The organism is Chryseobacterium sp. ON_d1, assembly GCF_006829085.1.
GTDB lineage: Bacteria > Bacteroidota > Bacteroidia > Flavobacteriales > Weeksellaceae > Chryseobacterium.
Genome location: NZ_BJTC01000002.1, coordinates 230,686 through 460,170, shown reverse-complemented (window position 1 = coordinate 460,170; position 229,485 = coordinate 230,686). Strand labels below are relative to the sequence as shown.

Genomic DNA, 229,485 nt, shown 5'->3' with positions numbered 1-229,485 from the left:
AATAACTCATGTTTTTTCGAGGGTATAGTCCCGAGATTCCGTACTTGTTATAAAAACCAATCCACTTGCGCAGATTGCTTTCATTAAATCCTTTCTCTGTTGCTATAGATTTAATTGAACAATGAGAATTTTTGTGAAGATTAATACATTCTAGCTTGAAAGCAACGCTAAATTTTTCTTTTCTATACATAAAAAAATGCCCCTAAAAAGTGTCTAACTTTTTGGGGGCAGTCCATAGCTGAACGGATTTTTTATTACCACCCCGTCAAATCTGTTGATTTGACACCCCTCCGGAAGAGGGGAATTGAGTTCTTCAGGTGTCATATTGTACGTCAATATTTAATCAGAATATTCTTTCAGAAGCTGTCTGTAGCTCATCAGTATTGAAGATTTGGAAATAAATCCTATAAAATCATTATTCTCACTCACCACCGGAAGATTCCATACACCGGTATCATCAAAAGTCTGAAGAATATCCAGTGGTTTATTTTCACGGTGAAGTACAGCAGGCGGTGCTTTCATGATCTGGGTAACCGATTGGGAGCTTTCTATTTCTTTGTTAAAAAGATAAGGCCTTATATCATCAAGAGTAAGTACTCCTTTCAGTTTTCTGTTTTCATCTACCACGGCGAAAATATTTTTATTTCCGTTTTTCACCATTTCAAACAATTCTGCAACAGAAGCATTCTGATTGATGGTTTGAGAGTACTGATCAATAAAATCCTCTGTTCTTAAAGCAAAGAGCAGGTTTTTATCATGTTTATTGGTGAATATTTTTCCCTGATCTGCCAAAGATTTCAGTTCCGGGGAAATCGGGGAGAACCATTTGGCAATAAGGTAAGACATTACAGAAACAATCATCAGCGGGATAAACAAATCATATCCGAAACTGGATTCAGCGATCAGAAATATTGCGGTAAGCGGGGCATACAGTACACCGCTCATTGCTCCGGCCATTCCAACCAGAACAAGATTGGTCACAGGAACATCTGTAAATCCCAGATGCTGGCACACCAGTGCGAACAAATACCCTAAAGTTCCTCCAGCAAAAAGAGAGGGAGCAAAGTTACCACCATTTCCGCCACTGAATATGGTAAAAGATGTTGCAAATGCCTTTAAAAGAAGAACCAGAACCAAAAATATAATAATCGTCCAGTCACCAATCTCAAAATATCTGAAAAAACTGTTTTCAATAATAGAGTAGGTATTCCCATTGGTAAACGCTTTCACAGTTTCATATCCTTCACCGAACAAAGGAGGAAACAGAACGCATAACAGCGAAAGAACAGCTCCTCCAAACATCGCTTTCCGCATTCTTGAAAGCTGAAGCCCTTTTATAAAATGTTCTACTTTCTGAGAAATAACCACAAAATAACGGGCATATAAGCCGGTTACCAATCCTAAAATAAGATAATAGGGGACATTTTTATAGTTGAAGGCATCCCGGGTATAAAACCTGAAAAGCACATCTTCCTGAAGTAAAATTCTTGACAAAAGACTTCCGCAGACTGCAGCTACTACCAAAGGAATAAAGTCAGTAAAAACCACTCCGGTTAGAAGGATTTCAAAAGCAAACATAATCCCCGCAATAGGCGCATTGAATGCTGAAGCAATCCCGGCAGTAGCACCGGCAGCCAACAGTAAAGTACGTTCTTTATAACTTAGCCTGTATGTCTGCGCATAATTTGAACCAATAGCAGCTCCGGTAACGGCAATAGGGCTTTCCAATCCTGCAGAACCTCCCAATCCTACGGTCACGGCACTCTGTATCACCTGGGAATACATTTTAACGGAAGCTACAATGCTGGAATTCTGTGCAATCTCATACAAAATAGCTCCGATTCCTTTACGGTCCTGACCTTTAAAAATTGTCAGAACAATCATGGTAGTCAGTACGATTCCTAAAAAAGGAAAAACGATATAGAATAAAATCTGATATTCAAAATGGACTTTATTGGTAATAAAATAATGAATATTGTGTACCAGGGTTTTCAGGATAACTCCTGCAAGGCCAGCCGTACAGCCCACAAGAATCCCTGAAAGCACAAGAAACTGGTTTCTGCTCAGTCTGTTGTTCAGCCAATGCAGAATAAGCTCATAGCTGCGTGCTTTTTCCAATCCGTATTTCTGGAAATCTCTTTTAAATTTGAGGAAACTCAGGTACTTTTTTTTGTTGTGAATTTTCACCTTAGAAACATTTTTATGCTGTTATGAAATGAATACAGCTCCGTAAATTTATGAAATATCTTACAAAAAACAGCTAAAAATACCTTTTCAACGTTTGGTTTATGAAGTTTTCCTCTCCTTGCAGTTATTCTGTTTTGTTGGATTTTCCTGATAAAAGTAAGCCTGCAGCTATTGCTCCTATGATTCCGGCACCTGCCCACAGCAAAGTTTTTTTAGGAAAGGAAAACAATGTTTTTCCGTCTATTCCCATATTACCTTCGGAGGGCTCCAAAACATTTCCTCCCGTTTTATTATCCTTATTAGCATTTTTCATTACCATACGCATTCCTGCTGAAGAGACATAACGGATGATTCCGGGAACCATTTCATATAAATTTTTAAATACAATGGCAGACCAGTCCGGATAGATAACTTCTTTTGGATTTTTAGCGGTCTTTACAATTGCAGAAGCCAGTTTCCGGGGATCAAAAGAGGGTGGAGGGGTACTCAGTTTTATTCCTGAATAATTGGCAGCGTGCTCTATTCCTGAAGATTTCTGAAAGCCTGGATACAGCGCACAAATATGAATATCAGGAAAATCTGAAACCTCTCCCTGCAAGGTTTCCACCATACCGCGAACTCCGAATTTTGAAGCTGTATAGGCTGTTCCATACGGTGCCGGCATCCATCCGCCAATAGAAATATTATTCAGCAGTACTCCCTTTTTCTGCTTTTTAAAAACGGGAAGTACCGCATGAGCCGCGTGCATATATCCGAGAAGATTTGTTTTGACAATCTGATCTGTAACGTCTACTGGAATTTCTTCAAATTTACCAAATGCCAGAACGCCCGCATTATTTACCCAATAATCAATTTTGCCACTGAATTCAAGGGCTTGTTTGACAAGATTCTGAACATCTTCAGGAATAGAAGTATCTGTAGGTACTGTAATCACGGTAGCACCAAGCTTTCTGCATAATTCTGCAGTTTCTGTGAGTGCGTCTTCACCTCTTGCTGCCAGAACAAGATCTGCACCCTGTTCTGCAAAAGCTTCTGCTGTAGCTTTACCAACTCCGCTTGAAGCTCCGGTAATAACCACTGTTTCTCCGAAAAAAGGAGGTCTTCTTTGATTTTTCATACTATAAGATTTAAGTGTTGGTATTTTTTAAGTAATTATCCGTTGCCTGTTGTATTTCTTTTCGGAAAAAGAATAAGCCTGATGGATGGATTGTTGGTAATAAATAAACGGAACCAGTCCACTGCCAGCTGAATTTTGTTTTTGAACCCTACAAGAGGAATAATGTGAATAAAAAGCCAGGTGAGCCAGGCAATAAAACCATTAAAGGAATGCTTTGGAAGGTCCACTACAGCATTATATTTTGAAATGATAGCCATGCTTCCTTTATCATTGTAATGAAACGGCTCCAGCACTTTTCCATCTTCTATACGTTTGAAATTGGCGGCAAGATTTTTACCCTGCTGAATGGCAACCTGAGCCAGCTGAGGATGTCCCTTAGGATATTTTTCTTCTGAAAGCATCAGTGCTATGTCTCCTAGTGCATAAATAGTATTGATTCCTTCTACTTTATTATAGGCGTCCACCAGAATTCTTCTTCCTTTTCCGATACTGTTTTCCGGTAATCCAGGAACTTCTTTTCCGATCACTCCCGAAGTCCAGATCAGCGTTTCTGTCTCAATAATGTTTCCGTCGCTTAAGATGACTTTGTTATCGGTATAATCCTTTACAGAAACATTCAATACAATTTTAACACCTAATTCTTTCAGTTTTTCATAAGCTGTCTTCTGAGCCAGCTTACTCATCGGGGAAAGAAGAGTAGGCAGTGCGTCTATAAGATAAAGATTGGAAAGGCCTAACTTAATTTCCGGATATTCTTTCTGAGCAATATACCTTCCCATCTCCGCAAGCATGCCTGCCAGTTCAACCCCTGTAGGGCCACCACCTGCAATAACGATGTTCTGAAGCTTTTCGGCTTGCTTGATATCTTTATTACGGGCCGCTTCTTCAAGGGTAAGCAGGATATGATTTCTCAGGTAAAGTGCTTCTTCGATATTTTTCATTGGCAAGGCACATTTCTTTACATTTTCCATTCCGAAAAAGTTGGATTCTGTTCCCAGTGCCAATACCAGATAATCATAACCCAGAGTACCGGTATCCGTATCTATTGTTTTGTTTTCAGGATTTACCCTAATCAGGCTGCCCATATGGAATTTCACATTTCTATTGTTTGAAAACAGTTTTCTGAAAGGGTAGCTGATATTGGAAGCCTCTATAAAAGAAGTAGCCACCTGATAGATAAGGGGTAGAAAAAAATGATAGTTATTCTTATCGACCAGCGTTATTTTGAACCGTTTATCATTTTTGAGAGATTTGATAAGGTTAATACCCGCAAATCCTCCTCCTACGATTAGAATATGCTTTTTCATATGAAATAATTTATTGAAATGGTGTATTACAGTTTATTCAATAACAGGACCAAAGAAGCGATGAAAAAAACATTTAACATAATATTTAAAATATCAAAAGAAGCCTTATAGCTTTACTCATTAATGATTTCAAAAGGTTGAACACTATCTTTACTTTTAACGTTTCCATGATATCAGCACGATGTTTGCAGCCTGTTTATAACCAACACCATAAAATATTTCAATATGAAAACAGACATTTTAACAGAAAAACACCGACTGGGAATTGGTGGAGTTGCTATAGGAACAGCATTTGAAAATATTACGGATGAACAGGCTCATGAAATCCTGCATACAGCATGGAGTACAGGCATCAGATATTATGATACTTCCCCGTGGTATGGATTAACAAAAAGCGAAAGAAGATTTGGAGATTTTCTGAAAGATCAGGAAAGAAATGATTTTGTTTTTTCAACCAAAGTGGGAAGGCTATTTCATGAAGTTCCTGAATCTGAAGTTCCGCCTACCATGTGGAAAAAACCCCTGAATTATGATTTCCGGCATGATTATACTGCTGATGCTTTACAGAGGTCTATTGAAGAAAGCCTGAAAAGAACCGGGCTGAACCATATTGATATCGTTTATATTCATGATTTATCCGAAGACCAGGTAGGAGACCGTTATCCCTATTTTCTGGAACAGGCCAGAAAAGGTGCTTTTAAGATTCTTTCCGAACTTAGAGATCAGGGTGTTATAAAAGCCTGGGGTATGGGTGTCAATAAAATAGAACCTATCTTAGACTGTATTGAATCTGCTGATCCGGATATCTGTCTTTCTGCAACACAATACTCAATCCTCGAACATGAAGATGCGGTGGACCGTCTTCTTCCTGCTGTCAGAAAAGCTGGTGTAAAACTGGTTTCAGGAGCAGGATACAATTCAGGGTATGTGGCAGGAAGAGAGCGGTATAATTATAAGGATGTCATCCCGAAAGGAATGAGTGAAAAACGGGAACGGATGACTTCCATTGCTGAAAAGTACAGTATAAGTCTTGTTGATGCAGCACTCCATTTTGTATTGGCAGCTGATGAATTTGCCTCCATTATCCCGGGAGCCGGCAAGCCTGAACAGGTAAAAGATAATGTGGATGCCCTCAACACTGCTATTCCTGCTGAATTCTGGAAAGAATTAAAAAGTGAAAAGCTGATCTATGAAAAAGCTCATGTTCCGGGAGAAAAATAACCGGATAGAAAATCAGATAGCGTTGGGAAACGCAGTAAGGAAAAGAGTTTTTACATATAAAAAATATTGAAGAAATAAGGATTTTGTCTCTGATGAAATCCTATTCTTCATACTATAGACATCTCTAAGAAAAGATATTAATCAGAAATTTATTTAACAGAGATACATTCTATTCAAAATTTCTTCAAAATTAAATGATAGTTTTATGGCATGAAAATCTTAATCATTGAAGACGAAGCTGAGCTTGCTCAAAGTATTTCCGAATATCTGTCCGGAGAAAATTATCTCTGTGAAGCTGCCGCTACATTCGGTGAGGCTATGAATAAAATAGAAGTGTTTGAATATGACTGTATTCTATTGGACATCATGCTTCCCGATGGCAACGGCCTGAAAATTCTGGAAGAATTAAAGAAACAGCAGAAACAGGACGGTGTGATTATTATTTCTGCCAAAAATGCCCTGGATGATAAAATCGAAGGCCTGAAGCTGGGAGCTGATGATTACCTTACCAAGCCTTTTCATCTCTCTGAGCTGATGGCAAGAGTATATTCTGTAATCCGCCGGAAACAGTTCAGCAGCTCCAATGTAGTAAAGCAAAATGAACTTCAGATCGATTTATTAGCCAAAACAGTGGCTGTTAATAATGAATCTATTTCACTGACAAAAAAAGAATTTGATCTCTTGATCTATTTCATCGGAAATAAAAATAAAGTAATCTCCAAAAGTACACTTGCTGAACATCTTTCCGGAGATCTTGCAGATATGCTTGATAATCATGACTTTGTTTACGCTCATGTAAAAAATCTTAAGAAAAAACTGTATGACGCAGGATGCGGACATTATCTTAAAACGGTATACGGAACAGGGTATAAGTGGGAAAACTTTCAAAATTATGAATGATGAATTATTATGAGTGAAAGGAGAAATGTGCTGAAAGATAAAAGTTTTAGTTTTGCAATAAGGATTATTAATCTTTATAAATATCTTTCTACTGCTAAAAATGAATTTATTCTGAGTAAACAGTTATTAAGAAGTGGAACAGCAGTTGGAGCTTTAGTAAGAGAGGCACAGAATGCAGAAAGCAAGGCAGATTCGTTCATAAACTGGCTATAGCTCAAAAAGAATGTGACGAATCTATTTACTGGATTGAACTTTTATTTCACACAGATTATTTATCATCCACTGAATATGAAAGCATCAATAATGAAGCCACAGAAATATTGAAAATAATCCGTAGTATTATTATTACAACCAAGAATAAATGAGAGTAACAAAAACAAAAATTCATAATTCATAATTTATCATTCATAACTATTGTGAAACCTCTATTAACAAAAACCACAAAACCTTTTCTCATCTATGTACTTATTGTCCTGATGGTAAGTATTCCTGTGTATTATTTTGTGGTAGATACCATCTGGAAAAATGAGCTGGATGAGCATAACCAGATGATTGTAGAGAAAACGGCTTTTGAATTTAATCAGTTAAAGCTTTCTGATGAAGCCCTGGAAAAAAGTCTTGAACTATGGAATCACATCCAGCCAGAAACGAATATTGAGAAAATTTCGCCCGCACAAATAAAACGGGATACCGTATATACCTATGAAAAGCATCTTCCATTCATTTCGGAACAAAAAAAGGAACGTTACAGATGTCTTGAAAAAGTAATTTACATTCACAACAAGCCTTATCTGTTTACGATACAGACCAATATTGAGGAATCTCATGAAACCATAGCCGTTATTGCCATGATCACGATTTTCTTTTTTGTGATGATTGTTGTGGGGCTTTTATATCTTAACCGAAGACTTTCTTCATCTATCTGGAAGCCGTTCAGAGACACTTTGGATCAGCTTAAAACATTTAATCTTAAAAATCAGAATACCATAGAATTTCCCGCTTCTGATATTTCAGAATTTGAAGAACTTAATCAATCCCTTTACAAACTGATTGAGCGAAATATCTCTACTTATAAGGCCCAGAAAGAATTCACTGAAAATGCATCTCATGAGCTGCAGACCCCACTTGCTATTATTAAAAACAAACTGGACATTTTACTTCAGGACCAGGATCTTACTGAAAAGCAATACAGAATTGCAGAAGACATCAACAAAGCGCTTACAAGAAGTTCCCGTATCAATAAAAATCTTTTGCTTCTCGCGAAAATTGACAATAACCAGTTTGACAGTTCGGAAACCATCTTATTTGATCAGTTGCTTCATCAAAGCATTGACATTCTCAGAGAACATTTTGAACAAAAAGATATTTCTCTTACAGAACCTATTTTCCCTCCCATACAAGTAAGTGGAAATAATATTCTGGCGGAAATATTAATTAATAACCTTATCATCAATGCCATTCGTCATACAGCTGTAGGAGGATGTATTTCCATACAGCTTACGGATTCTGTTTTCGAAGTTTCCAATTCCGGGACTGAACAATTGAATATGGATCTGATGTTCAAAAGATTTTCAAAACTTTCAACAGATAACAGCGGAAGTGGCCTTGGGCTTTCTATCATTAAGGAAATCTGCAGGTTCCATCATTGGACTATCAGGTACAGATTTGAAAATAATCATCATATTTTCTCCGTTAAATTATAAATAAAAAACAACATGATGCTTTTTCATATGTTTTATTTTATACCGTTCTTTCAGAAATATTAATCATTCTTTGCTTAAAAAGATAACGTGAAAATTTTTTCTCGCAACTGTTTGTATTCCTTTTTTTATTTCAGGGTAATTTCACGGGTTTATTATTAGTGCTTCTGTACCTTGATAATAGGATATTTTATGTTTAAAGTGATATGAATTTTCGGAAATATTTATTAACAATTCAGAATTTCTACAAAATCGCATCTCATCTTTACCACATAATTAATAGAATATGGATACTTTTCGTACATATTTGATTCATTGCTTTTTATTTTTGATGCTGTTTTTCAATTGTTTAAAAATAAACGGGCAGGCAAAAAATACATTACCTTATTTCCTTGAAAAAGCAAAAACAAATAGTCCGGTTTTAAATGATTTCAATAACCAAGTGATATCAAACCGGATTGACAGTTTAAAATTAAGAGCAACGTATGGATTTATTGTGACCGGAGAAGGTACTGCAGGATATTCACCTAATATAAAAGGTTGGGGATATGACAGTGCTCTGACTAACGGACAATCGCTTTTTGCAGGAGTACGCGTTGCCAAAGAATTCATAAGCCGGAATAACCTTAATACAAGACTTGCAGGTATCAATGCAAGCATTGCGCAGGTTTTAGCACAAAAAAATATCAGTATTCAGACCCTTAATAAGCAAATTACAGATCAGTACATCGCTACTTATGCTAGTCAGCAACAATATAATGTAAGCAAGGAAATTATTCATTTACTGAATCAGGAAGATATTGTTCTTAAAAAACTGACTCAGGCTGCTGTTTTTAAACAAACCGATTATCTCACATTTAAAGTAACGCTTCAACAGAATGAACTAACCTTAGAACAGCAAAAAGCCAATTGGCAGAACAATTACGCTTTGCTTAATTACTTGTCGGGAATTGTAGACAATACTTTTGAACCTGTGGAAGCTCCTTTCTTTCAGGAAAATCTCACTCCCGTTTCTTTTGATGATAGCATGTATGAAAAAGCTTTTCAGGCAGACAGTTTAAAACTTGCTAATGACGCCAAAATCATCCAATACGATTACAAACCAAAGATTACTGCGTTTTCAGATAGCGGTTATCAGTCTTCATTTGCGCTTACCCCATATAAAAATTTTGGGTTAAGTGTAGGAGTTGGAGTTACGATCCCGATTTACGATGGCCATCAGAAAAAAATGATGTTACAGCAAAATCAATTATCACTGCAGACCCGCCAAAAATATCTTGAGCAAACCCACAGACAGTATCAGCAGCAAATTATTCAGATTACCAACCAGATTGAACAGTATAATAAGATCATCAATACAGCGAACGAACAAACTACTTATGCCAAGACTTTGGTAGAGGCCAATGCCAGACAGCTTCCTACAGGCGATGTAAGAATGGTGGATTTTATTCTGTCAATCAACAATTTACTTAATCTCAAAGGAAACATCATTCAGTACAATACGACATTATTCAATCTCAAAAACCAATTGCAATACCTAATCATTCCATAAATCATGAAAAAAATAATCGTCCTTATTATATCAGCTATTATTGTTTTCAGTTGCAATAAAACTAACGAAACGGCTTCTGCAGACACACCCGCAGCAGACACAAAACCAAAAACACTGGTTACAGTTGCTTATCCGTCAGATACGGCTCAACTCAATAATATGATAACGCTGAATGCTACCGCAACTTATCTCTTAAAATCCGATGTAAAAGCCAACAGCACAGGTTATATTACAAAAATGACCATTAAATTGGCAGACCATGTTGGCAGAGGTTCTGTTCTTTTCGGATTACAGACCAAAGAAGCAAGAGCATTGGGAAATACCATCAATAAACTGGATAAATCCTTTCGTTTCAGCGGAACAACAACGGTAATGAGCCCTTCAACGGGATATGTCGCCATGTTGAATCACCAGATCGGAGATTACGTTCAGGATGGGGAAGTTCTGGCAACCATTACCGATGCAAGCAGTTTCGGTTTTGTGGTCGATGTACCTTACGAATATCTTCAAATTATAAAAAATAAAGGTTCTTTACCGATTACTTTACCTGATAATACCGTTTTGCAGGGAAGAATTACAAAAGTAATGCCTTCTGTTGATGCCACTTCTCAAACGGTGAAAGTGCTTTTACAAGTTCCCGATAATACTATCCCTGAAAATCTGATTGGTACGATCAGCTTTTCTAAAACTTCCGCTTATGGATTGTCTGTTCCTAAAATGGCGGTAGTAAGTGATGAGACCCAATCTTCTTTTTGGGTGATGAAATTAATCAATGACACAACAGCCGTAAAAACAAACATCACAAAAGGTGTGGAAACAGATAAATACATTCAGATAAAATCGGGCAATCTGACGACAAAAGACAGGGTGATTGTCTCAGGAAATTTCGGATTGAGTGATACGGCAACTGTGAAAATACAAAAACCTTAATCTGAAATGAGCTCTTGAAATCCCGTCAATTTATACGTTGGCGAAATTATTTGGCAATTTTAAATAGATAACTACCAATGAAAAAGTCATTTTTTGTAACCTATAAAAATCCATTGCTGGTATTAATTTTCCTCATACTGGCGGGTGGAATCTATTCGTATACCAAAATTCAGTCAGCCTTGTTTCCACAGATTACTTTTCCAAAAATAAAAATCATTGCCGATGCAGGGCAACAGCCTGTAAACCAAATGACAGTTGGTGTAACCAAAGTTTTGGAAAGTGCTGTAAAAAGAGTTCCTGATTTACAGGTTTTGAAAAGTACAACCAGCAGAGGAAGCTGTGAAATTTCTGCCTTTATGGATTGGAATGTGAATGTAGATTTAGCCAAACAGCAGATTGAAAGCAGCATTAATGAAGTTCGAAATCAATTACCGCCGGATGTTAATATTTCCGTTGAAAAAATGAATCCGTCGATTCTTCCGGTAATGGGATATTCGTTGAACTCCACTTCAAAAGATCCGATTGAACTAAAACAATTGGCGCTTTACACGATAAAACCTTTTCTTTCACAAGTTCCCGGAGTAAGTGAAGTGAGAATTATTGGCGGACAAGATAAAGAATTCCGTGTTGTGATGAATCAGGCGATGATGGCGAGATTGGGAATTACGCCGGCTTCGGTGGAACAGGCAATTAATAATACCAATTTTATTAAATCAAATGGTTATTCCTCAGATTTTCGTTATCTCTATTTAACACTTACTGATGCTCAGATCCGTAACGAAGGTCAGCTGAAAAATCTGGTTGTGAGCAATAACGGAAACCGGATCGTTTTGTTGGGTGATATTGCCCAGATCACTGTTCACAATGCCAAACAATATATAAAAGTCAATGCCAACGGACAGGAAAGTATCCTGATTGCAGTCATACAGCAACCCAATGCCAATGTGGTGGATGTAAGCAAAGCAATGGAGGCAAAAATCACTGAACTGCAAAAAACACTTCCAAAAGATATTGTCTTAAAACCGTATTATGTTCAGGCAGATTTTGTCAATGATTCTATTAAAAGTGTAACCGATGCTTTATGGATCGGGTTGGTTCTGGCGATTATTGTTGCCATTATTTTCCTCCGCTCCTGGAAGGCGAGTGCAGTTATTCTCATCACGATTCCCATTACGTTAAGTCTCACGATGCTTGTTTTGTATGCGATGGGGCAGACGTTCAATATTATGACGTTGGGAGCTATTGCTGCTGCCATAGGATTAATCATTGATGACGCAATTGTTGTAGTGGAACAAATCCATAGAACTCACGAGGAACATCCCGAAGAATCTTCAAAAACATTAGTACAGAAAGCCATTAATTATCTATTAAAAGCAATGGTTGGTTCGTCGCTCAGTACGATCGTGATTTTTTTGCCTTTTATGCTGATGAGCGGTGTTGCGGGAGCTTATTTTAACGTAATGACAGATACGATGATTATCACGTTAATCTGTTCGTTTTTTGCAACCTGGATCTTGTTGCCAATCGTTTATTTACTGTTATCATCAGGAAATAAAAAAGAAAAAAACATACGGCATCACGATGTAAAAGAAAGAAAATGGGTGGGATTTTTTATCAGAAAGCCATTATTCAGTTATGCTTTTATTGTACTGTTGATTATTTTAACAGCCATTATTCTTCCCAATATCAGTACCGGATTCTTGCCGGAGATGGATGAAGGAAGTATTGTTTTAGATTACAATTCACCTCCGGGAACTTCACTTGAAGAAACGGACAGAGAACTGAAAGAAGTTGAAAAAATTATCACGTCTACACCCGAAGTGCAGGCGTACAGCCGAAGAACAGGAACTCAAATGGGATTCTTCATCACAGAACCGAACCGGGGTGATTATTTAATTCAGTTAAAGAAAACCCGGGATAAAACCACAAATGAAGTTACCGACGATATTCGTTCCAGAATTGATGCTTCAGGTTTGCCCCTTACCGTAGATTTTGGACAGGTGATTACCGATATGTTGGGAGATTTAATGAGTAGCGTTCAACCAATTGAAATTAAAGTTTTCGGTACGGACCAGAAAGTTATTGAAGATTATTCAAAAAAAATAGCTGCCATTGTAGAAAAGGTGAGTGGTACAGCCGATGTTTTTAACGGAATTGTGATTGCAGGACCATCCATGGTCGTCACTCCGAAACTGCCTGTTTTAGCACAGTATAATATTTCGTTACCTGATTTTCAGAATCAGCTGCAGGCGAATCTTGATGGGAATGTTGCAGGAAATATCTTTGATAATGTTCAGTACACGCCGATACGATTATTATACAATGAAAAAAATAATCAGTCTTTAAGTGATATCAATAATAGTATGATTGCTTTACCGAACGGAACTTTGAAACCTCTGAATGAATTTGCAACCGTAAATGTTGTCACCGGCTCTGCAGAAATTAACAGAGAAGATCTGCAGACATTAGGAATTGTAACCGCAAGACTGGATAACGGAAATCTGGGGGGAACGATTCAGGAAATTCAGAATCAGATTAACCAGAAAATAAAACTGCCAAGCGGATATTCGGTGGTTTATGGCGGTGCCTATGCAGAACAGCAGCAATCATTTAAAGAATTGATGATTATTCTGGTGGTTTCCAGCTTACTGGTTTTTTCTGTGATGCTGTTTTTATTCAGGAATGTTCTGGTGGCACTTATCATTTTATTTATATCGGTTCTGGGACTCTCGGGTGGAATTTTACTGTTGTATTTAACCAACACTCCTTTGAATGTCGGAAGTTACACAGGTCTCATTATGATGGTCGGAATCATCGGGGAAAATGCCATTTTCACCTATCTGCAATTTCACGAAAGTTTAACCACAAAAACGAAAGAAGAAGCTGTTATTTACGCCATAAGCACAAGACTTAGACCGAAATTAATGACTGCTTTGGGAGCTATCATTGCCTTAATGCCACTAGCATTGGGAATCGGAACGGGAGCACAAATGCATCAGCCTTTAGCCATTGCTGTTATCGGCGGATTCATCGTTGCATTACCTCTTTTACTCATTGTTTTGCCAACACTACTCAACAAAATCAATTTAAAACAAATAGAATAACAAATCAATAAATCATTTAAAAATGAAAACAAAATCTTTAATCATTGCAAGTACCTTTCTGTGTCTTTCACTCAATGTTACAGCCCAGAAAACGGTTTCCTCAAATACAATTAAAATCCTCAAAATAGGAGGAAACAGTGACGGTTGGGATTACTTAACGATACATCCTAAAAACAATTTATTATATGTAAGTCACGGAACCAGGGTCAATATTTTAAATACAACAACGGGAGAAAATGTCGGTGAGATTGAAGAAACAACTGGTGTTCACGGCATTGCATTTCCTCCAAATTCTACGAATGGGTTTATTACTTGCGGGAAGCTGAATTCTGTAAAAGTATTTGATACTAAAACCAATAAGGTTACATCAGAAATCCCGGTCGGACAAAATCCTGATGCTATTTTCTATGATTTTTTTTCTAAAAAACTGATTGTCTGCAATGGTAAAACCAATACCATTAGCGTAATCGATCCGGAGAATAACACAGTCGTCAATACCATTGATGTTGGTGGAAAACCTGAAACTGCGGTGAGCAATGGGAAAGGAAAAATATTTGTCAATATTGAAGATAAAAACGAAATTGTTGTGATCGATGCCAAGAATTTTACGGTAACCAATCATTGGAATTTAGATAAAGAAGAAGAACCTTCCGGACTTGTAATAGATACAAAAACGAACAGACTTTTCAGTACCTGTAATAAAATGTTGGTGATTTTAGATTCCGAAACCGGTAAACTGGTTAAGAAAATGCCTATTGGAGAAGGTTGTGACGGTGCTGTGTTCGATGATAAAACCAATACAATCTACACCTCCAACGGAGAAGGAAATATCTCTGTTATTCAGGAGAAAAATGCAAATCAATTTGTAGCACTCAAAAATATTGTAACTAAAAAAGGAGCTCGTACAATTGCATTAGACAACTCGACCCACAATCTCTATTTGCCAACAGCTGATTTTGACGACAAAGAAAAGGACAGCCGCGGAAGACCAAAAATCAAAGAAGGAACATTTCAGGTTCTTGCTATAAAAACCACCAAGTAAAAACTGAATTTAAATAAAAAGTAAAGTTTATTTCTTAAAAATCTGAAAATTCAAAATTTCTTCTAAATCATTTCTGAATATTGTATAGTAAATTCAAAATTTTAATACAATGAGAAAAGCAGCAATTTTATTAACAATGATTACAGCTGTAGTTTTTATTAATGCACAAAAAATCCAGCAAAAAAATGTTCCTGTTATGGTTCTAAAAGGTTTTCAAAAACAATTTCCGATGGTTAAAGATGCAAAATGGGAAAAGGAAAACGGAAATTACGAAGCCAGCTTTAAAGCAAATGGAACGGGAACCTCTGTTATAATAGATCTTTCAGGCAATATTCTTGAAACTGAAAATCAGATCAACAGCAACTCCCTTTCTGCACTTATTAAAGAATATATTGCTGAAAACTATCCTAATCAAAAGATAAAAGAAGCCGCTAAAATTACTGATGCAAAAGGGGAAGTTACTTATGAAGCTGAAGTAAACAACAAAGATCTGATTTTCGATAGCAAAGGAAAATTTTTGAAAGAAGTTAAAGATTAAACCCGAATACAAATTTAGAATGTGTACCCATTAACCAGATTGAAATGTTTTTACAAAATAAAATGAGAACACTTCATATGGATGGATATAAAAAAGCGTAAAATTTTAAATATAGATTATGAATAGGATTAGGCTGGTGTTTTTTTTAATAACTCTGTTATATTCCTCTATGGCTTTTGCACAAGTCACTGCCGTTACGATATCGGGAATCGTAAAAAATAAAATGAAATTAGCAGGATTGGCCTATGTCAATATAATGGCAAAAAGTGCAAAAGATTCCACACTTGTGGCAGGAACAATTAGCAATGAAGAAGGGAGGTTTTCTTTAACAGGAATTAAACCTGGGAACTACCGATTAGAATTTTCGTTCCCGGGATTCCGGAGTCAGACACAACCCCTTTTTATAGGAAGCCTTTCTGAATTTCTGGAAATCCCTGCAATTGAACTGGTTCCTCAACAGGAAAGTGAAACGAAAATAGAAGCGATAACCATTACAGCATCCAAAAAGAATGAAATAGACAGCCATCTGGATAAGAAAACCTACTCTGTGGCTGATAACCTGAGCCAAAGCGGTGGTTCTGTATTGCAAAGTATGCAGAACCTTCCCGGAATCACAGTTCAGGATGGAAAAGTACAATTGAGAGGTAATGATAAAGTAACCGTTCTGATTGATGGTAAACAGACTGCTCTTACAGGTTTTGGAAGCCAGACAGGGCTGGATAACATTCCCGCTTCTGCCATTGATAAGATTGAAATCATCAACAATCCCTCAGCGAAATATGATGCCAACGGAAATGCCGGAATCATCAATATTATCATGAAAAAGAATAAGCAAAATGGCTGGAACGGGAAAGCCGGGTTTACTACAGGATTAGGCTCACTTTGGGTAAGAAAGGAAAATCTTCCTACGATCAGACCTCAATATACATTGACTCCTAAAATTAATCCTTCATTGTCTGTTAATTACAGGAAAAATAAAGTTAATCTATTTTTACAGGCTGATAATCTTTACACGGAAACGCTTAACAAGAACGAATTTGTAACCCGAACTTATGATGACGGAACCGTGATCAATTCCCAGCTGAAAAGAAACAGAAATACCAATTTCTTTACCTCCAAAGCAGGAATCGACTGGACCATTGATCCACAAAATACATTAACTATTTCAGGAATGTACGGAAGTGAAAAAATTACAGACAGAGGAGACCAGCCATTTTTCAATGGAGATTTATCACAGCGCCTCCGTCTGTGGCAGTTCCTTGAGGATGAGCTGAAAACAACAGTAATGGGAACAGCTTTGTATCGTCATCAATTTAAAGAAGCCGGGCATATTTTGAACGTAGGATTTAATTATACATTTCACAGAGAGGATGAGAAGTATTTCTATGATAATTATCTTCCTGCTTCTACAGGTACTGATGCCTTCAAATTATTATCCGATGAACAGGTATATGATTTCAACATCGATTATGTAAAACCTTTAAAATACGGAAGAATAGAAACCGGGATCAAGCTACGGAACAGAAGCATTCCTACCAATATGAATTTTATTCCGGGCGCTAACTCTGTGTTGGATGTTTCTGCCGGAGGAAAAGCCGATTATAAAGAATTTATTCCTGCAGTATATGGCAACTATGTCTTTGAAAATGAAAAATGGGAAGCAGAATTGGGACTCAGACTGGAATATGTAAAAATTCAATACGATGTCAATCCTAACCATCCTACGTATAAAAGTGATGGATACAATTACACCCAGCCATTCCCGAATTTCAGGCTCGCATACAAACTTGATGACCGCAACAAATTCTCTATTTTTTACAACAGAAGGGTAGACCGTCCCAACGAAGTGGATATCAGAATTTTCCCGAAATATGATGACGCAGAAATCATTAAGGTAGGAAATCCGGCCTTACGTCCTCAGTTTACAAATTCTGTTGAATTGGGTTACAAACACAATTGGGATAACGGATATTTGTATTCTGCACTGTATCATCGTTTTGCCAACGGAACCATCACCAGAATTTCAAGTATTGTCCCGGGCAGCACACTTATCTATGCGATATTCCAGAATGCAGGAAGAAGCTATAATACGGGGCTGGAAACGATATGGAACCAGAAAGTATCAGATGTATATTCTTTCAATGTTAATGGAAATCTATACCGTAACCAGATCAACGCATTTACTGTACAAAACCTGTATCCTCAGCCTAATACTTTTTCAGCCGACCGGCAGACTGCCATTTCAGGAAATATCAAAATGAATAACGTTTTTCATTTTTCAAAAGGACTGGACATGCAGTTTACCCTGGTGTATCTGGCACCAGACATCATTCCACAGGGAAAAACAAAGTCAAGATTTACCATGGATGCAGGAGTAAAAAAGACGATTCAGAAAGGGAAGGGCGAACTGTTTTTGAACGCCTCAGATTTACTGAACACAATGGTCATCAGGAAATCTGTTCAGGGAAATGGATTTGCCTACACAAGCAATGATTATTACGAAACCCAGGTAATCCGTTTAGGATACAGCTATAAATTTTAATACAGATTGGATAATTTTAATGTGATTTAGGATGAAAAAGTACTTGCAAAAAACACTGATTTATGTAATGGTTTTGAGTTCAGCCATTGGCAGAATCAATGCACAGAATACCACTGATACAATATCTGTTCAGACCCCCGTACAGGACAGTATGATCACCAGAGATGCTCAAAAAACCACCTTGAACTATAAAAGACTGATTATTCCTGCGGCTTTTATTGCTTATGGTGTAGCAGGTTTAAGCATGAAAAACCTGAAAAACCTTAATCAATCAACAAGAGTTGAAATCAATGAGCATCAGCCTGCACAGATAAAACTGGATAATTATACCCAATACGCTCCGGCAGTAATGGTTTACGGACTTAATGCCATGGGGATAAAAGGAAAACACAATCTGAGAGACCGTACTATTATTTATGCCTCTTCACAACTGATTGCCGCAGCTTTTACCATGCCGTTAAAATATCTGGTAAAAGAAGAAAGGCCTGACGGTTCCAACACCTTATCGTTTCCTTCAGGACATTCTGCTACAGCATTTTCTTCAGCACAGTTTATGTTCAGGGAGTATAAAGACACTAATTTCTGGCTGAGTCTTTCAGGATATCCGTTCGCTGTTTTCACAGCTGTATACAGAATGCTGAATGATAAGCACTGGCTGGGAGATGTTGTGGCAGGAGCCGGATTTGGAATCCTTTCTACAGAACTGGCTTACTGGCTGTTTCCAAAAATTGACAATTTATTGAGAGGAAATAAAAGTAAAAAGACTTTATCATCTACCATGGTTATGCCTTTTTATCAAAATAAAACAGTAGGAATAGGACTGGTGAAAACCTTTTGATACAAACTTTCATTCTGAAAAAGCTCTGTTCTTTACCGAACAGAGCTTTTTTATACCACTTTTGCTTTACGTATTATTTTTGCCAATAAGCCTGGAAAAAATCTTTTCAGATAAACAGCCATCACTTCTTTTCCTCCTATTACTTTTTGTTTTTTCTGCTTTTGAATGGCATGCAGCATTTTTTCTGAAAAAATATCCACCGGTATTCCGTTTTTCGTAGCATCATCCATGGTCCCTTGTAATGAGCCGTCTCCGGTTACTGCATGAATAGAAATATCAGTCTGTATAAAACCCGGACAGATCATGGTAATTCTGATATTCTGAGTGAATAATTCTGCCCTTAAGGCATCAAAAAAACCATGTAAGGCATGTTTTGCCCCGGCATATCCGCTTCGCATAGGGGCTCCGAAGATTCCCATAAGACTGGAGACTACAGCAATATGTCCTCCTTTATCTCTGATCATATAAGGAACAACCGCTTTCGTAAGGGCTACAGTTCCGATATAATCAATATCAATGAGTTGCTTATCTACTTCAATATCCGTTTCCATCGCCAGAGAACGCTGTGACAGTCCTGCATTATTAATCAGAATATCAATCTTTCCAAATTGTTCTGTGGCTTTTTTTGCAATATCAGGCATATTCTTATAATTTTTGAGGTCTAAAGGAATCACCGCATACCGGTCAGTACTCAATCCTGCTTTTTCAGCCACGGAATGCAGCTGATCTTCTTTTCTGGAAGACAGAATGACTCTGGCATTGCTGTTCTTTGCCAGGTTTTTTACCAAAGCTTCTCCAATACCTGATGATGCTCCGGTAATCCAGATGACTTTATGATCGAAATAACTGCTCATATCTGCTCATTATTGTATTTAAGTCCTGCTATATATTTCCCGGCTTTCATTCCGGAGAAAATACATCCTCCTAAAAATGTTCCTTCCAGTGCCCGGTAGCCGTGCATTCCGCCACCACCAAAACCAGCAGCTTCACCAGCAGCAAACAATCCTTCAATAATACTGTCATCACCTCTTAAAACCTGTCCGTTCAGATTCGTTTTGATTCCGCCTAAGGTTTTACGGGTTAAAATATTCAGGCGTACAGCGATCAGAGGTCCGTTTTCAGGAGCTAATATCTTATGGGGAGCCGCTACACGCCCAAGCTTGTCTCCTAAATAATTCCGGGTATTTCTTATATAATTGACCTGGGTATCTTTTGAGAATTTATTATCCAGTTCTCTGTCCCTGGCTTCGATCTGGGATTTTATTTTATCATATTTCAAAAGATTGTTTCCGGCTAATACATTCATTTTTTTAACCAAATCTTCCAAGTTATCCGATACAATAAAGTCTTTTCCATGTTCTTTAAATGCTTCTACAGGTCCCGGAGCTTTTTTACCAAAAATTCTTTTCAGAAAAAGGGGATAATCTTTATTGGTAATATCAGGATTCTGTTCTGAGCCCGAAAGGGCAAATTCTTTTTTGATGATTTTCTGGGTCAGGATAAACCATGAATATGAATAACCTGTTTCCTGAATGTATTTTAATGTTCCCAATGTGTCAAATCCCGGAAGGAAGGGAGCAGGGAGACGCTTACCCTTTGCATCAAACCATAAAGATGAAGGCCCCGGTAATATTCTGATTCCATGGTTCGGCCAGATGGGATTCCAGTTTTGTAATCCTTCTGTATAGTGCCACATCCTGTCAGGATTAATGATATGGGCGCCTGCACTTTCTGCAATACCAATCATTTTACCATCTACATAAGCAGGGACGCCACAGACCATATTTTCAGGGGCTTTTCCCAGCCTTTCAGGCCAGTTTTTCCTTACCAGTTCATGATTGGCACCAATTCCTCCTGAAGCAATGATGATATTCTGAGCAGTATATTCAAATGATGAAATCACATTTCTGTTGGTAGCAGCACCTCTTTCTTTAGTATCATCTTCCAGAATATCTCCTTTCAGCCCTTTTATTTTTCCATTCTCTACGATGAAATCTGTCACCCGATGTCTGAACTTCATTTTAAGCAATCCTTTTTCCTGAGCCCTGTAAGCTTTTTCCACAAAAGGTTTCACCACTCCTGTACCTGTTCCCCAACTTACGTGAAAACGGGGTACTGAATTTCCATGGCCAGTTGCAGAGCCGTCACCGCGTTCTGCCCAGCCCACCATAAACATGAGCTTGATTCCCAGTTTGGAAATATATTGATACTTTTCACCGGCAGCAAATTTCAGATAGGCTTCTGCCCATTGACGGGGCCAGTAATCTTCCGGACGGTCGAAACCGGCGGTTCCCTTCCAGTCCTGCAAAGCCAGTTCATAAGAATCTTTAATTCCCATTTTCCTTTGCTGGGGTGAATTGATCAGAAACAGACCTCCGAATGACCAGAAAGCCTGTCCTCCGATATTCTGCTCAGTTTCCTGATCCAGAAGCAATACTTTTTTTCCGGCATCAGTGATTTCCATTGCAGCAGTAAGTCCTGCCAATCCGGCTCCTATGATAATGGCATCCGGCTGGAATATTTCTTCCATGGGTCAAAATATTTGAATGATACTAAACATAAATGTATAAAATTATTCGGAATCAGACTGAAAATAAGAAAAATTAAAAGAATACTGCTTTTAACACTGAACAATCGACTCTCAACTCTGAACTTTTCATCTTATCTTTGTGAAAAATAGAAGTATGAAGTATTTATTCATTATGGCTTGCTTTGTCTGCTCCTTTTTCAGCCAGGCACAGCAAAAACAGGATCCATGGAAAGACAGTCAGCTGATGGATCCGGCGTTACTGGCTTCCAGAATTGAAAAGCATAAAACCAAAGATCTCGTAATCATTTCAGTAGGTCCTGAAGCGATTATTAAAGGTTCTGTAGACATTGGTCCTACCCATGAGCCTGAAAATCTGGAAAAACTAAGAAATTACCTTAAAGATATTCCGAAAAACAGAGAAATTGTAATCTACTGCGGATGCTGTCCATTTGTAAAATGTCCTAATATCCGTCCTGCTTTTGCATTGCTGATGGAAATGGGCTTCAAAAATGCAAAGCTTTTAAACCTTCCGAAAAATATCAAAACAGATTGGCTGGATAAAAATTATCCTGCAAATGATTAATATGAAGACCTGTTTTACAATATTATTTTTACTGTTTCTTTCAGTTTCCGTTGATGCCCAGAAAGCAATAGAAATAGGAAAAAAAGCACCTGAAATTACGATGACCAAAGCAGATGGAACAGCATTTTCTCTTTCTACATTGAAAGGGAAAATGGTTCTGATCGATTTCTGGGCAACCTGGTGTGCTCCGTGTGTTGAAGAACAGCCTGAGCTGAAAGCATTGTATGATGCATATTCCGATAAGGTAAAGAACAATCAGTTTGAAATTCTCGGGATTTCTTTGGACAGGAATAAAGAAAGCTGGCAGAAAGCAATTGACAGGTTCGGTATCAACTGGATACAGATCAGTGATTTAAAATTCTGGAAAAGCCCTGTAGCAAAGCTTTATGAAGTGGATGAACTCCCTTTTAATATCATCATTGACGGGCAGGGAACCATTTTAGCTAAGAATCTTCACGGCAAAGACCTGGAAGAATTTTTAAAGAAAAGTTTATTACAGAACTAAATCTTTTATAAACGTAAAGAGCAGGAATCATACTGCTCTTTATTTTTATACCATTGTACTTTTAATTATGCTGACAGATATTATTGCCAATCATCTCGATATTATTTTTTGTGGAATCAATCCGGGATTAAAATCATCTAATGACGGCTTTCATTTTTCCGGAAGGAGTAACCGTTTCTGGAAAGTCCTTCATCAGTCAGGTTTTACACCTTATGAAATTCAAGCGGTAAACGATAGCTCTCTTATGGATTTCGGATATGGATTGACAACCGCTGTCGCAAGAGCAACCAATCGCGCAGATGAGCTTTCAAAAGAAGAATTTGACGAAGCCCTTGAAAGTTTTATATCGAAAATAACAAAATACCAGCCTAAATATGTAGCTTTTCTTGGTAAAGCAGCTTATAAGGCTTTTTCGAAAAAGAAAGAAATTCTCTGGGGTAGGCAGGAAGAAGATTTCTGTGGTGCAAAAGTATGGGTTTTACCCAATACCAGTGGTCTGAATCGTGGGTTTACTCTTGATAGTTTGATTACTTACTATAAAGAGTTTTATCATTCCGTTTATGAATCCTGATCTTATACCTTATTCGGTTTGCTCACATACTTATTTCCTTTTACAAAGAAACGCCAAGGCAAAAGTGCATCTTCCTCTGCATAAGCAACACCTATTCGGGGTCCCGAAATAATTTCATCCGGCTGATATACAATGCCATGATCTTCAATCCAGATTTCATTTTCTGTTAATTTTTTCCTGTTAAATGAACGGTCAATTCCTAAAGCTTTGGCTGCAGATCCTGGTCCCGCGGAAATAGAAGGTTTAGAAGCCGGCATATTTCTCCTGAGTTCCATAATTTCTTTACCGATCAAAGGCTCAACAGCTCTTACGAGAACAGCATGAGGCTCATCTTCAACAGAGGTCACCACATTGAAAAGGTGATGAATACCGTAACATAAATAAACATAGGAGACTCCGCCATGGCTGTATAACGTTTCGGTACGGTCTGTACGCCTGCCTCCATAGGCATGAGAAGCTTTATCCTTAACGCCGAAATAGGCTTCGGTTTCTACAATGATTCCCGCTGTAGTTTCCCCGTCGATTTCAGTAAAAAGTACTTTTCCTAAAAGGTCCTTAGCCAAAAAAAGAACATCCTGATTGGAATAATAGGAGAGTGGTAGTTTCATGAATGATTTTAGAAATTATTCACTCAAATTTAGTGATAATCCATAAAACAAAAACCTTCGGTTTAAACAAAAGATACCACAAAAATTCACATTTCATAAAATAGTGATTAATTTGGCATGTCCATTGTTGTTTACCATTCAACATCATTCACACCACTATAAAAATATAGGTTTTGACACTTTTATTTCCCCGGAGCAATCCGGGGATTTTTTGTTGTAAACGGATATAAAAACAAAAAAGTCCCACATCGCTGTGAGACCCTTATTTATCTTCCTCCCGGAGGGCAGTGTTCTTTTAAATATTTGGTAAACATTGTAGTCAGGTGCAGTGAAGTTCCTTCTCCTTCGTCAATGGAATGCGTACGGTTAGGATAAGACATCATCTGAAACTGTTTGTTGTATTTTACCAGTTCATTAATGTATACCTCCGTATTCTGGTAATGCACATTATCATCACCTGTTCCGTGAACCAGTAAAAGGTTTCCTTTTAAATTTTTAGCATAGGCGAGTGGGGAACCGTTGACAAAGTCTTCTCTGTTCTCCTGAGGAAGCCCCATATAACGTTCCTGATAGATATTGTCATAGAACAACTGATTGGCAACCGGTGCAATGGCAATACCCGTCTGGTAAATATCCGGATATTGTCCTAAAAGGTTCAGGGTAGAAGAACCTCCGCCGCTCCAGCCCCATACGGCAACTCTTGAAGTATCCACATACGGCCATTTTGCAAATAAAGCTTTGGCTCCCATTGCTTGGTCACGGATATTCATCTGGCCTATTTTTCTGTAGACAGATTTTCTCCATTCACGGCCTCTTGGAGCGGGTGTTCCACGGTTTTCAAGAGAAACGTATAAATAGCCGTCTTCCGCCATATCTCCTGCATATAACCAATTCCAGCCGGTATAAAATTCGTCTGTTACTGTTTGCATAGCGGGTTCTCCATATACTGTAAAGACGATAGGATATTTTTTATTGGGGTCAAAATTCTTAGGCTTTACTACCCATCCATCTAATGTAATACCATCCTGTGTCGTAATCTGAAAAAATTCAGTTTTAGACTTTGCAGGATCAGCTTTCGCAGATCTTTTGGCAGCTACAAGCTCTTTATGCTCCGGCAGTGATACCACTGCATCTGCTGAAAATGCATTGATGCTGTTATTGGTAAACATGGCAATTTTTCCATTAGGAGAAATGGTATATTCGTTGGAACCTTTATAGGCTTCCGGGGTCACTTTTTGGGCATTTCCTCCTTTCATGCTTACTTTATACAGGTATTTCTGAGTGGCATTATTTGGAGAAGCTAAAAAGTAAATCTGTTTGTTCTGAACATCAAAAAACTCCGGCTTAATCACATCGAAAGCATCTTTCGTAATCAATGTTTCCTTACCGTTCATATCTATTTTATAAATATGCCTCCATCCGTCTTTCTCAGAAAGCCATAAGAATTCTTTTCCATTATCAATCCAGTCCCAGCCCTTTGGATCATTGTCATTCCAGCGGGATTTTATATCAATCCATGCAGCATCGGTTTCTGTATAAATCGCTTTACTGCTTCCTGAATTGGCATCTGCGACAATAATTTTACTTTGATTCTGTTTTCTGTTCAATTGCTGCAGAATAACGGATTTGGAATCCAGCACCCATTCCATTCTTGGAATATAGTTTTGCATTTCATCACCCGCAATATCAGCTTTTTTTGAAGATTTAGAGGCAAGATCATAAAACCAGATACTGCATCCGGAAGGGTTTTCTCCAACCTTTGGATATTCTACCGGAATGGTAAAGGAATACAGGCTGTCTGTATTGTTGATCATCAGGAAATTCTTTGTACCACGGGCATCCAGCTTCCAATACGCTATTTTATTGCCATCCGGAGACCATCTGAAACCATCCTGAGTTCCGAATTCTTCTTCATATACCCAATCAAAAGTACCGTTGATCATTCCGTCTGTACCATCTGTAGTAATCTTAGTCTGCTGATTATTTGCAAGATCCTCAATATAAATATTATGTTTGGACACATAAGCCACTTTTTTACCGTCCGGTGAATACTTTGCAAACATCAGTGATGAATCTGGTAAACCTTTTCCAAGCTGGGTAAGTTTTTTGGTATTTTTATCAAAAATCCAGTAATCCCCACGGGTATTATCTCTCCATACTTTTTTGGTATTGGCAAAAAGCAGCAAGCTTTTATCATCGGGAGATACCTGAAAACTCTGTACCTGCAATGCTTCAGTACTTCCGGCAGGGATTAGTTCACTGCTGCTTAAAAGCGTCTGATCTTTTCCCGGGTGCAGTACATCTACAACTTCAACTCCTTTTTTAGTAACAGAATAGTATGCATTGCCATCCGGAGTCCATTGTGTTTTTTGTGCCGCAAGAGGCGACAGACACAGGAAGTACAATGCAATAATCGTTAGTTTTTTTATTTTCTTCATAGGTATTATTTCAATTAAGCTAAATGTTCAGCTCTGTAATTTTCAATGTCTTCAACGGTTTTAATCAAACCGTTGCCAAGGAGTCTGTAACCGTTATCTGTGATCAGGAAATCATCTTCTACACGAATCCCCCCGAAGTTTCTGTATTCATTTACTTTATCATAATTAATAAAGTCCGCGTTTTTATTTTCAGCCTGCCACATGTCAATCAAATCAGGAATCATATAAATACCCGGTTCAACGGTTACTACAAAACCGGATTCCAGTTCTTTTCCTAAACGTAGTGATTTCAGGCCGAATGTTTTGGTATCTTTTGGTTCTGCTTCGGTATAGCCGATATATTGTTCACCGAGATCTTCCATATCATGTACATCAAGTCCCATCATATGGCCAAGTCCGCACTGGAAAAACAGGGTATGAGCGTGATTCTTTACAGCTTCTTCAGGATTTCCTTTCATCAGACCAAGATCAATAAGACCTTCTACAAGGTGCTGAGCTGCTTTCAGGTGAATATCTTTAAATCGAATTCCTGGTTTCAGAAGACTTTGGGCATTATTAAAAGCATTCAGAACTACTTCATACATGTCCTTTTGCTTTGTAGTAAAAGTCTTGCTCACAGGAAATGTTCTCGTAAGATCTCCGGCATATCCCATTGAAGTTTCAGCTCCGGAATCATTCAGAAACAGATCTCCTTCTTTCATCGTATTAAGACGGTAATGGTTATGAAGAATACCTCCGTTTATGGTTACGATAGGAGGATAAGACATCTGGCATTCTTTATTACCCGCAAGATGTTGAATTGCATTGGCAATTTCATATTCTTTCATTCCAGGTTTCGCTGCAAGCATTGCCAGCAGATGCATTTCATTGGATACGTTTACCGCTTGTTCTATCTGAACGATTTCCTGAGGTTCTTTAATGGAACGTTGCTTTACAACTGCTTTGATCATTTCCACTGAAGGCTGTAATTCAGCAATTTTAATCCCAAGAAGATCTGCCAGTAAAATTTTATTGAAAGACTGATATGGAGGAAGATAATGCACTTTTCTACCCGAAGTCTGCGCTTTTTCAATATATTGAGAAAGTTCCGCATAAGGCAGTGTTTCCTGTACACCAGATTTCAGACTTTTCTCTTTCAGCGTTTCCTGTCTGCCCATCCAAACAATATCATCAATACTCAGTTCATCTCCGAAAACAATCGTTTTATTTTCATCGATATCCATAATAGCCGCAATACGGGGTTCCTGGATTCCGAAATAATATAAATAAGTACTGTCCTGGCGGAAATAATAAGGATTGTGCTCAAAGTTCACCGGATTCTCTATATTTCCCAAAAACAATAGAATTCCGCTTTCTACATTGGTTTGCAATACGGTTCTTCTGTCCTGATAGGTGGCTGCTGAAAACATATTATGAATAGTTTTTTATTTAGAGGTTTAATGTATGATTTGTATCGTTGAAAGACTTCTTTGTTACAAGAAAGTTTAGATTTTTATGATAGGTTCTGAGTTTATTTATGTAATTTTATCGTATCGCCTAATTTCATTATACCATTTCAATGTACTATAAAAACGACATCATCATTATCCGCGAATTTACTCCGGAAGAATTCCCTTTATTCTCTCATCTTTTCGAAAATGAAAATGTAACCCGCTACCTTCCGTACAAAACCCAGGAGGAATACAAAGAAATGTTCGACAAAGCATTGGCAGATTATAAAGAAGGATCCTTCAGCAGATGGGGAGTATTTAATGCTGAAAACCATGATTTTGTAGGAATGTGTCTTGCAAGAGTATTCCTGGACAATCCCGAACAAATAGAAATAGGGTATACCTTAGGAGAAAATTACTGGGGAAAAGGACTCGGAACAGAAGTATGTAAAGCACTTGTTGAATACTGTTCCTCTCTTAATCACCAAAAAGATATTGTGGCAGTAACCGATCTTGATAATATCGGATCTCAAAAAGTACTTCTGAAAAGTGGTTTCAACAGAACTGAAAATCTTGCACGAGAAGACAGAGAGCTGGCTTATTTTATTTTACAGAAAGAGTAAACTGGTCTCATATTACAAATGAAGGACTGGGAATTCCCCTCCTGTGGAGGGGTGGCGAAAATTCAAAGAATTTTTGACGGGGTGGTTCACACACATCCATTTCGCGCTTCTTCACTATAAAAACATTTCATTTATACAATAATTTATCCTAACTTGCAGGAATTATGATGTCGAAACGTTGCAAATATGCGCTTAAAGCAATGGTCAGATTAGCAAGGAATTATAACCAGGGCTTTCTGCCAACTTCTGTTATTGCACAGGACGAAAACATCCCTAAGAAATTTCTGGAACAAATCCTTCTTGAACTCAAAAGAGTTAAACTTGTCAACAGTAAACAGGGCAAAGTAGGGGGTTACTATTTACTGAAATCACCCGATGAAGTTTCATTAGCAGATATTTACCGTATTTTCGATGGCCCTATTGCTCTTACCCCTTGTGTTTCTTTAAACTTTTACGAAGCCTGTGATGATTGTGTAGATGAAGCAGTATGCTACCTCAGAAAAGAACTGATGATCGTTCGTGAAAAGACCAGAAAAAGTATGATGGAAGCTACCTTGACCAAGTTCATCAATAAAGAATAAAATTTTTTTTATTTAAATTCTACTATTTTGATAGGAGTTATAGAATTTTATATATATTTGCAAGACTTAAATCTCAATTCAAAATGGAAAACAGTCTGAAAAATGAATTCGAAAAACTTGTAAAAGAGGCTGATGAAGCTTCTTTTCAAACTAATGGACTGCAATTACTGGCTGAAAAATTCCCGGATAAGTTGATCTTTTCCACCAGTTTCAGTTACGAGGATCAGGTTATCACTCATCTGATAAAAGATTTAAATATTGAAATTTTCACCCTGGATACGGGAAGACTTTTTGAACAGACCTATGAAACCTGGACCTCTACGAAAGCTTTCTTTAAAAAGAAGATCAAAGCCTATTATCCGGATGCGGAAGAGCTTAGGGAATTTGTCACAGAAAACGGTCCTGATTCTTTCTACCAATCGGTGGAAAAAAGGAAAGCATGCTGTACCATCCGAAAGGTTCATCCTTTAAGAAAAGCACTGGAAGGCTATGAAGTATGGATTACAGGTCTGAGATCCGAACATTCTCCCAACAGACAGCATATGCCTCAGCTGGAATGGGATCCGGATAACAAGATCATCAAATTTCATCCCATCCTTCACTGGACTACAGAACAGGTGACAGCCTATGTAAAAGATCATCATTTACCTTACAATCATCTTCACAAGAAAGGATTTGTAAGCATAGGATGTGAACCGTGTACCAGAGCAATCAAAGAAGGAGAAGATTTCAGGGCAGGCCGATGGTGGTGGGAAGATGCCAATAAAAAAGAATGCGGTCTGCATATTCATCAATAAAAAAGAAAAAAATGTCAATACATCAGTTAAACTATTTAGATCAGTTAGAAGCTGAATCTATTTATATATTAAGAGAAGTCGCAGGCCAGTTTGAACGTCCGGCGTTGTTATTCAGTGGAGGAAAGGACAGTATTGTACTGGCGCATCTGGCGAGAAAAGCGTTCTTTCATGGGAAAATCCCGTTTACCTTTGTTCATGTTGATACAGGGCACAACTTTCCGGAAGTTCTGGATTTCCGTGATCAGCTGGTACAGCAGTTGGATGTGAATCTGGTGGTAAGGAAAGTGGAAGACACTATAAAAAGTAAAAAACTGACTGAAGCCAAAGGTAAATTCCCAAGCAGAAACTGGCTGCAAACCTATACACTTCTGGATACCATTGAAGAATTTGAGTTCGATGCCTGCATTGGGGGAGCCAGAAGAGATGAGGAAAAAGCCCGTGCGAAAGAAAGAATCTTCTCCGTTCGTGATGAATTCGGGCAGTGGGATCCTAAACTTCAGCGTCCGGAGTTGTGGAATATTTTTAATGGAAAAATTCATAAAGGAGAAAATGTAAGAGTTTTCCCGATAAGCAACTGGACCGAGCTGGATATCTGGAATTATATCCGCAGAGAAAAAATAGCACTGCCTTCCATCTATTTTTCGCATGAAAGAGAAGTAATCGACTTCAATGGGCAGTGGCTTGCCAATTCCTCACATGTAGTGCTGGAGCCGGAGGATATTATCACTACCAGAAAAATCCGTTACCGTACTGTAGGAGATATGACATGCACCGCTGCCGTAGAATCTGAAGCCGTTACCATAGATGCCGTTATCGAAGAAATCGTAGCCACCAGAATCTCAGAGCGTGGCGAAACCAGGATTGACGACAGGGTAACAGAAGCCGCTATGGAGGACAGAAAAAAAGGAGGCTACTTTTAATCAATGATAAAAAATAATTGATTAATGATTACACAAAGTATTTCATCAATTATCATTCATAATTTATCACTTATCATTTATAATTAAAATTCGGATGGATATATTAAGATTTATAACAGCAGGAAGCGTGGATGACGGTAAAAGTACCCTTATCGGCAGACTGCTTTACGATAGCAAAAGCATTTTACAGGACCAGTTGGAAGTCCTCGAAAAACATTCTAAAAACAAAAATGAAGACGGGGTAGATCTTGCTCTTTTAACAGACGGATTGCGTGCAGAAAGAGAACAGGGAATCACCATTGATGTTGCCTACCGCTATTTCTCAACCGCAAAAAGAAAATTTATCATTGCTGATGCCCCAGGGCACGTGCAGTATACCCGTAATATGATCACAGGAGCATCCAATTCTGATCTGATGGTCATTCTGATCGATGCCCGAAAAGGAGTGATTGAGCAGACCAGAAGACATTCTATCATTGCTTCTTTATTACAGTTGAAAAAAGTTGCTGTAGCCATCAACAAAATGGATATGGTAGATTATTCGGAAGAAGCTTTTGAAAACATTAAATCAGAATATGCAAAAATTGCAGAAAATCTGGGGCTGAATGACGTAAGTTATTTTCCGATCTCTGCATTAAAAGGAGATAATATCGTTTCAAAATCTTCAAGAACAGACTGGTACAAAGGAAATTCTCTTCTGGAATACCTTGAAGAGGTAACACTGAATGAAGAAAAAAATAACGGAAACCGTTTTCAGGTCCAGTATGTCATCCGCCCTCAGACGGAAGAGCTGCATGATTACAGAGGATATGCCGGACAGATATTAAGCGGAAAATTATCAAAAGGAGACAAAATCCATATTCTTCCTGCAGATCTGACCACAGAAATCACGAAGATTGAGATCAACGGGATTGAAAAAGAGGAAGCTTTTGAAGGACAGCCTGCAGTGATCCATCTTGCTCATGATGTAGATATCAGCAGGGGAGATATTTTTGCCACAGAAGAACAGGTTCCGGCCGTTGAAAAAGACCTTGAAATTTTATTATGCTGGCTTGATCAGAAACCTTTGCAGCCGGGAAACAAATACCTTCTGCAGCAGAACAGCAGACTTGTAAAAGCAGTGGTAAAAGAGATAGACTATAAGATCAACGTTAATACCCTTGTAAAAGAACAGGCGGATGGAGAAATTAAACTGAATGAAATTGTAAAAGTTACCCTCCGCACGGCACAGCCTTTGGTCTATGACAGCTTTACCCATAATAAAACAACGGGCTCAGCCATTTTGGTGGATGAAACGTCCAATTCAACGGTAGCGGCCTGTATAATTCAATAGAAAAATGGCAATTTCCGATCAATTAATAGAAAGAATTCATCAGACCAAACAAAATAATATTCATGGATTCTTTGATAAAATAAAGACCAAAAAATGGGTGAAGGATTTGTATGAAACACTTTTCCTTCCTCAGAATGACAATACTGAAGATCAGCTGAAAATAAATTTTGAGGGTCTGCAGGAAACACTTTCTGATTTGATCAATACAGTAACAGGAGACAAAGGCCTTACAGAAAAACAGGTCAGTCAGTTTTTTGAGGCGTTACCGGAGTTATATAATCAGTTGGTACTGGATGCAAAATCTATTTTGGAATTTGATCCTGCCGCAGACTCTCTGGAAGAAGTATACCTGGCATATCCCGGCTTTTTTGCCACCTATGTCTACCGTATTTCACACCAGCTTTGGACTCAGAAGGTGAAAATATTACCACGGGTCATTTCAGAATATGCCCACAGCAAAACCGGAATTGACATTCATCCGGGAGCCACTATAGGAAAGTCTTTCTTCATTGACCACGGAACAGGAATTGTGATTGGAGAGACTACGGTTATCGGGAATAATGTCAAGATCTATCAGGGAGTAACCCTCGGAGCATTGAATGTTTCCAAAGAAAAAGCCCATCAGAAAAGACATCCGAATATTGAAGATGATGTCATTATCTATTCAGGAGCAACCATTCTGGGAGGTGAGACTACCATAGGCAGAGAGAGCATTATCGGAGGAAATGTGTGGGTAACACAAGATGTTCCTGCTAATTCTCTGGTCTACCACAAAAGCGAAATAAAAATAAAGGATAATACTTCATTACCAGAATCATTAACCTTTGTGATTTAAGAAAAAAACAAAAATAAAAAGTACATTGATATGAAATTTCAGAATGCATTAGAAACGATTGGAAATACACCCGTCGTGAAAATCAACAAACTCTTCGATTCAGATCATGAAATCTGGATCAAACTTGAAAAAAGCAATCCCGGCGGAAGCATTAAAGACAGAATCGGACTGGCGATGATTGAAGATGCAGAAGCAAAAGGATTATTAAATAAAGACAGCATCATTATAGAGCCTACCAGCGGTAATACAGGGATAGGACTCGCTCTGGCCGCTGCCGTAAAAGGGTATAAGCTAATCCTTGTTATGCCTGAAAGCATGAGTATAGAACGCCGTAAAATCATGGAAGCGTACGGAGCAGAATTTGTGCTTACCCCAAGAGAAAAAGGAATGAAAGGTGCTATTGAAAAAGCCAATGAGCTTGCTGAAGAAACGCCCAATTCATGGATTCCGAGACAGTTTGACAATCCTGCCAATGTAAAAGTACATGTAGAAACCACTGCTCAGGAAATTTTAAAAGACTTTCCTGAGGGACTTGATTATATCATTACCGGAGTAGGAACCGGAGGACATATCACCGGAATAGCAAAAGTGGTTAAAGATAAATTTCCTCATGTGAAAGTTATTGCTGTAGAACCGGAATTATCTCCTGTACTGAGCGGAGGAAGTCCTGCACCACATCCATTACAGGGATTAGGAGCCGGCTTTGTGCCTTCTATCCTGGATATTACCCTATTAGACGGAGTGATTACAGTAGGCAAAGAAGAAGCTTATGAATATGCCCTTAACGCAGCTAAAAAAGAAGGTCTTTTTGTCGGAGTTTCCACAGGAGCCGCTTTAGCAGCCATCGCCAAACATTTACCGGAAATACCACCTAACGCTAAAATCCTTACCATCAATTACGATACTGGAGAAAGATATCTGTCGGTAGAGGGGCTTTTCTAATTCCTTAATTAACACCTACTTCAATGAAAACAAATATAAAATCACCAAAGGTTTACCTTATCGGTGCAGGACCTGGTAACCCTGAACTGATCACTGTAAAAGCTGTAAAAGCAATTGCAGAGGCAGACATCATCTTATGTGACCGCCTTGTGAGTCCGGAAATCCTGGAAACCTATGTTAATGAAGATACAGAAATCATCTATGTAGGAAAAGAATGCAGTAAAAATGCTTCTACACCCCAATCTCATATCAATACGCTGATGGTGGAATATGCGCGTCAGAATAAAACCATTGTAAGGCTGAAAGGGGGAGACGTTTCCATATTTTCCAATATTCTTGACGAACTGCAGGCTTTAAAGCAGAATAATATCCCTTACGAAATCATTCCGGGAATTACAGCCGCTTTAGGAGCAGCAGCATTCGCAGGAATGCCTTTAACAGCCAGAGGATATTCCACTTCCGTTCGTTTTCTGACCTATTATAAATCAGAAATCGTAAGTGAAGAATATTGGAAAGAGCTTGCTTTAACGGATGATACCCTTGTTTTCTATATGTCTAAAGGAAATCTTACTCCTCTTGTGGAAAAGCTGAAAGAACTTCAGATCTCAAGTGATAAAAAAATTGCAGTCATTGAACAGGCTACAACCCCTTTCCAAAAGGTGTACACCTCATCATTTGATGAATTTAATGAAAAATTCGGAGACAAAAACTTTGCTTCCCCTTCATTGGTGATTGTCGGTAAAATTGTGAATCTCCACGAAGCATTTTCATGGCTTGAAAATGCTGAACAGGAAGGTCTTTATTTTAAATCAGTGGAAAACGGAAGTCTGATCCCTGCCACTCAAAATTTCTTTGAATATGCTGTCTGAAACTAAATTAAACGTCTTAAAACAAATATCCGGAGAACTCTCCAGAGATGAAGCCATCTGGGCAAGCGGATATCTGGCCGGAATTGCAGGAGGATCATCACTTACAGCCGTTCTTCCACCACAGGAAACGACTAGTACTACACAGAATGCGGTAAAGAAAATAACGCTGGCTTACGGTACGGAAACCGGAAACAGTAAAAAACTCGCTACAGCCCTTGCAGGTATCGTGAAGAAAAAAGGACTTCAGGTAAAACTGACAGACCTTTCCCAATACAAGCCTAAAGATCTTGCAAAAGAGGAGTTCTTCTTTGTCGTGATCAGCACCCAGGGAGAAGGCGAACCGCCTGCTCTTGCCAAAAAGTTCTATGATTATATCTATGAAAATGAAATTGATCTCAGCAGACTGAAATATGGGGTACTGGCATTGGGAGACAGTAGTTACCCTCTGTTCTGTAAAACGGGGGAAGATGTAGACTCACGCTTTGAAATATTGGGTGCTCAGCGCATTATTCCATTGAAAAAGTGTGATATAGATTTTGAACAGGAGGCTTCCCAATGGATAGAACATGTATTTGAAACAGTCAGTAAAAATGCAGATCAAAGTCAAAAAAATGTTACAGTACCCAAGGTTTCTTCCGGAAGAAAGAAATATAAAGGAAAAGTGTCTGCCATCATCAATCTGAATGACATTACCTCTGAAAAAGAAACGTATCATATTGAAATTGAAACAGAAGAAGCACTTCATTATCAACCAGGTGCTGCGTTGGGAGTAATCCCTTTCAATGCTAAAGAAATAGTCAGTGAAATTATTACGCTGACCGGGATTGATCCTCAAAAACAGGTAGAAACACCGAAGATTACAGCTTCCGTTGAAGAACTGTTACATAAAAAACTCAACATCAGTTATTTACTGAAATCAGTTGTTGCTCAGTATGCAAAAATAACAGGACATTCCATTCCGGAAGTAAGATTAAGCCTTCTTGATTTGCTTAGGATTTATCCTGTAAAAAATGCCGATGAATTTGAAGAAATCATACAGATATTAACCGCTCAGGCACCCCGTCTGTATTCCATTTCATCCTCTGTGGAAGCTCATGGCAATACCGAAATCCATATTACGGTAGCTAAATCAGAATTCTTTATTGATCATCAGAAACATAACGGATTATGCAGTGGTTTTCTAAGCGAATTCAAAGAAGGAGAAGAAGTAGAATTTTATATTCAGGATGCAGGACATTTCAAACTTCCGGAAGCGGATAAAGATATCATCATGATCGGTCCGGGAACAGGAATAGCACCTTTCAGATCATTTCTTTGGGAACGAGATGCCACAGGAGCAGAAGGTAGAAACTGGCTGTTTTTCGGGGACAGAAACTTTGTATCAGACTTTCTATATCAGGCAGAACTTCAGGATTTTCTTAAAACAGGCAGTCTGACGCATCTGGATCTTGCCTTTTCAAGAGATACAGCTGAAAAAGTATACGTTCAACACAGGCTGGAACAAAAAGCTCAGGAAGTATTTTACTGGCTTGAAGGCGGAGCATCTGTGTATGTATGCGGTGCTAAAGAACCAATGGCCCGTGATGTAGAACAAACGCTTCTCACCATTATACAAAATGAAGGAAAACGCAGCAAAGAAGACGCTGTAGTTTACCTCGAAGAAATGGAACTGAGCGGCCGATATGCCAAAGATGTCTATTAAAAAGAAGTACTCGTAAAAATTAAAGGAAACAAGTTATGAACAATGATAAAGAAAACCTTTCACCGGTAGAAAGGATTAAAACCAGCAGTAACGGGCTCAGAGGATCTTTAAAAGAGAGCCTTGCTGATAACTTTACCGGAGCCATAAGGGAAGATGATCAGACTCTGATTAAATTTCACGGAATGTACCAACAGGACGACAGAGACCGAAGGGAAGAGCGTGTCTCCAAAAAACTGGAGTGGCTGTATTCTTACATGATCCGCCTAAGGCTTCCCGGTGGCTTTTTAACTCCGGAGCAATGGGTAGGATTGAATGAAACCGCTGAAGATTATTCCACAGGAACTATTAAGGTAACGACAAGACAAACGATTCAGCTGCATGGTATCTTAAAATCTCAGTTAAGACCCACCATTCAGAGTTTCAATCTGCAGCACCTGGACTCTATTGCCGCTTGTGGAGATGTCAACAGAAACGTAACCTGCACAGCGAATCCTTCAGAATCCCCTTTACAGCAGGAAGCTTACGAACTGGCGGGAAAAATCAGTGAAATGTGCCTTCCGAAAACCAAAGCTTATTATGATATCTGGATTGATGATGAACTTCTGGTAGACCGCAAAGCAGAGGAAGATCCATTGTATCAGGACAGATATCTTCCCAGAAAGCTGAAAATAGGAATTGCTGTGCCTCCCAATAACGATGTAGACGTATTCATTAATGATATCGCCTTGATTGCGATTATCGAAAATGATAAAATTGTAGGTTATAATATTGCTGCAGGCGGAGGATTAGGTGCAACCCACGGAAATGATGCCACATACGCACGTCTTGCATCCATCCTTGGATTTGTGGATACCGAAGAAAAAGTACTGAAGGCGGTCTACGAAATCATCACAGTACAAAGAGACTTCGGAAACAGGAGCGACCGAAAATTATCAAGATTAAAATACACGATTGATAAATTAGGTATCGATCAGTACAGAGCGGAAGTAGAAAAGAGAACAGGATTCAGCTTTGAACCAGCGCGCGAATTTAAGTTTACACAAAGAAAGGACCGCTACGGCTGGATCCAGAATCATGAAGGAAAATGGTTTTATACAGTATTTGTAGAGCATGGAAGAATCCTTAACACTGCGGAATATCCTTTAAAATCAGGATTGTTGAAAATTGCACAGTCAGGAAAAGCTAATTTCCGTTTTACCTGTAACCAGAACCTTATTCTGGCGGATATTGAGGAAAAGGATAAACCGGAAATTGAATATATTTTAAAAGAATACAGAATTTCGGATGAGACAGACGGAGCCAGCGCATTACGCAAAAACTCTGTTGCCTGTGTGGCTTTAAATACCTGTTCACTGGCACTTGCTGAAGCCCAGCGCTATCTGCCTTCTCTGGTCACAAAAATAGAACCTATTCTTGAAAAATATGGACTGCTGGAAGAAGATATCACGATCCGTATGACCGGCTGTCCCAACGGATGCGGAAGATCTCCGAATGCTGAAATCGGATTTGTAGGTACAGCTTATGGGAAATATAATCTTCACATCGGTGGAGACCGTTTAGGAATGCGACTGAATACAAAATTTAAAGAAAACATTGGTGAGGAAGAAATTCTGACCACGCTGGATGAACTTTTTGGGATTTATGTACAGAAAAGACTTACAGAGGAAACATTTGGTGATTTTTCATACCGTTACTTACACACCTTAAATTAATTATATGGCTAATTTTCATTATGATCTGAAAAAAAACAAAACAACTCAACCTCTTCATTTAAGCGGACGAATGTGTATGTGTTGTTGATTCTCAAATAACAGTACAATCAAAGCTGTTTGAAGTTTTTGAATCATGGAAGTCTGCAATACTATTAATGGCTTAAACCACCCCGTCAAAAATTCTTTGAATTTTCGCCACCCCTCCAAAAGAGGGGAATTCTAAGCCCTTCAATTGTAATATTAGACAATATAGAAGACTTTCATCATAGAAGTAAAAATTCAGACAGCTTCATTCTCAACCTAAAAAATGAAGAAAAAATGAAAAACAAAAAGCAGGGAAATTTTCTGCCTAAAGCAGGTATTATCGCATTCACATTTCTATTTTTTAACCTGGCAGAAGCACAGCAGCAGCTTATAGAGCTCAGCGGAAGCATCAAAAATACAGGCACACGCCAAGGTCTCGACTCTGTAAAAATACAGATCGAAAATACACAGGATACCACATTAACGGATCTCCTTGGTAACTTTAAGCTCAGAACAAGAGTTACGATTCCGTTCCGGGTAGTAGTTCAAAAAGATGGCTTCACGAGTCAAACTGTTGAAATACTTTCTCCTTCCAACAAAATAACAATAGGGTTAAACCCACAAAATACAATTATTGATGATGTCGTGATTTCTGCATCCAGAGTTCCGGAAAAAATATTAAGATCACCGATTGCGATTGAGAAAATTGATATTAAAACCATCAGGGAAAGCCCGGCAGCCTCATTCTATGAAACACTGGAAAATGTGAAGGGGCTTCAGCTTTTAACCTCAAGCCTTACTTTAAAAATCCCTAATTCAAGAGGATTCAATTCACCTAATAATTTCCGTTTCATGCAGTTGGTAGATGGAGTAGATGTACAGTCGGCAACATTAGGAGTACCGCTGGGAAATGCGATAGGTCCTACCGAACTGGATATTCAATCGATGGAGGTCACTCCGGGTGCAGCTTCAGCATTGTACGGTATGAATGCCATCAATGGGCTGGCAAGCTTACAGACCAAAGATCCTTTTACGTCAGAAGGAATAAGTGTATATTTCAGAGGCGGCGTCAATCATGTAGACAATGTCAACCACAAAATAAGTTCTCTGGGAGAAAGTGCCATCCGCTTCGCAAAAGTGATCAATAAAAATTTTGCCGTTAAAGTCAATGCCTCTTACTTCAGCGGAACAGACTGGATCTCAAACAACCTGACAGATCAGAACCCGGGGTCACTGGTTACAGCCAATCCCAACTTTGCTCTGGCGAACAATCCGGCTGAAGATCTTTGGAATAAATATGGTGATGAAAGAAACAACCGTGTAGCTGTAAAAGTGGATTATAACGGGAAGCCTACTACCTTCAACGTTTCGAGGACAGGATATCTGGAAAAAGATCTGGTAAGTCCTGATGTAAAAAATATTAAGTTTGATGCAGGATTATACTACCGTTTTGGGGATCAGTGGAGAACATCTTATGTATACCGTTATGGATTACTGGATGGAACTTTCCAGAGAGGAAATAAAATCCGTTTACAGAATGCCACGGTTCAGAACCATAAAGTGGAGCTGACAGGAAAAGAATTAACATTCAGAGCTTATGTATCCATAGAAAATACAGGAGATTCTTATAACCTTAAACCTTTAGCAGATAATCTGGATCTGACGAATCTTTCCAATACCAACTGGAGAAATATATTCCAGACTGCGCTTCAGAACAGCCTCAATGCCGGAGCCAATCTTAATGATGCATTTATCCTTGCCCGTCAGGAAGCTGATAAAAACAGGGCTGTACCGGGAACTGCAGCTTTTGAACAGTTAAAGAACACCATCATCGGCATCAATAACTGGGATTCAGCGAATGCAGGGGTTGCCGGTGCTCCGGCAACAGGAGGAGCCAAGCTTGAACAGAAATCCCGCTTCTACCAGGGAGAACTTACTTACGATTTCAGCAGGCTTGTGAAGATATTCAATCTCCTTGCCGGTATAGATTACCGATTGTACAGCATTACTCCGGATGGAAATAATTTTGTTGATTTTAACCGTCCGGTGAATGAAAGAAATATTCCTTTAGCCAATGGAACCTTTGGAAAAGACGTTATTTATCAGAAATATGGGATTTTTGCACAGGTTACCAAGCTTTTTTTTGATGATAAATTAAAAATCAATGCAGCGCTACGTGTTGACAGAAATCCTGAATTCGACGCTAAACTGAATCCCAGGATAAGTGTTGTTTATTCTCCGGTTAAAGAACATAATTTCCGGGCGTCTTTTCAGAACGGATACCGTTTTCCATCTTTATTTGAAGCACTTTCATTTGTGAATAACGGAAATGTAAGAAGAGTGGGAGGTCTTTCAAAAGTAAATGACGGATTGGGCTATCTTGAAAACTCTTATACACTGGCGTCCATCGATAAATTTACCTCAGCAGTAAACGCTGATGTTGATGCAGGAAAAACCCAGGCTCAGGCAGCTCAGGATAACAAGCAGCTTTTAACAGTAGCCAACCTGCAAAAATTACAGCCGGAAAAGATCAATTCATTTGAAATAGGATATAAGTCTACTTTTTTCAATAATAAACTGGTGCTGGACTGGGATTTTTATTACAACATCTATGAAGGGTTCCTTGGTCAGGTAGAAGTGGCTGTTCCTAAAAACAGTCAGGTAGGAAGCAATACAGCTGTACTTGCAATGCTGGACCGAAGCAAACAGGACCGATACAGAGTTTATACCAACAGCAACAGTACTTACAAAAGTTACGGAACATCCCTGGGAATCCGTTATAATATTATAGGAAACTATAATGTCAATACCAATGTTTCCTACAATGATCTGGCTTCCAGCAATTCTTCGGACCTGTTTATCACTGCTTTCAACACGCCGAAATGGATGGTGAATGTAAGTGTAGGAAACAGAGAGATTGTTAAAAATATAGGATTTACCCTTGTAGCAAGATGGCAGAGCAGTTTTATGTGGGAAAGCCCTTTAGCATCCGGAGAAATTCCGGCTTATTATACCATTGATGCACAGGCTACATGGAAGCTGCCTGAAATCCATGCCAATATTAAGATTGGAGCCACCAATTTACTGAACCGCCGTTACTTTCAGTATGCAGCAGGTCCAGAAATCGGAGGGTTGTATTATGTGGCTTTTACCTATGACTTAAAACTGTAATCAGGATGAGTAATTCATTATATCCCATATTTTTAAAACTTGAAAACCTGTCACTGCTGATCATCGGCGGTGGCAACGTTGCTCTCGAAAAGCTGGAATCTGTTTTAGGCAATTCACCCGAAACCTCCATCAGACTGGTGGCCAAAGAAATCATTCCTGAGGTCAGGATTTTACAAAATCAGTTTTCCAATATAACTCTCCACGAAAGAGCGTATAACGACTATGATTTTAATGACACAGATCTTGCCATTATTGCAGTGAATGATGTTGAACTGGCAGGAGAAATCAGGGAAAAAGCACAGGAAAAAAGTGTACTGGTCAATATTGCAGATAAGCCTGATCTCTGTGATTTTTATTTAGGTTCCATTGTCAAAAAAGGAAGTCTCAAAATAGCTATTTCCACCAACGGAAAATCTCCGACCATTGCTAAAAGATTAAGAGAAACTTTTACTGAGGTGATTCCTGATGAAATGGACCATGTATTGGATAATATGCAGCACATCCGTAATCAGCTGACCGGAGATTTTAATTATAAGGTAAAACAGCTTAATAAAATTACAACAGAATACCTGTCTGAGGGAAAAGTTTCTTCAAAACCGGATATGGAAATTGAAAAACTGATCAGTATCACCAAAACAGCCCAGAGAAAAGCTAATATTTATCTGGCCATCATTGGTGTTTTACTTCTTTTCGGACTATTCGGACTTGTCGTGTATCAGTTCAATCTTGCCGGTGATATCCAGTATTTTCTGAATAAAGATGGTCATATTTTTTACTGGATGCTGTTTGCAGGTTTTATGGCAGAGATTGTTGCGGGATCTATGGGAATGGGGTATGGTGTTATATGCACCACCATTCTTTTACTGCTGAATGTTCCGCCACCTGTTGTGAGTGCAAGCATTCATTCTGCAGAATCTTTTACTACTGCAGCCGGAAGTTTCAGTCATTATAAATTGGGAAATGTGAATAAAAAAATGGTGTGGGTACTTTTTCCATTGGCTATTGTGGGTTCTGTCATCGGAGCTTTAACCCTGTCTCATTATGGGGAACATTATGCGCATATTGTAAAGCCAATTATTGCCTGCTACACCCTGTATCTTGGAATCAATATCTTAAAAAATGCATTCAAAGATAAAAAGTCGGGATTCATCAAAACCAAACGAAGGACTAATCTCAGAGTATTGGGACTGGCGGGAGGTTTTATAGATTCCTTTGCAGGAGGGGGATGGGGACCATTGGTAACCGGAACCCTGATCAAAGAGGGAAGGATTCCCCGTTATGTAGTGGGAAGCTCTACCGTTGCCAAGTTTTTGCTGACCATAACAAGCGCGGTTACCTTCATTTTTACCATTGGTATCCATCACTGGAATATTGTTTTAGGGCTTTTGCTGGGTGGTGTTTTTACAGCTCCGTTTTCTGCGATGCTGACCTCAAAACTTCCGACAAAGAAAATGTTTGTGGTAGTGGGAATAGTGGTGATCCTGATGAGTCTGGTGACAATAATAAAATCATTTTTATCATAAGAAGACAAGCATATTTTAACACAAAGCTATATTATGCTGACTTTTAATATTTTAAGGAAACAAAACCTGAATCAATTGCATTGATTTTTCTAAGCATACCGATAACTAACGCAAAGATTTTAATGTTTTACTTGAATCTGAGAAATCATGGGGGAAAATCAATAATTAGGATCTATTGATCGTATTAATACTCATTTTTAGTAAAAATCTGAAACCATTAAAACTTTGCGTTTTATTTCTTGCATTATTCTAAAGAATTTTAAATATATCATTGTTAGTCTTTATTTTTGGTAAATATGGGTAAGCTCGCTCAGCCATAATCCTGTTTTAAGGTTACCACTGGCATATTGATCTACATTCGTTACGATCAGCAGTATTTTTTTATCATGGTACAATCAATTAAAAGATTTTCTGAATTCCAGGGGAGAAACAGCAGTCTGGTTTTTAAATAAACGATGAAAGGACTGGGGATGCTCAAATCCTAAGTTATACGCAATTTCAGAAACAGACATTGCAGTAGTTGACAGCAGTTCTTTTGCCTTATCAATCACTCTGTTCTGAATATGCTGCTGGGTAGTCTGTCCTGTATGAATTCTTAGCATATCGCTCAGATAATTGGGGCTGATATTCATCTGAGCTGCCACAAATTGTACCGTAGGAATTCCGTCTATCAGCAGCTTTTCATTTTTAAAATAATCATCCAGTAAACTTTCAAGCTGGGTCAGAAGATCATGGTTTACCTTTTTTCGGGTTAAAAACTGACGGTTGTAAAATCTGTCACAGTATTTCAACAGCAAGTCTATATTTGAAACCAGTAAATCCTGGGTAAAACCATCCATATTGGCTTCAATTTCCCTGCTGATATTATCAAGGATATCCGTTACAGATTTTTCTTCTTTTTCCGAGAGGTACAGTGCTTCATTGGCAGTATATGAAAAGTAACCATAATCTTTTATTGTGGAAGCTAACGGATATCCCTGCAGAAAATCCGGATGAATAACCAGTACATTTCCTCTTACCTCAGAAAGCAGAATGTCTTCAAACTGCAATACCTGATGAGGAGCAATAAAATACATAATCCCATCTTCAAAGTCATAATAATGCTGCCCGTATTTGCATCTCCCTGCACAGTCTTTTTTAATGGAAACTACGTAAAAATCTGTAGTTACTGAACTCAGGATCGTTTCAGGATCAATATTCACCTCATTAAAATCAAATACACTGATTAAAGGATGTGAAGGCCTTTTCAGGTTCAGATACTTATGCAATGCTGTGATCGAGGATACTTTTTCAGGAGTTTTCATTTTATTTCTTTTTTTACCACCCCTCCAAAGGAAGAGAATATTTCCCTTTCGGTTGTGGTGATGGTGTTTCTAAGTTACTTATTTTAAAAGGATTATTTTGCGGATTGCTGTTCTTTTTTAATCTTTTCAATTCCTTGTCTGTAAGACGTTATCGCAAATTCTGGGAATCTCTTTCTGAATTTTGAATCATCAAAAAGATTATTATATTGATATCTCGGAAGCAGTTCCAATAGCTCTTTTGCATTTTTGCTGAATAAAGATCCTATTGCAAAAAGCAGTTTCGGGATTACAGAATACCTGAATTCTTTTCCATAAACCTGAGAAGCCAAAGCAATAAATTCCTTGTAGTTCAGCTTATGATCATCTACAGGCAAATGCCATGTCTGTCCATAGGCGTCTGGTGTGTTTCCGATCAGAGCAGTTGCACGGCTCGCATCAGGCGTCCAGATCAGGCTTCTGATTTTATCATCCCTCAAAGGAACCTTTAGTTTTTTATCATCTTTAATAGCGTTGAAAATAAGAGTATTGGTAATACTTTGCGTTTTTCCCGGACCATAAAATTCAGGAGCTCTGCAGATAACGGCTTCTATGGTTCCGGCTTTCATTTCTTTTAAAAGCATTTCGGCCATCTGTTTTCTTACGAGTCCTTTTCTTCCTAGAGGATCAAAACGGGTTTGTTCCGTCAGAATCTCATTATTTTGAGGATACATATAGGTGTTATCAAAAAAAACCAGTTTTGTCCCATTGATTTTACAGGCTTCAATAATGTTTTTTACAATGAGTAGAAATTGCTTTTCCCATAACTCGGTATCCATAGGAAGTCCAAGAGTGAAATAAGCAATTTCACTTCCTTTTACTGCTTCTATCGCCTGTTGTCTGTCTGATAAATCTGCTGAGAACACAGTATCAGTATCATTTACTTTTTTAGCATTTCTGCTCACAATACGGATATCTGAAGTATAGTTTCTCTTCAGTTCTCTTGCCAGTTCTTCACCAATCTGGCCATTGGCTCCCAATATAGTTTGCATCATTATTCATTTTGAGGGTTAGCTATTTCACTGAAAATAAATTCAATACTTTCAGTTGCTTTATTTCTGATACAAAATTCGGACATAATTATAAAAACAAGGTAACTGAATCTATGCAAGTTGTAACATAATCTCTGAACAATGTAAAAAAGCAGCAAAATAATTAGGCTGAGAAAGTAAAAATAAAGCATTGAATTAATATTTTAACCACAGATCGAAGATTCAACGAAGTCAAAAGTCACAAAAGTTTTAAACACTTCAGTTTTTTCAGGACAAACCTTATGCGTAATAAGTACACCTAAATTTTGTGAAAATCTTTTTCATCTTATGTGAGCTTTTTTGCAGTATCATTTTAAACTTACTTAAGAGAACCTGTGTGTTTAAAATGAAACCTTTTGTGACTTTTGTGGTTGGGTAATGTTTAGACAACTTTATAATAATCAGATATAATTTTTTACTTTTTCAGCCTTACTGATTTTTTATTTCCGATCCAAAGCCATGTAATTATCCTCAATTCTGCTGATCAGAATATAGAACAGACCTGCATAGATCATCTGAATTCCCATCACTTCCCAGTTTTCAACGGTACTGCTTCCAAAAAGGAGCAGGATAATCAGGGAGGCCCCGGCCATAGCCGCAATACGGGTTTTAAAACCAATGATCAACAGCAGACCTAATGTAAATTCGAGAAAGGGGAGCGTAACACCAAACAGGTGTACCAATGGCTGTGGAAGCCAGCTGCTCTCAAAACCTTTCATCATTCCTGAGGCAAAGTCCTGTAATTTTACCAGTCGGACCAAACCGTGTCCTAAAAAATTGATTCCCATCGACACACGAAGGAAAAAATAGGCTGTTTTTGTATTATTCATAAAGGCATTTTTTAGAATGGAAGAGGGAAGCGGGATGCGGGATGCGGGAAGGTATAGATATCTATGATTCACTTTTACTGTGTTTATCGTTTCAATAACTCCCTTCCTCCAGCCCCCAGCTTCTTTACTTATTACTTATTAAACTTTTCTTCACTGTTATCAACCGGAGTATCAGGATCATTCATCACCATTCTGGCAATATCATCTTTTCTCATAAAGACAACGCCCTGCTTTTCTTTGGTATATCTGATGAATTCTTCCATCGCATGTACCATTGCCGGAGTTCCACTAATTCTGTCATGAAAACTGATGCTCATCATTCTTCTTTTGGAAGTTCCCTCTTCATAAAGACGGTCGAATTCAAATTTCAGCTGTGCCAGAAACTGATCCGGACTCCAATGCTTTCCTTCTATAGTAACGATATCATTGTTGCGTAACGTATAGGGAATGACTACAAAATTTTTCTCCTTTACCTTTGTAATAAAAGGCTCATCATGACTCAGATCATCTATATGATATAAAAAACCCAGCTCCTGTAATACTTTAAGCGTATTCGGACCTCTTCTCAGCCAATTACAGTTATAACCTACTGCTTTCTGACCGGTAATCTTTTCAACAACATCTACTCCCTGTTTTACAAAATTAAGCTCATCAGCATAACTTTTATTCCATTGATTGTCCCAGGCAATGCCGTGAGCAGCAATTTCATGACCTCCTTTTGCAATGGCTTTTGCAACTTCAGGATATCTTTCAGCTGCTGTTCCCACCACATGGGAAGTTACTTTGATGTCATATTTTTTCCATAAATCCAGCATTCGGTAAATTCCTTCATTTCCACCATACCGGTACCAGCTTTCTGCGGGAAGATCCGGCTGTCCTTTGGGAAGAGGAGTTCCACTGAATGGACTTTCAGCGCCCTCAGGCTGTCCGCCTGTTTCAAACTGCATAGAAACTGAGATGACCAGCTGTGCCCCGTTAGGCCAGTATTTTTTGGTTGAAGTTTGTGTCTTAGATGACTCTTTTTTCTCTCTTTTATCCTTGTCATGGTGATCCGAAAAGGACATTAAAACTATTGTTGAAGCCAGCAACAATACTGATTGTTTGATGTATTTCATTTTGAATGTTTTGATAAGACAAAATTGATCAATAATCAATCGGTTTGTGTTGTAAAAATTAATGGTAAATTTGTAAAAATCCATTTCTAAATGAAACGAATCGTTAACTTTAATTCTTTTAATGTTTTCAGTATTGAGAAGGAAGTCTGGGACGTTGAATATCATAACCATAACTTTTATGAGCTGATTATCATAGAGCATGGGAAAGGATATCATCACCTCAACAATATCACTTTTCCATATAAAAAAGGAGATGCTTTTCTTTTGAGGCCAAGTGACGGGCATGAATTTTCCATTACGAGTAAAACACGTTTCATTTATATAAAATTTACGGAACAGTATATCTGGCAAAACCTTTTGCCCAACAAAAATAATGAGCTAAAAAAAATGGTTCAGCTTCTGATGGAAGACCATTCTTTTGTGTATGAATCAGTAATTAAAAGTAAAACGGATAAACTACATCTGCTACAGCTGGCCGGGATACTCCTACATGAGTTCAGCCGTAAAAACACGTATAATAAAGAGATCACTGCTGATCTTTTTTCGGGGATCATGATCATTATGATTCGAAATACAATGAATAATATTACTGCCAAAGAATGGATGACCCAAAATCTCAGCAGAATTGAAAGGATACTGTATTATATCAACGTCAATGCTTTGGATACGGATAAAATGAAAATTGAAAACCTGGCTAAAGAATTCATGCTTTCTTCTAATTATATCAGCATTTATATTAAAAAGCAGACAGGTTTCTCCATACAGCAGCATGTGATGCAGCATAAAATAAAAACTGCTGAAAAACTATTACTTCAAAGTCATTATAACATCAGTGAAATTGCTGACAGGCTGGGTTTCAATGATGCCAGCCATTTCAATAAAATATTTAAAACGTACAAGCAAATGTCACCCTCTGAGTTTAAAAAGAAAAGGATATCCTATTGATCATCCGGATTATATATTTTTTCATACCTTTAATAATCAAATCTTTACGTCCATGAAAACAAGTGCAGGTATTTTGCTTTTTAAAAAAGAAAAAGACAGTCTGTATTATTTTTTGGTGCATCCCGGCGGTCCTTTCTGGAAAAATAAAGACCTGGGGTCATGGTCTATTCCCAAAGGAGAGATTCTTCCTGATGAAAACCCATTAGATCGTGCGTTGAAAGAATTTAAAGAAGAAACCGGTAAAACAATAGACGGAGCGTTTATCGAATTGTCACCCATTCAGCAAAAAGGAGGAAAAACGGTTTATGCCTGGGCTTTAGACAGCGATCTTGAAACTTCAGACCTTTACAGCAATACCTTCCCATTAGAATGGCCTCCTAAATCCGGTAAAATAATGAAGGTTCCGGAAGTAGATCGATGGGAGTGGTTCTCTTCAGAAGATGCACAGCGGCACATCAATGAGGCGCAGAAAGATTTCATTACACAACTTGAAATAATAGTAAAAAATCAATAACACTTTAAAACAAAGACCATGAAAAAATTAAACAGAAAAACATTGAAGAACATTATTGGGGAAATAGGTATAGAGCTGAATCTTCCTCTTCCGGTAGGCGTTTGCCTTGGAAATCTGCTTTCTCTATGCCCCCCTCATTCTCATTGCCGGACAGATGAAAGGTGCTATCCTGATGCTGCCGGCCCTTGCATTAACGGGCTGTGTCCTTCAGGCTATCACTGCCATTCGGGAGAGTGTGTACGGTAGCCTATCAAAAAAACAAAAAACGTTTATCGGACCGATAAACGTTTTTTTATTATCTATTTTAAAATTTTATCTTTTTATTCCGATTGCTTTTAACGCACTGGATGTTAAAAAAATATCGTCAAAAACAGTAAGCGATTCCACATCATGATATCCTGAAGGAATCAGATCATTTTTATTGAAAGATAATTCAATAGAAGGATCATATGAGGCGATAATCCTCACTTTTGAATATCCGTTATAATCTACTTTAAAGCCTTCAAACATACAGTTCTGTTCTGCCTTCTGATATTCGGCATATTCTTCAAATCCAACAACATCCGTTCTCTTCCCGTCATTATGATCCAGGGATTTCCATTCTTTATAATTTTTAGGTTCCTTCAGAATATTTCCTTTACGGTCTACTGGAACAAACATTCCGAGAGTCAAACGCTTCTTTAAAAAATTGGCATAATTATTCATCAGATTCAAAATCTGAAGATCGGCATATCCTTCGTGTGAATAATACTCCAGTACGAAAGTTGTCATCGGAATCAGCTTATGAGAAGCATCAGTCGGCATAATGAGTCTTTACTTTTTTTGGCCGATAAAAATAGTATTTTTATTTACTTTACCCAATGGAAACCGATGAATAGGATGGAATTTATACCCATTCTGAATAACAATAACCTTAGGAAAGCCCTTCATTTTTTCAGTAATTTTGAAGAAAATAACCGTATAATAATAACAAACTCTTTCCCAAAAAGGGTTGTACAGATTACAATATGTTGAAAAAGATATTATTAGGAGCCGGCATCATTCAATGCTGCTTTTACAATACTATGGGTCAAAAATCTGGTGAAAGACCGGTTTATACATCCGAATGGGGGCATCTCTTCCGCGAAAAAGGAAATAATAAAGATCTGTTAGGAATCTTTTCCACAGAAGCACCTGTTTATCTTCTGGACTCTACCCAGACACAATATAAAGTTCAGGTAAGCAACGGGGATATTGGTTTTATAGACCGTCAGCCTCTGCAAAAAACCATGCGTGGGAAAAAATCACCTGGTGAGCCTGCTCAGTATTTCTACAGAGGATCACAGGGTTTCCAATGTCCGCATTTCTATGTACAGGTATCAGAACTGCGTGTTCGGAAAGCTCCTACGACAGAAAGCATACCGGTGCGGCGGGCTGCTTTAAACGAGATGATCTGTATTGATTATGTTCCTTTATATCAGGATGGATGGGTCTATATTGGTGACCACTTCCATGAAAATCCGGAATATATTCAAATGAAATATCTGGGTTCTGAACTTACCTACGAAAAAGTTCTGAAAGACTATCTGGCAGTGAAAGGCAAAAACAAAGAAAAGGAATTAACACAGGTTGGAAGATTACGTGAAATCGCCTGGATAGAGGATAAAAACCTCCAACAGGCCTTACAGTTCTGGAAAGAATCCAATACCGGCGTAGAAAATTCAAAAATAGATATTGATTTTGAACTTCTTCTGGCAGATCAGTTTAAAAAAAAGCCGGAAACAAAGATCTACGAAAAGAAACTTAAAGCCCTGAATCTGCATTTTATATGGAAAGAAACCGCCCTTTTTGACGGAAAAATAACAGATGCCCAGATGAAGAAGCTGGAGATGCAGAAAGTGAAAGATATCCCCAATATGCCGGAATGTGGCTGGGAGCCTCAGTATTTTTACAAAACCCCTAACATTATTACTGCTTTTGAAGAATTTAAAGGAAAAATTTCCGGGAGTATTTACAAAATGCTATTTACCGACGGTGAAGTTCTGGTTTTAGGAAATGAGCGTATGGATTCCAATTATGAGGAAAAGAATTTCGTAACACATTTCGGTGATCTGCTGTCTGCAAGATGGATTTCTTCTCCGCATGAATATCATATCCAGAATGGAGATGCGGGACTTTTGATTTTTACATTTAAAGACGGAAAACTTTTCAGCTATGAATGCATGTATTATTGTTAGAAGATAATTAATTGGTGAGAAACCATAATGGCTTTACCAAAAATTATATTATCTAAGTTTTGGCTAAAGCCCATCGGATTTATATTTATTATTAAACGATAAGGCTTTAGCCAAAGCTTAAAATGGGTTTCTTTATTCTTAAAAAGCCCCCTTATTTTCCTGCACCGGTGATTAAATTTGAAAGGTGTATCTTTACAACACCAAACAAACTATTAGTATATGTCATTTATCACACCGGAAGGAGCCAGGAAGGCTCAGCTATCCTTATCTGAAAGAGCGCCCGTTGCGCATGCTCTTCTTTCAGGAGCAGAAAATATTTCGAAATACAACAGTGGAGTATGCCATGATGTGGTAGCATATGCATTGTATATGCGTGGTGCATCTATAAGTCCTGCTCAGCTGGCAGAATCAGCCGGACAAAAATGGTTAACCGTTTTTAACTATCCGGCAGGAGAGAAGTGGGACGGATATTCACCGATCCCGGCAGGAAAAGCAATCGGCTTCTACCGATTGATTGATAAAAGCTGGTTTCATTCAGCGGTTACTACAGGAAAAGGAAATGAAATCAGATCTGTCAATGGATTTTCATTAGGATCTGCATGGTCAGTACCTGTAGATATGAAATGGGTGTTAGGCAAAAAGAACTCTGATGGTACCTTCAATTATGACGGAACCAAAATAGAAGTCTATATCTCTTCCTTATAACCAATCACAAAAAGGTAAAAAAACAAATTGTTTTTTACCTTTTCGCTTTTAAGCATCAGCGCATTTCGGGCATATCCCGCTGATAATAAAATTGTATTCCTGTGCAATAAAATGCTCAGGTAAACTGATTTCCGGAATCGCGTTTTCGATACACGTTACAGAATGACATTCTTTACAATTGAAATGAACATGATTGTGAAAATGCTGTTCATGTGTACATTTTCCGCTGCACTTCGCAAAATTCACCACCCCGTCAATGTTGACGATTTTATGTATAGCACCTTCGTTTTCAAGTCTTTCCAACACCCTGTAAATGGTAACTCTATTGCATAGATCTCCTAATTTCTTCTGAATATCAGAGTGTGTAAGGGCTACATCTGAACCATTAATAAGGTTTAAAATTTCAGTTTTGGCATGCGTATTTCTAACCTGTTTCATATTTTAATGCAACAAAGTTGCGTTATTTAATTTTTTATTTCTACTTTTGCAACAAAGTTACAATAAGGAAATTAATTCTGTGCTATTATGAAATCAAAAATTCTTGATGTTGTAGGAATCTCCGCTGCTGTTTTATGCCTGATTCATTGCATTGTTTTTCCTTTATTACTGATCATTCCGCTGGGAATATCCCATAACCCTTATATCGATCTTGCTTTTCTTACTATCGGTACTGTTGTTGTTTTCAGGTTAACAAAAAAAATAGAAAAGCCCTGGCTAAAGCTTTTATTCTGGATTTCTGTTTTTCTTATCCTTATTTCAGTACTCACAGATCTGATATTCGATGTTCATATTCCCCTGATCTATGCAGGAGCTGCAGGCTTAATTACAGGCCATATCATTAACTTTAAAAATCATAAACATTAAAAATGACAAAGAAACTTCCTGTAACGGTACTCAGTGGTTTTTTAGGAGCTGGAAAAACTACATTGCTGAACCATATTCTTCATAACAAACAAGGCTTAAAAGTAGCCGTCATCGTGAATGATATGAGTGAAGTGAATATTGATGCCCGCCTTGTTGAAAATCAAAACACCCTTTCAAGAACAGAAGAAAAACTGGTGGAAATGAGCAACGGATGTATCTGCTGCACACTTCGTGAAGATCTGATGGTGGAAGTGGAACGTCTTGCTAATGAAAACCGCTTTGATTATCTTCTTATCGAAAGTACAGGAATCAGCGAGCCTGTCCCTGTTGCCCAAACCTTTACTTACATTGATGAAGAAAGCGGAATTGACCTTTCCCGTTTCAGTTATGTAGATACTATGGTAACGGTAGTAGACTGTTTTAATTTCATAAAAGATTTCGGCTCTAATGAACTGCTGATGGATCGCGATCTTACGGACATGGAAGGCGATTACCGGACAATTGTTAACCTTCTGACCGATCAGATCGAATTTGCCAACGTGATTATTTTAAATAAAACAGATCTTATAGATACTGATACGCTTGGGTTCTTACAGGCTGCCATAAAAAAGTTAAACCCTGATGCGGTTATTTTACATTCAGAATTTGGAAAAATTGATCCTCAGAAGATTTTAAATACTCAGCTTTTTGATTTCGACAAAGCACAGTCATCTGCCGGCTGGCAGAGAGAATTACAATCAGAACACCACACCCCTGAAACGGAAGAATATGGAATAAGTTCAATGGTCTTCAGAGACAGAAAGCCTTTTCATCCCGTAAGATTATGGGAATACCTGAATCATCATTATCCCGAAGGAATAATCAGAGCTAAAGGCCTGTTCTGGATGGCTTCAAGACCTGATGATGCCTTAAACTTTTCTCAGGCCGGAGGATCTTTCCGTTTGGAAAAAGCAGGGGTATGGTGGTGCAGCATGCCTTTGAACCACAGAGTGCAGTATTCTTCCTTTGCAGAAAACCAGAAATTGATAGAAGACAGGTGGGACAAAAACTGGGGTGACAGGATCAATGAACTGGTTTTTATTGGCCAGAACCTGGATAAAGATCAAATGCTATCTGATCTCCAGTATTGCCTTATTACTGACAGGGAAAAAGAACTGTTTGACCAGAAACAAGGCTTTGAAGATCCTTTTCCAAAGAATATTTAAAAATTAACTTTTAATTAATGCAACATAGTTTCGATAAAAAGATTAATACAATAACTTTCGGAATTATTTCAAAACAATATGGACAGAAGAAAATTTTTAAAAGGTTCTGCAATACTTTCAGGATTATTGACCTTATCACCATCAGATCTCTGGAGCTTCGGGAATAACAGTGAAAAACCAAGATCAGGAAAAGCAAAGAATATCATCTTTATGGTCAGTGACGGGATGAGCCTCGGAACGCTTTCGATGGCAGACCTGTATTCCCGGAATATTTTAGGAAAGGGAAGTCACTGGCTCAATCTGTACCATGAGAAAAAGGTTACCCGTGCTTTAATGGATACTGCTTCAGCAAGCTCCATTGTGACAGATTCTGCAGCAGCAAGTTCGGCATTCGGGGGTGGGATAAGAGTAAAAAACGGAACGTTGAATATAGGTACCAACGGTGAGAAACATCTTCCGATCTGGCAGCAATATAAAAAAGCAGGAAAGAAAGCAGGTTGTGTCACCACCGTTACCATTACTCATGCAACTCCTGCAGGCTTTTGTGTAAATTCTTCCAGAAGAAATGCAGAACCTCAGATCGCTGAGATGTATGCAGAGCTGGAACTGGATGTCCTGTTGGGTGGAGGAGATGAGTTTTTTGATCCTGCTAAAAGGGAAGACAGGAAAGATCTCTATTCTGTCTATCAAAAAAAAGGATATAGGATTCTGAAAACACAGAATGATCTGAAAGAAATCAAAAAAGGGGAAAAACTCTTAGGAATCTTCAATACCGGAGCATTACCATACAGTATTGACAGAGCTCATCTTCAGGAATATAAAAACATCCCAACCCTTGCTGAGCTGGCAAAGACAGCCATCCATCAGATGAAAGATCATCCAGACGGTTTTGTCCTTCAGGTGGAGGCCGGAAAAGTGGACTGGGCAGCCCATGCCAATGATGTTGCTGCGCTGATCCATGATCAGCTGGCATTTGATGAAGCTGTAAAAGCTGTAATGGATTTTGCTGAAAAAGATGGAAATACCCTGGTGATTATTACTACAGACCATGGAAATGCCAACCCCGGAACGATTTATGGAACAGACGCTACTAAAAACTTTAACAGCATTTCAGACTATCAATATACCAACGAATATATTCTGAACAAGATTCAGAAAGAATATTCAGTGAAAGACATTAAAGACTGGATCTATGAAGGCAACAAAATTGTTTTAAACGATGATGAAGCCAAACATCTGTTAAGTTTTTACAACGGTCTCGAAAAAGAAGAGGAAGGAGGTCTTTATAATTACAAAAAACTGCCTTTTAAACTGTATTCAGAAATTCAGAAAAGCAGGAATTCCGTAGGATGGATCAGTATGGACCATTCCGGAGATTATGTGGAAGTGGCGGCCTATGGCCCCGGAAATGAACTTTTGCAGCCATTTATTAAAAATACAGACCTGCATGACCTGATGCTGAAGGCATGTTCTGTATAAACAAAACATTCATATTTTTTCATATTTAATTATTTGGGAGATGCGGGGCGGACTGATTGTGTTCGCCCTGTTTTGTTTTTAAATTCCCCCCATCACAAACATATTTTCCATGGTAGGCGCTTTGCTGCCTCCTTCTTTCTCAAGAGTGATCGCAAAGGCCTGTGCTTTCGGGATATTTGCCAAAGCAATCCTGCTATCTTTATCTTCCGTATACATTCCTGCACTTACAGGTTTTCCGTCTTCTATTGCCCAAAGCTGATACTGCATGCCCTCAGGAGCTTTAGGAAGCTTTTCAGCATTCAGATAAACTTCTTTTGTTTTTGTATCCCAGAAAACCATTGCTTTTGCATCCGCATGCTTTTCTACGCCTTTCAGCATAACCATTTTCATATCAGGATTGGAAAACATCTCAAGCTTCTGATTCATTTTCTGCATAGCCTGATCCTGCTGCTTTTTGCCTGCCGCCAACAAAGCCATTTCTTTTTGATTGGCAGACTGAGTATTCATCCAGTATAAGTTACCGGCAACACTCACCAGAAACAGTACAGAGGCTGCTACTGCATATGTCTTCCATCCATTTTTGCGTTGACCAGATTCCTGGATTCTGTTCTCTTTATGATCCTTTACTTCAGAAATATCAGTTGAAAGAACTGGAGTAATCTCTTTAGCAGTCTGTTCCTTTTGAATTTTGTCCCAGATCTTGGATTTCAAATCCTCTGGAGGCGTTACGGCCTGTGCTGTAGCAAGATCTTCCAAAGTTTTCTGCGCTTCTTCAAAAGCTGCTTTTACCTCAGCATTATTCTTCATCACACACTCCAAAATCCCTGCTTCCTCGGGAGAAGCATGGCCAAGAATATAAGATTCTATAATTCCGGATGATATGTATTCTTTAGTGTTCAATTTATTGATAATCTTTTAGCAAATCCTTTAATTTCATCAGTGCATTCCGCATCTTTGTTTTTACCGTTCCCAGCGGTATCTTCAGTTTTTCGGATATTTCATGTTGGGTATATCCCTGATAATACGCAAGATCTATAAGTTCCTGCTTGTCTACTTCCAGACCTTCCAGCACATTATTGAATCCGATATAATCAGAAGAATTATTCGTGGTCGAAAGTTCTGCAGTGTTATATACGAAATCCGGAAGCGATTGGTTTTTAAGTTGATTCTGGAATCCTTTGGACTTTAAATAATCAATAGCTGTATTCCTTGCGATATTGATCATCCAGGTGTAAAATCTGCCTTTGGAAGAATCATATTGATGAATGGAGTTCCATATTTTAACAAAAACATCCTGAATAACCTCTTCAGTATATTCTTTAGACTGAACAATCCGAAGAATGATTCCGTAGAGCGCACCAGAATAGTGGTCATACAGATAATGAAAACCAGTTTCGTTTTTTTCTTTCAATAAAACGATAAGTTCCTCTTCAGAATAGGTTGTTTTAATAGCTTTTATTTTTCTTCCCAAATGTAATAAAATAAAACATATTCCCAAAAAAATCTGAATCAACTTTTATTTCGTACATGATTTCATGATAATTATTAAAAAATATTCAAATATGAAAACGTTGCTTTCAAAATCAATACTGATATTTTGTATGGCAGTATCTCCCGGATTCTGCAAAGCCCAAAACAATCTTTTTAAAATCAGAAATCCCTATTATTCGCATACTGACAAAAATCCACTGAAAATAAGCAATACCGAATGGAAAAAGATATTAAAGCCTGAGCTCTATCAGGTCGCAAGAGAAGGAGCTACAGAAACAGCTTTTACAGGAAAGTATTATCAATTTGATGAAAAAGGGACCTATTACTGCGCAATATGTGGTAATCCTCTTTTCCTTTCAACTTCCAAATTTGCCACTACCTGCGGCTGGCCATCGTTTTACCAGCCTCTTCGTAAAAACAGTGTACAATACAGAAAAGACAGTTCCCATCAAATGGAGCGTACAGAAGTGCTGTGTGGAAGATGTGGATCTCACCTTGGACATGTCTTTGATGACGGCCCAAATCCAACCGGAAAACGATTCTGCATGAACTCTATATGTCTGGAATTTGTTCCATCAAAAAAATAAATAACTGATAATCAGTAATATAAAATAAATTTTATTTTTTTTCAATCTAAAATAAAACCAACCTCGTAAATGACATTAAAAGCACAAATAAATATAATTAATAAAAAAATCAACACGATGAACACACAATCAAAAATCACAGTTTTAGCAATGGTAGCTTTATCATTTGCATTCAGCGGGAAGGTAACTGCACAAACGATGAAAGAAAAAACGGTAATGGTGGGAGGAGCCCCCATGTATCCATCCAAAAACATTATTGAGAACGCCGTCAATTCTAAAGACCACAAAACACTTGTAGCAGCAGTAAAAGCTGCCGGACTGGTAGAAACACTACAGGGAGCAGGACCTTTTACTGTATTGGCACCTACAGATGCGGCCTTTGCAAAACTTCCGAAAGGAACCGTAGAAAATCTTGTAAAGCCTGAAAATAAGGCAACGCTTACTTCTATCTTGACCTACCATGTTCTTCCGGGTAGATACAGTGCCAAAGAAATCTGGGCTGCCGTAAAAGCAGGAAACGGAAAAAGCATGATGAAAACAGTACAGGGCGAAGAACTTACATTCTGGACTAAAGGAAAAGATCTTTACATTAAAGATGCTAAAGGAAACAGTGCGAAAGTAACCATTGCTGATGTAAACCAGTCCAATGGTGTGATCCATGTCATTGATACGGTTTTAATGCCTTAATCATCTGAAATATGTAAACAGCATACTGAATATGCTGTTTATCTTACTTTATTCATCCGAACACTAAAAAAATAATAGCATGAAAAGAACAATTCAGGTTTCCAATCAGGGAGCTACCCTTGATACCAGCAGAAGAAACTTTCTAAAATTAAGTGGAGTAGGATTAGCCATCGCAGGCCTTACCATTATTGGCTGTGACGACAATGACGACTTCCAGATTATTGAAGAATCCAAGTATGATCTTGGAACAGGAGATGTAGGAGTATTAAATTACGCCTATGCCCTTGAACAGCTTGAAGCTGACTTTTATACGAAAGTAGTCAATAATTTCTATATGGGAATTTCCAGTATTGAAAAAGAGCTTTTCACAGACCTGTACCATCATGAAGTGATACACAGGGATTTCTTCAAAGCAGCCATCAGTGGGGCCACAGATCATGTACTGCCTAAACTCGAATTTCAGTATCCGAATGTAAATTTTAATGACAGAAATTCTGTATTGGCTACAGCAAAAGCTTTGGAAGATACAGGTGTTGCTGCTTATAACGGTGCAGGGAAATACATCTCCAATGCAGCATACCTTGTTATTGCAGGTAAAATAGTATCAGTGGAAGCGAGACATGCTTCAGCTATAAGAAATTTAATCAATCCGGGATCAGCTGATTTTTCAGGCGATGATGTGATTGATGCTAACGGACTTGATCTGGCCAAAGAGCCTAAGGATATCGTATCGGCAGCCGGAGCATTCATCAAAACACCTTTCACATGGAAAGAAAGAGGCATTAACTAATCACTTACCTTAAAAACTCACATTATGAATATTCTTCGATTACTGGATAAGCTTTCTCATGATAAATTTTTCACAACGGAAGCATCGAGACTGGAAACCATTACGAATATGTCATTATTCGGAAAAAAAGCTGCAGTTGCTGCAGTACCCCTAGGATTGGGAACACTCATGGCTACCTCTGTCAAAGCAGAAACTACCCATACGGCAATGACAGGCACTGCATTAAAAAGCACCCTGACGGATGCTCTACAACTCGCATTAGTACTAGAGTATCTTGAAAATGAATATTACAGTATAGGATTATCTACACCGGGACTTATTCCGAATGCAGACAGAACCGTTTTTATGCAAATCTCAAAGCATGAATCTGCTCATGTAGGCTTTCTGAAAAGTACACTGACTTCTTTAGGAACAACTCCGGGAAATAAACCTACTTTTGATTTTACATCGGGCGGGAAGTTTATGCCCTTTACAGATTATAATCAGTTTCTTATTCTTGCCCAGGCTTTTGAAGATACCGGAGTAAGGGCTTATAAGGGACAGGCAGGAAATGTAATGTCCAATAAAGTAGTCCTTCAGGCAGCTTTACAGATTCATTCTGTGGAAGCAAGACATGCTTCTCAGGTGAGAAGAATGAGAGCAAATAAAGGCTGGATTGAACTTGCCGATGGAGGAAATATGCCTTCAGCAACCAATCCTGTCTATGCCGGAGAAGACAATATCAATCAGGCGGGTTATAATACAGGAACCTTATTTGGAGCTGCGGCAGGTTCTGCAGCGTATGACGAAATTTTAAGCGGCAGCGATGCACAAACGATTGCTTCCCTGTTCATAGTATAGTTGTGATTTGGATGATGATAAGTGGTGTGTCCATTTCCGGACAAGTCCGGAAATGGACTTTAAAAAATCGATCGTCAGGCCTTAAAAAAACACTTTGTTAAATAATTTCATGATTCATCTGTAAGTACCATATTTTAAATGTGGTACTTTTTATTTTCATAATCATCATTAGTTCTTTATATCTTTAAAATTCATTTGAAATCATTTAAAATAACTATACATATTCTTTTATTGTCAAAATAACTATAATACAATATAAAATTATTTCGTATTTTGGTTTACTTATTAAAATAATAATTTAAAGCACTTAAAAATGTTTAAAATATAAACTTTAAGGCCCTGATTATCATTTTTTAATAATTAAAAAATAAAAATCTCTAACTGTTGAAATAACATATGAAGAAATATCCAATTCCTGCAAATGAAGAAGGCCGAATGAAAAAACTGGAGTTTTTTGATCTTTTAAACCTGCAAAAAGATCCCCAGTTAGATATTTTTGCAGAAACAGCATGTCTGGTGACCGACTGCCCTGCAGCGCTCATTGCCATGATGGAAAGTGAGACCCAGACTATCCAGAGCTGTGTAGGACTTGCCCTGGATTTTGTAGACAGGAAAAACACAGTATGCCAGTATTCTATTGCAAGTGGAGATGTTGTCATCATCAATGACACCTTATTAGACGAAAGATCTTCTGATAATCCGCTTATTCTTGCGGGTGGAATCCGTTTTTATGCAGGAGTACCTTTGATTGATGATGAAGGGTTCGCTCTGGGAACCATTTGTGTCATTGATTACAAACCAAAAACGATTACCGATCAACAGATTTTAACCCTTAAAAAAATAGGAGAGGCGATTACAAAAGTTCTGATGGGAAAAAGGAAGAACATCCAGGCCGAATACTTTCAGCAGACCTTTACAATCTCCAATAATCTCATCTGTGTTTTGGACAAAGACTTTTTGCTGAAAGATGTTAATCCGGCTTTTGAAAATGCATTTCAGGTGAATAAAAGTCAGGTCGTTAATCATAACTTCATGGATCTGATAGGAAGTCATAATTCCCAGCTTCAATTACTTGCCAAAAATCTTCCGGATACAGATGAGGAAGTAACATTTACAACTTCTACCACTATTAATGATACACAAACCATTATTGTTGAATGGTATTTAAAACTGAAGCAGAGCCATTCCGATATTTTTTGTTTCGGAATTAATATCACCCAGCGTATTGAAGAAAAGTTAAAACTGGAAAGTTCCGAACGCCGTTTCAGAAGCTTTTTTGAAAATGCAATAGGGCTGATGAGCATGCATGATATGGAAGGAAATATCATTGCGGTCAATGAAAAAGGAAGGGAAACCCTGCAATATTCAGCTGAAGAGGTAGAAGATCTGAATTTAAAAGATCTTGTTCCTGAAAAAAACTGGCCTCTTCTTGAGCAATATCTGGAGAGGATCAATAAAAACCAGGAAGATTTCGGAACCATGATTCTGAAAACCAAAGGAGGTGAAGAAGTAATCTGGATGTACCACAATCTTGTGGAAATCAACAAAGAAGGAAATCCTTATGTGGTAAGCACCGCACTGAACGTTACGGAAAGAATAACGCTGGAAAAAGACCTTGTCCATACCAAAAAGATGCTGGAACAGACCAGTGCTGTCGCCCAGGTGGGAGGATGGGAAGTCAATCTTAAAAATAATACCGTAGTCTGGTCACAATCTACCAGAGAAATACATAAAATAGATAAGAATTTTCAGCCTGATCTCGAAAATGCCTTAGGGTTCTACAGTGAAAAAAGTAGGGAAAAACTGGAATTTTTATTTGAAAAAGCAGTGAAAGAAGGGATTCCCTATGATGAAGAATTACAGCTGGTACGAAATGACGGCATGATGATCTGGGTAAGAGTAAAAGGGATACCGGAATTTGAAGGAGGAGTATGCACCAGAGTCTACGGAATCATACAGGATATTGATAATTTTAAAAAAGTTTACCTTGAACTGGCTAAAAAAGAGGCTATGCTGCAGTCTTTTGTCACATATGTCCCTTCTACAGTGGCCATGTTTGATAAGGATCTTAATTATCTTTCTGTGAGCAGAAGCTGGAAAGACGAGTTTCAGATGAACGACATCAGGCTCATTGGTGAAAACATGTTTAAAATTTCTCCCGATGTACCGGATGAAAGAATAAAAATATACCAGGAAGCCCTGGCAGGAAAAGCCTATAAAAATGAAGATATGGCTATAGAAATTCCTGGCAGGCAATCTATTCAGCACTACAATGTAGAAGTTACCCCATGGTATCTTTCCAGTAATGTAATTGGGGGAATTATTGTTTCTGCACAGAATATTACAGCTTCTGTGAAAATCAATAAAGAACTTAAAAATGCCAAAAAGATGGCCGACATTGCAAGCAAAGCAAAGTCAGAATTCCTTGCCAATATGAGTCATGAAATCCGGACTCCATTGAACGGGGTTATCGGTTTTTCGGATCTATTGCTAAAAACACCACTGAACGAAATACAGACTCAATATCTTAATTACATTAATGAATCCGGTGAAAACTTACTGAGTATCATCAATGATATTCTGGATTTTTCCAAAATAGAATCCGGGAAAATGGATCTTTCCATAGAGAAAGCCAATGTATATGACATTGTCAGTCAGGTGATCAACGTAATTCTTTATCAGTCACAGAAAAAAAATATAGAATTACTTTTAAATATAGAGCCGGGATTGCCTGAAACCATCTGGCTGGACGAATCAAGACTCAAACAGATCCTGATCAACCTTCTCGGAAATGCCGTAAAATTTACAGAACAGGGAGAGATAGAGCTTAAAGTAGAAAAACTGGATATCGACAGTCAAAACATTAGCCTGAGATTTTCCGTAAGGGATACCGGAATTGGTATTCCCAAAGAAAAGCAACAGCATATTTTTAATGCTTTCACCCAGGAAAACAGTTCTATCAGCAAACGATACGGAGGAACGGGTCTTGGACTTACCATTTCCAATAATATCTTAAACTATATGGGAAGCAGTCTGTCGCTGAAAAGTGAACTTCACAAAGGTTCTGTTTTCTACTTTGACATCCAGGTACCTTATGCGATGTCTGAACGTCATGAAGAAGACCTGAAAATAAACAAGGTACTGATTGTAGATGACAATGAAGCCAACAGGATCATCATTCAGCATATGCTTGCTTATAAAAATGTGGATTCAAAGCTTGCTGCCAACGGGATGGAAGCCCTTCAGATCCTGCTTGCAGGAGAACGTTTTGATGTGATTCTGATGGATTATCATATGCCCGTCATTTCCGGATTGGAAACAATAGAAAAAATAAAAGAGCTTTTTAGCCAACAAAATGAGACATCACCTCTGATCATTCTCCACACGTCTTCCGAGGAACATGACGTGATCAATTCTTTCCGTCAGGAAAACAATTCATACTTTCTGTTAAAACCTATTAAATCAGAAGAGCTGTATAAGACCCTTAAACGCGCTGTAAAAAATACTGAAAGAGAAGTAACCCATAATACACAGCCGGATACAGATATTCCTAAATTGATGCAGTCTCCCCGGGTTTTACTTGTGGATGACAATCCTGTCAATATGGTACTGAATAATAAAATGGTGCGCTCATTGATTCCGGATGCACAGCTGACAGAAGCTACTGACGGACTTCAGGCATGGGAGCTGTGTAAAGAAAAACCTTTCGATATCATTTTAATGGATGTTCAAATGCCGGTAATGGATGGTATTGAAGCGACGAAACAAATCCGTTTGCTTCCTGAATATGCTGATGTTCCGATTATTGGTGTGACTGCAGGAAATGTATTGGGAGAGAAAGAAAAGTGTCTGGATTCCGGGATGAATGACTTCCTGCCTAAACCTTTAAGACAGTCTGACCTGCTGGAAATGCTGAAGAAATATATCCTTCATGAAAAAAATGATCCTGATGAAGATTCTTCAGATAAGGAAAAATACCTTGATATAAAACTTCTGAATGAACACATTGGTGATGATGATGAAGATTTCAAAAAAATATTTTTAAACCTTGTGATACAGGAGCTCACCCAGGCTGAAGAAAATATCAGAAAAAGCACAGGGGAAAAAGACAGTACAGTACTGAAAATGGTCCTTCACAAGCTCAAAGGAACAGCAGGAACAGCAGGACTTGTAAAACTTACAGAACGTACTGCCGACTGGGAAAAGAAAACAGAACCTGAGATGGATTTTGATTCCATGCAAAAAGAAATGATCTCAGAGATTACAACAGGATTACAGTTAATTAAAAATTTAATACCATAAAAAAATAAAATTATGCTGATTCTAATCGCCGAAGACGACGAACTGATTCTAAAAACGATTGAACACAAATTATTAAAAGAAGGACATGAAGTGATTCTTACCCGTAACGGAAAAGACGCTATTGAAACCCTTAAAACTGAGGATGTAGATCTGGCTATCACAGATATTATGATGCCGTTTGCCTCCGGAATTGAGATACTTTCAGCCATCAAAACCATGGGCAAACAGATCCCGGTGATCATGCTTTCCAGCATGGGGCAGGAAGAAGTGGTCCTGAATGCTTTTGACCTCGGAGCAGCTGATTTTATTGTAAAACCATTCAGCCCCAATGAATTGATATTAAGAATTAAAAGATTTTCTTCAAAATAAGCTATCGCCATGTTCCTTACCACTTCTGTGCATTTTCTTTTTCTTGTTTTTCTGGGAATGCTGTCTCTGGTTCTTTTACTGATCATTGCTGTGCTGATCTACAGCTTTTATCAGTACAGGGAATCTGTGCAGGCGTCCAGATGGTCAGAAGTCATCAATAAAAGAATATCAGAAGTCATCGTGTATGGTGAAGAAAAAATATCTGCAGACAGCAACTTTTCAGAAGCTTCCGGCAGTCCCTTATTCAGAAATCTGTTCCTTCAGAAACTGGCAGAATCCGAAAAGAAATTTTCCGGAGCAGCGCAGGAAAAGCTGAAAGACTTATTTCGGGAGTATGGTCTTCAGGAAGAAGCTTTAAAAAAATTACATCAAAAAAAGATACATTTAATAGCAGGGGGCATACAGGAACTTACAGCCATGAATGTAGAAGATGCATTACCAAAAATTTCAACATTTTTAAGCCATCCTTCAGCTCAGGTTTATCAGGAAGCGCAATATGCAATGGTTCACTTCAAAGGATTCGAAGGACTTCATTTTCTGAACAGCATAACATCCAAGATATCAGAATGGCAGCAGCTTCGTCTGCTTATTTCAATTACTCATATTCCCGAGAACTCTGGCGATACAATTAAAAGCTGGATGGAAAGCTCTAATGATTCCGTAGTTATTTTTACCCTTAAGCTGTTAAGAAAATTTCAGATGTTATCTCTCTATTCTTCCGTAATCGATTTGCTGGAGCATCCCTCTTCGGAAGTAAGGATACAGGCAGTTCAGACTTTATTATCATTGGAAAACCCGTCTACCATTGCCCATCTTATGGAGGTATATCCTGACCAGCCCACTGAGGTTCAGAAAGAGATCCTTAGAGTCATAAAAAAGTCAAAAGATCAATGCAGTACGGATTTTCTGAAAGATCAATTGTTGAATACGTCTGATTCAGGGGTAAAAGTATGTGCAGCAGAAGCTTTATGTGCACTCGAAAAACAGGATTATCTGGCAGAAATATCCCAACAGGAAACCACTTCTGAAGAATTAATTCAAATTATTAAATACGCATTGCAGGAAAAAGTATGTTAGAATTTTCACATATCATCTATGAAGTTGTTATTTGGCTGTTTCTTATTTACGGAACAGCGGTAACCCTTATTTATGGCTGGATAGGAATTTATGCCCTGGGTGCTGTACTGCGTTATAAAAAAGAAAATACATTTACAGATTACAGCATTATTGCGGCCAATCCCAATGCTCCGGTTTTCAGTGTGATAGCACCAGCCTATAATGAAGGGATGACCATTGTGGAAAATGTACGATCCCTGTTATCCCTTTATTACCATAATCTGGAAATCATTATTGTCAATGACGGAAGTAAAGATGATTCCATACAAAAGCTGATTGAAGCGTATGAGCTGGAATCTATGGCTTATTTTATTCAGGGAAAAATAGAAACCAAAACAGTAAGAGGAGTTTATAAAAGTAAAAATCCCGCCTTTAAAAAGCTTATTGTTGTTGATAAAGAAAATGGTGGAAAAGCAGATGCTTTAAACGTTGGCGTAAATATTTCTTCCGGTGAATATCTGGTTTGTATTGATGTCGACTGTATCCTGGAGCAGGATTCTATTTTAAAACTGGCAAAACCGATGCTGGAGCAGACCGATAAAAAGTTCATCGCCTGCGGTGGAGTGATTCGTCTGGCCAACAATTGCGTTATTGAAAACGGAAAAGTGGTTAGTGTAAATATGCCCAAAACCCTTCTGGGAAGAACCCAGGCACTGGAATATATAAGGGCTTTCGTACTCGGGCGTATGGCTTGGTCCCGTGCATCCGGCCTTATTCTGATCTCCGGTGCCTTCGGTGTATTTGACAGAAAAATCGTACTGGAATGCGGTGGTTATGATAAAAACACAGTGGGAGAGGATATGGAGCTGGTGGTAAGGATGAGAAAATACATGGAGGAAAAGAATGAGCCCTATGAAGTGCTTACGATCCCTGATCCTCTGTGCTGGACAGAGGTTCCGGAATCCAAAGATATTCTCAGAAAACAACGGAACAGATGGATGCGCGGAACAATGGAAACCCTCTGGAAACACAGAAAACTGATGTTCAATCCGAAATACAGAAAATTGGGAATGATCAGTCTTCCATATTGGTTCTTCTTTGAATTCCTGGGTCCGCTTGTTGAATTTTCAGGGTATATCATCTTTATCATTTTTTTATTGCTGGGCATTATCAACTGGACGTTTTTTGTAGTTCTTTTTGCTTTGGTGATCTCAATGGGATTTCTGTATTCCATCTATGCCATACTGGTAGATCTGGTGAGTCATCAGGTTTATACCAAAAGAAAAGATTTTCTTAGATTGATCTTCACTGCCTTTTCCGAACCTTTTTATTTCCATCCTATTGTGGTGAAAGCAGGAGTAAACGGGTTTATAGATTATTTCAAAAAATCGCACGGCTGGGGTGAAATGACCAGACAAGGCTTCAATCAAAGTACACAGAATTTACCTCTGAAAGAAAGAATATACGCTATTCTTCAGGTGGGGCTTAAAAAGTGGGGAATGCTGGCATTGGTTTTCTTTGCTTTATTTTTGGTAGGAGTCGTTGCAGAATCATTATGGTACAAATATATCTTTCCAAAATTTGAAACTCCAGCCATTATTGGTCATCTTTTCGTAGAAAATATTTTATTTGCCCTCAGGTTTACCTTCTGTACCGGATTTATTTATCTGATCATCAATTTCATCAAAGAAGGATGGGCAAGAACCCTGGGGATTGTAACCCTGCTTATTGCAGCTGTTACTCAATATATCTTATTCCTTTATTTTTCTGAAACCCGCAACGTATTAGGTGCAGACATTTTATATTACAGCAAAGATGAAATAAAACAGATCTTACAGGCGAGCGGAATGCTCAACTTCAAGAACTTTGCATTACTGGGAATTTTGATCACCGGTTCTTTTGTCCCTTTATGGATTGCCGGCAAAACCACTTTAAAATCAATGTATCCGGGATTGATAATATCCGTATTGGGAGTAGCAGCCTTTTTTATTCCTTCTGATATCGTAGGATCCAAAATTCTGAGCTCAGAAAGTGAGTTCAATCAAAATGCAGCAAAAAGTAAATGGGCTTATTTCTTTAAATCCAATGAAGATAATTTCATCAGTGATCACCCGGAACTGAATGAACTATTGAGTGGTAAGGATGATTTTACAGCCAGCGCAGAAATGATCAATAAAAACTTTCCGTTCTGGAGAAAAGAAAACACACCGGACTTTTTAGGATCTTATTTCAATACATCTAAGACAGTTCCCAATCTCGTTTTCCTTGTAATGGAAGGTTTCGGGCATGCCTATACTTCCCCGAAAGGGTATATAGGTAATTTTACTCCTTATCTTGATTCTCTCTCCAATAAAAGCCTGTACTGGGAAAACAGCTTAAGCTCGGCAGGAAGAACATTCGGAGCATTGCCATCATTGACAGGATCACTTCCTTTCGGGAAAAACGGGTTCCTTGAAATAGAAAAAACTCCGGAAAACTTCAATCTTTATAATATCTTTAAAGCCAATGGATTTGAAACAGGGTTTTATTATGGAGGTCATGTATCATTTGACCGTTACCGTGAGTTCCTGGAATACAGCGGAGTAGATCATATTGTGGATGAGTCTTCATTCAGCAGTCCTTACCGTAAGCTGCCTGCCAACAACGGGGAGAGCTGGGGATATGAAGACCAGGCTGTTTTTGGTAAAATGCAGCAGCAGCAAAAACCACAGAATCAGCCGTATTTCAATATGATTCTTACGCTTTCAACCCATAACCCTTTTTTAATCAACAATAAAGATTATTATGAAAAGCTGTACAATCAAAGGCTGAATTCAGGGATTTTAGCTCCCGAACAGAAAAAATGGGCTGCTGCTCACAAAAACCAGCTCATTTCAGTACTGAATGCCGATGATGCCATTAAAGGTTTCTTTGAAAATTACAGCAAACGCCCGGACTTCAGCAATACTATTTTTGTCATCACAGGAGATCACAGTATGCCTGAAATTACGCTACAGTCTAAAATTGACAGGTACCATGTACCCCTGATGATCTATTCGCCACTGCTGAAGGAATCAAAACGTTTTTATAAGACCGTAAGCCATTTTGATATTGCACCTTCCATTTTAGCTTACTACAGAAATAATTATAACATCAGTACGCCTTCTACAGTAACATGGGTAGGAAGAGGATTTTCAGCAGATTCCGAGATAAACAAAGCCGGAATCCCAATGATGCAGAGTAAAAACCAGCTTATTGATTTCGTATCTGAAAAGTATTATATTCATGACGGACAGCTTTTTACGCTTAAAAACCTGGAAGAAGATCCTTCAAATGATGCAGCAGCTATGGGTAAGATCAATGACAGGTTCAATCAGTACAAAAGTATGAATGCAAAGTTTTATGCTACGAAAAAGCTGATGCCTGACTCAGTCATGGTGAACTTTAAGAAGAAAACAAAGTCAAAATTTTAAAACTTTCTGGTATAGCCTAAAGTGATATCAAACTGATTTCCTTTCTCACCCGGACGGAATTCCTGATTATAGTACATGGTTCCCACTGAAAAAAGGTTGGTGCGGTATGAAAAATTATATTCAGCACCCACTTTAAAAGTCTTAAGCTTAAAAGTCTCATTTTCCAAGAGGTTATTACGATTTTCTTCAGGGCTGATTCCTGTTCCTATCTGAAAAGCAAAATAATCCTGGGCACCTTTGGTATAGTACCGTACCGTTCCTGTATAAGAATGTGAAATATTCTTACTGTCAGGCGTAATATAAGTACGCAGGTTGAACCAGAAATTTTTATAATACTTTCCTACAGAAGCCGTATACATCCATATACTGTTACTGAAATACAGTTGACGGTATCCTAATTCTGCTTCAAAGCTGTGGGGAAGATTGGCATTTAAAGAAACCCCGGTACGGTATTTCGGAAACAGACCGACATCATCAGAATATCCACCACCAACGTACAGGTAAAACATTTTGGAAAGTCGTGGATAAGCTTCCAGCTCAATCTGTGTACCGCCCTGTGCAAATTTATTGGCATAGTTACCGCGAAGGATCACAGAACCAATAGGGGTCACTCTTTTATAGCTTACTCCCACAATATGCCAGTCGTTATCAAACTGCTTGTCAAAATGGGAATAATTATAAACAATTCCAACCGCATTTTTAGAGGAAAGATCATTTATTCTCACTGCAAGGGCTCTTGCCTCCGTATTTTTAGGATTGATAGATAAAAGAGTCTTTACAGCGTTGTCAGCTTCTTCATAATTATCCATACCAAAATAGACTTTCGCCTTCAGCAGCAGTAATGCCTCAGATTTAGAATGATAGGAAAGTCCTTTATCAATAATTTCAATAGCTTTTGTATTCTGGTCGTTCCAATATTCCAATGAGGCATAGGCCAGGAAATAATCTTCATCCCGAACCTCTCTTTTTCCAAGATCTTCAAATACAGCTCTTGCTGCAGCCAGATCTTTGTTCCACGTATATAATCTGCCCAGAAAAACTGTGATATCTGTATAATTGGGTGCTTTTTCCAGGGCCTCTTTTGCCAGCGCTATAGATGTAGTATAATCTTTCTGTTCAAAAGCAGTGGTACGGGCTTTAAGAAACAATTCGTCAGCAGTGAGGTTCTGCTGTCCATACATAGTAATAGGAAAAAGTAATGCTAATAAAAAGGTCGGATATCTTTTCATTGAGGTTTAGTATTAATGAGCTACATCTTGTATCACAAATATATTGAACTTTTACCTCACAGCCCAGAGATTATTCATCAAAACTTATTTTTTTAAGATTATTATTTCATAAAATACCAACTAATAGATATTTATGATGGAATAATTATTGTCGTAATTAAAAAAGAATTAATTTCTAAAAACCTTCATCATGAAAATAGCTACTTATAATGTGAACGGAGTCAACGGCCGTCTGCCTGTTTTATTGAAATGGCTGAAAGAAGCTTCACCGGATATTGTCTGTCTTCAGGAATTGAAAGCCCCCCAGGAACGCTTTCCTTTACAGGATATTAATAATGCAGGATATCAGGCCATCTGGAACGGCCAGAAAAGCTGGAATGGAGTAGCTATTCTTGCGAAAAACAGAGAAATTACAGAAGTACAAAGATCTTTACCAGGGGATCCTGAGGATATCCAAAGTCGCTATATAGAAGCTATTATTGATCAGATGGTGGTATGCTGTCTGTATCTTCCCAACGGAAATCCTTATCCCGGGCCTAAATTTGAATATAAATTATCCTGGCTCAAACGCTTTAAAAAACGGACCGATGAACTTATCGAAATGGAACTTCCTGCGATCCTCATCGGCGATTTTAATATTATCCCGGAACCTATTGATGTGTATAAACCGGAACGCTGGGAAAATGATGCATTATACCGGACAGAAGTAAGAAAAGCATTTAAAGATCTTCAGAAAAAAGGCTGGCTGGATTCTATCCGAAGTCTTTATCCGGAAGAACAAATCTATACATTCTGGGATTATTTATATAAAGCTTACGATAGAAATGCCGGGATAAGGCTGGATCATATTTTATTAAATCCTTATCTGCAATCCCGGTTACAAAATGGTGGAGTAGACAGCCATGTACGCGGATGGGAGAAAAGCAGTGATCATGCTCCTGTATGGATTGAACTTTCCGATGAGTTGTAACTGTATAAACAGGCATATAATATATAAAAAGCTCCTGATTTTCTTAACAGGAGCTTTTTATGATAAGAGGTTGATTATTATAACTTATAACTGTTTGCGGCGGCGTCCTGAAATCTTTTTATCGAGATCTTTGATATCCTGTCTCAGTTCCCGGAACATTTCTTTGAAATTATAGCTTTCATAATCACCTGGTTCAAAATCTTCCGGAAAAATTCCTGAAGCATACTGCCAGATTTCTACCACTTCTTCGAAGGGGATATCGTAAGGCTCATAAAAAGAATTGTCAGCGCTTACACAGATTGCATTTTCTTTTCTTTCTTTAAATCGTTTGTAGGTAATACCATCGTTTAATGTAACAAAAACATAGGTTTTACCTTCTTTCAGTTCATTGATTCCCTCTACATATTTTCCTACAATATAAGAACCGTTTCTGAACGGAGGCATAGAATCTCCATCTGCAGGGAAGGCCCTGTATTTTCCATTGTTAAGAAAAGGAAGCGCAATACGCTGAAGACTTTCTATGTATTCCACATCACTATATCCCTCAAGATACCCCATAGAGGCTTTCTGAGGAATAATTTCTATCGTATCATTCCCATGAGTATCTACCGCAACCGGAAGAACAATCCTGTTATCCGGAAGTTTCAGCATTTCATCCATAGGATGCTTTTCCAGATCTACAGACAACATGAGATCGATGCTTACATGAAAATACTTGGAAATTTTTATGAGCAGCTCAATAGGAGGTTCTGAGATTCCGTTTTCATATTTTGAATACCGGACTCTTGAAATCATTAATTCATTGGCTACATTCTGTTGGGAGAGCTTTCTTCTGGCTCTTAAAAAGCGTATATTATTTGAAAAAACTGACATTGATAAAAGTATGTCAGCAAAAATACAAAATTTGACAGCGTTATCCATCAACGAAGCGGCTTTTACTGCAATATATAGGCAAATCCTACCAGATGACATCTGTTTTTATTACAATGAGAGAACTTTCATGCCTCGAACGGTTCAGTTTTTTACAGTCAAAGTTGATTTTTGTGCCTATACAGAAGCAGTTTCAAGCATTAAATAATATTTATAAATAATCTAAATTTAGTACAAAAATAATAACTCTAAATTTCACAAATTGAGTTATTATTTTTAACAAATAGTAAATCAATCACATATAAGTGAAAATCATATTTTTATTAAAATACATTTATATTAATGAAATATTAAATAATAAGAACATATAATTAATTTATTGAAAATAATTTGCAATTGTATAATTATTATTCATATATTCGTGATGTAATAATCATATAAAATTATAGTTATGAAAAACTTAAAAAAATTGGACAGAAACGAATTAAAAGCTATTTCAGGTAACGGATTACTAGATCCAATCGGCGGACTTCTAGGTGGACTAGGAGGTGTAGTTGGTGGAGTAGTAGGCGGTGTAGGTACTATCGTTGGTGGTGTTGTAACTGGCGTAGGATCTACAGTAGGTGGAGTAGTAGGCGGTGTAAGCACTGTTGTAACTAACGCTTTATGCCAGACACAATGTGTTGTTAATGGTGTAATCCACATCAAATTACTTGAGTGCGGTTCTACTTGCTAATCAGCAAACAATTGACATTAAAAATTTACCGCTCTGAAAAGAGCGGTTTTTTTATGCCCTTAGTCCATAATTTCTTTAAGAATATTTATTTCTTTATTTCCGATCATTTCAGCAACTTATTATCAACATGGTAGGTATGAAGAGTTTTAACCAGGTCTGTATTTGCTGTAATCTATAAAAACTGCTGAATAACACCCTCATTTTTCCTTTACTTAGTCCGCATTTGCCAATGTTTCTATGGCATCTTTTCTTATCAAAAAAGCATTACAATACAAATTGTGTCATTATCATTTCCGGGTAATTTTCAGCGTTTTTTTATATCAAAAAAACTTAAAAAACAAGCCATTAAATTATAACACGACGAGTTCTGTCGCTGCGCGTAAGTACCTTTGTATTAGAGATAAGATAAAGAATCCCGGGAAATTATTTGTCTTACTAAACCCAATTTTTAACCTAACAAAACCTCTTTTAATTTATGTGTAAAAAACAACTAATAATCATTTTTCTCCTTTTATTTTGCATTTCCTATGCGCAGAATGAATTTACTACTATCTGGAAACCCAATGCCAACGGCATCATTGATCATTCAATAAGATTCGGCGGCACAGGAACCGATTACACCATTCACTGGGAAGAAGTAGGATATCCTGAGCATAACGGGATGTTTGATTATGTAAACTCCAGCAGCAATGAGCCTTTACTCATATATTTTGGGCCATCATTCCATCCAGATCCTCTGCAGGCCACTTACGAATTAAAAGTATCCAGCGGTAACGGATTATTTTACGGTTTCAGGGCCAATACCGACATCATGCCTCCAGGTGGAAATCAGGAACTCATAGAACTCAGCCAGTGGGGAAATACAACATGGCTTCAGCAATTCGACAGAGCATTCGCCAATTGTCCCAATCTTAATGTAACGGCTGCAGATACTCCTGATATGACACAGATAACCAGTTTATCACAAATGTTTCTTAACTGTTCATCTTTGACAGGTCATACTTCATTTTCTTACTGGAATCCATACCATATTACGGATATGAGCGGTATGTTCAGCGGAGCAACGCTGTTTAATCAGAATATAGGAAACTGGGATACCTCAAAAGTAACCAATTTCAGCAGCATGTTTTCCTCTGCCACTTCTTTCAATCAAGATATTTCCGCCTGGAACACAGCATCCGGAACTGATTTCTCCTCCATGTTTGCAGATGCCACAGCTTTCAACCAGCCATTAAATTCATGGAATACAGAAAATGCGACTAATTTCCGCTATACATTCTATAATGCAGCAGCATTTAATCAGCCACTTGATAACTGGAATACAGGTAAAGTGACAGATTTTGAGCATATGTTTGAAAATGCAGTGTCATTCAATCAGCCCATCAGAAACTGGGATGTAAGTAAGATTGATTATTTTGCTGGATTTAATATGTTTGCAGGTGCTTCACATTTTGACCAGGATATTTCTTCATGGAATATCAAGCTTCAGAACTTCAGCTGGAATTCAATCTATTTTGGATTTAAAAATGTCGGCTTATCATGTACGAATTACAGCAATTTTCTCATCGCTTTGAATAATAATCCTACCTGGGCGAATTCGACAATAACGTCCGGAGTTATAGATGCAACAGGATTGGTTTATTCTACACCACAAGCGATGCTTGCCAGAGCCCAACTCATCAACAAAGGCTTTAATATTATTGGAGATTCCTATATTTCCGGTTGTTATCTGTCATCAAGAGAAGTTTCCCCAAAAACGAAAACTTCCGTGTATCCTAATCCAACGACAGGAGTGATCAACGTGGAATCCTCAGTAGATGAAAATGTTTATTTATATGATAATAACGGTAACCTCATTAAAAACATATTGTTTAGAAAAGGGAAAAATACCATCGATCTTACTGAATATCCTTCAGGAGACTATATCTTTAAAGGTGATACTTTTTTCAATAAAATCACCAAGCAATAATAAATCAGCTGAAAGGCTGTCTGTTTAAAGTCAGCTCCAAAATCTAAAGATTTTGGAGCTTTTTATGGAAAAAATCGAACAACATTACCATCATTGCAAATTTTATATGAACACAATCCGTAAATTTGAGTCTTAACTGATATCCATGATAAAAAAGTACTTACTCTTTCTTTTAGTTTTCACTTCAGCAACGTCTTCACTGCTTGCCCAGAACTATGAAAGATATAAAAGACTAAAAGACACAATAGTAAAATCAACAAGTCTGGGATTTGAGAAAAAGATTTCTGTAATAGTTCCCATAGAATGGCAAAAGAAGTCCGGGAACAAATTCCCATTAATTATTGTATTTGATCGGCAAAATAAAAGAAGTAATCATTATATTCTCAATACCATTGACTATTTAACGAGTAATGAACAGATTCCTTCCTCTATCGTAATAAGCATTGAATCAGAACAAAGATACCGCTATCTTGAAACACAGTATAAAATTTCTGATCCCAAAGGCCTTGCACAGGAGAATGAAAAATTTATTTTTGAACAACTTATCCCATTAGCTGAAAGAGAGTACAAAGCCTCTTCTTTTAGAGTGTTAATTGGTCATTCCAGATATGGGTATTTTACAACCTCATTATTGAATTCTAGAATAAATGATTTGAATGGAATTATTTCTATGAGCCCATTTTTTACTCAGAAAAATGTTGACTTAACAGATTCTATAAATCAATTCAGTAAGCGCTCTTTTCATACAAAAAAATATTATCGCTATGGAATCGGAAACGACTATCCCGAAGATTTCCTGAAGATGGATTCCATCATTAAGAAAATTAACAATCCTTTTCTGGATATGAAAGGATATGAGTTTAAAAAAGCAGATCATAATGCAACGCCAGGCTTACTTATTAATACAGCTCTTTACGAGATATTTGAAGATTGGTCCGCCATTCAGTCAAAGTATATATCAAATAAGCAAACAGACTTGAGCATTAAATCATCATTGGATAAGGAAATACGCTCCAATTACGGCATTAATCTAAATTTTTCATTGGGTATTTTAAATGGAAAAGGATGGGCATTTTATAATGAAAAGCAATATAATAAAGCTATTCAGGCCTGGAAAATCCTTATAGATTATTATCCAAATTTTTCAGAGGCTTATTTAAATATTATAAAGGCTAAAATCTTACTAAAACAGGATTACTCTGCAACTGTTAAAGAATTCAATATTTCATTAGCAAATTCTGAATTTTATACAGAAAAGGAAAAGAAGGATTTAGAAATGGAATTGCACGAAATAGTTAAATAAATGGATGTAATAGGTGTAAAATCGAAAAATGTTAACGAAATTGCACAAGCTATAACCAGCTACGAACGAGAATTACATGACAGAGAAATTTCCGACAATAAACAGCACGCTTTCACCTGATAGACTTGGTCAACTTATTCAAGAAAAATATGGACTAACCGACAACATGGAATGCAGGATCTTCCGGCTTGCGATGAACCATTTATACATCGTTCATGATGGCGAAAACAAATACGTTTTTAGAGTGTATACTCATGATTGGCGAACCGAATTAGAAATTCAAGAAGAATTAAGACTTCTCAACCATCTGAAAGAAGCAGACCGACAAGTTGCTTTTCCCATAGCAGATCAATCAAACAATTTTATTCAGAAAATTGAAGCTCCAGAAGGAACAAGATTCGGCGTTTTATTTTCATATGCTAAGGGTATAAAAACAGTAAAATTCTCACCGGAAACCAGCTTTCTAATTGGGCAGGCACTAGCTAAAGTTCATCAATCAACAGAACATGTAGAACTGATGAGAATGTCTTACAATGCTCAAAACCTGCTTAAGAATCCTGTTGTAAGGACAAAAAATTTCTATTGTAAAAACACGACCGAAATTCAATTTTTAGAAAGTCTTTCCGATTTTTTAACGCTAAAAATGGAAAATACAGACCTGCAGAAAATGAGATATGGAGCGGTTCATCTTGATGTCTGGTTTGATAATTTACATATTGATAACGAAAAAGAAATCACTTTTTTTGACTTTGATTTTTGTGGTAATGGTTATTTATGCTTTGATATTTCTTATTTTCTATTTCAGCTATTTACAACCCATCTGAACGAAGAGGAGTATGAAGCAAAAGCAGATCATTTCATAAGAGGCTATGAAACTGTCACTAAAATTAATGATGAAGAAAAAAAGCTTTTACCTTACGCATGTCTGGCTATTATGAACTATTATATAAGTGTTCAGTGCGACAGATTTGAATATTGGACCAATATTTTCCTGAATGAAGATCATTTAAAAAGAATGGTGGGCAATCTCAAACGATGGATTGCTTATCATAAAATTGAGGTAAAATAGTACTTTTAAATTTCACCCAAAATATCAAAAACAATCTAAAAATTTATATGATTAATGCAAGCTTTCTTATCTTAAATAAATATTGTTAATATGAATACAAAACCCATCACTTTTCCTAATCAGAGAAAGCATAATGCTGTACTAAGTTTCCTGCATTTGTTTGTTATTTCTTATGGGTATCTTTTTATTTTTACCTCTCAGTTTTCGCCTTTAGCAGGAATACATAAGAGTGGAGTCTTGTGGTTGTGTAAAAATGTTTTTCAGCAAACACAGGTAGAATATATTACAATGACTGGCAGCGGCGATACAACATTAGATTATTGGATAGTGCTTGTAAATATTGGCTTAGCGGTAGTGGCTGCACTCGTTATACTTCTTGCAGATAAAAAACAGCGGACATTTAAAGACTTGCATTGGTTTACGGTGGTAGTCGCACGCTATTATGTAGCTATGATCATGCTTTCATATGGTTTTGCCAAACTGCACGACGGGCAGTTCCCCGCCAATACAATTGGCAGACTGGAAGAAAGAGTGGGAGATATGTCGCCAATGGGGGTGGTATGGACTATGATGGGAGCTTCCACTGGTTATACATTTGTTTCCGGATTACTGGAAGTTATAGGTGGGCTTTTGCTTCTTTTCAGGAGAACCAAAACTTTTGGCGCACTTTTTTCCATGACGGTCATGATCAATGTAGCGCTGTTGAATTTCTTTTATGATGTACCAGTAAAAATATTTTCCAGTCATATTGTTTTATTTTGCTTCTTTATTGTAAGTGGGGATGCCATTGCTTTATATCGTTTTTTTGTATTGCATCAGCCATCGCAATTACGTTTTCAAAAAAGAACCTCCGACAAAAAATGGAAGAGAATTACACTTACTGCATTCAAATGGCTTGTAATGGCTTTTTTTATATCGAGTTCTTCATCAGCATTGTTCTATACCCCTCCGGCTGTCCCAATGGAGGGTGCCTATACTATTAATCAATATATTATCAATAACCAGGAAATACCCTGCAATGACTCTATGGGCTGGAAAAAAATATTAATCAGTTATCCGGGGCGGACAAATATAATTCTTAATAATGACAGTATTAAAGCATTTCAAAGTTTCTTAGATACTGGAAAAAAAACACTTATACTTCGTAAAACAGATGAACAGAACATATATGCTTACCTGCATTACCGTGTTCAAAAAGATACAATCATTTTTTCGGGCAATAAGGGCAGTGAATTTGTAAAAATAAAAACGACAAGAAAGAAAAAAGAAGATTATCCGTTAAACAAAAGAGGTTTTCATTGGGTTAATGAATATCCATTTAACAGGTAAGAGACTTGTTGGCAGTAGTTAATTCTCAGTTTCTTTTAGGATATGCTCCTAATGTCACTTGTATTTTTTGTTCTTGATACACAGGAACCATTCCATAAGAGTACATATTAGTGTTGCCTATATATACAATAAATGTAAGGTAAACCCTATCACCCGAGCTATAAGTTGAAATAGCGTCATTCAATGTTTGAGGGCTATAGACATTATATGAGCCAATTTTTGTCAATAAACTACCTGCAAGTATATTATTCTGATTAAACACACCACCAGCTGTTATTGGGCCAATAAGTACACCATTTATGTTTTGCCAATTACCACTAAATCCATTGGTGATATATAAATTATTTTGAAATGGTATACCGTCAATAGCACCAAGAGAGGCTCTAAATTTTATTTCTTCAAAAACAGGTACAGGTTGATTAACTGTATGTTGAATAGATATTACCTTAGATTGATTCCAATTTTGAGACATGCTTGCCATCTCGCTACTGCTTAAAACTCTTCTAAATGAATTATTTCCTGTCGTTGAATTACTACCCCATCTAACACCATGTGCTATAAAGCCGATGTAATCATTCTTACCAAGAGCTGCGAGTGCTGCATCAATATTTGGTGTCAAATTTGGGTTATTACTTTTTAGTTCCTCAATATACTTCAAGTGTAAATCATATAAAGCTTGATTTCCCTCAGCCTTTGCTTTTTCTGCTGCATTAATATGATTTTGAATAGCTTCCTGTTTAGATAAACTTGGGAAAAAAGCATTTTCAAACTGCTTAATCATCTGATCATCTGCATCATACATTTCAATTGTAGTATTAGCAATGCTATTTGAAGTATATTGTTGTCGTACCTGCTGATCAAAAGATGATTTTATAGATCTACTACTACTGCCAAATCCCAAAAATGACCAACCGCTTGATTTTTGACTTACGCTACTTTGATACATTTCGCTCAAAAACTGATCGATAGTTGCAGTTGCATTTATGTTTGCACTAATGGTACTTTTTTTGGAATCTCTGAACTTATAACTTACTATAATTTGGCCATTCCCCCCTGCAATTACATTTTTTACATATTCAGAGGGATTCTCAATAACGATGTTTTTTAATGTACCACCTGTTGCAACCCATGTGTTGGGAATTCGTTTGGAATAAACCATTTCATTTCCAACTTCTAAAATTATTTCCAATTCAGTCAAAGAAATTAGCTCAGCGTTATAACGAGCATTGTATTCATTGATAAGTTGTTGTTGTACATTGATATAATTTGATTCGTATTGATTAGCCATTGTAATAATTTGACTAGAAATAATGGGAAGTAAGTTTGCATTCATTAATGGAAACCCCATATTATTCTTAGCGATTGGCGGAAAAAAGGCTTGAATTGTTGTGTTTTTGCTTATTGCAGCAGTTATTGCTGCTTTTTGACTTTCATTAGGTAGGGACAAGTCTTGAGTTACGGGTATTATCATTGAGCGTACGTTATCATTATCCTGATATGTTTCTCGGCCTTGATTATCTAAGTATTTAATTTTGTTCAATTCAAGTTTGAAGTTAGGTAATATGAAAATTCGAGATTTTGCAGTACCCGTAGAATTTTCATAAAAACCATGTGAAGTATATGGGTAATATCGACCAGAGTTGTCAATTGCGATATAGTTTTCTACATCAAATCGTATTGAATTGGGTGTTACCTGAGTAAATACGAAATTTGTGGAGAAAGCAAAGAGTAAAAAGATAATTAGATTATTTTTCATGTTTCTTTATTTAAAGGTTATTACAATTTTTTTGTTTGGTGTGCTATTGGGGGATTCAGTGCCATAAAATGCTTTTTTTAGTTTTGAATATGCGCCTGAACTATTTTGAACACTACAATTATCAACTTTCGCTTTTGTACCTACCAAAACGCAACCTTTAATTTGGTTTGTATAGTTTCCCATATGTATTTGAACACCTGTTCTGTTGGGTACATTTTCCAGTTGAATTCTCCATCCATCAGTTTTATCGTATCTCAAAATGCCACTGTAAGTGCCAATGGGTATACAACTAATGTTGTTTAAGTTATCCGCCCAAGGCAATTCCAATGTGTAGCAAAGCACTTCTCCATTTGCAATAAGATAACCCATTGTACATATGTCTGAAGATAGTTTTCTTTCGATTGTCAATTCAAAATTGTCTTGAGAATAACCAATTGATGAAAAGAATAATATTATCAATGTCGTTAGTTTTAATGTTCTCATATCTTTTGTTTTTTAGATGAATAAATTAGATCGCCTAGACTGAAACTTCCTCTAGGTACGTTCAGTAAATCATCAATCATTTTTTTTTAAATATCAATGATTTTTTATTAATTTGTTAAAGTTAAAATCAAAATCTGCAATATGGAATAACCCTTTTGTGTTATATTGTAAATTTACTCATCAAAAAAACAGAAAATTATTTCCTCAAATCCTTCAGAAGAAGTAGGATAAAGTTTCATAATTATTAATTTGTACTACATAATCTCAAAAAAATCAGATTGACTTAAAGGGTAAATTTAAATGTTAGAGAAGCATATGAGCCAACTACGATCCGATATAAACAAGAACTTTAGGTTAGGTTTGCAAATGATCTTAATTATGTAGCAACTTCTAAAATATTTTAGATAAATAAAAATACAGCCCCAAAAAAGAGCTGTAATAAAAGGTTATAAGGTTGATTCTGCCACAAACTATTTACTCCATAATTGATAACTGTTCTTAAGTATCTCAAAAGAATTAATTAAAACATTCTTATCATTATCGTTTAAGTTAAAACTCGGTACAAGCTGTATCAGATTTTGAACATTTGTCTGCCAATCGTCATCATCATCAGTGTTATCAATAACGGTTAACAGTTGATATACTTTATCGATATCAACACCCTTCAATGGAACAGCATCGAGTATTGCATTTACTTTATCATCTACAGATACCAAATTTTTCTGTATCGCCATTTCTACTTTCTCTTGGAAATAATCCTGAGCAATTCCATAAATTTCACTCGCGAGATCAGGTCTTACTTTAACCGCAGTAATAAGAATCTCGTTATAGGTAACCTGATCATATCCGTCTGTTAAATACTTTTCACATGTAAGATTATGTAAAATACCATAATTATTACTGTTACTTGGAAGGACAGGTTCTTCAGTTATAATAGTTTTCCAACCCTCATTAGCTACTTTATCTTTGTAGTATGCCATTGAAGCTGCTGCTGCTATAAAAAGGCTTACAAATCCGGACTCTGCTGTCATTAATCCAGCTACTACATCAGCCCAAGCAATTGCTTCTTTTTGTTGTCTTGTTAATTCTCCCATGATTTTTCTTTTAATTTAAATAGTTAATTTTAATTTTTGCTGTATAATCCCCGGCATAGGGTTTTAGTAATCAAAATTTTTGTTTATTTTTATTGCGCATATAAAAACTCTTATCATTTAATTACTAATACAAAAGTATAAGTGAGTAGCGACACAAGTCGTCGTGTTATTTTTATTTTCTAAAAAATTCAAAATATTATTTTGGAGACAAAAACATATCTATACAGGGCTCTTTGATGAGTATAATCAGACAACATTTGATGGATTACACATAAAAGCTGTATCCTCTGACCATATGAATTACAACAAAACTTAAAAAAACTAGCCATTAAATACAGAAAAAAATGAGAAACCATATTTATACATTGTTATTATTATTTTTATTCACAAGCATCAATGCTCAGGAATATTCAAAATTAATAACTGAAGCTGATCAATTATACAGAGCAAAAGATTATAAAATGTCTGCTGATGTATATGATAAAGCTTTTAAAATTGAAAGCGAAAATCCAAATCACTTATATAACGGCGCTTGCTCATCTGCTTTAGCAGGAAATACGAAAAAAGCCTTTAAATGGCTGAACCAGTCAATAGAAAAAGGCTGGACCAATCTAAAGCACTTAAATTCTGATACTGATTTGGATAATCTACATTCAAAAAAAGAGTGGGGGAAAACTATTGAAAAGCTAGAAAAAAAAATAGCGGCAATAGAAGCCAATTATGACAAACCCCTGCAGGCTGAATTATTGGCAATTCTTGAGGAAGACCAAAAATACAGAATGCAAATGGATGATACGCAAAAAAAATTCGGCCCGGATTCTAAAGAAATGAAAGATCTTTGGAAAATAACAATGCAGAAAGACTCGCTTAACTTAATAAAAGTAAAAAAAATATTAGATGAGAAAGGCTGGGTTGGTAAAGACAAAGTAGGCGCACAAGCCAACAGTGCTTTATTTCTTGTCATTCAACATTCAGATCTGGAAACACAAAAAAAATATTTACCTATGATGAAGGAAGCCGTAACAAAAGGCAATGCAAGTCCAGGTTCTTTAGCTTTGTTAATCGACAGAATAGAAATCCGGGAAGGTAGAAAACAGATATATGGAAGTCAGATAGGAATCAATCAGAGCAATAAATCTTACTATGTTTTACCTTTAATTGATCCAGACCATGTAGATAAAAGAAGAACAGAAGTTGGCCTAGGTCCAATCTCTGACTATGTAAAAAATTGGGATTTAGTTTGGGATGTTGAAAAATATAAAAGTGAATTACCCGAATTAGAAAAACTAAATAAGAAGAATTAAATCAATTTGTAAAATGGCGGATTAAGACTTAATGTAAAAATTCTTAATCCGCCATTTTAATTTTTAAAAATATTATGATGAGATTATAATGAAGCAGGGAAACCAGGAATAGAGTTGATTGTTACTTGAAAAATCTGTTGTTATAATCAAGAATTTAAAATAATGAAAATCTGGGATGTGCTTTGAATCTTTGGAACTTAAACAATATACAATTTAACATAATATAAATTATGGGATGTTTTATAATGCAATGAAATAGAGTACTAATCGTTGAGAATCCCTTATTCTTTACTTTTTCCTTCCAGAGATACACTTCAACGATTTCCAAGAGCTCTTCTTGAGTCATAAATCTGTTTTCTCTACGAGGTCGTCAAGTTCTTCAAAATCTTTAAAATTTTCTTTAAACGGCGTGAAAAACATTTTTTTTGTAAAAATTCTGACCATACTTGATCAGATCAGAAAAATAATGTCCCAGAAGATTCTCATAAAATTTACGGGTATCTTTAGGTAAAGTTCCCAATGAGCTTCATAAAACTCATCAACCCCATACAATTACCAGTCTTTGTAATAAAGATGATTGCCTGATATTTCTCCCAGTTTTCAGCAAAATTTTTAACAGGATTTACGGCTTTTCTAGTGCATTGATTTTATAGATGATATTTCCTTTCATTTTTCATTATATTATGTTAAATTAATCCACGTAGAACCTTAGAGGAAATCCATTTTCTTCTTCAATCGTTTTCTAAAAAAAACATTGAGCTGTTTTAAAAATTTTTCGAGACTGGGAAGCAATTATATTCTGTCAGAATCTCTTTTTCTTGCCACATGACAGCTTTTATTCTATCCAAACATAATACCTTTATCTAACCAAAATATATAATATGAAACCTAAAATGATCTGGGCCAATCTGGCCGTAACCGACCTTGAGCGTACACAGAAGTTTTATATGGAGCTTGGATTCAAGCCTAATAATCCGCACACCTCCAATGAACTGGTAAGCTTCTTTTTCGGGGAAAATGAATTTGTCATTCATTTTTTCTTAAAAAATATCATCGAGAGAAATTTAAAAACCATGAATTTTGGAGACCCTCAAGATTCCAATGAAATTATTTTCACTCTTTCAGCCGACAATAAAACACAGGTAGATGATTGGGCTCAGGAAGTAAAGAATGCCGGTGGAACAATTATTTCGGAACCTGAAAGCTTTGGAGAGCATTACTATGGTTTTGTGTTTGCAGACCCCGATGGACATAAGTTTAATGTATTTTTTATGTAAACCTTACCCTATTTTCTCTATATTTGGAACTCAATAAATCAATATGAACCGCTCGAACTGTCTGCCTCCTCCGGCCCCTTAATATTTTCAAATTAATTTGAAGCATACTTCTGCCGTTAACTGATTAACGGCCAGTATTCTTATGCTTCTGGTTTTATAAAATATTAATTCAACTTTTACAGTTCATTCTCTAATGAAAAAATCATATTTATTATTGCATCTGGCCGTGATATTGGCTGGATTTACCGGTGTATTCGGAAAACTGATCACTCTTAATGAAGGTTTACTGGTCTGGTATAGGCTTCTATTCTCCTCTATCATTTTATTCTTTATTTTAAAACTGTTTAAAATTCCATCAGATATTTCCCTGAAGGAAAAAGTTCAGATCGCTAAACCCGGATTATTACTTACGCTACATTGGCTTCTTTTTTATGCCAGTATAAAATATGCCAACATCTCTATTGGTGTGGTCTGCTACTGCCTGACGAGTTTTTTCACGGCCGTATTCAAACCTGTTATTGATAAAGAGCAGTTCAGGCTTTCAGAATTGCTGCTCAGTATGCTGACCATTGCGGGAATTAGTCTAATATTTCATTTTGATACCTCCTATCAGCTTGGGATCCTTCTTGGAATATTTTCATCAGCATTGGGAGCTCTGTATACCCTATACAACAAACGCCTGGTAAGCCATTTTGATACTAAAGTGATCAACTATTATCAGATGATAGCCGGTACTGTATGCTGGGGAGCATTTTTGCCCGTATATCTCCTCTTTTTTCAGTCAGATAGCATAGTTCCTGACTTAAAAAACACGGTTTATTTGGGCATTTTATCACTTTTTTGTACGGTAGGCTTATATGTAATGTTTGCAGAGGTTTTGAAGAAAATTCCTGCCTTTACTGTTAACCTCTCCTATAATCTGGAACCGGTATATGCCATTATTATGGCCTTTTTATTTTTTGGTGAAAGTAAGGAAGTCAATCCTGCTTTTTATCTGGGGTTGGGATTTATTATTGCATCTGTTGTTTTACAGACATTAATTTCGCTGAAGAAAGCAAAATGATAACCCAACTTGTTTAAACTAAACCGGGCGCTTGAATTAAATTAAGTGTCCGGTTTATAAATTTAATCCTACCCATTCAAACCCAGACTGTTATAAAGCTGTACCTGCCATATTCCCAACACTTCTTTGAGCATGACAAAAGTAAATGCAGCATTATAACTGTTAGGAAATGCCGTAATTTCAGTATTGATAAAGTCAGAAGGCTGCGGAACAGGATTTAATCCAAATGTCTGAAACAGGGAAACCGCTCTTTTCATATGAAAGCCTGAAGTCACCAGATCTACACTGGAAGGAGCCATCTGCTTTAAAATCTTGCTGGAATATTTTGCATTTTCATACGTATTCATGCTTTTGTCTTCCTTAATAATATCAGAGTCTGGTACCCCCATTTTCTTTAAGCTTTCACTGAACAATTCCGCTTCACTGGTGCGGCCTCTTCCCTTTCCTGAAACCAATATTTTACAGGACTGATGATTTTCTCTGTATGTATAATACAGCTGATAAGTCTTTACCAATCTGGAATAGGACATGATATGCAGTTTTTCTGCACGGTCAAAATCTACAACCCCACCACCCAATACGACAATAAAAGGATGCTGAGAATTCTTATTTTTATCTGCACCAGTATTAAGGTAACTTTTCTGCAGATATCCGGACGTCAATTGACCCAGAAAACCATTTCCTATGAAAATGATAAGCAAAACAATTGATATACCAATTCCGGCTCTTAACTTTTTATACCTACTTTTCCTTTTTAGCACAGCAATTATAATCAGCCCCAGAAACACTAAGAAGTAAGGTTCTGTAAAAAGCTGTACAACACGAAATAAAAGGTCCAGTAAAAATTTCATCTATGATAATATTGATTACGTTCAGCAAACATCAGAATCTCAAATATAGCATAAGGCTTTCTTAACTTTTATAAAAGCAGTTTAATATTTGAATCTAATTTCTGAATGGTATTTCCATTTTAATATCTCTTTATAAAAATACAAAATCCTGCCACATGAATGCTTTTATTCTGTAAAAACAATACCTTTATTCTAACCCAAAATATCAATGAGATGAAAAATAAAATAATCTGGACGAATCTGTCCGAACGTACAGAGAAATTTCATGACATTAAATCATTTAATCAATATGTTAAAGCTAAATTACCAAAGCATAATTGGATAGACATTGGTTTTTATCCTGATCGCTTTATTTTGGCGACTCCCCCTGTCTGCCCTAATTTCTATCGTATTTCAATTAAATTTGAATTGAATGGTGAAGGTGACAAAAGTCTTATGTTTTTTTCAAGTCCCAATCAACCTATACAGTGGAACGTGGAAAAGCCTTTTAAAGGATATTACATTCAAATTACCGAGGATGTTATCTCCAATTATCAGCATTTAGAATATTCTTTTCTCACTTATGGACTGCATGAGCCACTTTATTTAGAGAAAGACGAAGAAATGGTCATAACCAGGATATTTGAGGATGCTTTGCGAGAATATGAAAGTAATAATTTTTCGATGAATCTGTTATTAGCCTATTGCAATCTGATGTTTGCCCATATTTCAAAATTTTATGAACGACAGTTTGGTGTGAGAAAAGAAAAAAATAACCGGTTGATTAGCGACTTCTTCAAGCTCTTAGACACTTATTACAGCAATAATAACGAAAGTGTCACTCAACCGACTGTCACCTATTTTGCCAAAAGGCTAAATGTTACTCCGAATTATTTAAGCGATGTAATAAAATTTCACACCGGTAAGCCTGTTTTAGAACATATTCACTTACAAATAATAGATACCTCAAAAAGCCTTTTAAAAAACAATAAGCATACTGTTTCAGAGGTTGCTTATCAATTGGGATTTGAATATCCTAACTATTTTTCACGCCTGTTTAAAAAAGTTACAGGAAAGTCACCTTCAGGTTTTCAAAAAAAATGATTGCGTCTAAAAACCCTTATTTATTTTCATCAATATTTGATACCGTTAAAGATTGAGAGCCCAGAGTAATTTTAATGGTAATACATATTAAATCCCACAAACAGCCAATCAAATTCGCAAGAAATTTTCTGAATCGGTAATTTGTATCCATACAACCTTTATTTGTTTTCGTCATTTTTGGTGTGATCTGAAGAAATTTGCAACATTAACTCATTAAATTTTAACATAATGGCATTTGAAAAAACTTTAGACTATCAAATAGATCACACCCTTGCAGGACGCTTGGGTAAAGAGGTTTATGAAAAGGCAATTGAGCAGCAAAAAAGTATATCTGAACAAGATTATGCTGCCATTAAATTTTTGGGAGAAAGAGCTATCCGCCCACCGTTCAGAACTCCGGTTCACAAGACTCCTGCTGATCATGGAATGAATGTTTGGGAGGATATTTATTTTCCTTCCAGTGATGGTGTTCCCCTCGAAGGCTGGTATATTCCTTCCGTAAAAGGCGAATCTGACAAACTTATCATTATGAATCATCCACTGCCAATGAGCCGTTCCGGATTTACAGGGCATTTTGGCGAACCGTTTTCGAGTGTGGATGACTTGGAAATTGATTTTGTTATTGAGATGAAACATTTATCCAATGCAGGATATAATATTTTAGCTTATGATTTACGGAATCATGGCAATAGCGGAACAGCAAACAACAATATATGCGGAATTGGACGTTATGAATGGCGTGATGTAGTTGGCGCACAAAATTATGTAAATAGCCATCCTGAATTGAGTAAGATGAAAGTGGCATTGTACAACCGCTGTACAGGTGGAAATGCAGCCTATGAAGCAATGTACAGATATCCTGAATTGTTTGATCATATTATCTGTTTTTTTGGACCAATGACCTTGTGTATGACGGCAATGATGAAAAAATTTGCAGGATATGCAGGCGTTGGCCAGTATTTGGAATTAATGGCTTTTGAACAATTGAAATTAGGAGGTTTTACTCATTACGAAATGGATCCAAAACCATTTGCACCCGCTGTAAAAGTCCCATACTTTATGTCGGAAGTTTTAGATGATGCCTGGACAGACAATCCAAATGATGCACAAGCCATATTCGATTTAATAGGTTCAACTGAAAAAGAACTGTTTTGGATTGAAGGTACAAACCGAAGATTTGATGCTTACAACTATTTTGGATTACATCCAGAAAAGATGATTGCATTCTTTGATAAGTATATGAAATAAAAAACATTAATTGTACAAGAAAAATTCTTTACAATAAAAAGGAGATCAGAAAAGGTCTCCTTTCCCGTATATCTGAAATTACTAATGATTTCCTCTGACAAAGTCTAATTTGAAAATTAATTACGGTTTGAAATAAACATTTTGTCTATTTTGAGTTGAGCCACCAATATTTTAAAGCCCAGTCTAGAGTTTCTATAACTGGGCTTCATTGAGAATGATACAAGGTGTCCTTATCTAAATTTATTTTTAGAAATCAGATGTTTCATCATGTGTATTACCCTTTCAGTACATTTTAAACTTCAAGTTTAGATTCAATTTTATCAGGATGGTTCAGACAATAGTGCAATTGTTCCTTATCAAGCTGCTTTTCCCAACGGGCAACTACAATAGTGGCAACGGAATTTCCTATAACATTCGTAAGGGCCCTGCACTCACTCATGAATTTATCAATTCCTAAAATCAAAGTCATTCCCGCAATTGGAATTTCCGGAACAACAGCAAGGGTTGCCGCTAATGTAATAAAACCTGCCCCTGTCACTCCTGCGGCTCCCTTAGAGCTTAACATGGCAACAAGAAGAAGTATCAGTTGTTTTTCAAACGAAAGATGGATATTGAGAGCCTGTGCTATGAATAAAGACGCAAGCGTCATATAAATATTTGTTCCATCTAAATTAAAAGAATACCCGGTAGGAATCACCAGGCCTACAACGGTTTTGGAACATCCCGCTTTTTCCAGTTTTTCCATAATTCCCGGCAATGCAGATTCTGAAGAGCTGGTTCCTAAAACCAAAAGGATTTCTTCTTTAAGGTAAATAACTAACTTAAAAATATTAAATCCATTATACCATGTTACCACACCTAAAACCAATACTACAAATAAGATAGAGGTAATATAAAATGTACCTACTAAAAATATTAAATTCAGCACAGAACTGATCCCATATTTTCCAATGGTAAAAGCCATTGCCCCAAAAGCACCAATGGGAGCCAGCTTCATCAATATATGGACTATTTTAAAAATAGGAGTGGAAAGATCCTGCAGAAAGTTGGTTATTTTATGGCTTTTTTCCTTAGTGAGTACCAAAGCAACCCCCATTAGAATTGCAATAAGAAGTACCTGCAGAATATTTTCTCCAACCAAAGGACTAAACAGGGTCTGAGGGATAATATTCATAATAAATCCGGTAACAGTAGAATCATGTGCCTTTTGCTGATATTCTGAAATATCTCCTGTAAGAGTCGAAGGGTCAATGTTGAGACCGGCACCTGGCTGTACTATATTTCCTACTATTAAACCTATGATTAAAGCCAGTGTAGAAAATGTTAAGAAATAGGCCATTGCTTTTATAGCAATTCTACCTACCCTTTTAAGATCAGTCATATGGGCAATCCCTAATGTCAAAGTAATGAAAATAACGGGTGCGATGATCATTTTTACTAATTTTATAAAACCGTCTCCTACCGGTTTCATTTTTTCACCCAGTTCAGGATAAAAATGTCCTAAAAGGATACCTGCGATGATTGCAATAATTACTTGAAAGTAAAGCTGCTTATAGAATTTTTTCATATGATGTGTTTTTTATAATTGGACTTTAAAAGTTTATCAGAATAGTAAGAATTGGGGGAAACTTATATCTGTATCCCTATACTGTAAGCAAAAAATACGGATCAGTGCCTGAATATTGAGATACCTGGTTTTGGCTAAAGTGAAATAGCTCTTATATTATTTCCCCCATTTCCTGTAGAATCTCTCAGTAGCTTTGATTCTTTAAATGGCTGTCATTTGATTTTCAGGAAGCTGTACTCTAGAGTACAATCTGCAGAGACAATAAATATTCTCCTTTTCTATCGAAAATTCTTTTTGTAGAAGGGTCATACAGAGGCCTGCTGCTATATTGGGCAACAATTCTTGTGTTTTGACCATATAGATAAAAATTGATGCCTGCATCAAAATAGCTTCCACTTTGGTTTAAGGCTTTCAAATCTTTAAGTGCATAATTAAAAAATGGCTGAACTTTTAAAATGTTACTAAACTTTGGAAGTACAAAACCAGCCTGTGAGAACCAAATGCTTCCTGTTCCCATCAGAACCCTGTTATTACCCGCACCTTCCAGTGCTGTTTCTCCTTTAAATTCGGGATCAGGTGTACCGGGATTTAAAACTCCGCTTAATCTTAAATAGTTCGGACCATAATTATAATTGTAATAAACAGAGTACAGCGTAAGTCCCATTTCTTTCTTTTTGTTTCCAATGGGTAATTCTGTGTATATATCTGTCCCCAATATACTGGTATCATGCGATTCAAAAACATCTTTGAGCGGCTGAGTGAGCGTAGACTGTTTATTGAAATAATAACCAATTCCAAAATTTAAAATCTTTCTTTTCCCCAGATTATTACCTGACAGAAAAGCATTTGCAGTAACTTCTTTATTGAAGAATTGATAATATACATATCCGGCATAAGATAGTTTTCCACTTTTGTTATTATCAACAGCTCCTCCTCCTACTGCAGGAGTCAGATTTGTTGCAAAAGGTTTATTGATGCTGAACCTGTAATTAAGCTTATCAAATTCTCCATGAACAAATACCCCAAACTGTCTTGAAAACTGATCTGCAACTTCAATAGTAGGAAAATTAAAAACAGGGAGATCTCCTGCCAGCATTTTGATACTGCTTCCATTCGATAATCGGCTTACCCCATTCCAGGAGTGTAACCCGGCTCCCACATACACGTTGTTTTTATTGGGTTTTCCTGTTTGAAAGTCATTTCGGGGAATAATCGCCAACTCGTTGTATGCGTCATGAATAAAAAAAGGTGCTCTTTTCCCTGCCCCGGTTGCTCCAGTTCCGGTACCTCCACCAGAAATAAAGCTTTCATTATTAGTCCCCACCTGAAAGTATACAGAATAAAAGGGAGTTACCTGGCTTTGAACAGTAAGCCTCATCCGTCGGATACTTGCATCGTAAGTCTGGTCCTGCGGAACTCCATTCACCTGTGTTCCCGGATTGTTTTCAATACTGCGGAGCCAGATCTGACTGGAAAGAGTAAATTTTATCCATCTGTCCCCTGAGGGATTTAGATTGATGGTAAGATCTCCAATATCCAGAGGATTTTTTTTAGCAGGTAAGTTATCTGATTTTTTTTCGATGTGAAGAGAATCCTGACTGTAAGCATATGGCATTACAATTAGGAAAAAAATTATTCTCAATTTTTTCATAAGTGTTTTTTTTCATCAATTTGTTTAATAAAACTATGCAAAACATTTTAATCCTGCAAGTCTTTCATAAAAAAAATCGATAACTATATTCCAATGTCATTATCTGATTTACAGCACAATAAAGCCTGACATCCAAAAACAGCTTTATTCTTCGGCTTTAGCAAAATTTGTCGATGATTAATGCAGGAATCCTTTTCTGATATATTGAGATAATGATAAAACCGGGGAAATTTTCTCTTTTTATTTATACAATTATTTTATACATTTGCAGGCATCAAACAACACACTAAAAAGTGTGTTAATAAAAGATAAACACCTACCCAAGTGAAAAAGCAGAAAAGTATCCATATTTTTATGACTCTACTCCATATATTTTTGGACAGACATTTTTATAAAGAAAAAAACAGAAACGCCTCTTTCAATATAAAGAAGAAGTTTCAACCCGAAAAAACATCATAACCCAAAAACAGATTGATCCAATCTTAAAAAATCATTTGCCGGTAAGAAAAGAAACACAAAACTTTTCCCTGAACAGGAGCAATTCCTTTTAGATTAGCATAACAGCATATGTTTCGGCCGCCAAAGGCGGCCGAAACTATCCACACTCCTTCACAGATACACCATTCTTAGCCTGAGTAAAGCATTCTATAATTCTAAAACTTTGCGGTGGCAAGAGATCAAAATCATGAGACTGAATATCATCACGTGCTTGAACTGTAAGAATGTAGTACACTGTTAAGGATATCAGGAGAATATCTGAAGACATTCATCAGCACACCCTTTTTCAAATGTACCCGAACTTTACTGTTTCTTAAAAACTTAGGTTTCCTTCGTGGCTGAAAAACTCATCACTTAGAGCTTTATATAAAAATGTTCATCGCCTCTTACACAAGCTCTTAATGGTTTAATAAAATACAATTTTTAAGTGGTTAATTAAAGGATGATAGTATTAAAAAATTTTAAACAGATTGACACTCAAAATTAATATTATCTCAATCTGATATGAGTTTTAAAAAGATATATTTGCCCTGTAAATTTAACACTGTCAATCACATGTCAACAGTTCTCAAAACATTTGTAGCGTATCTCAAAAGACCTGCTCTTTATCCTGAACTGGGCAGAAAGATCATCAAAAATACAATAAGCAGAAGAAGTCCATTCAGAGGAAAAGCAAAAACAAATGCCTGGGCGGCATCTATAGCAGTTTCTCAAAAACTAGCAGTTTCCTGGCTTTTTTCTATGGATACTGATCATTTCAGAAATACCTATGCTGATATTCTGGAAAAAGCAATTGCAAAAGAAGCACAATGCCCTATTACAATGGGTGGTGCCGGCGCACTGGAGCTTATTTACTATGCATGTGAATATACAAAAGCTCAAAATGTCCTGGAAACCGGAGTCGCTTATGGATGGTCATCATTGGCCATATTGCTTTCCCTTCAAAAAAGAAACGGAACACTGTACAGCTCAGATATGCCTTATCTTGCACAGGATGGAGACCGGTATGTAGGCTATGTTGTCCCTGAAAACCTTAAAAAATATTGGAAATTATTCCGGTTTGCAGACAGAGAATCTTTGCCTAAAATTTTTAAAAAAGTTTCTTCTTTTGATGTTTTCCACTATGATTCTGACAAAAGCTATCACGGAAGAATGTGGGCTTATCACCAGATCTATAAAAGACTGAAACCCGGTGCAGTCTTTATCAGTGATGATATTGGAGATAATTCGGCATACCAGGATTTCTGTCGTAAAAAAAATATTAGGACTTCTGTTGTAGAATACAGCGGAAAATATATTGGCGTTTTTATAAAAGAATAATCAGCGGCTGATCAATTGTTTATATAGTAAATGGAGAACATTAAGTTCTCCATTTTTCTTTTAATGATTAAACATCCTTTAATAAAATTTTTCAAAAAAAATTTGCGTAGCTAAATAACTACACATATATTTGTAGTCAAATAACTACACGATGAATTTAAGAAGAGATGTATTTCAGGCGATAGCAGATCCTACCAGAAGATCTATATTAATGTTGGTGGCGACACAGTCGATGACGGCAGGAGCCATTGCTTCTAATTTTGATACGGCGAGACCTACCGTTTCAAAGCATCTCCAGATCCTTACAGAATGCGAACTATTAAGATCTGAACAAAACGGCAGAGAAATTATTTATCACCTCAATCCCAATAAAATGAAAGAAATAGCCGATTTTATAGAACCCTTCCGTAAAATGTGGGACGAAAAATTCAACAAACTGGAAAGTGTGATGAAAGCGTATAAAAATAATATGAGACAATAGATAATAAACGAAAAGATGAGAGACTGTGGATGTCAAAGTTTAACTGTAAACCTCAATGTCAATAGTGAATTTTGCTTTGCAAGTGAATCGTCAATTATTTTTGAAAGGATAACAACGTTGAACATTAAACTTTAAACCTTGAACGATTGTATTCTCAAACTCTGGAACTCTCCCACTCTAATACTCAGAGAACCCTCAAACTTAAAAACCAAACTCAAAATATGGAACTCAAAACAAAAATACACGCAGAAGACGGCAAACAGGAAATCTTCATCATCAGAGAATTTGACCTTCCTGTAGAACTGCTTTTCAAAGCCTATACAGAAGCTGAACTTTTTGAACAATGGATGGGCACCAAAGTCACCAAGTTTGAAAACCAACCCCACGGAAGCTACCGTTTTGAAACGTCCAATCCTCAGGGAGAAGTGATGTTCAGTGCCAATGGAACCATTCATGATATTGTTCAGAATGAGAAAATTATAAGGACTTTCCAGATGGAGAACACTCCTTTTCCTGCTCAGATCGAGTTTTTAACATTTGAAAAATTAACAGGCAACACCAGTAAAATCACGATCCAGACAATTTATAAATCTATTGACTTCAGAGACCAGCACCTGAAAATGCCATTTGCCCAGGGAATTAATATGGCGCATAACCGTTTGCAGGAGTTGTTTAAGTAGGAGAAATAGATAATAGACGAAGAGATGATAAACAATGGGCAACAAGGTTTAAATTGTGGGCATCAATGTCAATAGTGAATTTTGCTTCGCAAGTGAATCGTCAATCATTATTTGATAAACAGCAGAACCTTGAACATTAAACTTTAAACCTTAAACCCTTATACTCTCCCACTCTCAAATCCTCAAACCCTAAAACCCCGAATCTCGCATCCCGAAACCCAAAACTCTCCCACTCTAATACTCTCAAACCCTCAAACCTCCCACACAATGAATCCAAAAGTTAATTTTTTCTTCGAAAAAGCCACACAGTGGAAAGAAGAATTTGAAAAATTAAGGACAATCGCGTTAAGCACCGAATTAGTAGAAGATTTAAAATGGGGCTGTCCCTGCTATACCTATGAAGGGAAAAATATTTTCCTGATCCACGGCTTTAAAGAATACTGTGCCCTACTCTTCTTTAAGGGGGCTTTGATGAAAGATCCGGACCATATCCTGATTCAGCAGTCTAAAAATGTGCAGGCCGCAAGACAGATCCGCTTTACCGATGTGGAACAAATTAATGATCTGCAAGACATCCTTCGTCAATATATGTTTGAAGCTGTTGAAATTGAAGAATCGGGCGCTAAAGTGGAAATGAAGAAAACAAAAGAGTTTGAAATAGCGAAAGAGTTTCAGGAAAAGCTGGATCAAGATCCTGCATTAGAGGAAGCTTTCAAAGCATTAACACCAGGAAGGCAAAGGGCCTACCTGCTTCACTTCTCCTCTGCCAAACAGTCCAAAACCCGCGAAGCCCGCATTGAAAAATGCATCCCACAAATCATGGACGGAATAGGATTAAACGACTAACTATAAAAACAGATCATGAACACACCACAACCCTCACAAAAAAGAACAAAGATTATCTACTGGATATTCACTCTGTGGATGGCTCTGGGAATGGTTTCCACTGCCATTGTCCAACTAATGAAAAACAAAGATGAACTGGCCAATTTTACCAACCTCGGCTACCCTTCTTATCTGATGACCATTATCGGCGTATGGAAAATCCTGGGTGTTATTGCCATCCTTATACCTAAACATCTGTTGCTAAAAGAATGGGCTTATGCCGGATTTTTCTTCGTGATGTCAGGAGCTATCATTTCCCATCTTATTGTGGGGGATACAGCCGGCAGAACTTTTCCCGCAGTATTACTATTTGTATTGGTACTTATTTCCTGGTATTTCAGACCTGCAGACAGAAAAATTACTGTTATTAATTAATAATTTTAAAAACTAACAGTCAAAGATTTTATCTGCGATAAAATCTTTGCGCCTTAAACAATCCCTCATTAAAATAACTTGCGTCTTTGCGATTTCCAACAAAACAAATTCGACATGAAAACTCAACTAACCCCGGAACAAATCAACGAGTTTTTAAATACAGCCAGCAGAACTTTTCTCCGCAGTATTATTATTGGTACTGGTTATTATTTCCCGATATTTAAGTCCCATGGAAAGAAAAATCACTATTATTGATTAATAATCTTAATAATTAACAGTCAGAAATTTTATCGCAGATAAAATCTTTGTGCCTTAAAACAAGCCATTATTAATAAAACTTGCGCCTAAGCGAATTCCAACAAACACAATAAAACAAAATTTGACATGAAAACTCAACTAACTCCAGAACAAATCAACGAGTTTTTAAATACAGCCAGCAGAACTTTTCCCGCAGTATTATTATTGGTACTGGTTATTATTTCCCGGTATTTAAGTCCCATGGAAAGAAAAATCACTATTATTGATTAATAATCTTAATAATTAACAGTCAGAAATTTTATCGCAGATAAAATCTTTGCGCCTTAAACAATCCCTCATTAAAATAACTTGCGTCTTTGCGATTTCCAACAAAACAAATTCGACATGAAAACTCAACTAACCCCGGAACAAATCAACGAGTTTTTAAATACAGTCAGCAGAACTTTTCCCGCAGTATTATTATTGGTACTGGTTATTATTTCCCGGTATTTAAGTCCCATGGAAAGAAAAATCACTATTATTGATTAATAATCTTAATAATTAACAGTCAGAAATTTTATCGCAGATAAAATCTTTGCGCCTTAAAACAAGCCATTATTAATAAAACTTGCGCCTAAGCGAATTCCAACAAACACAATAAAACAAAATTTGACATGAAAACTCAACTAACCCCGGAACAAATCAACGAGTTTTTAAAAATACTAAAAACCCGATTTGAAAAAAATATGAACCGACATAAAGATTTGAAATGGGAAAAAATCCAGCAAAGATTGGAAGCCAATCCCGAAAAAATCTGGTCTTTATATGGAATGGAAGCCACTGAAGGTGAACCCGACGTGGTAGATTATAATAAAAAAACAGATGAATATTCTTTCGTTGACTGCTCCCCCGAAAGTCCAAAACGCCGAAGTTTATGTTATGATTATCAGGCCTGGGATGCCAGAAAAGCCAACAAACCAGAAAGTAACGTCATCGACACCGCTAAAGAAATGGGTATTGAACTTTTGACAGAAGAACAATACCGTCATCTTCAGGAATTGGGAAAATTTGACCAAAAGACTTCAAGCTGGATCAAGACACCCCCTGAAATCCGGGAACTGGGAGGTGCACTGTTCTGTGACAGAAGATACAATACCGTATTTACGTATCACAACGGTGCAGATTCTTATTATGCGGCAAGAGGATTCAGAGGAGTATTAAAAGTATAAAGGAGAATAATCAACTGGGATCTCTCAACCAGGGAGATTCCACACTCCAGAATATAATTTTTACGCCCAGATAATTTTCTGCATATTCTGTAAATTCTTCTTTGGTAAAAGGCTTTTTAGTTTTCGGATTTGTATACGTTAAAGTCGGCTCCTGAACGGCCATTGCTACCAGAGAAAGCTTTCCTTTGTACTGATTAAAAAAAGGATAAGAATTTTTCATTTGTGCTTTCTTACCCGGAACAATATCCGGTCCGCCCAGTCCTATATTATTTTGGTAAGCAAAATCGAAAAGTCTTGACATATACTGGTGATCATTTTCCCATTCGCATGGAAAGAAATTGACATATTGCAGAACGTAAGAATGGTGGAAAGCGTTTCTTGCAAACTTTAGATTTTCCAACTCAGCCTGAAAATAGCCATCGCAGCTAAATCCTGTTTTATCTTTTTTCATGTCAATGTCAATCGCCGTTTCCGGAAGATTAATTCCCTGGATTTTGCCGTCAAATTTCTTTGCCAGCTCTCCTATCAGTTTCTGAAATCTTTTTCGGACTGCCGGATTCCATTGTTGGGTTGCCCAACCGCTTCCCACAGGTTTGTTCTCACCCGGATTATCATATTGAGGAATAAGCCCGCCATTATATTCTTTATCGTTCAAAACATAATCAGGAATATATCTTGCCTGCGGTTCAAAGAATCTGTCCTGAAGCTGGATAAATAATTTTCTATTGAGTTTTGTAAGATAATCCAGATCCTTCTCAATAGCAGAAAAATCATACACATCTTTTGTTTTTTCCAAAGCTTTCCAGTTATATACAATCTGTACACCACCAATATCTTCTCTTGTAATCATCTTTTCAATTCCATGCAGGTCTCCTGATGAAGTATAAATATAATTTTGAGGAGCCTGTGCGGTCACAAACTGTACCCCTAAAATAAAAAATCCCAATCTCAGCACTCTAGTCATCTTTTTCATTAAATCAATTTTCCATGGTCAATCATTTTTCATGCCTAAAAGCATTTACAAGTTTTAAGTCTGATGAAAATTATCCTTATTTACCAACAATTTTCTTTCATATATAAATACTATTGTTATTTTTGGAATACGAAATTTGATTTTAACAATTAAGGATATGAAAAAATTAATCTTATTGGGTGCTGTATCAGCTTTTTTAATCAACTGTAATAAAAAAACTGAGGCACCGGCTCCCAAGGCAGAGGCTGATACCGTGGCTATTGCTGAACCTGTGGTAGATACACTTGGACCAAAATCGTTCTGTTATATCGGAGTAACCGGAAAAGACAGTGTTTTTGCGTCTATAGATGACAATTTAGGAACGATCACAGGGAAATTATCGTACAAAAACAGTGAGAAAGACAGTTCAAAAGGTGATGTTACTGGTTTCAAATCAGGAGATACGCTAAAACTGACTTACGAGTTCGCTTCAGAAGGCCAAAAGAGCAAGAGAGATATTTACTTCATCCAGAAAGACAATACTTTAACGGAAGGAATTGGTGACCACAAAGAAGAAGACGGACAATCCAAATATGCTGACGAAAAGAAAATCAGCTATAAAGACGGACAGAAACTAACCGCTGCAGATTGTAAAATAGTCAGCAAAGCTTTAAAATAACAAGTAATTATAAATAAAAACAGCCTTCTTCTAGGCTGTTTTTTATGTTAATTCTGTTTCTATAACTTCAATAAAACGATTTACCGCTTCATCCCCTGTATTCCAGGAAGTGATAAGACGAACCGCAGAAAAGTTTTCATCTACTTTTTTCCATACGTAGAATTCAAAATTTTCAGACAGCACCTCAATAAGATCGTTATTGAGAATAGGAAAAATCTGATTGGTATAGGTATCCGCAAGAAAAGCAGTGCCCTTTTTCTGTAACGCTCTCTTAATTTTCATAGCCTGCTGATTGGCATGTTGTGCCAGATCAAAATACAGATTATCCTTCATCAGTTCCATAAACTGAATTCCCAAAAGTCTTCCTTTTGCCAGTAACGCTCCTTTCTGTTTGATATTAAAAGCAAAATCCTCCTGTAGAACGGGATTATTAATCACAATTGCTTCTCCAATCAAAGCTCCGTTCTTAGTGCCTCCAAGATAGAAAACATCGGTAAGAGCAGCTACCTTTTCCAGAGTAAGATCACTGATTTCCGAAGTCAGACCATGTCCCAGTCTGGCTCCGTCCATAAAAAGGTATAATTTATTCTGCTTACAGAATGTTGAAAGCTCTTCCAGTTCTTTTGCCTGATAAATCGTTCCCAGTTCTGTAGAATTGGAAATATAAACCAATTTGGGCATTACCTGATGAGGAACATTTCTATGGTTTTCCAACACGGGAATGATATCCGATGGCCTCAGCTTCCCGTCTATAGTTTCAATGCTCAGCACTTTATGACCTGTGGCTTCAATAGCTCCGGTTTCATTATTTAAAATATGCCCGGAAGAAGCGGAAATCACACACTGATAAGGTTTTAAGATCGCTGAAATAACAATTAAGTTAGCCTGTGTCCCTCCTGAAAGCAAAAAAACTTCAGATGCTTGATTATTAATTTTCTCCTTGATTAAAGCTTTAGCTTTCAATGAATATTCATCTTCGCCGTAGCCAGCCTGCTGGTCAAGATTGTATTGTAAAAGAGCCTGTAAAATATTCGGGTGGCACCCCTCAGAATAGTCGTTTTTGAATGAAAATTTCATAGAGTAAAAGTAAAAAAAGTTAAAATAACAAGAGCCAACTTTTCATTTTATTTTGTTAGATTTGTATTGAAAATCATCTAACATTTTGAAAACAACCCTAACAGAAGAGAATTACCTGAAAGCTTTGTTTCATTTAGTTGACAATGAAGGAAAGGTTACGATTAATGAGCTCAGCAAATTTTTGAATGTAAAAATGCCGAGTGTCAATAATATGATGAAGAAATTTGCCGAGAAAAAATGGGTGATTTATGAGACATATAAGCCTCTGATCGTTACCGAAAACGGAAGGCGTGAAGCAGCCCTGGTGGTTAGAAAACACAGGCTTACCGAAATGTTTCTGGTTAAAAAAATGAATTTTGGCTGGGAAAATGTTCATGAGATTGCGGAACAGCTGGAGCATGTACATTCACAGATCTTTTTTGACAAAATGGATGAGATTCTGGATCATCCTAAGTTTGATCCTCATGGAGAACCTATTCCTGATAAAGACGGAAATATTATTGCCCAGGATCTGCAGAAATTAAGCGTCTGTGAACCGGGTGAAAATGTAACTTTTGCTTCAGTTACCCTTTCCGACGATGCTTTCCTGACTTACCTGAATGACAGGAAACTTCTCCTCAATACAAAAGTGAAAATTATAAAAATTGAAAGTTTTGATAAGTCGATGACCATAGAAATTGATGGCAAAACTGAAATATTAAGCAAAAAAGCCACTGAAAAAATATTGGTTAAAAAATAGCCTTTAACCTATCAAATATTTAAACCATTAAGAGACATTTAAAAGAATAAAGTAATGAAGATTAAACATTCTGATTTTAAGGTTAATGCAAAACTTATCTGACTTAATGGTTAAAAAACAGGTTCAGTTTAAAAATTCAACTTTAATTTTTTTAAGTCATTAAAGAATAACATCTATTGGGTTATACTGTTAAAAAACGGTTAAACTCCTCTTCTGTAAATCCTGAAGATTTATTTTTAATTAGGTTTGCAAAATATTCTACTTACTTTGTCTTTTCTGACAAGTACAAACATTAATTATTACTTAAAAGAATTATGAAAAAAAGCATTCCGTTTTTTATTATTTCGATGTTGCTAAGCCCATTGACAAATGCACAAACCACGCAGGTAAGAGATTTTGTAATTGAGCCGCAGATTAAACCCAATTTTTATATTTACAAGACTTTTGGCGTATTTGGCGGAAAAGAATATTCGACCAATGCAGTGTATCTGGTGACTAAAAAAGGAGTTGTTTTGTTCGATGTTCCCTGGCAGAAAACACAATATCAAAGCCTGTTGGATACCATTCAGAAGCGCCATCACCTTCCTGTTATTGCAGTATTTGCCACCCACTCTCACGAAGACAGAGCCGGAGATTTAAGTTTCTATAACAATAAGGGTATCAAAACTTATGCAACAGAGAAGACCAATGAACTTTTAAAGAAAGACGGAAAAGCAACTTCTAGTGAAATTATAAAAACCGGTAAGCCTTACCGTATTGGTGGAGAAGAGTTTATAGTAGACTTTCTGGGTGAAGGACATACAGTGGATAATGTAGTGGTTTGGTTTCCTAAATATAAAATACTGGACGGTGGATGCCTTGTAAAAAGCAGATCAGCAGCAGATCTCGGCTATACCGGAGAAGCCAACATTGCACAATGGCCCCAAACCATGGAAAAACTAAAATCCAAATACGCCCAGGCAACCCTTATTATCCCGGGGCATGATGAATGGAAAGGCGGTGGACATGTAGAACACACTCTTGATCTTCTGAATAAAAAATAAACCTTTAGGGCCCCGGCGTTCGCCGGGGCCCTAAAGGTTTAAAAACAGTATGCTAAAGACTAATGCTTTTTAGAAGCTGTACTACACGTTCAATTTCTTCCATTGTATTGAAATAATGAGGAGATAACCGGATAGCATGGTCTACCTCTTTAAAACTAAAATCAATTAACGCATCACCTTTACGGTTTTCCTTAAAAAATACATTGTTACCACTCAGAATCTTTTGGATTTTTTCAACCTTTCCGTCTGGCTGGCAGAAGGTAACAATACTGCCCAATCTGTTTCCTTTATCCAAAACGGTGAAACCACTATCCTTCAGATGGGTTCTCAGAGTATCTGACAATATACGGTTATAGCTCTCAATCTGGCTTACACCAATAGCATTCGCATAACGCAGCGCTTCTGTAAAGCCCAGCAGAGAAGCATATGGTCTTTCAAAAAGCTCAAATCTTTTAGCAGTATCATTGAGCACGAAATCATCAAAAGAAATCCATTTAGCCCCGATACTATCTAAAAATAAAGGATACATGGTATGATGTAAAGCTTTATCAGAAACATATAAAAAACCTGTTCCCCGGGGCCCCCTCATAAACTTTCTTCCTGTTGCTGTCAGAAAATCACAATGAATTTTTTCGACATCTACCACAATCTGTCCTACAGACTGACAGGCATCTACAAGGTAAAGAACATCATATTGCTTACACAGCTTCCCTACTCCTTCTATATTCTGAATAAGCCCGGAATTGGTAGGAATATGAGTAACAGCAATCAATTTAGGATTGTGCTTTCTGATTAAACTTTCAAAATCCTCAAGATCCAGCTCATGGTCGGGCAGATTGGCAGCCCTGATAATTTCAATACGGTATCTTTTCTGCAAAGAAATAAAAGCTATCTGATTGGATATATAATCATCATTGGTGGTTATGATGCAGTCTCCTTCTTTAAAATCAATGCTTGATAAAGCTTTGGCATAGCCATCTGTAGAACTGCTTACGAAGGCAATATTGGAAGGTTTTGTATTGATCAGCTTCGCTGCCTCTTCATAAAAGCGGCTGATCCTCTCCGAGTTTCGCATCACTGCTGCATAGCCTCCGATCTCCTGTTCTTCATATAAATACTTAACTGTACTATCCACAACGGACCTGGGCATTAATGACGCCCCTGCACTGTTTAAAAATATTTTATCCGAGCATCCCGGAGTCTCCTGTCTGATAACTTCTAAATTCATTTCTCTCAATCCTTACAACAAATGTACTTTTAATTTTTTCTATATAAGGCATAAAAAATCCCGGATTTTCACCCGGGACTCTATATTTAATAAGTGATTTTAATCTAAAACACTCCAGCCTCTCTTAGGATTTGTATTGGCAGAAACTTCCTGCTCGTTAACAATAATGTTTTCTTTTCTCTGGCCGATGTAATCCAGTTCGCTCAGTTTAGAGAAAATAGTCTCAAGGCTTCTCAGCATCTGCTGAATATAAAGCAAAGGTTCACCACAGTTATGATGGTCATAATTGGTCTCTGCTACAATAGAAAGCTGGTTCAGTAAAGTATGAGGGGCAATCTCACTCCACTCTAAACTGTAATTCAGCATTTCTTCCAGTTCTGCCGGAACCAGAAGCTGGGTGGAGTTGTATAAATGAAGTGCGAGCCTGGCAAAAGACTCAATCAGGAATACAGGCGGCTGCCAGGGGGTAATATTTCTGAACTGGAAATACATATCTCCAAAAGTATTGATCATCGTTATACACAGGAACTTAACGTTTTGCGCCAAAGCCGTATTCTGATTTTTATGGGAAGCTTTCTGAATGATTTTAAAAGCATACTGCTGAAGGTTCCCGATAGACTTCGCATAGCTGCTGTAATAATCTACCAAAGCCGGATGGCTCTGTACAGAAGTACATGGCGGGATAAAGTTGGAATCTACCTGAGCAATATTTCCTTTTAAATCTACCTTCCCGATGATCAGATAATTTCCTCCCGAATAGCTGCTGTTCAAAGAGGTTACAGGAAGCAATTCAATGTGATGGTTAGGTTGTGCGCTAGGATGGCGTGGCGGAATTTCTTCAGGATCAATATCTCCAAAAGGTACTTTGTCAAAAGGATTTACAGAGATCAGGATGTAATATTCACCATCTGCCTGCTCTTCATTCATTGATTTGGCCAATGATTTTACACTGATCCTTCTGTCCGTAAGTTCAATACGGTATCCAGCCATCGTAACAGCGCTGCAACGTTTGATGACCAGCTGTACGTCATTGGTTGCCGTATTATGAACATCAAAAATGGTACGGTCTGTAAATTCATTGGAAATAGGCAGAAGCCCATAATTATATGTCGTGATTCCAAGGGAGTTGGAATCTCTGATGGTATCAATTAAGAAATTATCCTGATCATTAAGGTGTCTCTGGGAAACCTTCATCCCATCCACCCAGTTGATTGCAAAATGTTTAATAGGCTGTATCATGTTTAATACTTTTTAATTTTGTGTTTATGATTTTCTTGCGACTCCTTCTTCTTCATGCTGAATGACTCTCTTACAAATCACTACTTCATTTTCTGAAATATTGTTGGTGGTAATATCGTGGTCGAAATCTATATATTTTCTAAAGCTGAAAAACGATTTTTTCGTATAAAAGATCCAGTAATACGGCTCATTCCCTTCGTCTGAAAGATGAATGACAGATCCCGGATTTTTATGGTTATAATCATCCACAACTCTGTAGAACCAATCTCCGAAAGTAACCCCCGTAGGCAATGTTTTCGCTTTAATTCTGAAACGGTTGGTATCTTCAAGCTTTTTGCTCAGTTCAACATTTAATACCATTAATCTGTCAAAGTCTGCTCCCTCGAAATCAGGAAGTTTCTGTTCCGGAGAATATCTCCACGTTTTATAAATATCAAAAGGAATGCTGATAAACTGGATATAACAGTAATAAAACACCATAGGAACCACAAAGATCAGCATACTTGTAGCTGCCATTACAGCATTTCCCAATCCGTCACCCATCCACTTAAAAATCAGCGTAAAAAGATATCCTCCCAAAGCAATACAAGTTAATGAAAGTATAGATTCAAACAGAATACTCATAGCCAGAGATTCGATATGCTTTTTGAAATATCTGTGCAAAAGATTGACATGAATAATCCCGAAAATAAGATAAATGATCTGGGCAATAAGATACCAGTAAGGATTAAAAAGGTTTCCGGCAAATCCAAAAAAGCCCGGAATAGCCAGACATAAGCTGCACAGCAATACGTATACAATAATGACTTTAATTTTTATTGCAGGTTTATTTCTCCTGATTACCCCGAGAATAACCATCATAATAACTGCGATTAAAGGCATTAAGATATACCTTAAAAAAATACCTTTTACTGAAGAAATTTCCATTTGTTTCTTTTCGAATTTATACTTTGTTGGTAGTTGTAAATATAATAAAATAATTTAGAGGAATGTAGAGTAACCAAGGCGGCTGGCATTTCTTTCATCGTCCTGAAGACTGAATGAATATTCCTCTTTTTCTGTGACAAAATTTTCTTCCACATCCACGGTTACCGGAAGAAAATAATCATAAAGAGCCTGAAGTACATTTCTGAAAGGACTTCCAGGGATGTATCTTTTCATATCCCCATAAGGAATAGGACCGATATTGATTACCCAGTTCCGCTGTCCGTCCATATGCGGACCACTGGGGATATAAGTTACTCCCAATCGCGAATTTCCCAGCAACATGGAGTCATCATTTTTCTCAATCTCATCAATAATATTAGGTGAAAAAGTTACTTTTACCGGTACCTGCAGAAAAGCTGTCATACATCGCTCAAACCATTTTTTGTCGCCTCTGATCTGATGAAAGAAAGGTAAAATATACATGAATATATAGGCATTCTGCCGATCCAGCATTCTGATCAGGGGCCAGAGCTCACTTATCGTTTCCAGTAAAGAATCCGTATGGCTTGTAATATCAAATTCTGATTCCTTAAGCAAAGCACTGATCTCCGTAAAAAACACCTCCAGTTCAAAAGGCCGGAAAAACTTACGGGCATCATCCTCTACCCTTTTCTGTTTACGGATTTCTCTTACCACCGTATCAACGTTCTTTCTGGAAGCTCCAAGAGACGGCGGATGGAACAACCCTTCAGGAAGGTAATCATAAATACCCTCTCTGTAAGTTTCTATCGTAAATACCTCTTCGTCGAATCCTAAAAAACTGCTTGTGATACTTTTTATATCTTTAAGGTAAGCACGGTCGTTCACCCCAACACGTTCAATGAATATATTGCTTACCGCACGATGGTACTTCAGCAGATTAACCGCCACGGCTTCAGCCTTAAAGTCTGTCTGCAGCTTATTGTAATGCATATCTACAATATTATTCTCATACATAGTGTTTCCTCTGATTATGACTTGTAAAGATAATATATCTCATAAGTTTGAAAAAATAATTTTACAATAATTTTATTCTAAAAATAGTAATTTATTGATATTAAAAGGAATTAATTGTGGGAAATTCCGTAAAAATACGGTAAATAAAGGGTTTACTTGTTTTTTTAAATTTAAAGCTTAATATTAAAGATCAGCCACTTATGATATTATAAGGCTGCCTATGAAACTGAAAAATTAAACTTTACTGTCAGCTGTAATTATTTTTTTTATTTAGATTAATTTTTATTAACATGATTATATGAATAAATTCGGGATTATCCATGCTCATTCCAAAAGCGGACCGTATCTTTGCAGACTGAAAATTGTTATTTAAATGAAAAGTATTTATTCTAAAATTTTGATTTTAGCATTCATGGCCTCTTCACTTTATTCTTATGCGTGGGGATTAACAGGACACAGAGTGATCGCAGACATTGCACAAAATCACCTTTCCCGCAAGGCAAGAAGAGAAATAAAGAAGATCATGGGAAAAGAGCGACTGGCTTATTGGGCTAACTGGCCGGATTTTATCAAATCTGATACAACAGGCGCATGGAAGCAGGCTTCATCCTGGCATTATGTCAACATTGATCCTCAGACTGATTTTAAAACTTTTGAACAAAACTTAAAAGCACAAGCAGGACCAAGCCTTTATACTCAGGTAAACACCCTGTCCAGTCAGATCAAAGATAAAAATACTTCTGAAAAAGACAGAAAGATTGCTTTGATCTTCCTTATTCATATTATGGGAGACCTTGCGCAGCCGCTCCACGTAGGAAGAGCAGAGGATTTAGGCGGAAACAAGATCAATGTCACCTATTTCGGCGAAAAAACGAATTTACACTCTGTTTGGGATGGAAAACTTGTAGATTCTCAAAAATACAGCTACACTGAATATTCTAAGCTTTTAGATATTAAATCCAAGGAAGAAGTAGCACAGATTCAGGCCGGAACTCTGGAAGACTGGTTGTACGATTCTCACAAAATCGCCAATAAGATCTATGCACAGACTCCTAACGATTCCAAATTATCTTACGACTATCAGTACAAGTTCAATGATACAATGGAAAGACAACTGCTATACGGAGGACTAAGGCTGGCAAAAGTATTAAACGAGCTTTTTTAGTTATGGGTTTCGGGTTTGTGGGTACTCAATATAACCTGAAATAGTACTTTTAGATATAAAAAACGGGACTTCGGTTTCGTTTTTTTGTTTAGAGTTTAGGGAAATTATAAAGTTTGTAAATGAACTGACTTTTATTAGAATTTATTTTTTTAACAACAAATAAAAAACACAACAAACTCACTATCAATTATTTAATACAATCATTAAAAATCATTAATACTTTTTGCATTATACATTGTACAAAAAAAACTGAATCTTTTGTAACCTTTTTATCTTTTCATACGTATATATTATAGTAACTCTTTTTTGAGGATAAAATAAATGAGACAATTAAAAATCACTAAGCAGGTTACCAACAGGGAAACTGCTTCATTAGACAAGTATTTGCAGGAAATTGGTAAAGTGGAACTGATCACTGCGGACGAGGAAGTAGAATTGGCACAAAGAATACGTGCCGGCGACAGAGCCGCACTGGAGAAATTAATCAAGGCCAACCTTCGTTTCGTAGTATCTGTATCTAAACAATACCAAAACCAGGGTCTTTCTTTACCCGATTTGATCAATGAAGGTAACTTAGGATTAATGAAAGCGGCAAAAAGGTACGATGAAACTAGAGGTTTCAAATTTATCTCTTATGCAGTATGGTGGATCCGTCAATCAATTTTACAGGCATTGGCTGAACAGTCAAGAATTGTAAGATTACCATTGAACAAAATTGGTTCTATCAACAAAATCAATAAAGCATACGCTCACCTTGAGCAGGAAAATGAAAGACCACCTTCTCCGGAAGAACTGGCTGAAGTTCTTGACATGAGCGAGGAAGATATTAAAGAATCTATGAAAAACTCCGGAAGACATCTGTCTATGGATGCACCTTTAGTAGAAGGTGAAGATTCTAATCTTTATGATGTATTACGTTCAGGAGAATCTCCAAGTCCTGATAAAGATCTGATGCTTGAATCTCTGCAAATCGAGATTGAAAGAGCATTGAATACTTTGACGCCAAGAGAGGCTGATCTGGTAAGATTGTACTTCGGACTGAACGGAAAACACCCAATGACTTTAGAGGAAATTGGTGAAACTTTCGATCTTACAAGAGAGAGAGTTCGTCAGATCAAAGAAAAAGCAATTAAGAGACTAAAACACAATACCAGAAGCAAGATTCTTAAATCTTACCTGGGTAAATAATTTTAGCGTAACAAATTTTATAGGCGGAGTCTGTTTTCAGGCTCCGTTTTTTTATGGATGTAACATTTTTCAAAGTTTGTTCAACTAATTAAAATCATATCCTTTAATCCCTTGTATTAGCATTGAAATGATTAATTTTAGTTGCTTTGGATATGATGTTGATTTTCAACCAAAACAAAACATACTATGAAAAAAATACTTTTCGCCTCTATTCTGGCTTTATCTCTACTTTCCTGCAGAGAAAATAAATCGAAGCAGGCTCCTGTGGTAGAAAACGCAGTTGACAATGCTGAATCTTCAGTTTCAGGAACTATTAAAAAAAATACCCGATATTCCTCACGTGAAGGAAACCTTGTTCATGAAATCTACCAGGAGCTGATAAAAAATGATAAAAATTTACAGGATCTTGATACAAGAATAGACAATATTCAAAAGGATGCTGAAACCTCCATTTCGGAATATGATGATATTATCGGTAAATCGGAAACATATTATAATGATGCAACGGCACTATCAAATTCGGTAACCGATTCTGTTACAAAGAAACAAATTGAAAAAGAGATAAAAGCAAGCGCTGAAAAATATGATTTAAAAACACAGACGATCAGAAACCTCATCGCCAAAATAAAAGCAAACAGGACCACACTTCATGATCAATACCTTGTATTCAAAATCAGAAAAACCCTTCCCGAAATTGAAAAATATCAGAATTCGCATCCTCTGAAAACTGACAGCCTTAATCAATTCATCAATAAACAGAATAAACTGCTGGAAGAACTGAAAAATTTAAAATAAAACCATAACATCTCATGCAATATACTACCCAATGGCTTACCGATAAAAGCTGCGTTAAAGAGCTCGTAGACTTTTTTATTACCCATAAAACAGATGCTTATATTTCTCATGGCGAAATGATGTCTGGAAGAGCTATAGATTCCCATCACTGGAATCCTGATCTTGAAGTGATTCTGACAGAACAATTGATCACCGATTTTAATTCTGACGGCAGTTCCAAACTGAATATTCTGATTGCAGAAAATGAAAACGGCGAAATTGTCGGCATGATGGTTTTTAACGTGATCAACAGTCCTTTTAAGAAATATGCAATTCTGGAAGATATGCTCCTGGATCAGTCTGTAAGAGGACAATCCCTTGGAAGTAAACTTTTGGAGAAAGCCATTTATGAATCTAAAAGCTGGAATATCAGTTTTATCTTATTAGAAAGTGGAGTTAACAATCATGGTGCTCATAATTTTTTTAGCAAGTATGGCTTTAAAAAAGTATCTGAGAGCTATATTTTAACGCTTTAAATTAAAATCCTCAATCTAGTGGACACTATTTCAATCATCGGGGCCGGAATCGGAGGACTTACCCTCGGAAATATACTGAAACAGCATCAGTATGATTTCACAGTCTACGAATCGGCTCCTGAAATAAAACCTGTAGGAGCAGGGATAATGATGGCTGTAAATGCAATGCAGGTTTTTGATAAGCTGGGCTTAAAAGAAAAAATTGAAAAAGCAGGCAATAAAGTTCACAGAATTATTATTGCCAATGAATCTCTAAAGACTATTTCCAGAACAGAAGTTAAGGAGCTGGGAGCTCGGTATAATTCATGCAATATTGCTATTCACCGGGCTGAACTTCAGAAAATACTTGCTGAAAATTTAAATTCTGATTCTATACAGCTTAACCATTCATTACAAAAAATAAAAAAAGAAGCAAACTATATTTTAGATTTTGAAAATGGAAATCAGATTGAAAGTCAGATTGTTTTCGGAGCAGATGGTATAAAGTCGCTTATCCGCAATCAAATCCTTAAAACAGGAACAATAAGAAACTCCGGGCAGAAATGCTGGCGCGGTCTGGTAGATTTTGAGCTGCCGGAAAAATATCATCAGTAGGCTTTTGAACTATGGGGAAAAGGAAAACGCTTTGGTTTCGTAAAAATATCAGATAAAAAAGTATACTGGTATGCCTGTATCAATGAAAAAAGCTTCGGAAAATATCTTCAGGTTGCAGATATTTTTTATGATTTTGCTCCCATCGTCTTACAACTTATTGAAGCGACATCACAGGATAATATTATCTGTAATACAATTTCTGACCTCACTCCTATTCCCAAATGGTATACTGAAAATCTATGTCTGATCGGAGATGCAGCTCATGCCACTACACCTAATATGGGACAAGGTGCCTGTCAGGCTATTGAAGATGCTTATATTATTGGGAAGCTATTAGAAAAGAATCAGGATTTCAATGCAATTTTTAAAGCGTTTCAAAGCATCAGAAGAAAAAAGGTAAATTATATCGTCAGTACAAGTCATACTATCGGAAAAGTTTCTCAGTGGGAAAAAGGAAACTCCATACGTAATTTCCTGATGGGTTTGATTCCGGAAAGCATAAATCAGAAAATGGCAAAAAAAATTATAGAACTGGAAATGTAGAAAAAGACTTATATACCAGTAACAAGCAAGGGCGTCGAAATAAAGTTTATGTATCCATATATAAAGCCATCCCGTTTTCACAGGATGGCTTTTATTGTTTTAAGGGCTTATTTTTATTCTTTATTTTCAGTCTGCATCAGCTCTACCCACCGAACTATTTCTTCTACCTGCTTTTCGGAAAGTTTAGTTTCCGGGTGAAGATCAGTATAAGAGGTTAGCGGCATTTTTTTCTGTTGTATCTGGTGAACTATGGACTCTAATTTGCTGATCCGTTTCCGATGGCTGTAACGCCCCCACTCATTAAAATTCAATTCTTCTTTTCCTTTTTTTATATGTTTTTCAATATAATACCGTAAAGGCTGTATATAGGAATAGAATGGATAATGAGTAGAATTGCTGTGACAGTCATAACAGGATTGGCTCAAAACAGATTGTACATTCTCAGGTACTTTATAAACCTTTGAAATATCTGTTGAAGGAACCTGACCATAATCAATATTACGGGCAGGCTGAATGATCTGGATAAGCAAAAAGATGAGAAGAAACCCTAAAAATATGTTTTTAATATGACGGTTCATCTCTGGATACCTTTTAAAATACTTTCTTTACAGAACCACAGTTGATCATTTTCTGCCCTTCATATGGATTGATAATCTCTTCCGATTCACTGATCCAAATCCCTCCTTTTCCATTATTGTACATAGGACAGAAGTCCTGATATAGTTTTAATCCGCCGTTTCCCTGTTCTTTTATTAAATCGGTGATATCATTGCTAAGGGAAAGCAGATGCTCTCTCTGATGAGCTATATCATCAGATTTTTCTCCTATATGTTCTGCATTTTCTGCAGCACTTTCTAAAATATCACGCAATTCAGAATTGTTTTTTGCATCGGTTTTACTGATATCTATTTTCTTTACTATGGAAAACAGGTTTTTGGCCGCTTCGGAAGCTTTTTTAGAATCATCCTGAGCCAGCGCATTTTTTAGAGGAAGGTAGCCTTTGATGATTTGCTGAATCGGAAAAGCTGAAAGCTCATCTGCTTCTTTTTTATTTTCAGAGCTTTCTTTTACCGCCTGATTTGAAGTTTCACCAGGTTCAGTTCTGTCCATTGCTTTGATTTCCGGTTCTGCTGCCTTCTTTTCTGGCATTTTACTATCGGGTTTATTACAAGAATATAATGCAGCACCCACAAACAATACGGTTATTATATTTTTCATTGTTTCTTAAATAATATGGTTAAAAAATTAATACGTTAAAGTGATACCTGCGCCCCAGCCCAGTTCATTATCATAGTTTCCGGAAACAGATAACCACTTTTGAAGAATATATCTCACTCCGGTTGAGAACTCTCCATCTGAATTGACACTGAAGTTCCCTCTCAGTCTTCTGGAAAGCGGTATATCTTCACGACTCAATTCCAGTAAGACTTTTCCATTTTGATCTACACTTGCGTCAGCAGTGATCAGCATTGGCAGCACATACTGCATACCTACCATGAATGCAAACTTGTTTTTAGACGCTTTCTGCTGTCCGAACCAGGTCTTTTTACCATGAAAATCCATCCCCATATCTTCTGCCATCTGTCTTTCCATGATCTCATGATTCTTCTGAACCCTTATTCCTGCATACGGAAGTGCCCATTGGAATTTTCCTAAAAAACGTCCTACTTTCGCACTTCCTTCGAAGTGATCAAAATTCCAGTTAGAATGAAACTCATTAAGGTTAGCCCATCTCGGTCCGAACATTGTCATCGTTTCTGCATGAATCTTATTGCTTGCTACATCCAGCATAGCCATAGAGCTGGTCATTTTGTTGTCCTGTATAAAGTTTTTCCAGGCCAGTTTTCTGTTTGGAAGCTGTGGGTTTGGTTTTGAATTTTCATAGCTGAAGATCCTTCCCATTCCTGCCATCATATGGTATAAAATATGGCAGTGGAAAAACCAGTCGCCATCCTGATTCGCGGCAAATTCTATCGTCACAGTTTCCATTGGCATGATATCCACAACATTTTTCAATGGGGAATACTCTCCTTTTGAATTGATTAATCTGAAATCATGGCCATGAAGGTGCATCGGGTGGCGCATCATAGAATTATTATACATCCTAATTCTGAGAACCTCTCCTTTTTTAATCAAAATTTTATCGGTCTCTGTCACGGTTTTATTATCCAGCGTCCAGAGATAATGGTTCATATTCCCCTCCAGTGTAAATTTCATTTCACGAATGCTGTCTGTCGGAAGGATGGTTTTCTCGGGAGATTTTAAAATATTGTAAGACAGTCTCTTAATTGTTTTTTCTTCCTTCATATCCATTCCTGTGTGTTGGGAATGGTCCTCTTTCTTATCTTCTTTTGTTTTCACACCCATCATCTCATTGATGTGCTTCATTGTAGTTTTTCTCTGATTTTCAGACAATTCCGGATACATCACTTCATTCATATCCATCATCTGATTTCCCATCGTCATATTCATCGGCTTCATATTTCCACTCATTTCCATCATACCGTTCATCATTTTCATTCCTTCAAAAAGCATAAGCCTTGGAAGATTGGGAGCTTCAACCTTTTCACCGGAACCCAGCCAAAGGGAAGCGTGTCCTATTCTGTCTTCTGAGGTCGCCCGGAATTCAAAGCTTTTATTTTCAGGAATGGTAACTTCAATATCGTAAGTCTCGGAAACTCCTACAATCAGACGGTCAACTTCTACAGGCACCACATCATTACCGTCATTTCCCACTACTTTTATTTTTCCTCCACCATAATTCAGCCAGAAATAAGTAGAGGAACCTCCGTTGGCAACCCTGAGCCGTACTTTATCTCCCGCTTTTAGATTTGAATAGTTTGAACTGGGGGTACCATTAATCAGGAATTTATCATAGTAGACATCACTTACATCCATTGCTTCCATCCTTTTCCATTCATTCAGAGCTTTTGTTCCAAAATTTCCGGACTTAATCGCTTCCCAATAACTCTGTACGGCATTTTTCTTTACCGCATACCAGTCTGTGTTGGCCATATGAAGTCTCCTTGCAATCTGCATCGGATCATCATCACTCCAGTCTCCCAATAATACAGGAATTTCGGCATTGTACTCTGTTTTCGGTTCACCTTCTCTTTTTTTGAAGACCAGGATTCCATTCATTCCTATCTGCTCCTGAAGGGCTTCGTGAGAATGATACCAATAGGTTCCGTTCTGAGAAATTCTGAATTTGTATAAATGAGTTTCTCCAGGTTGTACAGGTTTCGTGGTAAGATATGGAACTCCGTCATGTTCATTGGGGAGAATCACACCATGCCAGTGAAGTCCGGTATTTTCCTTCAGCATATTATGCAGGTAGATTTCAGCAGTATCTCCTTCTGTAAAATACAGGGTCGGAGCCTGAAGTTTCCCGTTGATCGCAATAGCTCTTCTGTTTTTTCCTGTAAAGTTGACAATCGTATCTTTTACATACAGGTCATAGCGAACTGTTTTTCCTCCAAAAGTAATTCTTCCGTTTTCAGAGTTTCGTTTTAAAACTGAACTTTCTTCTTTTGAACTTCCAGCTTCTGCGTGAGCATGGTCTTCTTTTTCTACCAGATCCATCCCACATTTAGGGCACTTTCCGGGCTTGTCTGAAACCACCTCAGGGTGCATCGGACAGGTGTAAATAGTTTGAGCCTGTAACTCGGTTTTAGACTTCGATGGGTTTAAATTCTGAATTTTAGCCTGCACAGCATCATTAACCTTTTTAACTACTGCTTTTTTCTTATTTATTTTTGTTTCTGTAGGCTTCGCTTTAGCCTCTGTTTTAGAGATAGGTTTTACTTCCGGTTTTATTGCTGCTTTGGGTTTTATAACCGCTGTTTTTTTTACGAGGGTCATGCCGCATTTAGGACAGTCTCCTGGGTTTGAGGAAACCACTTCCGAATGCATCGGACAGGTATAATACGTTTTCGTAGTTTGTGCGAAAGTAAAAACAGAGAACAAAAGCATCAGAAACATTATCAGTTTTTTCATAACATTTCGAACTTTTAGAAGCTGCACAGCTTAAATATAATTATAGATTAAGCTATGCAACTTGTTGTTTTTAAAAACAATACAATAATTATTTAATTTCTGACTTTACACTTCCGCATGAAAGCATAGTTTTCCCATAGTACGGGTTAGCGATCTGTTTTTCATCGCTTAGCCAGCTGCCATCTGCCATTGGGCAATATTGTACATAGACTGGCTTTTCAGAAAGTTTGAACTCTTTGGTCAAAGCAATCATATTGTCCGAAAGATTAAAAAAATTCTCTCTTTGGGCTGCAACAGTTCTTGCTTCAGAAATAGAAGAAGCATCTTTTCTGAGGATATTAAGATTCCCTTCAGAAACTACTTTATAGTCGATGGCTGAAGCTGTTTTAATAAATTCATTTGCTGCTTTTGATGTTTTATCCGCGTCATCTGAAGCCAAAGCTGATTTGATAGCGATATAGTTCTGATACAGCTTAGAGACCTGAGCATCCTTTTTAGATTGTGCTGATAATGAAATGATTGAGAATAAAGATAAGGCTGCTGTGATGATATATTTTTTCATTGTTTTAAATTTTAGAATTAATTTTTAATAAGAATGGATAACGCATCAGTAAATGCGTCAGGACATGTCGCCCGTAACGGTATACAATTGATGATACCGGAAACGACTGACGGATTCTAAATTCTAAAATTACAATGATTGATGTAAATAGGTACCGGCCGGTATTCGGGCGGTGCATTGATCTGAATCTGAGTAAACTTGGTTGCCGAAAAAGACTTATCAATAACTGCAAACTGATGTTTCACAGGAATTTCTGAAATCTGACCTAAAAAATCAATTTTTAGCAGATCTGACTTCTGAGAATCATCCACTTTTACCACTTTGATCTCTGTCTTGCAGCATCCTTTTTTGTTTTTGACACCGCATTTGGCACAGATATCTTCTGTCTTGTGGCTTACAGAAACCAGTTCTTTCATGCAATAATGAATACTGAAAGCTGCTCCGGAAGAAAATCCGAAGTAGAAAACAGAAAACAATATGGCAAGAATCTTTTTCATTGGTAAAGCAAATTTAAAAATATCTTTGACACCATTGTTATAAAATTTGGTAATGTTGTTATAAAATTCGGGCAAATAAAAAAACTTCCGAATTTTCGGAAGCTTTATTTATTTCATATGGATTAAATTTACAATTCAATCTCAGTTTTGTATTTTTAAAGTTTGAATTCCAGCTTTACATTAAAGAAACGTCCTGTAAGACGCACTGGAACAGGATACATATAATTGGTATTATAATCCGTAATCCATTGATTCGCTACTGTGTTATTAATGTTGAATGCATTGAAAACCTGAACACCTAATGTCAGTTCTTCAAAATTACCCCAGAATCCTGATCGCTTATTTTTTTCTTTTGGATCAATAAATACCTTTGTCAGTCCTAAGTCTACCCTTTTATAAGATGGAAGGGTTTTCTGATAGCTGTATGCTGACGTAAAGTCCGGCTGGCCATTACTGTCGAACATCACAGGAGCTCCTGTTGGTAACCCCATCGCATAGACAAGCGTAAGATTGACACGCATAGACGGAAAGCTTGGCATATAATCCTGATAGAACATGGCAAATCTCAATCTCTGATCTGTAGGTCTTGGAATATTTCCTCTGCCATCAATATTTTCGTACACTCTCGCATAACTCGCAGATAGCCATGAATCTACTCCCGGAACAAATTCCCCAAATAATCTGGTGTCGATACCATATGCATATCCTTTGGAATTATTCTGTCCGGAATAACGGATTCTTACATTATCCATGTAATATGGAATCAGATTGTCCATTTTTTTATAATAAAGCTCTGTTGTAAGCTTAAAGGGTCTGTCATACATCTGAAACTCATAATCATTGGCAAGAATCACCTGAATAGAGCGTTGCGACTTAATATTGGAATTGAAATTACCATCAAGGTCTTTAATTTCCTTATAGAAAGGGGCCTGATAGTAGATTCCTCCTGAAATTTTGAACAACATATCGCTGTCCCAATCCGGTTTTATGGCAAACTGAGCCCGTGGTGAGAATATTGTTTCTTTATTGAAACTCCAGTTAGCGACACGTACTCCTGCATTCACAAATACTTTACTGGCGCCCCAATAAAATTTCTGTGAGTATTGAGCATAGGCAGAAAGCCTTGTAGGTTCAATATTATTTTGTCCGGCAATATAATAAGCAAGCTTAAGATCTCCGGTAGTTCCTGTTCTGGGATCAATCACCTCTGGTCTTGGAATGCTGTATCCTGCTGAGTCTACCAATTTCCACTCATTGGTAAGGTCTTTCAGGTTTTCTTTTTCATATTTGAATCCAACTTCAAAATCAGTATTGACATTAGGAGAAAATTTGGCTCTGAACTGAGTCCCGTATGTTCTGACAAACAAATCATTTCTTGCATGCTCTATCTGCCCTCCAACATCAAAAGATGTCACAGGCTGCTGCGTCACAGGATCAAAGGTCTGCAATTCATATCCTGAATTTATCGTATAATATTCTCTTTCTCTGTTTTGATAGGCAAAAGCATCCAATGTAAGCTTCCATTTGTCTGTCGGCTTATAGTTCATGGAGAAAGTACCCATCATATTCTTGTACTGGTCATTTTCTTTACCGGCATAGCCTATATCTACTGTAATAGGCTGCTGAAGGCTTCCGAAAGTAACACTTTTTGCTCTGGGAATCATCTCATAATCATTCTTTGAATAATATCCGATGAATGACATGGTGAATTTATCACTGACATGATAGTTCAGATAAGACTGGAAATCCCAATAGGTTGGGTTAAAGTCTGTATCTTCTTTTAATGTATTGAGAACAAGGTTCGTATTTCTGTATCTCCCTGAAAATAGGGCGGTAAATTTTTTATTTTTTGAAGCCAGACCTGTTGTCAGTCTTCCCCCGATTAAACTTGCCTCTCCCGAAACTTCAAATTTTTCAGGTTCACGGTAATAGATATTTAAAGCAGAAGACATCTTATCCCCATATTTAGCTTCAAAACCTCCTGCAGAGAAATTCACTGTAGAAACCATATCAGGATTGATGATACTCATCCCTTCCTGTTGTGAGTTTCTGATCAGGAAAGGTCTGTAGATTTCAATATCATTAATGTAAATAAGATTTTCATCATAGTTTCCGCCGCGGACCATGTATTGGGAAGACAGCTCGGTATTGGAATTTACGGAAGGTAGTGTTTTAAGTAATCCTTCAATTCCACCGTTGATAGAAGCCACAGATTTTGCTTCTTTTGCTGAAATTCTCACATTGGTAAGGTCGTTTGTTCTTCCTGTTGCTTTTTTCTGGAAGACAACTTCCTCTATATCGGTTACTTTAGTGGTCGCTGTATCCTTTTTTCTTTGTTGGGAGAAAATCAGAAAAGGGACCATAAGGCTTAGCGGTAAAACTAGTTTTTTCAAAAGAAATGTTTTAGAATTTCTAAAATTAATGTTTTTTTAACAATTACAAAATCGATTCTCTAATTCTTGTCAATTTTTGTAACAAATCTTCTAATAAATCTAATCTTAACATATTGGCTCCATCAGATAATGCTGTTTCCGGTGTAGGATGTGTTTCAATGAAAATTCCATCTGCTCCTACTGCAATTCCTGCTTTGGCAACCGTTTCAATAAGCTCCGGTCTTCCTCCTGTAACCCCAGAACTCTGATTAGGCTGCTGTAAAGAGTGGGTCACATCCAAAATAACGGGAGCATATTCTCTCATGGTAGGAATTCCTCTGTAATCCACAATCAGATCAGTATATCCGAAAGAATTTCCTCTTTCAATAATTGCTACTTTCTGATTATCAGAATCTGTAACTTTCTGAACAGCAAATTTCATTGCTTCCGGTGAAAGAAACTGGCCCTTTTTCAGAGTAACACATTTTCCCGTTTTAGCTGCTGCTACCAAAAGATCGGTCTGACGAACCAGAAATGCAGGAATCTGCAGTACATCTACGTACTGAGCTGCCAATGCCGCATGTTCATTTTCATGAATATCTGTTGTCGTAGGAATGTTGAATGTCTCTCCTACCTTTTTAAGGATTTCAAGGGATTTTTCTTCACCTATTGATGTAAAAGAATCTACACGGCTTCTGTTAGCCTTTTTGAAGCTTCCTTTGAAGATATAGGGAATATTGTATTTATCTGTGATACTGATTACTTTTTCTGCAATTCTCAATGCCATATCTTCCCCTTCAATAATACAAGGTCCGGCAATAAGGAAAAAGTTTTTGGAATCTTTGTGCGAAATATTATCTAAATACTGAATCATTTTTGATGTTATTAAAAAGTTCAGTAAAAATACTGAGAAAGTTTCAGACTTGGAAATTATTTGAGGAGAGAGTGTGTTTTGATGTCTTGGTTTTAGGGAAGGTAGTTGTCATATTTTATTGATTAAGTTTCTGAGGATAGATTCTTGGCGGAAGACAAATCAGCGTGATAAACTAAATCTTGAAAGTTTTATTTCCCACAGATTTACACAGATATTTGTGGCTATTTGTGTAAAAATCAGTGTTATTTGCGGTTATAAATAGCCAGAATATCCGCTAAACTTGCCAGAGAATATGTAGCATACAATTTTATCGGAGATAAAATCTTTGCGCCTTAAAACAGCAGATATTCAAAAAAATTAGCGTCCTTGTGATTTCCAACATAAAACTTACTTTGTTCACGATGATAAAGATGACTGATATTTTAGATTTTGGCTAAAGCCAATGGAATTTTGATTAAAAAAAGAACGGGCTAAAGCCCGTTCCTATTGAATTATATAAACTGTTTTATCTTATTGACAATACAATATTTATTAATGATCTTGGAATGCTATATTGTGTTGTACTGTATTGTACTGTATTGTATGCTGATAAAGATCTACTCCATCTTTTTCAGAATCTTCTCAAATGTATTGATATTCCTGCTTGTCATCTTGTCTTTAAGGCTTTTCTTACCCAGCACTTTTCCGAAGGTGGAATCCAGCGTATTTCCCTTCGGAACCTGCCAGTAAAATAAATCATTGATAATTTCTGCCTTTTCATTTTCTGCCTTGGCTGCCTTTTGGAACTCATCCATCAGAACCTTTTCCACTCCGGGAATTCCAACAAAACCATAAATATGAAAATTTTCATTCTTATCGAAAGGAATGCTGTTCCAGAACACTTCTGTTTCCTCTTTGGATTTTATAAACAGAAATGCCTCATAGGAAAAATGTTCTGACATCGCTTTTTCAAGAATTGCTTTTAATTCCTCAGCATTTTTATCGGACGAAAAAACAATATTTCCAGATGCCAGTATTGAACTTACGTCTTTCATACCGGCCTTTTTAAAAACCAGGCATACATCCGCCATTTTCATGTTGGTTCCTTTTACGTTGACACCACGGAGAAAAGCACAGTATTTCATTTTTTCAGGGAGTTAGGGTTTAAATGATAGATTACAGGTTTTAAGTTTAATGGTAAAAGAGTTAAGAGACTTCTTATTTTAAAATTTTTAAATCCTTAAATATTTCAATCTTTTAATCAACTCTAATGTACAAATTATAGTCTGTTCCAGAAGGCTTAAGATGGTATATTCTTTCTAAAATTTTATTGTCACTTTTCAGATGATCTTTCACTCTGAACTCCTTCAAAAGTTGATAATGGGTTTGATAATAGATTGAATTGGCATCATTACCTTCATACAGGTTTTTGTAGGAAAGAAGATATTTTGGTTTTCTTGTTTTTACCGTGTTGATCCAATAATTCACTTTATCTTTTTTAATTTCCTCCTGAATCTGTTTATCAACCAAGCCAACCTCATCAATTGTTTTCAATCCTGAAAAATAAGGAACATAACCAGCTGGCTCCAATAAGATCCACTGATTTTTATCTTTTTCATATTGATTCAAAAATGTACCAATGGTTCTGCGGTAGTTCCATTCTCCGTTTCCTGTTGCAATGGAATGAACGGTTTGAAAAACAAGCATTGGAAAAATATAGAATATAACCAATAATGCCAGCCAAAGATTTCTTTTCTCTTTCTGTTCCAGTACAAAAATAAGAATCGGTACAAAAAGCAAAAGCTGCGGCACCCAATAGTACCAGTCGAACAGACTTTTTTGAGAAATGAATATTATTTGTTTTGCCCATCCGAAAAGAAAGATCATCCACAAAAAATAATTTCTCTTCTCTCTCTGTCTGATAAGATAAATAAAGCAAAGCAGTTCAAAAATCAATATGACAATGGTCAGAGGGTTAAAATCTCCGGGAACTTTCAGCATTCCCCAGAAATTTCCGAAACTCTTAAAAAAGTACCCGATATGCTGCTGTATGGTAAAGTCTTCACTGTAAAGAAGTTTTTTTGCCGTAATGGTATTGTTCACCAGTTCACCAAAGTAAAACCAGTTGAAAGCCACTGTTGAGATTACCCCCAGAACACCTCCAAAAATATAATTCCATCTTATTTTTCTGTTCCAGAATACATCTACGAGAAATACAATTCCAAGAAATATTACTGTATCAATCCTTGTAAACATGATTAATACCGGAAGAAGTGTCAACACCCATTTTTTTCCTTTATGGAATCCATAATACAGTAGAGACATCTCAAGGAAAAACAGGATTCCATATTCCATGCCAAGTATTGAAATTTTAATGGCTGGTGGCAAAATACCGATCAGAAATATAAAGACCGCCTTATGCCATGGGTTTTTAAGCACCAAATGAGACAGCAATAAAGTTCCTATTGTGAATAATATAGAATTAAAAATCAAAAGAGGTTCAATGAAGTTTTCTTTTCCGAAAACAAGATTGAAAAAATAAGACACAAAAACATATAAATGTGTTGTAGATGCAGAAATTTTAGTATCTCCATTGAATCCGATCACTCCATAATCCAGAAGGTTCTGAGCGACTCTCCAGGTAATAAATGCATCCTCCTGAATATAATGTGTCCATAAAAAAAGAATTTTAAAAGCAACTGTAGCAATTACGGCATAGATGGGGAACCTGCTATTATTTGTTTCAGCCATTATGTATTTTTAGTTTCACAAATATAATCTTAATATTCAGGATTCCCAATAATAAAAAAACGGGACCGAAGTCCCGTTTTAAAGTATTTTATTTTGTTGCTTTGATAATCGCGGTAGTAATCTGATTTTCTTTTTCTTTTGAATACGTAGAATCGTATGGCTCCATCACATCAAATAAATACTGATAGAATGGCGTAATCTGCTGTACATTTTCAGATTCTTTCATCGCCTTTTCTTTACCCATTTCCTGAAGATCTTTGATAAATACATTGAACTTCTTATCAATCGGCTCAATAGATTTTACAAGATAAGCATACGCTTTTTCTTTCTGTCCGATCTTTGTGTAAGCATCTGTTACTGCAGAAACGACAAGAGAATATTCCATAGGTTTGGTTCTCATCTGTCTTCTCAGATAGCTTTGATCTGATTTGGAAAGGCTTAAATAGTAATCATATTCTTCAAAGATTGCTTTTTTAAGTACTTCTGCAATCTGAAGACCTTTCTGTTCCTGACCTGCAATGATGTATCCTGAAACAATTGAACTTAATGAACGTGGATCATTATATTTCTCAGCAGGAATTTCTTTCGCAGCAAGATCCAGAATTTCCAGCGCTTTGGCTTTCTGTCCGCTTAACGCAAGGGCTGCCGCGGCTCTGCTCGCTGACATTCTGTAACTGATGATATTGGAAGTTGCCGTTTCATCGAAGTGAGCATTTAAGTTTTTGAAGTTCCCCCATCTGAAGTTTTTCACTACATTATAAAGAGAATTGGCATCTACTCTTCCCATATCTCCGTCAGCAGTCGGAGGCGTTTGGATTGGAATCAATCGGTAACTGAATCCGTCAAACTGAAGATAGTCGTTAAGGTAGAAAATATTCTCACTGTCATAAATACCTCCTGATGAGAAATTGATAGGACGCTTCCAGTCAAAGTTTGCTAAAAGATCCATCAGGATCAGGTTATTCTTGTACAATGTATTTCCTTTATAAGTAATCATGATCTGATTGGCAACATTCGGAAGATCTTCTTTGTTGATAATTCCTGCCTTTAAAGCATTTTCTTTATTGACAGGAAGGATGAATTTGTTTACTGGAAGGATATTGTATTTTTCAAATTTCTCTTCACCGAAATACATTTTCAACAATTCGTCTTTTTCAGGAGATTTGAATTTAATGAATTCAATAGCCTGTTTCAAAGTTAAAGAATCCTGAGTAAGATATTTTCTGAAAGACTGGAATTCTGTTTCAGGAGCTCCCTGCTCTTTCAGCATAGAAAATACCCCTTCCCAGTCTTCTTTCTTCATCATATAGATCTGGTCGTTTACGCCATCTCTGTAATCTTCATGGGTCAGCTGGCTAGGAATCCCCATAGCATTGTAAGTTCTTCTTTTTACCTGATCAAGGTTCCATGGAGTTGAAGCAAGGGTAAAGTTAACCACCTTCACATCATCTCTGAATCTTTCTGTTTCCTGAATTGCCCAAACCGGGTAAGTATCGTTATCACCATACACGAAAAGGATATCGTTTTTCGGTAATGATTTTAAAACGGAATAAGCATAATCATATGCTGTATATCTGTTACTTCTGTCGTGAACATTGTAGTTCTGAAAGCCCATCATGAAAGGTACTCCTAATAAAACCACTCCCAGAGCGATATTGGTTCCGTTTGATTTTATTTTAGATTGTAAGAACCATAAGATGGCTCCGGCTCCCATACCGATCCAGATTGCAAATGCATAGAATGAACCTACCATGGCATAATCTCTTTCTCTCGGTTCAAAAGGTTTTACTCCTGTATAGAAAATAATCCCCACACTTGTTATAACAAATAAGGATAACAATGCATAGAATCTTCCAAAGTCTCTGTTTAACTGGAAAAAGAATCCAATCAAACCTAAAATTAATGGAAGAAAAAAGAATTTTACTGTACTTTCATTCCTGAATTTAGCAGGCATTTTATCCTGATTTCCTACAATAGCATTGTCTATAAATGGAATTCCTGAAATCCAGTTCCCTTTAGTACTTTCCATATTTCCTTCAAGATCATTCTGTCTTCCCACGAAATTCCACATCAGGTATCTCACAAAATAATACTGATTCTGGAATGAAATGAAATAGTCCATATTCTGAAAGAATGAAGGCTTCTGTACGTTGATCAGATTATAAGGTTTTACTTTCAGATAATCAGAAGCGGTAATGGATTTGTCTTCATATTTTGCTCTCAGCTCGTCAAAAATCTGTTTAGCCTGTGGATTGTCTGCAACATCTTCATTCGCATAATTGAATGTAAAATCAGGAGCACCATACATAGAAATATAGTTGGCCATTACATCCTTGTCCTCATTGAACATTCTCGGCATAAAGCTTACCTGAGACTTGTTGAATACATAATTGAAACGGTCTCCGGTTTTTCTGTATGTTCCGGTTTTCTCATCTTTTTCGTAGATCTCGCCGGTTTTCTTTGTTTTGAAGCTTCCGTCCTCATTCTTTTCAATTCCGTTGGCATCAAGAAATGCGGTATAATTCTGTCCATAGATCGTTGGCCAGTCCCCATACTGCTCTCTGTTATAATAATCCAGCATACCAATTGCCGTATCCGGATCATTAAGGTTCATTGGTGGATTGGCATTCGCTCTGATTGGGATAACCATCCAGCATGAGAATCCGATCATCATAAAAACTACAGATAATGCAGCTGTCTGGTAAATATTTCTTTTGGCTTTTCTTGCATATTTGATTAAGAAATAGCAGATCGCCACCATCAGAACAAAAGCCACAATCGTTCCTGAATGGAAAGGAAGACCAAGCCCGTTTACAAAGAAAATTTCCAGCTTTCCGAACATCGTCATGATCAGTGGGAAAATAATTTTGAAAACAACGGCTAAGATCCCTAATGTGATAAGGTTTGCCCAGATAAAGTTTTTCCAGGTAAATTTATAGTTTCTGGCGTAGTATACAAGACATACCATAGGAGTTGCCAGCATACACATCATATGCACTCCCACAGAAAGTCCTAAAACAAAGAAAATAAGAATAATCCATCTCTCACTGTCCGCTGCTTTATACTCATTTTCCCATTTGGTGATTAACCAGACCAAAAGCGCGATAAACATGGAAGCCATAGAGTAAACCTCTCCCTCTACTGCCGAGAACCAGAACGTGTCTGAAAATGTAAAGCAAAGTGCTCCCACAGCTCCGGCAAATAAAATAGAGATTTCCTCATGTTTTGTAATTTCTTCAAAATCTTTGTTTAAAAGTCTTCTCACAAAATGTGTGATCGTCCAGAACAAAAATAAAATAGTCAGCGCACTGAACAATGCAGACATCGCGTTGATTACGATGGAGTAATTTTCGCCTTTCCCTAATGCAAAAATGGCTGCCACCGCACCCACTATCTGGAATAAAGCAGCTCCAGGAGCATGCGTTACTTCAAGTTTTACTGCAGAAGAAATGTACTCGCCACAATCCCAGAAACTGAAATTGGGTTCTATGGTGGACAAGTACGTGAAAAACGCAATGACGAAAATCACCCATCCTAAAACGGTGTTCCATTGCCTAAAAGTCCAATTTTTCATAGTATTAAATCAATTATGCGAAAATAAGGCTTTTATCTTATTTTATGCGGGTTTTAACAAAATTTAAAAATTTTGGCGTAGTATTTGCGATTATACTCCTGTCAAAACTGAAAATACAAAAATATTTTTTTATAAACGATGCCCTAGAAATCAAACAAAAGTTTAGTAATTATTTATTTTTTTGTATTTTTGCAGTCAGATTTTTATTGAAAATAACAAATAATGAGTAATGTTTACGATAATATCCTTGGCCTGATAGGACATACTCCTATGGTGAAGCTAAATACTGTTACAAAAGATATTCCAGCAACCGTTTATGCCAAGTTAGAATCATATAATCCTGGACATTCCACCAAAGACCGAATCGCACTTCATATTATAGAAAACGCAGAGAAAAAAGGCCTTTTAAAAGAAGATTCTGTAGTTGTAGAAACTACTTCCGGAAATACCGGGTTTTCTATTGCGATGGTATGTATCATTAAGGGATATAAATGTATTCTTGCAGTAAGTGATAAAACAAAACCTGAAAAAATTGCTTACCTGAAAGCATTGGGGGCTACGGTGTATATATGTCCGGCCAATGTACCGGCAGATGATCCCAGATCATACTATGAAGTAGCTAAAAGAATCGCTAAGGAAACTCCTAATTCTATTTACATCAATCAATATTTTAACGAGCTGAATATTGATGCACATTATCAGACTACCGGTCCTGAAATCTGGGAACAGACACAAGGTAAGATCACTCACCTTTTTGCCTGTACCGGAACTGGTGGTACGCTGTCTGGTTCAGCAAAGTTTCTGAAGGAAAAAAATCCGGATATCAAGATCATCGGAGTAGATGCAGACGGTTCTATACTAAAGAGCTATCACGAGACAGGAGAAATTCACAAAGAAGATGTACATCCTTATCAGATCGAAGGAATGGGTAAAAACCTGATCCCTTCTGCCCTGCTTTTCGACAAGGTAGATGAATTTGTAAGGGTCAATGATGAAATGTCCGCGTACAGAACCCGCGAAATTGCTTTGAAAGAAGCAATCATGGGTGGCTATACGACAGGAGCTGTAACACAGGGATTGATGCAGTATGCACAGTCTCATGAACTTACAGAAAATGATCTGGTTGTTCTAATATATCCTGACCATGGGTCCAGATACATCACCAAAGTATACAGTGATAAATGGATGGCTGAGCAGGGATTTGTCAACAACTGTGTTCACAACTATGACGAAGTTTTCAAAACTGAGTTTATCAAATAAGAACGAATAAAATCACGATACAAATAAAGCCTTTTGCGTGTTCTGACAAAAAAGGCTTTTTTACTTAAAAATTACGATACAATGTTGGATATTTTTGAAAGAATAAAAGAAAATCCAGGACCACTTGGACAATTTGCAGATTATGGTGAAGGCTATTTTATTTTCCCAAGATTAGAGGGACCTATAGGCCCTAGAATGCAGTTTCAGGGTAGAGAAGTAATTTTCTGGAGTGCCAATGATTATTTAGGACTGTGTAATCATCCTGAAGTAATAGAAGCAGATGCAAAAGCTGCAGCAGAATATGGAATGTTCTATCCAATGGGAGCAAGAGCAATGTCCGGAGAAACAGATCAGCACCTTCAGCTGGAAAGAGAACTGGCAGACTTTGTAAAAAAAGAATCAGCATATTTATTGAATTTCGGTTACCAGGGAATGGTTTCTACCATTGATGCTTTGGTAAGCAGAAATGATGTAATTGTTTATGATATGGATTCTCATGCCTGCATCGTGGATGGAGTAAGACTTCATTCCGGTAAGAGATTTACCTATAAGCACAATGATATGGCAAGTCTTGAGAAAAACCTTCAGAGAGCGACTAAGGTAGCTGAAGAAACAGGAGGTGGTATCCTTGTGATTACAGAAGGGGTTTTCGGGATGAGAGGCCAGCAGGGAAAAATCAAAGAGATCTGTGACCTTAAATCAAAATATCAATTCAGACTTTTAGTAGACGATGCACACGGTTTCGGAACGCTTGGTAAAACAGGTGCCGGTGTGGGTGAAGAGCAGGACTGTAACGATCAGATTGATGTCTATTTCTCTACTTTTGCCAAATCAATGGCAGGTTTCGGAGCGTTTCTTGCGGGTGACAAAGAAATCATCAGATATCTGAAATTCAACCTGAGATCACAAATCTTTGCAAAATCTCTTACCATGCCAATGGTAATCGGAGGATTAAAAAGATTGGAGCTATTGAGATCAAGACCTGAGATCAAAGCCAAACTTTGGGAGAATGTTTATAAACTACAGAACGGACTTAAAGAAAGAGGCTTCAATATTGGAGATACCAACACTTGTGTAACTCCTGTAATGATGCAGGGAACTCCGGTAGAGGCCACTCTATTGGTAAAGGATTTAAGAGAGAATTACGGGATCTTTACCTCTGTGGTGGTATATCCGGTCATTCCGAAAGGAATGATTCTTTTAAGACTGATTCCTACCGCTTCTCATACAGATGCTGAGATCAATGAAACTCTGGCTGCGTTTGAAGCTATTCATGATAAATTAGTAGGTGGCTACTACAAAGAGCAGGAGCAAAAATTACTCCAGGAACAAGGGTTAAGTTTTAAACCGATTTAATCTAATCTTAAAATAAAAAATGCCACTGAAACCAATCAGTGGCATTTTTGTTTAATAACTATAAAGCAAATGAAACTTAGAGGTTACACACTGGGAATTCTGTCGGCCATTTCATATGGTCTTATTCCGGTTTTTATACTGCCTGTCAAGCGGGCACACTTTTCAATGGATATTACGCTGTTTTACAGATTTTTCTTTTCAGCTTTAATGATAGGAGGATATCTGCTGTATTCCAGGGAAACCTTTAAAATCAATAAAAAGGAAGCTTTAATTCTTGCCATCCTTGGAATCTGCTATGCCCTTTCTTCAGAGTTTCTTTTTTTAGGGTATGATTTTCTGACACCGGGAATTGCCTCTACCGTTTTATTTATCTACCCGATTATTGTTGCACTGATTATGCTTTTCTTTTACAAAGAGAAGCTTACCAGGCTGTCCGGCGCTTCTTTACTTATGGCTTTCGCGGGGGTAATTGTTTTATGCTTAAAAGGAAACGGACTGGAAATCAATTTTGCAGGGTTAGGAATTGTAATGCTGAGTTCACTGTTCTATGCTTTATATATGGTTATCGTCAATAAATCGAATATCAAGGTTTCCGGATTCAAGCTTTCGTTTTATTCTATGCTTTTCACCTCAATGTTCTTTATGAGTAAAGCTGTTATTGCTCATGAGTCGTTTACGATTCCTTCAGCAGAGATTTTCTTTAACTTTCTTATTTTTGCATTTCTCACCACTGTTATATCGGGTCTTTGCCTGGTATATGCCATTAAATACATCGGCTCTACTCCTGTTGCGATCTTAGGAGCCCTGGAGCCTGTGGTTGCTGTTTTGGTGAGTGTTCTGATGTTTCATGAAAAATTTACGCTCAATTTGCTTATCGGAATTACTCTAATCCTTTTTGGAGTTACCCTGAATGTGATCGGTGATCAGAAAAAAGTAGGCCATGTTTAGAAATCAGGCAATACATCGGTATCTAAAATGATATCATAAGATGGATTCAATGATGTTCTTTTCTATATCCACAATAATAAAATACTACACAGAAATTCGCGAAATTGTGTTTATTTATGAAACGATAATATTAAGCTGAAAAAATGATATATATGAAAAATATTTGAGAAAATAAATACCTTACATTCTGGCATAACAAAATTTATCTGGCTATATTGCATCTATCTATTAATAGGTGTTCCCCCACTGGATAGACAGATGTATATACTTTTAAAAGCCGATGAAAGAATTACAAAAACTCACCAAAGATCAATTATACAAAAAACTCAAAGAAAAATCAGAAAATCTATACAATGTCGTTTATGAAGCCATGGAAAATAATTTTTTCAATGAAAGCTATTTAGACGAAGAAAGTCTTACTGAATTTCTTGAAATGCTGGACGATGAAACAGCAGAAAAAATAAAGGATGCTTCCCTGTCTATCAATAATGAAGACGACACCCCTGAAATTGTCCTCATAGAAAACGAAAGCAACACTTCTCTTGATCTCATTACCCATGAAGATGAAGGATATAAAATTGTACTTTTAGAAGGAGATCTCAATTTATCCCGCCAGCTCTTTGTAGAAGACTATATAATTCTTATTGTCACAGGCAATATACAGGCAGAAAATATAGTCATCAACGGTTCGTTATACTGTTCCGGAACCGTTACGTCCAAAGTATTGTTCGGAGCATCAGGCAATGATAATGAAACGTATATCGGAGGAAGTATCATGACTTCTCTGATTGCAGAAAACGGTCATTATACAGTATCTGAAGGAAATATATATTCCAGATATTTAATAAGCTTTCATAACGAAATCATCGGAAAAACAGGAAAATTCATCGAAAATATCAGTATTGAAAGACCTGGTGAAATTGGCTTATTGAAAGCTGAAATCCTTGATGAAGATGGGTATTTTGATGAAAATGTATTTTTAACCTTTATTGAGACCAATAGTCCGGATGCGCTGTTTAATAAACCGGCTAATTTATTTTAGCAAACCGGAAATGGTAATAATGCAGAAATCCAAAGTCTTTTCTTCACTGTTTATAATCAGGAGAAAAAATTTTTTTCTAAAAAAACTTTGGAATAACTTTGCAAAAAATTTCTGTTGAAAGACCTGCTTCTTATTACTCCGCCTTTTACCCAGCTTAACACTCCTTATCCTGCAACAGCTTATATTAAAGGATTTTTAAATACCAAAAATATTTCCGCGTATCAGGTAGATTTGGGGATCGATGTTATTCTGGAATTATTTTCAAAAGACGGAATCCAGAAGGTTTTCAATAAAGAGATTGATCTTCAGAACACCTCTGAAAATTCCCAGAGAATTTATGCTTTAAGAGAAGAATATTTAAAAACGATAGATCAGGTTATTCCTTTTTTACAGGGAAAAACACCAACATTGGCAAGACAGATCTGCAGCATGAACTTTCTTCCCGAAGCCTCCCGTTTCAACCAGCTGGACGATATGGAATTTGCTTTTGGAAATATGGGGCTCCAGGATAAAGCCAAGCATCTGGCGACACTTTATTTAGAAGATATTTCCGATTATATTGTTGAAAATATTGATGCCGATTTTGGTTTCAGCAGATATGCCGAACGTCTCGGAAAAAGTGCCAACTCTTTCGATGAACTGTATTCCAAATTATCAGGTGAACCTACATTTATTGATGAATTTACCTTAAAAATTCTTCAGGAAAAAATCGAAACTGTTCAGCCAAAACTGGTTTGTTTTTCAATACCGTTTCCTGGTAATCTGTATGCCGGTTTCAAATGTGCCCAATGGATCAAAAAGCAATATCCTCATATTAAAATTGCAATGGGAGGAGGCTTTCCCAATACGGAATTAAGAGAAGTTAAAGATCAGAGGGTTTTTGAGTTTTTCGACTTTATTACCTTAGATGATGGTGAACTTCCCCTGGAACTTCTTCATCATAATTTAGAAATTACTGCTGAAGAAGGTGAGTTTAAAAGAACTTTCCTTATCGAAAACAAAGAGGTTGCTTACAAAAACAATTCTAAAAGACATGATTACAAGCAGTCTGAAATAGGGACTCCTGATTATACAGATTTGAAACTGGATCAGTATGTTTCCGTTATCGAAATTGCCAATCCTATGCACAGCTTATGGAGTGACGGCAGATGGAACAAACTGACCATGGCCCATGGGTGCTATTGGGGAAAATGTACATTCTGTGATATTTCCTTAGACTATATCAAAATTTATGAACCGATTTCTGCTAAAATCCTTGTAGACCGGATTGAAGAACTGATCCATACAACAGGTGAAACAGGATTCCATTTTGTGGATGAAGCCGCACCACCTGCCTTAATGAGAGAAGTAGCGCTGGAAATTCTCCGAAGAAATCTGGTGGTTACCTGGTGGACCAATATCCGTTTTGAAAAAAGCTTTACCCGTGATCTATGTTATCTCCTGAAACTTTCAGGATGTGTAGCTGTTTCCGGCGGACTTGAAGTGGCCAGTGACCGACTGTTGAAACTGATTGATAAAGGAGTTTCTGTGGAACAGGTTGCCAATGTAACAAGAAATTTTACTGAAGCGGGAATTATGGTTCATGCCTACCTGATGTATGGCTACCCTACCCAAACCATTCAGGAAACGGTGGATTCATTAGAAATGGTACGACAAATGTTTGAAATGGGAATTCTTCAGAGTGGCTTCTGGCATCAGTTTGCCATGACAGCCCATTCCCCGGTTGGGATGAGCCCTGAAGATTTTGGAGTAGTTCCGGTAAAGCAGGAAATTCTGTTTGCCAATAATGATATTGATTTTAAAGATACAACCGGAATCGATCATAACAAGTTCAGCTTTGGATTAAAGAAATCTCTGTTCAATTATATGCACGGAGTTAATTTTGAACTGTCACTTCAGGAATGGTTTGATTTTAAAATTCCACGAACAACCATACATCCGGACTATATTCACGACTGTCTTTTGGAAGATGGGCAGTTTCAGTTGAAGACCAATTCCAAAGTTGTCTTTTTAACCAAAAACGTAATCGCTGAGAATCGCATAAAAAATAAAAAGAAATATTCCGGTACATATACGCTGCTTACATTCCATTTAAAAACCAATATTGTAAAGGTTGAGCTGGAACAGGAGAAAGCAGAATGGCTGATGAAAGTGCTGGAAGAAAACGCAATTGAAAATTCTAAAAAACCTACCATTCAACAACTTAAAAATAATTTTGAAGAAAATTTTGAGGATTTTGAGTTATTTTGGTTCTCGAAACCAATGCAGCAATTGAAGGAAAACGGAGTGATTTTAAGTTTATAAAAATTTTCGTTTTTTTCTCAGGGATTTTTGTGATTTTTTCTGAACGAATAACACCTGCTTCTATTGAATTATAATCTCCCACAGATTTCACGGATTACGCTGATTTTGATTTGAGAGAATAAAGTATTTTCTATTTTGGAAGAGTTCATTTAATATAAATCCAAATTTCTAACCACTATAAATAAACGGCAAATATTCCGCTCCTCCGGCGGGGTGGCGAAAATTCAAAGAATTTTTGACGGGGTGGTTTAAAAGTACAATTATATAGGTTTTGGCTGAAGCCGGGATGAATTTAATCCATAATAAAAAAACAGGCTAAAGCCCGTTCCTATTGATAAAATCTGTATTACATAAATTAATTAGGCGTTTCTTTTGATACAGCTCCCACAGATACTTTCTCCTGAACTTTAATAAAATTAGGATCCATGATCGCCATCCTTTCCGCCAGTGCTTTGTAGGTCGGGAACTTCAGAATAGAAGCCCTGCCAGACATTTCTCTGTAGATGGTAAAGGATTTTCCTCCTGCAGTTTTCAGTTGTTTTGTGGTCGTAATATATCTTCCGATCAGTTTACTTTTAGCATCATAGATCTCAATATCTATTGGAGTTTTATCCATAATGGTTTCTTCTGAACCAAAGCTTACAGGCAAATTGGTAAAATAGCCTACCGGAACTCCATTACTGAGGATCTCTCCTACTTTATTGACCTCAATATTCATTTTATCTATTTTCTTTCTGATCGCATAAGCATCTTTTGTTTTAGCATCCAGCTTCCTTTTGGGTACATTAGAAAAAAGCTCATCAAGATTTTTAACATTGATCCCTTTGTTATCAATGATTCTAAGATCCTTCACCGAAGTGAAAACCGCTGATTTCTCTTCGCCGGAAAAGGCAGAAGGTGACGAATAATCTATTTCAATGGTTTTATCTCTATTATATACTCTATTGATGCTGATATAGCTGTCACGAACAGAATCAACAATGCTCTTATCAATGAACTTTATAGTATACATCGGTGTTTCTTTCAGATCCATAAAAGTATATTCACTGGATTTGCTGGATATTTTAGCTACCGGAATCCCATCAAGATTAATAATCCCTCTCTTGGTTTTGATATTCTGAGCGTGGAGGAAAACACCCAGAACAGTAAAGAATATGATTATGCCTTTCTTCATACCATCAGACTTATACATAAATAAAAAAAGTGTAACACAAAGTTACACTTTCTTGAAAATATATTTAGCTTTTCATTTAATTATTCACAAAGGATAATTCCTTTATTATGATTAAATTCTACAACACCGCTTTTGATATTATAAGCAAAAACAGAGTCTTTTCCAGCTTCTTTAGTGAAATTTTTAGCAAAAGCCTCATCAATAGAATTAGCAAAAAGCTTTACATCACCTCCGATTAAAGAAGAAACAATTCCTGCGTGGTTTTTCATGATGTGGAATTCACCATTTTTTCCAGGCAACAACACTGAGTCTACTTCTCCTTCAAAAACTACGTATTCTGGTGTTAAAATTTTTATATTCATAGAAACAAATTTGAAATTTGATGTTTGAAATTTGAAATTACTCCTCGAATCTCAAATTTCAAATCTCAAATTGTTAATAATTTATGCGTTTTCAGCCAACATTTTTTGTCCTGCTTCGATAGCTTCTTCGATGGTTCCTTTCAGGTTGAAAGCCGCTTCCGGTAAGTGATCTAATTCACCATCCATAATCATGTTGAATCCTTTGATCGTATCTTTGATGTCTACCAATGATCCTGGGATACCTGTAAACTGCTCTGCTACGTGGAAAGGCTGAGATAAGAATCTCTGAACTTTTCTTGCACGGTATACAACCGCTTTATCTTCTTCAGAAAGTTCTTCCATACCAAGAATCGCGATGATATCCTGAAGTGCTTTATATCTTTGAAGAATTTCTTTTACTCTTTGAGCACAGTTATAGTGATCGTGACCAATAACTTCAGGAGCAAGGATTCTTGAAGTAGAAGCTAGTGGATCTACCGCTGGATAAATACCTAATGAAGCAATCTTTCTGTCAAGTACTGTAGTGGCATCCAAGTGAGCAAACGTAGTTGCTGGAGCCGGGTCAGTTAAGTCATCCGCAGGTACATATACCGCCTGTACTGAAGTAATTGAACCGTTTTTAGTGGAAGTAATTCTTTCCTGCATCGCACCCATTTCAGAAGCAAGTGTCGGTTGGTAACCTACCGCTGAAGGCATACGACCAAGAAGTGCAGATACCTCAGAACCAGCCTGTGTAAAACGGAAGATGTTATCTACGAAGAAAAGTACATCTCTACCTTGTCCGCTTTCTCCACCATCTCTGTAATACTCAGCCAATGTAAGACCAGAAAGTGCTACTCTCGCTCTTGCACCTGGCGGCTCGTTCATCTGTCCGAAAACGAATGCTGCTTTTGAATCTTTCATCGCTTCTAAATCTACTTTAGAAAGATCCCAACCTCCGTTTTCCATAGAATGCATGAAATCATCACCATACTTGATAATACCTGATTCCAACATCTCTCTCAAAAGGTCATTTCCTTCTCTCGTTCTTTCACCTACTCCGGCGAATACAGAAAGACCTCCGTGCCCTTTTGCAATATTGTTAATCAACTCCTGAATCAATACTGTTTTACCTACACCGGCACCACCGAACAAACCAATTTTACCTCCTTTTGCGTAAGGCTCAACTAAGTCGATTACTTTAATACCTGTAAATAAAACTTCTGCTGAAGTTGATAATTGATCAAATTTTGGAGCTGGTCTGTGAATAGGAAGACCACCATCCTTAGAAATATCTTGAAGTCCATCGATAGCATCACCAACAACGTTGAATAGTCTTCCGTTTACTGCCTCACCGATTGGCATAGTAATAGGATTTCCGTATCCGATTACATCCTGTCCTCTCTTAAGACCGTCAGTAGCGTCCATTGCAATACATCTTACTGTATCTTCGCCAATATGTTGTTCTACCTCTAAAACTACTTTTTCACCGTTTTCTTTTGTAATTTCTAACGCGTCATAGATTGCTGGAACAGCTTCCACATCTGTGAAGACAACGTCGATTACCGGACCAATAATTTGAGAAATTTTACCTTTAATTTGGTTTGCCATTGCTAAATTTTTTCTTGGTGCAAATATAGTGATTCTTCATAAACCCACAATTGGTAAAAAAAAGATTTTTATCATGCTTTTTATAAATGTGTCCTGGTATAATTTACCATTCTGACCATGATATTTATCTGCAAAAAATATTGACACTTTGTTATATTGATAGATTGTGACATTATATCTATATTTGCAATCAAAATTTTTCCGTTTTGAAAGTTTTCAAGAATTTTACAGATTACGCCTCTCAGAAGCCTTTAGCATTGTCTTTAGGTATGTTTGACGGCGTACATCTCGGGCACAAGAGTATTATTGATGAACTTACTAAAGTAGGAACAGAAAACAATCTGGAAACTGCTATCCTTACTTTCTGGCCGCATCCAAGGTTTGTTTTTAATCCTAATGAAGATTTGAAGCTTCTGAATACGCTGGAAGAAAAAAAACGGTTGGTTGAAAAATATGGGATTGATAATTTGTTCCTGAAAGAATTTGATGAAGAATTCAGAAATCTGACCGGAGAAGAGTTTGTACGTCATATTTTAGTTGATAAACTCAATGTAAAATACCTTATTATAGGATATGACCATTCTTTCGGAAAAAATAAAAGTGGAAATTTTGAGCTTCTTCAAAAATTGTCAAAAGAACTTGATTTTGAGGTTGAGCAAATGGAAGCCATCAATATTCATGAAAATAATATCAGCTCCACGAAAGTACGTAATGCACTTTTAGCAGGAAATATTAAGGAGGCCAACGAAATGCTGGGATACTCCTACTCTGTTTCCGGAACTGTAGTTCATGGTAAGAAAATCGGAAGGACCATCGGTTATCCTACAGCCAATATTGATACGGAGTCTATCAAACTTTTACCCAAAAAAGGAGCTTATATTGTAGAAGTCCTCATAAAAGGCAACCAATATAAAGGGATGCTGAGTATTGGAACCAATCCAACGGTAAACGGGGAAAAACTGACTGTGGAAGTTTATATTCTTGATTTTGATGGTGATATTTATGATGAAAAGATTACGGTAAGTTTCAGAGATTTTCTTCATGATGAAATCAAATTTGAAGGTCTTGATAAGTTAATTGAAAGACTGGACGAGGATAAAAGAATAACACAGGAATATGATTTCAAGGAGTAATAATTTTGATTTTCTGAGGCTTGTTTTTGCAAGTCTTGTTGTTATTACCCATTCCTACGCACTTTCAGGAGCAGCCCTCGGCGATCCCCTATCCCAACTCACCAATGGACAAATGGAATTTTCTTATCTGGGGGTTCATGGTTTTTTTATTATCTCAGGTTATTTAATTTTTAAAAGCCTGCTGCGATGCAAAGGTCTTCCTGATTTTTACTGGAAAAGGCTTTTAAGACTTTTCCCTGCCTTATTGGTGGTACTTTTTCTTACCGTTTTGCTGGCACCTGCAGTTTATGAAAGTTCCGTTCCCTACTTACAGAACAAATCCGTTTACACTTACATTCCTCAAAATTTAACCCTGTTTTTCCGACAGAAAGGTATTGACGGTGTTTTTGAAAATAATCCTTACAAACATAGCATCAATGGGAGTTTATGGACGATATGCTACGAATTCAGTATGTATGTAATGGTTTCTTTACTGTTCTTTATCCGTAAAAAAGCTTTTGTAAAAACTGTTGTAATTCTGCTATTTATATCAAGTTATATCTTAAGTATTTTCTATCCCTATTTTCTTTACGGATTATTTCACAGGTTTGCATTGGGAAGTAATCATTTTTACAATCTGATGTGCTTTTTCGCTGGAGGAATGGTATTAACTTACCTGAATGTTCCCAAAAAAGCAGAACATATTCTTATTATACTTTCCTTCATTGTTATTATGGTTAGTATATACTTAAATATCTTCAAATATACCTGTTATATGACTTTGCCTGTGCTGGTTATTCTTCTTGGCAAAAGCTCTACCCGATACCTTAATAAGGTTGGGGAAGTGATTGGGGATACTTCTTACGGAATTTATATTTATTCTTTCCCGATCCAGCAGACCCTGATGTACTTTTTTAAACTGGATACAGCTCTGTTATTTATGCTTTCATTACCGTTATCAATTCTGTTGGGATATGTTTCCTGGCATCTGATCGAAAAGAAAGCATTAGGATATAAAGATTTATTTACAAAAAAGGCTATTCTCACCGAATAGCCTTTTGCTTATTGTAATACTTTTAAGTAGATTTTCTGAGTTTCATTATTCAGTTTCACATTTGGAATCTCTTTGTCATAGTCAATAACGATATCGCCTTTTTCACCAGCTTTTCCATTGCCATCAGAATCCCAGCTTATGGTCACGTAATACTTGGCAGGACCGACAGGTTTTGGATTGATCTTACTCTGAGTATCTTTGGGTATTGGCAGATCGATGGTGAAAGGTATCGATTTCTGCTCATATTCCTGTTCTGTAATTAATGTAGCAGGGGCATCAGCCAGTTTTTCATCTATTCCATATAAGCTTACTTTAAGAAGCGCACTTTTAATTGTAAACTTATCTTCTCCTGAAAACTCTATTTTAATATTTTCAGGAAGCGTATTTTCAGAAACTGAAGCTGCAGAATTAGGAGTTGCTGCCTTATTTTCCTTCTCTGTTTTTGTACAGCCTGACAGCATCAATGTCCCTGCTGCCATGAATAATAATAAGTGATTTCTCATTTGTTATTTATTGTATTACTATTAATTACATATTTCACCAACAATAGATAACAAATTCCGTACCCCAATTTTATATAATAGATACTTTATAAAGAATTTACTTCATTCTGTACTTTTTTTGTAAGGGATTTAAAAACCAGATCATAGGATTGATCAATAAGACTGAAAATCAAATCTCTTTTTAACCCATCCAGTATAACAGAATTCCAATGGGTTTTGTTCATGTGATAGGCACCTGTAATCTGAGGATACTGTTCACGAAGCTCAGCGCTCCACTCGGGATCTGTTTTTACATTGATCGCTAACGGCTGCCTCTCAAGCCCCATCAATAAAAACATTTTGGTATCTACTTTCAGCACAAGTGTTTCGTTATCAAACGGAAAACTTTCTGTAACCCCTTTTTTGGCAAGACAATAATCTAAAATTTCGTTGGCATCCATAGTGTATATGAGTAATGAGTGGTAAGCAATAAGTAATGATTAAATTAATTCTTTACTCTTTAATTCAAATTTAGTAAATTTAAGAAAGAAATAATCTCACACAATCACAATATTATGAAAGCTTTGGTAATAGGTGCTACAGGCGCCACAGGAAAAGATCTGGTGAATCAGTTACTCCATGATAAGGAATTCGATGAAGTGAACATTTTCGTCAGAAAACCTGTCGATATTCAGAACGATAAGCTTAAAGTTCATGTTGTGGATTTTGAAAAGCCTGAAGAATGGAAAGATAAGGTAAAGGGAGATGTTGCATTTTCATGCCTGGGAACTACTTTAAAGGATGCCGGAAGCAAAGAAGCCCAGAAAAAAGTAGATTTTGATTATCAGTATGAGTTTGCAAAAGCAGCCAAAGAGAATAATGTGGAAGACTATATCCTGGTATCAGCGTATGGAGCTAATCCGCAGTCTAAAATTTTTTATTCCAAAATGAAAGGTGAGCTTGAAGAAGCTGTAAAACAACTGCATTTTAACAAGATCACTATTTTTAAACCGGGAATGCTCGAAAGAAAGAATTCTGAAAGAACCGGAGAAGTCTTAGGCAGCCGTATTATAAAATTTGCTAATAAGCTTGGGCTGCTGGAAAGTCAAAAGCCTCTGCCAACGGATATTCTGGCCAAGGCAATGATCAATTCCTCAAAAATAAAAAGCAATGGCTATTCCAGTATAAAGCTGGGAAATATCTTTTGTTTTGCAGAAAAAAGCAACGGATAGTATTTTAGCTGATTGTCTGTTTTGTTGCATCGATAATTTGCCTGATCCATTTGTAATCCGGTAATTCTTTAAGTTTCAAAATTAATTCATGAGGAATATTTTCAGTTCCGATCAATGTTCCCGCAATTTGCCCGGCGATTGAAGCGTTGGTATCCGTATCTCCTCCCGAACTGATAATTTGTTTCAACATTTCTTCCAGACCCAGATCAAGAATTTTGGTTGAACAGTAAATTGCGAATGGAACTGAATTAACAACATAACCATTATTGCCAAATTTTGATATTTCTGAAATTGAAGAATTCTTTCCTGTTGAATTAATTTCAGTTAATCTGTCTTTTACGTTTGAATCAGGAATTTCCGGAATAATAATATCGAAAAGATTATTGTTTCCATTCCAATCAGAATTTAGGATTGCTTTTATAGCAAGAAAAACAGCCAAAGATCCGGAATAGGCTTCATCATTTCTGTGCGTTACCTTACATGCTTCATAAATATTTTGTCTTGTAATATCTGAGAAAAAAGCAAAAGGAGCAATTCTCATCGCTCCTCCATTTCCTGCGGCAAACTCTCCAATTCTTCCAGCCTGGCTCCAATGGATGCCTGCTTCAGTATCTAAAATTGCCTTTAGTGTTGAAGCCCCAATTCCTATTAATTTGCGGCTTCTGTAATATTCTATAAATTTATTGATAAGATTTTCAGGAGTAAAACTACCTTCAGATAAAACTTCGCAGGTCGCCAAAGTCATTTGGGTATCATCTGTAATACTCCAGATCCTTTTCTTTATCTTCTTTTTTCCCCAATAATAAATATGGGAATCATCAGTTTCTACTTCATTTTCATAGCTGCTTCCCCACGCATCTCCAATTGCTCCGCTAATGATACAAGCTTCAAACCGATCCAAAAAATCCATGCAATAGTTTATTACTTCAGATACTTTGTAATAGCCTCATCTGTAGGCTTTGTAGTACTTACAAAAGAATCGATCAGTTTTCCGTTTTCATCCACCAGGAATTTGGTAAAGTTCCAAAGGATACTTGTATTCTTTACTCCATTTAACTCTTTTTCTGTTAAATATTTAAAGATAGGCGCTGTATCATCTCCTTTTACAGAAACTTTTGCAGCCATTGGGAATGTCACCCCATAATTTTTCTGGCAGAATGCCCCAATTTCAGTATTGGTTCCAGGCTCCTGTCCCCCGAAATTATTAGCAGGGAAACCTATCACTACCAATTTATCCTTATACTGCTCATATACTTTCTCAAGATCTGCATACTGTGGAGTAAATCCACATTCTGAAGCGGTATTGACAATCAGGATTTTCTTTCCTTTGAAATCAGCAAAATTGATTTCTTTGCCGTCAAGACTTTCTACTTTAAAGTCGTATATTGTTTTTCCCATAAGTTCATTGGTTTTAGCTTTAGAAATTTCACTTTTTTGATTGGTGCAGCTTTGCAGAAATGCTATGAAAGAAAGCAGCAGTAAAAAAATCTTTTCCATATTTTATAATTTTTTGCAGCGAACTGCCGTTGAATTAAAATTTAAAAATATTAGCCGGAAATACTTTGTTGATATCAATTCTGTTTAACAGCATCACATAGTCTCCGTCTTTTTTAGCACTTGAAGATTCTATTCTGAAAGGCATGGTAAGGTTTCCAACTTTTTTAAAATCAGAATATACCAGCGTTTCATCTTTTTTCACCTCTTTGATCAGCATATAAGTTTTTGCATCAAAGTAATACATATTCTTATTGACATTCTTGGTCAGTTCTACTTTATGGCAGTAGATTTCTCCCACTTTTTCTTTTCCAAGATATTTAGCCTCAAAACCTTTATTTTCCCAATCGATAAAGTCATTATCAAAACTTTCCGGTACGTACTCAGGATATTCCTGAAGTTTATTGGCCGCATAGTTCATTGCATATCCTTTAGTTCCGTCATAACCTTCAATTGCTGTTTCTTTTCCTCCGGTAGTAATCAATGTTTTAGTAAGATTAGGACGCTGCTGAAAAATTCTTATCGGATATTCATCTTTGATTCCCAATACCACTTTTCCCTGAAGCAATACAGAATTCAATAATTTCCAATTGGTTAACCCTCCGGATAATTCAATGTTCTTGTCAATAATTTCCTTTGCGGTCTGTGCAAATGTCACATGTGAAAATATCAGTCCAAATACTAATAATAACTTCTTCATTAATTTTATTTATAAATTCAAATATAGGGGGATTTATGTAAAATTGCAAAAAGGCAAAAGAGCGAATATTATCATTTGCTTTTTGCCTTATTATTTTTTAAATCAGCTTTCTGGCTTTTTCCAGATCTTCCGGTGTATCAATACCCACTCCTATGAAATTGGTTTCTATCATTTTGATTTTCATTCCATATTCCAGATAACGGATACATTCAATCTTTTCGGATATTTCCAGAGGTTTCATCTCAAGCCTCGAAAACTGGAGCAAAGCTTCTTTCCTGAAAGCATACACTCCAATGTGTTTAAAGTAGCTTACATGATAAGAAACTTCCCTGTGAAAAGGAATTACAGAACGGCTGAAATACAGTGCAAAGCCATTGTTATCCGTAATTACTTTTACATTATTCGGATTTTCAATTTCTTCTTTTTCATGCAGCTGTATCTTTAAAGAAGCCAAAGAGATTTCCTGTTGATCATCATGTCTGAAAACGTCAATCAGCTGCTGTAATGGTTCCAGTTTAAGGAAGGGTTCATCTCCCTGAACATTGATCACGATGTCACAGTCTATATTCTCCACTGCTTCAGCAATACGGTCGCTTCCCGTCTCATGCTGCCCGGTCATTACAGCCTTTCCGCCATTGTTTACAATTTCATCAAAAATAGTTTCAGAGTCTGTTGCGACAAATACCTCATCAAAAAGTCCGGTCTCCACTACATTCTGATAGGTCGTAGTGATTACGGTTTTTTCTCCCAGAATCTGCATCAGTTTTCCCGGAAAGCGGCTTGCTTCATAACGTGCAGGAATGACAGCGATTATTTTCATCCAATAAAAATATTAAGTAATTCTTTTTAATTCAACAAGTTTCATCCCGGTATTTATAAAACCGTAATCAACCCTTTTATCCAGACCAAATGTAGTGAAAAGTATCTTATTTACTACAAAGCAGAGATTTGGAAATTTAAAAAGAAAGTTTTACCCCTACCATATTGTATTCCCACTGACGGGATGCCATAAAGTTGAGATTATATTTCGTCTTTCCTATCGTACCTTCGGTTGAAGTATATCTGCTTTTTGAAATTGTTTTTCCTATGAAATATCCCATCAATAGGGCTAGAGGATAATCTGAGGCCCAGTGTACCTTACTCTGCATCATTTGAAAACATAATGCACCTGCCAGGGTATACCCTACAGGTTTGATCCATTTTGCATCCGGGTAGTTGTCTGCTATCACAGTGATACCCGCCATAAAAGTAGTCAAATGTCCTGATGGCATTGCATCATAATTCGAAGTGTTTTTACTGAATGCTGAAAAACTCGGAAAAGGATTCCAGTCGCCACCTTTATTACCATTTATCTCTGCAATAAAAGGGCTTTCCCTTCCTGTAATTCTTTTAAGGGTCTGAGTGAAAACCCCGGAAAGAATTAAACTTTCCATCAAACCGCTGGCTGTAGCCTGTGCTCTGTAATCATTTTTAATCAGACCATAGGTACCGAAACCAATACCAATTAGCACCAAAGTAGAGCCATTTCCTATCAGATATAAGGTAGAACCTATATCTTTTGGGATTTTAAAAATACCTCCAATTTTGTGGTAGTTGTTATCTTTATCCATTCCCCATCTTCCCCCTAATTCTCTAGAATTATCAATCAGTTTCTGATCAAATGGCAAAAGAATTAAAGTGCTGGCAACTGCACCTCCCAGATAATAAGCATGATCTTTGGCTACAAAATCTTTATTCGTATTGATAAAGTTTCTGGGTAGTTTGGTGACAAAATCCAATAGCCTGGGCTTGGGATAGGTTCTTACTGAACCGTCTTTTAACGTGTAGGTCTGTACTTTGGGCAGATCAGCATCCTTTGGCAGCTCGCTTATCTTCAGACTATCCACTTCTTGAGAGCATACCAGTATTGAAACTGGTAAGAGTAGAAATCTCAGTTTTCTCATCGTGTAATTTTCGACTTTATTATATTTAAGTGTGTAAAGCGCCAAAGGTAATTCCAAGTTGACTTTCCGACAAAATATTTACTTAATTTTTAAGGATTATTTAATTTTTTTTGTAAAATAAAAGGTTTTATCAGTTTATATATTTTATCAGAAAAGTAATTCCATACTTCAACTCTCGAAATGTATCAATAAAAACAATGTACCAGTGTAGAATGCTTACCATTAGAAAATTGGTAAACTGCTACACTGGTACATTTATACATTAATTCTCCTGATTACTTTAAATTGTTCAAAGCAGTTTCCAGTTTCGGAAGCATTACTTTGATCTCATCTGTTGCCAATCCTCCTACAGACGCACGGAACCAAGGTTCTGACTTGTCTTCTCCAAAGGCTGAGAAAGGTACCAAAGCAACACCAGCTTCATTGATCAGGTAGAATACCAGATCTGAAGAGTTTTCAATGGCTCCTCCGTCAGGTTTTATTTTTCCTATATAATCAAGTTTGATGGTAAGATAAAGTGCTCCCATCGGCTCAATGCTGTCTACAGCAAGCCCTTTTGCTTTTAAATCCTGAATTCCGTTGTGAAGAACTTTTAAGCTTTTCTCAAGTTTGCCTTTAAAATCCTCAACGAAAATATCTACATTCTCTGAATTTTCATAGAATTTAGCGGTTGCTTCCTGTTCCGGTTTTGGTGCCCATGCTCCCACGTGAGTAAGAAGTGCCTTCATTTTATCAAGGATATGAGAAGGACCGAATCCCCAACCCACACGTACTCCTGTTGCTGCAAGGCATTTTGAAATACCGTCAATATAGATGGTATAGTCTTTCATTTCAGGGAAAAGAGAGACCGGATCTACGTGCTCAGCACCGAAAGTAAGGCAAGAATAGATCTGATCATACATTAAATATAACGGTTTTTCATCTGCTCCTCTTTTTTTGTTTTCAGCAATAACCAGCTCACAGATTTCTGAAAGCTGCTCTTTTGTAAACATTGTTCCCGTAGGGTTCAATGGTGAACAAAGTGCTAATAACACAGCTCCATCCAGGTGAGGTCTCAAATCATCTGCAGTAGGAAGGAAGTTGGTTTCCGGCTTTGTCTTTACTTCTACAGCGTTGGCTGAAGTAAGGTAAGCATAGTGGTTGTTGTTCCATGATGGTGTAGGATAAACCACTTTATCTCCTTCGTCTACGATCGTTTTGTATACCGCATAGATCAATGGTCTTGATCCTGCAGTGATCAGGATATCGTTAGGAGAATAATCCAGGTTCCATCTTTTTTTAAGGTCTTTGGAAACTTCTTTTCTTAAAGATAAAAGTCCGTTTGCAGGCGGGTAGTTCGTCAGATTATTCTGATATGCTTTCTGAATCTCTTCCTTCAGCAATGCCGGAATAGGATAGATATTAGAATTCAGATCACCAATAGTAAGATTGGCAATTTCCGCTCCTTTTGCTTTTAGATCATTTACTTCGTTACCAATTTTTACAATTTCAGAACCGATCAGGTTCGCTGCTAATTTTGAAACTTTCACTTTATTCTTATTTAAAATTTATATTATCGTGCTCCATTGATCTTCTCATATATCTGATCTATTGGTGTTTGAGCATCAAAAAGGGTTATTATTTCTTTTGCTTTCTTTGCAGTATTGGAATTCGGATATTTTTTGATCATCCTGTTGAATTCCGTTTTGATTTCATCGTTTAATTTTCCTGTTCCTTGGTCCGGTTCTCTTTCGTAAGTTGGCGTATTATCCATTCCTAAAAGATAATCGGACAGATAATCATTATAATCCTGTTTTACAGTCTTTATCAGCCTGCTTTCAGGATATTTATTCATAAAATTTTCCCAGAATATGAGTCTGTCTCCCAGCTGTTCCCAGCTAATGATCAAACCTGCGTCTGCTGCATAGTAGGATTCACTTTCCTTATCTGTCTGTGAAATATAGGCTTCATAATCGGGAGTTACTTTATTCTTAAATAATGAAGAATAATAACCCGGAATGGTCCATATTTCGGTCATTCCTTCGCCTACTTCCCTGAATTCAAGACCTGCTTTCTTCAGTTCTGAAGCTATTTTTTTAATATTGTCCGGAAAGTTATACTGATCCTTATCAGAATCATAATAATTCACATATTTATCCAAAACACCGGTATGCAAATTCATCAGACATTCTGTATACTTACTTCTTATTTTTAAATAATCTTCATATACTTTGTCATTCTGTTCCGGACTGTTTCCAGCCATTTCTTTTTCAATTTTTGCCCGGTACCATTGAAGTGATTTGATATAATCCTCCGTTTTGTTGCCGGATGAACAAGCTGTGTCTATCGGTTTGTACTGATCTTCTCTGGATTCCGTTCCGGCAATTGAATCATGTACCGGTTTTACTTCTGAAACTGCAGCTTCCTTTTTACAGGAAACTACAGCTGCAGAGAGTATACATATTGTTATAATCTGTTTTATCATCTGCTGTCGTCAGAAAGTTAATCCAGTTTTAAGTCTGTTTTAACAGCTCTGATTTTAGCTTCTAATGATTTTAATTTGTCTCTGAAATCTGCTTCTGAAGTAATGGAATCCTTGACAGAAACATAAAATTTGATTTTGGGTTCTGTTCCTGAAGGTCTTACACATACTTTGGTTCCATCCTGTGTATAATAGATCAGTACATTGGATGCCGGAATATCATTCATTACTTTTTTCTCGTTGGTAGAAATAGTAAGGCTTGTCTGTTCTTTAAAGTCTTTTACTTCTTCCACCAATGATCCTGCCAGTTCTTTTGGAGGATTCTCACGGAAATTCTTCATCATATTCTGAATCTCTTCCGCTCCTTCTTTTCCTTTTCTTACGATATTGATCAATCCTTCATAATACATTCCAAGATCTTCATAGATTTCGATCATGTACTGATACATCGTTTTTCCGTTGGCTTTGCACCATGCAGCAATTTCACATGCTAGAAGGATACTTCCGCAGGAGTCTTTATCACGAACAAAGTCTCCGGTCATGAATCCGAAACTTTCCTCTCCACCACATACAAATTTCTGTGTTCCCTCTGCTTCGCGGATCATTTTCCCGATCCATTTGAATCCGGTAAGACCTACTTTGCATTCCACTCCGAATTTCTGAGCGATATCAAAGAAGATATCTGAAGTTACAATCGTAGAGCCAATGAATTCTTTTCCGGTAATTTTCCCCAGCTTTCTCCACTCATTCAGAATATAGTAAGTAAGGATGGTGTTTGTTTGGTTACCATTCAATAACTGCATTTCACCATCAAGGTTTCTTACAGCAATCCCTAATCTGTCACCATCCGGGTCTGTTCCGATTACAATATCAGCATTGGTAATTCTTGCCAGATCCAGTGCCATTTCCAGTGCTGCAGGTTCTTCCGGGTTTGGAGAATCTACTGTCGGGAAATTTCCGCTTGGAATCATCTGTTCTTTAACAAGATCCACTTTTTTGAATCCTGCTTTTTCCAGAGCCTTAGGAACAGTGGTATAGGTTGTTCCGTGGATAGACGTGAACACAACATTTAAATTTTCTTTTCCAACGTTCTGATAGGTAGAGTTTTCAATGCATGCATCGATATAAATATCGTCCTGCTCCTCTCCGATCCATTCGATCAGATCATCATTTCCGTTGAATTTAATTTCTTCGAATTTTACAGAATATACTTCATTGATAATTGCTTCGTCATGAGGTGGAACAATCTGTGCTCCATCGTTCCAATATACTTTGTAACCGTTGTATTCCGGAGGATTATGCGAGGCTGTCAACACAATTCCCCCATTACATTTTTTATCACGGACCGTGAAAGACAATTCCGGAGTAGGTCTGTGATCTTTGAAAAGCAATACTTTGATTCCGTTGGCTGTCAAAACATCGGCCACCAGTTTTCCAAATTCTTTGGAGTTATTACGAACGTCATAAGCGATGGCCACTTTAATTTCCTCTCCCTTAAACTGCTGCAACATATAGTTTGCCAATCCCTGGGTAGCCTGACCTAATGTATATTTATTCAAGCGGTTGGTTCCTACTCCCATTATCCCACGCATTCCTCCTGTTCCAAATTCCAGTTCCCTGTAGAAAGAATCTTCCAGATCAGGGGAATTGCTGTCAATCAGTAATTGTACCGCGTCTCTCGTTTCCTTATCGAAGGTATCACTTAACCAAAGTTTCGCTTTTTCCAGTGTATTCATATTTATGTCTAATTTTTGTTAAGCTGGAAGAGGGAAGCTGGAAGTTATATTCTGCCAGGCTTCAAAATTCCTGCTTTGTTTTTTATTTTTTTTATTTTTCAAGCTTGAAAGAACATGTTTAATATAGAAAATAAGAAGTATGAAAAAACCAGCTTCCAGCTTTTCTCTTCCAGCCCGGTTACTCTAATTTTTTGTTTTCGACTTTCGTCGTCTTATCAATTTTAAATGCCCTGATCGGATCGTTATAATAGACAAATTTTGCAGTGTTCTGAATATGTCCTTTTAAAGAATCTTTTACATTTACTTCTGCATAATTTCCATTTTTTGAATCAATATTCAGATTGGTAATCTTCCAGTAAGGAGCGATTAAACTCGCTGTATCTGAAATTTTTATAACCGCTTCTTTTGTTAATCCTAAAAAGTTAGCACGGCTTCTGTTCTGCATTTCCACTTCTGCTCTTCTGGTATTTACAGATCCCATGAAGCTGGCATTATTTTTCATGGTAAGCCTGAAATTATCGGTTTTAATTTCACTTGAAATATTCATTTCCACAGAGTCTGAAACGGCTACTTTTTCCAGGTTATATTTTGAATAGATTGTTACATTATAAAAATCAACTCCTTTTGTGCCTCTTTTTTCTTTGATGAAAAGTGTTTTGTCTTTTACATCTACATCCAGATTACCTGCCACATTAGGATAAGTTTCGATCTCCACAAAATTTTTAGGCCCTCTGGCATAAAATACACGGAATTTTCCTTCAAGATCAAGATTGACGAATTCCGATACATCCACATCTTTCTTTTCAATATTTCCTTTTGGAGAAACTTTTCCACAGGAAACTACTGCCACCAGCATTAATGTGTATACAATTTTTTTCATATTTAATTTTAAATATTCTACATTACAATCGCAACGATTTTTACTGAAAATCTCTGAAAGGTTTTTATGCCTATTACCAGACCTTCAATAATTACTCCGAACAAAAATAGGATTAAAATTTCTAAAAATCTTTGTCTTTTGACAATAAAATACCTGATAATTTTCAATTCTATACTTCTTTGGAAAAGATCATTGTTCCTCCTCCTTTTTCTTTACTTTTTTATAAAACCAGGTTTTAGGACTTCCCGCCATTGAAAATAAGAGCAGAGCATCTTTACTTATATGGGAAATTTTCATTGGAGTTACTTTTTCATCATCATTATATTTCATTTTCAACAGGTTCTTTTTTATCTTGTAAGTACCGCTATTCCCCATAGAACTGAAAGTACCGTTCCGATAAAAAGTCAGAATTCCTGTTCCATATATGGAATTGTCTGTTTGGGGTTTCAATGTATCTTTCCGATTGATCTCTCCATCATAAATGTCAATAAATTCCCAGGAACCGGAAAGTTTATGGGTTGAGCATGAAGCCGTAAAAAACAGAAGGGAATAAAAAATAATGGGTTTAAGTCTTAACATTTAGGTTAAAAGGTTTGTATAAAAATACAAAAAGCACTCTGCAAAACAGAGTGCTTTTATATGTCATATTAAATCATAATAGTTAATTACCTATAAGCTTATCCTGTTAGCCATTTTCAACAGAAGCCGTATAAATTATAAAAAACAGAAGCACTGCAACTATAATCACTCCGATAATCAAAGTCTTCCATATCGCTTTTTTAGGATATTTTTCTTCGTCCGGAAAATACTTCGGCATAAAATAATAGGAAAGCAAACTTCCCCCTCCAAGGCCGCATATATAAGCAAGCGAACTTTTAGGTTCTTCAGGAATATTGACAATAACTCCTGTGACAATGGTTAATAGAACAGATATTGCCAGCACTGTATAAGCTTCTTTCTTTTTGTTCACCTCTATTAAATTCTGGTATAACAACACTCCTCCGAAAAGAGTGGAAAGAAAAATAGAAAATCCTAAAATGGCTTTTTTAGAATAAATTTTTGGCAGCTTTTCTTCCATTATATCACTTCATCAATATTATAATTTTTGTGCTCACGGTTGGTTCTGATAATCATTTCTCCTAAGAATCCTGCGATAAAAAGCAGTGTTCCCATGATCATCATTGTTAAGGCAATATAGAACCATGGATTATTGGTAATTAAATGTCCATAGATTCCTCTGGCAACATCAATCAGTTTAGAAATCCCTAGCCAAAGGGCTGAAAGGAAACCGACAATAAACATTAAAGTTCCTACTGCTCCAAAGAAATGCATTGGCCTTCCCCCGAAACGACTTACAAACCAAAGGGTTATCAAATCCAGAAATCCTCTGATAAATCTTTCTGTTCCGAATTTCGAAGTTCCGTAAGGTCTTGCCTGGTGCTGTACCTCTTTTTCAGTAATTCTTCTGAAACCTGCATTGGCAGCCAGTACCGGAATATAGCGGTGCATATCTCCATATACATCAACAGATTTTACAACCTGTCTTTTATAGGCTTTCAAACCGCAGTTGAAGTCGTGCAGATAAACTCCTGACACTTTTCTTGCTGCAGCATTGAATAGTTTTGACGGAATATTTTTCGTCATGACATTGTCAAAACGCTTCTTTTTCCAGCCGGAAACGATATCATAATTATCATTGATCACCATATTGTACAGCTCCGGAATTTCTTCAGGGAAATCCTGTAAATCAGCATCCATGGTAATTACCACATCTCCGTTTGTTCTTTCAAAGGCAGCATGAAGTGCCTGGGATTTTCCATAATTTCTGGAAAATTTAATCGCGTGGATCTGAGGATACTGTACTTTCATATTCTCAATAATACTCCACGACAAATCCGTACTTCCATCGTCTACAAACCAGATCTCATAAGATAAATTGCTGGTTGTGCATACTCTATCAATTCTTGAAAAAAGCTCTTCCAGAGAGTCTTCTTCGTTCAGTAACGGAATAACTATAGATAAATTCATTTAATTTTAATAAAAATTAGGCTTGATTGGTTTCTTCGGGCTGAAGCATTGTTCTTGTTCTGAAAAACGCTCCGAAAAACACCGACAAAACTACGTAAAATATAAGAATTGCTGCAAAATATCCTGAAAAATGACTTGCGGTAAGCATATCTTTTCCTTTAACAGCCTCAGGAGTGAAGCTTTGTAATCTTTCTTTGTATTTCTGATCCAGCTCATCAATATCTTTCTGGTGCTTCAGAATTTTTCTTGCAGAAGTATATTCTGTATCGAGTTCTGATTTCTGCCTTTGAACATATTGATAGTTCAACAGACTTTTGGCAGCAGGATCTACGAAGTTCAGAAAAGCATAAATACTGAAAATGGAAAGAATTCCCCCGATAAACATTGGAACGAATGCTCTTTTAAAAGCTTCTTTGAATTTGACTACTCTATGGTTATTCCAGTATGATTTCACAGACCAGAAAGCAGCCCCTGCATACAGAACAGGCAAAACAAAAGCATTGGCTTTCAAAGAGATATCAAAATAATTGATCCCTGAAAAAAAAGTGTACACTACAAAAAAAACGATCATTGTAGCGATAAAAAGTATAATTCCTAGTGTTGATGGACTTTTCGTCATATTTAAATTTTTAGAAAAAAGTTGAAAAATTTTCCCTCTAAATGTCAGGCGTTTAGCTTTACTACTGCATTTTTTCGACTATTTTTCTCTAATAAAGTTTTGAAGTTTATAAAATATTCCTACCTTTGCAACGGCAAGTCCTAAACAACCAGCTCCTGAGAATCCTCCAGGGTGGGAACGCAGCAAAGGTAATCGGTCGTAGCGGTGTGATTTAGGTAGCTTGCCATTTTTTTTTGGTTTAAAGTAAGAAGAGAGGTAATTTGATAATTATCTTTTTTTGTTTTTAATACCTTATGCATCATTTTCATTTTTCTAATTTTCAGATTACCTCCTGTTCCGTTATGGATTAAAATTCGAACGTCTCTCCTAATTTTGGTAAAACAAGTTCTACATTTTTATCTGCAAAATGCTTTAATGCACTTTCATGATTGATTTCAATAGCAGGGAAAGTATCAAAGTGACATCCGATTACTTTTGGTGTTTTTAACAGCTCTGCTGCTGCAAAAGAAGCTTTTCTCGGGCACATTGTGTAGTGGCTTCCGATGGGAAGGATAGAAAGATCGATGTTTCCGTATAATCTCGGGAACAGCTCCATATCCGCCATTACTCCTGTATCACCAGCCAAATAGATATTCTTACCTTCAGGCAATCTGAAGATATACCCTACAGGAACGCCTCCATAGCTTCCATCCGGAAAAGAACTTGTATGGTGAGCAGGAACCATGGAAATTTTAAGATCGTCGATTTTTGCCGATCCTCCGAGGTTTACATCATCTGTATTTTTAGCCTGCTTGAAATATCCGCATACTTCAGGAACTCCGATGATTGTAGCTTCAGGATAATGCTGTAATACTTCTCCTACATCGGCAATATGGTCACCGTGTGCATGAGTCAACAGGATGTAGTCGATTTTTTGGGCAGCAATATCAAAACCTGATTCTGCTTTTTTGTAGTTGTAAAAAGGGTCACTTAGAATTGTTTTGTCCTTATAGGTGAACAGAAAGCAATTTTGCCCTAAGAATTGTATTTTCATTTTAAATTTAGTTTTAAATTTTTGAATAAATAGGATTCTTCACACCTGGTGAAGAAATATATTTTTAGTTTAAGAACATCCCATTGGTGGCTTTAAGAAAAACTCATACAACAACAGACATGTTGGTATTATGATTAAAATCTGCATAACCAATACAGGTTTCATTGGTTTTAATTTTCCAATTAACAGATAAAATGCTAAAACAGCATTAGAAATAATAATCAATGTAATAAAGGCAGGAATAAAATCAATTTCAAAAATTGATGTACCTTCCCTTAATTCTTCAATCAAATAATAAATAAGCAATAAAGCTAAAATAATGGATAAACACGAAGTTATTTTTAAAGCAGTCTTCATATCTATTTCTGTGGAAATTTATCCTCAATCAGATTGAGCTTGATCCTGTGTTCCAGATAGGCCTTACATCCGTCTAAAACCGTTGTAAAACCACCTGTATTGTCATTGATTACTTTCAGCAGGTCTTCACCTGTCTGACTGAATCCGTAGCTTTTGATGACAACAAGAGTACCGTTCTCCATCGTTTTGAATTCATAGTCTACGTTTACTGAAGGCTCTCCCCATTCTGTTCTGATCAGCTGGTTCGGAATAATCTGGTGAACTTTCACTGCATTTTTTACTCCGTACATTTCCCATTCCCAGATTACCGTCTTTCCTTCTTCTAACTTTCCGGTAGATTTGGTGAACCAGAAATTAGTGGTCACTTCCGGATTGACAAATGCTTCAAAAACATTTTCAACCGGTTTTCTGATAAGCATTTGAGCTTCAACGTATGCATTAGAACTCATGGTATAATATTTTGGATTTAGTGAAATAAATTAAGTCCGGCTGCTGTAAGGATTGCCATTACAAAAGTCATGATACCTACCTGCTTCAGATATTGGTCCAATTCTTTTGGTTCTTTTACGGATAAAATCTTTCTTCTGAGTTTTGATAACGGAAACAACAGGATCATGACAATGAAAACATAGTAGTTTTGCTCCTGCATAAATCCATTTACTCCTAAAAACATAAGAATCAGTAATAATGGAAGCTGTAACAGCACCATTTCATAAATCATCGCGTTTTTAAATCCGATTCTCAACGCAAAACTGTTTTTCCCTGACAGCCTATCACTTTCAATATCTCTCATATTGTTAAGGTTAAGAACGGCCATACTCATCATTCCAACAGCTGTTCCAGGCAATAACATATCCCAGCTGAAAGTTTTTGTAAAGAGAAAATAACTTCCGCATACTGAAACAAGCCCAAAGAAAATGAATACGAAAACATCACCCAACCCCATATATCCGTAAGGTTTTTTACCGACCGTATACCCAATCGCTGCGAGAATACTTGCTACTCCTAATCCAATGAAGATATAGAATTCATTCATATAATTCGGAATGAAAGCCACATACAACAAGGCAATCGTAGCCACAAAAGATAATACAGCAAAAAGGATGACTGCATTTTTCATCTGTTTTGCCGTAATTTTTCCGGATGCAACGGCTCTCGCTTCTGCTTCATTGATTCTTTTGGCATCGGTTCCTTTTACTCCGTCACCATAATCATTGGCATAATTTGATAAAATCTGGTATAAAAGTGTTACCAAAAGAGCAAGGGCAAGAATCTTCCAGTCCCAGATTCCTCCCTCTCTGTAAAGTCTCCATTTTGCGATAAACGCTCCCATTATAATTCCGCTTAAAGAAAGCGGTAAAGTTCTTAGCCTTGCGGCTTTTATCCAATCAGTCATATTATTTTTTTGTATTCATGTAAAATGTATTCATGTAAAATGATAAAAACGATACTTATATCATTAATACTTTTTACATGAATACATTTATACAATATTTACGATATCCATTGATCTTCTCCGAAGTTAGGCTTCCTTTTTTCAAGGAAAGCATTTCTTCCTTCCTGAGCTTCTTCTGTCATATAGGCCAGACGGGTTGCTTCTCCTGCAAAAACCTGCTGACCAACCATTCCATCGTCTGTAAGGTTCATAGCAAACTTCAGCATTCTGATAGATGTTGGTGATTTTGCAAGGATTTCCTGGGCCCATTCGTAAGCCGTATCTTCAAGGTCCGCATGAGGAACTACTTTATTTACCATACCCATTTCAAAAGCTTCCTGAGCGGAATAGTTTCTTCCTAAAAAGAAGATTTCACGGGCTTTTTTCTGTCCTACCATTTTAGCAAGGTAAGCAGATCCGTAACCGCCATCAAAACTTGTCACATCAGCATCAGTTTGTTTGAAAATAGCATGTTCTTCACTGGCTAAAGTCAAATCACATACAACATGAAGTGAATGTCCTCCACCAACTGCCCATCCCGGAACCACTGCAATAACCACCTTTGGCATGAAACGGATCAGACGCTGAACTTCAAGAATGTTTAGGCGATGTCTACCATCTTCACCGACATATCCCTGATGTCCTCTGGCTTTTTGATCTCCTCCACTACAGAAAGCCCAGCCTCCGTCTTTAGGGCTTGGACCTTCTCCTGAAAGCAGTACAACCCCTATTGAAGGATCTTCATAAGCATCATAAAAAGCATCATATAATTCTGAAGTTGTCTTAGGTCTGAAAGCATTACGGACCTCAGGTCTGTTGAAAGCAATTCTTGCTACTCCATTACATTTTTTATAGGTAATATCTTCGTATTCCTTAGCGGTTTTCCACTCGATCATCTTATAAAAATTTTTCTCAAAGATACGGAATTACAGAGAATTTCTGAAGGTGAAATTTAAGGTTCATCTCTATAAAAAACAGAAATTCTGAATGCATGAATTCGGCATGAACAATTTTCAACAGAAACTGCATAGCAGGGAGCATAAAAATTAAACCTAACAGGTTTTAAAAACCTGTTAGGTTTATAAATTTAATTCAAAATCATAACAGGTCTACAATTTACATGAAACATAAAATCCGGATAAGAACCTCAGCACTTTCTGTTTAAAATAAAAAAACCGGAACATTTCTGTTCCGGTTCTTATATCTGTTGTTCTCAAAATGATTATTTTGCTCCAGCAGCTGTAAGTTCAGCTTCTTTAGCTTTCATTTCTTTCACTTTATCCATGTTCTTAGTTACTACATAGATCTCTTTTAAGGCAGAAACAGCATCAAGGCTCTTCGGGTTAGCTTTATACCAACCTTCAGCATATGGTAATGCTTTAGCAAATCTCTCTCTTCTTGCATCAATCAGTTTAGAAGCTTCATCCGGCTTGTCTTTTCTTAATGCATTGATCTCTCCTACTACTTTAGCATCATCACCAATGGTAGTATACACTAAGTTTTGGTATGCATCGGAAAAGTCTGGTTTAAGGTCAATTGCTTTTTTGAATGATTCTATAGCATCATTAACAGTAGCAGGGGTTTTAGCCTGCATTACTCCAAGGTTATACCAGTTTGTAGGGTCATTAGGATTTTTAGCTAACTGCTCTTTTAATCCGGAAACAAATTTATCTGTATTTCCAGACTGAAGATATGCAGTAGTCTGAGCTTCTTTAAGCTTAGCATTGTTTGGGAATTTTGCTAAACCTTTCTCAATAATTGTAAGAGCTTCAGGTTTTTTCGCATTAAGAAGTAAGGAAGCCAGAGTCTCATACAAATCAGGCTCTATACTTTTCGTCTGCTCAGTTTTGAAATCAGTATAGTCTGAATTCTTTTTCATAAGCTCCCAAGTTGCTTTATCAAGATTTACCACCTGTCCTGTTTTCTTTTCTTTTGCAGTGTAGGTAGTTTCTACTCCTGTAAAGCCAGAATTAACAAGGTCTGTATATATTTTGATAGACTGATCACTGTTATTAGCTAACGCATGACTAAGCCCGGCATAATACATATATATTTTGTTATCCTGCCCGTTAGCCTTTAGCAAGTCATAGACTTCTATAAACTTAGGTGCTGCAGCGGCATAATTTTTTGCATTATATGCATCCATAGCAACTTTATTAGCTTCCTGAAGCTGAGCATTCAAAGCGTTGGCATCTTTTTTCTGTCCAAAAACGAAAGCAGATGCTACGATAGCTATTCCTAAAATTAGTTTCTTCATAATAACTATTTTATATTTAATTGTACAATTTATTCTTCAGAATCATTCTCATTTTCCTCTGCCTGATTTTCATTTTCAGATTGAGGTGCCTCATCGTTTTCCTGGTTATCAAATAGCGATCCTATTCCTTCTTCGATCTCTTCAGTTTCTTCAGAATCTTCTTCTACATCTTTATCCATTTCTACTTTTGCAATGGCTGCAATTTCGTCATTTTTCTTAAGATTGATCAGTTTTACTCCCTGAGTATTTCTACCCATTACTCTCATTTCATCCATTCCCATTCTGATCGCAACACCGGATTTGTTGATAATCATCAATCCATCTTCGTCTGTTACGTTTTGAATGGCAATCAGATTTCCTGTTTTTTCGGTAATGTTCAGGGTAATAACTCCTTTTCCTCCTCTGTTGGTAATTCTGTAGTCTTCTACGGCAGTTCTCTTTCCATATCCTTTTTCAGATACCACAAGTACTGTTTCATTCTCAACATCGTTCACAACAATCATACCAATAGCTTCGTCACCATCTTCAAGCAAGATACCTCTTACCCCGATAGATCCTCTACCCACTTCTCTTACTTTCTCTTCAGGGAAACGGATACATTTACCGTTTTTGGTAGCGATCATGATTTGAGAAGTTCCATTGGTCAGGTAAGCTCCTAATAACTGGTCATTATCTCTGATCTCAATAGCATTTACCCCATTTACTCTTGGTCTTGAATAGGCTTCTAATGATGTTTTCTTAATGGTTCCGTTTTTGGTTACCATCACAACGCTCATTTGATTTACGTATTCAGAATCCTTAAGGTTGTTGGTTCTGATATAAGCTTTGATCTTATCATCTGGTTCAATGTTGATAAGGTTTTGTACTGCTCTTCCTTTTGCAGTTTTGGAGCCTTCCGGAATTTCAAATACTCTCAGCCAGTAACATCTTCCTTTTTCTGTGAAGAACAGCATATACTGGTGGTTGGTTGCAGAAACGATATATTCAAGGAAGTCTGAATCCCTTGTTGTGGCTGCTTTATTACCCACACCTCCTCTGCTTTGGATTTTATATTCTGAAAGTGAAGTTCTCTTGATGTATCCTGCGTGAGAAATAGTAAGAACTACAGATTCGTTCGGGATAATATCTTCGATAGACATTTCTCCTCCTGAGTAATCTATTTCAGTTCTTCTTTCGTCTCCGTATTTTTCTTTGATTTCAAGTAGTTCTTCTTTGATGATCTGGAATCTTCTCGGCTCATTGGCTAAGATATCTTCCAAATTCGCTATTTCTTTCATGATCGCATCGTATTCATCACGGATCTTATCAAGCTCCATTCCTGTAAGACGGGCTAATCTAAGATCAAGGATTGCCTGTGCCTGGATATCAGAAAGCTCAAATGCTTCGATCAAGCCTTCTTTTGCAGCCTGAGGATTGGCACTGTGACGGATGATGGAAATTGCTCTGTCTAAAGCATCCTGAGTTCCGATCACCTTCATGAATCCTTCAAGGATATGCGCTCTCTCTTTTGCTTTTTTAAGCTCAAACTGGGTTCTTCTTACGATTACCTCATGTCTGTGCTCTACAAAGTGATGAATGATATCTTTAAGGTTCAGCTGCTCCGGTCTTCCGTGTACCAATGCGATGTTGTTTACACTGAAAGAAGTCTGAAGTGCTGTATATTTATATAATAGGTTCAGAACAACATTCGGGATAGCATCGTTTTTCAATTCGTAAACAACACGAAGTCCTTTTCTATCCGATTCGTCTCTGATCTCGTGGATACCAGGGATTTTTTCGTCTTTAACAAGCTCTGCTGTTCTGGCAATCATTTCAGCTTTGTTCACCTGATAAGGGATCTCAGTAACGATGATAGCGTTTCTGTTTCCGATTTCATCAAAGTTAACTTTAGCTCTTAAAACCACTCTCCCTCTTCCTGTATGGAAAGCGTCTCTTACTCCGTCATATCCATAAATGATACCTCCTGTAGGAAAATCAGGAGCAATGATGTGCTGCATTAATTCATCGATCGTAATTTCTTTGTTATCGATATAAGCGCAGATTGCATCTACAGATTCTGAAAGGTTGTGCGGCGCCATATTGGTTGCCATTCCTACTGCAATACCCGAAGTACCATTTACCAAAAGATTCGGAACTTTAGTCGGCATTACTGTAGGCTCCTGTAAACTGTCGTCAAAGTTATTCTGAAAATCAACCGTTTCTTTGTCCAGGTCTGAAAGAACCTCATCAGAGATTTTTTTCAATCTTGCCTCAGTATAACGCATTGCTGCAGGCGGGTCACCATCCATTGAACCGAAGTTACCCTGCCCGTCTACCTGAGGATAACGTAGGCTCCAGTCCTGGGCCATTCTTACCATAGCATCGTATACAGAGGAATCTCCGTGCGGGTGGTATTTACCCAAAACGTCCCCAACAATTCTCGCAGATTTTAAATATTTTCTATTAGAAAACACCCCTAGTCCATACATACCATACAGTACTCTTCTATGAACGGGTTTCAAGCCGTCTCTTACATCCGGTAACGCTCTTGAAACGATAACCGACATCGAATAATCGATGTAAGACGACTTCATTTCATCAACAATGTTGATAGGAATCAGTCTTTCTCCTTCTTTTTGCATAAACAAATTTTATTGTAATGATATTCAAACTCTTAGCTGTAAGTCTGAAAATTATTTATTTCCAATTTTTATTAACGGGCTAATTTACGAAAAAAAAGCCGATTTTTGCGGTAGAATTTATCCAAAAAATCTTAAAAATTCATAAAAATATGAGCGTATTAAGTATAACTTTCCACTGTACAAAAGATAACCTCTCAGAATGGGAAAATTATATTGATGAAACACTGGTTTTAATGACTGAAAACCTGATGGATGTCAACAAATATATACTTTCTGAGGTACACAGTGACTATATTGAAGAGGGCAAAAATTATAATCTCCTGTTAATTTTTGATAATGATGAACTGCGTGAAGATTTCATTAAAAGCGAGCTTCTGAATATTTCTGAAAGAATAGAGAAAAAGTTCGGACAGGAAGTGATGATTTTTAATACTTTCCTTAATCCGAAAAAATCCAGATTATAAAAAAGAAAAGCACTGAAAAAAATCAGTGCTTTTCTTTTTATCTGTGATGTCCATGACCGCGGCCTCTGTGATGATGGCCACGATCGTCATAAATGTACACTTTCTTTACATGACCCGGTGCATAGTACCTTGCACTTCCGCCATAATACCTTTTTGCGTGACCCGGCGGCATTCTTCTGCCATACGGCTCGTGGACTACGCAAGATGACAGCATTAAAAGGACTATGCCTGCCCCAACAATTTTAAACAAACTTTTCATTATTTTCACTTTTTCAATTTCGATAGCGAAATAGATCAATGTTAATGCCAAAAGAAATTGAAATTAAGCTAATGTATGTTAAAACTGACTGTAAATGTTTTTATTTTCTATGTCCATTAATAACCGTTTCTCTTTTTTACCTGTCCCGGAGCATAGTCCTTTGCACTTCCTCCGTATATCTTTTTAGCTTGTCCCGGAGGAAGCCTCTTGGTCTGATATCCGCTATCATAAGCGACACATGATGTCATCATGCATAATATAATAAGAGCTCCTGTAATCTTAACTGCACTTTTCATTATTTCCACTTTTTCAATTTTAATGAATATAACAATGGTAATGCCAAAAGCTCAAAAATTAAAAATTCAAGGTGCAAAATTGGAGTATACAGTCTTTTATGGCCAATGGTCAATTTTGCTTCGCTAGTCAAGAGAGAATTTCGTTATGGAGATCAGTTTGCTTATCAATAAGATCATCAATTAATTCTAGATGATTTCACTCCTTTTTTCCATCAGGATAAGATCTTTCCACTCTCCGTTGAGTTTTCCGATTTTTTTACGGACCCCTACTGTTCTGAAACCGTTTTTCTGGTGAAATCTGATAGAAGTTTCATTTTCGGAGAAGATATTGGTCTGTAATGTCCAGAATCCGTGATCCTCGCTGTCCAAAATCAATTTTTTAAGCAATACGGAACCCAGTCCCTTTCCCTGGTATTCATTATCAAAATAAATGCTTACCTCTGCAACTCCTTTATAACATTCTCTTTTGCTGACCGGTTTTAAGGCACACCATCCTACCACTTCATTATTTTCATTTTCCAATACCCAGCGGCAGTCGTTAAAATACCCCATGCTCCAGGCTTCAGCAGTTGGAACTTCTGTTTCAAAAGTGGAAATTCCACCGTCTATTCCCTGGCGGAAAATTTCCAGTACTCTGGCTTCGTCACTGGGAAGCATTTCTCTTAATTCGTAATTCATCGTATTTAATGATATTTTCTTTTGATTTTTCTTTTAATTCTCGAATAATGAGTCTGTTTACTCTTTTCGTCCTGAGAAACGACACTGATATTCCCATCCACTTCCAGTACAGACAACTTTACATCCTGTATATTTTCTATTCCATGTTCTCTTATGGCCTCTTCCAGTTCACTTTCTGTAATCTTTACCCGGTTCAGGGCTGCCTGGTCTGCGATTCCATCCCTGATAAGAATAACCGGCTCGTCTTCCATAAAAGACTGAAATGAGCGGCTGGAAAACATCAGCCTTTTTAAAATGAAATTGGCAACAAACAGAACCAACGCTGCAACAATACCTCCCTGTAAAGACGTATCCGGACCTACCATTGCATTCTGGACAGCATTTGAAATCAGCAGTAACAGCACTACATCTCCCGCATTAAGCTGGGAAAGTTGATTTTTGCCAAATAGACGGATAGCAATTACCATAAAAAGGTAAACGCACAGGGAACGGACAGCAACGTTAAGAATAGGATCCACAATTTTTTTATCTACTCAAATGTATCATTTTTTGTGATTTGCAAAAAATAATTATGAACAGATTTGGTATAAATTTTGACATTGGGACTTTGAATATACCACAAAAAAATTCTATGAAAAATTTATTTCTTTGTTTAGGAATCTTTCTATTCTTTGTATCCTGTAAAAAAGATGAGAAGCAACCTATTCTATCTTCGGATGCGGCTATCCATGAAAAGGTAAAGGAACTTTACACGATATACGGCAGGTCTAATGAGGTCATTTATAATCACCCGATTTCAGGTGAATTATTTTCCCCGAACTTGAAAAGAGATTTGGAAGACGCCATCAATGCGTCAAAAGCAGATATTGAAAGGGTGAAAAAAAGTGATCATCCTGATGAAAAACCATTGATCTTTGAAGGCGCTCTTTTTTCCAGTTTGTATGAGGGATTTACAAGTTATAAAATTACCTCTGTCAAGATAAAAGATAACACTGCAGAAGCGTTGGTTGCATTTGAATACAGCTTAGCTTCGCCGAAAGTTGTATGGACGGATACTGTATGCCTTGTTCTTACAGAAAAAGGGTGGAAAGTAGATAATGTTACTTTTGATAAAATAGGAAATTCTAAAGACCTTAAAACAAGATTAACAGCATTTGTTCAAAGTACAAAGCAATAGAAAAGCCGCTTATAAAAAGCGGCTTTGTTTTTTACGGGCATTGAACAATTGGCACATCGCTGCAAATTACTTTATTTGCCCATTCGCAAAACGTACAGTATTTTTTAGGCTCTCCTCCGTACACTGACTTCAAATCTGATTTCGTCAGCTTTTTTAAATTTTTCATATAGTTTTAATTTTATGGTAGCCCAAAATTAAAACGTATCTGTTTATTCTTTATTACAACTTAATCTGATAAGTTTTCATTATTCACATATAATTGAATAATATGCAATCAATATTATCTGCTGTGAATCTCTACTGTTACGGGCATCACATAAGTATAAGCAACCATATTATCAGTCAGTTTTTTGCGGTCAACTCTATAATCAAGATCGCTTAATACCGTTTCAATTTCCCTGCTCACGGTTTTGCAGTCTCCTGTAGAATGAACATTAACAATTTTTCCGTTTTTTGCAATATCAAATTTCACCACTGAATTTACAGTTCCCTGTTTATAATCCGGATTGGTAAGGTCAAAGTTAGCTTCCAGTTTATTTCTGATATCATTAAAAGTTTCACTTCTATTCAGTTGGATTTCCTGAATGGTATTATGATCTGTAGTCTGAGCTTTAGCAGTATCCATAACAGCAGCAAATCCGCAGACCAAAAGTGAAGCAACGCATACTTGAATTTTATTTTTCATAACTAACTGATTTTAAATATTATACTAACCTGTTTTTGTATCTCTTAATCAAAGTTATTAAAAATAATTCATATTAATTTCACATTGAGTTAACATTGAGTTAACATTAAAGTTCAATTAATTGATTATCAGTATTATAAATTTTTAAATAATTGAAAATTTAATATTGGAGGTAACTTTCAGCGTAAATAATTATGTTTTTAGAATACTAATTTCAAAAAGTTAGATAAAAAAAAGAATCAGCTCACGCAGATTCTTTTCGTTATACTTTGATCACCTTATAATCCCTTAATTATTCTTAGGGTTTCAAGTTCATCAATAATAAATTGAGCATCACTTTCTGAAATATATTTATTTTCATAAAGCCAGTGAATCCTTGCAATCTGTGTATGAACAGGAATCAGATTGTCAACTCTGTAATACTCTTTCAGATAATACTCTTTTCTGCACTCCTTAATTTCAGCAATAAAGGCATCCACTTCTTCCCTTTCTTTTTTAGAATAGGAAAAATTAATCGGTTTTGCAGCGGCCAGACTCTTAGAACTTACTGTTTTGAATTCACTGTTACACAAGCCGGCTACAATAAGAGACGGAAACAGAGCAATCACAAAAACAATCATTCCTGATGACGTAGAGAGCTTATAAGTTTGGTTGATCACAATCGTAAGCAATATGGAATTGAATACGACCGATACAGTGATTGCCAAAAGCACCCAATCTTTTGTTTTTCTAAAGACAGTCTCATCGTCATAAATATCTGCAAAATGAACTTTATATTCATGCAACTCTTTGGTAAAATCATTTTTTACAAAGATTCCATCTTCTTTGATTTCAAAATAACTTGCATTTCTTCCGTTCTTTTGCGCCAGCGTTTTCATATGAATCTTTATTCCAGTTCTCTTTTCAAGAACTTTCCGGTCAAACTTTTCTTCGATTTTACTATTTCTTCAGGAGTTCCCTGTGCTACAATCTGCCCGCCATGTTTTCCTCCTTCCGGCCCAACGTCAATAATATGGTCTGCCAATTTGATCACATCCATATTATGTTCGATGATAATGAATGAGTTTCCGAGCTCCACCAGCTGATTAATGGCATCCATCAGGATTTTTACATCTTCAAAATGAAGTCCTGTGGTGGGTTCATCAAGGATATAAAGGGTATTTCCGGTCTGTCTTTTTGCCAGTTCGGTTGCCAACTTGATACGCTGTGCTTCACCACCTGAAAGGGTTGTCGACTGCTGTCCCAAGGTAATATATCCCAAACCTACGTCCTGCAATGTTTTCACTTTTGCAAAAATCTTAGGAATCGGCTGGAAGAAATCTACCGCTTCATCAATGGTCATATCCAATACGTCAGAAATTGATTTTCCTTTGTAACGAACTTCCAGGGTTTCTCTGTTGAAGCGTTTCCCGTTACAGGTTTCACAATGAACATATACATCCGGAAGGAAATTCATTTCAATCACTTTCAATCCTCCACCCTGACAGGTTTCGCACCTTCCGCCTTTTACGTTGAAAGAGAATCTTCCCGGTTTATATCCACGGATTTTACTTTCCGGCAGCTCTGCAAACAGGTTTCTGATATCGGTAAACATTCCGGTATAGGTTGCGGGGTTCGAGCGTGGAGTTCTCCCGATTGGAGTCTGGTCTACATCTACAATTTTATCAATATTATCTAACCCTTCAATTTTTTTGTAAGGCAAAGGCTCCTGAACTGCTCTGTAGAAGTGTTTGTTAAGGATCGGATATAATGTTCCGTTAATTAAAGAAGATTTTCCGCTTCCTGAAATCCCTGTTACTACCACCAGCTTTCCAAGAGGAATATCTAAGGTTACGTTTTTAAGATTATTTCCTGTTGCACCTTTTAAAACAATATTTTTACCACTTCCTGCTCTTCTTTCTGCAGGAATTTCAATTTTTCTTTTTCCATTGATGTATTGAGCAGTGATGGTATCAGCTTTCACCAGATCTTTCGGTTTCCCCTGCCAAAGGATCTCTCCACCGAATTTTCCGGCTTTAGGACCGATATCCAGGACCTCATCAGCTTCCAGGATCATGTCTTTATCATGCTCCACCACCAATACAGAGTTTCCGATATCTCTAAGGTTTTTCAGAGAATTTATCAGCCTTTCATTATCTCTCTGGTGAAGTCCGATGCTTGGTTCATCGAGGATATACAATACATTCACCAATTGAGAACCGATCTGTGTTGCCAGACGGATTCTCTGCGATTCTCCTCCTGAAAGTGTTTTTGAACTTCTGCTCAGACTTAAATAATCCAAACCAACATCCAGCAAAAACTGAAGTCTGGTTTCAATCTCTTTTAAGATCTCATGAGCAATGATTTTATTTTTTTCTGAGAATTTGTCTTTAACATCAGCCAGCCACTCTTTTAAATCTGCTAAGCTTAGTCCGTTCACCTCAGCAATATTCTTTCCGTCAATTTTAAAACTTAAGCTTGAAGGCTGAAGACGGGTTCCATGACATTCCGGACAGGTTTCTTCTGTGGTAAAATGTCTCTCTAATAAAATGGCTTCGTAAGATTCTCTTTCATCAATAATTTCTTCCATGAAAGCAATTAAACCATCAAAACTGATTTTAATTTTTTTGGTAATTCCTGCGTATTTCAGGTCTTTATTGAATTCTTTGTGACAGCCATTGTAGATATAATCCAGTGCTTCTTCAGGAATCTCCTTTAATGGTGTTGTTAATCCTAATCCGAAGATCTCAAGAATACTTTTAATCTGCGACAGAATCCATTTGTTAGACTTGATATCTTCCAATGGTAATAATCCTCCCTGGTTAATAGACAGTTTAGGATTGTCTATGAAATAATCAGTATTGATCTTTTTGATGGTTCCCAGCCCTTTACAGTTCGGACAGCTTCCTTTCGGTGAATTGAATGAGAAAGTATTCGGTTCCGGCAGCGCCAAAGAATGTCCGGTTTCAGCATCCATCAGATTTTTGGAAAAGTATTCGATATCTGTACTCCCCAGCTTCTGAATTCCGATAATTCCTTCCCCCATTTCCATTGCCGTACGCAATGATTTTTCCATTCTGCTTTCTGAGGCATTTTCTCCAATAATCCAACGGTCGATAACGATATCGATGTCATGGGTTTTATAACGGTCAAGTTTTAAGTCATATTCAATATCCTGTAATTCACCATCGATTCTGGCCTGACCATAACCTTTTTTAGCCATCTGAACGAAAAGCTCATGATAATGCCCTTTTCTGGAACGCACTACAGGCGCCAAAAGCATGATTTTCTCTTTTTTATAGTTTTCTTTGATGGTCTCAAGAATCTGGTCTTCGGTATAACTTACCAGCTTTTGCCCTGTAGACAAAGAATATGCATCCGAAACTCTGGCATACAGAAGACGCAGAAAGTCGTAAAGCTCAGTAACCGTTCCAACGGTGGAACGCGGGTTTTTATTGGTCGTTTTCTGCTCAATGGCAATCACCGGAGAAAGCCCTTCAATTTTATCTACATCAGGACGTTCCAATCCACCTAAAAACTGACGTGCATAGGCAGAGAACGTTTCAATATAGCGACGCTGGCCTTCTGCAAAAATAGTATCGAAAGCCAGTGACGATTTCCCACTTCCTGAAAGGCCTGTAATCACGACAAGCTCGTTACGTGGAATTTTTACATTAATATTTTTAAGGTTGTGTTCACGTGCCCCGTAAACTTCTATATATTCTGTTGATTTACTCATAATTTGGGGTGATTTTGCCTGAAAATCACAACGTGCAAAAATACGAAATTTTATAGACTTTTTTTGAATATTAAAGGGATAAAAGTTTCTTAAAAAATTCTTAGGTTTTGTTAATACTTTGAGCGGTCAATGATTGAATTTTTACGGATTAATTTCGTGTGTCTAGGCTAAGGCCATTGGAAAATCTCATTTATTCAAAACAGGCTGGAGCCAGTTCCCATTGATACAATTAAAAATGCCGTAACGGGTACGGCATTTTATATTTTAAACTCATTTACTTTTCAAAAAAAATTACATATCCTGAAACTCAACGTCCTCATTGGTAATCCTTACGACATATTCGATTCCGTCAATGGCCTTGGCAATGATCTGATTTCTGATAATATTGGCCATATTTTCCCAATACGCTCTTCCATAGAAAGAATAGTTCTGAGGAACGATTTCCACTTCAACAGTTCTTACAAAGCCTTCTTTAGGTTTATTGCTGATCATGGTTCCTCTTCTCACTCTTACTTCTCTTACCTCATCTTTCAGAATCATGCGGCAGTAGTTTTTGACATCTTCCAAAGAAATGATTTTATCCCGGGTTGTCAGGGCATATTTATAAGCCTGAATACTGTCTGTCCCTTTCTGCTCTTCGGCTCCTCCCAGTGTTTCTGTAAGCAGGACAATAGTCTGTGACTTCAACTGATTGGAAAGTTCAGTCCCGGGCCGCATATGATTGGCCAGTGTACAGTGTGTTATCCAGAAAGCAGCATAGGTGTGGTCTGTTTTTTCTACCGGCTCCATGATCACATAGTTCAGCTCCTGTCTGATATTCCTTTTGGCATTGTTTACTTTCTGCACCATAGATTTCATTTTATCGGACATTTCGCTGAGAACTCCTTTTACATTATCTCTATTTAGCAGGGAGAATGCCGCAATTTCATCCCTTGTCAACTCCAGAACATTGGCAATCATATCAACTGCATTTCGGCTTGTGAAACGCTCCATCCCTCCTTTTCTTACAGTATATAATCCTTTTTTAAGATCATCTGCCGGGGTAAAGGGAATTTCAGTATATTTCCTGCCATCTCCGTCCTGCACCTCATCCACATAAAGGAAATGTTCTCCTTCATCTGTTACCAGAGGTATATTATTCCCCATGATATCAAGGGTGTATTCTGTTTTTTTCCAACCTCTGTTGTATACCGGGAATGCGTTCAGAACAAAGGAAAAATTATCAAGGATTTCCGCTGAAAACTGTGGCGGGAATTCAAAGGTAAGCCACAGATAACGTTTATTGTCCAGGAATTTAGTAATTTCTTCTTTTTCTGTCAGGAATTCAAGATTCTGCGGTAGCTGTCCCGGTTCTGAAAACAGGCTTTGAGAAATTCCTGTTACTTCAATAAATTTGTGACGGTAAATACTTTTAATATCTTCAATCACTTTATTTCTGATAGACTGCTCTTTGAACATCTGTTCGTATCCATCGTTCCGGTTTTCTGCCAGGTAGCTTAAACCCTCTCTTACAAAAAGAGGATTGCCACTGCTTGATACAGTAATATAGGGTAATAATTTGTATACAAAATCCAGATGTTCAAAAGCCGGGTTGGAACAGAATATGCTCAGATATTTCGGGAAGTTTTCACTTACATATTTGCTGACATCCACTCCTATTGTTATTTTTCTGTAATCTTCCGGTCTTCCCTGGAATCTTGCAATAGGAATTTTATTAAACCTATCATCAATACTGTAACAGGTATTCCCTACAAACATAATAGAGGCGTGAACTTTATTGATTCTTACATTTCCCACCGGAGTAAAAGGAATATTCAGCTGTTTATCTGACTCAGATTTTATAGTGGAAGTCATTTGCTTACGGAAGAAAAACTCTGTATGTTCCAATAAAATTTCAGAAGATTCATAAGGCTGCGTAAAAGCCACAGAATGAGCGGGATTCGGATGTGTATAGATAGACGGTGTAAGCAGTTTCGCCAGTTTTTCCAATATACGGGCATTCACCGTTTGTATTTCATTATTCGCTTTGAAAATCTCTGTGCTGAATGCGTCTATCAAGAGTTTCACAAAAGGATCTAAAGACTGCGGACTTCTCAATCCCCATACTTTAGTTGCATTCTGAAGCATTCTTGCTTTTACAGATTCTTTGGAATAAATATTCTGATCTAAATTCATAATTTTTTTCGCTGTTAAAAATATTAATCAATAGACATCGGGCTTAGAAACAGCTCTGTTGAAAAACTGAAACGTTCTCCTGTTTCCTCCATTTTTGCATTGATGGCAATTCTTACTTTCTTTTTAATTTCGGTGTGTTCTTTAGTATCGTAGCTGTGTTCTACAAACTGTATATGAGCATCAATCTGCGGGTTTACAATTCTCGGTTCATATTCCTGAATCTGCCTCTTCAGACTTTTGATAAAAACGCTTTCCCAGATGGCACTTGTAACGCCGTTATCGAATTCAAGATTCCAGACATCATTTCCATAGTTTTCATCATATCTGTTCTCCCCTTTTTTGGTGGTGATCAGCAGCATAATATTGTGGGCAATACTTTCCCCCATACCGCAGGTATCGATACTTCCGCCTTCGGTCATTAAAGTAGACGGTACGAAAGGCATTCTGTAATTTGGTGTATCCATAGCTTATTGTTTTTTACTTCATGGTCCTGTTTTAAAAAACGAGATACCAAAATACACATTTCCGGCAAATAATGATTACAATACTTTAAAATATTATTTAAAAAAAGGCTTTCAAACTGAATTGAAAGCCCTCTAAACTGTTATATTTTCGTTATATCAAATGTCTGATTTTTTTCGGTTGATAAAATAGTACACCGGAAGCCCAAGCAGAACCAAAATAAACCCAGGCCATGTATATTGCTGTTTGTAGATTAAAAGTAAGATACAGAAACAAGTTCCTATCAAAAGGTAAATAACAGGAGTTACCGGATAAAGCCATGTCTTATAAGGTCTTTCCAGCTCCGGCTGTTTCATTCTTAAATAAATAACGCCAAAAACCGTAATCATATAAAAAAGAACAATTACAAAAGAGATCATGTCCAGCAAATTCCCGTACTGTCCGCTCAGACACAGAATGGAGGCCCAAACACCCTGCATCCATAATGCATTTTCAGGAACTTCATTTTTATTGTTTTTTTCTGCTGATTTAAAGAACATACCGTCTTTTGCCATCGTCTGAAAAACTCTGGCTCCTGCCAGGATCAATCCGTTATTGCATCCGAATGTAGAGATCATCACCAATAAAGCGATAATAATAGTTCCCGCACTTCCAAAGATATTCTGAGAGGCCGCTACTGCTACCCTGTCATTGGCAGCAAATGCAATGGCATCCCTATCCAGGGCATTTAAGTATACATAGTTTACGGCAATATAAAGAATCATTACAGCAGAAGTTCCGTAAATCATTGATTTTACAACATTTTTTTTAGGATTTTCAATTTCTCCGGAAACAAAGGTTACGCTTTCCCATGCCACAGAGCTGAAAACAGAACCTACCATAGCAGCAGCAATTCCTCCCAGTAGAGTCATTCCCCCTATCGGTTCCCAGCCTTCTTTAAGGAAATTACCGCTCAGGTCTTTTTTAAGATTATTGAATGAATCTGTTCCCCAACTGAAATTTTCAGATAAATGAGAAATATCCACCAATATAAAACCGGCAGCAATTAAGCCTAATAATGCAATAATTTTGGAACCTGTGAAAATATTCTGAAGGATTTTTCCGCTTTCCACTCCACGGGTATTGATATAGGTAAGCAGCAGAATCACACCAATAGCAAGAATCTGGATCCAGGTTATCTTAAATTCACCACTTTGAAAAATAGGTGCGGCATCGTTCAGGGATGGAATCAGGTAAGCAGTAAATTTACCAAAAGCCATTGCTACTGCAGCAATGGTTCCAGTTTGTATAACCGTAAAAAGCCCCCAGCCATAAAGGAATCCCATTTTTTTCCCGAAGATCTCTTTCAGATAAGTATATTGCCCTCCTGCCTTTGGAAACAATGCGGACAGTTCTCCATAACTTATTGCTGCAGCCACTGTCATCACACCTGTAATGACCCAAACGACAACCAGCCAGAATCCGGAACCTAAATTCCGCATCATATCAGCACTTACAATAAATATTCCGCTTCCAATCATCGATCCCATCACAAGCATGATGGCATCCCATAGTTTCAGTTTTTTCTGCATAGTCAAGTATAGGGGTCAAATATAATCAAATCTGTCTTTGATTTTGAATTTTCTTGAAAATTCCTTGAAACATATGCTTTTTGTTATTTAAAATTCGGTTATGATTTGATTTTAATTAGTATTTTTGAAAAAAATATTAAACATGAAATTTAAGGTGATATTAATTGCAGCAGCTGTAAGTACTTCTTCATTAGCATTTGCCCAATCCGGACCTCCGGCAGGAAAAGCTTTGGTAGGTGATACTTATGGCGGTCAGCTCACTTCATCCGTAGAATCCAAAGCAATCACAGTGGATAAGCTGAATAAACAGCTTAAAAAGGACAATAAAAAAGTAGAGAATGTTGCTGTTAAAGGAAAAGTAACCGACGTCTGCGACAAAAAAGGATGCTGGCTTACCATTCAGACGGAAGATAATTCTAAGTTTTTTGTGAAAATGAAAGACTATGCGTTTTTTGTACCGACAGCTTTAAAAGGAAAAAATGTAGTACTGGAAGGAAATGCTGAAAGAAAAGTAATTTCTGTGAATGAACAGAAACACTATGCAGAAGACGCTAAAAAACCTCAGTCTGAAATTGATGCGATTACCCAGCCTAAAGAGGAAATCAGATTCGTGGCGAATGGAATCAAAGTAGTTAATTAATTCCTATACAACAATATAAAAAAAACGTTCTCAAGAAAAGTTGAGAACGTTTTTTTTATATTGGAAGATCTTATTTACTCATTTTCTTTTCCTTTTCAAGCATTACCGGATAAACAGGAAGGAAATCATAAGAAGGATAAAATTCTGTTTTAAATCCACCCCAGGCTCCGCTTTCAAATACCTGGTTAACTTCTCTCGTATATTCAGGTTTAAATCTTAAAGTAATAATCTGTCCTATTCCCATCACCACATTCCATGAAATGATGTGTGCATGGCTTTTATTGAGTTTCTGATAAAATTTCTGCTTCATTACCCTGGCCTGAATCGTATCCACCGGATTTTCCTGCATATGACGAAGTATTACAGTCACCATCATACTGTCATTTGCTTTATACGGGATTGAGGACTGATTTTGTGCTATCAAAGGCAGCCCCATAGTTATTACTACAATTAAGGTCAGAAAATTCTTTATCATAATTGATTAACCATTTTGATTTAAGGGTGTAAATAAATGTTCCGGACTTAAAAATGTTGACCGTTTAATCTTCTATTTTAAATTCCACTACAGCATCCAGCTTGGGATATTTAGTAGCAGAAACAAATTTCTTTCCGGTACAGTCTATTTCCAGCCAGCCTTTTTTCTGTTTCACATCTCCTGCCTCCATTACAAAAGGAACAAAAGAGATTTCATCTTTACCATCTTCCTTAATTTCTCTGTACTGGACAGCGATGTCAAGAATGCATTCATGCTCCGTATTCAATTTTACATTCCTGTAAATGACATCATAATGGGTTTCTCTATTTTCAGGAATTTCCAGATAAGTTTCCCAGCCTGTAATATCAGAATTCAATTCACTCATTGCTTTTAAAGCATAATAAAGAGCAATTGTATAATATTTTCTGGTTCCTTTTCTGGTATAATCATCTACAAAGTGACCTCCCTCGAATAAAATAGTTGGCATCCCGGCTTTGATAAAATTATCTCCTGTAGAAGTCGGATAAAACTCATCCGAATATCTTCCGATCTGATTGGGAATCATTTCCTTCAAATGATTGTATACATTTCCGATAACTGCCATACATTTTTTCCTGTTTTCGGTCACAGTACGTTCTACATTTTCGGAGGGAGCCAAAAATGAAAGTGTAGCAGGATGAATACCGTCAGTAGTAAAGATGGTTCTCTGCTCATGAAGATTTAAGGCATAATCATATTTCTTGGAAGCAGCTGCTTTTTTCAGGAATTTAATCTCTTTACTTGCTTCATTATGAAAATCTCTGTTCAGATCAATATCGGCTGCATTCAGTCTGGTCCATCTTTCAGATCCGTCCGGATTCAGCATGAATATAAAGTCGAATTTTATTTTACTCAATAAATCCTCCTTCAGTTCGGGAGCTTTATCAAGGGTTACCAAAAGATCAAGCATAGCATGAGTAGCATTGGATTCATTTCCGTGCATTTGTGACCATGCCAATACCTGAATGTTTCCGGTTCCGATGCTTAACTGATAAATAGGTTTATCCAAATAGGATGTTCCGATCTGCTGAATGTAATCGCTGAGATAGGCCTGTAGATAAGAAAATAATTTTTCAGGGGAAATATAGCGATTTGAGAAATCGGGGTTTTGAGAGTAGATCTGTTCAAAATTCATTTTGAGAAATAATTTACAAGAATCAAATTTAGCCATTTTTGATCAAAAACTTAAATTAACATTTGTAAATATTAGCAAATCACATAAATTTACATTTGACATCTGTATTTTATTTAATTTACAATATTTAAATAGTGCTGTTTTTAAACTTAATTGACTGATTAACTTTTGTAAAATCATTAAACGACAGAGAATGACAAATTGTCTGTGGATAAAATTGTGGATTGTGAATAATTCAAAACCAAACATTTAAATATCTACAATTCAATACTTTACAAAATTTATTTAAATTATATTTATAATAATACTTGAAGTAATAATGAGTCTGTTTAAAAGCATTTAAGGACTATTTTATTAAACAATGAAAATGGGGAAAACATAGAAATTTATTCCATTATACAAATGTAAAATGCTTAAGAAATTTAATTCAGGTGAAAAGTTATGGATAACAGAAACTTTTTTAGCCAAATTTTCATTCATGACAAAATAAGTTGTTTACCAGGTAAATATTTCTTATCCACTGAGGCAAAAGTGCTCAATTAAGCATCATTTACATAAGTAATTTACAATTATAACTGTTGAATAACACGTATAGGAAGCATATAAGACACATTCAGACTATTATTTTCAAAAAAGAAGAGCTTTATGGGTTAATATTGTAAAACCACAAATTTCATGTATTTTAAGAGGTAAATAAACCCTGAAAAAGTTATTAATTTACAATATTAAACTAGGATATACCCTCTCAATCTCTGAGCTGTTAGAATTTGATTTGAAAGTTAAATACAATTGTAATCTATCTATAAAATACTGAATAATAATTATTTGAAATTAATTTACAGATGTATACAAATGAAATTTCATCATATTTACATTTGTATTTTGCATTTGTAAATTTTATATGTTACATTTGTAAAATAATTAAAGGCTTATTTTTATGAGTTTAAATGAAAGAATTTCCAAAATTATAGAGTATTCCAATCTTACTCCTTCTGAGTTTGCTGATGAAATTGATGTACAGCGTTCATCCATTTCACATATTACATCGGGCAGAAATAAACCCTCTCTTGAATTTATCATAAAAATAAAATCCCGTTTCCCGGAACTTTTATGGGACTGGCTGGTTACCGGTGAAGGTGAGATGTTGAAATCCCAACTGCCAGAAACAGAAATTAACGAAGAACATGCTGAAGAGGAGAAAATAAAAACGACTCCACTCCCCGACCTTTTTACCATGATGAATGATGATGAGTTTGGAAGTGAAGAAGCCAGGACAGAAACTCCAAAATCAAGTCCTGGAGAATCGGTTATACCAGCCCAGAATAAAGCTCCGGAAAAAATATCGGATTCTCAGCGATTAGAAAATCCCGGCGATCAGGTTTTAAGTCAACTGTTTGGTAATCAGCAAAGTAAAATAAAACGCATCGTTTTGTTTTATGAAAATGGAAAATTCGAAAGTTTTGAGCCTTAAAAAACCTGATCAAAGAAAATGATCAGGTTAAAAAATATTTGAAGAAGAAAACTAAAGCTATTGCTTTATTTTATTTTAAAAAAATATTAATGGTAATCAAGCTGATGGATTGATCATTATATGCCTGCTCCCATTTTCTATATTTACAAATTCAGACTATTTATAAGGGTAATTTACTGTGGCTTATCGTATGGGTAAGATCTTCATGACTGGAATTACCTCAGTCACTGAAAACATTTTCATGTGCTAGTTTTTTTATGGCTCTATCAAATATAAATATTTAAAATCAAATCAGCAATAAAAATAATATTATTTTAACATATAATTAATACAATACATGATTGATTGATTATTATTGATTTCATTTAAAATTCTAATCCTGCTCACACAGGAAAAACAGGCTTCCTAAATGGGTTAATTCCAATAAAAAAGACCTGCTAAATATGCAGGTCTGATAGATTTATGAAGAACACTATTACTTTTTTCTTCTTTCCAGTTCTTTCTTGATCAATCCAAGTTCCCTTCCGGTTTGTCCGGCTACAGAGGTGTTTTCCTGGGCTCTTCTCGTCAAATAAGGCACAACATCCTTTACAGGTCCATATGGAAGATATTTAGCCACATTATAGCCTTTATCTGACAAATAGAAGGTAATATTATCACTCATTCCGTAAAGCTGTCCGAAATATACATGTGGATTACTATTTTCAAGAGATTTGGCTTTCATTTTATCCATAATCAATTCTGAAGAGATTTCGTTATGGGTTCCGAAAAACGCTGAAACCTTGTCCAAATGCTCCATTACAAAGTCGATTCCCGCATTATAGTTTTTATCCGAAGCTTCTTTGGTAGGCTGAATCGGATCTGCATATCCTTTTTCTGCTGCTCTGGCTCTTTCCTTTTCCATATAAGCACCACGGACGATCTTATAACCGATGAAATAATTCTTCTCTCTTGCTCTTTGAAGATGAGCTTCCATATATTCCAGTCTTCCGGTTCTGTACATCTGGATAGTATTCCAGACGATAGGCTTTTGTTGGTTATATTTCTCCATCATCTCTTCACAAAGATGATCTGCTGCGTCCTGCATCCAGGTTTCTTCAGCATCTACCATTACTTTTTTATCATTTTCATGGCAAAGACTGCATACTTCATCAAATCTTTTTACCACTCTTTCCCATTCCTCTTTTTGGCTTGTAGTAAGCTCTGCTCCTTTTCCAACAGCTTCATAAAGATCAATTCTTCCGAAGGCAGTAGGCTTAAATACGATAAAAGGAATTGCAGGATTTCCTACTGAGAACCTTACAATGTCCTTAATCTCTTTACACACCGCATCAAAAGTTTCCTCATCCTCCTTCCCTTCAATAGAATAATCGAAAATACTTCCAACTCCTCTCTTGAACAGCTGTTTCACAACTTTCATACTTTCTTCACGGGTTTCCCCTCCGCAAAATTGCTCAAATAAAGTTTTTTTTACAATTCCTGTTACAAATGGAAAGTTATTGTGTACTGTGAAATTAAGGATAGATGTTCCAAGACTTGTAAGAGCGGGCTGTTCAATCATTTTAAACATCCAGTAAGCCTTTCTCAATTGTGCATCAGACTTGTCTGCAAATGCAATTTTAGTATCATTAAAAATGGGCATTCCTATTTATTAAATTTAGTTATGCAAAGGTAATAATAACCTCAGTTTATTTAAAAGAATTTTTTTATAATTTATGCTCTATTCCGTTTAAAAGCATTGCTATAATTCCTACAAAAACCCAGAAACGTAATATATTCAATGTAAGGAAGTTACTTTTCCGGGAAGCCTTTAAAAGAAGATAAATACATATGATCATCACAAAAAGACCTCCGGCAAAATAATATGCCATAAACCCGGTAATGCCGGTTTTTGCAATAAGCTTCATAGAAACTGCCATGGTAACCATCAATAAAGAGGTCAGAATAACTTTTGTATTTCTGGTTTTAAAATAATTGGGAATGGTAGTATATCCAAATGCTTTATCTACACTTCTGGTAAGGGTATCTTTCACAATATCAATACAGAGCAGAATAAGGAAAAGAAAAACGGCCATCAGGAATACCTTTTTAGAAAAGGTTTCGTAATACACCATCATTCCAAAAAACGGATACAGGGTAAGGCTGACAAAAGTAAGATTATTCAGAATCAGTATCCTGCTCAGTTTATGGCTGTAAAACCACATAAAGAACTGATAGACTACAAAAAAGACGAAAACATTATGGGAAATCATCCAGGCTACTCCCAAAGAAATAGCACTTAATGCCAGGTAAGCGTAAAGAAAATATTTCTGTTTGATGAAGCTCTGAACCCTTGTTCTGAAAGGCTTTACAACATGATCTTTCTCCAGATCATAGAACTGATTGATAATCCCGCCCGCCAGAATGGTAAGGACGGTACAAAAAATAATACCGTGTACTTTAAAATCGAATACGAATTTTCTGAAAGATTCGTCCTGGTTGAACAGGAAAAACGTAGAAACATAGAGGGCAAAGGTCAAAAGAGCGGCTACAAAAAAACGTGCTCCGAGCAGAAAGCCCACGAATTGTGAAAATCTGTAAAATAGAGATTTTGATAGATCGTTTTTAGATTGGAAAGTTTCTTTTTCAGAATTCATTCCAACCTGTTTAAAATCTGTAAATCACTTCTTTTTGGAAGCCATCAAGCATTTTTTCTGCTTTTGCATAATCTTTGGTAAACCCTAAAATATACCCTCCACCGCCGCTTCCGCAGAGTTTCAGATAATAAGCATTAGAGTCCAGTCCTTTTTTCCAGATATTAAAGATGCTTTCAGGAATCATAGGACGGAAATGTTCATAGGCCCAGTGCGAAAGCTTTTTAAGATTTCTGAAGAAAGGATTCATATCTTTTTTCAGGAAAGAATCAATACATGCATTATTGTAACGGATGAACTCTTCTTTCAGGGTTTTCCTGAAACCTTCTGTTTTCATTTTCTCAAAGAAGATCTGAATCATAGGTCCTGTTTCTCCCGTCATACCGGAATCAATCAGGAAAATAGCTCCTTTACCTTCTTCTCCATCCGGAATGTCTACCCTGTCTAAATTTTCTTTATTTTCGATAAGAATCGGTAGGTTCATATAACAGATCAACGGATCCATTCCTGAACTTTTGCCATGGAAATAACTTTCCATTTCACCAAAAACAGCTTTTAATTTTTTTAGATTATCCTTTGAAATACTCTCGGGATTCAGTTTACTGATTGAATATTTTTCAAAAATAGCAGCTACCAGCGCTCCAGAACTTCCCACTCCATAACCTTGCGGAATATTGGAATCAAAGAAAAGTCCGTTTGAAATATCTTTTTTGAAACTCTCAATATCCAGTTTAAAATCATCGGAAAGATCAAGTTTTGTAAGAAAATCAGAATATTTCTGCAGATGCCTGTTGGAATTAAGTTCAAATTCAGAGCTCAAATCGGAAAACTTTAGAGTCCCTTTATAGAAGCTGTAAGGTACTACAAGCCCCTGGGAATCTTCAATCATTCCATATTCTCCAAACAGGATTATTTTTGCATAAAATAAAGGGTTGGTCATTTTGACAATAAATCTTTTTGCAAAGTTAAAAATTATTCCGCTGAATATAAGCAAAACTCAGGCCGAATTGTCATCTATTTTACTTTCTTCAGTTCTTCTATTAAAATTACGGAAAAAATATGATAAATAAACATAATTTAAAAGATAAAATCCATGATTTATCCATGGAGGGTATTTTCATACTAAGTTTTTTTCCTAAGCTGTTACCCTATTCTTTTTTCAATAAAAAAAGACGCTAAAAATAACGTCTTTTTAATTTTATAATGTTTCTCTGTCTTTTCTCATTTTCACCTTCAGGAATCGGATTAAAATAAGCCCGGCACCGAAGAATATGGTCATTGACAATGCGGCAATACGCATATTGTTGAAATGTTCAATCAAGGTCGCAAAGATAAATGTTCCAATAATGATGGCAATTTTCTCCAGCACATCATAGAAGCTGAAGTACGTGGTATTTTCCATAGAGTTTTCCGGAAGCAGCTTTGAGTATGTGGATCTGGACATTGCCTGAAGTCCCCCCATTACCAAACCTACTACTGCAGCGACTCCGTAGAACTGATATTCTACTGTAGGATTTTCTTTATTAAGGAAATAGGCCCAGATACAAGCTATAATCCACAGGATGATGGCAATAGAAATGACATTTTTATTACCGATTCTCTTAGAAAGTCTTGAAAAAATAACAGCCCCGATAATCGCTTCAATCTGAATGACAAGAAGCGTTCCAATCAGTTTATCCTGAGCAAGATTGATCTCACTTTTCCCAAATAAGGTTGCCATCAGGAAAATGGTCTGCATTCCCACACTGTAAAAGAAGAAACTTGACAGAAAGAATTTCAGGTTTTTATCTTTGAAAAGCTCTCCCCCCACTTTAAACAGTTCATGAAAACTTTCTTTTGCAATGTCTTTATAAAAGCTCAGGTTATCTTTAAATACTTCAAAAAAGCCACCCTGCTCTTCATGTTTTTTAAAGATATTTTTATAGTTCAGTAAGACAAGATCTTTTGGAAGCTTATCTTTTACATCGCCAAATTGAGGAAGATGTTTGAAAGTATATTGAGAAAACCCAAACCACCATGCCCCTGTTAACAGGAAACTGATTCTTGTAAACAGTAATTGCTGAGCAGCTCCTTTGGCAAAAACCTGAATCAATACCAGACAAATTACTACTAAAACCACAGAGCCGATATATCCGTACACATACCCTCTTGCAGAAAGTGCATCCTGCCTGTCCGGGGTAGCAATATCGGGAAGGAAAGAGTTATAAAAAACTAAACTTCCCCAGAATCCGACACTGGCTGTAATACTGAACAGAAGTCCCAAGAATACGTTATGCATTCCTGTAAACATAGCCAGTCCCATACATGAAGTTGCTCCCAGATAGCAGAAGAACTGCAGAAAAGATTTTTTATTTCCGATGGTATCTGCTAAAGAAGATAAAAACGGCGACAGTAATACTACGATAAAGAACGATATGGTAAGTGAATATCCGTATACGGCATCCGGCTGATATCCTTCTCCAAAAATTTTGATTGTATGCCTTACCGGGACATCAATCCATGATTTGGTTTCTGCTACATATTCCTTTTTCTCATAAGCCGTGGTTAGGATAGAATAATAAATGGGAAAAATAGTAGAGGTAATGACCAGGGAATACACAGAGTTAGCCCAGTCATATACAGCCCAGGCTTTCATAATCTTCGGATTATTCTTTATGTTTTTAGGCTGTCGATTCTCAGTTTCAGACATTTCAAATATATATTAGTAGCACAAAAATAAAAAAACCATTAAGAAATGGATAAGTTTTTAAAAAAATTATCCATTTCTTAATGGTAATATATTCTTAAACAGAATATTAGATATTTTCAATCACGATAGCAGAAGCTCCACCACCACCGTTGCAGATGGCTGCGGCACCGTATCTTGCATTATTTTGCTTCAATACGTTGATCAATGTAACGATGATTCTTGAACCTGAACTTCCCAGTGGGTGTCCTAATGCTACTGCACCACCATTTACATTTACTTTCGCTGCATCCAATCCTAAGATTTTATTATTGGCTAATCCTACTACTGAGAACGCTTCGTTGAATTCGAAGAAATCGATATCTGAAATCTCCAATCCTGCTTTTTTAAGAGCAATAGGTAAAGCTTTAGCCGGAGCAGTAGTAAAGTTTTCAGGCTCCTGAGCTGCATCAGCATATGAAATGATTTTTGCAAGAGGCTTTAATCCAAGTTCTTCCATTTTTTCTTTTGAAACAAGAATCAATGCAGAAGCTCCGTCATTCAAGGTAGATGCATTGGCTGCTGTCACTGTCCCTTCTTCTTTTTTGAATACAGTAGGAAGTGTTGAAATTCTGTCGAAGTTTACCGCTTTGTATTCTTCATCCTCTGCAAAGATCACAGGCTCTCCTTTTCTCTGAGGAATAGAAACCGGTACAATTTCTTCATTGAATTTTCCTTCGCTCCATGCTTTTGCAGATCTTTTGTAAGATTCTATAGCGAAGTTATCCTGATCCTCTCTTGTAATATTATAATCTGCTGCACATTTTTCTGCGCAAACGCCCATATGCACTTTGTTGTATACGTCTGTAAGACCGTCAAGCACCATACCGTCCTGCATCTTGATATCGCCCAGTTTTGTAGCAACTCTTGCATTGTAATAATGTGGAACTAAAGACATGTTTTCCATCCCTCCTGCAACAATAACATCTGCATCACCGGCTTTGATCGCCTGAGCGGCCATTGTCACAGCCTTCATTCCTGAAGCACAAACTTTATTGACTGTCGTAGAAGGCGTATTGATTGAAAGACCTGCTCCCAATGCTACCTGACGAGCCGGCGCCTGTCCTTCTCCTGCCTGCAGAACATTTCCCATATAGATTTCCTGTACTTTTTCAGGATCTAGTCCGATTTTGTCTAATGCTCCTTTTACGGCAGTTGCTCCCAGTTTTGTAGCCGGAACTGTTGATAAGCTTCCCATAAAACTTCCCATAGGGGTTCTTACTGCGGAAACAATGAATACTTCTTTCATGTATATAATTTTTATTTTAGCTAAAGGAAACCTAAATTCCCTTTTTATAGTTTGAATTTATTTTACTTTCACATATACCACATCAAATTGGGTTCCTCCAATTTTTGTACTCACTTTCAGGAGATTATCCTGAGTGGCTACAATTTTGTTATTGAATACATCTCCTATCTGTGCGGGATCATTTTCATCAGATTTTTCCATGACAATTGCTTTGTAGTTACAATCATCCACAAAAACCAGTGTTGACTTGATATAATCCTTTCCATTATTCAAATATTCGGTCTGAATACTATCCTTAATGATCACATGCCATATTCCTTCAGGATAATTGGGCCTTACAAACTTTCCTTCCTTATATATGGGTACATTTAGGCGGATTCTCCAGCTTTTTCTGTTCAGTTGTCTGAGCATTTACATGTAGAGCAGCTGTAAACAAAATTCCTGCTGAAAAATAGTTGTAAGAAGTTCATTCTATATCTGTGCTCTATTTACTTTTTTACTTCCTCCTGTGAAAACCATTATAAAAGCACCTAAAAATTCTACAGCCCAACCCCATTTTAATTTTACAATTCCTGCAAAAGTTTCCTGCCAGGATTTGAATGGTAAAAAGCTGAAGTACTGTAAAGACTGCATTTTTACAGCCACCAGGGTAAACCCAAATAAAAGAATGAGCAGAATCCCGAAAAATCTCACGGTTTTCCCACTATTATTAACAATTCCAACCATAGCACATGCTGAAAAAACCCAGCAGGCAATGGCCAGATAATGATCTAGTTTCCAATAGTTCCAGTTCCCGATCACAGGCACATGTACCAGAGGTAAAAAACTGCCCACAATAACTAACAGCAGTCCTAATAACTGAATATTTTTCATATTTACTAAAGTGCCAAAATACAAAAAAAAACACACTTTTAGATCGTGTGTTTTAAAAATACAATTTTACGGTACAAACGTTCGTTAGTCGTAAAAAAACAATGCTATTTTTACTTATTAATTAAAGAAATAATTTATTTATTATTAAATTAAAAATTAACATTTGCGATTTCTATACCAATCTGAAGTCCATATTTTTTCTTCAGCAAAGCATTGTTATTGAAAGCAGGAGTAAAATCTTTCTGAACAAACAGATTAAATCCGCCATAACTGATTCCCAATTTTCCTCCAAAGATAAAATCGTTCAATCCATGCATCATTTTTTCCCTTTCTACAATTCTGTCGGAATATTCATTGGAGTATTTGATATAATTAAGGTTTCCTACTTTAATTCCTCCATAAATACCTAATATAAGGGCCAGCTGATTCTTCCTGTTATCCAGATATTTTACACCTTCATATTCTTTATATTTCGGAGATAAAACAAATTTCAGGTCTACCGGAATGGTTAAATAGGTACTGTAAAGAGCTGTTTTTTTAAGGTTTCCACGATCGAAATCACCTATAAATAAGCTGTTTTTATCCTGCTTAAAGACCTGTCCGTATTTGGGCGTATACAGATCAGACCTCATCCCAACCCCGAAACGATAAAAAAACGGGCTCGTATAGCTTCCTATCTGATTGCCATACCATAAGCCAATCTGCCAGGAATTGATAACCGTATTTTTGACATCTGAATCCTTATTGTAAAAATTGAAAGGTTCATTTTTTGCGGTCAGACCTGCTCCTATTATACCAATGGTAATTTCAAGTGTCTGCAGATAACTTTTGGGATTATTATTTTTCTGTCTTTCGTTGAATTTCATATTGATCCCGTTGAATCCGAGCCAAAACTGATTTTTTCCCGGTTTTAAAGAATCATTTGACTTAAAAACAGCATCTTTTACAAGTTCTTTGGTGGCCAGTTCAAGATGTTCTTTATTGGCGTCGATTTTTTCATTAATAATCTGCTGGTATTTGGTAGCAACTGCTGTACGTTGCTGTTGTTTTTCATCAGATGTGATTTTCTTTTTCTTAAAATCCTTATCGATTTTATCCAGTTCTGAATTCATCTTTTCTTTTTCAGCACCGACAATACTGTCGATTTTTTTTGAATAGAAGCTCAGATTATTTTCCGGAGATTCCTGAGCAAATCCATAACTGAAGATCATTACAGCAGCCAACCGTGTTAATTTTGTTTTCATATTTTACTAATTTTAAGACAATATTGAGGTTCTGTCCCTTTTTCTGGGGCAGTTTTTCTGTGATAAAAAAATGGTTGTTTATTTACTTTCCAGTGAATCGGAATAAACTGTCATCCCTAAAACCTTAAAAGAGCTGGGACTTTTAACCTTAATTTTAGTGATATCCAACGCACCGAATTTCCTGATGTCGGTTCTGTGTTCTTCCCGTTTTTTTTGAAATTCTCTGCCCTGCAGAAGCTCATCGGCCTTTATATATTCAGTCTTCTTCTTTTCTGCAATGGACGTCATTTCAGGCATTATTTCAATGCTTTTTTCCAGTACCGGAGCTTTAATTCTCTCATTGGCTACTATAATCTGCTCTTTCTGAATGCCGGCTAGTGTCTTTTCCTCTGCAATTTCTTCATGCTGATAAAATTCCGGAATGTCCAGATTTTCTTTTACCATTTTCTGATCTTTCCTGTTTTTTACTTCTGTATCGTCAGGGACATTTATATCAGGATTGGGAAGGGCTATTTCTACCTTTTCTTTTGCATGTTCTGTATGAGCTACAGGATTATTGAGATGAACAGGATGATTTTTGTTAAAATAAAGTAATGCGCCTAATGAAAGCAGCAGAACTACAACAGCAGCATATTTCAACCACCGGAATGGCTTTTTAGGGATCAAAATAGAACTCTTTTCTTCTTTCTGGTCAATTTGGTCTATCCTATCCCAAAGATCTGCGGAAGGCTTTATTTCAAGCTTTTCGTAATCAGATTTTAATTGTTTCAGGAGTTCTTGTTTCATTTTCTTTTGCTTTTAAAAATTCAGCGAGCCATTTTTTTGCTTTACTCAGCTGGCTTTTACTGGTTCCTTCGGAAATATTAAGGATCTTAGCAATTTCACCATGCTTTTTCTCTTCAAAGACATAGAGATTAAAAATCAGTCTGTAACCTACCGGCATATGGGAAAATATTTCTTCAATATTGATTTCTTTCGGATATTCTTCCGCATCTGTTTCACTGTAATCATCTGCAATTTTCACGTCTGCATAAAGAATATTTTTATTCTTCCGGAGGAAAGTGATAGCGTCATTCACAATAATTTTTCTGAGCCAGAACGGAAAGCTCTTCCAGTCTCTGCATTCATGAATCTTCGTGAAACATTTCATAAATGCACTCAGGAGAATATCTTCCGCATCATGAAGATTGTTAACATAAGAATTTGCAATGGCCAGCATTTTGGGAGAAAACATCTCGTAAAGAGCCTTCTGTCCTTTCCGGTCCTGCTTTTTAGCCAATAAAAAATTCTCTTCGATGTTCTTCATGGATCTGTTTCTATTGATAAGACGCTATGTTTAACAAAAGGTTGCCTTGAAAATAAAAAAAAAATTGCATTTTTTTTCAAAAATGCAATTTAATATCTTTATTAATATTGGTTTAAATTAATGTTTTACAGATGAAACATCTTCCGGGTTATGTTTGTGTTTAAACAAAACACCAAAGAATATCGCCAATACTAGCGCATAGATAGCAAAAGAAAGCCATATCTGATGCCAGTCTTTTACCATCACTACAGAGGAAAGCGTCCCGTCTGAATTAACAGCAGCATTGAAACTATTCTTTATAATTTCCAGAAAAGTAGGATTATCAGGAGTCGTTTCAAGATAAGCAGACAGGTCTGCGGCGGTTGAAAACTTATGGGTGAAAAATTTATCGATTGCCCATCCAGCAATATAACTTCCGAAAACAGCTCCAAAACCGTTCGTCATCATCATGAATAATCCCTGAGCTGAAGAACGAATTTTTTTGTCAGTAGTGGTTTCTACGAAAAGTGACCCGGAGATATTAAAGAAATCGAAGGCCATTCCGTATACGATGCATGAAAGAATAATCAATGAAAGTCCAAAACCATCCGGAACTCCATAGGCAAAGAATCCGAATCTTAAAACCCATGCCAGCATTGACATCAACATTACTTTTTTAATTCCAAATTTCTTCAGAAAGAAAGGAATTGCCAAAATAAACAATGTTTCTGAAACCTGTGAAATGGACATAATGATGGTAGATCTCTGTACTACGAATGAATCTGCATATTTGGGGAAATGGGCAAATTCACTTAAGAAAACGTCTCCATAAGCATTGGTAAGCTGAAGTGCAGCTCCTAAAAGCATGGAAAACATAAAGAATAATGCCATTTTATAGTTTCCGAAAAGCTTGAACGCATTCAATCCCAGTTGTTCTGATAGTGGTGAGCTTTTATCAATCAGCTTTTGTGGCGGACACTTTGGTAATGTAAGCGCATAAATTCCTAAGAATATTGCCACCGCACCTCCAATATAAAACTGTCCTTCGGTAGCTTTGTTTCCGCTAAGGTTAGTAATCCACATGGCTACAATAAAGCCAATAGTTCCCCAAACACGGATGGGAGGAAAGTCTTTTACGACATCCAGATTATTATTTTTCAGGATTGTATAAGAAATTGAATTGGCTAATGCGATGGTAGGCATGTAGAAACACATCGCTACAAGCATTACCGAAAAGAAGGAGTTGGGATCTGCAGAATGAGGCAATATGAAAAGAATAACCCCATAAAGAATATGCAGTACTGAAAATATTCGTTCCGCATTTACCCAGCGGTCAGCAATAATTCCAGTAATGGTCGGCATAAAGATGGAAGCAATTCCCATGGTCCCGAAGACAGCTCCAAACTGAGTTCCGTCCCAATGTTTTGTGCCAAACCAAAAGTTTGCCATCGTTATCAGCCATGCTCCCCAAACAAAAAACTGGAGAAAACTGAGGATGGTCAGTCGTAATTTTAAATTCATAGTTTATATAAAAAGTATCTCTTTAGTCAATTTTCTTTTTCCTCCTCTTGATTTCTTCCTGGATTTCAAGGGCAGTATCATAGTCTTCTTCTTTCACGGCTTCATCCAGTAACTTCTGAAGCTCCTCCATGGAAAGAGATTTCAGGTTGTCTTCTGTCTGTACAGTTTCCGAGAAAGACTGGTCTTCTTTTGAAACGTCTTCCAGTTCCAGTAAAATTCCTGCTTCATTTAAGACCTGCTGAGTTGTAAATATCGGTGCATCGAATCTTACAGCCATTGCAACAGCATCAGAAGTTCTGGCATCAAGGATCAGTTCTTCATCCGTCACTTTATTTTTGAAGTTGATATTGGAGAAGAATACTCCGTCTACAATCTGATAGATAATGACAGAAACCAACTCATAATTGGCAGAAACTATAAATTTTGTGAATAAATCATGAGTAAGAGGACGCGGTGGATGAATATCTTTTTCCAATCCTAGAGAGATAGACTGGGCTTCGAAGTTTCCTATAACAACAGGTAATTTTATGTGTGTTTCTTCATGCTCCAGTAACAATGCGTACGCACCTGATTGAGTCTGGCTGTACGATATTCCGCGAATAATTAGCTGCTTATAATCCATAGCTACAAATATAGATTAATTTTTTATTGTGATTTCACTTTTTTACGCAAAAATAAAAGCCCGGAAAGCCGAGCTTTTATATATTTGGTGAACAGTCGTGAATGATCAATAGTGAATTTTGCTTCGCAAGTGAATTATTTAATTAAAAATTGACGAGCAAAGCGAATTGACTATTTACAATTCACTTTCTTATCCTTTTATTGCTTTAATTTTTTCTGTTAGTGCAGGAATGATCTGGAAAGCATCACCTACTACCCCATAATCAGCAGACTTGAAGAATGGTGCTTCAGGATCGCTGTTGATCACTACGATCGTTTTTGAAGAGTTAACCCCTGCAAGGTGCTGAATCGCTCCGGAAATCCCTACAGCGATGTAAAGGTTGGGTGAAATCGCTTTACCTGTTTGCCCTACGTGCTCTGTGTGAGGTCTCCATCCGATATCAGAAACTGGCTTGGAACATGCTGTAGCAGCCCCTAACACGTTTGCCAAATCTTCAATCATTCCCCAGTTTTCAGGACCTTTCATCCCTCTACCGGCAGAAACAACGATTTCAGCTTCTTTAAGGTCTAATTTCCCTGAACTCTGCTCATGAGAAATCACCTTGGTATCTTCATTCGCTACAGATAAATTTTTCACTTCTTCTGAACCTGACACTGCATTTTCTTTAACCCCGAAGGCATTTTGAGAAACCGTAACGATTACTCCGTTTCCTTCAGCTTTAGCATGCATGAAACCTTTTCCTGAAAAAGCTCTTCTTTTTACCTGAAAAGGAGAAAGACTTTCGGGAGCTTCCAGCGCATTGGTGATCAATGAATAGTTTTTCATTACAGCAAGCATTGGAGCGATAGAAGAAGCATCAGTAGTATGAGGAAAAACGATGATATTTCCATCTGCTACTTCACTTACAGCCTGCGCAAATGCTTTTGCTGAGAAGTTCTTAAGACCTTCGTCTTTGATATTGATTACGTTTGATGCTCCATATTTGTATAATAAATCTGAAGAATCAGTTGGATTTACAGAGATTGCTGTAACAGTATCTCCTGCCTTGTCAGCGATAGCTTTAGCATAAGAAACTGCTTCGAAAGCTGCTTTTTTGTAAACTCCGTTTATATTTTCTGCGTATACGAATACTGCCATTGTTTTACATTTAAAAATTTAAAGATTGAAAAATTTAAAGATTAGATTACTTTAGCTTCTTCGTGAAGTAATCTTACCAATTCATCCAGGTTATCAGGAGAAACCATCTTCACAGCTGCTCTTGGCGGAACACTGTCATAAGATACACCCTGAACTTTTACTTCTGAAGAAGAAGGTTCTACTACCTGCAATGGTTTTGTTCTTGCAGACATAATTCCTCTCATATTCGGGATGATAAGATCTTTCTCATCTACCAATCCTTTCTGACCTGCAATAACTGCTGGTAATTTTACTGAAATAGTTTCTTTTCCTCCTTCAATTTCTCTTACTGCTGTAGCTTCACTTCCGTTTACGTCTAATCCTACAGAAGCGTTTACGAAAGGCTGGTTCAGTAACTGGGCTACCATTCCCGGAACAGAACCTCCGTTATAATCAATAGATTCTTTTCCGCAAAGGATAAGATCATAGCCTCCGTTTTGAGCTACCGCTGCAATTTCTTTTGCTGTAGAATAACTGTCTTTCGGATCAAGATTTACTCTTACCGCATCGTTGGCACCAATTGCCAGAGCTTTTCTGATTACAGGTTCTGTAGCAGCATCCCCTACGTTGATTACTGTTACTGTTGCTCCCTGAGATTCCTGAAGTTTAACCGCTTTTGTCAATGCAAATTCATCTAGAGGGTTGATCACCCACTGAATTCCGTTTTTGTCGAAAGCAGATTTATCTGCTGTAAAGTTAATTTTGGAAGTAGTATCCGGAACACTACTAATACAAACTAATATTTTCATATGTTGCTTATTGTTTTTATTGTCATATGTAACCTTACGGTTTCATGTGTACTATTTTATTTTCCCTTTGATGCATTAATCCATGACGATTTTTGCAGAGATTTTGTTTGAATTAATTTTTGCTAATATAAGCAAAAAATATATTATGCATGCATAATATATATTGATTTGCTATTCAGAGCATTAAAATTAACAAAACGCCCTGAAATAGGGCGTTTTTATGTTATCAAAATAATGATTTGTATTATTTTTTAATGAACTTTTTAGAAAATTTGCTTCCCTTAATTTCCATGGTGATGATATAAATTCCGGGGGTCAAATTTCTGATATCTATTTTTTCATGATCAAAATGCATATCCTTTTTTCTTCCTGCAATATCAACAATTTCAATTTTAGTAACAGGCGATTCAGATTGTATATGAATAAAATCAGCTGCAGGGTTCGGATAGACTGAAACATTGGATTCTTCTGCCATAGCCTCTCTGGTTACCAATGTCGCATTATTCGTTGCGGTTACCATATAGTCATCAAAAGAAGTGATATGCGCTATAGTATTCCCTACACCGGCTACTGAAACAAAATCCAGCTCAAAAGGATCTACACCTGCCGCTGCCGGAACATGCGTGGATGCAGGCCCGTAAGTAACACCTCCAGGCGTTGTCCACGTAACTGCTCCTGTAGTTTTATTAAATGTACAGTTCAGAGTAATCCAGGTATTAGGTGGGTAGGAATAGGTAGGTGGCTCCAGATAAAAAAGATAGTTCCCTGTTACTCCATTTGATATTTTGGTGTAGTACGCAATCCCTACAATCCGCTGCGTATCATATTCATACCCTGCCCCAAGCAGTGTTTTATGGGTTGTGCCGTCATAAATTAAAACAGTTCCTCTTCCTACACCGCCAGTTGCGTTTCCTGTGTACAGACTAAAGCTCAGTTTAAGGATATCATTCCCTGAGGTTCTTGCAGCCCAGGCTGTACCCAACCCATTCTTCCACATAAACTTTGTTGCAGATGCACCTGCACTTCCTGTAAGCTGTAAAGATTTTCCGTGTGAAGCATCTATATTCACAATCTGCGCTTCTGAATTGGAACCTCCCGGAAAATCAGTATAAAACCCGCCCTGGCCAGGAACAGATGCGGTGATATCCGTTCCTACATTTCCGATGGTATAAGCATTAAAATTGTCACTTTCCAGGGTCTGGGCTTTCAGGGTCTGAAATAAAATCAACAAGAATACATTAATTGATAGAAAATTTTTCATATAATATTTTTAATTCGATGCCAAACTTACTTCAGTTTAAAAATAGAATCAATACCAGTTATTAGGTAAGTTTTCTGTTAATAATTAAATGAAGAAGAATTCACTTCCGTCTATAAGACAATATAAAACTGAAAAGGTTGTCTGAAATAAAAATATTAACTAATGCATTAGCTAATTGATTGTGATTTAAAACAGTTCTTATTTTAATGTAAGCAATTTAATTCTCTGTGGTTAAGAAGGTTTCATTGCCCTAAACTCTATTTTACTTGGCAAAACTCTTGGATTCATCTTCAGAATATCCAATACAAGGTTCCCCATATCTTCGGGCTGAATCTTCCAGCTGTCTTTTTCTGATGGAATATTGCCATTAAAATGAGTCGCTACAGAACCTGGCATAATCACCGTGGACTTAATATTGTATTTTCTTAAATCAATCATGGCAGCCTGGGTAAATCCTACCACTCCAAATTTTGAAGCATTATATCCTGTTCCGTTTTCAAAGAAATTGGCGCCGGCAAGACTGGAAATGGTAATATAGTACCCTTCTGTCTTCTTCAGTTCCTCCACGGAGGCTTTCAGAGTGTAAAAAGCACCTGTAAGGTTGGTCTCTATCATATCATTCCACTCTGCTGCGGATAGTTCGTCTACGGGCTTAAATATTCCTAGTCCTGCATTTGCAATAACATAATCCAGCCTTCCGAACTTTTCAATGGTATATTTCACTGCTTCCTGTTCACTTTCCAGGCTTCTTACATCAGAAACAATTCCCAATACGTTTTCTGAGTACTTTCTGAGCTCTTCTTCCGCCTTCTGGACATCTTCTCTTTTTCTTCCTGAAAATGCTACAGAAATACCGTTTTCAAGTAAAATTCTCGCAATCCCAAAGCCTATTCCTTTAGTTCCTCCCGTTATATAAGCTGTTTTATTTTCTGACATATGATTAAAATTTTAATTCTCTAAAATAACAAAAACGCTCCAATTGGAGCGTTTTGCTAATACTAAGATTTATCAGTAATTATTTTTTGATGAACTTCTCGGTAATTGTACCTTCTTTGGTTTCAATAGTAACAATATAACTTCCTGAAGCCAGTCCTTTGACATTTATTCTGTCTCCATCCAATACTGTATTCATTTTTCTTCCACCCTGATCAAAAATTTCTGCCCCATTAATTTTGGCTTTAGATTTAATAATCAGCATATCAGATACCGGATTCGGATAGACGGAAATCTTTGTTTCTGCTTTTGCCGATTCAGAAACAGCTAACGGAGTTGTCCCGGTAATTTTAATATTATCCAGAAGCATAATATACTGGTCGTTACTGTCATTTCTGAATGCTATATAAACATTTTGACCTACATAGCTATTTAAGCTGACAGTATGGGTACTTCCTGTGTTGGGCTGGTTGGTAACAGTTTTTAAAATGGTTGTAAAGTTCGAAGACTGATTTCCGGTTGTTGATATGTAAACCTTATAATCTTCCAAGAATGAACTTGCGCCAAGACTGGTTGCAACCCAGGTAAGATTAACACCTGTTGATCCGGCCGGTATACTGATCTGGGGGGATACAAGCCAGTCATTCGCTACTCCTGCCGGATCATACCATGAATTTGACACGGCAACATTACCTGACATTCCGGTAGCTCCGGATGGGTAAGCAAAGCCAGTGTAATCTGGTCCTGAGTTCTGAATTTGGGATAATGAAAGGACATTCCATGCATTAGTAACCAATGCGGGTAAGCCATCTCCACCAGCGTTTACAGCACTGATCGGAGTATTTCCATCTAAATTATACAGAGTCCATGCTCCGATTCCCGGTCCGGCACCATCCCAGTTTTCCTGAAAAATTGTAGTCTGTGCATGTAAGGTGTACAACCCCATAAATGCACCCAAAAGTAATATTTTTTTCATAATACATATTTTTATACATTGACAATGTACAAAATACAATTCAAATACACAAATAAAATAATATATTAACCAAAACAAAGTATAAAATAAATTTTGAACACATTTATTGATAAAATATAGAAAATAATACAAAATAACTTATTCTTATTTGTGTTAAGAAAAACAAAAACGCCCCAATTGGAGCGCCTTACAGAACTATTTAAGTACTATTTTTTTATAAATTTTCCGGTTGATTTACCAACCTTAGTTTCAATGCTGATCATGTAATTTCCGGGATTCAGGTTTCTGATATCGATTTGATTTCCGTTTATATCTGCATCTGTTCTTCTTCCATTCATATCAAAAATCTCTGCTTTATCGATTTTTATGTCTGTATGGATCTTCAGATAATCTGATGCCGGGTTGGGATAAATTGTCATTTCTTTAGCTGATGTCTCAGAATCCTTAATTCCCAATATCTGCAATTCACTATTAATCTTAATATTATCTATATAAGCCAATCCCAACGCATTGTTATGTACAAAACGTAACTGGTCTATATTAAGAGAGCCTGCAGCCACCCCTGTGTAAATTAAAATATTATTAAGATAATATCTTACCTGCGAAGCAGTCCCTACGATTTTAAACCGATACCAGGTATTGGGCAGCCAGACTGACGATGTAGAAATGAGATTCTGTACACCAGCTATGATATTCAGAATTTTCACTAACCCTGTTTTATTAAAATCCAGTCTTACAACAAACTGATCATCAATACTGCTGACCCCCTGGAAGCCAAAATCAGACCCGTTAAGCTGGGATATATTAATATCAAATGATACAGAAAAATTATTATAGGCAAGCGGGGTTGACAGGTTGTAAAAACCTCCGATAACAGGATCAGACTGGGTTCCGTAAGTATTTTCTTTGACAATTTTCAGGGAACTGCTACCATCACTGGCTTTATCTGAGCTAATGGTCTGATGAGTTACATTTTCAGGAATACCTCCGGTTGGAGTACTGATCCACCCTGCTTGTCCATTGATGCTTCCAATGTTGAACCCTTCATTGGATTCAAATGATACGGTCTGTTGCGCAAAAAAGCAAATTGATGATAATATACATGCAATTGAGTAGTATTTTTTCATAGCAAATCAAGTTTTGTATTAAAAATATAAACTTTCCACGAATGGTGAAATAACTTATTGCCAATAAAAAAATAACCCGTTTATTTTCAGGGTATTTAATTTCTAAATCTGCTAAATCAGGTTCTTAAAACAGCCTTTTCTTCTTTAAAGAGAACAAAAAAATAAGGCTTTTCTTCACAGAAATGCCTTATCATATACAATTATTATTAAATTACTTTGAATAATTTTCAAAAAACAATGGAATACTTTCAATTCCTTTATAAAAATTAAACAATCCATAATGCTCGTTTGGAGAGTGTATTGCATCAGAATCCAGCCCAAAGCCCATCAATACGGATTTAGCTCCTAAAACCTGCTCAAACATAGCGGTAATCGGAATACTTCCCCCTCCTCTGTATGGAAGAACTTCTTTTCCGAATGCAGATTCCATTGCCTGTTTTGCTGCAGCAAATTCTTTGGTACCCGTTGGTAAGACATAAGGCATTCCTCCGTGGTGAGGAGTTACTTTAACTTTTACTGTATCCGGAGCGATCTTTTCAAAATATTTCGTGAATTTTTCTGTGATCTCCTGTGGAGTCTGGTAAGGAACCAAACGCATTGAAATTTTAGCAAAAGCTTTTGAAGGAATTACTGTTTTTGCGCCTTCTCCTGTATAACCACCCCAGATTCCGTTGCAGTCTAATGTAGGGCGGATCGATGTCCTTTCTAAAGTAGTATATCCCTTTTCCCCTTCAATATTGCTTAATCCAATTGATTTCTTGAATTCCTCCGGATTGTCTTTCAATTTGTTCATCTCTGCTCTGTCAGCATCTGATACTGTTTCTACATTATCATAGAATCCGTCAATAGTAATGTGTCCGTTTTCATCAATCAGATTCGCGATCATTCTTGAAAGAACGTGAATAGGGTTTGGAACGGCCCCTCCGTAAAGTCCTGAGTGCAAATCTCTGTTTGGACCTTCCACTTCTACTTCTACGTAACTTAAGCCTCTTAACCCTGTTGTTACAGTCGGTTGTTCATTACTATAAATATGAGTATCAGAAATTAAGATGCAGTCACAGGCTAATTTCTCCTTATTTTCGTTCACCCAATCTCCTAAGCTTACAGATCCCACTTCTTCTTCTCCTTCCAGGATAAATTTAACGTTGCAAGGAAGAGCATTGGTCTTCATCATGGCTTCGAAAGCTTTCAGGTGCATGAAAAACTGTCCTTTGTCATCCGCAGAACCTCTGGCAAAAATTGCTCCTTCAGGATGCAATTCAGTTTTCTCAATATAAGGTTCAAAAGGAGGTTTTGTCCATAATTCCAATGGATCTGCAGGCTGAACATCATAATGTCCATATACCAATACTGTAGGCAGGTTTTTATCTAAAATTTTCTCTCCGAAAACAATTGGGTATCCTTTGGTCTGGCAAACTTCTACATGATCAGCCCCTGCATTTTTAAGGTGTGCTGCCACTACATCTGCACACTTCAAAACGTCATCTTTATACGCCGGATCTGCAGAAATGGAAGGAATTCTCAATAACTCAAATAATTCATCCACGAAACGCTGTTTGTTTTCGTTAATGTAATTTAATGTCTCTTGCATTGTAAAAATTTATTTTGTTAAAATTAAAAAAAATGCCTGGCAGGGACAAACAAAAAGGCAGTATTTTCCCAACCCTATGCTAATGAGCCCTGTAGATATCTTTTTTAATAAAAAATGCCCTGCGGAAACAGGGCACTTATATATTTGTACTACTAATTAGTGTTCAGCTTTTGGAGCCTTTTCAGCTTCAGCAGGTTTTGCAGCTGCAGTACTGTCTGTTTTTGGAGCGGCAGCTTCCGGTTTTGCAGGAGCTTCTTCTTTATGTTCTGCTGTAGCAGCTTCATGTCCGTGAGCTTCCCCCTGAGGATCATCAGAATATCTTTCTACCCCTTCTTCAAGTTTCAAAGTACCTCTGTTTCCTCCCTGCGGAACTTTTTTACAGCTTACCGCTACTGCTGCAATGGCTAAACATATAACTAATTTTTTCATATGTAAAATTATTTTTTTAAAGAGTAATATGGAACCGCACTATTTGTAGTCTATCTGATTTTCCAAACGGCAAGCGATTTCATGCTTAAATTTTTGATTGCCCAAAAGTAAGAAATCCTGCTTTTTTCGGCAACATTTTTATACTGATTTTAATATTATTTTCCCTTTTTTGGATTGTGTAAAAATAAGATAGTGATCACCTCCGTCTTTCAAACTATATTTTTTTTTGATTTCCTCGGGTTTTAAAGGATAATTTTTGGCAATAATATTAAACTGGCCTTTCTTTTTAATACTTTTAGAATCAACAATTTCCATTTCAAAAATCCTTCCTGGAAAGTTTGTAATTCTTTCACCTGAAGTGTAAAGATGACTGTTAGGATGAAGCTTCTTTAATCCGAATTTCTGTGAAATCAAATTAAAAACGCCTGCTTTCAAAATAGTGTTATTAGGAATATAAATGTATTTTTCAGGCTCAGAATAGTCAGATTGAGCAGTTTCTTCTTCCCCAAATATAAAACTAAAGGCAGATTCTCTGCTTTCAAGGTTTACACAGTTGCAGATCATCTTCGCGGTATTCTCATTGGAAAGGAATACAACAACTTCTTTCACATCGTTTTTCACCGCAATAATATCAATCCGTGAAATACCCGGCAACACTGAAATAAGATATTTAAGATCAATCAGTGGTGAGAGCTTAATGACTACCAGACTGGAAACAGACTGTAATTTTTCCTGAATCTCAAGAATATCAGGAGAAAGGTCTTCCAACAGAAAAACTTTATTTTTATGCTGGTCCCTTCTTGCCGGATCCAGATAAATAACATCAAAATTTTCTTTGTTTTCAGCAAGGAAGTCCTCTAGCTTTCTATTGATAAATTTTGCGCGACGGCCCAAAATATTCCAATTATGTTCAACAATTTCCAGAAGTTCTGTATTCTGCTCTATTAAAGTAATATCGTCAAAGTTTTGAGACAGATAATAGGCATCAATACCAAAACCGCTTGTAAGGTCTATGAATGTATTTCCATTTAAAATTTCAGATTTATAAAGGGCCGTTTTTTCTGATGAAGACTGTTCCAGATTAAGCTGCGGTGGAAAAACAATTCCCTCTTTCAGTAAGAAAGGAAATTTCTTTTCTGCAACCTGTTTTCCTTTGATCTGCTGAACTATTTCATGCATTGACACTTCCGGAAACGGGGATTTTTTCAGCAATAATGTATGTAAATCCGTATTCAGATTTGCATTGATGTAATTTTGAATTTCCTTGTTTATTAATTTAACCACAGATGACACGGATTTTCACAGATGCTTATGTTTTATTTACGTAATTCTAATATTTGAATTTATTCATTCCTTCTAAACCGCATAAAAGATTTCCATAGATGCTTAATGTCTCATTTTACATATCAGAATACAAAATCTTATTCGAAAATGATTATTAATCAAATTATCTCTTATAAAAAATATAATCAGTCAATACCGGAGTTATTCCGCTTTGCTTAAGCAAAGAGTTGATTTGCCCTCTGTGATAAGTAGAATGATTGACTGCATGAAAAAGCATTTCAAAAATAGTGTTTTCAAACTTTGTTCCTCTTGAATTCTGATATTCTATTCTTTGATCCGGATCAAAATTCCTGATAATATCTATACTTTTAAGAAAATTAGTATGATTGATTTCCACCAGAGACTCAAAAGGATTGATCTGCCAGACTTCAAAAGTAGTTTCTCCCAGTATCCTGGCATTCCAGATCTGTTGTGCATTAAGAGTATGATTAATCAGACTGATTGTTTTATCATCTACAAGCGCTCTGTTCTCAGCAATAACTTTAATCATCTCAGCATTGAAATGATAGGTGTATTCAAATAAATCGATCAGTTTTTCTTTCATTATTCAAACATTTCAGCCCAGCGTACCGCCTTTATTTCTTTTTCGTCATATAGATCAGCAGCAGACTTTTTAACGTCTAATTTAGGGTATAAATTCACTCCTATCAGCTTTATTTTTCCTTCTTCGATCCATTGCTGTTCTTCAACAGCATGATCATAGATCTTTTTCTGAATAACTCCCTGTTTCAATAACTCAAGATATCCCCCTGCTTCTTCTATTTCAACGAACAGATTCCATGCTTTCTCTGCAAACTGCCGGGTAATATCTTCAACATAGTAACTTCCGTTGGAAGCATCCTCAAATACATTAATGATACTTTCGTAGGCCAAAACAATCTGTTGTTTGAAGGAAATTTCTTCTGAGTTATCTGTACTTCTGTCCACAAGGTAATTGTTGGAGAAAACGGCATCAGCTCCTCCGATCATTGCTGAAGCAAGCTCCAGTGTGGAACGGATCAGGTTGTTTTCATTATCAGAAACGGCCTTGTTTCGTAATGAAGTCTCAGCAAAAATATAGGGAACTTCATCCAGTCCATATTCTTTTGACAGTTGGTTAAAAACCATTTTAAAAGCTCTCAGCTTTGCCATTTCAAAGAAATAGTTTCCTCCTACTGCTATTCTGAAGATTAATTTATTTAAAATTTCAGCACCATATGCTTCTACCAATTCCTTAGTTTTTGCCAGAGCAATACCAAGCTGCTGATCAATAGCTGCTCCTGCATTCTGATGCAGTGAAATATCTACACAGATGTTTCTTTTAAAACCTTTTGCCAGTAATTCCTTTGCCAGCTGATCATCAATACTTGCTTCTTTTTCATTAAAAACATCAATCAACGAAAAATACTGATCTTCTTCTTTAGGGCTGATATGCCCAGCCAGATCTTTATTATTAACAAAAAGAGTTTTCTGATCAAGGTTTTCTACATTCTGATCCAGCACAAATGCAAATACTTCTTCTTCCAGACTTTCATGGTATCTTGCTACCAGATGGGTACTTTCTTCAATTCTGGGCAGGTTTGCCAAAGGATTCTGAACTTCTGTGTAAAAAGGCTTCACCTCTATTCCTTCCAGATTCTGTTTCTCTAAAACAGGGTAAATATCCTCTGTTTTAAGCTGTTTTTTGACTAAATTTTCCCAGTTTGAAAGTATATCTGTATTTGACATTAGTTTTAGTTTAAATGGTGAATTGTCCATGGTGAATTTTCTTTCACAACCGTCAATACGTTTAATTGACTGTTCACTATTGACGCTTTAGCATGCTTTTATTTCTTGGCGACTTTTGTACTGTCTACCACCAAAATGAAGATTTCTTCATTCGGTTTTTTCATAAAATAATTTTCTCTTGCGTATTTTTCTTTTTCTGATTTGTTGTTCATCAGTTTTTTATAAAAAGCATCATTCTTCTCGTACTCCTTTTTATAGTAGTCCAGCTGCTCTTCATATTTATGAATCTCGCCATTCAGTTCGTTAATCACAAGAAATGATGTTTTATCGAAAAAAATCATCCATACCAAAAACAGACAGATCGTAATGGTATACTTGTTCAAAACATATTTCTGGATAAGTTTGAAGGTTTCAGATTTCGGCTGAATGTCTTTGATAAGGTTGTTTTCTTCCATTTTTTAATGTTTTTTCAACGAATTTTTAATAACTGTAGTTAAAAAATCAATCGCTACGGAATTCTGCTTCATATTGGGGATGATAAGATCGGCCTCGTTTTTTGACGGCTCGATGAATTCCTGATGCATTGGCTTCAAAGTAGTCTGATACCGGTGCAATACCTCACTCAGATCTCTTCCTCTTTCCTGGGTATCCCTCCTGATCCTCCTGATTAATCTTTCGTCAGAATCAGCATGTACGAATACTTTCAGATCAAATTCTTTAAGTAATTCTTTGTTGGTAAGAACAAGAATTCCTTCTACTACCAATACGTTCTTAGGTTCTACAGTGACATGATCTCCTGTTCTGGAATGAGTGACAAAGCTGTAAATCGGCTGTTCAATAGGCTCATTGTTTTTTAAAGCTTTCACATGTTTTATCAGTAGGTCAAAGTCTATGGACTTGGGATGGTCATAATTTAAAGCCTCTCTTTCTGTCAATGTAAGACCCTGGTTGTCGTGATAATAATTATCCTGAGAGAGGATATTCATTCCCTCAATATCAAGCTGCTGAAGTATCTTGTCAACAACTGTAGTTTTGCCGGATCCTGTACCACCGGCAATTCCTATTACAAGCATTGTTTTTTTGTTTCTTTATAGTTGGTACAAATATACTATTTTAGATAAAATATGACAATGTAAGAGTGTTGAGAAATTAAAAGATTAGAGCATTGAAAGATTGAAAGATTAGCCCGAAACCCGTTAGTCTTTATGATATATTGTCATTCTGCAACATTCTTCTCCGGATTCAATAAAAAAACCGACAAATTGATTGCCGGTTTTTTATTTTAAACGATTTCGCTTGTTAATTCCCGCGAAATTAATTTTTCATGCATAGGCTTCAAAACATCCATTGAACCTGTTTTTACGGTACATTTACCTTTGTAGTGAACGAGAATTGTACATTGTTCAGCCTGCTCCAGGGTATGTTTACATATTTCGATAAGGCAGTCTATAACATAGTCAAAAGTATGAATATCATCATTATGCAGCACCAGTTTATAGACATCATCCGTATCATCCAGGACAAGAACATCTTCTTCGTACTGACGTTTAGGGTTTTCGTAATCTTTTATGCTATTATAAAAATTCATTGTAACAGTTTTGCTTTAAACTTCTCCGATCTTATCTGCTAAATTATCGACAGCATTGGGTTCATGGTACACCAGCTCAACCAACTCAACACTCTTGTTATTCATTTTCAGAATTTTGAAATGGTAATCTGCAAGATCAAACTCCTGATTTTCTTCAGGAATCTCTTCCAATTCGTAAAGAATGAATCCAGCTAATGAATTGTATTCACTTTCCTCAGAAAGCGGCAGTTTTTTAGGGAGAAATTCATTGATTTCATCCAAGGGCTGGGTGGCCTGTACCCAATAGGTATTATCAGCTATTTTATCAACAATTTTTTCTTCCTCATCTTCTTCATCCTGAATCTCTCCTACCAGTTCTTCAAGAATATCCTCCAGGGTAATGATTCCTTCTGTTCCTCCGAATTCATCGATAACAACTGCTATATGCTGTTTTTTAAGCTGGAAGGTTTTCAGTAAATCTGAAACTTTTTTACTTTCCACCACGAAAAAAGCATCACGCATCAAATCTTTAAGATCTTCGTGATCCAGATTTCCCTTTCTCTTTACAAATTCTCTTATAATCTCCTTTGTATAGAAAATTCCGATGATATTGTCAATAGAATCAATGTATACAGGAATACGGGAATATCCGCTGTCCATAATCTTATTGATAATCTCATTGATGTCTTCTTCAAAATCTATGGAAGTAATATTCTGTCTTGGAACCATGATCTGCTTGGCAGAATGGTCTGTAAAATCAAATGCGTTTTTGATGATCTCATAATTCTCTTCTTCAATCTCACCACTGTCTGCACTTTGTTTTACCAAAAGCTGAAGTTCTTCTGTAGAGTGAATCTCCTGTTCGGATGCCGGATGGATTTTAATCAGTCTTAAAAAGCCATTCGACATGGAATTCATCAACCAGATAAACGGTTTAAAAATAAGATAAAAAACTCTCAATGGAACTGCAGTTGCCATGGTAGTTGCTTCAGATTTTCTGATCGCAATTGATTTTGGAATAAGCTCACCAAACACAATATGCATGATGGTAATTAATACAAAACTGATCACCAGGGATACCGAAGTAATGGAAGCCTGGCTCATTTCCATATTTAGGGAATGGAAAATATTTTCAACAATATGATGCAGGGCACTTTCTCCTACCCAACCAAGGGCAAGGGATGCCAATGTGATTCCCAGCTGTGTAGCAGAGAGATATTCATCAAGATGCTTGATGATATGTTCGGCCTGCTTAGCCATAGAATTTCCTTCTGCGGCTTTTAACTGAATTTGAGAGTAACGAACTTTAACAATTGAAAATTCTGCGGCTACGAAGAAGCCATTTAGTAAAACAAGAAATAAGGCCAGCAAAAGCCTGACTATGTCCGAGTCCATTTAGAAATTATATAAATTTTATTAAGTACAAAGATATGTAAAATAAAAATAACCTGAATCCCGGATAGATTATTTCGATTGAGTATTTTCCGGAAGAAAAAACGAAGCGATAAAACACTGTTTTTTTGAAACAAAAAAAATAATTGACCCATTACCTTATTTTTATATAAAAAAGGAATTTTTGACAGGTAAATTGCCGTTTTAATATTTATAAAAATAAAAAAGCACCGAAGTTATTCGGTGCTTTTAATGTATGTTAAAATAATTCTTTACGAATTTTTCAAAGCTTCTGCTCCGGAAACAATTTCCAGGATTTCGTTGGTAATTGCAGCCTGTCTCGCTTTGTTGTAGAAGATCACAAGATCGTTCTTCAAAGCCTGAGCATTATCTGTTGCTTTGTGCATTGCTGTCATTCTCGCTCCGTGCTCAGATGCTACTGAATCTAAGATCGCTTTGAAAACCTGAGTTTTGATAGACTTTGGAATTAAGTTATCCAGGATTTCAGCTCTGTTAGGTTCAAAGATATAATCAGTTTCAACCTGAGGCTCTGTATTTTCAGGCATTGAGATCGGAAGAAGTTTTTCTGTAGTCACTTCCTGAGTCGCTGCATTAACGAATTTATTGTAAATAACATAAACTTCGTCAAATTTTCCTTCTCTGAAGCTTGTCATTACCCCTTCAGTAATATGAGCAACTGCATCAAAGTTCAGGTTGTCATAAACAGAACTTCCATTAGCATATACCGAACGGTTCTTTCTTACAGCATCGTACACTTTCTTACCTATCGGAAGAACTTCAATCTCATACTGAGCATTGTTCTGGAACTGAATATTAAGTTCCTTTACGATAGAAGAGTTGAAAGCTCCCGCAAGACCTCTGTTTGAAGTAACAGCGATGAAAAGTACTCTTTTAACCTGTCTTTTCTGAGCATATACAGAAATCTGATCAGGATCAGAGCTAGAATTTACATTCTGGATAAGCTCCTGTAATTTTTCAGAATAAGGTCTTAGCATTACGATTGCATCCTGGGCTTTTTTAAGTTTCGCAGCGGAAACCATTTTCATAGCACGGGTAATCTGCATCGTAGATGAAATTGACGTAATTCTGCCTCGTATTTCTTTTAAGTTTGCCATTAATTTGGGTTCAAAGTTTAAGGTCTAAAGTTTAAGGCTTAAAACACTATATTTTAAACCTTAAACATTGAATTTTTTAGTTGTATTTAGAAGCTAAATCGTTAGCAGCCTGCTTAAGAACACCTGTAATATCGTTATCGATTTTTCCAGCTTTGATAGCAGCCATTGTATCAGGGTGCTTAGATCTAAGGAACTCGATATACTCGTGTTGGAATTCTTTAATCTTGTTCAATGGAACGTTTCTCAATAAGTTCTCAGTACCAGCATAGATCATAGCAACCTGGCTGTCTACCGGAAGTGGAGAGTTTACCGGCTGCTTAAGAAGTTCCACATTTCTTTCTCCTTTAGAGATTACTGCCAACGTAGAAGCATCAAGGTCAGAACCGAATTTGGCAAACGCTTCCAATTCTTTATATTGAGCCTGGTCAAGCTTCAATGTACCAGAAACTTTTTTCATCGATTTGATCTGAGCGTTACCCCCTACCCTTGATACAGAGATACCAACGTTGATTGCAGGACGAACCCCTGAGTTGAATAGATCAGACTCCAGGAAGATCTGTCCGTCCGTAATAGAGATTACGTTTGTAGGGATATATGCAGATACGTCACCTGCCTGAGTTTCGATAATCGGAAGGGCAGTTAATGAACCTCCACCTTTAACGATTGGTCTAAGAGACTCTGGCAAATCGTTCATTTGCTTAGCAATTTCGTCATCAGCGATTACTTTTGCAGCTCTTTCCAATAGTCTTGAGTGAAGATAGAAAACGTCTCCAGGATAAGCTTCACGGCCCGGTGGTCTTCTCAATAGTAGAGAAAGCTCACGGTAAGCAACCGCTTGTTTAGATAAATCATCATAAACGATAAGCGCTGGTCTACCTGTATCTCTGAAGAACTCACCGATAGCAGCACCTGCCATCGCAGAATATACCTGCATTGGAACCGGATCTGATGCGTTAGCTGCAACGATCACAGTATAAGCTAAAGCTCCTTTATCAGAAAGGGTTTTAACGATTTGTGCTACAGTAGAAGCTTTCTGACCGATAGCAACATATATACAATATACTGGTTTACCAGCATCAAAGAATTCTTTTTGGTTGATAATCGTATCGATCGCAACAGTAGTTTTACCTGTCTGTCTGTCACCGATGATAAGCTCTCTCTGTCCTCTTCCTACAGGGATCATAGAGTCGATCGCAACGATACCTGACTGTAATGGTTCAGTTACCGGCTGTCTGTAGATAACCCCAGGAGCTTTTCTTTCTAATGGCATTTCATATAAATCCCCAGTAATAGGACCTTTACCATCGATTGGGTTACCAAGAGTATCTACTACTCTTCCTAACATTCCTTCTCCTACTTTGATAGAAGAGATTCTGTTTGTTCTTCTTACTGTATCACCTTCTTTTACTAATTTACTTTCACCCAATAGAGCAACACCTACGTTGTCTTCTTCAAGGTTAAGTACAATACCTTCTACATCACTAGAAAATTTCACCAACTCTCCGTATTGTACGTTTTCTAACCCGTATACACGAGCAATACCATCACCGATGGTTAAAACTGTACCTACTTCCTCAACGTTGGATTGAGTATCGAAGTTGGCCAATTGCTGTTTTAAGATCGCAGATACTTCTGCCGGATTTATTTCTGCCATTGTATGGTTGTTTTTCTTAATTTAATTGGAAATCTTTTTTAACTTGGTTCAGTTTTGTCTTCACAGACGCATCTACCTGCTGGTCACCTACTCTCAGAATATATCCTCCAAGAATTTCAGGCTTCACATTTACTTTCAGATCAAAGTTTGAATCAGCATTTACAAGATTTGTAGATCTTAAAATCTGATCAAGGTTCTCTTTTGAAAGCGGAGTTGCTGTAGTAAGCGTTACTCTCTGTACACCGCTAAGGTCTTCTACTTTGTTGATAAATTCCTGAGCGATATTTTTCAATTGGTTTTCACGTCCGTGTTTAATCACCAATCTGATCAGATTTTGAGAAGAAACAGATAAACCTTTGAATATTTCGTTTGCTACTTCTATTTTCTTTTTAGAATCGATGTAAGGAGTAAGGAAAAACTTGTTTAAATCTTTAGATTCAGCCATTACCTTTACTACATCTTTCATTTCTGAAAATACAGTAGCCGTTTGCCCTGCTTCATTGGTGAAGTCAAGTAAACCTTGTGCGTATCTTTTAGCTACTTTAGATGTAAGCATTCTTAGTTAAGGTTTGATTTGTTTAAATAATTTTGAACTAATTCGTTTTGCGCTTCACTGTTGTCTAGTTTTTGTTTCAAGATAGACTCAGCAATGTTTACAGATAAAGTACCGATTTGAGTTTTGATGTCTGCCATAGCAGCGTTTTTCTCAGCGTTAATAGTCTGTTTAGCAGCTTCGATCATTTTGTCTCCTTCAGCTTTAGCAACATCTTTAGCTTCTCCTACGATTCTGTCTTTAATTTCTCTGGCTTCTTTAAGGATAGCATCTCTTTCGATTTTAGCTTCACGAATGATTCTTTCGTTATCCTCTTTTAAAGTTTCCATTTCTTTTCTTGCTAATTTAGCTTGATTAAGAGCGTCAACAATAGATGTTTCTCTGTCATTGATAGACTTTAAAATAGGTTTCCAAGCGAATTTACCTAACAAAAATAATAATGCTAGAAAAATAACAGACTGGATAATAAATAATCCTGATGAAAACTGATGAATTAATTCCATTATATAAATGTATAAATAATTATTACTTTTTTAAAGAACCATTACCTGTAACCAACCGTTACAGATAATGGTTTGATTTTAATTAGTTTACTGCGAATAGAGCAGCAAACGCAACACCTTCTACAAGTGCAGCTGCGATAAGCATAGCTGTTTGGATTTTTCCAGATTGCTCAGGTTGTCTAGCGATAGCTTCAAGAGCAGCAGCTCCGATTTTACCAAGACCGATACCTACACCTAGTACTACGATACCAGCACCTACAATTTTAGGGATTTCCATAATATATAATTTTAAAAAATTTGTTTTACTTTAATTAAATTTCAATTAGTGAGCAGCATGATGTTCGTGCTCGTGCTCTTCTACTGCCATTCCGATAAACAGAGCTGATAACATTGTAAAGATATAAGCCTGTAAGAACGCTACCAATACCTCCAGTAAATAAATTACCAATGTAAGGAACGGGAATGCAACACCTGCAATAAAGTTTTTGAATACGTAAATCAATCCGATCAAACTCATTACTACGATGTGACCTGCTGTCATGTTGGCAAAAAGTCGGATCATCAAAGCAAACGGTTTAGTGATTGTTCCTAATAATTCAATAGGAAGCATGATCAGTTTCATTGGAACAGGAACTCCTGGCATCCAGAAGATGTGCTTCCAGTAATCTTTATTTGCTGAGAACGTTGTAATCAAATAAGTAAGAATAGCAAGGAAGAATGTCATTGTAATATTACCTGTAACATTAATTCCGAAAGGCATTAATCCAAGAACGTTAAGGAAAAGAATAAAGAAGAATACAGTTAATAGATACCCCATAAATCTCTTATACTTATGCCCGATATTAGGAATAGCAACTTCGTCTCTTACAAAAATGATTAATGGTTCCAGGAATCTTGCTGCACCTGTAGGAATCGCTGACTTTTTATAAGATTTAGCCATTCCAACAAATAATACAAACATAAAGATTGACACCAGTAAGATAATCAGTACACTTTTCGTAATAGAAAGATCCAAAGGCTTTTCATTAGTTGGATGACCATCTTCACCAGGTGTTAAAGTTCCTTTTGCATCCGTTTTATAAATTTTCTCATGGTGTAATACATAATAAGAACCGTCTACTTCTGTAGGCTCTCCATGCATGAACCCTTCTTTGTTGCTCATGAAAGAATGAAAACCATTATCATAAAAAATAACAGGAAGAGGGAAACCGATATGGTGGCCTTCTTTATCAACCATCAATGTGAAATCATGTGCATCCAATAAGTGATGATCGATGAACTCTTTGTTTTCTTTGCTTACTTTGTCTTTTTCTGAAAGCTCTTGAGCAGGAGCTGCCCCAGCAGTAGTTTCACCGTGCTGTGCAGACACTAAGTTTAATACAAAAATACTGTAGAATAAAACTGCGAATTTCTTAAACATTGATAGGTTTTTTTCGTTGTGCAAAAATATGATATTTTTTCTAGTTTCAATAAATTATTTTACTGTTTTTTATCATGATTAATCAGCTTGATTGCATAGTATGTAAGCAGTGCTGTCAGGACAAAATATGGGATGATAAAATGATATTTATAGCCTGGAATCACTTCAAAGTTCAGTTTTTTTCTGATTAAGTACATCAAACCGAATTTTAAAAGGATCAAACCAATAACAGACAGTCCTAAAAATTCCGGCGCTGCCCTATTGATTAAAATAATAAGAGTGATCATCATCATAAACATGACACTCAGAAAAAGGTAAAATTTAATGATCACTATTTCATCCAGGTGAAAAACAAATTTCCAAAGAGAAAAATGCACCAGAAAAGTCAGAAAAAATAAAACGACAACAAGAATATTGGGATTAATTTTCATTCTATATTTTAATTGATCGCAAAAATAGACTTTTTCTATCGTATTATAGTATGATTTGATATTTATCATTTTTCTCCGCATAATAATATTACGTATATATATAATATTACGTGTTCAAACACTTTGGATATGCTAAAAATTCCTTATTTTTGCAAACCTATAATTTACAATAAATATGTTTAATAGTTTACAGGATAAATTAGACAAGGCATTGCATAATATTTCCGGTAGAGGAAAAATTACTGAAATCAACGTGGCGGAAACCGTAAAGGAGATCCGTAGAGCATTGGTGGATGCCGACGTTAACTATAAAGTTGCAAAAGACCTTACCAAAAGAGTTCAGGATAAAGCATTGGGACAAAATGTTCTTACTTCCCTTACACCGGGGCAGCTGATGACGAAAATTGTTCATGATGAACTGGTAGACCTTATGGGAGGTTCTCAGGAAGGAATTAATCTTTCGGGAAAACCTACTGTGATCCTTATTGCAGGTCTTCAGGGATCCGGTAAGACAACTTTCTCAGGAAAGCTTGCTAATTATTTACAGACAAAAAGAAATAAGAAACCTCTACTGGTAGCATGTGACGTGTATCGTCCTGCAGCGATTGACCAGCTGAAAGTATTGGGAGGACAGATCAAAGTTCCTGTTTATACTGAAGAAGGTTCTACGAATCCTTCTACAATTGCTGAAAATGCGATCAATTTTGCAAAAGCCAACAACCACGATGTGGTGATCGTGGATACTGCCGGCCGTTTAGCCATTGATGAGCAGATGATGAACGAGATCAAATCTGTACATTATTTCATCAAACCACAGGAGACTCTTTTCGTAGTGGACTCTATGACAGGTCAGGATGCCGTGAACACTGCAAAAGCGTTCAACGATGCTTTGAACTTTGATGGGGTTGTTTTAACGAAGTTAGATGGTGATACAAGAGGGGGAGCTGCACTGACAATCCGTTCTGTTGTTGAAAAGCCCATCAAATTTATCTCTACAGGAGAAAAAATGGAAGCTTTGGATCTTTTCTACCCGGAAAGGATGGCAGACAGAATCCTGGGAATGGGAGACGTTGTTTCCTTAGTAGAAAGAGCACAGGAGCAGTTTGACGAAGAAGAAGCTAAAAAACTTCACAAAAAAATTGCTAAAAACGAATTCGGATTTGACGATTTCCTTAAGCAGATCAACCAGATCAAGAAGATGGGTAATATGAAAGACCTGATGGGAATGATTCCTGGGGTTGGAAAAGCAATCAAAGATGTAGAGATCAGCGATGACGCATTTAAGCATATTGAGGCCATTATCTACTCTATGACTCCTGAGGAAAGAAGAAAACCTTCTATCATTAATACACAAAGAAAAAACAGAATTGCCAAAGGCGCTGGAAGAAAAATCGAAGATGTGAATCAGCTGATGAAACAATTCGATCAGATGGGCAAAATGATGAAGATGATGCAGGGACCTCAGGGAAAGCAAATGATGCAGATGATGAGCAAAATGCCGAATATGCCTGGAATGGGCGGAATGTTTGGAAAATAAGAAAGACAACATCATTCATAAAAAAACTCTCAGAAATTCTGAGAGTTTTTTGTTTTTATAGAGATCTGTTTATTTAAACTTGTATCCTACTCCTAACTGAAAGAAATTCATTTTTAATGTTTCACCATCCACAGGATTCTTGATCATATTGGTAAGACCAAAGCTATAACGTACATCTACAAATAATCCTTTGTATACATTGTAATCAGCACCCAGGAATAGACCAAAATCGGTAGATTTCAAACCACTATTCAGCTCTTTTTCCAAATAACGTTCTCCTTCTTTAAGCCCGGCAGGATCTACCAAACCGGCATTAGGACCACTTAATTCAAATTTTACTTTATTATTCGTTTTAAAGCTTACATAAGGACCTGCATAAATTCCTAGTTCCGGCGTTGCATAATATCTTGCAGATACAGGAATAACAATTCTGTTAAGGTTCATCTTTTCAGTTAAGGTAATGCCTGTACCTGGCATCCCAACTTCAGCTTTTCCGCCAAGATTGGCATATTCTACCTCTCCCTGAACAGCAAACTTATTATTCAATTTATGCTCAACCAAACCTCCGATATAAAATCCTGATTTGGATTTTAAACTAGCTTCGAATCCTCCAAATTCGAAATCGCCCTCACTGGAATTTAATTTTGATAAAGCATAACCGGCTTTGACACCGAATGTAGTTTGTGCATTCAGACCTGCAAACAAAGCGATTGCAGACGCTAATAAGATTTTTTTCATGATTATTAATTAAATAGTTTTCAAACTTAAAAAAGCCCGGGATATTAACCCCAGGGCTAAAATATATAATTGTTTATTATTTTGCAAATACATATTTCACTCCAAAAGTCACTGAAGCTAAATTGACTCCAAATTTGTAATCATTAGTTCTTTTAGCTCCTTCCATGTCTTTTTTGTAAGTATTGTATCCGAATTCCCCTACGGTAGCTTCAATTGACCAGTTCTTAGTCAGGAAATAATCCAGACCTGGTTTAATATTCACTCCGATGTTGGTGTAGTTATTTTTTTCTGTAAACGGAGCGGAAAGTATAGGATCTCCACCATCACCTTCACTGTTAAAATCCAGTTTTTCATTACCGAATTCCAATGGAACCTGTAATTGTCCGAAGATGTATAATTTATCGGATAAAGTCCAGTATTTTCTCACAAAGGGAGCAACAACAAATGCGTTATCCGTATTTTTAATCTCAATTGTATTAAGGAATTCAAAACCATTTACCGTATATTTTGTAACAGCACTTTTATAGCCTACACCAAGCCCTATTGCCAAGTTGCTATCAACGAAATAACCAGCTGTAGGAAGAATTCTGATTACATCATCCTTTGTTTTGGCTTCAAATTCATTCTTTTCTTTGTGGTAATATTCTACCTGACCTGAAAGATAAGAAGTTCCTTTTGCAATCTGTGCATTCGATAAAGCGAAAAGCGCAACAGCGCCCATCAATAAGATTTTTTTCATGATTATTATATTAGTTTTACAGAAAAAAAGCCCTAAGAGTTTCTCAGGGCTTTCTTGCTATATGCTTTGTTTATTATTTTGCAAATACATATTTAACTCCGAAAGTTACAGAAGATAAATTCAATCCGAAGTTGTAGTTGTTTGTAGCATCACCATCTTTTGGTTTGTAGTTGCTGTAACCGAACTCACCGATAGTAGCTTCGATAGACCAGTTCTTGTTTAAGAAATAATCTAAACCTGGCTTCACAGTAACACCAATTTTAGTGTATTTAGCTTCAGTAGAAGTAGAGTTAGTAGAAACCGTAGTTCCTGCACCTGTTGTAGTTGTAGCTACAGAGCTAGTTTCAGTTTCAGTCTTACCAAACTGCATTGGAACTGCTAATTGACCGAAGAAATATAACTTGTCAGATAAAGTCCAGTATTTTCTTACGAATGGAGCCACAACAAAAGCTGGAGTTTTAACAACACTCTCGTTTACAACTGTAGTGTTTCCTAAAGTTGTAGTAGTAGATACAGTGTTCTTTTCAGTCTGATATCCAACTCCTAATCCGATTGCTAAGTTAGTGTTTACGAAATATCCAACTGTAGGTAATACGTTGAAGTTTTCTTTTTTATCGTTACCGTTGTTAGTTTCTACCTGAGAATAACCAACAGATCCTGATAAATATGTAGTTCCTTTAGCAATCTGAGCGTTTGATAAACCAAAAAGTGCAACAGCACCCGCTAATAATATTTTTTTCATTTTAAAAAATTTTAATACTTTCTGAGGGCAAATTTACAGTGGCTACCACGAATATTAAAATTTGTTAATGTGATTAATATCATTGTTAAAATTGAGAGTTTTATAAAAATAAATCATAGTCAAGAGAAGTCATTGAGCTTTTCACAACATTATGAATAAAAAATTTACATTTTATTAACAAGAGTTTAATATATTTATTTTTTGTGATTTTTTATTTTCTTCCAAAACCCTATGAATTCTGTAAAAACCACTGAATCTATTAACTTAAAATATTAATTTTTAAGTTATTAACTCTTAAAAATTAAACATATGTTTATAATCAATATAAATTTCCAATAACATTGACAATCTTGATAGATAATAGATATAAAAGTAAAAAACTCCGGCCTTTGGCCGGAGTCCTGTTATTTTTCAACTGTTCTTTATTTGATAAAGAAGTTAAATCCTAAGTTGACAGCTCCTACGTTCCAATTATGTTTGTACCATCCATAATCACGTCTGTTACTGATAGACTGATATCCGATGTACAACTCTCCTTTAGACATCTGGTATCCAAATTTAGGCTGCGCATAAAAACCGCCATCTACTCCATCTTTTGTAGAAATACCATATCCAAGGTCTAATCCTACAAAAACAGGAGCTCCTTTAAATTTATATTTCCCGGAAACAGCTACAGGCACAAATCCGAAATCATCAAAATGATCTTTTCCGAAGAAGTGAGAGTATCCTGTGGTTACCCCAAGATCAAAACCTTTGGCAATATTCCACATATAAGCGGCATCCACTCCTAATGTAAACGAAGATACATCACTTGCATCAGCTACAGGAACACCGATATGTCCGCCCAATTTAAAACCTTCCTGTGCCTGAGCAACACCTCCTAAAAGTGCAAAAGCACCTAGTAATAATAGTTTTTTCATTTTTTTAAATTTAAATTTTACGTTCCAAAAATACTAATTATTTTTTTATTATCAGGAAAACCCTGATTAGGAGATCTATACAATAAAAAAGCGGGACAAAATTTGTCCCGCTTTATATCATCAGCTGATAATTACAATTCCAGAATTAGTTTCCTCCGAATTTGAAACCTACACCCACCTGTACAAAGCTGTTTGTTAATTTCTCATTTCCTTCTGCATGTTTTGCAAGGTTAGAAACTCCAAGATTATATCTTGCATCAAAGAACAGACCGTTTTCCAGCGCGTATTCAGCACCCAGGAAAGGGGCAATGTTCAGAGTATTCATTTGGTCTTTGATATCTCTTTCATCATTGGCATCAAGCTCGAATCCAGGAATTCCAAATCCGAAATCAGCCGTAAGCTTCTGCTTTGCAGAAAGAATAAATCCGAAGCTTGCTCCTGCAGAAACTGATAATCCTTCTGTAATAAAATACTTAGCAGAGATAGGAACCAATAAAGTATGATAAGTCTGCTTTGCTTTTACATTTAAAAAAGTAGTAGGATCATCCGGATCCGCTTCAGCTACGTTTACTTTTCCTCCAAGCGGTGAGTATAAAAGTTCTCCCTGAAGAGCAAATTTATCACTCAGCTTATATTCGGCGATACCACCAATATAAAATGTATGTAAAGGATCTGAAGTTTCAGACTGTCCGTCACCTTTTAATTTAATTGTAGAGTAAGAGTATCCAGCTTTTGGACCAAATCGAAATTCTTGTGCATTTGCAGAAATTCCCATTACAGCGACTGCTGCAGCAAGTAAAAGTTTTTTCATGTTAAATTAGTTTTACATTTAAGGACTGCGAAACTAATTATTTTTTTTTAAAACACCAAATTTTGTCTTAAAATTCAAGGTTAATAAAAAGTTAATGGAACTTTTACCGATACAGAATTAGTCATTTCTCAGTCTTTTTTCTTCATCATTGTAAGCAAGGATGATCTTTCTTACCACAGGGTGTCTTACTACATCTTCTTCTGTAAGATGTACAAACCCGATTTCCTTTACTCCGTTTAAGATTCTCATGGCTTCTTTTAATCCAGACTGCTGGTTTTTCGGAAGGTCAATCTGGCTTGGATCTCCTGTAATAATGAATTTGGCATTCATCCCCATTCTGGTAAGAAACATTTTCATCTGCGCATGAGTGGTATTCTGAGCTTCATCCAGAATCACAAATGCGTCATCCAGGGTACGCCCTCTCATAAAAGCTAAAGGAGCTACTTCAATCACTTTCTTTTCCATGAAGCCTTCCAGTTTTTCATGCGGAATCATATCGCGAAGCGCATCGTATAAAGGCTGTAAATACGGGTCCAGCTTTTCTTTAAGGTCACCCGGAAGGAATCCTAAGCTCTCTCCTGCTTCTACAGCCGGTCTCGTAAGAATAATCCTTTTCACTTCTTTATCTCTCAGAGCTCTTGCCGCCAATGCTACACTGGTGTATGTTTTTCCGGTTCCTGCAGGACCAATAGCAAACACCATGTCCTTTTTCTCCGTTTCCTTCACCAGTTTTTTAAGATTGGTCGTTTTAGCTTTGATGACTTTTCCGTTGACCCCTTTGACGATAATATCCTGGTCGAACACCAGCTGTTTCTCATTTTCGTCTTTAATATTCAATATATTTTCAACATCCTTCAGCCCTATTGAGTTATTTTTGGAGATAAAACTGACAATGTCGTCCAGTTTTTGTTTCAGTATGTCTAAAGCTTCCTGATTTCCCATGGCAAAGATGAAATGATCTCTTCCTGTAATTTTAATGGTTGGAAAACTTGATTTTATTAAGTTGAAATATTGGTTATTAACTCCATAGAAGATTTTCGCATCGATATCTTCCAAATCATATGTTAATTCAAACATGCAGTATTTTTATTTTTAGATTTTAAAATTAAAGCTTTTTTTCAAATTTATATCAAATTCTTTTCAACAATCTTTCGGGCTTTCTTTTTATTTAAATAACTTTGCAATACTACACTATTCTATACATTGCTCATGTCAATTATTACCCTTACTTCGGATTTCGGAAATTTGGACTACAGAGTTGCCGCTGTAAAAGGCAAAATTCTGTCTCTAAACCCTGAGGTTAATATTATTGATATCACTCACGAAATCCAGGCATTCAACCTTATACAGACTTCGTATATTGTAAGAAATGCATACAAATATTTTCCTAAAGGAAGTATTCATATCCTTTCGGTAGACAGTTTTCACCACAAATCAAGAAAAAATATCATTTATAAAGCCGACGGATCTTACTTTCTGGCGGCAGATAACGGCCTTTTAAGCCTTATCTTTTTTGATATTAAGCCCGAAGCGATCTATGAACTTACCCTGAACAACCGCTTTGATGATGTCATCAACTTTACTTCTACGGATATTTTTGTCCCTGCAGCAGTACATCTTGCCAATGGTGGGCTCCCTGAAGTGATAGGAAGAAAAATACATTCTGCGAAACAATTAATGTTCCCGAGAGCCGTTTACAATGAATCGGAAGGTATGATCATTGGCGAAGTCACCTATATTGATAATTTCGGAAATATAATATCAAATATTAATAAAGATTTTTTCGAAAATATCAGTAAAGGATACAACAGTTTTACCATAAAATTCAGGAATTTAAGCCTGTCAAGGATATTTTCCAGCCATACAGAAGTGGTTTCGGACTGGGACAGAGAGACGGAATTCCACGGACAGTCTGCTGCTATTTTCAATGATAGCCAGCTATTGGAGCTTACCATCTATAAAGGAAGCAGGAAAAACGGCGCCAAAAGCCTGTTTGGATTGAATGTGGGAGAAAATATTTACATCGAATTCAGCTAAGATTATATATTTCTTAAAAAAACCGATTTTTTTTATATATTTGTCAAAATCTAAAAATCAAAAATGGCAGAATACAAATTATTGCTTCCTTCCATGGGAGAAGGTGTTATGGAAGCGACAATTATCACTTGGTTATTCAATGAGGGTGATAACGTAAAGGAGGATGACTCCGTAGTAGAAATTGCAACAGATAAAGTAGATTCAGACGTACCGACACCAGTTTCGGGGAAAATTGTGAAAATTTTAAAGCAAAAAGATGAAGTTGCAAAAGTAGGTGAAGCCATTGCTATTTTAGAAATTGAAGGAGAAGGTACAGCTTCAGAGGAAGCAAAAACTGAAACTCCGGCGGCTGCTCCGGATGCTGAAACTTTAAAAACGATTGAACAGCCTTTGCAGACAGCAGCTGCTTCAAACGTAGAATTCTCAGGAGACCTTTATCTTTCTCCTCTCGTAAAATCTATCGCTCAACAGGAAAATATTTCTGAAACTGAACTGAAATCTATCAAAGGAAGCGGTTTGGAAGGAAGAATTACAAAAGAAGATATATTAGCATATGTTGCCAACAGAGGAAGTCAGCCGGCTCAACCAGCAGCTCCTGCGCAGGCAGTTTCTACTCCACAACCGGCAGTATCTGCACCTGCAGCTACAGTTCCGGTAAATGCAGGTGATGAGATCATTCCTATGGACAGAATGAGAAAGATCATCGCTGAAAACATGGTGAAAGCAAAACAAATTGCTCCACACGTAACTTCTTTCATTGAAACCGATGTTACCAACGTTGTAAAATGGAGAAATAAGAACAAAGCAGCATTCGAAAAACGCGAAGGTGAAAAGCTTACTTTCATGCCTATTTTTGTAAAAGCTGTAGTGAAAGCAATTCAGGATTTCCCAATGATCAACGTTTCTGTAAATGGTGATAGCATCATCAAAAAGAAAAATATCAACATTGGTATGGCGACTGCCCTTCCGGACGGAAATCTTATTGTTCCTGTAATCAAAAATGCAGACCAGTTATCTCTTTCAGGTCTTGCTAAAGCAATCAATGACTTAGCTTACAGAGCAAGAAACAAGAAATTAAGACCAGAAGACACTCAGGGTGCAACCTATACTATTTCTAACGTGGGAAGCTTCGGAAACCTGATGGGAACTCCAATTATTCCTCAGCCCCAGGTAGCTATTTTAGCCATTGGAGCAATCGTTAAAAAACCGGCAGTTCTTGAAACCGCTGACGGTGATGTAATCGCCATCAGAAATCTGATGTTCATGTCTCACTCTTATGATCACAGAGTAGTAGACGGATCTCTGGGAGGAATGATGCTGAAGCATGTTCACGACTACCTTGAAAACTGGGATCTGAACACAGAAATATAAGTAAAGAGTAATCAGCAATAAGTAATTTTGCAGATTTTAAATACTAAACCTTCGATTAATCGGAGGTTTTTTTGTACTTATCTGATTAAGTACAATATCTCAAAAGCACAGATAATAAATAAAATTATTATTAAATTATCAACAAAACTTAACTTTACATTGCAAAATAATAATTATTTAAATTCAATCTTATTTTATAATAAGTTTTTGGAAATTAGATTGATTAACATTATTTTTAAAAAATAATATGCAAGAAAATGGATCCGGATTACAGGAAATATGATGTCACAAGGTTTTTTGATTTCACCGAACAGGATGAAAAGCTTATTACTGAAATCTACGATCTGATTTCTCTATCATATGATATTACAGTCATTGATATCAGAGAGTCCCCTTATGAACAGTTCAGCTCTTTTGATATGTATCCGTTATTTATTCCACGCATCTGTTACCTGGTGAAGGATATGAATAATAGCAATAACCCTTTCTATCTTTTTATCGTCAGTAAAGTGGGAATAAACTCCAAAGGCGGACGTTTAGATCGCAAATACGACACTATACAGCTTTGGGGACTAAAAAACTTAGAGGAAAACTTTGGATATATATCCATTAACAAGAAAAGACTAATGGATAAGATTGCAGGAATCTTCAGCAGTTTCTCCATCAATTTTAAAGATCCTGACTTTAAAGATTTTTATGTCGTGGGAAATGATTCATTTAAAACCATGAGTTTTTTAACGCCAAAAAGAAAAGAAACAATAAAAGCCTTCCCAAATGAAAATTTTAAAATTGAAGTCAGACATTCTATTTTAAGTTTCGGTATACCTGATATTCTTACGGTCGAACACGCTGAAATGATTTTAAAGTTTTTGAGCGATATATAATTCCAAAATTTTACCGTAATTTCATCCTTCAAAACAGACAAATGCTGAAAATTTTCATCCTTATACGGAAATCTATCAAAAACTCCTTTGACAATATCCGGAACGAGCAGCTGAAGCACAACCTTCTTCAGGCTATTCCTTTTTGGATAGGATCTGTTATTACAGGTTTTTTTGCCGTAATGTATGCACAGGTATTTGCCTGGGGTGAACATCTCATGAATTTTATCTTTGACTGGCATGCATGGATGATTTTCATTATTGCTCCTACAGGATTTGTGCTTTCCTGGTGGCTGGTGAAAGAATTTGCTCCCAATGCCAAAGGAAGTGGTATTCCACAGGTAATGGCCGCAGTAGAACTCGCCAATCCGAAAGAACACCGGAAGATCAGAAATCTCCTGAGCATTAAGATCATTTTTTTCAAAATTCTGTCTTCAGTCATTCTGGTCATCGGAGGAGGCGCAGTAGGACGTGAAGGACCTACCATTCAGATTGCCGGCTCTGTTTTCAGAAAAGTCAACGAGTATCTTCCCGAATGGTGGCCAAAGATCTCCAAGAAAAACATGATTATGACAGGAGCCGCAGCCGGGCTTGCCGCCGCATTCAACACTCCGCTGGGGGGAATTGTTTTCGCCGTTGAAGAACTTTCCAAAACCCATATCAATTATTTTAAAACCGCTCTATTTACAGCTGTTATTATTGCAGGCTTAACAGCCCAGACTTTAGCCGGATCTTATTTATACCTGGGATATCCGAAGACCAATGATGTTTCATTAATGGTAATGTTTCCCATTGTACTTGTTGCTGCAGTTGCGGGTATTCTCGCCAGTCAGCTTTCTGTTGCTATGCTCAAAATCAACAGCTGGAAAAAGAAAACACTGAAAACTGATAAGGCTAATGTGATATTCCTGATCATTTGTGCTTTAATTATCGCTTCAATCGCTTATTTCATCAACAGGGAAATTCTTGGCTCGGGGAAAGAGATTATGGAGCGTGTTCTTTTTACCAAAGACAAACATGAAGACTGGTACGTTCCTATTCTGAGAATGCTTGGTCCTGCCCTTTCTTTTACTTCCGGAGGTGCAGGTGGAATTTTTGCTCCGGCTCTTACTGCAGGAGCCAGTATAGGTTCCGTGATTTCAGGTGCGATTCACCTGACTCCCAACGAAACGAATGTTGTAGTGCTGGCCGGAATGGTGGCCTTTCTCACAGGAATTACCAGGGCACCATTTACTTCAGCCATTATCGTTCTGGAAATGACAGACAGACATTCACTGATATTCCATCTTATGCTCGCAGGAATGGTATCTTCTATAGCTTCCATCCTGGTAAGCAGGCATTCTTTGTATGATGTTCTGAAAGTAAATTTTTTAACAGAAGTCAGAGCCAAAGATGAAATTGAGACCAGAAATTGAACCAAAGGAGAATAAATACTCCCCGGCGTGATCAACTATTTCATCCATCCTCTTGCATATAAGAAATATATTTTCTAATTTTGCACCTCGAAATAATTAACAAATTCATTTAACATTATGAACAATTACGAAACTGTTTTCATTTTAACTCCCGTTCTATCTGAGTCACAGGTAGAGGAAGCAGTGAACAAGTATGTAGATCTTATCAAAGAAAAGAACTGCGAAATCGTTGCTAAAGAAAACTGGGGATTAAAAAAATTAGCTTATCCTATCCAATTGAAAAAGAACGGGTTCTATACTCTAATCGAATTCAAAGGAGAAGGTAGTGTAGTGGCTGATCTAGAATTAGCATTCAAGCGTGACGAGAGAGTAATCCGTTACCTTACTACAAAACTTGACAAACATGCTGTTGAGTATGCTGTAACTAGAAGAACTAAAGTAAAAGCAGCTAAAGCTTAATTATTAACCCTATTTTTTAAAAAAGACAAGACATGGCAATAGATGAAATGGCTAAACAAGCCTCAGCTGGAGGAGAATCAGAAGTAAAATTCCTTACTCCGCTTGATATCAATACAAAATCTGAAAAGAAATATTGTAGATTCAAAAAATACGGAATTAAGCACGTTGACTACAAAGATGCTGATTTCTTATTACAGTTTGTAAACGAGCAAGGTAAAATTTTACCAAGAAGATACACTGGAACTTCTTTAAAATACCAAAGAAAAGTTTCTGCTGCTATCAAAAGAGCAAGACACCTTGCATTACTACCATACGTAGCTGACTTATTGAAATAAGACAAAAAATAAATAAAAGAAGAGGGCTACCTCTTCTTTTGTTGCTGAATAAATAATAATTCTAACTTGATTTTAGATCATTCTAAAATCTTAAAAAGGACAACAACAATGGAAATTATCCTAAAAAAAGACGTAGAAAACTTAGGACTTGAGTTTGATACAGTAAACGTAAAGCCAGGTTATGCTAGAAACTTCTTAATTCCTCAAGGAATTGCTCTTTTAGCTACCCCTAAAAACAAAGCTGCTTTAGAAGCTACATTAGAAGCTAGAAAAGAAGAAGAAGCTAAATTAATCGCTGCTGCTAACGCTGTAGTTGAGCAATTGAAGAAAACTTCTATCACTATTCCTGCAAAAGTAGGTGCTGGTGATAAACTGTTCGGATCTATCAACAATGCTGATCTATCTGCTGCTTTAGAAAAAGCTGGTGTTTCTGTAGAGAAAAAATACATCAAAATTCCTGGTAACACGATCAAGAGAACTGGTAAATTCGCAGCTCTTATCAGACTTCACAGAAATGTTGAGTACAACTATGAGTTTGACATCGTTTCTGACGCTCCGGTTGAGGCAGCTCCTAAAAAAGAAGAAGCTAAAACTGAAGAAGCTTAATAAGCGACTGAGAATTTCTCACAATACAAGACCACTTCAATTGATTGAGGTGGTTTTTTGTTTGTATGATATGGAATGTATAGATTCTTAACTACCCCGTCTTTTTGCTTAGCAAAAATCCACCCCTTCAGAGAAGGGGAATGTAGAAAATCTTAACTATTATTACTCGTTACATAAGCTTTTCTTCGCCTTATCTAGCTAAAAAGCAAAGTTATGCAGAGAAGTATTATCCGGTGTTATAAAACCCGCTGCCCCATAACCCGAATCACGAAACTCAAACTCTCAAACTCTCAAACCCTCCCACTCAGTATTTATCCCCTCTCAGTTTATGCTGATATTCTGTAGGCGCTACACCAATTATCTTTTTAAAAATATTACTGAAAGACGACAGGCTGTTGTACCCCACCATCATAGCGATTTCATACATATTATACTTTCCTTCCAGCATCAGTTCAAGAGAGCGTGTAATTCGTAATGCCCGCAGAAAGCGAACGTAGTTCATCCCCAGAATTTCTTTAAATTTCCTTGAAAGGGTTCTTGTACTCATTCCGAATTCTTTTGCCGTAGATTCTATGGTAAGAGGCTTTTCAAGATTAGCATGAATATATCTTGCGATCTTCAGCAATGTTTCATCTTTGGGGAAAGGATGCTGTATTGGAAATGAGAGATGCTTATTCTTTTTTTCCTGTAAGACACCTTTAAGAGCTTTGAGGAAATAATATTTAGAATGATCATTTTTTGTGATTTTCCCATCCCAGTCTTTGGTATAAAAAATCATCTCCCGAAGCAGGTTATTAACAGAGTAAATATTAATTTCATCAAAAAAGCCACTTTCATTTTCCTCTTTTTTAAAATAAAAGTTATATAAATCAACCTTGGGACTGGTAGAAAAAATATAATGAGGTGTTCCGGCAGGAATCCACATAAAACATCTCGCAGGCAGATACCAGTGTTTCTGATCTGTAAAAACATGCACAATACCCCCTTCTGCATAGACCAGCTGTGCAGAACTGTGATAATGAATCTCCGTGGTTATATTCCCTGTAAGGACGTGATAGACATAAAACTCTGCATCGTCCTCTTCCACCGCTTTAAAATGGCTGTCATTCATTGAATAAAGATAAGAAGAATTTTCAAATTGGCGTAAATGAGCAAATCTTTTTCTGTTTTCACAAATCAGGTACTATGCTTGTCGTCGTACCTTTGCTGCATCAAAATCATTTTAGCAAAAATCCTTTAATTAATTTATGAATATCATATTTAACGCATGCAGATATCTGTGCATAGCGTTGTGCTTATTATTGAGCAGTTTTTTACAATCACAGATGATAGATTACCAGCATCTCGGCTTACAGCAAGCTGTAGAGATTGGTTTGAAAAACAATAAAAATATACAGATCAGTCATCTGAAACAGGAAATGTCCGTTACCAAAGAGAAAGATCTCAAAATGGAAAAACTACCGGACATTGAATTTCATACAAGCTACAACCAGGTGACTAACCTGTTTCAGCATCAAAACGGCGTATTCAATAAAGCTACCAAGTATGATGTAATCAATGGTATGTATGACTTTACATTATCTGCTTCTATCCCTGTATACATGGGTGGCAAAATAAAAAATACGGAAAAAAAGGCAGGTATTGATACTGAAATTTCAGTTTTGAAAACCCATCTTGATGAAAGACAGCTTAAAATGCAGATCATCACAGCTTTTCTGCAAATCCATCATTTAAAAGAACAGCAGAGTCTTATTAACGATAAAATGAAGGAAGATTCCGTCAACATCAGACAGGTAAAAGCTTTGAAAGCTAATGGTGTTGTAACGGTAAACGAAGTTTTAAGAACTTCACTGCAGCTTTCCAATCATACAATGAGCTGGACTGAACTGGATAATGATATTCAGATTGCAGAACATCAGCTTAAAACCATTCTTTCACTTCCGGAGAGCCAGGAAATGCATGTTGATACCGAAGATCTGATTTCAGATAATGCTTCAATTCCCTATGTTGATGAATTGACAGAAACCGCTTTGAGCAAAAACGAATCTGTTGAAATCACCCATAAAAATTTTTCATTGAAGGAGCTCGATCAAAAAATTACCAAAGCAAATTATTTACCCAAAATTACCGCTGGCGGAGAATACTTTTTAAAATATCCGAATATGATGTTCTTTCCACCCGAACCGTATGCGTACCGTCTGGGAATGATTGGGGTAAACCTCACCTATCCTATTGAAAGCCTGTACAAGAATAAGTATAAAATGCAGGAAGCCAGGGAAAATATTGATCTTGCTAAACTTCAGATTGAGGAAAATGAAGAAAAAATCAGACACAATGTTTATGAAGCATATAAAAAGTTTGAAGAAACAGACCAGAAGGTTAAAATTGCTGAAGAAGCCATTCAACAGGCTAAAGAAAACTACCGTATTGTAAGAACAAAATATGCCAATAAGCTCAGCCTTATCACCGAACTGATAGACGCTGATAATGCTTATCTGGAAGCTGAATCTAATCTTATTTCCGTAAAAATTAACAGACAACTAAAATATTATCAACTCCAATATACGATTGGAAACTTATAAAAACTATGGCACAGAAACAATTGACACAAAAGGAAAAAAGAATCAACAAGTCCATTACATTACTGGCCTGGATCCTGATCATCAGCGGAATCACCGGAATGGTCAGCTTTTATCTTTTTTCAAGAAAAAATGTTACAACAAATGACGCACAGATAGAACAATATATAACGCCTGTTTCCAGTAAGGTATCTGGCTTCATCAAAACGATACAATTTAATGAAAACCAGTTTGTCCATAAGGGAGATACATTAATCGTCATAGACAACAGGGAGTTTGTAAATCAGGTACAGATGGCAGAGGCTGGCCTTCACGCCAATACAGCTACGGTCAGCACTATTGAAAGCGGTGTCAATACTAAAGAAAGTGATACAAAGATTATTGATGCCAAAATTGCTTCTGCCAAAATTGATATATGGAGAACAGAACAGGATTATAAAAGGTATAAGAACCTGCTGGCCGAAGACGCTGCAACCGAACAGGAATTCGAAAATGTAAAAGCTTCCTATGAACAGTCAAAAGCCAATCTTCTGGCACTGGAACAGCAAAAAAATGCAGTGAGAGCCGGAGCAAATGAACAGCAGACTAAAGTGGCACCCGTTAAAAGCCAAATTCAGCAAAGTTCTGCAAGCCTTAATAACGCTAAATTGTATCTTTCCTATACGGTAATCACCGCCCCTTATGACGGATGGGTAGGTAAGAAAACCATTCAGGAAGGACAATTGATTAAAGAAGGTCAGGCTTTGGTACAGATCGTAAGCAAAGAGAAATGGATCATAGCCAATTATAAAGAAACACAGCTTGGACAGATTGATCAGAACCAGGAAGTAACGATTACGGCTGACGCTTATCCCGATATTGAGTTTAAAGGGAAAATACTTTCTGTCTCACCTGCTTCAGGATCTCAGTTTTCATTGGTGAAACCGGACAATGCCACTGGAAATTTTGTAAAAATTGAACAGCGATTTCCGGTAAAAATTATCCTGGACAACAATAAAGACAACGAAAAGCTGCTCTCCGGTATGAATGTTCTGGTGAGTGCAAAGAAGATATGAGTTTGAGCGTTGGAAAGTTTTAGAGTTTTAGAGTTTTAGAGTTTTAGAGCGCAAAATTACTTTCTAGTTAACATATTCAGATTTAACAATTAAATTATTTTTTTTTGCGGAAAGGCAAAACTGCAAATAGCGAATCTGCTAATTTTTTCTTAAGCATATTTGTCATTTTACCTTTTACTTTTACACCATTTGCCTTTTGTCTTTTCGCATTTTTTAAACAGGCTAAACAGTTAAGACAGAAAAGCAGAATCACTGATGCCCTGATTACATTCAACAGCAATTTTGTGATTCATCTTTTCGCTTTTTTGCCCTTTTGCTTCAAAAAATTATGCAACACAATACAGTTTATCATAAATGGGTACCACAATGGCTGAAACTGCCTCTTCTTATATTGGCATTGTTTCCCCACCTGATGTTGTTGTCGCTTTTACATTCGAACAGCGCCTTCACATCTTCTTTTATGGATGTCGATTCAGATGACATCCAGTATTTAATGATTTTGATGTATGGGACATTTGTGGTTACCCTTTTAGTTTTACAACGGTTTATGGCTTATTTCAGTGTGAAATATTACGTTCTGCTGATGGCTTCCATTTCCGTAATTATTCTCTATGTTTTATCCGTAACTCATGATTATCATATTATTTTAGTGATCAGATTTCTGGAAGGAATTTTCGGGTTGCTGGAAGGTGCTATTTTTCTGCCCTTAATCATTGCCGAATTAAAAACGAGACATGCAAAAGTTTTAGCCTACCTTTTTATGTACACCATTATGCTGACCGGGGGAACCATCACTACTTCCCTGCTAAAATCAAGTATTGAAAATTATGACTTCCGGCATATGATCCTGATGATGGTCTACTTTCATGTATTTGTACTGATCATTGGGATTGCCCTATTCAACAAAAATAGATTTTTCCCTAAAAAACCTTTGTATCAATTGGATATTACCAGCTGGTTTTTGCTTTGGGTGTCTCTGCAGGCCGGTGGTTATGCTATTATTTACGGCAAAAGACTCATGTGGTTTGAATCTGATACCATCGTGATGTGCCTGTTTATATTCCTGCTTTCAGGAGGATTATTCATGCTTAAACAGAGAAATTCAAAAAGACCATTGTTTCACTTTGAGGTTTTCAGCTCAAAAAATGTGATTGCCGGAATGATTCTGTTTTTTATTTTTTACCTGATCCGTTCGGGGCTTAACAATGTATACAGCATTATGGCTACGGTATGGAAATGGCCGTGGGATTATATTGTGAACATCCAGTACTGGAATGTTGCAGGAACTCTTTTGGGAATAATATTGTCTGGTCTCTGCCTGGTACGTGGAATTTCCTCAAGAACTGTTTTCTTTACAGGATTCCTGTTACTGGCTATAGACTGTGCCTGGTTTACCTATACATTCTATCCTGATACTACTCTTTCTACCATCTGCCCTCCTTTATTCCTGCAGGGAGTTGCGCAGGGATTGCTATTTACTCCGCTTGTTTTCTTTTTGATTTCGGGGACTAAAGAGGAGTATGTTTCCAATGCTACAGCTTTGGGAACGACAACCCGTTTCTGGACAACAGCTATTGGGTATGCTCTCATGCAGAACCTGATGCTATTTTTAACCTTAAAACATTCTGACGCACTCAGCGCCAGTTTTACAGATACCAACCCTGTCTTTTACAGCCAATGGACTCAGCTCTTCGGAGCCAACATTTCAAAACTGTCAGTGAATGATTCCTTATCCATGACAGCAGGAGCTTTTAAAGCTAAAATCACGGCCCAGTCTATCCTCCTTTCCAACATGGAAATCTTTACAGGCCTTTTCTGGCTGGCACTCGTTACGGCAATTTGTTTATTGCTTTATCATCCTGTAAAAATCGCGATACGGAATATTATGTAAAAGAGGCAGAAAGTTATAAAATCCTACATTTATTTTTAACCGTTAAAAATACGCCACAAGACTATAAAATGATATGAATAGCTTTCGTTCACAAAAGTATTGACGGTCAGCAGAGTTTATTCACTATATAAATTAGCTGAATGGGATACCTTTGCGAACGACAATGAATAACTTCTGCTTTCTGCTCCTATCTTTCCAACCTAGCCCACTTTGGCCGGTTTATTGTTCGTATTTTTCCGGCAGCAATATTGCTTAAACCATCACGTTGAATACAAAAGCCTAAAAATGGAAATTGAAAAAATTTTACTGAGCCAGAGAGATTTTTTTAAAACACAGCAGACCAAGAGCCCTGCTTTTCGGAAGATGTATCTTGAAAAGCTTAAAAAGCTTATTATTTCTAACGAAAATATGTTATGTGAAGCTATTAACCGGGATTTTGGAAAATCTAAATTTGATACGTTCACCACAGAATTATCTTTTATCCTGAATGATATTGATTATTATATCAGGAATTTAAAATCTCTTTCAAAACCTAAAAAAGTTAGAACGAATCTTGTCAACCAGCTCGGGAGCAGTAAAGTTTATGCAGAGCCGCTTGGATGTGTGCTGGTGATTGGCGCCTGGAATTATCCTTACCAACTATCCCTCTCGCCCATTATTGCGGCAATGGCTGCCGGAAACTGCTGTCTTCTTAAGCCCAGTGAAATTGCTGAAAATACCATGAAAGCAATGGCTTCGCTCATCAATGAAAACTTCCCTCCTGAATATCTTTATGTATACGAAGGAGGTATTGAAGAGACAACAGCTCTTTTAACATTAAAATTTGACAAAATATTTTTCACCGGAAGTACAAAAGTCGGAAAGATCATTTACAAGGCAGCGGCAGAACACCTTACCCCGGTAACGCTTGAATTGGGCGGAAAGTCCCCGGCCATTGTTACCAAAGATGCCAATCTGGAAATAGCTGCCAAAAGAATTGTATGGGGAAAATTTCTTAACGCAGGTCAAACCTGTGTAGCTCCGGATTATCTGTTGATAGAAGAAACCATTCAGGAGCAGTTTCTGGAAATGATCAGAAAATATATCAAAGATTTTCAATATGAACCGGGCTCTGAACAATACACCAGAATTATTAACCAAAGAAATTTCCAGCGTCTTGTACGTCTTATTGATAAAGAAAAAATCTATTCCGGAGGGAATTTCGATGAAGAAAAGCTTTACATCGAGCCTACTATCCTGAATCCTATTGATTGGAGTGACGAAATCATGCAGGAAGAAATTTTCGGGCCTCTCCTGCCGGTAATCAGCTTTCAAAGCTACAATGCAGCACTGAACTCTGTTCTCGAACTTGAAAAACCACTGGCAGCTTATCTTTTTACCCATAATGCTGAAGAGAAAGAAATTTTCACACGTAAACTTTCTTTTGGTGGCGGATGTATCAATGATACGGTGATGCATCTAAGCAATGACAATCTGCCATTTGGGGGTGTTGGAAGTTCCGGGATAGGAAATTATCACGGAAAATATGGCTTTGAAACCTTCTCACATCAAAAAGCTGTTCTTGAAAAAACAACATGGGGCGAACCTGATATCAAATATCCTCCTTATTCGGAAAAAAAATTAAGCTGGATAAAAAAGTTGCTTTAATTCAGGCTTAATATTTTTGGCTGCCCATTCAGATGGCGGAAATTCCTTGCAATATCTGAATTACCGGGAATGAAAGCTTTATTTTAAACTTATTCACAGAAAAAAAAACTGCTTCATTCCTGAAGCAGTTTTTATACTTTATCCTTTTTTAGGAGTCCATGTAGTAAAGAATTTCTTTACTTTTTCTTTACTGTAACCTTTTCCTTCTTCCAGTACATCACTCTGTTGAACTTTAATCAATTTCCCGTCTTTATCTAAAACAATAAATACAGGATATCCAAATTTTTCCCCTGGGTTACCGTATTGGGCAAAAACTTTTTCATTTTTATTATCCGGAGAATAATTCAGGTGATAATACACATAATTTTTATCTACCAATTCCTTCAGTTCTGGAGTAGTCTGTACAAAATTATTGAAACGAAGACACCAGATACACCAGTTTCCACCAGCCTGGATCATGACATTCTTACCTTCTTTTTTAGCCTGAGCGACTAATTTATTAATATCAGCCTGAGCATCCGCTTTTGGATCATAAGGCTTGGGAAGCTTAGCTTTTTCTTCTGCTGCTTTTTTCTTCGCATCTAACTCTTTCTGTTCTGTAGGTACGATAAGGGCTGTTTTTTGTTTTCCTTTATCGGGTGAATTCTTTACATCCTGTGAAAAAGCAAAAGCACTAAAACCCAGGAAAGCGAATATTATCAATTTTTTCATAATATAAAAGTAAAAAAATATTACATATCCCTCTGCAAAAATAGAACCATAATTTTATTATCACTAAATTTGCGTGTTTTATGAATTTTCTAATCAAAATATTATCGCTGATCTCTAAGCTCCCGCTTAAAATATTGTATATTTTTTCGGACGTTATCTTTTTCCTGAATTATTATATTGTAGGATACAGAAAAGAGGTTATCACCCAAAACCTTAAAAAGTCTTTTCCGGATAAATCTGAAGAAGAAATTAAAGACATCCGAAAGAAATTCTATCTTAATTTTTCCGATTATCTGGTAGAAACGATCAAATCATTCACCATTTCGGAGACGGAATCCAGAGTGAGGATGCAGCATATCAATCAGCACTTATTTCACGAAGCTAAAGAGGAAGGCAAAAATATCATTTTACTTGCGGGCCATGTTTTCAACTGGGAATGGATCAATGCATTGGCAAGAATTATCCCACAGGCTCATTGCCACCCTGTATACAGAAAAGTAAACAGCGACTTCTGGGAAAACCAGATGAAGAAGGTCCGAAATAAATTCGGGAATGAAGCATTGGAAGCCAATGAAGTAATCCTGAATATTTTCAGATCTAAAAACAATGGAGATTCTGCTTATATGTTCGTAGCTGACCAAACCCCTCACCACGCGCATGTCACCTACGGATTAGAATTTTTAAATCAAAGAACGCCAGCTTTTATAGGATATGATAAGCTTGCCACAAGGATGGATCTTATCTTTATCTATTGTGAGATGAAAAAAGTAAAACGCGGATATTATCAGGTTAATTACCATAGAATCTATCCGGATGGTGAAAAATTTACAGAAAATGAAGTGGTAAGAAAGTTCCATAAATTATTAGAAAATACATTACACAAAAATCCTGACAACTATCTCTGGTCGCACAGAAAATGGAAATATCAGGAATCTATCAAAAATTTTGATTCTGAAAAAAAATAGATTGACATGCAGAAAAAACTGGCAGTTGCCATCTTAAACTGGAACGGCAGAAACTGGCTTGAGAAATTTCTTCCGGATGTGGTTCAATTTTCTCAGAATGCCGATATCTATGTGATAGACAATTATTCTACAGATGATTCTGTTGAGTTTCTACAAAAGAATTTCCCTGCAGTCAATATTATTATCAATGATAAAAACTATGGGTTTGCAGGCGGATATAATGAGGGATTGAAATCCATTAAACATGAATACTACTGCCTTCTCAATTCTGATGTAGAAGTTACTGAGAAGTGGATAGAGCCAGTCATAGAATTATTGGAAAACAACCTTTCTATTTCGGCGGTACAGCCCAAAATTTTATCTTATCATAACAGGAATTATTTTGAGTTTGCCGGAGCTGCCGGCGGCCTGATAGACAACCTGGGATATCCTTATTGCAGAGGAAGGGTTTTTGATGATGTGGAAGAAGATAAAGGTCAATATAATGATGAAACAGAGATTTTCTGGGCTTCAGGATGCTGCTTTTTTATCCGATCCAAAGATTTTTGGGATCAGAATGGTTTTGATGCCCGGTTTTTTGCCCATCAGGAAGAAATTGACCTTTGCTGGAGGCTTATCAATTCAGGAAAAAAGATTTATTACACCGGAAAATCAAAGGTATTTCATGTAGGTGGAGGAACCCTTAATAAGCAGAGTGCCCGGAAGACCTATCTCAATATGAGAAACAACCTTTCCATGATGCTTAAAAACCTTCCCTTTCCTCAATTGGTATGGGTGATTCTTTTCAGACTATGTTTAGATGGAATTGCCGGAATATATTTTGGAATCAAATATGGAATTTCCCATCTTTGGGCTGTACTAAAAGCTCATTTTGGGTTCTATGGCCAGATTCCCGGAACATGGCAACTTCGCCAGAAACATCAGAAAAGTGATTTCTATCAATCAAAATGGCTTATTTTTAAAAATTTTTTAGGAGGGAGGCAGCAGGTGACAGATGATCATAGATGATGGGTTTCAGGGATTAGGGAAAATTATACCTTCAATTAACCTTAACCTTTAAACCTTGAGCATTAAACTATAGAACCAGCAACTATTAACCCAACAACCAGCAACAATTTATAACTTAAAAAAATGGATTTCTGTGCTATCGATTTTGAAACAGCCACTCACGAGAAAAGTTCAGCTTGTGAGATGGGGATTTGTGTGGTGCAGGATTCTAAAATTGTTGAAACCAGAACATGGCTGATTAAACCTCCAAGCTTTCCTTATTTCAATAAATTCAATATTGCAGTGCATGGAATTCAGCCGGAAGATGTGAAAGATGCACCTACATTTGATGAAATATGGTACGAAGCCCAGGACATGATGTACGGCAGCCTTATGATTGCTCATAATGCAGGTTTTGATGCTTCTGTTTTAAGAGGATCTCTGGAACATTACGGGATGTTCACTCCTAAATTGAATTATTTGTGCAGTATTCAGCTTGCCAAGAAATCATGGAATTATCTCCCGAAATACGGGCTGAAGCCCTTAGCAGAATATCATAACATAGATTTTACCCATCACAGAGCAGGAGCTGATGCTGAAGTATGTGCTAAAATTTCTTTGCTGGCGTTTGAGAAATTGTTTATTACAAGAAATGAAGAAATAAATGAATCTATATTGAAGAAATATATCAAAAAGCTATAACTTTAGAGAAATTAAAAACCATGAAAAAACTTATATTCTCTTTAGCCTTAGTTCTAGGTTCATTAGTGCATGCCCAGTCTGAACTTTACAATACTGACTGGAATCTTATCAAAGTCGTAAAAAATAATGTAACCTATATGCTGCCACAAAATACCGAAATGGGCGCTCCGGTTATGGCCTTTGCTTTTAATCCGAC

Annotated in this window: 218 protein-coding genes, 1 other RNA gene and 1 pseudogene (1 of these 220 only partly in view); 100 read left to right on the top strand and 120 right to left on the bottom strand. The window is 36.8% G+C overall.

The annotated features are described in order from the left end of the window. The 4 genes from CRS_RS24790 to CRS_RS05495 form a co-directional block, all read right to left on the bottom strand. Positions 1–190: helix-turn-helix domain-containing protein (locus CRS_RS24790; RefSeq protein WP_142722049.1), on the bottom strand; the 190-nt coding region annotated here is incomplete at its 3' end. A 149-nt stretch (positions 191–339) separates the two neighbouring features. Further along, a complete protein-coding gene (locus CRS_RS05505) occupies positions 340–2,187 on the bottom strand; it encodes a chloride channel protein (protein WP_142723062.1) in 1,848 nt (615 codons plus the stop codon). A gap of 124 nt (positions 2,188–2,311) precedes the next feature. Continuing rightward, positions 2,312–3,304, bottom strand: a complete 993-nt coding sequence (locus CRS_RS05500; protein ID WP_142723061.1) for an SDR family oxidoreductase — start codon at positions 3,302–3,304, stop codon at positions 2,312–2,314. Positions 3,305–3,339: 35 nt separating this feature from the next. Beyond that, positions 3,340–4,611 (bottom strand): NAD(P)/FAD-dependent oxidoreductase, encoded by a 1,272-nt coding sequence (locus CRS_RS05495; RefSeq protein WP_142723060.1) that lies wholly within the window; start codon positions 4,609–4,611, stop codon positions 3,340–3,342. A gap of 225 nt (positions 4,612–4,836) precedes the next feature. Here CRS_RS05495 and CRS_RS05490 point away from each other — a divergent pair, with 225 nt between their 5' ends. The 11 genes and pseudogenes from CRS_RS05490 (at position 4,837) to CRS_RS05440 (ending at position 18,978) form a co-directional block, all read left to right on the top strand. Next, positions 4,837–5,832, top strand: coding sequence for an aldo/keto reductase (locus CRS_RS05490; RefSeq protein WP_142723059.1), 996 nt, complete (start codon positions 4,837–4,839; stop codon positions 5,830–5,832). A 210-nt stretch (positions 5,833–6,042) separates the two neighbouring features. Continuing rightward, a complete protein-coding gene (locus CRS_RS05485) occupies positions 6,043–6,732 on the top strand; it encodes a response regulator transcription factor (protein WP_142723058.1) in 690 nt (229 codons plus the stop codon). A gap of 9 nt (positions 6,733–6,741) precedes the next feature. Continuing rightward, positions 6,742–7,097: pseudogene (locus tag CRS_RS05480) on the top strand (four helix bundle protein). 51 nt (positions 7,098–7,148) lie between these two features. After that, positions 7,149–8,435 (top strand): HAMP domain-containing sensor histidine kinase, encoded by a 1,287-nt coding sequence (locus CRS_RS05475; protein ID WP_142723057.1) that lies wholly within the window; start codon positions 7,149–7,151, stop codon positions 8,433–8,435. A gap of 283 nt (positions 8,436–8,718) precedes the next feature. Next, complete coding sequence (locus tag CRS_RS05470) at positions 8,719–9,984, top strand: TolC family protein (RefSeq protein ID WP_142723056.1); 1,266 nt, start codon at positions 8,719–8,721, stop codon at positions 9,982–9,984. Between the two features lie 3 nt (positions 9,985–9,987). After that, positions 9,988–10,914, top strand: a complete 927-nt coding sequence (locus CRS_RS05465) for an efflux RND transporter periplasmic adaptor subunit (RefSeq protein WP_142723055.1) — start codon at positions 9,988–9,990, stop codon at positions 10,912–10,914. 77 nt (positions 10,915–10,991) lie between these two features. Beyond that, positions 10,992–14,018, top strand: coding sequence for an efflux RND transporter permease subunit (locus CRS_RS05460; protein WP_142723054.1), 3,027 nt, complete (start codon positions 10,992–10,994; stop codon positions 14,016–14,018). Positions 14,019–14,040: 22 nt separating this feature from the next. After that, positions 14,041–15,060: a YncE family protein gene (locus tag CRS_RS05455; RefSeq protein ID WP_142723053.1), complete on the top strand. Its 1,020-nt coding sequence runs from the start codon at positions 14,041–14,043 to the stop codon at positions 15,058–15,060. Between the two features lie 109 nt (positions 15,061–15,169). Then, positions 15,170–15,598 (top strand): PepSY-like domain-containing protein, encoded by a 429-nt coding sequence (locus tag CRS_RS05450; protein WP_142723052.1) that lies wholly within the window; start codon positions 15,170–15,172, stop codon positions 15,596–15,598. 169 nt (positions 15,599–15,767) lie between these two features. Then, positions 15,768–18,140: a TonB-dependent receptor domain-containing protein gene (locus CRS_RS05445; protein ID WP_228451185.1), complete on the top strand. Its 2,373-nt coding sequence runs from the start codon at positions 15,768–15,770 to the stop codon at positions 18,138–18,140. 31 nt (positions 18,141–18,171) lie between these two features. Then, the gene (locus CRS_RS05440; RefSeq protein ID WP_142723050.1) at positions 18,172–18,978 is read left to right on the top strand and encodes a phosphatase PAP2 family protein; all 807 of its coding nucleotides are present in this window, start codon (positions 18,172–18,174) and stop codon (positions 18,976–18,978) included. Between the two features lie 50 nt (positions 18,979–19,028). On the opposite strand, the gene CRS_RS05435 is transcribed toward CRS_RS05440, so the two are convergent. Together CRS_RS05435 and CRS_RS05430 are read right to left on the bottom strand one after the other, a co-directional pair. Continuing rightward, positions 19,029–19,832, bottom strand: a complete 804-nt coding sequence (locus tag CRS_RS05435; RefSeq protein ID WP_142723049.1) for an SDR family oxidoreductase — start codon at positions 19,830–19,832, stop codon at positions 19,029–19,031. Beyond that, positions 19,829–21,508: an FAD-binding dehydrogenase gene (locus CRS_RS05430; protein ID WP_142723048.1), complete on the bottom strand. Its 1,680-nt coding sequence runs from the start codon at positions 21,506–21,508 to the stop codon at positions 19,829–19,831. Before CRS_RS05430 ends, CRS_RS05435 begins: the two co-directional genes overlap by 4 nt. Positions 21,509–21,662: 154 nt before the next feature. On the opposite strand from CRS_RS05430, the gene CRS_RS05425 reads away from it, so the two are divergent. From CRS_RS05425 to mug, 3 genes are all read left to right on the top strand, one after another. After that, positions 21,663–22,091 (top strand): rhodanese-like domain-containing protein, encoded by a 429-nt coding sequence (locus tag CRS_RS05425; protein ID WP_142723047.1) that lies wholly within the window; start codon positions 21,663–21,665, stop codon positions 22,089–22,091. 1 nt (position 22,092) lies between these two features. Then, positions 22,093–22,596, top strand: coding sequence for a TlpA disulfide reductase family protein (locus tag CRS_RS05420; protein ID WP_228451184.1), 504 nt, complete (start codon positions 22,093–22,095; stop codon positions 22,594–22,596). A 67-nt stretch (positions 22,597–22,663) separates the two neighbouring features. After that, positions 22,664–23,167, top strand: coding sequence for a G/U mismatch-specific DNA glycosylase (mug, locus tag CRS_RS05415; RefSeq protein ID WP_142723045.1), 504 nt, complete (start codon positions 22,664–22,666; stop codon positions 23,165–23,167). A 2-nt stretch (positions 23,168–23,169) separates the two neighbouring features. Here the strand turns inward: mug and CRS_RS05410 are convergent, their stop codons facing one another. From CRS_RS05410 to CRS_RS05400, 3 genes are all read right to left on the bottom strand, one after another. Continuing rightward, positions 23,170–23,775 carry a DNA-3-methyladenine glycosylase gene (locus CRS_RS05410; RefSeq protein ID WP_142723044.1) on the bottom strand — a complete coding sequence of 202 codons (606 nt, stop codon included), beginning with the start codon at positions 23,773–23,775 and terminating at the stop codon, positions 23,170–23,172. A 266-nt stretch (positions 23,776–24,041) separates the two neighbouring features. Further along, complete coding sequence (locus CRS_RS05405) at positions 24,042–26,213, bottom strand: DPP IV N-terminal domain-containing protein (RefSeq protein WP_142723043.1); 2,172 nt, start codon at positions 26,211–26,213, stop codon at positions 24,042–24,044. Between the two features lie 14 nt (positions 26,214–26,227). Next, positions 26,228–27,622 carry an aminopeptidase P family protein gene (locus CRS_RS05400; protein ID WP_142723042.1) on the bottom strand — a complete coding sequence of 465 codons (1,395 nt, stop codon included), beginning with the start codon at positions 27,620–27,622 and terminating at the stop codon, positions 26,228–26,230. 149 nt (positions 27,623–27,771) lie between these two features. On the opposite strand from CRS_RS05400, the gene CRS_RS05395 reads away from it, so the two are divergent. The 12 genes from CRS_RS05395 to CRS_RS05340 all read left to right on the top strand — a co-directional run bounded on the left by CRS_RS05395 (position 27,772) and on the right by CRS_RS05340 (position 42,675). Next, positions 27,772–28,266, top strand: coding sequence for a GNAT family N-acetyltransferase (locus CRS_RS05395; RefSeq protein ID WP_142723041.1), 495 nt, complete (start codon positions 27,772–27,774; stop codon positions 28,264–28,266). Positions 28,267–28,430: 164 nt separating this feature from the next. Continuing rightward, the gene (locus CRS_RS05390; RefSeq protein WP_142723040.1) at positions 28,431–28,847 is read left to right on the top strand and encodes an Rrf2 family transcriptional regulator; all 417 of its coding nucleotides are present in this window, start codon (positions 28,431–28,433) and stop codon (positions 28,845–28,847) included. An 83-nt stretch (positions 28,848–28,930) separates the two neighbouring features. Further along, positions 28,931–29,644 (top strand): phosphoadenylyl-sulfate reductase, encoded by a 714-nt coding sequence (locus CRS_RS05385; RefSeq protein WP_142723039.1) that lies wholly within the window; start codon positions 28,931–28,933, stop codon positions 29,642–29,644. An 11-nt stretch (positions 29,645–29,655) separates the two neighbouring features. Continuing rightward, positions 29,656–30,564 carry a sulfate adenylyltransferase subunit CysD gene (cysD, locus tag CRS_RS05380; RefSeq protein ID WP_142723038.1) on the top strand — a complete coding sequence of 303 codons (909 nt, stop codon included), beginning with the start codon at positions 29,656–29,658 and terminating at the stop codon, positions 30,562–30,564. 94 nt (positions 30,565–30,658) lie between these two features. Further along, a complete protein-coding gene (locus CRS_RS05375; protein WP_142723037.1) occupies positions 30,659–31,897 on the top strand; it encodes a sulfate adenylyltransferase subunit 1 in 1,239 nt (412 codons plus the stop codon). Between the two features lie 4 nt (positions 31,898–31,901). Then, a complete protein-coding gene (gene epsC, locus CRS_RS05370; protein ID WP_142723036.1) occupies positions 31,902–32,732 on the top strand; it encodes a serine O-acetyltransferase EpsC in 831 nt (276 codons plus the stop codon). Positions 32,733–32,762: 30 nt separating this feature from the next. After that, positions 32,763–33,674, top strand: a complete 912-nt coding sequence (cysK, locus tag CRS_RS05365) for a cysteine synthase A (RefSeq protein ID WP_142723035.1) — start codon at positions 32,763–32,765, stop codon at positions 33,672–33,674. A gap of 23 nt (positions 33,675–33,697) precedes the next feature. Further along, positions 33,698–34,543, top strand: a complete 846-nt coding sequence (cobA, locus tag CRS_RS05360; RefSeq protein ID WP_142723034.1) for a uroporphyrinogen-III C-methyltransferase — start codon at positions 33,698–33,700, stop codon at positions 34,541–34,543. Further along, positions 34,533–36,245 (top strand): sulfite reductase flavoprotein subunit alpha, encoded by a 1,713-nt coding sequence (locus tag CRS_RS05355; protein WP_142723033.1) that lies wholly within the window; start codon positions 34,533–34,535, stop codon positions 36,243–36,245. The genes cobA and CRS_RS05355 overlap by 11 nt, the downstream gene beginning before the upstream one ends. 35 nt (positions 36,246–36,280) lie before the next feature. Continuing rightward, positions 36,281–37,957, top strand: coding sequence for an NADPH-dependent assimilatory sulfite reductase hemoprotein subunit (locus tag CRS_RS05350; RefSeq protein ID WP_142723032.1), 1,677 nt, complete (start codon positions 36,281–36,283; stop codon positions 37,955–37,957). Positions 37,958–38,275: 318 nt separating this feature from the next. Next, entirely contained in the window at positions 38,276–41,152 is a 2,877-nt protein-coding gene (locus CRS_RS05345; protein WP_142723031.1) for a TonB-dependent receptor domain-containing protein, read from the top strand. A 5-nt stretch (positions 41,153–41,157) separates the two neighbouring features. Further along, positions 41,158–42,675: a TSUP family transporter gene (locus tag CRS_RS05340; RefSeq protein WP_142723030.1), complete on the top strand. Its 1,518-nt coding sequence runs from the start codon at positions 41,158–41,160 to the stop codon at positions 42,673–42,675. Positions 42,676–43,070: 395 nt separating this feature from the next. Here CRS_RS05340 and CRS_RS05335 read toward each other — a convergent pair whose 3' ends face one another. The 4 genes from CRS_RS05335 to CRS_RS05320 all read right to left on the bottom strand — a co-directional run bounded on the left by CRS_RS05335 (position 43,071) and on the right by CRS_RS05320 (position 46,991). Beyond that, the gene (locus tag CRS_RS05335) at positions 43,071–43,979 is read right to left on the bottom strand and encodes an AraC family transcriptional regulator (RefSeq protein ID WP_142723029.1); all 909 of its coding nucleotides are present in this window, start codon (positions 43,977–43,979) and stop codon (positions 43,071–43,073) included. A gap of 92 nt (positions 43,980–44,071) precedes the next feature. After that, positions 44,072–45,007, bottom strand: a complete 936-nt coding sequence (locus tag CRS_RS05330; protein ID WP_142723078.1) for an NAD-dependent epimerase/dehydratase family protein — start codon at positions 45,005–45,007, stop codon at positions 44,072–44,074. Positions 45,008–45,486: 479 nt separating this feature from the next. Further along, the gene (locus CRS_RS05325) at positions 45,487–45,876 is read right to left on the bottom strand and encodes a DoxX family protein (RefSeq protein ID WP_142723028.1); all 390 of its coding nucleotides are present in this window, start codon (positions 45,874–45,876) and stop codon (positions 45,487–45,489) included. A gap of 131 nt (positions 45,877–46,007) precedes the next feature. Continuing rightward, positions 46,008–46,991, bottom strand: coding sequence for a polysaccharide deacetylase family protein (locus tag CRS_RS05320; protein ID WP_142723027.1), 984 nt, complete (start codon positions 46,989–46,991; stop codon positions 46,008–46,010). A 90-nt stretch (positions 46,992–47,081) separates the two neighbouring features. Here CRS_RS05320 and CRS_RS05315 point away from each other — a divergent pair, with 90 nt between their 5' ends. Genes CRS_RS05315 through CRS_RS05305 form a run of 3 tightly spaced genes read left to right on the top strand, consistent with a single transcriptional unit; the run spans position 47,082 to position 48,696 of the window. Then, on the top strand, positions 47,082–47,936 hold the full coding sequence (locus CRS_RS05315; RefSeq protein ID WP_142723026.1) for an AraC family transcriptional regulator: 855 nt from the start codon (positions 47,082–47,084) through the stop codon (positions 47,934–47,936). A gap of 52 nt (positions 47,937–47,988) precedes the next feature. Then, positions 47,989–48,450 (top strand): NUDIX domain-containing protein, encoded by a 462-nt coding sequence (locus CRS_RS05310; RefSeq protein ID WP_142723025.1) that lies wholly within the window; start codon positions 47,989–47,991, stop codon positions 48,448–48,450. Between the two features lie 18 nt (positions 48,451–48,468). Beyond that, on the top strand, positions 48,469–48,696 hold the full coding sequence (locus CRS_RS05305) for a hypothetical protein (RefSeq protein WP_142723024.1): 228 nt from the start codon (positions 48,469–48,471) through the stop codon (positions 48,694–48,696). A gap of 66 nt (positions 48,697–48,762) precedes the next feature. Here CRS_RS05305 and CRS_RS05300 read toward each other — a convergent pair whose 3' ends face one another. Further along, the gene (locus tag CRS_RS05300; protein ID WP_142723023.1) at positions 48,763–49,254 is read right to left on the bottom strand and encodes a hypothetical protein; all 492 of its coding nucleotides are present in this window, start codon (positions 49,252–49,254) and stop codon (positions 48,763–48,765) included. Positions 49,255–49,457: 203 nt separating this feature from the next. Here CRS_RS05300 and CRS_RS05295 point away from each other — a divergent pair, with 203 nt between their 5' ends. Continuing rightward, complete coding sequence (locus CRS_RS05295) at positions 49,458–50,666, top strand: hypothetical protein (RefSeq protein ID WP_142723022.1); 1,209 nt, start codon at positions 49,458–49,460, stop codon at positions 50,664–50,666. A gap of 219 nt (positions 50,667–50,885) precedes the next feature. After that, the gene (locus CRS_RS05290; protein WP_142723021.1) at positions 50,886–51,371 is read left to right on the top strand and encodes a hypothetical protein; all 486 of its coding nucleotides are present in this window, start codon (positions 50,886–50,888) and stop codon (positions 51,369–51,371) included. A 48-nt stretch (positions 51,372–51,419) separates the two neighbouring features. Here the strand turns inward: CRS_RS05290 and CRS_RS05285 are convergent, their stop codons facing one another. Next, positions 51,420–51,809, bottom strand: a complete 390-nt coding sequence (locus CRS_RS05285; RefSeq protein ID WP_002979333.1) for a Fur family transcriptional regulator — start codon at positions 51,807–51,809, stop codon at positions 51,420–51,422. An 87-nt stretch (positions 51,810–51,896) separates the two neighbouring features. Between CRS_RS05285 and CRS_RS05280 the strand changes: the two genes are divergently transcribed. The 3 genes from CRS_RS05280 (at position 51,897) to CRS_RS05270 (ending at position 54,919) form a co-directional block, all read left to right on the top strand. After that, positions 51,897–52,235: a MerC domain-containing protein gene (locus CRS_RS05280; RefSeq protein ID WP_142723020.1), complete on the top strand. Its 339-nt coding sequence runs from the start codon at positions 51,897–51,899 to the stop codon at positions 52,233–52,235. Between the two features lie 2 nt (positions 52,236–52,237). Then, a complete protein-coding gene (locus CRS_RS05275; RefSeq protein WP_142723019.1) occupies positions 52,238–53,440 on the top strand; it encodes a GTP-binding protein in 1,203 nt (400 codons plus the stop codon). A gap of 78 nt (positions 53,441–53,518) precedes the next feature. Further along, on the top strand, positions 53,519–54,919 hold the full coding sequence (locus CRS_RS05270) for an alkaline phosphatase (RefSeq protein ID WP_142723018.1): 1,401 nt from the start codon (positions 53,519–53,521) through the stop codon (positions 54,917–54,919). A gap of 78 nt (positions 54,920–54,997) precedes the next feature. Here CRS_RS05270 and CRS_RS05265 read toward each other — a convergent pair whose 3' ends face one another. Then, on the bottom strand, positions 54,998–55,819 hold the full coding sequence (locus CRS_RS05265; protein WP_142723017.1) for an anti-sigma factor domain-containing protein: 822 nt from the start codon (positions 55,817–55,819) through the stop codon (positions 54,998–55,000). Position 55,820: 1 nt separating this feature from the next. Further along, positions 55,821–56,390: an RNA polymerase sigma factor gene (locus tag CRS_RS05260; RefSeq protein ID WP_228451183.1), complete on the bottom strand. Its 570-nt coding sequence runs from the start codon at positions 56,388–56,390 to the stop codon at positions 55,821–55,823. A 91-nt stretch (positions 56,391–56,481) separates the two neighbouring features. On the opposite strand from CRS_RS05260, the gene msrB reads away from it, so the two are divergent. The 8 genes from msrB to CRS_RS05220 all read left to right on the top strand — a co-directional run bounded on the left by msrB (position 56,482) and on the right by CRS_RS05220 (position 68,493). Then, positions 56,482–56,997: a peptide-methionine (R)-S-oxide reductase MsrB gene (gene msrB / locus CRS_RS05255; protein ID WP_142723016.1), complete on the top strand. Its 516-nt coding sequence runs from the start codon at positions 56,482–56,484 to the stop codon at positions 56,995–56,997. 117 nt (positions 56,998–57,114) lie between these two features. Further along, a complete protein-coding gene (locus CRS_RS05250) occupies positions 57,115–57,684 on the top strand; it encodes a fasciclin domain-containing protein (RefSeq protein ID WP_123842300.1) in 570 nt (189 codons plus the stop codon). A gap of 79 nt (positions 57,685–57,763) precedes the next feature. Beyond that, entirely contained in the window at positions 57,764–58,474 is a 711-nt protein-coding gene (locus tag CRS_RS05245; RefSeq protein ID WP_142723015.1) for a ferritin-like domain-containing protein, read from the top strand. A 24-nt stretch (positions 58,475–58,498) separates the two neighbouring features. After that, complete coding sequence (locus CRS_RS05240) at positions 58,499–59,314, top strand: ferritin-like domain-containing protein (RefSeq protein WP_142723014.1); 816 nt, start codon at positions 58,499–58,501, stop codon at positions 59,312–59,314. A 396-nt stretch (positions 59,315–59,710) separates the two neighbouring features. Next, entirely contained in the window at positions 59,711–63,616 is a 3,906-nt protein-coding gene (locus tag CRS_RS05235) for a response regulator (protein ID WP_142723013.1), read from the top strand. 12 nt (positions 63,617–63,628) lie between these two features. After that, positions 63,629–63,985 carry a response regulator transcription factor gene (locus CRS_RS05230; protein WP_142723012.1) on the top strand — a complete coding sequence of 119 codons (357 nt, stop codon included), beginning with the start codon at positions 63,629–63,631 and terminating at the stop codon, positions 63,983–63,985. Positions 63,986–63,994: 9 nt separating this feature from the next. Next, complete coding sequence (locus CRS_RS05225; protein ID WP_142723011.1) at positions 63,995–65,062, top strand: HEAT repeat domain-containing protein; 1,068 nt, start codon at positions 63,995–63,997, stop codon at positions 65,060–65,062. After that, positions 65,056–68,493, top strand: coding sequence for a sulfatase-like hydrolase/transferase (locus CRS_RS05220; RefSeq protein ID WP_142723010.1), 3,438 nt, complete (start codon positions 65,056–65,058; stop codon positions 68,491–68,493). Before CRS_RS05225 ends, CRS_RS05220 begins: the two co-directional genes overlap by 7 nt. Here CRS_RS05220 and CRS_RS05215 read toward each other — a convergent pair. Continuing rightward, positions 68,490–69,722, bottom strand: a complete 1,233-nt coding sequence (locus CRS_RS05215; protein WP_142723009.1) for a YaiO family outer membrane beta-barrel protein — start codon at positions 69,720–69,722, stop codon at positions 68,490–68,492. The two genes, CRS_RS05220 and CRS_RS05215, sit on opposite strands and share 4 nt — an antisense overlap. Before the next feature lie 190 nt (positions 69,723–69,912). Here CRS_RS05215 and xth point away from each other — a divergent pair, with 190 nt between their 5' ends. Then, on the top strand, positions 69,913–70,692 hold the full coding sequence (xth, locus tag CRS_RS05210; protein WP_142723008.1) for an exodeoxyribonuclease III: 780 nt from the start codon (positions 69,913–69,915) through the stop codon (positions 70,690–70,692). Between the two features lie 84 nt (positions 70,693–70,776). On the opposite strand, the gene CRS_RS05205 is transcribed toward xth, so the two are convergent. Continuing rightward, positions 70,777–71,565 (bottom strand): LexA family transcriptional regulator, encoded by a 789-nt coding sequence (locus tag CRS_RS05205; RefSeq protein ID WP_142723007.1) that lies wholly within the window; start codon positions 71,563–71,565, stop codon positions 70,777–70,779. Positions 71,566–72,013: 448 nt separating this feature from the next. On the opposite strand from CRS_RS05205, the gene CRS_RS24345 reads away from it, so the two are divergent. The 5 genes from CRS_RS24345 (at position 72,014) to CRS_RS05180 (ending at position 77,968) form a co-directional block, all read left to right on the top strand. Continuing rightward, positions 72,014–72,298, top strand: a complete 285-nt coding sequence (locus CRS_RS24345; protein WP_002979306.1) for a hypothetical protein — start codon at positions 72,014–72,016, stop codon at positions 72,296–72,298. A gap of 475 nt (positions 72,299–72,773) precedes the next feature. Then, positions 72,774–74,267 (top strand): BspA family leucine-rich repeat surface protein, encoded by a 1,494-nt coding sequence (locus CRS_RS05195; RefSeq protein WP_142723006.1) that lies wholly within the window; start codon positions 72,774–72,776, stop codon positions 74,265–74,267. A 145-nt stretch (positions 74,268–74,412) separates the two neighbouring features. Beyond that, positions 74,413–75,570 carry an alpha/beta hydrolase-fold protein gene (locus CRS_RS05190; RefSeq protein ID WP_142723005.1) on the top strand — a complete coding sequence of 386 codons (1,158 nt, stop codon included), beginning with the start codon at positions 74,413–74,415 and terminating at the stop codon, positions 75,568–75,570. A 76-nt stretch (positions 75,571–75,646) separates the two neighbouring features. After that, on the top strand, positions 75,647–76,639 hold the full coding sequence (locus tag CRS_RS05185) for a phosphotransferase (protein ID WP_142723004.1): 993 nt from the start codon (positions 75,647–75,649) through the stop codon (positions 76,637–76,639). Between the two features lie 90 nt (positions 76,640–76,729). Further along, positions 76,730–77,968: a hypothetical protein gene (locus CRS_RS05180; protein WP_142723003.1), complete on the top strand. Its 1,239-nt coding sequence runs from the start codon at positions 76,730–76,732 to the stop codon at positions 77,966–77,968. 25 nt (positions 77,969–77,993) lie between these two features. Here the strand turns inward: CRS_RS05180 and CRS_RS05175 are convergent, their stop codons facing one another. The 3 genes from CRS_RS05175 to CRS_RS05165 form a co-directional block, all read right to left on the bottom strand. Further along, the gene (locus CRS_RS05175; protein ID WP_142723002.1) at positions 77,994–79,724 is read right to left on the bottom strand and encodes a hypothetical protein; all 1,731 of its coding nucleotides are present in this window, start codon (positions 79,722–79,724) and stop codon (positions 77,994–77,996) included. Positions 79,725–79,730: 6 nt separating this feature from the next. Further along, positions 79,731–80,207 carry a DUF5675 family protein gene (locus CRS_RS05170; RefSeq protein WP_142723001.1) on the bottom strand — a complete coding sequence of 159 codons (477 nt, stop codon included), beginning with the start codon at positions 80,205–80,207 and terminating at the stop codon, positions 79,731–79,733. Positions 80,208–80,677: 470 nt separating this feature from the next. Beyond that, the gene (locus tag CRS_RS05165) at positions 80,678–81,301 is read right to left on the bottom strand and encodes a hypothetical protein (RefSeq protein ID WP_142723000.1); all 624 of its coding nucleotides are present in this window, start codon (positions 81,299–81,301) and stop codon (positions 80,678–80,680) included. A gap of 344 nt (positions 81,302–81,645) precedes the next feature. Between CRS_RS05165 and CRS_RS05160 the strand changes: the two genes are divergently transcribed. The 3 genes from CRS_RS05160 (at position 81,646) to CRS_RS05150 (ending at position 84,945) form a co-directional block, all read left to right on the top strand. Continuing rightward, positions 81,646–82,605: a DUF6624 domain-containing protein gene (locus CRS_RS05160; protein WP_142722999.1), complete on the top strand. Its 960-nt coding sequence runs from the start codon at positions 81,646–81,648 to the stop codon at positions 82,603–82,605. Between the two features lie 881 nt (positions 82,606–83,486). Continuing rightward, positions 83,487–83,882 (top strand): VOC family protein, encoded by a 396-nt coding sequence (locus tag CRS_RS05155; protein WP_142722998.1) that lies wholly within the window; start codon positions 83,487–83,489, stop codon positions 83,880–83,882. A 193-nt stretch (positions 83,883–84,075) separates the two neighbouring features. Next, complete coding sequence (locus CRS_RS05150; protein WP_142722997.1) at positions 84,076–84,945, top strand: DMT family transporter; 870 nt, start codon at positions 84,076–84,078, stop codon at positions 84,943–84,945. Between the two features lie 68 nt (positions 84,946–85,013). Here CRS_RS05150 and CRS_RS05145 read toward each other — a convergent pair whose 3' ends face one another. Continuing rightward, positions 85,014–85,796: a YdcF family protein gene (locus CRS_RS05145; RefSeq protein WP_142722996.1), complete on the bottom strand. Its 783-nt coding sequence runs from the start codon at positions 85,794–85,796 to the stop codon at positions 85,014–85,016. A 213-nt stretch (positions 85,797–86,009) separates the two neighbouring features. Between CRS_RS05145 and CRS_RS05140 the strand changes: the two genes are divergently transcribed. Together CRS_RS05140 and CRS_RS05135 are read left to right on the top strand one after the other, a co-directional pair. Further along, positions 86,010–86,879, top strand: a complete 870-nt coding sequence (locus tag CRS_RS05140) for an AraC family transcriptional regulator (protein WP_172617004.1) — start codon at positions 86,010–86,012, stop codon at positions 86,877–86,879. A gap of 228 nt (positions 86,880–87,107) precedes the next feature. Then, positions 87,108–88,127, top strand: coding sequence for a S9 family peptidase (locus tag CRS_RS05135; RefSeq protein WP_142722994.1), 1,020 nt, complete (start codon positions 87,108–87,110; stop codon positions 88,125–88,127). Between the two features lie 292 nt (positions 88,128–88,419). Here CRS_RS05135 and CRS_RS05130 read toward each other — a convergent pair whose 3' ends face one another. Together CRS_RS05130 and CRS_RS05125 are read right to left on the bottom strand one after the other, a co-directional pair. Next, a complete protein-coding gene (locus CRS_RS05130) occupies positions 88,420–89,694 on the bottom strand; it encodes a dicarboxylate/amino acid:cation symporter (protein ID WP_142722993.1) in 1,275 nt (424 codons plus the stop codon). Between the two features lie 238 nt (positions 89,695–89,932). Then, positions 89,933–91,345, bottom strand: a complete 1,413-nt coding sequence (locus tag CRS_RS05125) for a porin (protein ID WP_142722992.1) — start codon at positions 91,343–91,345, stop codon at positions 89,933–89,935. Positions 91,346–92,398: 1,053 nt separating this feature from the next. Between CRS_RS05125 and CRS_RS05120 the strand changes: the two genes are divergently transcribed. The 9 genes from CRS_RS05120 to CRS_RS05080 all read left to right on the top strand — a co-directional run bounded on the left by CRS_RS05120 (position 92,399) and on the right by CRS_RS05080 (position 97,050). Then, entirely contained in the window at positions 92,399–93,163 is a 765-nt protein-coding gene (locus CRS_RS05120; RefSeq protein WP_142722991.1) for an O-methyltransferase, read from the top strand. Between the two features lie 151 nt (positions 93,164–93,314). Further along, positions 93,315–93,644 (top strand): helix-turn-helix transcriptional regulator, encoded by a 330-nt coding sequence (locus CRS_RS05115; protein WP_142722990.1) that lies wholly within the window; start codon positions 93,315–93,317, stop codon positions 93,642–93,644. Positions 93,645–93,865: 221 nt separating this feature from the next. After that, complete coding sequence (locus tag CRS_RS05110; protein WP_142722989.1) at positions 93,866–94,324, top strand: SRPBCC domain-containing protein; 459 nt, start codon at positions 93,866–93,868, stop codon at positions 94,322–94,324. Between the two features lie 267 nt (positions 94,325–94,591). Further along, entirely contained in the window at positions 94,592–95,170 is a 579-nt protein-coding gene (locus CRS_RS05105) for a YdeI family protein (RefSeq protein WP_142722988.1), read from the top strand. Between the two features lie 15 nt (positions 95,171–95,185). Then, a complete protein-coding gene (locus tag CRS_RS05100) occupies positions 95,186–95,584 on the top strand; it encodes a DoxX family protein (RefSeq protein ID WP_142722987.1) in 399 nt (132 codons plus the stop codon). A gap of 114 nt (positions 95,585–95,698) precedes the next feature. Beyond that, positions 95,699–95,839: a hypothetical protein gene (locus CRS_RS24340; protein WP_172617003.1), complete on the top strand. Its 141-nt coding sequence runs from the start codon at positions 95,699–95,701 to the stop codon at positions 95,837–95,839. 129 nt (positions 95,840–95,968) lie between these two features. Then, positions 95,969–96,112 (top strand): hypothetical protein, encoded by a 144-nt coding sequence (locus tag CRS_RS05090; protein WP_185150433.1) that lies wholly within the window; start codon positions 95,969–95,971, stop codon positions 96,110–96,112. A 114-nt stretch (positions 96,113–96,226) separates the two neighbouring features. Then, positions 96,227–96,370 (top strand): hypothetical protein, encoded by a 144-nt coding sequence (locus tag CRS_RS05085; RefSeq protein ID WP_185150432.1) that lies wholly within the window; start codon positions 96,227–96,229, stop codon positions 96,368–96,370. 125 nt (positions 96,371–96,495) lie between these two features. Continuing rightward, complete coding sequence (locus tag CRS_RS05080; RefSeq protein ID WP_142722986.1) at positions 96,496–97,050, top strand: DUF4256 domain-containing protein; 555 nt, start codon at positions 96,496–96,498, stop codon at positions 97,048–97,050. A 10-nt stretch (positions 97,051–97,060) separates the two neighbouring features. Here the strand turns inward: CRS_RS05080 and CRS_RS05075 are convergent, their stop codons facing one another. Beyond that, positions 97,061–98,023, bottom strand: coding sequence for a hypothetical protein (locus CRS_RS05075; protein ID WP_228451182.1), 963 nt, complete (start codon positions 98,021–98,023; stop codon positions 97,061–97,063). Positions 98,024–98,180: 157 nt separating this feature from the next. Here CRS_RS05075 and CRS_RS05070 point away from each other — a divergent pair, with 157 nt between their 5' ends. Further along, positions 98,181–98,681: a hypothetical protein gene (locus tag CRS_RS05070; RefSeq protein ID WP_142722985.1), complete on the top strand. Its 501-nt coding sequence runs from the start codon at positions 98,181–98,183 to the stop codon at positions 98,679–98,681. A 42-nt stretch (positions 98,682–98,723) separates the two neighbouring features. On the opposite strand, the gene CRS_RS05065 is transcribed toward CRS_RS05070, so the two are convergent. Further along, entirely contained in the window at positions 98,724–99,758 is a 1,035-nt protein-coding gene (locus CRS_RS05065) for a low specificity L-threonine aldolase (RefSeq protein WP_142722984.1), read from the bottom strand. Between the two features lie 85 nt (positions 99,759–99,843). Here CRS_RS05065 and CRS_RS05060 point away from each other — a divergent pair, with 85 nt between their 5' ends. Then, positions 99,844–100,497 (top strand): metal-dependent transcriptional regulator, encoded by a 654-nt coding sequence (locus CRS_RS05060; protein WP_142722983.1) that lies wholly within the window; start codon positions 99,844–99,846, stop codon positions 100,495–100,497. 314 nt (positions 100,498–100,811) lie between these two features. Continuing rightward, a complete protein-coding gene (gene blaIND / locus CRS_RS05055) occupies positions 100,812–101,540 on the top strand; it encodes an IND family subclass B1 metallo-beta-lactamase (RefSeq protein WP_142722982.1) in 729 nt (242 codons plus the stop codon). A gap of 52 nt (positions 101,541–101,592) precedes the next feature. Here the strand turns inward: blaIND and CRS_RS05050 are convergent, their stop codons facing one another. The 4 genes from CRS_RS05050 to CRS_RS05035 form a co-directional block, all read right to left on the bottom strand. Then, positions 101,593–102,768 carry an aminotransferase class V-fold PLP-dependent enzyme gene (locus CRS_RS05050; protein WP_228451181.1) on the bottom strand — a complete coding sequence of 392 codons (1,176 nt, stop codon included), beginning with the start codon at positions 102,766–102,768 and terminating at the stop codon, positions 101,593–101,595. Positions 102,769–102,867: 99 nt separating this feature from the next. Next, positions 102,868–104,007: a hypothetical protein gene (locus CRS_RS05045; RefSeq protein ID WP_142722980.1), complete on the bottom strand. Its 1,140-nt coding sequence runs from the start codon at positions 104,005–104,007 to the stop codon at positions 102,868–102,870. A gap of 24 nt (positions 104,008–104,031) precedes the next feature. Then, positions 104,032–104,934: a TssN family type VI secretion system protein gene (locus CRS_RS05040; RefSeq protein WP_142722979.1), complete on the bottom strand. Its 903-nt coding sequence runs from the start codon at positions 104,932–104,934 to the stop codon at positions 104,032–104,034. 54 nt (positions 104,935–104,988) lie between these two features. Beyond that, positions 104,989–105,930 carry a type VI secretion system baseplate subunit TssG gene (locus tag CRS_RS05035; protein WP_142722978.1) on the bottom strand — a complete coding sequence of 314 codons (942 nt, stop codon included), beginning with the start codon at positions 105,928–105,930 and terminating at the stop codon, positions 104,989–104,991. Positions 105,931–106,303: 373 nt separating this feature from the next. Here CRS_RS05035 and CRS_RS05030 point away from each other — a divergent pair, with 373 nt between their 5' ends. From CRS_RS05030 to CRS_RS24655, 6 genes are all read left to right on the top strand, one after another. Then, the gene (locus CRS_RS05030) at positions 106,304–107,095 is read left to right on the top strand and encodes a S1/P1 nuclease (protein ID WP_142722977.1); all 792 of its coding nucleotides are present in this window, start codon (positions 106,304–106,306) and stop codon (positions 107,093–107,095) included. 321 nt (positions 107,096–107,416) lie between these two features. Next, entirely contained in the window at positions 107,417–108,283 is an 867-nt protein-coding gene (locus CRS_RS05025) for an RNA polymerase sigma factor RpoD/SigA (RefSeq protein ID WP_002979276.1), read from the top strand. 186 nt (positions 108,284–108,469) lie between these two features. Further along, entirely contained in the window at positions 108,470–109,078 is a 609-nt protein-coding gene (locus tag CRS_RS05020; RefSeq protein WP_142722976.1) for a hypothetical protein, read from the top strand. A 14-nt stretch (positions 109,079–109,092) separates the two neighbouring features. Next, positions 109,093–109,593, top strand: coding sequence for a GNAT family N-acetyltransferase (locus CRS_RS05015; protein ID WP_142722975.1), 501 nt, complete (start codon positions 109,093–109,095; stop codon positions 109,591–109,593). Between the two features lie 18 nt (positions 109,594–109,611). After that, the gene (locus tag CRS_RS24660; RefSeq protein ID WP_228451180.1) at positions 109,612–110,187 is read left to right on the top strand and encodes an FAD-dependent monooxygenase; all 576 of its coding nucleotides are present in this window, start codon (positions 109,612–109,614) and stop codon (positions 110,185–110,187) included. A 45-nt stretch (positions 110,188–110,232) separates the two neighbouring features. Further along, positions 110,233–110,730, top strand: a complete 498-nt coding sequence (locus CRS_RS24655) for an FAD-dependent monooxygenase (protein ID WP_308463711.1) — start codon at positions 110,233–110,235, stop codon at positions 110,728–110,730. Between the two features lie 113 nt (positions 110,731–110,843). Here CRS_RS24655 and CRS_RS05005 read toward each other — a convergent pair whose 3' ends face one another. From CRS_RS05005 to CRS_RS04960, 10 genes are all read right to left on the bottom strand, one after another. After that, positions 110,844–111,308, bottom strand: coding sequence for a heme-binding domain-containing protein (locus CRS_RS05005; RefSeq protein WP_142722974.1), 465 nt, complete (start codon positions 111,306–111,308; stop codon positions 110,844–110,846). Between the two features lie 13 nt (positions 111,309–111,321). Then, the gene (locus tag CRS_RS05000) at positions 111,322–111,948 is read right to left on the bottom strand and encodes a DUF3347 domain-containing protein (RefSeq protein ID WP_142722973.1); all 627 of its coding nucleotides are present in this window, start codon (positions 111,946–111,948) and stop codon (positions 111,322–111,324) included. A gap of 27 nt (positions 111,949–111,975) precedes the next feature. Further along, a complete protein-coding gene (locus tag CRS_RS04995; protein ID WP_228451179.1) occupies positions 111,976–114,726 on the bottom strand; it encodes a multicopper oxidase domain-containing protein in 2,751 nt (916 codons plus the stop codon). A gap of 88 nt (positions 114,727–114,814) precedes the next feature. Then, a complete protein-coding gene (locus CRS_RS04990) occupies positions 114,815–115,288 on the bottom strand; it encodes a DUF3347 domain-containing protein (protein WP_142722972.1) in 474 nt (157 codons plus the stop codon). A gap of 116 nt (positions 115,289–115,404) precedes the next feature. After that, positions 115,405–115,785 carry a hypothetical protein gene (locus tag CRS_RS04985; RefSeq protein WP_228451178.1) on the bottom strand — a complete coding sequence of 127 codons (381 nt, stop codon included), beginning with the start codon at positions 115,783–115,785 and terminating at the stop codon, positions 115,405–115,407. Between the two features lie 155 nt (positions 115,786–115,940). Continuing rightward, entirely contained in the window at positions 115,941–118,178 is a 2,238-nt protein-coding gene (locus CRS_RS04980) for a TonB-dependent siderophore receptor (RefSeq protein ID WP_142722971.1), read from the bottom strand. 43 nt (positions 118,179–118,221) lie between these two features. After that, positions 118,222–119,031 (bottom strand): 3-deoxy-8-phosphooctulonate synthase, encoded by an 810-nt coding sequence (gene kdsA / locus CRS_RS04975; RefSeq protein WP_142722970.1) that lies wholly within the window; start codon positions 119,029–119,031, stop codon positions 118,222–118,224. Between the two features lie 596 nt (positions 119,032–119,627). Then, complete coding sequence (locus CRS_RS04970; protein WP_142722969.1) at positions 119,628–120,155, bottom strand: DUF1697 domain-containing protein; 528 nt, start codon at positions 120,153–120,155, stop codon at positions 119,628–119,630. 112 nt (positions 120,156–120,267) lie between these two features. Then, a complete protein-coding gene (locus CRS_RS04965) occupies positions 120,268–121,761 on the bottom strand; it encodes a hypothetical protein (RefSeq protein ID WP_142722968.1) in 1,494 nt (497 codons plus the stop codon). Between the two features lie 88 nt (positions 121,762–121,849). After that, entirely contained in the window at positions 121,850–125,335 is a 3,486-nt protein-coding gene (locus tag CRS_RS04960; protein WP_142722967.1) for a DUF2723 domain-containing protein, read from the bottom strand. 222 nt (positions 125,336–125,557) lie between these two features. Between CRS_RS04960 and CRS_RS04955 the strand changes: the two genes are divergently transcribed. The 5 genes from CRS_RS04955 (at position 125,558) to CRS_RS04935 (ending at position 132,245) form a co-directional block, all read left to right on the top strand. After that, a complete protein-coding gene (locus CRS_RS04955; protein ID WP_002979259.1) occupies positions 125,558–126,595 on the top strand; it encodes a PLP-dependent cysteine synthase family protein in 1,038 nt (345 codons plus the stop codon). A gap of 84 nt (positions 126,596–126,679) precedes the next feature. Next, positions 126,680–127,951, top strand: coding sequence for a pyridoxal phosphate-dependent aminotransferase family protein (locus CRS_RS04950; protein WP_172617008.1), 1,272 nt, complete (start codon positions 126,680–126,682; stop codon positions 127,949–127,951). A gap of 69 nt (positions 127,952–128,020) precedes the next feature. Next, the gene (locus CRS_RS04945; protein WP_142722966.1) at positions 128,021–128,899 is read left to right on the top strand and encodes a DMT family transporter; all 879 of its coding nucleotides are present in this window, start codon (positions 128,021–128,023) and stop codon (positions 128,897–128,899) included. Between the two features lie 280 nt (positions 128,900–129,179). Beyond that, positions 129,180–129,941 carry a hypothetical protein gene (locus CRS_RS04940; protein WP_142722965.1) on the top strand — a complete coding sequence of 254 codons (762 nt, stop codon included), beginning with the start codon at positions 129,180–129,182 and terminating at the stop codon, positions 129,939–129,941. 114 nt (positions 129,942–130,055) lie between these two features. After that, complete coding sequence (locus tag CRS_RS04935) at positions 130,056–132,245, top strand: radical SAM protein (RefSeq protein ID WP_142722964.1); 2,190 nt, start codon at positions 130,056–130,058, stop codon at positions 132,243–132,245. 355 nt (positions 132,246–132,600) lie between these two features. Here the strand turns inward: CRS_RS04935 and CRS_RS04930 are convergent, their stop codons facing one another. From CRS_RS04930 to atpD, 3 genes are all read right to left on the bottom strand, one after another. Next, entirely contained in the window at positions 132,601–133,419 is an 819-nt protein-coding gene (locus CRS_RS04930) for a hypothetical protein (RefSeq protein WP_142722963.1), read from the bottom strand. 80 nt (positions 133,420–133,499) lie between these two features. Then, entirely contained in the window at positions 133,500–133,781 is a 282-nt protein-coding gene (locus tag CRS_RS04925; protein ID WP_142722962.1) for a F0F1 ATP synthase subunit epsilon, read from the bottom strand. A gap of 81 nt (positions 133,782–133,862) precedes the next feature. Next, positions 133,863–135,371, bottom strand: a complete 1,509-nt coding sequence (gene atpD / locus CRS_RS04920) for a F0F1 ATP synthase subunit beta (RefSeq protein WP_065397992.1) — start codon at positions 135,369–135,371, stop codon at positions 133,863–133,865. Between the two features lie 206 nt (positions 135,372–135,577). Between atpD and CRS_RS04915 the strand changes: the two genes are divergently transcribed. After that, complete coding sequence (locus CRS_RS04915; RefSeq protein WP_142722961.1) at positions 135,578–136,504, top strand: bifunctional riboflavin kinase/FAD synthetase; 927 nt, start codon at positions 135,578–135,580, stop codon at positions 136,502–136,504. Further along, positions 136,488–137,537: an acyltransferase gene (locus CRS_RS04910; protein WP_142722960.1), complete on the top strand. Its 1,050-nt coding sequence runs from the start codon at positions 136,488–136,490 to the stop codon at positions 137,535–137,537. The genes CRS_RS04915 and CRS_RS04910 overlap by 17 nt, the downstream gene beginning before the upstream one ends. Before the next feature lie 8 nt (positions 137,538–137,545). On the opposite strand, the gene CRS_RS04905 is transcribed toward CRS_RS04910, so the two are convergent. Beyond that, entirely contained in the window at positions 137,546–138,040 is a 495-nt protein-coding gene (locus CRS_RS04905) for a hypothetical protein (protein WP_228451177.1), read from the bottom strand. A gap of 86 nt (positions 138,041–138,126) precedes the next feature. After that, positions 138,127–138,480, bottom strand: coding sequence for an MmcQ/YjbR family DNA-binding protein (locus tag CRS_RS04900; protein ID WP_142722959.1), 354 nt, complete (start codon positions 138,478–138,480; stop codon positions 138,127–138,129). Between the two features lie 114 nt (positions 138,481–138,594). Between CRS_RS04900 and CRS_RS04895 the strand changes: the two genes are divergently transcribed. Beyond that, positions 138,595–139,251, top strand: a complete 657-nt coding sequence (locus CRS_RS04895; RefSeq protein ID WP_142722958.1) for an NAD(P)H-binding protein — start codon at positions 138,595–138,597, stop codon at positions 139,249–139,251. Between the two features lie 4 nt (positions 139,252–139,255). Here the strand turns inward: CRS_RS04895 and CRS_RS04890 are convergent, their stop codons facing one another. The 13 genes from CRS_RS04890 to CRS_RS04830 all read right to left on the bottom strand — a co-directional run bounded on the left by CRS_RS04890 (position 139,256) and on the right by CRS_RS04830 (position 151,112). Next, complete coding sequence (locus CRS_RS04890; protein ID WP_142722957.1) at positions 139,256–140,161, bottom strand: ADP-ribosylglycohydrolase family protein; 906 nt, start codon at positions 140,159–140,161, stop codon at positions 139,256–139,258. An 11-nt stretch (positions 140,162–140,172) separates the two neighbouring features. Next, positions 140,173–140,748 carry a glutathione peroxidase gene (locus CRS_RS04885; RefSeq protein WP_142722956.1) on the bottom strand — a complete coding sequence of 192 codons (576 nt, stop codon included), beginning with the start codon at positions 140,746–140,748 and terminating at the stop codon, positions 140,173–140,175. Positions 140,749–140,782: 34 nt separating this feature from the next. After that, positions 140,783–141,445: an outer membrane lipoprotein-sorting protein gene (locus CRS_RS04880; protein ID WP_142722955.1), complete on the bottom strand. Its 663-nt coding sequence runs from the start codon at positions 141,443–141,445 to the stop codon at positions 140,783–140,785. A gap of 97 nt (positions 141,446–141,542) precedes the next feature. After that, the gene (gene kdsB, locus CRS_RS04875) at positions 141,543–142,265 is read right to left on the bottom strand and encodes a 3-deoxy-manno-octulosonate cytidylyltransferase (RefSeq protein ID WP_142722954.1); all 723 of its coding nucleotides are present in this window, start codon (positions 142,263–142,265) and stop codon (positions 141,543–141,545) included. A 136-nt stretch (positions 142,266–142,401) separates the two neighbouring features. Next, positions 142,402–143,388, bottom strand: a complete 987-nt coding sequence (locus CRS_RS04870; protein ID WP_142722953.1) for a phosphatase PAP2 family protein — start codon at positions 143,386–143,388, stop codon at positions 142,402–142,404. Positions 143,389–143,663: 275 nt separating this feature from the next. Continuing rightward, on the bottom strand, positions 143,664–144,917 hold the full coding sequence (locus CRS_RS04865; protein WP_142722952.1) for a pyridoxal phosphate-dependent aminotransferase: 1,254 nt from the start codon (positions 144,915–144,917) through the stop codon (positions 143,664–143,666). A 23-nt stretch (positions 144,918–144,940) separates the two neighbouring features. Beyond that, a complete protein-coding gene (locus tag CRS_RS04860; protein WP_142722951.1) occupies positions 144,941–145,852 on the bottom strand; it encodes a hypothetical protein in 912 nt (303 codons plus the stop codon). Positions 145,853–145,869: 17 nt separating this feature from the next. Then, the gene (locus CRS_RS04855; RefSeq protein ID WP_142722950.1) at positions 145,870–147,585 is read right to left on the bottom strand and encodes a phospho-sugar mutase; all 1,716 of its coding nucleotides are present in this window, start codon (positions 147,583–147,585) and stop codon (positions 145,870–145,872) included. Between the two features lie 178 nt (positions 147,586–147,763). Next, positions 147,764–148,465 carry a GIN domain-containing protein gene (locus CRS_RS04850; RefSeq protein ID WP_142722949.1) on the bottom strand — a complete coding sequence of 234 codons (702 nt, stop codon included), beginning with the start codon at positions 148,463–148,465 and terminating at the stop codon, positions 147,764–147,766. A 189-nt stretch (positions 148,466–148,654) separates the two neighbouring features. Further along, positions 148,655–149,044, bottom strand: a complete 390-nt coding sequence (locus CRS_RS04845) for a lipocalin family protein (protein ID WP_142722948.1) — start codon at positions 149,042–149,044, stop codon at positions 148,655–148,657. 106 nt (positions 149,045–149,150) lie between these two features. Then, positions 149,151–149,543 carry a hypothetical protein gene (locus CRS_RS04840; protein ID WP_142722947.1) on the bottom strand — a complete coding sequence of 131 codons (393 nt, stop codon included), beginning with the start codon at positions 149,541–149,543 and terminating at the stop codon, positions 149,151–149,153. Continuing rightward, on the bottom strand, positions 149,543–150,493 hold the full coding sequence (locus tag CRS_RS04835) for a glycosyltransferase family 2 protein (RefSeq protein ID WP_142722946.1): 951 nt from the start codon (positions 150,491–150,493) through the stop codon (positions 149,543–149,545). The genes CRS_RS04840 and CRS_RS04835 overlap by 1 nt, the downstream gene beginning before the upstream one ends. A gap of 16 nt (positions 150,494–150,509) precedes the next feature. After that, complete coding sequence (locus CRS_RS04830; protein ID WP_142722945.1) at positions 150,510–151,112, bottom strand: DUF4199 domain-containing protein; 603 nt, start codon at positions 151,110–151,112, stop codon at positions 150,510–150,512. A 131-nt stretch (positions 151,113–151,243) separates the two neighbouring features. Here CRS_RS04830 and ffs point away from each other — a divergent pair. Beyond that, positions 151,244–151,341: signal recognition particle sRNA small type (gene ffs / locus CRS_RS04825), an RNA gene on the top strand. Positions 151,342–151,458: 117 nt separating this feature from the next. On the opposite strand, the gene CRS_RS04820 is transcribed toward ffs, so the two are convergent. From CRS_RS04820 to gyrA, 7 genes are all read right to left on the bottom strand, one after another. Then, complete coding sequence (locus CRS_RS04820) at positions 151,459–152,145, bottom strand: metal-dependent hydrolase (RefSeq protein WP_142722944.1); 687 nt, start codon at positions 152,143–152,145, stop codon at positions 151,459–151,461. A 69-nt stretch (positions 152,146–152,214) separates the two neighbouring features. Further along, on the bottom strand, positions 152,215–152,502 hold the full coding sequence (locus CRS_RS04815; RefSeq protein WP_142722943.1) for a hypothetical protein: 288 nt from the start codon (positions 152,500–152,502) through the stop codon (positions 152,215–152,217). Positions 152,503–152,504: 2 nt separating this feature from the next. Beyond that, positions 152,505–152,951: an SRPBCC family protein gene (locus tag CRS_RS04810; RefSeq protein ID WP_142722942.1), complete on the bottom strand. Its 447-nt coding sequence runs from the start codon at positions 152,949–152,951 to the stop codon at positions 152,505–152,507. 17 nt (positions 152,952–152,968) lie between these two features. After that, positions 152,969–153,898 carry a 1,4-dihydroxy-2-naphthoate octaprenyltransferase gene (menA, locus tag CRS_RS04805; RefSeq protein WP_142722941.1) on the bottom strand — a complete coding sequence of 310 codons (930 nt, stop codon included), beginning with the start codon at positions 153,896–153,898 and terminating at the stop codon, positions 152,969–152,971. 98 nt (positions 153,899–153,996) lie between these two features. Beyond that, positions 153,997–154,833 (bottom strand): 1,4-dihydroxy-2-naphthoyl-CoA synthase, encoded by an 837-nt coding sequence (locus CRS_RS04800; RefSeq protein WP_142722940.1) that lies wholly within the window; start codon positions 154,831–154,833, stop codon positions 153,997–153,999. Between the two features lie 326 nt (positions 154,834–155,159). Beyond that, on the bottom strand, positions 155,160–156,194 hold the full coding sequence (locus CRS_RS04795; RefSeq protein WP_142722939.1) for a M48 family metallopeptidase: 1,035 nt from the start codon (positions 156,192–156,194) through the stop codon (positions 155,160–155,162). A 29-nt stretch (positions 156,195–156,223) separates the two neighbouring features. Next, positions 156,224–158,815, bottom strand: coding sequence for a DNA gyrase subunit A (gyrA, locus tag CRS_RS04790; protein WP_142722938.1), 2,592 nt, complete (start codon positions 158,813–158,815; stop codon positions 156,224–156,226). 149 nt (positions 158,816–158,964) lie between these two features. Between gyrA and CRS_RS04785 the strand changes: the two genes are divergently transcribed. Next, positions 158,965–159,279: a DUF4286 family protein gene (locus CRS_RS04785; RefSeq protein ID WP_142722937.1), complete on the top strand. Its 315-nt coding sequence runs from the start codon at positions 158,965–158,967 to the stop codon at positions 159,277–159,279. A gap of 37 nt (positions 159,280–159,316) precedes the next feature. Here CRS_RS04785 and CRS_RS04780 read toward each other — a convergent pair whose 3' ends face one another. From CRS_RS04780 to CRS_RS04765, 4 genes are all read right to left on the bottom strand, one after another. Then, a complete protein-coding gene (locus tag CRS_RS04780) occupies positions 159,317–159,493 on the bottom strand; it encodes a hypothetical protein (RefSeq protein ID WP_228451176.1) in 177 nt (58 codons plus the stop codon). Between the two features lie 161 nt (positions 159,494–159,654). After that, positions 159,655–159,834, bottom strand: a complete 180-nt coding sequence (locus CRS_RS04775) for a quinol oxidase subunit 4 (RefSeq protein ID WP_142722936.1) — start codon at positions 159,832–159,834, stop codon at positions 159,655–159,657. Positions 159,835–160,020: 186 nt separating this feature from the next. Then, complete coding sequence (locus tag CRS_RS04770) at positions 160,021–160,512, bottom strand: GNAT family N-acetyltransferase (protein WP_142722935.1); 492 nt, start codon at positions 160,510–160,512, stop codon at positions 160,021–160,023. Positions 160,513–160,517: 5 nt separating this feature from the next. Beyond that, a complete protein-coding gene (locus CRS_RS04765) occupies positions 160,518–161,030 on the bottom strand; it encodes a DUF421 domain-containing protein (RefSeq protein ID WP_142722934.1) in 513 nt (170 codons plus the stop codon). Between the two features lie 113 nt (positions 161,031–161,143). Here CRS_RS04765 and CRS_RS04760 point away from each other — a divergent pair, with 113 nt between their 5' ends. After that, entirely contained in the window at positions 161,144–161,689 is a 546-nt protein-coding gene (locus tag CRS_RS04760) for a hypothetical protein (RefSeq protein WP_142722933.1), read from the top strand. Positions 161,690–161,969: 280 nt separating this feature from the next. Here CRS_RS04760 and CRS_RS04750 read toward each other — a convergent pair whose 3' ends face one another. The 6 genes from CRS_RS04750 to CRS_RS04725 all read right to left on the bottom strand — a co-directional run bounded on the left by CRS_RS04750 (position 161,970) and on the right by CRS_RS04725 (position 170,300). Beyond that, positions 161,970–162,374: a hypothetical protein gene (locus tag CRS_RS04750; protein WP_142722932.1), complete on the bottom strand. Its 405-nt coding sequence runs from the start codon at positions 162,372–162,374 to the stop codon at positions 161,970–161,972. A gap of 278 nt (positions 162,375–162,652) precedes the next feature. Then, complete coding sequence (locus CRS_RS04745) at positions 162,653–163,252, bottom strand: hypothetical protein (RefSeq protein ID WP_142722931.1); 600 nt, start codon at positions 163,250–163,252, stop codon at positions 162,653–162,655. An 8-nt stretch (positions 163,253–163,260) separates the two neighbouring features. Further along, a complete protein-coding gene (uvrA, locus tag CRS_RS04740) occupies positions 163,261–166,092 on the bottom strand; it encodes an excinuclease ABC subunit UvrA (protein WP_142722930.1) in 2,832 nt (943 codons plus the stop codon). A gap of 291 nt (positions 166,093–166,383) precedes the next feature. Further along, positions 166,384–168,267: a type VI secretion system baseplate subunit TssF gene (locus tag CRS_RS04735; RefSeq protein WP_142722929.1), complete on the bottom strand. Its 1,884-nt coding sequence runs from the start codon at positions 168,265–168,267 to the stop codon at positions 166,384–166,386. Between the two features lie 23 nt (positions 168,268–168,290). Continuing rightward, positions 168,291–168,731, bottom strand: a complete 441-nt coding sequence (locus CRS_RS04730) for a GPW/gp25 family protein (protein WP_142722928.1) — start codon at positions 168,729–168,731, stop codon at positions 168,291–168,293. 156 nt (positions 168,732–168,887) lie between these two features. Then, positions 168,888–170,300 (bottom strand): APC family permease, encoded by a 1,413-nt coding sequence (locus CRS_RS04725; RefSeq protein ID WP_142722927.1) that lies wholly within the window; start codon positions 170,298–170,300, stop codon positions 168,888–168,890. Between the two features lie 142 nt (positions 170,301–170,442). Here CRS_RS04725 and CRS_RS04720 point away from each other — a divergent pair, with 142 nt between their 5' ends. After that, positions 170,443–170,940 carry a DUF4920 domain-containing protein gene (locus tag CRS_RS04720; protein WP_142722926.1) on the top strand — a complete coding sequence of 166 codons (498 nt, stop codon included), beginning with the start codon at positions 170,443–170,445 and terminating at the stop codon, positions 170,938–170,940. Positions 170,941–171,010: 70 nt separating this feature from the next. Here CRS_RS04720 and CRS_RS04715 read toward each other — a convergent pair whose 3' ends face one another. Together CRS_RS04715 and CRS_RS04710 are read right to left on the bottom strand one after the other, a co-directional pair. Continuing rightward, entirely contained in the window at positions 171,011–171,415 is a 405-nt protein-coding gene (locus CRS_RS04715) for a hypothetical protein (protein WP_228451175.1), read from the bottom strand. A 64-nt stretch (positions 171,416–171,479) separates the two neighbouring features. Next, on the bottom strand, positions 171,480–172,589 hold the full coding sequence (locus CRS_RS04710) for a M14 family zinc carboxypeptidase (protein ID WP_142722925.1): 1,110 nt from the start codon (positions 172,587–172,589) through the stop codon (positions 171,480–171,482). A 937-nt stretch (positions 172,590–173,526) separates the two neighbouring features. Here CRS_RS04710 and CRS_RS04705 point away from each other — a divergent pair. Beyond that, on the top strand, positions 173,527–174,060 hold the full coding sequence (locus tag CRS_RS04705; protein WP_142722924.1) for a helix-turn-helix transcriptional regulator: 534 nt from the start codon (positions 173,527–173,529) through the stop codon (positions 174,058–174,060). Between the two features lie 475 nt (positions 174,061–174,535). On the opposite strand, the gene CRS_RS04700 is transcribed toward CRS_RS04705, so the two are convergent. From CRS_RS04700 to CRS_RS04535, 34 genes are all read right to left on the bottom strand, one after another. Further along, on the bottom strand, positions 174,536–175,702 hold the full coding sequence (locus CRS_RS04700; RefSeq protein WP_142722923.1) for a proline dehydrogenase family protein: 1,167 nt from the start codon (positions 175,700–175,702) through the stop codon (positions 174,536–174,538). 64 nt (positions 175,703–175,766) lie between these two features. Continuing rightward, positions 175,767–176,696, bottom strand: coding sequence for a UbiA family prenyltransferase (locus tag CRS_RS04695; protein ID WP_142722922.1), 930 nt, complete (start codon positions 176,694–176,696; stop codon positions 175,767–175,769). A 10-nt stretch (positions 176,697–176,706) separates the two neighbouring features. Next, positions 176,707–177,633 carry a mevalonate kinase gene (locus CRS_RS04690; RefSeq protein WP_142722921.1) on the bottom strand — a complete coding sequence of 309 codons (927 nt, stop codon included), beginning with the start codon at positions 177,631–177,633 and terminating at the stop codon, positions 176,707–176,709. 258 nt (positions 177,634–177,891) lie between these two features. Then, positions 177,892–179,382 carry an MFS transporter gene (locus CRS_RS04685; protein ID WP_142722920.1) on the bottom strand — a complete coding sequence of 497 codons (1,491 nt, stop codon included), beginning with the start codon at positions 179,380–179,382 and terminating at the stop codon, positions 177,892–177,894. 106 nt (positions 179,383–179,488) lie between these two features. Then, positions 179,489–180,667 carry an acetyl-CoA C-acyltransferase gene (locus CRS_RS04680; RefSeq protein ID WP_142722919.1) on the bottom strand — a complete coding sequence of 393 codons (1,179 nt, stop codon included), beginning with the start codon at positions 180,665–180,667 and terminating at the stop codon, positions 179,489–179,491. A 57-nt stretch (positions 180,668–180,724) separates the two neighbouring features. Further along, positions 180,725–181,078: a hypothetical protein gene (locus tag CRS_RS04675; RefSeq protein WP_142722918.1), complete on the bottom strand. Its 354-nt coding sequence runs from the start codon at positions 181,076–181,078 to the stop codon at positions 180,725–180,727. Positions 181,079–181,138: 60 nt separating this feature from the next. Then, positions 181,139–181,540 (bottom strand): hypothetical protein, encoded by a 402-nt coding sequence (locus CRS_RS04670; RefSeq protein ID WP_142722917.1) that lies wholly within the window; start codon positions 181,538–181,540, stop codon positions 181,139–181,141. A gap of 149 nt (positions 181,541–181,689) precedes the next feature. Next, positions 181,690–182,784: a hypothetical protein gene (locus CRS_RS04665; protein WP_142722916.1), complete on the bottom strand. Its 1,095-nt coding sequence runs from the start codon at positions 182,782–182,784 to the stop codon at positions 181,690–181,692. Positions 182,785–182,862: 78 nt separating this feature from the next. Next, on the bottom strand, positions 182,863–183,570 hold the full coding sequence (locus CRS_RS04660) for a hypothetical protein (protein ID WP_142722915.1): 708 nt from the start codon (positions 183,568–183,570) through the stop codon (positions 182,863–182,865). Then, positions 183,536–184,090: an RNA polymerase sigma factor gene (locus CRS_RS04655; RefSeq protein WP_142722914.1), complete on the bottom strand. Its 555-nt coding sequence runs from the start codon at positions 184,088–184,090 to the stop codon at positions 183,536–183,538. The genes CRS_RS04660 and CRS_RS04655 overlap by 35 nt, the downstream gene beginning before the upstream one ends. Before the next feature lie 117 nt (positions 184,091–184,207). Next, on the bottom strand, positions 184,208–185,590 hold the full coding sequence (locus CRS_RS04650; protein ID WP_142722913.1) for a nucleoside permease: 1,383 nt from the start codon (positions 185,588–185,590) through the stop codon (positions 184,208–184,210). 22 nt (positions 185,591–185,612) lie between these two features. Continuing rightward, a complete protein-coding gene (locus tag CRS_RS04645; RefSeq protein WP_002979146.1) occupies positions 185,613–186,212 on the bottom strand; it encodes a bifunctional nuclease family protein in 600 nt (199 codons plus the stop codon). A gap of 189 nt (positions 186,213–186,401) precedes the next feature. Next, complete coding sequence (locus tag CRS_RS04640; protein ID WP_062674983.1) at positions 186,402–187,349, bottom strand: electron transfer flavoprotein subunit alpha/FixB family protein; 948 nt, start codon at positions 187,347–187,349, stop codon at positions 186,402–186,404. A gap of 41 nt (positions 187,350–187,390) precedes the next feature. Beyond that, positions 187,391–188,137 (bottom strand): electron transfer flavoprotein subunit beta/FixA family protein, encoded by a 747-nt coding sequence (locus tag CRS_RS04635; RefSeq protein WP_047429867.1) that lies wholly within the window; start codon positions 188,135–188,137, stop codon positions 187,391–187,393. Between the two features lie 244 nt (positions 188,138–188,381). Beyond that, positions 188,382–189,398 (bottom strand): T9SS type A sorting domain-containing protein, encoded by a 1,017-nt coding sequence (locus tag CRS_RS04630; protein ID WP_142722912.1) that lies wholly within the window; start codon positions 189,396–189,398, stop codon positions 188,382–188,384. Positions 189,399–189,629: 231 nt separating this feature from the next. Beyond that, positions 189,630–190,334, bottom strand: coding sequence for an SDR family oxidoreductase (locus tag CRS_RS04625; RefSeq protein WP_142722911.1), 705 nt, complete (start codon positions 190,332–190,334; stop codon positions 189,630–189,632). 79 nt (positions 190,335–190,413) lie between these two features. Further along, positions 190,414–191,307, bottom strand: a complete 894-nt coding sequence (locus tag CRS_RS04620; protein ID WP_142722910.1) for a T9SS-dependent choice-of-anchor J family protein — start codon at positions 191,305–191,307, stop codon at positions 190,414–190,416. Positions 191,308–191,513: 206 nt separating this feature from the next. Next, entirely contained in the window at positions 191,514–192,434 is a 921-nt protein-coding gene (locus tag CRS_RS04615; RefSeq protein WP_142722909.1) for a T9SS type A sorting domain-containing protein, read from the bottom strand. A 211-nt stretch (positions 192,435–192,645) separates the two neighbouring features. Beyond that, entirely contained in the window at positions 192,646–194,025 is a 1,380-nt protein-coding gene (locus CRS_RS04610; RefSeq protein ID WP_142722908.1) for a dipeptidase, read from the bottom strand. Positions 194,026–194,181: 156 nt separating this feature from the next. Continuing rightward, the gene (locus CRS_RS04605; RefSeq protein WP_142722907.1) at positions 194,182–194,454 is read right to left on the bottom strand and encodes a hypothetical protein; all 273 of its coding nucleotides are present in this window, start codon (positions 194,452–194,454) and stop codon (positions 194,182–194,184) included. A gap of 138 nt (positions 194,455–194,592) precedes the next feature. Next, entirely contained in the window at positions 194,593–195,738 is a 1,146-nt protein-coding gene (locus CRS_RS04600) for a class I SAM-dependent methyltransferase (protein ID WP_142722906.1), read from the bottom strand. 163 nt (positions 195,739–195,901) lie between these two features. Beyond that, positions 195,902–196,342, bottom strand: coding sequence for a DinB family protein (locus CRS_RS04595; RefSeq protein ID WP_142722905.1), 441 nt, complete (start codon positions 196,340–196,342; stop codon positions 195,902–195,904). Continuing rightward, entirely contained in the window at positions 196,342–197,505 is a 1,164-nt protein-coding gene (locus CRS_RS04590) for a methylmalonyl-CoA mutase family protein (RefSeq protein WP_142722904.1), read from the bottom strand. The genes CRS_RS04595 and CRS_RS04590 overlap by 1 nt, the downstream gene beginning before the upstream one ends. Positions 197,506–197,603: 98 nt before the next feature. Next, the gene (locus CRS_RS04585; protein WP_002979124.1) at positions 197,604–197,960 is read right to left on the bottom strand and encodes a septum formation initiator family protein; all 357 of its coding nucleotides are present in this window, start codon (positions 197,958–197,960) and stop codon (positions 197,604–197,606) included. Positions 197,961–197,963: 3 nt separating this feature from the next. Then, positions 197,964–198,578 (bottom strand): uridine kinase, encoded by a 615-nt coding sequence (udk, locus tag CRS_RS04580; protein ID WP_002979122.1) that lies wholly within the window; start codon positions 198,576–198,578, stop codon positions 197,964–197,966. A 209-nt stretch (positions 198,579–198,787) separates the two neighbouring features. Beyond that, positions 198,788–199,093 carry an ATP-dependent Clp protease adaptor ClpS gene (locus tag CRS_RS04575; protein ID WP_142722903.1) on the bottom strand — a complete coding sequence of 102 codons (306 nt, stop codon included), beginning with the start codon at positions 199,091–199,093 and terminating at the stop codon, positions 198,788–198,790. 15 nt (positions 199,094–199,108) lie between these two features. Further along, positions 199,109–200,467: a hemolysin family protein gene (locus CRS_RS04570; protein ID WP_142722902.1), complete on the bottom strand. Its 1,359-nt coding sequence runs from the start codon at positions 200,465–200,467 to the stop codon at positions 199,109–199,111. A gap of 269 nt (positions 200,468–200,736) precedes the next feature. After that, positions 200,737–201,600: an ATP synthase F1 subunit gamma gene (atpG, locus tag CRS_RS04565; RefSeq protein ID WP_142722901.1), complete on the bottom strand. Its 864-nt coding sequence runs from the start codon at positions 201,598–201,600 to the stop codon at positions 200,737–200,739. A 76-nt stretch (positions 201,601–201,676) separates the two neighbouring features. Then, positions 201,677–203,254, bottom strand: a complete 1,578-nt coding sequence (gene atpA / locus CRS_RS04560; RefSeq protein ID WP_142722900.1) for a F0F1 ATP synthase subunit alpha — start codon at positions 203,252–203,254, stop codon at positions 201,677–201,679. Between the two features lie 16 nt (positions 203,255–203,270). Further along, positions 203,271–203,810, bottom strand: coding sequence for an ATP synthase F1 subunit delta (gene atpH / locus CRS_RS04555; protein WP_002979112.1), 540 nt, complete (start codon positions 203,808–203,810; stop codon positions 203,271–203,273). Between the two features lie 2 nt (positions 203,811–203,812). Further along, positions 203,813–204,310, bottom strand: coding sequence for a F0F1 ATP synthase subunit B (locus CRS_RS04550; RefSeq protein ID WP_002979110.1), 498 nt, complete (start codon positions 204,308–204,310; stop codon positions 203,813–203,815). Between the two features lie 82 nt (positions 204,311–204,392). Then, entirely contained in the window at positions 204,393–204,587 is a 195-nt protein-coding gene (gene atpE, locus CRS_RS04545; protein ID WP_002979108.1) for an ATP synthase F0 subunit C, read from the bottom strand. Positions 204,588–204,632: 45 nt separating this feature from the next. After that, positions 204,633–205,730 carry a F0F1 ATP synthase subunit A gene (gene atpB / locus CRS_RS04540; RefSeq protein ID WP_142722899.1) on the bottom strand — a complete coding sequence of 366 codons (1,098 nt, stop codon included), beginning with the start codon at positions 205,728–205,730 and terminating at the stop codon, positions 204,633–204,635. A gap of 59 nt (positions 205,731–205,789) precedes the next feature. After that, the gene (locus tag CRS_RS04535) at positions 205,790–206,161 is read right to left on the bottom strand and encodes a hypothetical protein (protein WP_142722898.1); all 372 of its coding nucleotides are present in this window, start codon (positions 206,159–206,161) and stop codon (positions 205,790–205,792) included. Positions 206,162–206,336: 175 nt separating this feature from the next. On the opposite strand from CRS_RS04535, the gene ffh reads away from it, so the two are divergent. Then, positions 206,337–207,698, top strand: a complete 1,362-nt coding sequence (gene ffh / locus CRS_RS04530; RefSeq protein ID WP_115961405.1) for a signal recognition particle protein — start codon at positions 206,337–206,339, stop codon at positions 207,696–207,698. A gap of 69 nt (positions 207,699–207,767) precedes the next feature. On the opposite strand, the gene CRS_RS04525 is transcribed toward ffh, so the two are convergent. The 6 genes from CRS_RS04525 to CRS_RS04500 all read right to left on the bottom strand — a co-directional run bounded on the left by CRS_RS04525 (position 207,768) and on the right by CRS_RS04500 (position 212,725). Next, complete coding sequence (locus CRS_RS04525) at positions 207,768–208,436, bottom strand: porin family protein (protein WP_142722897.1); 669 nt, start codon at positions 208,434–208,436, stop codon at positions 207,768–207,770. 76 nt (positions 208,437–208,512) lie between these two features. Beyond that, positions 208,513–209,175 (bottom strand): outer membrane beta-barrel protein, encoded by a 663-nt coding sequence (locus CRS_RS04520; protein ID WP_142722896.1) that lies wholly within the window; start codon positions 209,173–209,175, stop codon positions 208,513–208,515. 73 nt (positions 209,176–209,248) lie between these two features. Next, positions 209,249–209,917: an outer membrane beta-barrel protein gene (locus CRS_RS04515; RefSeq protein WP_002979100.1), complete on the bottom strand. Its 669-nt coding sequence runs from the start codon at positions 209,915–209,917 to the stop codon at positions 209,249–209,251. A gap of 422 nt (positions 209,918–210,339) precedes the next feature. After that, entirely contained in the window at positions 210,340–210,837 is a 498-nt protein-coding gene (locus CRS_RS04510; RefSeq protein WP_142722895.1) for a hypothetical protein, read from the bottom strand. Between the two features lie 145 nt (positions 210,838–210,982). Then, positions 210,983–211,648 (bottom strand): porin family protein, encoded by a 666-nt coding sequence (locus CRS_RS04505; RefSeq protein WP_142722894.1) that lies wholly within the window; start codon positions 211,646–211,648, stop codon positions 210,983–210,985. A gap of 117 nt (positions 211,649–211,765) precedes the next feature. Further along, positions 211,766–212,725 (bottom strand): PhoH family protein, encoded by a 960-nt coding sequence (locus CRS_RS04500; RefSeq protein ID WP_002979097.1) that lies wholly within the window; start codon positions 212,723–212,725, stop codon positions 211,766–211,768. 132 nt (positions 212,726–212,857) lie between these two features. On the opposite strand from CRS_RS04500, the gene CRS_RS04495 reads away from it, so the two are divergent. The 7 genes from CRS_RS04495 to rplI all read left to right on the top strand — a co-directional run bounded on the left by CRS_RS04495 (position 212,858) and on the right by rplI (position 218,752). Further along, positions 212,858–213,685 carry an S-adenosyl-l-methionine hydroxide adenosyltransferase family protein gene (locus tag CRS_RS04495; protein ID WP_142722893.1) on the top strand — a complete coding sequence of 276 codons (828 nt, stop codon included), beginning with the start codon at positions 212,858–212,860 and terminating at the stop codon, positions 213,683–213,685. Positions 213,686–213,748: 63 nt separating this feature from the next. Continuing rightward, positions 213,749–215,056 (top strand): dihydrolipoamide acetyltransferase family protein, encoded by a 1,308-nt coding sequence (locus tag CRS_RS04490; RefSeq protein ID WP_142722892.1) that lies wholly within the window; start codon positions 213,749–213,751, stop codon positions 215,054–215,056. 257 nt (positions 215,057–215,313) lie between these two features. After that, positions 215,314–215,940 (top strand): hypothetical protein, encoded by a 627-nt coding sequence (locus CRS_RS04485; protein ID WP_142722891.1) that lies wholly within the window; start codon positions 215,314–215,316, stop codon positions 215,938–215,940. 41 nt (positions 215,941–215,981) lie between these two features. Further along, entirely contained in the window at positions 215,982–217,352 is a 1,371-nt protein-coding gene (locus CRS_RS04480; protein ID WP_142722890.1) for a chloride channel protein, read from the top strand. A gap of 117 nt (positions 217,353–217,469) precedes the next feature. Next, complete coding sequence (gene rpsF, locus CRS_RS04475) at positions 217,470–217,811, top strand: 30S ribosomal protein S6 (RefSeq protein ID WP_047374382.1); 342 nt, start codon at positions 217,470–217,472, stop codon at positions 217,809–217,811. 32 nt (positions 217,812–217,843) lie between these two features. Then, on the top strand, positions 217,844–218,146 hold the full coding sequence (gene rpsR / locus CRS_RS04470) for a 30S ribosomal protein S18 (protein WP_002979091.1): 303 nt from the start codon (positions 217,844–217,846) through the stop codon (positions 218,144–218,146). 108 nt (positions 218,147–218,254) lie between these two features. Beyond that, positions 218,255–218,752, top strand: coding sequence for a 50S ribosomal protein L9 (gene rplI / locus CRS_RS04465; RefSeq protein WP_047429787.1), 498 nt, complete (start codon positions 218,255–218,257; stop codon positions 218,750–218,752). Positions 218,753–219,056: 304 nt separating this feature from the next. Here the strand turns inward: rplI and CRS_RS04460 are convergent, their stop codons facing one another. Then, entirely contained in the window at positions 219,057–219,863 is an 807-nt protein-coding gene (locus tag CRS_RS04460) for an AraC family transcriptional regulator (RefSeq protein ID WP_142722889.1), read from the bottom strand. Between the two features lie 214 nt (positions 219,864–220,077). On the opposite strand from CRS_RS04460, the gene CRS_RS04455 reads away from it, so the two are divergent. The 4 genes from CRS_RS04455 to CRS_RS04440 all read left to right on the top strand — a co-directional run bounded on the left by CRS_RS04455 (position 220,078) and on the right by CRS_RS04440 (position 225,924). Next, a complete protein-coding gene (locus CRS_RS04455) occupies positions 220,078–221,334 on the top strand; it encodes a TolC family protein (protein WP_142723070.1) in 1,257 nt (418 codons plus the stop codon). 5 nt (positions 221,335–221,339) lie between these two features. After that, positions 221,340–222,386, top strand: coding sequence for an HlyD family secretion protein (locus CRS_RS04450; protein ID WP_142722888.1), 1,047 nt, complete (start codon positions 221,340–221,342; stop codon positions 222,384–222,386). 328 nt (positions 222,387–222,714) lie between these two features. After that, the gene (locus CRS_RS04445; RefSeq protein WP_142722887.1) at positions 222,715–224,277 is read left to right on the top strand and encodes a hypothetical protein; all 1,563 of its coding nucleotides are present in this window, start codon (positions 222,715–222,717) and stop codon (positions 224,275–224,277) included. 285 nt (positions 224,278–224,562) lie between these two features. Then, complete coding sequence (locus CRS_RS04440; RefSeq protein WP_142722886.1) at positions 224,563–225,924, top strand: aldehyde dehydrogenase; 1,362 nt, start codon at positions 224,563–224,565, stop codon at positions 225,922–225,924. A gap of 138 nt (positions 225,925–226,062) precedes the next feature. On the opposite strand, the gene CRS_RS04435 is transcribed toward CRS_RS04440, so the two are convergent. After that, the gene (locus tag CRS_RS04435; RefSeq protein ID WP_142722885.1) at positions 226,063–226,635 is read right to left on the bottom strand and encodes a thioredoxin family protein; all 573 of its coding nucleotides are present in this window, start codon (positions 226,633–226,635) and stop codon (positions 226,063–226,065) included. Between the two features lie 80 nt (positions 226,636–226,715). Here CRS_RS04435 and CRS_RS04430 point away from each other — a divergent pair, with 80 nt between their 5' ends. From CRS_RS04430 to CRS_RS04415, 4 genes are all read left to right on the top strand, one after another. Next, on the top strand, positions 226,716–227,600 hold the full coding sequence (locus CRS_RS04430) for a lysophospholipid acyltransferase family protein (RefSeq protein ID WP_142722884.1): 885 nt from the start codon (positions 226,716–226,718) through the stop codon (positions 227,598–227,600). A gap of 6 nt (positions 227,601–227,606) precedes the next feature. Further along, the gene (locus CRS_RS04425) at positions 227,607–228,608 is read left to right on the top strand and encodes a glycosyltransferase family 2 protein (RefSeq protein ID WP_142722883.1); all 1,002 of its coding nucleotides are present in this window, start codon (positions 227,607–227,609) and stop codon (positions 228,606–228,608) included. Between the two features lie 123 nt (positions 228,609–228,731). Beyond that, on the top strand, positions 228,732–229,289 hold the full coding sequence (locus CRS_RS04420) for a 3'-5' exonuclease (RefSeq protein ID WP_142722882.1): 558 nt from the start codon (positions 228,732–228,734) through the stop codon (positions 229,287–229,289). Positions 229,290–229,309: 20 nt separating this feature from the next. Then, positions 229,310–229,485, top strand: the start of a protein-coding gene (locus CRS_RS04415; protein WP_142722881.1) for a T9SS type A sorting domain-containing protein. 547 nt of this gene lie beyond the right edge of the window; the window shows 176 of its 723 coding nt (coding positions 1–176); it begins with the start codon at positions 229,310–229,312; its stop codon lies beyond the right edge, outside the window.

Excerpts from the sequence above, each read along its gene's own strand:
- CRS_RS05500 (WP_142723061.1), bottom strand. The coding sequence starts at position 3,304 with ATGAAAAATCAAAGAAGACCTCCTTTTTTCGGAGAAACAGTGGTTATT.
- CRS_RS05495 (WP_142723060.1), bottom strand. The coding sequence starts at position 4,611 with ATGAAAAAGCATATTCTAATCGTAGGAGGAGGATTTGCGGGTATTAAC.
- CRS_RS05490 (WP_142723059.1), top strand. The coding sequence starts at position 4,837 with ATGAAAACAGACATTTTAACAGAAAAACACCGACTGGGAATTGGTGGA.
- CRS_RS05485 (WP_142723058.1), top strand. The coding sequence starts at position 6,043 with ATGAAAATCTTAATCATTGAAGACGAAGCTGAGCTTGCTCAAAGTATT.
- CRS_RS05470 (WP_142723056.1), top strand. The coding sequence starts at position 8,719 with ATGGATACTTTTCGTACATATTTGATTCATTGCTTTTTATTTTTGATG.
- CRS_RS05465 (WP_142723055.1), top strand. The coding sequence starts at position 9,988 with ATGAAAAAAATAATCGTCCTTATTATATCAGCTATTATTGTTTTCAGT.
- CRS_RS05460 (WP_142723054.1), top strand. The coding sequence starts at position 10,992 with ATGAAAAAGTCATTTTTTGTAACCTATAAAAATCCATTGCTGGTATTA.
- CRS_RS05455 (WP_142723053.1), top strand. The coding sequence starts at position 14,041 with ATGAAAACAAAATCTTTAATCATTGCAAGTACCTTTCTGTGTCTTTCA.
- CRS_RS05450 (WP_142723052.1), top strand. The coding sequence starts at position 15,170 with ATGAGAAAAGCAGCAATTTTATTAACAATGATTACAGCTGTAGTTTTT.
- CRS_RS05445 (WP_228451185.1), top strand. The coding sequence starts at position 15,768 with ATGGCTTTTGCACAAGTCACTGCCGTTACGATATCGGGAATCGTAAAA.
- CRS_RS05440 (WP_142723050.1), top strand. The coding sequence starts at position 18,172 with ATGAAAAAGTACTTGCAAAAAACACTGATTTATGTAATGGTTTTGAGT.
- CRS_RS05435 (WP_142723049.1), bottom strand. The coding sequence starts at position 19,832 with ATGAGCAGTTATTTCGATCATAAAGTCATCTGGATTACCGGAGCATCA.
- CRS_RS05430 (WP_142723048.1), bottom strand. The coding sequence starts at position 21,508 with ATGGAAGAAATATTCCAGCCGGATGCCATTATCATAGGAGCCGGATTG.
- CRS_RS05425 (WP_142723047.1), top strand. The coding sequence starts at position 21,663 with ATGAAGTATTTATTCATTATGGCTTGCTTTGTCTGCTCCTTTTTCAGC.
- CRS_RS05420 (WP_228451184.1), top strand. The coding sequence starts at position 22,093 with ATGAAGACCTGTTTTACAATATTATTTTTACTGTTTCTTTCAGTTTCC.
- mug (WP_142723045.1), top strand. The coding sequence starts at position 22,664 with ATGCTGACAGATATTATTGCCAATCATCTCGATATTATTTTTTGTGGA.
- CRS_RS05410 (WP_142723044.1), bottom strand. The coding sequence starts at position 23,775 with ATGAAACTACCACTCTCCTATTATTCCAATCAGGATGTTCTTTTTTTG.
- CRS_RS05405 (WP_142723043.1), bottom strand. The coding sequence starts at position 26,213 with ATGAAGAAAATAAAAAAACTAACGATTATTGCATTGTACTTCCTGTGT.
- CRS_RS05400 (WP_142723042.1), bottom strand. The coding sequence starts at position 27,622 with ATGTTTTCAGCAGCCACCTATCAGGACAGAAGAACCGTATTGCAAACC.
- CRS_RS05395 (WP_142723041.1), top strand. The coding sequence starts at position 27,772 with ATGTACTATAAAAACGACATCATCATTATCCGCGAATTTACTCCGGAA.
- CRS_RS05390 (WP_142723040.1), top strand. The coding sequence starts at position 28,431 with ATGATGTCGAAACGTTGCAAATATGCGCTTAAAGCAATGGTCAGATTA.
- CRS_RS05385 (WP_142723039.1), top strand. The coding sequence starts at position 28,931 with ATGGAAAACAGTCTGAAAAATGAATTCGAAAAACTTGTAAAAGAGGCT.
- cysD (WP_142723038.1), top strand. The coding sequence starts at position 29,656 with ATGTCAATACATCAGTTAAACTATTTAGATCAGTTAGAAGCTGAATCT.
- CRS_RS05375 (WP_142723037.1), top strand. The coding sequence starts at position 30,659 with ATGGATATATTAAGATTTATAACAGCAGGAAGCGTGGATGACGGTAAA.
- epsC (WP_142723036.1), top strand. The coding sequence starts at position 31,902 with ATGGCAATTTCCGATCAATTAATAGAAAGAATTCATCAGACCAAACAA.
- cysK (WP_142723035.1), top strand. The coding sequence starts at position 32,763 with ATGAAATTTCAGAATGCATTAGAAACGATTGGAAATACACCCGTCGTG.
- cobA (WP_142723034.1), top strand. The coding sequence starts at position 33,698 with ATGAAAACAAATATAAAATCACCAAAGGTTTACCTTATCGGTGCAGGA.
- CRS_RS05355 (WP_142723033.1), top strand. The coding sequence starts at position 34,533 with ATGCTGTCTGAAACTAAATTAAACGTCTTAAAACAAATATCCGGAGAA.
- CRS_RS05350 (WP_142723032.1), top strand. The coding sequence starts at position 36,281 with ATGAACAATGATAAAGAAAACCTTTCACCGGTAGAAAGGATTAAAACC.
- CRS_RS05345 (WP_142723031.1), top strand. The coding sequence starts at position 38,276 with ATGAAAAACAAAAAGCAGGGAAATTTTCTGCCTAAAGCAGGTATTATC.
- CRS_RS05340 (WP_142723030.1), top strand. The coding sequence starts at position 41,158 with ATGAGTAATTCATTATATCCCATATTTTTAAAACTTGAAAACCTGTCA.
- CRS_RS05335 (WP_142723029.1), bottom strand. The coding sequence starts at position 43,979 with ATGAAAACTCCTGAAAAAGTATCCTCGATCACAGCATTGCATAAGTAT.
- CRS_RS05330 (WP_142723078.1), bottom strand. The coding sequence starts at position 45,007 with ATGCAAACTATATTGGGAGCCAATGGCCAGATTGGTGAAGAACTGGCA.
- CRS_RS05325 (WP_142723028.1), bottom strand. The coding sequence starts at position 45,876 with ATGAATAATACAAAAACAGCCTATTTTTTCCTTCGTGTGTCGATGGGA.
- CRS_RS05320 (WP_142723027.1), bottom strand. The coding sequence starts at position 46,991 with ATGAAATACATCAAACAATCAGTATTGTTGCTGGCTTCAACAATAGTT.
- CRS_RS05315 (WP_142723026.1), top strand. The coding sequence starts at position 47,082 with ATGAAACGAATCGTTAACTTTAATTCTTTTAATGTTTTCAGTATTGAG.
- CRS_RS05310 (WP_142723025.1), top strand. The coding sequence starts at position 47,989 with ATGAAAACAAGTGCAGGTATTTTGCTTTTTAAAAAAGAAAAAGACAGT.
- CRS_RS05305 (WP_142723024.1), top strand. The coding sequence starts at position 48,469 with ATGAAAAAATTAAACAGAAAAACATTGAAGAACATTATTGGGGAAATA.
- CRS_RS05300 (WP_142723023.1), bottom strand. The coding sequence starts at position 49,254 with ATGCCGACTGATGCTTCTCATAAGCTGATTCCGATGACAACTTTCGTA.
- CRS_RS05295 (WP_142723022.1), top strand. The coding sequence starts at position 49,458 with ATGTTGAAAAAGATATTATTAGGAGCCGGCATCATTCAATGCTGCTTT.
- CRS_RS05290 (WP_142723021.1), top strand. The coding sequence starts at position 50,886 with ATGTCATTTATCACACCGGAAGGAGCCAGGAAGGCTCAGCTATCCTTA.
- CRS_RS05285 (WP_002979333.1), bottom strand. The coding sequence starts at position 51,809 with ATGAAACAGGTTAGAAATACGCATGCCAAAACTGAAATTTTAAACCTT.
- CRS_RS05280 (WP_142723020.1), top strand. The coding sequence starts at position 51,897 with ATGAAATCAAAAATTCTTGATGTTGTAGGAATCTCCGCTGCTGTTTTA.
- CRS_RS05275 (WP_142723019.1), top strand. The coding sequence starts at position 52,238 with ATGACAAAGAAACTTCCTGTAACGGTACTCAGTGGTTTTTTAGGAGCT.
- CRS_RS05270 (WP_142723018.1), top strand. The coding sequence starts at position 53,519 with ATGGACAGAAGAAAATTTTTAAAAGGTTCTGCAATACTTTCAGGATTA.
- msrB (WP_142723016.1), top strand. The coding sequence starts at position 56,482 with ATGAAAACGTTGCTTTCAAAATCAATACTGATATTTTGTATGGCAGTA.
- CRS_RS05250 (WP_123842300.1), top strand. The coding sequence starts at position 57,115 with ATGAACACACAATCAAAAATCACAGTTTTAGCAATGGTAGCTTTATCA.
- CRS_RS05245 (WP_142723015.1), top strand. The coding sequence starts at position 57,764 with ATGAAAAGAACAATTCAGGTTTCCAATCAGGGAGCTACCCTTGATACC.
- CRS_RS05240 (WP_142723014.1), top strand. The coding sequence starts at position 58,499 with ATGAATATTCTTCGATTACTGGATAAGCTTTCTCATGATAAATTTTTC.
- CRS_RS05235 (WP_142723013.1), top strand. The coding sequence starts at position 59,711 with ATGAAGAAATATCCAATTCCTGCAAATGAAGAAGGCCGAATGAAAAAA.
- CRS_RS05230 (WP_142723012.1), top strand. The coding sequence starts at position 63,629 with ATGCTGATTCTAATCGCCGAAGACGACGAACTGATTCTAAAAACGATT.
- CRS_RS05225 (WP_142723011.1), top strand. The coding sequence starts at position 63,995 with ATGTTCCTTACCACTTCTGTGCATTTTCTTTTTCTTGTTTTTCTGGGA.
- CRS_RS05220 (WP_142723010.1), top strand. The coding sequence starts at position 65,056 with ATGTTAGAATTTTCACATATCATCTATGAAGTTGTTATTTGGCTGTTT.
- CRS_RS05215 (WP_142723009.1), bottom strand. The coding sequence starts at position 69,722 with ATGAAAAGATATCCGACCTTTTTATTAGCATTACTTTTTCCTATTACT.
- xth (WP_142723008.1), top strand. The coding sequence starts at position 69,913 with ATGAAAATAGCTACTTATAATGTGAACGGAGTCAACGGCCGTCTGCCT.
- CRS_RS05205 (WP_142723007.1), bottom strand. The coding sequence starts at position 71,565 with ATGTCAGTTTTTTCAAATAATATACGCTTTTTAAGAGCCAGAAGAAAG.
- CRS_RS24345 (WP_002979306.1), top strand. The coding sequence starts at position 72,014 with ATGAAAAACTTAAAAAAATTGGACAGAAACGAATTAAAAGCTATTTCA.
- CRS_RS05195 (WP_142723006.1), top strand. The coding sequence starts at position 72,774 with ATGTGTAAAAAACAACTAATAATCATTTTTCTCCTTTTATTTTGCATT.
- CRS_RS05190 (WP_142723005.1), top strand. The coding sequence starts at position 74,413 with ATGATAAAAAAGTACTTACTCTTTCTTTTAGTTTTCACTTCAGCAACG.
- CRS_RS05185 (WP_142723004.1), top strand. The coding sequence starts at position 75,647 with ATGACAGAGAAATTTCCGACAATAAACAGCACGCTTTCACCTGATAGA.
- CRS_RS05180 (WP_142723003.1), top strand. The coding sequence starts at position 76,730 with ATGAATACAAAACCCATCACTTTTCCTAATCAGAGAAAGCATAATGCT.
- CRS_RS05175 (WP_142723002.1), bottom strand. The coding sequence starts at position 79,724 with ATGAAAAATAATCTAATTATCTTTTTACTCTTTGCTTTCTCCACAAAT.
- CRS_RS05170 (WP_142723001.1), bottom strand. The coding sequence starts at position 80,207 with ATGAGAACATTAAAACTAACGACATTGATAATATTATTCTTTTCATCA.
- CRS_RS05165 (WP_142723000.1), bottom strand. The coding sequence starts at position 81,301 with ATGGGAGAATTAACAAGACAACAAAAAGAAGCAATTGCTTGGGCTGAT.
- CRS_RS05160 (WP_142722999.1), top strand. The coding sequence starts at position 81,646 with ATGAGAAACCATATTTATACATTGTTATTATTATTTTTATTCACAAGC.
- CRS_RS05155 (WP_142722998.1), top strand. The coding sequence starts at position 83,487 with ATGAAACCTAAAATGATCTGGGCCAATCTGGCCGTAACCGACCTTGAG.
- CRS_RS05150 (WP_142722997.1), top strand. The coding sequence starts at position 84,076 with ATGAAAAAATCATATTTATTATTGCATCTGGCCGTGATATTGGCTGGA.
- CRS_RS05145 (WP_142722996.1), bottom strand. The coding sequence starts at position 85,796 with ATGAAATTTTTACTGGACCTTTTATTTCGTGTTGTACAGCTTTTTACA.
- CRS_RS05140 (WP_172617004.1), top strand. The coding sequence starts at position 86,010 with ATGAAAAATAAAATAATCTGGACGAATCTGTCCGAACGTACAGAGAAA.
- CRS_RS05135 (WP_142722994.1), top strand. The coding sequence starts at position 87,108 with ATGGCATTTGAAAAAACTTTAGACTATCAAATAGATCACACCCTTGCA.
- CRS_RS05130 (WP_142722993.1), bottom strand. The coding sequence starts at position 89,694 with ATGAAAAAATTCTATAAGCAGCTTTACTTTCAAGTAATTATTGCAATC.
- CRS_RS05125 (WP_142722992.1), bottom strand. The coding sequence starts at position 91,345 with ATGAAAAAATTGAGAATAATTTTTTTCCTAATTGTAATGCCATATGCT.
- CRS_RS05120 (WP_142722991.1), top strand. The coding sequence starts at position 92,399 with ATGTCAACAGTTCTCAAAACATTTGTAGCGTATCTCAAAAGACCTGCT.
- CRS_RS05115 (WP_142722990.1), top strand. The coding sequence starts at position 93,315 with ATGAATTTAAGAAGAGATGTATTTCAGGCGATAGCAGATCCTACCAGA.
- CRS_RS05110 (WP_142722989.1), top strand. The coding sequence starts at position 93,866 with ATGGAACTCAAAACAAAAATACACGCAGAAGACGGCAAACAGGAAATC.
- CRS_RS05105 (WP_142722988.1), top strand. The coding sequence starts at position 94,592 with ATGAATCCAAAAGTTAATTTTTTCTTCGAAAAAGCCACACAGTGGAAA.
- CRS_RS05100 (WP_142722987.1), top strand. The coding sequence starts at position 95,186 with ATGAACACACCACAACCCTCACAAAAAAGAACAAAGATTATCTACTGG.
- CRS_RS24340 (WP_172617003.1), top strand. The coding sequence starts at position 95,699 with ATGAAAACTCAACTAACCCCGGAACAAATCAACGAGTTTTTAAATACA.
- CRS_RS05090 (WP_185150433.1), top strand. The coding sequence starts at position 95,969 with ATGAAAACTCAACTAACTCCAGAACAAATCAACGAGTTTTTAAATACA.
- CRS_RS05085 (WP_185150432.1), top strand. The coding sequence starts at position 96,227 with ATGAAAACTCAACTAACCCCGGAACAAATCAACGAGTTTTTAAATACA.
- CRS_RS05080 (WP_142722986.1), top strand. The coding sequence starts at position 96,496 with ATGAAAACTCAACTAACCCCGGAACAAATCAACGAGTTTTTAAAAATA.
- CRS_RS05075 (WP_228451182.1), bottom strand. The coding sequence starts at position 98,023 with ATGAAAAAGATGACTAGAGTGCTGAGATTGGGATTTTTTATTTTAGGG.
- CRS_RS05070 (WP_142722985.1), top strand. The coding sequence starts at position 98,181 with ATGAAAAAATTAATCTTATTGGGTGCTGTATCAGCTTTTTTAATCAAC.
- CRS_RS05065 (WP_142722984.1), bottom strand. The coding sequence starts at position 99,758 with ATGAAATTTTCATTCAAAAACGACTATTCTGAGGGGTGCCACCCGAAT.
- blaIND (WP_142722982.1), top strand. The coding sequence starts at position 100,812 with ATGAAAAAAAGCATTCCGTTTTTTATTATTTCGATGTTGCTAAGCCCA.
- CRS_RS05050 (WP_228451181.1), bottom strand. The coding sequence starts at position 102,768 with ATGAATTTAGAAGTTATCAGACAGGAGACTCCGGGATGCTCGGATAAA.
- CRS_RS05045 (WP_142722980.1), bottom strand. The coding sequence starts at position 104,007 with ATGATACAGCCTATTAAACATTTTGCAATCAACTGGGTGGATGGGATG.
- CRS_RS05040 (WP_142722979.1), bottom strand. The coding sequence starts at position 104,934 with ATGGAAATTTCTTCAGTAAAAGGTATTTTTTTAAGGTATATCTTAATG.
- CRS_RS05035 (WP_142722978.1), bottom strand. The coding sequence starts at position 105,930 with ATGTATGAGAATAATATTGTAGATATGCATTACAATAAGCTGCAGACA.
- CRS_RS05030 (WP_142722977.1), top strand. The coding sequence starts at position 106,304 with ATGAAAAGTATTTATTCTAAAATTTTGATTTTAGCATTCATGGCCTCT.
- CRS_RS05025 (WP_002979276.1), top strand. The coding sequence starts at position 107,417 with ATGAGACAATTAAAAATCACTAAGCAGGTTACCAACAGGGAAACTGCT.
- CRS_RS05020 (WP_142722976.1), top strand. The coding sequence starts at position 108,470 with ATGAAAAAAATACTTTTCGCCTCTATTCTGGCTTTATCTCTACTTTCC.
- CRS_RS05015 (WP_142722975.1), top strand. The coding sequence starts at position 109,093 with ATGCAATATACTACCCAATGGCTTACCGATAAAAGCTGCGTTAAAGAG.
- CRS_RS05005 (WP_142722974.1), bottom strand. The coding sequence starts at position 111,308 with ATGAACCGTCATATTAAAAACATATTTTTAGGGTTTCTTCTCATCTTT.
- CRS_RS05000 (WP_142722973.1), bottom strand. The coding sequence starts at position 111,948 with ATGAAAAATATAATAACCGTATTGTTTGTGGGTGCTGCATTATATTCT.
- CRS_RS04995 (WP_228451179.1), bottom strand. The coding sequence starts at position 114,726 with ATGAAAAAACTGATAATGTTTCTGATGCTTTTGTTCTCTGTTTTTACT.
- CRS_RS04990 (WP_142722972.1), bottom strand. The coding sequence starts at position 115,288 with ATGAAAAAATATATCATCACAGCAGCCTTATCTTTATTCTCAATCATT.
- CRS_RS04985 (WP_228451178.1), bottom strand. The coding sequence starts at position 115,785 with ATGAAAAAGATTCTTGCCATATTGTTTTCTGTTTTCTACTTCGGATTT.
- kdsA (WP_142722970.1), bottom strand. The coding sequence starts at position 119,031 with ATGATTCAGTATTTAGATAATATTTCGCACAAAGATTCCAAAAACTTT.
- CRS_RS04970 (WP_142722969.1), bottom strand. The coding sequence starts at position 120,155 with ATGAAATACTGTGCTTTTCTCCGTGGTGTCAACGTAAAAGGAACCAAC.
- CRS_RS04965 (WP_142722968.1), bottom strand. The coding sequence starts at position 121,761 with ATGGCTGAAACAAATAATAGCAGGTTCCCCATCTATGCCGTAATTGCT.
- CRS_RS04960 (WP_142722967.1), bottom strand. The coding sequence starts at position 125,335 with ATGAAAAATTGGACTTTTAGGCAATGGAACACCGTTTTAGGATGGGTG.
- CRS_RS04955 (WP_002979259.1), top strand. The coding sequence starts at position 125,558 with ATGAGTAATGTTTACGATAATATCCTTGGCCTGATAGGACATACTCCT.
- CRS_RS04945 (WP_142722966.1), top strand. The coding sequence starts at position 128,021 with ATGAAACTTAGAGGTTACACACTGGGAATTCTGTCGGCCATTTCATAT.
- CRS_RS04940 (WP_142722965.1), top strand. The coding sequence starts at position 129,180 with ATGAAAGAATTACAAAAACTCACCAAAGATCAATTATACAAAAAACTC.
- CRS_RS04930 (WP_142722963.1), bottom strand. The coding sequence starts at position 133,419 with ATGAAGAAAGGCATAATCATATTCTTTACTGTTCTGGGTGTTTTCCTC.
- CRS_RS04925 (WP_142722962.1), bottom strand. The coding sequence starts at position 133,781 with ATGAATATAAAAATTTTAACACCAGAATACGTAGTTTTTGAAGGAGAA.
- atpD (WP_065397992.1), bottom strand. The coding sequence starts at position 135,371 with ATGGCAAACCAAATTAAAGGTAAAATTTCTCAAATTATTGGTCCGGTA.
- CRS_RS04910 (WP_142722960.1), top strand. The coding sequence starts at position 136,488 with ATGATTTCAAGGAGTAATAATTTTGATTTTCTGAGGCTTGTTTTTGCA.
- CRS_RS04905 (WP_228451177.1), bottom strand. The coding sequence starts at position 138,040 with ATGAGAAATCACTTATTATTATTCATGGCAGCAGGGACATTGATGCTG.
- CRS_RS04900 (WP_142722959.1), bottom strand. The coding sequence starts at position 138,480 with ATGGATGCCAACGAAATTTTAGATTATTGTCTTGCCAAAAAAGGGGTT.
- CRS_RS04895 (WP_142722958.1), top strand. The coding sequence starts at position 138,595 with ATGAAAGCTTTGGTAATAGGTGCTACAGGCGCCACAGGAAAAGATCTG.
- CRS_RS04890 (WP_142722957.1), bottom strand. The coding sequence starts at position 140,161 with ATGGATTTTTTGGATCGGTTTGAAGCTTGTATCATTAGCGGAGCAATT.
- CRS_RS04885 (WP_142722956.1), bottom strand. The coding sequence starts at position 140,748 with ATGGAAAAGATTTTTTTACTGCTGCTTTCTTTCATAGCATTTCTGCAA.
- CRS_RS04880 (WP_142722955.1), bottom strand. The coding sequence starts at position 141,445 with ATGAAGAAGTTATTATTAGTATTTGGACTGATATTTTCACATGTGACA.
- kdsB (WP_142722954.1), bottom strand. The coding sequence starts at position 142,265 with ATGAAAATAATCGCTGTCATTCCTGCACGTTATGAAGCAAGCCGCTTT.
- CRS_RS04870 (WP_142722953.1), bottom strand. The coding sequence starts at position 143,388 with ATGAGAAAACTGAGATTTCTACTCTTACCAGTTTCAATACTGGTATGC.
- CRS_RS04860 (WP_142722951.1), bottom strand. The coding sequence starts at position 145,852 with ATGATAAAACAGATTATAACAATATGTATACTCTCTGCAGCTGTAGTT.
- CRS_RS04855 (WP_142722950.1), bottom strand. The coding sequence starts at position 147,585 with ATGAATACACTGGAAAAAGCGAAACTTTGGTTAAGTGATACCTTCGAT.
- CRS_RS04850 (WP_142722949.1), bottom strand. The coding sequence starts at position 148,465 with ATGAAAAAAATTGTATACACATTAATGCTGGTGGCAGTAGTTTCCTGT.
- CRS_RS04845 (WP_142722948.1), bottom strand. The coding sequence starts at position 149,044 with ATGTTAAGACTTAAACCCATTATTTTTTATTCCCTTCTGTTTTTTACG.
- CRS_RS04840 (WP_142722947.1), bottom strand. The coding sequence starts at position 149,543 with ATGGAAGAAAAGCTGCCAAAAATTTATTCTAAAAAAGCCATTTTAGGA.
- CRS_RS04835 (WP_142722946.1), bottom strand. The coding sequence starts at position 150,493 with ATGAATTTATCTATAGTTATTCCGTTACTGAACGAAGAAGACTCTCTG.
- CRS_RS04830 (WP_142722945.1), bottom strand. The coding sequence starts at position 151,112 with ATGACGAAAAGTCCATCAACACTAGGAATTATACTTTTTATCGCTACA.
- CRS_RS04820 (WP_142722944.1), bottom strand. The coding sequence starts at position 152,145 with ATGAAAATACAATTCTTAGGGCAAAATTGCTTTCTGTTCACCTATAAG.
- CRS_RS04815 (WP_142722943.1), bottom strand. The coding sequence starts at position 152,502 with ATGAAGACTGCTTTAAAAATAACTTCGTGTTTATCCATTATTTTAGCT.
- CRS_RS04810 (WP_142722942.1), bottom strand. The coding sequence starts at position 152,951 with ATGAGTTCTAATGCATACGTTGAAGCTCAAATGCTTATCAGAAAACCG.
- menA (WP_142722941.1), bottom strand. The coding sequence starts at position 153,898 with ATGACTGATTGGATAAAAGCCGCAAGGCTAAGAACTTTACCGCTTTCT.
- CRS_RS04800 (WP_142722940.1), bottom strand. The coding sequence starts at position 154,833 with ATGATCGAGTGGAAAACCGCTAAGGAATACGAAGATATTACCTATAAA.
- CRS_RS04795 (WP_142722939.1), bottom strand. The coding sequence starts at position 156,194 with ATGAAGAAACTAATTTTAGGAATAGCTATCGTAGCATCTGCTTTCGTT.
- gyrA (WP_142722938.1), bottom strand. The coding sequence starts at position 158,815 with ATGCAAAAAGAAGGAGAAAGACTGATTCCTATCAACATTGTTGATGAA.
- CRS_RS04785 (WP_142722937.1), top strand. The coding sequence starts at position 158,965 with ATGAGCGTATTAAGTATAACTTTCCACTGTACAAAAGATAACCTCTCA.
- CRS_RS04780 (WP_228451176.1), bottom strand. The coding sequence starts at position 159,493 with ATGCTGTCATCTTGCGTAGTCCACGAGCCGTATGGCAGAAGAATGCCG.
- CRS_RS04775 (WP_142722936.1), bottom strand. The coding sequence starts at position 159,834 with ATGAAAAGTGCAGTTAAGATTACAGGAGCTCTTATTATATTATGCATG.
- CRS_RS04770 (WP_142722935.1), bottom strand. The coding sequence starts at position 160,512 with ATGAATTACGAATTAAGAGAAATGCTTCCCAGTGACGAAGCCAGAGTA.
- CRS_RS04760 (WP_142722933.1), top strand. The coding sequence starts at position 161,144 with ATGAAAAATTTATTTCTTTGTTTAGGAATCTTTCTATTCTTTGTATCC.
- CRS_RS04750 (WP_142722932.1), bottom strand. The coding sequence starts at position 162,374 with ATGAAAAATAAAATTCAAGTATGCGTTGCTTCACTTTTGGTCTGCGGA.
- CRS_RS04745 (WP_142722931.1), bottom strand. The coding sequence starts at position 163,252 with ATGAAAACGCTGGCGCAAAAGAACGGAAGAAATGCAAGTTATTTTGAA.
- uvrA (WP_142722930.1), bottom strand. The coding sequence starts at position 166,092 with ATGAGTAAATCAACAGAATATATAGAAGTTTACGGGGCACGTGAACAC.
- CRS_RS04735 (WP_142722929.1), bottom strand. The coding sequence starts at position 168,267 with ATGAATTTAGATCAGAATATTTATTCCAAAGAATCTGTAAAAGCAAGA.
- CRS_RS04730 (WP_142722928.1), bottom strand. The coding sequence starts at position 168,731 with ATGGATACACCAAATTACAGAATGCCTTTCGTACCGTCTACTTTAATG.
- CRS_RS04725 (WP_142722927.1), bottom strand. The coding sequence starts at position 170,300 with ATGCAGAAAAAACTGAAACTATGGGATGCCATCATGCTTGTGATGGGA.
- CRS_RS04720 (WP_142722926.1), top strand. The coding sequence starts at position 170,443 with ATGAAATTTAAGGTGATATTAATTGCAGCAGCTGTAAGTACTTCTTCA.
- CRS_RS04715 (WP_228451175.1), bottom strand. The coding sequence starts at position 171,415 with ATGATAAAGAATTTTCTGACCTTAATTGTAGTAATAACTATGGGGCTG.
- CRS_RS04710 (WP_142722925.1), bottom strand. The coding sequence starts at position 172,589 with ATGAATTTTGAACAGATCTACTCTCAAAACCCCGATTTCTCAAATCGC.
- CRS_RS04705 (WP_142722924.1), top strand. The coding sequence starts at position 173,527 with ATGAGTTTAAATGAAAGAATTTCCAAAATTATAGAGTATTCCAATCTT.
- CRS_RS04700 (WP_142722923.1), bottom strand. The coding sequence starts at position 175,702 with ATGCCCATTTTTAATGATACTAAAATTGCATTTGCAGACAAGTCTGAT.
- CRS_RS04695 (WP_142722922.1), bottom strand. The coding sequence starts at position 176,696 with ATGAATTCTGAAAAAGAAACTTTCCAATCTAAAAACGATCTATCAAAA.
- CRS_RS04690 (WP_142722921.1), bottom strand. The coding sequence starts at position 177,633 with ATGACCAACCCTTTATTTTATGCAAAAATAATCCTGTTTGGAGAATAT.
- CRS_RS04685 (WP_142722920.1), bottom strand. The coding sequence starts at position 179,382 with ATGTCTGAAACTGAGAATCGACAGCCTAAAAACATAAAGAATAATCCG.
- CRS_RS04680 (WP_142722919.1), bottom strand. The coding sequence starts at position 180,667 with ATGAAAGAAGTATTCATTGTTTCCGCAGTAAGAACCCCTATGGGAAGT.
- CRS_RS04675 (WP_142722918.1), bottom strand. The coding sequence starts at position 181,078 with ATGCTCAGACAACTGAACAGAAAAAGCTGGAGAATCCGCCTAAATGTA.
- CRS_RS04670 (WP_142722917.1), bottom strand. The coding sequence starts at position 181,540 with ATGAAAAATATTCAGTTATTAGGACTGCTGTTAGTTATTGTGGGCAGT.
- CRS_RS04665 (WP_142722916.1), bottom strand. The coding sequence starts at position 182,784 with ATGAAAACAAAATTAACACGGTTGGCTGCTGTAATGATCTTCAGTTAT.
- CRS_RS04660 (WP_142722915.1), bottom strand. The coding sequence starts at position 183,570 with ATGAAACAAGAACTCCTGAAACAATTAAAATCTGATTACGAAAAGCTT.
- CRS_RS04655 (WP_142722914.1), bottom strand. The coding sequence starts at position 184,090 with ATGAAGAACATCGAAGAGAATTTTTTATTGGCTAAAAAGCAGGACCGG.
- CRS_RS04650 (WP_142722913.1), bottom strand. The coding sequence starts at position 185,590 with ATGAATTTAAAATTACGACTGACCATCCTCAGTTTTCTCCAGTTTTTT.
- CRS_RS04645 (WP_002979146.1), bottom strand. The coding sequence starts at position 186,212 with ATGGATTATAAGCAGCTAATTATTCGCGGAATATCGTACAGCCAGACT.
- CRS_RS04640 (WP_062674983.1), bottom strand. The coding sequence starts at position 187,349 with ATGGCAGTATTCGTATACGCAGAAAATATAAACGGAGTTTACAAAAAA.
- CRS_RS04635 (WP_047429867.1), bottom strand. The coding sequence starts at position 188,137 with ATGAAAATATTAGTTTGTATTAGTAGTGTTCCGGATACTACTTCCAAA.
- CRS_RS04630 (WP_142722912.1), bottom strand. The coding sequence starts at position 189,398 with ATGAAAAATTTTCTATCAATTAATGTATTCTTGTTGATTTTATTTCAG.
- CRS_RS04625 (WP_142722911.1), bottom strand. The coding sequence starts at position 190,334 with ATGTCAGAAAATAAAACAGCTTATATAACGGGAGGAACTAAAGGAATA.
- CRS_RS04620 (WP_142722910.1), bottom strand. The coding sequence starts at position 191,307 with ATGAAAAAAATATTACTTTTGGGTGCATTTATGGGGTTGTACACCTTA.
- CRS_RS04615 (WP_142722909.1), bottom strand. The coding sequence starts at position 192,434 with ATGAAAAAATACTACTCAATTGCATGTATATTATCATCAATTTGCTTT.
- CRS_RS04610 (WP_142722908.1), bottom strand. The coding sequence starts at position 194,025 with ATGCAAGAGACATTAAATTACATTAACGAAAACAAACAGCGTTTCGTG.
- CRS_RS04605 (WP_142722907.1), bottom strand. The coding sequence starts at position 194,454 with ATGAAAAAATTAGTTATATGTTTAGCCATTGCAGCAGTAGCGGTAAGC.
- CRS_RS04595 (WP_142722905.1), bottom strand. The coding sequence starts at position 196,342 with ATGAAAGAAAAACTGATCGATTTATTTGAATACACCTATCATTTCAAT.
- CRS_RS04590 (WP_142722904.1), bottom strand. The coding sequence starts at position 197,505 with ATGTCAAATACAGATATACTTTCAAACTGGGAAAATTTAGTCAAAAAA.
- CRS_RS04585 (WP_002979124.1), bottom strand. The coding sequence starts at position 197,960 with ATGGAAGAAAACAACCTTATCAAAGACATTCAGCCGAAATCTGAAACC.
- udk (WP_002979122.1), bottom strand. The coding sequence starts at position 198,578 with ATGCTTGTAATAGGAATTGCCGGTGGTACAGGATCCGGCAAAACTACA.
- CRS_RS04575 (WP_142722903.1), bottom strand. The coding sequence starts at position 199,093 with ATGAATTTTTATAATAGCATAAAAGATTACGAAAACCCTAAACGTCAG.
- CRS_RS04570 (WP_142722902.1), bottom strand. The coding sequence starts at position 200,467 with ATGGACTCGGACATAGTCAGGCTTTTGCTGGCCTTATTTCTTGTTTTA.
- atpG (WP_142722901.1), bottom strand. The coding sequence starts at position 201,600 with ATGGCAAACTTAAAAGAAATACGAGGCAGAATTACGTCAATTTCATCT.
- atpA (WP_142722900.1), bottom strand. The coding sequence starts at position 203,254 with ATGGCAGAAATAAATCCGGCAGAAGTATCTGCGATCTTAAAACAGCAA.
- atpH (WP_002979112.1), bottom strand. The coding sequence starts at position 203,810 with ATGCTTACATCTAAAGTAGCTAAAAGATACGCACAAGGTTTACTTGAC.
- CRS_RS04550 (WP_002979110.1), bottom strand. The coding sequence starts at position 204,310 with ATGGAATTAATTCATCAGTTTTCATCAGGATTATTTATTATCCAGTCT.
- atpE (WP_002979108.1), bottom strand. The coding sequence starts at position 204,587 with ATGGAAATCCCTAAAATTGTAGGTGCTGGTATCGTAGTACTAGGTGTA.
- atpB (WP_142722899.1), bottom strand. The coding sequence starts at position 205,730 with ATGTTTAAGAAATTCGCAGTTTTATTCTACAGTATTTTTGTATTAAAC.
- CRS_RS04535 (WP_142722898.1), bottom strand. The coding sequence starts at position 206,161 with ATGAAAATTAATCCCAATATTCTTGTTGTCGTTTTATTTTTTCTGACT.
- ffh (WP_115961405.1), top strand. The coding sequence starts at position 206,337 with ATGTTTAATAGTTTACAGGATAAATTAGACAAGGCATTGCATAATATT.
- CRS_RS04525 (WP_142722897.1), bottom strand. The coding sequence starts at position 208,436 with ATGAAAAAAATCTTATTAGCGTCTGCAATCGCTTTGTTTGCAGGTCTG.
- CRS_RS04520 (WP_142722896.1), bottom strand. The coding sequence starts at position 209,175 with ATGAAAAAAATCTTATTGATGGGCGCTGTTGCGCTTTTCGCTTTATCG.
- CRS_RS04515 (WP_002979100.1), bottom strand. The coding sequence starts at position 209,917 with ATGAAAAAAATATTATTAGCGGGTGCTGTTGCACTTTTTGGTTTATCA.
- CRS_RS04510 (WP_142722895.1), bottom strand. The coding sequence starts at position 210,837 with ATGAAAAAACTATTATTACTAGGTGCTTTTGCACTTTTAGGAGGTGTT.
- CRS_RS04505 (WP_142722894.1), bottom strand. The coding sequence starts at position 211,648 with ATGAAAAAACTTTTACTTGCTGCAGCAGTCGCTGTAATGGGAATTTCT.
- CRS_RS04500 (WP_002979097.1), bottom strand. The coding sequence starts at position 212,725 with ATGTTTGAATTAACATATGATTTGGAAGATATCGATGCGAAAATCTTC.
- CRS_RS04495 (WP_142722893.1), top strand. The coding sequence starts at position 212,858 with ATGTCAATTATTACCCTTACTTCGGATTTCGGAAATTTGGACTACAGA.
- CRS_RS04490 (WP_142722892.1), top strand. The coding sequence starts at position 213,749 with ATGGCAGAATACAAATTATTGCTTCCTTCCATGGGAGAAGGTGTTATG.
- CRS_RS04485 (WP_142722891.1), top strand. The coding sequence starts at position 215,314 with ATGGATCCGGATTACAGGAAATATGATGTCACAAGGTTTTTTGATTTC.
- CRS_RS04480 (WP_142722890.1), top strand. The coding sequence starts at position 215,982 with ATGCTGAAAATTTTCATCCTTATACGGAAATCTATCAAAAACTCCTTT.
- rpsF (WP_047374382.1), top strand. The coding sequence starts at position 217,470 with ATGAACAATTACGAAACTGTTTTCATTTTAACTCCCGTTCTATCTGAG.
- rpsR (WP_002979091.1), top strand. The coding sequence starts at position 217,844 with ATGGCAATAGATGAAATGGCTAAACAAGCCTCAGCTGGAGGAGAATCA.
- rplI (WP_047429787.1), top strand. The coding sequence starts at position 218,255 with ATGGAAATTATCCTAAAAAAAGACGTAGAAAACTTAGGACTTGAGTTT.
- CRS_RS04460 (WP_142722889.1), bottom strand. The coding sequence starts at position 219,863 with ATGAATGACAGCCATTTTAAAGCGGTGGAAGAGGACGATGCAGAGTTT.
- CRS_RS04455 (WP_142723070.1), top strand. The coding sequence starts at position 220,078 with ATGATAGATTACCAGCATCTCGGCTTACAGCAAGCTGTAGAGATTGGT.
- CRS_RS04450 (WP_142722888.1), top strand. The coding sequence starts at position 221,340 with ATGGCACAGAAACAATTGACACAAAAGGAAAAAAGAATCAACAAGTCC.
- CRS_RS04445 (WP_142722887.1), top strand. The coding sequence starts at position 222,715 with ATGCAACACAATACAGTTTATCATAAATGGGTACCACAATGGCTGAAA.
- CRS_RS04440 (WP_142722886.1), top strand. The coding sequence starts at position 224,563 with ATGGAAATTGAAAAAATTTTACTGAGCCAGAGAGATTTTTTTAAAACA.
- CRS_RS04435 (WP_142722885.1), bottom strand. The coding sequence starts at position 226,635 with ATGAAAAAATTGATAATATTCGCTTTCCTGGGTTTTAGTGCTTTTGCT.
- CRS_RS04430 (WP_142722884.1), top strand. The coding sequence starts at position 226,716 with ATGAATTTTCTAATCAAAATATTATCGCTGATCTCTAAGCTCCCGCTT.
- CRS_RS04425 (WP_142722883.1), top strand. The coding sequence starts at position 227,607 with ATGCAGAAAAAACTGGCAGTTGCCATCTTAAACTGGAACGGCAGAAAC.
- CRS_RS04420 (WP_142722882.1), top strand. The coding sequence starts at position 228,732 with ATGGATTTCTGTGCTATCGATTTTGAAACAGCCACTCACGAGAAAAGT.